We start from the raw sequence: 230686 nt of genomic DNA on the forward strand, positions 1-230686 counted from the left end.
TAATGTCATTTTCGGGCACGACCCGAAAATCCCCCTGCAAGAGATTGCCGCATCAAGTGCGGCAATGACAGGGTGTCGAGCACGGCAATGACGATATTTTTTTGGTCATCCCTCTTTTTTTAGAAGCAGTTCATTATTGCATCGATAATTTCTTCAAAGTACCAGCTCTGTTCTTTTCTGTTGTAAAAGCCGAATTTTTCTTCATAAGTGTTTGCGGCATTCCAGTCTCCGTTATCCCAGAGACAGCAGCACATTCCGTATTTTTTTGATTCACTTATAAAATTTGTAAACCACTTAATCCGTTCCTGAGTGTTGTTTTTATTGGTTGCGCCGTATTCTCCGATTACGACAGGAATTCCATTGGAGATGAATTTTTCATTCAGCTGTTCAAAGGTTGCATTAACTTCTTTTTTGTGACTTTCTGTGAGGACTGTTTCTCCAGGGGTCTGCATTGCAAAAGCGTATGGAGTATACATATGTACTGAAAGAAGAAGTCTTCCAGATTCTGTATCCTGAGGCATCTTGAAAATATTTGAATCGAGAACGCTGTGAGGTGCTGCAGCAAGCCCTGAAACCATTACAAAACGCAGGCTGTTGTTTCCTCCTGATTTTCTGATTGCATCAAGGGCAACCTGATTAAGCCGGTTCAGTGTCTGGGCGCCGTACTTACAGTCATTACAGCTGTCGGACATCCACCACTCATGTTCGTGTTCCCTGAGGCGCGGTTCATTCAGCAGTTCAAAAATAAGATGCTCGTCATATTCGTTGTTAAAGGTTTTGCTTATCTGGGTCCATACATCTTTTATAAACAGCATGCTTTCGTTCCAGCTTACCATATTAGGATAAAAGCCGTCTCCGTAGCCGATTCCTGAGGGACTGGTATAGTTGTCATGGTGAATGTTTATTATAACGTAAAGTTCATCTTCAATAGCCCAGTCTACAATCTGTTTAACACGGTTCATCCAGGCTTTGTCAATTTTATGATTCTTTCCTGTAATATGATTTGACCAGCTTACGGGAATTCGTATTGTTTTAAATCCTGCCTCTGCTATTCCGTCAATCATTTTTTTATCGGTAAGAGGCTGTCCCCAGCTTTCCTGAGAGGCAAGTCCGGTGCATCCGTTTGCATCCAGGGTATTACCCAGATTCCAGCCGGTTTTCATTTCCTTTACAAGCTCTGCTGCCGTAATCTGACTGAACTGTTTGTTTTTACTCTTTGCATTCAGCATTGAAGCTGCGCAGATTAAGATGAATGCTGCTGTTAAAATCTTTTTCACAAATTCCCCCTTAAATAAAAAAAATCTGTCATTTTTTTATTGTATGTAAATAAAGAGTAAGGGCTGTTTTTTCTCTGAAATATAAAAAATTTGCTTTTTATTACATGAATTTTATAAAAAAAACACTTTGGTGATATTTTTATAAAAAATCCATTTTTATCATTTAATCAAAAAAAAGGGAATCTCTAAAAATTGCAATTTTTAGAGATAACTCTGAAAGAGCGATGTTTTAAGTCGTGACATTACAACGACTTAAAACTCGTCGGCATTCTCTAGAAATATACATTACTGGATTTCTAGAGATGCCCAAAATAATAAGGTGGAAGACGTGAATAAGGTAGAAGGAAGTTTTGTAAATCTTGACGGTGAAAAATTTTATAAAATAGAAAACTACGATTTTATGAATGATTTTTTTATGACCCTTACAAGTTCCTCTGATGTATGGAATTTTTTGTGGGCTCAGGGAGGAATTACTGCCGGAAGAAAAAATTCTGACAATGCATTATTTCCCTATGCAACCTGTGATAAATTAAGTGATTCTAAAAATACTACCGGTTCTGTTTCCATCATAAAGATTATGAAAGAAGGCAAGCACGGTAAATTCTGGCAGCCTTTTGAATCCCTGCTTTCTTCTTCGGCAAACAGGTATTTAAAGAACATTCACATTAAAAGAAATATTTATAAAAACCTCAACGGTACGAAAATCTGGTTTGAGGAAGTTAATGCAATGGAAGGTCTTTCTTTCAGATACGGATGGACTTCAAGCAGAAAATTCGGTCTTGTAAAAACTGTACGTATAGAAAATTTTTCAGGAAAGAAAGTAAGGCTTCAGATTCTTGACGGCTGTAAAAATATTTTAAGTTCTTCAATTACGGCTGATATGCAGTCTTCAAAAAGTGTTCTTCTGGATGCCTATAAAAAATGTGAGGTGGATGATGAGGCAAATATGGCTTTGTTTTCCCTCTCTTCAGTTGTAACGGATAAGGCTGAGCCGAGTGAATGCTTAAATACAAATGTCTGCTGGTTTACGACTCATGATAAAATAATTCTTTCAGAGAATGCAGTAAGGGATTTTATTAATGAAGATCCTGTCGTAACAAGACCTGAACTTCTGGGTAAAAGAGGGGAGTGCTATATTCTTCATGAAAGTGAATTGAATCCGGGACAGGCGGAATGCTGGGAGCAGGTACTGGATGTAAATCTTGATGCCTGTAAACTGGCTGAACTTAAAAATACCATAAGTGACAGACGCTATGCATGGAAGCTTCTTGAGGATGATATAAAGGAAACGGATGCAAAGCTTGAATCTTATATAGCCGCTGCTGATGGAATTCAGAATTGCGGAAGCGAAATGACTGCTGCTCATCACAGAACCAATGTAATGTTCAACATTATGCGCGGCGGAATTTTTGCAGACAACGGAAAAATTCATCTGGATGACTTTACGCGCTTTGTAGAAAAACGGAACTGTAAGCTCGCTTTGAAATTAAAGAAAGTTTTAGTTCAGGATTCTGTTTTAACTTATGATGAATTCTATAATGCCGTAAAGGATTTTGAAAATCCACAACTTCTGCGCCTTTCTATGGAATATGTTCCTGTTGCCTTTTCGAGACGTCATGGAGATCCGAGTCGTCCGTGGAATAAATTCAATATAGAGGTAGAAACTTCTGATTCAAAGCCTGTGCTTAATTATGAAGGAAACTGGAGGGATATTTTTCAGAACTGGGAAGCTCTCGTGTGGTCATATCCTCTTTACGTAAGGAATTTTATTTCCATCTTCTTAAATGCAATGACGATTGACGGCTTTAATCCTTACAGAATTTCCAGAGACGGTCCTGACTGGGAAGTTCCGGAAAAAGATAATCCCTGGTCTCAGTACGGTTACTGGACTGATCATCAGGTTATTTATCTTCAGAAGTTCCTTGAGTTTTATTCTGATTTAGACAGGGATGGACTGTGCAGTCTTCTGGGAGAAAAAGTTTTTACTTCTGTGAATGTTCCATACCGTATAAAGTCTTATTCTCAGATTCTTGCAGATCCGCGGCATTCAATTGAATTTGATTATGAGGAAGATAAAAGAATCCGCAAACTTGAAAAAGAAATGGGTGCTGATGCCAGACTTGTACTTGATGAAAATAAGCAGCCGCGGCTTTTTTCATTTACAACAAAAATAATTCAGGTGGTTCTTGGAAAAGTTTTAAATCATGTTCCGGGCTGCGGAATATGGATGAACCTTCAGCGTCCTGAATGGAATGATGCAAACAATGCTCTTGCCGGTTATGGAGCTTCTGTGGTTACCCTTTGTCAGCTTTACAGAATGCTGGAATTCCTTGCAAAGCTTTACAGGGACAATGTTTCTGATGTGGAACTTGATTTCAGGGTTTATGACAGCCTTAAAAAAACAGCAGGGCTTTATGACGGTTATGGAATCCGTGCTGTTTGTGATGCTTTTGAACGAAAGAAGTTTGTTGATGAGGCAGAGAAAATTTTTGAAGCAGAAAGGAATGCCTTTTATAAAAATGAAGGCGGGGAATCAGTAACGGCATCTTCGGAAGAAATTTCCAGCATGCTTGTAAAGATTCTTGCTGTGGTCAAGCAGTCGATACTTATGAATAAAAGAAGTGATTCTCTGTTTCATTCCTATAACATTCTTAGTTTTGAGGAAGATAAAATTGAATGTTCTCATCTTAAGCTTATGCTTGAAGGGCAGGTTGCCGTTCTTTCTGCAGGCGTTCTGGATAAAAAAGAAATAAAAGAACTTTGTGCTGCCTTGCGTTCAAGTGAACTTTATGAAAAGCATCAAAATTCTTATCTCCTGTATCCTGATGTTCATCTTGAGCAGTTTACCCGAAAGAACTGTATTTCTAAAGAGGAAGGAGCTTGTGTTTCTTCATATTTGAAAGAAGACTGTAACGGAGTATATCATTTTGATTCTTCCATCAGGAATGCAGAGTGTCTTGAACAGAAAATTGATTCTCTTCCTGAGTCGGAGAAACCTTCACCGGAAGAAAAGAAGGCTTTGTTTGAACTGTATGAAAAAACTTTTAATCACAGACAGTTTACGGGGCGTTCCGGAAGTTTTTACGGGTATGAAGGACTGGGATGTATTTACTGGCATCAGGTTTCAAAACTTCTTCTTGCCGTTCAGGAAAACTGCAGGCTTTATCCTGAATTACGGGATTTTTATGCAGACGTGAAGTCTGGTTTAAGCAGTGCAAAATCTCCGGAACTTTACGGAGCCTTTCCTTTTGATCCGTATTCTCATACTCCATATATGGAAGGGGCAAGACAGCCTGGTATGACGGGACAGGTTAAGGAAGAAATACTTGCCCGCTGGGGAGAACTTGGGGTTTCTATAAAGGATTCCTGTGCTGTGTTTAATCTTGCTGCAGTTGATAAAAATGAGTTTAATTCGGAAAAAAGTGTGGAATTTTCATGGTGCGGTGCAAAAATTTCGTATTTTAAGGCTGATTTTGACAAAATTTCAGTTTATTTTAATGAGAAATTGTGCGAGAATATAAATGGAAATGCGCTGACGAAAGAATTGAGCCGGAAGCTTTTTTCAAGAAACGGAGAAATTCATCATATAGAAGTTTATTCTGATTCCGTAAAATTATAGCGGAAGTGAATTGTCCTGAACTTTTTTGGAGTAAGCCCTGTTATTTTCTTAAATACGCTGATGAAATGACTTTCCGAACTGAATGACAGATAGTTGGAGATGTCAACCGGTGTATTGTCGGTGTATATCAGCAGGTTTTTCGCTGCTTCAATTTTTTTAGTGGTTATGTACTGTGCGATGGTAATGCCTACTTCACTGTGAAACAGTTTGGACAGGTAGGAGGTGCTCAGGGAAGAGACTTCGGACAGTTCATCAAGAGAGATTTTAGAATGAAGATTGTCGTAAATGTAGTCGATGCAGAGGCTTATCGGTTTGGAGTAAACCTTTCTTGTCTTCTGCTGCTGCATTCGTTTTACGTAAGCCTCGGTCATTTCTTTATGAATCTGGTGGATTCCTTCCTCCGACGAGCAGTGGTCAATCTTCTGAATGTAAATATCGCTGAGGTTGTAGGCAGATTCCATTTCAAGTCCGCCTTCAATGCAGTATCGCGTGATGAATGCAACTGTGATGATAAGATGGTATTTAAGGTTTCTGAGGGGATTGTCACTGAGCTTGCCGAATCCTTCAACGCACAAAGGTTTGAACAGCCGTTTCATTTCTTCCATGTCGCCGTTTCTGATGCTCTGGTAGAAGGCCATTTCCCTGTCGTACGGGATATGGTTAATCATGTATTCCCTGTTTTTAAATTCAATGCGTGTAAGTTCTTCTTTAATACCCATGGAAGACTTCTCCTTCAGGTGAAATGTAAAAAGCTAAAATATCTGATATTTTTCATAAAAATCTGATATTTATCCGCTATATACGGACTTAGACTTTTTCTATGAAGGCGGGTATTTACTGGTGGTTCGGTTGTATCTGCCCCTTCGTGGATAATATTTTAACATAGAAAATAATTTTTTAGGAGGAAAATATGAAAAAAATTATTTTTTCTTGCGTCGCTGCAGCTACTGCACTGACTGCAATGCTGGGAATTGCTTCATGCAGCAAACAGAAAAGGGGTCCTATCGGAGTTTCAAAAGGCGGAAAGGTTCTTAACATTTACGTATGGAACAACGAATTTAAGGAAAGGTTTAATTCTTATGTTGCAGAGAAACTTCCTGCTGATGTAAAGGTTAACTGGGTTGTAAATGCCAGCACGGACAATGTTTATCAGAAAAAGCTTGATGATGCCCTTCTTCGTCAGGCAAAGACAGAAAAGGACAAGAGAGTTGATATTTTCCTTGTAGAAGCTGATTATGCTCTTAAATATGTAAATCAGACAGCTACTGTTGATGTAAAGAAAGAAATCGGTCTTACTGATGAACAGCTTGCTCATCAGTATAAATATACACAGGACGTAATGACTGATTCAAATGGTGTTCTTAAAGGTGTTTCATGGCAGGCAACACCAGCCGGCTTGATTTACAGACGTTCAATTGCAAAGGCTGTTCTTGGTACGGATGATCCTGAAAAAGTAGGTCCTATGCTTGATACCTGGGAAAAGTTTGATTCTGTTGCAGAAAAAGCACACAACCAGGGATACTTCATGCTTTCAGGTTATGATGATGATTTCCGTGCATTTTCTGACAACATGAAGACTGCCTGGGTAACAAAGGATAGAAAGATTAACATTGATCCTCAGATTACGAAGTGGATTGAGCAGACAAAGAAATATACAGATCTTGGATATAACAACCGTGCTAAATTGTGGTCTCCGGAAAGCAACAAGGGTATGACAAAAGACGGTAGAGTATTCTGCTACTTTGGTCCTGCATGGTTCATTGACTTTACAATGGCAGGAAACTCTCTTGAAGACAAGGATGGACCGAAAGTAAAAGGAAATGGTTCATACGGAGACTGGGCATTCTGTAAGGGTCCACAGTCTTTCTCCTGGGGCGGAACATGGATTTGTGCAGCTGACGGAACAGACAATATTGATGAAATTAAAACTGTAATGGAAGTTCTTTGCTGTGATGATGAAACAATGACCGATCTTGCAAAGTCTTATGGTGACTTTACAAATAATGTTCCTGCTATGGAAGCAGTTGCAAATAGCAATTACAAGAATGAATTCCTTGGCGGACAGAATCATATCAAATTCTTTGTTGAAGCTGCAAAAGCAATTGATAGAAGCAATATCTCCATGTACGACCAGACTATGTCAGAAAAAATCCAGACAAGTATGGCTGACTACTACAATGGAAATGTAACTCTTGAAAAAGCATGGGAGAATTTCTACACAGCAGTAACAGAAGTTCATTCAGAATTGAGTAAATAAAAAAAGTCGTGTTGGAGGTCCGTTATGGATGGCGAAAATAAAATGAAAAAGAAGAAAAACATTACCTATGACAGGTGGGGATATTTTTTTATAGCTCCATTCTTCATTGTGTTCATAATTTTTTCTCTTATACCTTTGCTCTCAACATTTGCAAACAGCTTATTTGAGAATTATAGAATTGGACTTGAAGAAGTTGGACCGAATTTTATCGGGCTTGAAAATTACAAGAAGGTTTTTGAGTCAGATATTCTCCGCTATACAAAAAATACTTTTGTCATGTGGATTCTTGGTTTTATTCCGCAGATTTTATTTTCGCTGGTGCTGTCTGTCTGGTTTACTAATTCAGAGTTAAGGCTCAGGTTCAAGCAGTTTTTTAAAACTGTTATTTATATGCCTAACCTTATCATGGCCAGTGCATTTGCAATGCTGTTCTTTACATTGTTTTCACCGGAGGGACCGGTAAACAGCATCCTTATAAAATTCGGACTTATCACGCAGAATATCCGCTATTTTGAATCTACAAACTGGGTTCATGTGCTTGTTGCCGTGATGAACTGTCTTATGTGGTACGGAAATACGACAATTCTGCTTATGGCCGGTATTATGGGTATTGATGAAAGTCTGTTTGAGGCAGCCCGCATTGACGGTGCTTCACCTCTGCAGATTTTCTTCAGAATCACTCTTCCTCTGCTCATGCCGATTTTTGTTTATGTAATCATTACAAGTTTAATCGGTGGTATTCAGATGTTTGATATTCCTCAGATCCTTACAAATGGAGAAGGGGTTCCTGACAGAACAAGCATGACTATCATCATGTATTTGAATAAGCATCTTACAAATAAGAATTACGGTATGGCCGGTGCAGTTTCTGTTCTTACTTTTGCAATTACCGGTATACTCAGCTTCTCTGTTTATTCGATTACGATGAGACAGTTTAAGAATCCTAAGGGAGGAAGAAAATGATTCGTTACGGTACTTTTATGACTCTTAAAATAAGACGGATACTCTGCTATCTTGTTATGATATTTCTTGCAGTACTTTCACTGTTTCCGTTTTATATTCTTATTATAAATTCAACAAGAACTCATTCTCAGATTCAGATGGGATTTTCGTTCTTTCCTGGATTAAATTTTGTAACAAACCTTCGCAATCTTCTTGCTGATGAAAACACACCTATTGTTCAGGCAATGTTTAACAGTGTTTTTGTTTCTCTGATGTCAGCAGTCCTTACTACGTATTTTTCTTCCATGACTGCATATGGAATATATATGTACCACTTTAAGGGTAAGAACTTTGCGTTTAAGTTTATTCTTGCAGTTATGATGATTCCTGCACAGGTTTCTGCATTAGGTTTTATTAAATTGCTTGAAAACATTATGATGCTTGACAGTCTTGCAGCCCTTTATATTCCTGCAATAGCATCGCCGGTTGTATTCTTTTATATGTATCAGGCAATGCAGTCAACGCTTCCTGTTTCAATAGTAGAAGCAGCCCGTGTAGACGGTTGCAATGAATTTCTGACTTTTAACAGAATTGTACTTCCGATGATGAAGCCGGCAATAGCAGTTCAGGCAATTTTCTCTTTTGTAAGTTCATGGAACAATTACTTTACACCTGCACTTGTAATCGACAGTGATAAAAAGAAGACGATTCCTATTCTTATAGCTCAGTTACGTGGAGCAGACTACAAAAGCTTCGACATGGGCCAGGTTTACATGATGATCTGTATGGCCATAATCCCACTGGTAATCATTTACCTGATACTCTCAAAGAGCATAATCAGCGGAGTAACAGTAGGAGGCGTAAAGGAGTAAACGCGACAGCGTTTACGCAGAAAAAAAGGGGCTGTCCAAAAAGTATGAGTCATTGCCGTGCTCGACACCCTGTCATTGCCGCAGTTGACAGCCTGTCATTGCCGCACTTGATGCGGCAATCTCATGCAGGGGGATTTTCGGGTCGCGCCCGAAAATGACACTTATAAAAGTTGTTGACAGCCCGAAAATGACATTTATAAAAAGTTGTTGACAGCCTGAAAATGACACTTTTTGAACTTTTTGGTCATCCCTCGCAGTTGAGTATGAGTCATTGCCGTGCTCGACACGGCAATCTCTTGTATTGAGGGGATAGTACAACCCCTCAAAACGGCGGATTACTTACTAATAGAAATCATTTCATCAATAAGCGGTTCAAACCACCAGCTGCAGTTTTTTCTGTTGAAGTAACCGTGACACTCACCGCTGTTAATATCTCCGTACCCGCCGCTTGCAGTTGAGATATTCATATTATCCCAGAGAATTACAGGAACGGATGACTGCTTTGCTTTTTTATAATAGTATTTGACCCACTTAAGACGCTCTGCCGTATTGTTTTTATCAGAAGCACTTGCTTCACCCATAACGACACCGTAACCTTTTGAAACCCACTGACTTTTTAATAAACTGAATAAATAAGAAATGTCATTTCCTTCATCGTCATCTTCAAAAGTGGAGTCTGCCGTTGTATTCATGCAGAAATCATAAGGACAGTAAGCGTGGACGGCGATTAATAATTTATCAGCCGCACTGTCATTGGGAACAGTCCAGTTTACAGAATCGTAGGGAGAAGCAGCATAGTAAGGAACCATTATGAACCTGTCTGTGTTTTTTGAACCGGAAGCCCTGATTGCATTTAAGGCAGCCTGATTGTAAGAAGAGATAACTTTATTCAGGTCAGAAATATTTTCTGGTGCTGTAAATCCGTCGTTTGCAGAATCTCTGTTCCGGGGTTCATTCAGCAGTTCAAATATAAGGTTCTGGTTGTACTCCTTAAAGTATTCGGCAACCTGTTTCCAGACTGCGGTAATATATTTTCTTGAAGTTTCCTGTTCTGCGGTATTTGTGTTTACTGTATAGCCGTAGGTTGTTGATAGTTTTGCTGATGTGAGATTGTCATGGTGAATGTTTATAATTACATACATTCCTTCGTTTATGGCGTAGTCTGTGACTGTTTTTATCCTGCTAAGCCACTGAGGATCTATTGTAAGGTTTGAGTCTGTAATATGGTTGTGCCAGGATACAGGAATCCTTATTGTCTTAAAACCTTTTGCTGCTACTGCCTTTATCATGGACTGTGTTGTATACGGCATACCCCAGCTTGTTTCTGTGGATACTCCTTTATTTTCTTTGCTGCCTTCTGACTGAGCATCAAAAGTATTTCCCAAGTTCCAGCCAGCCTGCATTTTTTTAGCAAACTGAATGCTTGTAGTTGAAGAAGAAACAGGCGTGTCTTCCGGAAGTTTAGAAGACTCCTGCTGAGGTTCTGCGTTTCCGAGACAGGCTGATAAAACAATTGCAGAAGATACAGTCAGCAGTGTTTTAATAAGTGCGGTTTTCTTTTTCATTTTAATCTCCAGATTCTTCAAGATGACTGTCAATTTGAAATAAATAAACGGGATGATGTTTGAATGTATCATCCCGTTTATTAACAGATTTATATTTTTTCTGCTGAAAAATTACTTTTTCTTTTCCTGAGTTTCAATTTCTTCGACACGGATGTCATCAAAAACAATTGTATGCTTTTTATTTATGATTTTGTCAGAAACTGCACCCATGGAAATCGTAAAGATTACATTCGGATCAGAATCTCCTCCCATTACGAAGGTCCATTCATAATCTTTAAACTCTTTTCCGACTTCAAAGCGAAGTGTGTTTGAATACGGGAACCAGTTGTCATCTTTTGAACCGTCTCTCTGAAGAGCAAGCATGATTGTGCGGTCAAGGTCTGATTTTGCCTTAAGTGAAATCTTGTATTTCTTTCCTTTTTCAAGAAGACAGCCGTTCTGCTTAAGCTGAATCATCCAGTCAAGGTTTCCTGTTTTTTCAATGGTTACGCTTGCCTGTTTTGATTCTCCGCTCTGGATTACCTCGCATGCAGCACTTGAGTTCTGATGGGCATATAATTCCCAGCCGGTAAGTTTGCGTTCAAAACTTCCGTTTGCAATAACTGCATTTTCTTTTACATAAACATTGTCTACGTAAAGCGTCTGGCCGTCACTTCCAAGAAGAAGCTCGAAGTCAATTTCGCAGTCCTTTTCCGGTGCAAGTGTCCACTGATAATGACCTGGTAATGCAGGCTTTCCTTTTTTTGAAGAAGAAGGAAGCGGCATGATGCGTTCAGTTTTTGTGATTCCTGCAAAACGGGCGGTGATGGTTGTTGTTTTAGATGAATAAGCATCAAATTTTACAACATAAGTTTTTCCGCCTTCAAGTTTAAGGCCTGTTTGTTTTATGATGACATCTTCAGGTTTTGCTTTTTTAGGAGAAGTTACGCAAAGCATTCTAGCCCTGTCTTTTGTAACTTTGATTTCTGCATTTACTTTGTTTTCAATTGTCCATTCGCCAAGACGGTTTTTTCCTTCCTGAAACTGTCCGTTATAGATGTAGTTTCCGTCAGGAAGACTTCCTTTTCCAAGAGCAGCATAGTCAATCTCTCCGATTTTTTCGAGGCGAACGTTTGCGATGTGAATTGTTGCCGTTGAATCCTGTGCACCGCAGTTGTATTCAATACGGCAGGCCGGATCAGAATCAGCTTCCATTTCGAATTCCCATGAGAAGTGCTGGGATTTAGTTGTAAGCTTAACTTTTACATCTCCAAAGCGGCGTTCGTAACTATTGTTAGGTGCGCTGATGCCGGTAATCATTGTGCGTGGTGAATCAGCCCATGCATCAAATGAATAGCGGTATTTGAATCCCATGTTAAGAGGTACATTCGGCTGTACATACTGAATTGAATATTCAAGGGAACCTTCTTTTTCTGTTTTGATTGTATGGTTCTTTCCGTCAGTTTCAACAGATCCTACACCGCCTCCGGCTTTTAAGAATTCCCAGGCAGTCTTGTTTGTGGACACCATGTTTCCTGAACTGTCAGTTTTTGCAACAACAGGTGCGTGTTCCGGTTTATCAACATCTTCGTTGTAGGATTTTTTCTGATAAACCTTTACATAGTCAACGTACATTTTTGCATCATCGAGTTTCGGATCAAAGTTTGTCGTTTCATCAGGATATCCTACCCAGCTTCCACCTACTGCAACGTTAAGAATTATGTAGAAAGGCTGATCGAATGGAGCAGGATAAGAAAGTTCTCCGAAACCAGGACGTTTTGTAAACCAGTCATTTACTTTTTTATAGAGCTTGCCGTCGCAGTACCATCGGATTTCCCCCGGTTCCCATTCAACTGCAAAAACATGGAATTCATCTGCAAAATTATGAGCTTCTTCTACTTCATAAGTTCCCTGCTGCATTGCATGTGGTTCTCCAAAGTGAAGTGTTCCGTAGAGTTTGTTTGTTTCGTGTCCCAGAACTTCCATGATGTCTATTTCGCCGCATTTAGGCCACTGTCCGTAATAGGTTTCGTCTCCCGGCATCATCCAGAAGGCAGGAAGAAATCCAGGTCCCTTCGGAACTTTAAGCCGGGCTTCAAATCGTCCGTAAGTGAACTCATGCTTGCCCATTGTATTGATTCTTCCGGAAGTATATTCAACAGTTCCGTTTTTATTTTCTTTTTTCAGAGCCTGAATTACAAGGAAGCCGTCTTTTACGTAAGTATTTTTTGATGAATCATCGTAAGACTGAAGTTCTGCATTTACCCATCCAGGTTCATGGAATTCAAAATTCCAGTCCTTCATGTTCAGTTTTTTTCCGCTGAAGTCTTCCTGCCATACAAGATCTGCGTCCGTGTACATTGACGTCTCCTGTGCGAATGCAAGTGTTCCGCATAAAATCGTACTGCACGCAAGCAAACCGATTTTATTGAATTTCATTGTTCCCCCTTAAAAGCCTTTGTGGTAATCCTGTGACAGAAAGTCTCGGACTTCAGCTGCAGGCTTTAGAAAGCAAGCTGCCGGTGATATCCCGCCACGTTTTTTTGATTTTGTGTTCGGAAATATTTTCCTATGATTAATTTTAAGTCGGATCTGTATGAAAAATATCAGTTTTTTATGAATAATATTAAAATATTACTGGATGATTTGTATAGACAAAAAAAAATCTTGTAAAAAAAAGCCGCCGCAGCTGTTGAAGTTTTGATTCAAGACATTCTGCGGCGGCAAGGGGTTTACTTTTTAGAAAAGAAGCTTACTTTGTTCTTGTGATTGTGAATTCAGTAAGTGTCAGGGTTTTTGCAGTACATTCTGCATCGTTATTTCCGATTACAAACATGAAGTCGTCTGCTGTGTCTGAACCGAATGTGTATTCACCTGTAATTACAAATCCATCTGCTGTAAAATTTGCATTAATGGCTTCACCGAATCCACTCCACTCTGCTGTAAGGAACTGGATGTTTGCTTCAAAAGCTTCATTTGCTGTACCTTTCATTGTGATGGTGTAAGCTTCTCCTGCCTTTGCGCCTTCCGGAAGATATTTGCTTCCTGCCGGTGCAAACTGGATTCCGTGGCTTACTGCCGGGTCACCCCAAATATTCTGAGGAATGCTGATTGTAAGATCATCTCCGGCTGCTGTGTAAACTGTTGTTCCGATTGCCGGACGTTCATCTTCAGCAGGATCAGATGATTCGGCATAGGTAATTCCGGTAAGAATCTGTTTCTGCTGTTCTTCAATACACATTTCTTTCCAGTAGCTTACGGAAGGATCAGTATCAATGAGGTTACCCTGAATGATGTTTACTGCTTTTTCATCGTCTACGTTTGCAGTAATCTTGATGTAAATTGCATCGTTTTTTGTTACTTTGTAATCTGCAAAGAGAGGTACTTTTGCCTGGTAGTCAGTTCCGTAGCTGTTTTTAGGAAGAGTGATGTTTTTTGTATAATGTTTTGCTTCTCCGTCATTAATGATGTATTCAATGTCTACATTAGAAAGTGTAACGCTCTTGTTTAAGGTTGTTTCTTCATAGTTGAGTACCAGCTCTACAGAGCCTTCTGCCGCACCTGAACTCTGTGCCCAGAAAGTAAAGTAACCGTCTTTTGCTTCAGGTTCAGTAAGTTCGATGTCATCATCAGGATCAGCTACAGGATCACCGAGGTTTGTGATGCCAATCTTTTTAAGAATAAAGTTTCCGCGGATTCCAAATCCGTTTTTAAGAATTTTAAGGCTTTCTTCAGTTACTACAAAATAATAAATACCTTTTTCTGCAGCACCGTTTAATGTTTCGTAAACACCTGGATGATCTGCATTTTCTTTAACAGGAAGTTTTGTACCTTTTTGGTTGTAGTATTCTTCTACATTACAGTCAGACCATCCTGAAGCAACCATGAACTTTGCATATTCACCGTTGATGTCGATTTCGAAAATAACTTTTGATCCGACCTGAAGGCGGGAAGCATAATCTTTTGGAATGTTGATTTCTTCACCCCAGCTTGTTTTAACATCTGCCGGTTTTTCCAGTATGGTTGCACCTTCCCAGATTGAATCAACAGGTTCAACATAGTCAGGGTCTTCTCCTCCTCCGCAGGAAACAAATCCGCCAAGTACAGCTGCCATTGAGGCAACAGCCATGATTTTACGTAAAATCTTTTTCATATTAGAATTCCTCCTTATTTATCTATGGGATTTCCCCACTTTTTGCTTTGTTAAAAAAATGTTTGAAACAGTTTTAGAACTCAATGCTTGCGCTGAATGGTACGGACCATGTAACGCGCTCAGATGTATCAGCTTTTGTATGAACATCGATTCTTGCACCGATATCAATATTTGCTTCTCCGATTTTGAATGCGCTTCCACCCTGAACTGTAAGTGCAAGACTGTCGCTTAAATTGTCATCAAGAGTAACTGCAGTACCGTCCATGCTCTTTACAAATACATAAGGTGTAACTTCATCAAGAAGACCGTATGTTCCCAGGTTGTATTCAGCTTTTGCAAGGAACTCAAGATAGCTCGGGTCTGTATCGTTTCCTGTAGTTCTTACGGTTACAGGAAGATGACCTGTAAGCTTGAGGGCATCAAGGGTATATTCAGCATAAAGATCAATAGCTGTACCGTTCATTTCGTACTTATCCTTGCTGGCAATGTAATCGATTCCAAATACAGGCTGAATGAATGCGTAGAGATTGTCAGATTCGTATCCTGCGCCGATGCGTGCTGTTTTCCAACTGTCCTTTCCGTTATCTCTGAAAGAGGCTTCAAAAGTAAAGGCATCTAAATTGTAACGTGCCGTGATTCCCCATGGAGCATATACAGTATCTGCGTCTCCCTGTTTGGAGATTCCGCTGGAACCGATTCCAGGTGCTATTGCGGCAGATACAGTAAGTTCTTCAAAAGGAGTGTATGCAAGACTGAATCCCATTTCATCAACATCAGCATTTGTTATGTAGAAAGGAACTTTGTCTGCTGCACGGTCTGCAAAAGCAAACGGGTTTGCAACTTTTTCTTCATCAACGCGTTCTACAAAGAAGTCATCGATTCCTACATAGCCGAGGCGTACATTAAGTTCATCAACCGGCTTAAACCAGAGATAAGTATTGCGTGCACTTGCATTCCATCCGTCTTCTGCTTTTGAAGTACCTGTAAGTTCAAAGAAAAGCTCAAAGTGTGCGCCTGCAAGTCCTGCATCTACATCAATTTCGATTCCGTTTTTAGAATGGTCTTCAACGGCATCAAGGGCAAATACTTCATAGTTTGCATCAGCATCCTTCTGTTTTGATTCTTTTACGATGCTTCCTTCCATTGTAACTTTTGCTGTTGCTTCATATGCTGCGGCTGTCGACAGTACTGCTGCCGAAACTGCACATGCTGAAAGTAATTTTTTTATTTTCATTTCTAATCCTCCGTGCTGGATATGCTGTTTGTCTTGAATCTAGAATTTTATTTCTGCTGTAAAAGGAACCCGCCATTCAACGTCATTACAGAGATTTACATCTGTATAAAGTTTTGAATGAATGAGGAGTTCGTAACCTACTGAGAATTCACATGAACCGGCTTTAAATTCAATTCCCGGTGTGATGTCAAAGTTCATTGAATCTGACAGTTCATCATTAAGACGGATGAAGGCATATTTGTTGTCACCGTCATGATTCATAGTTCCCACTTTTACAAATGGAGAGAAGTCATCCATGTTTCCGATTTTTCCCAGGTTGTATTTTGCCTGAAGGACATATTCAAGATAGCTCGGGTCATCATCTTTGTCCGTAGTGCGGATTGTTACAGGAACATGAGCGATGAATGTCCAGGCGTCAAATTTGTATTCGCCGTAAAGATCAAGACAGATTCCTGACAGTTCGTATTTGTCCTTTTCTGTTTCGTAGTCAATTCCGAAGCATGGCTGAATGAATGCGTAGATTCCGTTGGACTCATATCCTAAAGCGCAGCGGGCAACTTTCCAGCTTTCTTTTCCGTTGTCGCGGTAAGCTGCCTGAAAGCAGAGGTTTCCTGTGTAGTAGCGGGCTGTAATTCCCCATGCGTCGTAAGTGCTCTCGCTGTCACCGTCTTTACTCCAGAAGGCTTTTCCGAAAGTACCGGGAGTTCCCCAGCGTCTTGCAACTGCTCCCGTAAGAATCAGACCTTCCACAGCGCGGCTTTCAAAGCCGATACCCATCTCGTCTACGTCAGAGTTGTTTACATATCCCGGGTGTTTTGACCAGTCGCGTTCGTTAAGGTTAAAAGGATTTCCTACTTTCCATTCGTCGATGCGTTCTTTGTAAAGCTGGTCGTTTCCTACATAACCTGCAGTGATTTTTAGAGATTCCAGGGGTTTTACCCAGAGGTTTGAGCGCCTGAAAGAAACGTTTGAACCGGAATCGCTTTGAGTAGAAGAGTTGACGGTATACCATAAGGCAAGTCTTCCGCCGAATGAACCTTCGCTGAATTCAAAAACTATGCCGTCATCATCTTTCTGGGCTTTTGAATTCAGTTTGAAGAAATCATATTTTGCATCTTCATCATTTTTTTTAGTTCCCTCTGCAATGTTTCCTGTAAGTACGGTCCTTGCCTGTGTTGTAAGGGCAAAGGCTCCGCTGCATGCAGCTGTTATTGCGAGAGAAATACATAAAGCATTTTTGAATTTCAATTCTTTATGTCCCCCTTTTTTATGTCTGAAAAAAATTATCAGCCCGAACTGTGGGGGAAAATATCATAAAGATGTTAAATATTATAAAATTTTATTATTTTGCAGAAAGTTTTATTTCTGAAGCGTTTTCCGCCTTTATTTTGATTCTGTAGATTGTCTGCGGCCAGGTACGTCTTAAGCGGCTGTCTGCTATTTCTATAGGTTCAACGCTTATGTCAGTTTCTGACGCATCTGTTTTAACCCTTATGGAACCTGCTGTTCCGACGGTAATTGTCATGGAACTGCTGTCTACAAGAGGTTTTTCTTTTACCATAAGGTTCATGACCGTAAGGGCACGGTCTTTATCATTAAAAATAATTGAATCATCAATATCCAGACCTTCTTCAGAAACGGATATCCTGCGGCTGTAGGATTTAACTCCGGCAGAAGAAGGGTAGGCTTTTGCAATGTTCATGCTTATTGAATTTTCTTCAGTCTTAACTTCCTCTGCACGGAATTCTTTTCCGTCCTGCTGCATGATTCCGTTAAGTTCCGGAAGGTTGTGATAAGAACTCTGCATTGTCCAGATTTCATATCTCTGGGGAGAAAAAGTTTTCTGCGTATAGTTTTCTACTCCCACATCAATGATGAAAGGTTCTCCGTTCTTGTAAAGAATGAAACTTCCCGTATCATTGTGGTTGTGGCTGTCTGCGTTATTTCCGGCTTTAGCTGCTGCTGAAAAAATTCCTTTGTGGACGATAAATACGCCTATGCTTTTGTACCAGATGTTTCTGCTTAAAGGTTCAGCTTTTTTCTGAAGTCCCTGAAGTCCCTGAAGTTCCTTAAGAATTTCTCTGTCGGCAAATATGGACTGAAGGGTGTAGTACATATTGCTCTGAGAAAGTTTGTCGGCGGTAAGACTGAAAAGTTTTTCTTCCGTAGATGAAGCTTTCCACTGATCTGCGGCAAAGGAACAGAGGGCGTCAGAATGTACGGCTTTTCCAAACAGGAATTCCCTTGCGCCGGATTTTCCTGCCCGTGGTGAACAGTCTGCAAAATTAAAGAAATATTCTGAATGGGGAATATTCATGTTGAGGATATATTCTGCAATGTTTTTAATTTTCGGAAGGGTGTAAACGCTTTCTGTAAGTTTATCAGTAACTCTGTTTATGATGTCACAGGCATTGTAAAAGGTAAGGCCTGCATGCCGGTAATATTCTGCGCCTTCAGAACAGCAGCCGTCTTCTCCATAGTCTTTTAAGAAACAGTCCAGGCTGTAAAAAGCTTTCTGAAGTATTTTTTTTCTCAGTTCATCTGAATGGGGAAGAATAAATGCCGCAAGAAGTGCATTCTGAGTACACCAGGGAGTCCAGTTGCACATCGGTTCATCATCGTTTCCCATCCACCAGAAATGTTCTGTAAGATAAGGTGTAATAATTCTCCGCTCAAGTTCATACTGAATGCGTTCACATATCATCGGGGAATCGGCATCAAGTTCTTCTTTAAGCAGATACCAGGTTAAAGAAAGAAGGTTTGCTGTTTCTCCTGCAAAAAGTTCAAAAATAGGTCTTGAGGAATCAGGATAAGGAAGCTGGGGAGTATCCCGGGTATAAGAATTATGTGCCGGAAGATGCCAGCCGCTTTCTTCACAGATTAAAAATATTCCGTCTGTAATGTCTTCAAGAAATCTTCCCTTATGTTCAAAACATTCTGCCAGAACAAGGATTATGAGCAGGGTACGGCGGTTAAAGTGATGGTTTTCAAAATTGACACGGTTTCCGTTTTTATAGAAATCATGCCAGAGGGAAATGTTAAGCTGAGGCCAGCCTTTACTTCTTAAAATCTGAAGGGCATTTTCTGCCTGCTCCAGGATGAAGTTTCTGAATTCATCACTGATGGAATTCCAGGTGTTTCTGTCAGAAGCTTTTGCAAAGGGAGTAAAGTCTTTTAAAGAAGCCGGTATTCTGTCAGAAAAAGAAGTAAAGGTTGTTTCGTTCATGATTTCCTCTTTGTGAATGAATTATACGTTAAGCATTGTTCCGATTTCTGTTTCGCCGGCTGCTTTATCAAATACTGTTACGTTTCCAAAACCGATGCATCCGTCAACAAGGTATGTATCTGTCGGTGTGGCGTATTCTTCGTGAGCAACAACTACTACATAATCTTTTGAGCCCTTTGTGATTTTAAGAGCCTGAAGCTGTGAATCCTTAAAGGTCCAGTTCTTGAAATTGGAACGTAATGGAATGAGCTGTACTTTTGTTTCTTCAAAACTGCCTGCCCTGTTAAGGGAGATTACTGTAAACATAAAGGAAGAGCCTTTTGCATTCCACTGAGTTTCCAGAGTTTCGTTATTTTCTACTGCATTGTAATGGCGGGAAAGTCTTGTTGCTGTTTTCTTTGTGCAGGCGTCAGGTGCAAGTAAAAGAATCTGTGCTTCATTTTTGCTGCTGGAGTATTTCCAGTTGCCGGATCCAGTCTCAGAAAGTTTTCCTTTGTTGTTGAAGTGAAGGAAATTCTGATAACTGTGGTTTCCGTTCGTGTAGAATTCGTCTGCAAGAATGAAGATGTCCGGCTTAAGGTAAATGACACGACGGTTTGCAAATACTCCGCCTTTTTCATTTGTCATGTATCCTATGTGTCCACCTTCTGCATAGGCATATTTCTTAAAGTCCTTGCAGGCTCTGTTTACTGCACGGTCAAGATGAGAACATTCCCAGCTGTCGATGTAATTGTAGCAGCTTGCTCCGTCAATTATTGTTGTGTTGTGGGCGGCTGCATCTTTAAATTCAAAACGTTCAGGCTTATTAACGTAAGTGTAGCGTCCTGAATCCATGAGAATGTCTTCTTCATTTGCATACAGGTCAATGTGAAGCTGGTCTGAATGACCGTGACCTGCTCCCAAAGTTCCGCAGTGGAAATGAAGGAAAGTATCTTTTTCTGTCCATCCGCTTCTCATGTAGATGTTTCCTGAATCTGCCAGTGCAAGTGTAAGGGATTGAGGATGTTCAGCCTTCATGTTTTTATATTCTTCGGCAAGTTCAGCTCCTACTTCCCATGCTGAATCAAAGTCTAATTCAGGATAGCCGCTGCCTTTAAGAACAGGATCATGGAAGAAAGCTGCTCCTATGGTTGTAACGTCCCGGACATCAATTTCATCACTGTCGCCGTTGGAAATTTCTTCTCCGTTCGGTTTCTGCCAGTATACGTTTGCAAGGGCCATTTTGTGCACGCGTTCACTGAAACCTTCCGGCAGTTCAATTCCGTTTCTTTCTGCAAGAATTACGACGGTATAGAAAAGCTGGGTTACTTCATTATGGTACATAGGGCTCTGTTCCCACTGTGCACCGTCATCGTATACCTGAAGTCTTATTTCCGTATCAAGCCGTTTGATTGCAGTCTTTACATATTCTTTTGTACGCTCTGTTTCCGGAAGCATTACGCCTGCAACAAAAAGCCCGTGGTTTGCCATTACGCCCCAGTTGCTCATCATGTTGTACCAGTTCCATACGGACATAATGAATTCTGCATGTTCCGTCATGCTGGCAACAAATTTGTCCATTACTTCCCCAGTGATTGCAGGGCTTCCTTTAAAGTACATCATTGCCTTAATCCAGTATTCCATACGGAGTCCTGTTTCAAGAGTACGCCAGGCCTTATCATTTTCTGGAATGTGGGGAACGGTTTCTATCCATCCTGAAAGCTGGTTTACGAAAGTTTCTGCATATTTTTCGTCTTTTGTAACTGCATATGCCTGACCGAGACATATCCAGAATCTCATGCGGTTAAAGGCATAGATAAATTCCGGGTCATCACCAGGCATGTAGAGCCAGTCAATTTTATCTTTAAAGACAACCGGTTCTACAGTCTGCTCCATGTCCCATCTTAAATCGAATTTGAATTCCTGCCGGCAAACTTCATCGGCAACTCTCATTACGTGGGCAAGTTCTTCCTTACAGTTATTTTTTACATATTCTGCGGTAAGTTCCCTGTCATTAAAAAAGAATTTTCTTCCCTGATTAAAGAATTTGTTTACGTCCATTTTACCAATACAACTCCCATGCCGGATTTACAATGCGGGTAAGAGCTTCCATGTAGAAGTAGTCTCCCCATGATGTACATTCATCAACGCCTTCAGGTGTACAGGTATTGTACGGTGATTTTTTACTGTAGGTTCCGTGAAGGAGAAGGCCGTTTGATTTAGAGAAATCTTTTACTGCATATTTATCAACAAGAGCCTTAAGAAGAACTCTTGCTTTTCTTTCAAGTTCTTTGTCTCCTGTCTGAGAAGCCATGTCCAGAAGTCCGCAGGCAACGATACAGTCAGAAGAAGAATCCCTTGGTTCAGTTTCTCCGTCGTGAACAGCATTGTCATCGTTAAAAATCATGTCCCAGTAAGGAACGTTGTCTTCCGGAAGGCGGGAAAGATAAAAGTCTGCAGTGCGGTGGAAAGCTTTAAGGTATTCCTCATTGCGGTCATAGCGGTAGGCAAGGGAGGAACCGTATACGCCCCAGCTCTGTCCTCTGGCCCACACAGAATCATCTGCATATCCCTGACAGGTTCTTCCGTAAAGAGGTGCTCCTGTCTCGCAGTCCATAAAGAAGGTATGGAAGGTAGAGCCGTCTGCCCGGATGGAATTTTTCATACATGTCTGGGTATGAAGGCGTGCGATTTCTGCATACTTTTTATCGCCCGTTTCCCTGCTGGCCCAGTAAAGAAGGGGAGTGTTAAGAAGACAGTCTACTATATACCTGTAGTTGTCTTTTTCTCCAAGAGCGCCCCATGCCTGAATGAAGTTTCCTTTTGTCTGGAATCTGGAAATAAGCTGGTCGGCTGCTTTTATGGCTGCACTTCTTCCCATATCGCTTTTTATAAGTTTCCAGGCTGCAACACAGCTTGGGGAATATAAAAATCCCATATCGTGGTGATCAACAGAAATTTTGTTTTCAATTCTGTAGTTCATGCTTTTTACATGCTCAAGGGCGGCATTTTTAAAAGCCTCGTCTTTTGTGTATTCATAAGCCAGCCAGATTTCTCCAGGCCAGAATCCTGTAGTCCACTGATCATTTTTACACTGAGGATAAAAGTTATTCACGCTGGAATGATTCTGAGAACTTGTGGTGAATTCGCCAAGATTGCGGCGAACCTGTTCAATGCATTTTTCTAAAGCTGCACGGGCTTCTTCATCGGTTAAAACCGGGGAATTGTCTCTAATCATAATGCTTTAACTGTAAACCTAAATCGGTAGTAATGCAAGTGTGATATTAGATTATAAAAAGTGATATCAAATTTTATTTAAGAGGCAGGTTATTTTCCGCTGTTTCTTTCCCAGAAGACCCCATCGCTGTATCCCTGAATGGATTTGTCCCTTTCTGCATCGGCAAGGCGTTTTTCTGCCCAGGTACAGAACTGGGGGCTTTGTTCAACGCCAAGATAGTGACGGTTCAGTTTTTTTGCAGTAACACTGGTTGTGCCGCTTCCTAGAAAAGGGTCAAAAATAAAGTCCCCTTCATTACTTGAGGCAAGAATCATTTTTGCAATGAGTTTTTCCGGTTTTTGAGTAGGGTGGGCTGTATTTTCTGCCATGCTCCAGAAAGGAATTGAAATATCATCCCAGAAGTTTCCGGGGCAGGTATCCCTGAAGTTTCCGTCTTCGTTTTCGTTCCAGTCTTTAGGAATGCCGTTTACTTTATAAGGGGCTATGACTTTCCGTCTTAGTTTTACTCTGTCTATATTGAATGTAAAGCTGTCGCTTACGGTGCAGAACCAGATGTCTTCCATAGAGTTTTTCCAGTTTGCTTTAGCTCCCCGGCCTTTTTCTCTCTGCCAGGTGATCCGGTTCTGTATTATAAGCCGTTTTTCATCCTCAAGGGCACAGAGCACGTCTGCAATAACCATGGAACTTTTCCAGTCGCAGCAAATGTAAAATGAAGCGTCTTTTTTCAGCAGGGGAAGAAGTCTGTTCAGCCAGTTAAGGGTGTACTGATAGTAAGATTTTCTGTCGGTAGCAGAAAACTTTTTTTCTGCATAGGTTTTGTTAAGGTTATAGGGAGGATCAATTATGGCAAGACTGACAAAATTTTCCGGCAGGTTCTCCATTATTTTCAGAGTGTCTGCACAGATTGTCCTGTCAGTTATATTTTTAACTTCTTTTATTGAAGAGAAATCGCTCTGGTCAGAAAAGGTAAGGCATCTGTCGAAGAAGTCTTTTCCTTCTTCAACAGATATATCCAGAGTTTTATTACGCTGGGACTTAGCCATTCTTTTTTGATTCGATTTCGTTGTGCTGCTTTTCAAGAAGTTCCATTACATGATCAATCATCTTCTGTTTAGGATCACTTTCGTCAGCAGGAAGGGATGCCAGATACTGATCTCTGAACGGCTTGCATTCAATTACTTCATGAGCACCAAAGATTGTTACTGCCGGTGCACAGAGGTCATTAAGCATGTTTTCATCCTGAATTTCAAGAATTGAACCGTTGATTGTAACAAGAAGGACTACGTCAAAAAGACGAAGGTAACTGTCAATTTCTTTAAGACCACGTTTTGTTTCCGGATGTCCCGGACGATAACGTGTACCGCTCGGGAATACAAGAATTACTTCTCCACGTTTCTTACACTCAGTCATGGCACGCATTGCAGCCATATTTATTTTGCGGGCTTTCTGTTCTTCTGCCTTAGCTTCTTCTTCTGTTGCAGCATCGGCTTCTTTTTTGTCCAGTGAGCGGGTAGGATAAATAACTACACGGGTAAAACTTTCTGCAAAAGCACGTACAGTAGGATCTGCTTCATTGAGTTTCATGCCGGCAATGGCAACAATTCTTTTTGAAAGGTCTGCCACTTTAGGATTTCCTGATTTTTCAAGCATGTAACAGAATGAAGGAAGGTCTGTATTTGAATAATGTTCCATGAGAATCAGACCACTTTTTCCTGACTGAACAAGATCATAGAATTTTTCAAAGTTTTCTATTCCTTCAAGATGGCTTTCAGGAAGAGTATTGTCTTCTACAAGCATGTCCATGATTTTTCTTGTTTCAGGATTTGCAACCTGATAGACATTTGTTTCGTCTATTTTTGCTGCAGCATGAGAAAGTTTGCTGAGCTTGTCAAAAGAACTTGCATATCGCTTGTATAAAGGAGCTTTTTCCATAAATCCCTCGATTGATTTTATTAAAAGTTAAATTCAATTTTAAAATGATTAAAGCGTTCATGTCAATCAGACAGCGCAATACTTGTGACTGCCTCATTAGAACGCAGGTGTTTACAGCCGGTCATCGATGAATTGAATGAAATCATCATAGGGACGGGGTTTCGAAAAATAATATCCCTGGATTATGTCACAGTGAAGCTTTCTTAAGAAGTCCAGCTGTTCTTCTGTTTCTACACCTTCTGCTACGACGTTCATTTTTTTAAAATGGGCAAGTTCTATAGTATGACGCAGAATTTCATCTCCACCGTCATTTCCTATAAAATCAATAAGGCTTTTATCAAGTTTTATTACGTCAAAGGGCAGAAGATTGAGACAGCTTAAAGATGAAAGGCCTGTTCCAAAATCATCCATGTGAATTTTAAAACCTTCCTGCTTAAGCGTTGCAGTAAGTTCCTTGAGTTTAAGGTTGCTGCTTTCATAGGTTTCTGTAAGTTCAAGAGGAACATAATCAGGCAGAATGCTGTTGCTTTTTATAATTTCCTTGTATTTCTGAATGAGACCGCTGTGATGAAGGCTTGCTCTGGATACGTTAATCGAAATTGGAATGATTTTCTTTCCTTCTTCCTGTCTCCGTCTTATAAGTGAACATACTGCAGTGAATACGTATTCATCAAGCTTTACTATAAGACCGTTTCTTTCAAAAAGAGGTATGAAATCTACAGGAGGAATCACAGTACCGTCTTTCTGGATCCATCGCACAAGTGCTTCAGCCCCTACAAGTTTCTCTTCGTCTGCAGAAAATTTAGGCTGAAACCAAACCTTGAATTCATCTGCGGCCAGTGCATCAGAAAACGAAGATTCAAGAAGCTGCTCTTTCATGTGAATTTTACTTACGGGTCCGTTATAGTTTGCAAAATGCACTTCATAGTTCCGTTTAATGCTTTTTGCTGCAAACAGGACTCTGTCACATATTGTGTTTATTGGAAGAGTGTGATCGATATTGCCGTAGAATCCATAATTGATTTTAAAGTTTTTTATCGGTGCATTACTGATTATATTTTTTGAGTTTTCAAGAAATACATCTTTAGAATTCCGCCTGCTGGTAGGGAACAGAGAAATAAATGAATCACCTCCATACCGGCCTATGATTCCGTAAGGCTCAAGTTTTTTAAATTCAACAGCAAGATATTTCAGTAATTTGTCTGCAACAGCCGTTCCGTAAATACTGTTGAGCATTTTAAAATTATTTATGTCTCCTAAAAGTACGTCGTAACTTTTTTCAGGATTGTTTTTGAGGATTTTTTTTGCTTCTTCAAAGAATCCTTCCCTGTTTAACACTCCAGTCAGTTTGTCGTGTTCAAAGGCGTAAAACTTTTTTGCTGTATCACGCATTCTTATATAGAAGAGAAGTATGACAAGAACTGTCAGCGCCAGAGAAACCAGTGTTTCCGGAATCATGTCTTTCCATGTAATCCAGCCGGATACAGGTTCTACAGAAAGGTACCAGATGTCATTCGGAACAGGTATTTTTATGCTGAGATCTTTTGAAACATCTGCATTGCAGTCTGTAAAGATAAAACCGTATTCATCGGTATAAGTATGTCTGTTGTTCTTTTTCCATACACCGAAGTCGTATTCAGAAGCAGATGTGTCTACTTCTGAAATAATCTGCTGTACAAACTTATTCCAGTCCAGTACGACTACCGAAAAAGCTTCAAATTTACCGTTGGTAAAAATAGGATTTCTTATGATAAAGCCTGTTTTTCCGTTTTTGAGGATATTCGGACCGGCAACAGTAATTTCTCTGGTAGAAATTGCCTGAACGGATTTTTCTCCCAGTTCAGTATCTTTAATCAAGTTAAAGCCGATTGTTGAGTCTTTTATCTCTTCCGGCCATGCATGGGAGATTATTCCGCAGGGAGCAATGAAGAATTCGCTTGCAGAGGGGGTGCTTTTTCCAAGCCCGGTACAGTACATGTCAAATTCATCAAGAAAAGGCTTTCTGTTGTGAAGGTAAAGGTTTTCCATTGACTGGGTAATGTAGAGGCTGGAATTTACTATCAGTTTTATTCCTGAAGCAACACTTTCTCCGTAGATTTTGGCATTGTCGATTTGTTCCTGATGATTGGTTTTATACATCAGGTGCATGGAAAGTGCCTGAAAAATAAAGCTGATCACTGCTATGAATGTCAGGAGTTTTTTCTGAGAGGAAGAAATTGATACTTTAGAACTTAATTTTGTTCTGCGCACATAAACATTATAACCCCAAATATTTAGAAATTCATTTTTTAATTTTTTTTTAATAAAGTATTGACTTTACCTATCGAAAGTTTAGTATGCACGTTTATGAATGAAAATTCAGCAGAAAACAGAGGCTTGTCTGTAGTAAGACTGGCCTGGCCAATGTTTGTACAGCAGCTGCTGTCTATGTTTCTCGGATATGTTGACACCATTATGGTCAGTCATTATTCAGACAATGCAGTAGGTGCTTTGGGAAATGCAAATCAGATAATCGGTTTTTTACTTCTTGCATTTTGTGTAATAAGCAGTGCTTCCGGCGTAATAATTTCTCAGTATCTGGGGGCAGGAAAGTCTTCTTCAGAGATGAATCAGATTTATTCCCTGTCAGTTGCCTTTAATGTTTTTATAAGTCTCTTTATTTCACTTATCCTTACTTTCTTTTCAAGACAGCTGCTGGCAGTTATTAAAGTTCCGGATGTAATGATAGATGATGCCGTTTCTTACATGAAAATCGTCAGTCTTTTCCTTTTTGCAAATGCTGCGGTAGGCATTTGCAGCCAGATTTTTAACTGCAATGGCCGGACGTTCTTTGGGATGATAGTAATGTTCGTTATGAATATCCTTAATATTGCCGGTAACTACATGTTCCTGTATGGTCCGCTTAAACGCCTCAACATGGGAATTGCCGGAGTTGCTGCATCTACGTCGGCAAGTCATATAATCGGACTTATTCTGTGTCTTATTTTTTTCTATAAAATCATAGGCGGAAGATTTTCTTTAAAGCATTTTATTCCTTTTCCAAAGAGTCTGCTTTTTAAGATGATAAAACTGGGAATTCCTGCAGCGGGAGAAAGTTTTTCTTATACAGGTTCTGTAACGGTTATAGCTGTATTTGTAAATATGCTGGGACCGGATTCTGTTACGGCTAAAGCGTATTGTACTATTCTTACAGGTTTTTCTACGGTGTTCTCCAATTCAATTGCAAATGCAGTTTCTATAATTACGGGGCATGCTGTAGGTGCCGGCCGCTATGAATATGCGTATAAAAAAGTAATGAAGTGTCTTCTGTGGGCAATGATAATTACCATTGGGGTTGCCGGTATAAACTGGATTATTTCTCCGTATACTCTTTCTTTGTTTACAGAAAATGCATCAATAATAAAAATAGGAAGCGGCGTTATGCTTGTTGCCCTGTTCCTGGAAATAGGAAGGGTCACAAATTATGTTGTTATAAGAAGCATGAGGGCTGCAGGAGATATTCTGTTCCCTGTAATACTTGGAATTGCTTCCATGTGGGGAATTTCCATAGGAGCTTCCTGGTTCTTTGGAATATTCTGCGGCTTCGGGCTGGCCGGAGTATGGATGGGAATGGCTGCTGATGAAATTTTCAGGGCAGTAGTCGTATTCATACGCTGGCAGAAAGGCAGCTGGAAAAACCGCAGGGTGGTCTGATTGAGGGGGTAGTACAAACCCTCAAAACGGCGAAGTCAAGGCTTTAAGCGTTAGCGTGCCTTGACTCGACGTATTTAGGTTTTAATACAAAACCTAAAAACGGCTGTGTCAAGGCTTTAAGTGAAACGTGCCTTGACCAGACGTATTTTAGTTTTCTATGATCCTGAACATAGGAGTTTCGCCCGGATGAAGTTCCAGAATGTGTTTTTCACATGGGCGTACTTCTGACGGATCATGGGTTACATGAAGCAGGGTAGTAGTTCCTGTTTCTGCAACGGTTTCGATAAGGTCAAGAAGTTTTGTCCTGTAGTCTTCATCAAGGCCGTGGCAGGGTTCATCAAGTATAAGGACTTTTGGATTCTTTACGGCTGCCCTTATTATGAGGATTGCCCTCTGTTCTCCGTAACTTAATGAAGAAAAAGTTTCGTTTTCCCTTCCGGAAAAGCCTGCAAGCTTAAGCCATGCCCTTGCGGTTGCTTTTTCAAAGTCGGTTGGGATTTCATAAAGACCGATGCTGTCTTTGAAACCGGAGATTATTACGTTTTCCAGAGTTGTTCCGCCTACCATTCTGTATTCAACGTGAAGCCTGTAGCTTACAATGCCCAGCCTGCGTTTTATATCCCAGATTGTTTCTCCGGAACCCCGTCTTTTACCGAAGATTTTTATGTTTTCCCGGAATACCTGCATGTTGTCTCCGGTTATAAGCTCAAGAATAGTTGTTTTTCCAGAACCGTTTGGTCCGCGGATAAGCCAGTGTACGCCCTTCTTTATTTCCCAGTTAAGGTTTACCAGAACGTGATGATCTTCCCAGCCTACGTTTACGTTTTCAAAACTGATAAGGCTTTCTTCATCAGAATCTTCTGCCGGAGAAAGGGCATGGCTCTGTTCCCGTATGGTTTTTAATTCATTAAGGAATTCTGTTTTTGTTTTTTCCCGCTCAAGAGCTTTTTTAGCCCTTCTTTCTTTTACAAGGGTTTCGTATTCATCACGGCTGCCGCAGAAAGATATTTTTTTGTCTTTAAACTCCAGTACCCGGTTTATGCTGTCAGGAATTTCATGAAAGCGTTCCATGCACAATATAATTGTAGGAAATCCACCGTTTTCCTGGGCATTTGTCTGTCTGTGAGAAAGGGTATCAAAAAATTCCAGGAGTATGCGCCGGCTTTCTGCATCAAGTCCTGCAAAGGGATCGCTTAAAATGAGCAGCCTGCATCCGGAAAGAAGAGCCCTGCATAAAAGGGTTCGCCTTATTTCTCCTGTGGACATATATCTTAGTCCCCGGTCCAGTATTTTTTCTACGCCACAGAGCTTTATCTGCGGGAAGGTTTCAAGTCTCGAGGCAACAGGGGGCAGGGGAGCACCTTTTTTTGAGGAACCTCCTAATACTTCACAGATGTACTGTCTTCCCGTTCTTCCGATGTCTTCTTTATCCATGTATTCGCTTTCGTCACGCATACGTTCTTCTTCTATTAAAGAAGCTGCTGCTTCAAGGGAAACTACAGCCACGCTGTCTCCGAACTGAGAATTAAAACAGGAATCTTTTGATTCAGTGCAGAATTCTGCCTTGCCGGAAAGAGCGTCTACAAAAGCAGCTTTTCCTCCGCCGTTAGGACCTGTAATGAGCCATGCTTCCGTACCGTGCATTTCAAAATTAAGGTTTTCCAGAATGTGTACAGAGTTTTTTTGAACGGAACAGTTTTTTATCTGAATGAGGTTTTCCATAATACAGCCTTCTTTATTTTTAGATTATATGCGTGTCTTTATAATAAAAAAAAGCCGCCTCTAAGTGAAGCGACTTTTCGTATGAAAATTCTTTGTAAGTAACAGAAGTATTATTTTCTAGCAGATTACAACAGAATTATCTGTATGAGAGAAAGGAGCCGGGATGTACTTATCTGCTGCCCAATCATTTTCCCACTGCTTGCCGTCTAAGAGATAGCGGAACTGATATTCCTTACCAGCCTCAAGCGGTACTTTTACGGAGAATGTTCCGTCTTTTCCTTTTTTGAGAGGTGTTTCAGTGCTGCTCCAACCATTAAAATCACCGGCAACTGTTATAGTTTCTGCACCATGCGCAGCATCCTTAGAAACAGAAAATGTTACGTTGCAGGTAACTTTGTCCTTTGAATAGGATTTCTTTAAAGCCATGCAAAACTCCTTTAAATTTGTAACTTTCTTTAATAATAAAAAATTATAATATCAATAATTTAAATTTGCAATATTTAAAGTAGTCTGTGGTGTTTCTGCAATCCTTTTCATAAGAAAATTTTTCAAAAAAAGTTTTAAAAGAAGTGCTTTACTTGAATTTAACTCTTTCATATTGTATAGTTCTTGAACATTCAAATCAGCCGCCGATTTATCCAAATTGCAGAGCGGTAACTGCTTCGTATGAATGCAGTAAATCTTGCTAAAAGGGAGGCTCTATTATGAGCGCTGTCTTAAACAAAAATCACTATTTATTTACATCAGAATCAGTTGGAGAAGGACATCCTGACAAGCTTTGCGATCAGGTTTCAGATGCAATTCTTGATTATGCACTTTCCCTTGATAAAAATGCCCATGTTGCCTGCGAAACTTTTTCTACGACAAATTTTATTCTCGTAGGCGGAGAAATAGGTTTTCAGGATCCAAAAGTAAATCTTGATGAATTTAATTCAAATGTAGAAAAAATTGCCCGCCAGGTTGCCCTTGATATCGGTTATGATTCAGCAGAAAAGGGTCTGGACGGAAAAAACTGCATTTTTGAAAACCGTCTTCATGCACAGTCCGCAGACATTAATCAGGGAGTTGTAGGAAAAGGTCTTGATGAATATGAAGGAAAGCAGGGTGCCGGTGATCAGGGAATGATGTTTGGTTTTGCATGTAATGAAACTCCTTCACTTATGCCTGCTCCGGTTTATTATTCACATCAGATTCTTCTTAAAGCTCATGAACTTCGTCATTCAGGGGCAATAAAATGGCTTCGTCCTGATGCTAAATCTCAGGTTACCATTGAGTATGACGGTTTTAAGCCGGTAAGAATTGATACAGTCGTTGTTTCTCATCAGCATGAAGATTCAGTTTCTCATGAAGAAATTGAGACTGCTATTATAGAAAGAATTATTAAACCTGTTCTTGAACCAACAGGACTTCTTGATGAAAATACAAAATACTATATAAACCCGACAGGCCGTTTTGTTACAGGTGGTCCGGACGGGGATGCAGGTCTTACAGGACGTAAGATTATCGTTGATACTTATGGCGGAATGGGTCGTCATGGAGGCGGTGCTTTCAGTGGAAAGGATCCTTCTAAAGTAGACCGTTCAGCAGCTTACATGGCCCGCTATATTGCAAAGAATATTGTTGCTGCAGGTCTTTCTGACCGTGCGGAAGTAGAACTTGCCTATGCAATCGGTGTTCCGTTCCCGGTTTCAGTTATGGTAGAAACTTTCGGTACAGAAAAGGTTGCCCGCCAGAAAATTGAGGCTGCTGTAGAAAAAGTTTTTGATTGTACTCCTGCAGGAATTTCTGAAACTCTTAACCTTAAGCAGCCTATTTATCGTAAGACTGCAAGTTACGGTCACTTCGGAAGAGAAGGTTTCCCTTGGGAAAATACTGATAAAGTTCAGGCACTTAAAGAAGCTGTAAAATAAAAGACTGTAAATAAAAATATGAAACTGCTGTCAGAAAGTGAAATTGAAGAAGTTTTCAACCGGTTCATGAAGGTAAATCCAAATCCTCAGTCAGAACTGAAATGGACTTCACCTTTTACTCTTCTGGTGGCAGTTGTTCTTTCCGCTCAGGCTACGGATAAAAGCGTAAATATTGCGACAGAAAAACTTTATGCTGTAGCTGATACTCCTCAGAAAATTCTTGCCCTTGGAGAAGAGGGCCTTATACCTTATATAAAATCCATTGGACTTTATAAATCAAAAGCAAAACATGTTATTGAACTCTGCCGTAAGTTAATAGAAGATTTTAACGGAGAAGTTCCTTCAACAAGAGATGAACTCATGACTTTAAGCGGGGTTGGCCGAAAAACTGCAAATGTAGTTCTGAATGTGGTTTTTCATAAGCCTGTCATGCCGGTGGATACGCATTTAATGAGAATTTGCCCGAAGATTGGTCTTGCTGAAGGTTCTACCCCGGAACAGATAGAAACTTCTCTGGTAGAGCGTATTCCTTCAAAATTCATGGAGCATGCCCATCACTGGCTGATTCTTCATGGCCGCTATGTATGTAAGGCAAGAAATCCCCTGTGCGGGCAGTGTCTTATAAGTGATATCTGCCTTCATAATCAGTAAAAAAAGTAAAAAAACTACCCTTTTGGATAGGACGCAGATTTTTTTTTGTCGTGTATAATATACTTATGAAGGTGTGTTATTTTTACAAAAAGTGGATTTTCTTTATATTTTTAACAGTCGCTTCAATTATATTGTTTTCCTGTGATTTTAATACGCTTTTAGATCCGGATGTTGATAAACCTGTAAACGGTTATTTTGAATACTGGTCGCAGACATGTCAGTTTGCAAAAGTTGAATATGGTTCAGAAAATACTGTCATTAATGGAATTGTAAACCTTGCAGCCAGGGACAGAGTTCAGATAGATGTTGTATGTATAAATCCTAAGGAGCATAAACTTCTCAGCAGGGACGGGAACTGTTTTTGCTTAAAGAAAGATTCTGAAACTGTAACCTGTACGGAGTGGACGGAAGAAAATATTACGCCAGACCTTATAAGAATTACTGCAGAACTTTCGGATGATTATGAAGGAGAAGAAATTTTTCTTGAAGGCTGCCTCTGGCCTGAAAATCGAGTTGAGCTGGGAGAAGAGCAGTTGCGGGAAGCTAATCCGGAACTTTTTGTTTCAGCAAAATTCATTCAGAATACTCCGCCGGATAATGTTTCTAATCTGTATGTACCTTCAGGACTGATTGACGGAAGGCATTATGTGTCTTTTGAACTGACGGACATGACTTTAAAAAGAAATGCCGGTTCTACTTATGAATTGAGTTATTATCTCAGGGAAGAAGACGGAAGTTTAATTTATAAGGGTACAAAAATGCTTGCCCTGGAAGATAATAAAAATTTTCCGGACAGTAAGTTTATTTATTATTTTGATGAGCAGGAAGAAAATCTTCTGTATGAGTATTGTGTTCAGGTATATGGTCCCCGCGGATTAAAAGCTTCTGTAATTTCTACTGCTCCTGGGCTTGGACTGCATACGCTTCTTGAACCGGAAATCGAGTTTAGTAAAGAATATAATCAGAAAAAAGATGACGACGGTTATGAATATATAGAAGTTGCAGAAGAATCTGATGAAGTTACATACTGCATAAGCGCGGAAGAACCTGGGGTAGAGCTTACCGGAACTGTAGACGGAGCAGCTTTCAGCGGAAATTCAGAGGGAAGTCTTGCCTGCGGTGCTCATATTCTTACAGCAACAGTTCATATGGATAGCTGCCGTGATATTACTGTCATTAAGAAGATAATGATTGTAAGGTCGTTAAGAGAAGCGGAATTTGAGTTTGAGCCTGGCTTTAACGGAAATACAGATTCTGAAGGTTATGAATATATAGAAGTTGCAGATGAACAGACGCCGGTAGCCTTTAGCGTTACTTCTCCAGATTCAGGTACTACGGTTACGGGAACTCTTGACGGAGAAGAAATACAGCAGGATATGACCGGTAATCTTTTTGCAGGATATCATACTTTGGTTGTTACGGTTCAAAAAGATTATTATACGGATTCTGTTATTACTAAAAAAATTCGTGTAGTAAAGACAATGTCCGGGGCTCCTATTGAACTTGCTTCTAATGGAAAAGCAAACGGATTAACTGCAGAAAAGTCCGGGGAACAGTATGAAGTATTTGAGTATAATGGCAGTGGCCTTGACGTAATTGTAACAAAACCTGAAGAGGCTTCTTCTGTAAAAGTTGTTGTTAACGGAACGGAAAGTTCTACTGTAAAAACTCTTGCAGACGGATTTAATGAAATTACTGCAACTGTATATAAAGAAAATTATCTTCCGGTTGAAGTTTCCAGAAAAGTATATGTTGTTCCAAAACTTACGGAACCTTCTGTTGAGTACAGTTCTGACGGGGTATTTAACGGACAGACTGCTGTATCCGGTGAGGCAGAATTTGATGTAGTTGAATATACGGATTCCTTTAAGATGGAGATTACAAATACATATTCATCTTCCGGTTCTACTCTTACGGTTTCTGTAAATGGAAATAAAACAACCGGCAGTTCTCAGGAAATAGTACTGGCTTCAGAATACAGCGAGGGATTTAAGACAGTTACGGCAACAGTGACAAAGGATTATTGTCTGCCGGTCAGCGTTACAAAGAGGTTCTATGTTGTTCCAAAACTTACGGAACCTTCTGTTGAATACAGTTCTGACGGAACATTTAATGGACAGACTGCTGTATCCGGTGAGATGGATTTTGATGTAGTTGAATATACGGATTCCTTTAAGACGGAGATTACAAATACATATTCATCTTCCGGTTCTACTCTTACGGTTTCTGTAAATGGAAATAAAACAACCGGCAGTTCTCAGGAAATAGTACTGGCTTCAGAATACAGCGAGGGATTTAAGACAGTTACGGCAACAGTGACAAAGGATTATTGTCTGCCGGTCAGCGTTACAAAGAGACTCTATGTTGTTCCAAAACTTACGGAACCGGAAATTGAATTTACAAACAAGACTTCTGAATCAGGAAGTAAAATATTATTCAGTTATCTTTCTTATGACAATCTTCTGATGAATGTAAATGACACTTACCAGGGTGAAAATTCCACCATGACAATAGTTCTGGACGGTTCAACTTATACAGGTAATATGACAGGTAAGGAACTTGCTGTGGGAGAGCATAGTCTTGAAGTAACTGTTGAAAAATCTTTATGTGAGAGTGTAAGTGTAAGTAAAAACTTTACCGTCGGTATTAAACCTGTAATTCTTTCTGTTGGGACAATCTCTGCATATAATACTGACGGCGGTAATAATGTTGACCTGAAGGGATATTTCTATGCTGCAACAACAGATACTTCTCAAGTAACATTAAAAGCCTATACCGCTTCTAAAGGAACAACTGTTTCTAAAAATCATACGATTTATCCTGATGGCCATACGCTGTATTTAAAATCGCCTGACTCTGTTTTCTATTTTTATTCATCAAAAATAGAAGATTATGATAAGGGGTCAAGTAATGATGACCTTGGAACAGTTAATTACGGACAGTCAGATGCAACAAGAAACTTAAAGGCATTAAAATCGAATAAGTACTTTAGTGTTAATTCAACAAATTCATCCCGCGGCCGTTATTCATTCAATGTCAGTCTTTCTGAAGTACCGTCTGCTACATTTGAATTTACTCCGGCACTTAGTGGACTTTCTGATTCTTATGGGTATGAGTATGTTGAAGTTGAAAATGCTTCTGATAGAGTTTCTTACAGTGTTTTATGTTATGAGGAAAATGTATCTTTGTCAGGCAGTGTAGACGGAACATCTTATTCTGGTGCTGTATCCGCTTCTTTTGGACTTGGGGAACATACGATTACCGCTGTTACTTCACAGTCTGGTTCAGGTTCTTTGTCTATAACAAAGAAGATAAAAGTTGTTCAGACATTGAAAGCACCGGAGCTTGCTTTCTATACAGATTCTGGTTTAACAACAGCTGCTGCCGCTACAAGTGTGGAAGAGTCCGGCTATTCGGATTATACGGCTTATGATATAAATCTTGCTGCTGATGGAAGCGGATGTCTTTATTATTCAGCCGAGACAGATGATACAGATGTTTCAATAACTGTTGTGGATGAACTTACCGGGGAAGAACTGGATGGTTCAATTGCACAGGGACCACATGTTATCGAGGTTACTGTTTCAAAGTCCGGATATTTATCGCGGGAATTTGAACTTGGTAAAATTTATGTTCAGGGAGTCCTTTCTGATCCTGTGATTACTTATACAGGCACTCAGAATGGCAGAGACTCCAGTGGAAATCCGATTTATAAATTCAGTTATAAAACTTACGACAGTATGCCTTTTAATGTAACTGCCGGTAATGAAGGTAATACGGTTGAGGTAAAAATAGGAGATACTGTTACAGCTTCCAGCGGATGGCATCTTGATCCTGATACTGTAAAAACGATTAGTGTTACTCAAACCCGTCAGTATTGCCGTAAGTCTGAGTATTCTGAAACAGTATCTGTAAAAATAAAGCCTATAACTCTTTACATGCAGGCAACTGCAAATGGAGAACTTGCAGCCTGGATAACAGGTTTTGGTACGAGCGGTGGATTTGATGTTCGTGGTGCTATATTAATAAACGGTAATACTGTTTTTAGTTATGAAAGTGGAAAATACGGTATTTCTCAGAGCTGCTGGTGTACGCTGAAAGACACTGATTATTCGTATACAGGAGTGTTTAATTCACCTTCAGATTTGATAACGATAAGTTTTTCCAGCTTCCGTCGAAATATAGGCTCCGGTAGTGACAAACAGTTTGGAAATCAGTCAAGTTCTAATACCTTAAAAAACTGCAAGACTGGTAAAAATAATGGTTCGGAAGGTGATGCCGGTACAGCCTGGACGTTTATTGTTGATACAATAGCGGGAGACTCTAACGGATATGTAAGGCCGAGGGTTAAGTTTACAGCCAGTGAATAAAAAAAAGAATGAAAATTTCTCTAAAGTTATTATAAATTTCTGCCGATATCTGTTAAGATGTAATTGTAGATTTTTTTACGAGGGTATCTATGAAGCAGATTGGAATAAAACTGGCAGACGGAACTTTTTACCCGATTCTTAATGAAGGAACTGCTGAAACAAAAACATTGAATTTAACTACGGTTCAGGATAATCAGACTACTGTTCATGTAGATTTGTATCGTTCTGAATCCGGTTCTATGGATGATGCTGAATATGTTGATACCCTGGAAATTAAGCAGCTTAATCCCCATGAAAACGGGGAGCCTACCCTTAATCTTGAAATTTCCCTTGATGAAAAAAATGAACTCAGTGCAAAAATCAATGACCCTGAGACAGGAAAAAACAGCGAAACTCAGGTAACTCTTGTTTCCAGAACACTTTTAGACAGAAACAGTGAGCCGGTAAATTTTAATCTTGATAATGCAGAACCTTCTTTGCCTGAAGAACCTGTGGAATCTGATACTTCTTCAGACGATGCTTTTGATAATACCATTGCAAACGATCTGCCGGTATTTGAAGAGCCTGTATCTGAAGAAACGGCGGTTTCTGATGAAGATCTTGCAGATTTTAATGAAGAAGAAATCAGCGTTCCGGTAACAGAAGAGGATAAAACTGCTGACTCTGAATCAGATGGCGGACTTTCGGCAGCAGATGCGGCGCTTATTGCCGGTGGAGCTGCCCTTGCCGGAGCCGGTGCTTATGCCCTTGCTTCTGATAAAAAAGATGATGAATCAGAACCTTCCGAGTCTGTTGAAGAACCTTCCGGGTCTGTTGAAGAAGAAATAAATGTTCCTGCAGCAGAAGAAAATAATGATTTTGAAATTCCTGCCGATATTTTAAATGACCTCCCGTCCCAGGATGAAGAAGTTTCTGAGCCTGAAGATGAATCCATTGACGGAGTGAGCCTTTCTATGGATGAACTGGATGTTCTGGGGGTCGGTGATAACGAGAAGGTTGATACAGCCGAAACAGCAGAAGAGGAAAGTGCAGTGATAGGTCCATCTCCGAATGATGAAGATTTTTCTTTTGACGAAGTAAATGAAGAAAGCCAGGTTTCTGTAGATGAAGCAGAACCTGTAAAAGAAGAAACATCTGATGATTTTGATTTTGACTCGATTTCAGAAAGTGATCCTTCACTTGTAGAATCAGAGGTTACTGATACTGTTTCTGATGAAGTAGCGGTAGAAGAGACTCCTGCATATACATCTGCAGATACTTCCGCTGATGATTTCAGTCTTCCTGATTTTGATGCTCCGGAAGAGACATCTGTTTCTGTGGAAGATTCTGTTCCTGAAGAAACTGCCGCTGCTGATGATTCTGTACAGACGGATGATACTTTTGTTGCGGATGAAGCTCCTGCTGCTGAAGATTTTTCTCTCCCGGATTTTGATGCACTTGAAGAAACCGCAGCAGAAAATGTTGCTGAGGAAGAAGTAAGTATAGAAGAAACGCCGGTATCAGAAGAACCGGCTGCAGAGGACAGTACATTTACAGATACTTCCGCTGATGATTTCAGTCTTCCTGATTTTGATTCACCGGAAGAGACGTCTGTTTCTGTAGAAGATTCTGTTCCTGAAGAAACTGCCGCTGCTGATGATACAGTTCAGAGTGATGATACTTTTGTTTCTGATGATGTTCCTGCCGAAGAAGATTTTTCTCTTCCTGATTTTGATGACAGTACGGATGAGCAGGAAGCTGTTGCAGCAGCCAGTGCCAGTGCGGTAGGATTAAGCGGTGTGTTTGATGAAGATTTTGGTGAACCGAATCTCAGCACCGAAGACGAATTTAATACTTCTTCACTAGATGATGATATGTATAAGACAAAAGACCCTACATTCCAGCCGAACAACAATATGTTCAGCGATTTGTATGATAAAGAAACTCTTGAAGGTAAGTCTACTTATAATTCAGATTATGAAGACTCTGATGAAATTAAAAAGAAGACCCGTGTTCCGGTAATAATCTGCATTGTCTGTGCAATTATCTGTATCATTGGTGCTCTTCTTGTGCTCTTTGTAATTCCTTCAAAGATAAATATCTTTAATAAAACAAAGGCTTCTGAAAAAGAAACTGCAGTAGAAACCCCTGCAGAAGTTGAAACGGAAGAAGAACCGGTTGCAGATTTAAGTCAGGATGTTGTTATAGAAGTAGTGCCTCCGGTAGAAAAAACTCCGGAACCGGAAGCTGTTCCTGAGCCTGCAGAACCTGCAAAAGAAAACGAGATTGTTGTTGTAAAAGAACCTGAAGTTGCTGTTCCTGCAGTTCCAAAGGCTGATAAGAAAAAGGAACCTGTTACCTATAAGATTAAGTGGGGTGATACTCTCTGGGATATTGCCAATGCTTACTACAAGAATCCGTGGCGTTATAAGTTCCTTGCACGTTATAATGGAATCAGAAATCCGGATAAGATTATTTCCGGTACTTACATAAAGATTCCGAACGAATGAAACTGAATGTTCCCGTAATATTGTTTTACTCTCTTTTAATGTGTCTGCCTGTGTCCGGATGTAAAGCTTCGGAAGGTGTTCTTCAGCAGAAGTACGGGGCAGACGCTGCTTATTTTGAAGGACTCCGCTGTCTTAAAAACAAAAATTATTCCGATGCCTGCCGTTATTTTACCAGTGCGGCTCAAGAGGGTTCTCCGGTTATTGCCCGCCGTGCTTTAAAAGAAAGGGCAGCTTTGGAAGATGTTTCTGCAAGAATCAAAACCTATGAAGAAATCTACAGAAGATATAAAGATAAGGAATCCCGCCGGGAATTGTGCGAACAGTACCTTAAATACCGGCAGCCTAAAAAGATTCTTGATCTGACTTACGGAATTAAATTTGAACCGGAATTTTCTGATGACTTGTATTACAGGTATGAGGCTCTTTCTCAGTGTCACGAAAAAATAGACGGTCAGAGTTTATACAGGTGGTTTGTTGAATTTCCTTTTACAGAACGGCATAAGACTTTTATTGAAGAACATGAGCTGGAGGATGAGGTTCTTCTTTTCAGAAAGTATGTATACGAAAGAAAATATTCCCGGGCTTTGAATTATGTCGAAAAAGTAATGGAAGGAGGGACAAGTCCTCTTCTTTATTCAGATATAGGAAAAACTCTTCTGTATGCTGCACCGGATTACAGAAGTGCGGTAAAGAAGCTTGAAACTGCCGTGATTCCTCTTTCTGATGTGGACAGTTGTTTTTACGGATGGTTTTATATAGGCCGCCTTAGTTCAAAGACAGGTGATGTTAATTCTGCAATGGCTGCTTTTTTGCAGGCAATGCAGTTTGCACAGGATAAGTCAAAATTTGATAATGCCCTCTGGTATTTGTTAAATGAATCTCTCAAGCTTCCTTATACCGAGACGATAAATCTGATTGCCGTTTATGCTCCTCACTGGCATGATTCTTCATATTACGATGATTTTTTTGAAACTCTGTCAACGAATCTTCTCTCAAAGCAGCTCTGGAAACAGTATCTTGAAGTAACCGGTATTATAGATGGTTTTGCTTCTCAGGAAACCTGCGCAAAATATTTTTACGTAAGCGGAAGACTGATTGAGGAAAGATATATTCCCATGTCTGTAGCTGAGTGTAAACAGCAGAGTGAGGAATACTTTAAAAAAGCAGCCGGATGCAGGACAAATCTTTATTATCTTCTTCTTGCCGGACAGAAAGCCGGTTACAGTCAGAAAGAGATGGAAGAAGCAGTTCTGGATTTTGGCCTTAAGACTTCAGTAAAAGTTAATGCTGATGCAGAGCGGCTTTTAGAAGGTTATGCTGATTATGGATTTCCGGAATATATTTATGATGCATGGAATAAATATTCATCTGAGATTTCCATGGACTGTGCCTGCAAGATTGCCCTCTTCCTTAAACAGTGCGGAGTAAATGAAGAAAGGTATTGCCCCCAGAGTTTAAGAATTGCTTCCCGCAAGATGAATTATCCTGAGAAGAAGTTAACATCGCAGATGCTGGAACTTGCCTTTCCCCGGAATTATTCAGAAGAAGTAACAAAGTGCTGTGAGGATTTTAATCAGAGCGAATATCTTTTATATGCACTTATAAGAAGTGAAAGCTTTTTTGATTCCTCCATACAGAGTCATGCCGGTGCAACAGGACTTACCCAGTTAATGGATTCAACTGCAGGAGATGTAGCAAGAAAACTTAAGGTAAAGGATTATGATCTTACGGACAGTTCTACAAACATCCGCTTCGGTTCCTTTTATCTGGAAGAACTTATTCACCGGATTGATGAAAGTGAACTTCGGGCTTTGTTTTCGTATAATGCCGGAATTACAAACGTGCGCAAATGGATAAAGACGGCATCCATTCTTTTTGGCAGGGAAGATTTCAGTAACGATCTGTTCCTTGAAGCACTGCCTTTTGCAGAAACAAGGGAATACGGACGTAAACTTGTAAGTGCTGCTTCATTATACGGAGAGTTATATTATGGAAAAACTTTTGCTGAGGTGATTCGCCAAATAATGAATTAAGTGTATACTCTTTCATAAATATTTTGTTATCAGGGGTATTTATGAATCCGTTTATGAATGTTCTTCCGAAATTCATGCATTTTTCAAATCTTGGTCCGCGGGTGGCAATAGTTTTAGGTTTAATGCTTTTTTTTGGAACTTGCGGTGGTCATATTTTTCAGAAATTAAAAATTCCTCAGGTTGTAGGATATTTCATAATAGGAATAATACTGGGAGACTCAGGACTGCAGCTTATTCGTCCTGATGTTGTGTCTGCACTGAATCCTATAAGTGTAATTGCCCTTGCCTTCATCGGTTTTCTTGTGGGGGGCGAACTTAAGACTGATGTAATTAAGAAAATGGGAAAGCAGTTTGTAAGCGTGCTTCTCTTTGAATCTCTGGTTCCGGCAGTTGTTGTTGCCATTCTTACAGGTTTTGCAAGTTACTTCTTTACTCATAATGTAGAGCTTTCTTTTTGTTTTGGTATTCTTCTCGGGGCAATCTGTTCTTCAACAGCTCCTGAGGCAACTACAAATGTTCTTCAGGAGTACAGAAGCCGCGGTCCGCTTACGACAATGATTTATGGTCTTGTTGCAATGGATGATGCAGTAGCCCTTATTCTTTTTGCAATTGTTTCTACTGTTGCCGCTCCTATTCTTGGAGGTCATGCAGTTTCTTTCGGAAGGCAGATGCTTAATGTCGTTTACAATGTATTCGGCTCGATAGCCTTCGGTCTTTTACTTGGATGGATACTTTCATTTATATTGAAAAAACTTACCCATCAGGAAGGAAGGGTTCTTTCTTTTACTCTGGGACTTTTACTTTTGTGTACCGGAATTTGTGACAGAATCGGGCTCAGCAATATTCTGGCTGCAATGAGCATTGGTTTTTATATTGCAAACTTTACGGAAAAAAATGTACGCCAGGTATTTGACTTTACGAATAAGTTTACACCGCCTGTCTATGTTCTGTTCTTTGTTGTTGTTGGTGCCAAACTTAATATCTGGGAGATGAAGCCTCTTCTGATTGTCCTTGCTGCACTTTATATAATCGGCCGCACTGGCGGAAAGGCTTTAGGTTCATGGTTTGGTGCTTATATTACAAAGGCACCGGTTACTGTTCAGAAATATATGAAGTACTGTCTTTTAAGTCAGGCCGGGGTTGCCATCGGTCTTTCCCTTACGGCAGGAAATTATTTTAAAGATACAATCGGAGACAGTATTCTCCTTATTGTAACTGCTACGACTTTTGTTGCAGAACTTATAGGACCAGTATTTGTTAAAATAGGAATTACAAAAGCTGAAGAAGCCGGCATGAATGTAACTGAGGATGACATCCTTAAGCGTACCCGTGTAAGTGATGTTACCTGGGGAACTGAAAAGGCCTGCGACTGCAACAGCTGTGCAATCGTTGCAGATAATGCTATAATACGGGATATTCTTACACAGTTTGAACGTCATCATTATCAGTCTTTCGTAGTAAAATCTTCTTCTGACGGAAAACTTGAGGGAATAATAACCCTTGCTCACTTAAAGGAAACTCTTCTTATTGGAGAAATGGCAGAAACACTTCTTGCTGTAGATATCATGGACAGACCAGTGTGTACCTGTCATGCAGATACAAGTCTGCCGGATGTGTATGACATGTTCTCCGAAAATGATACGGAAGCAATTCCTATTGTTGATGCTGACGGCAGGGCTCTGGGCGTGCTTGAAAAATTTGCAGCAGACCATTACATTCATACACGTATTCTTGAAGTAAATCGTAAGCTTGAAAGTTTAGGCTGAAAAATTAAATGGAGGCATGATATGGCAGATGAAGCTTTATTGGCAAAAGTAAAGGAAACTCTTGAAGCATTCCGTCCTCAGTTGCGTGCAGACGGTGGTGATATGGAATTTATCAGTATTGATTCAGATAACAAGGTACATCTTCGTCTTACTGGTGCGTGCGGAGACTGTCCGATGGCAATGATGACTCTTAAAATGGGAGTAGAGCGCTATCTTAAAGAAACCTGTCCTGAAATTACTGAAGTTGTACAGGACGAATAATTCTATCAATTAAATATTAAGGAATAACAATGCAGATAACAAAGAATAAATTTGTACAGATTCATTATACTCTCAAAGATGATGCAGGAGATCTTATTGATTCTTCTGTAGAAAAGGAACCGCTTTCATATATCCATGGCAATAATTATCTTCTTCCAAAACTTGAAAGTGAACTTGAAGGAAAAAATCCCGGAGATAAATTTTCTGCTGTTCTCGAACCTGCTGACGGTTATGGCGAAAGAGACGAAAGAATGGTTGCAAAAGTTCCGAGAGAAAACTTTGATACGTCAATGCCTATTGAAGTAGGAATGCAGTTTCAGGCAGATACTCCGGTTGGACCACAGATTGTAAAAGTTACGGAAGTAAATGATGCGACAGTAACTGTTGATGCAAATCACGAGCTTGCAGGTGTACGCCTTCATTTTGACATAGAAGTAATTGATGTTCGTGATGCAACTGAAGATGAAATTAACGCACTTTCACAGGGCTGCGGATGCGGCGGTTGTGGAGGAGACTGCGGCGGTGACTGTAGTTGTGACGGCGGCTGCGGTGGTGGTTGCGGCGGCTGTGCAGGCTGAAATTAAATGACTGTAATAATCTGGTCGGTGTTTACGTTCTTAGGAGCGTCTTTCATAAGAACTTTTACATCGGCTATTGAGTCATAGAGCTTTACCCGTTCAGTGTAAAAGCTGTGAAATATAATCCTTGCTTCTTCAATGGAGCGGGGATTTTTTTTTGCAATATAAGCCGGCAGATTTACGGGAATTCCGTCCGGTCCGATTTTAGCTTCCCGCATTATTCTGTCTGCAGCGACATTTTCCTGCGTGCAGAGAAAAATAAATTTTCCAAGAGGATGAAGGGCGTTCAGGGCTTTTTCGTTATTACAGATTCCTCCGCCGGTTGCAATAACAGCATCCTTTTGTTTTTCAGAAAGTTCCTGAGCAAGCTGAAGGCAGGCTTTTGTTTCTTCGTCTTTAAATGCCTGTTCACCTTTAGTATTGTAAATCTGCCGGGGAGACATGCCGGTGTTGTCAGTTATGAGGCTGTCTATATCGTAAAATGGCATGTTGAGTTTTTCAGAAAGAAGCTTTCCTTGTGCTGATTTTCCGCAGTGTTTTATTCCCATAAGAATTATTGATTCCATAAGAGTCTCCGTCTTTTTATTTGTAAATTAAGAATATTGCCGGAATTTTATTTATTTCAGGTACTTCTGATTTTTTCCATTCAGCAATTGTTTTAGTATGAATGTACTCGGCTTCAGTAGTAATTCCGCAGGCTATGCAGAGTCTTGTATCCGGTCTGCAGCTCTGGAGTATGGTTTCAAACATTTTTATGTTTCTGTAAGGTGCTTCTATAAAAAGCTGAGTCTGATTTTCTTTGCAGGCTCTCGCTTCCAGCTGACGTATTTTTTGTGCCCGTTCTGCCGGTTTTACAGGAAGGTAGCCGTTAAATGCAAAACTCTGACCGTTAAATCCGCTGGCCATTACCGCCATGATCATTGAAGAAGGACCGACTAAAGGAATTACATCCAGATTTTTTTTCTGGGCCATTTCTACAACTGCTGCACCCGGGTCTGCAACTGCAGGACATCCCGCTTCTGAAATTACCCCCATCGGACGTTTGTGTTTTATAAGGGGATCCAGAAAATGTGATATTGTTTTTAAGTCCGTGTGTTCATTTAATTCTGTAAAGTTAAAGTCTTCTATGGGAAGTGAAGAATCTGTCTGAGCCAGAAACCTTCTTGCGGATTTAGTATTTTCTACAATAAAGTCTTTTATTCCGCGAATAATCGTCGTGTTGTAGGATGGAAGAACTTTGTCTATTGCCGTATCGCCTAAGGTAACAGGAATAAGGTACAGCGCCGGTTTAATTTTTTCGTCTGACATTTAGGAGTAGTGTATCATATAAAAATAATTTTTACAGTCTCTTTTTAACTGTATCCTGTCGCAGTCTTTAAGAAAAAGAATGACCTCGGGGACTTGAATCTGTTATAATTAAAAAAAATATGTTTAATTAGTATTGACAAATAATTGCATACAACCTATTATTTAATTGTACACAATCTTTTAGCAGGAGAAGACAGATGGAAAATATTCAGGATGAAGTTTTTGATGCAGCTGTAATCGGTACGGGCCCTGCAGGAATTTCTGCAGCAATTACTCTTACCGTCAGAAATAAGAAAGTTCTTCTTCTCGGGTCCCGCAGTTTAAGTGATAAAATCAGCAAGGCTCATGCAGTACGTAATTATCCGGGGCTTCCGGAAATTGCCGGAAATGATTTTCAGAAAAAGATGCTTGAACATCTGGATGTTCTGGGGATTCCTGTTACTGAAGATCAGATAACTGCCTGCTATGCTCTTGGAGATACGTTCAGTCTTACAGGCCGTTCTTCCAGGACTTATACTGCAAAAACTGTAATCATTGCCAGCGGAATAAATTTCGGAAAGCCTTTTGAAGGAGAAGAACAGTTCCTTGGCCGCGGGGTAAGTTATTGTGCAACCTGTGATGCTGCTCTTTATAAAAATAAAACAGTTGCAGTTGTTGCTCAGACAGAAAAAGAAGAAAGTGAAGCTGCTTTTCTTGCGGAAAACTGTGCTGAAGTTTATTACATTCCCATGTATAAAAAAGAAGATATTCATTTTGAATCTTCTAAGGTAAAAGTTATACAGGATGCCGTTGTTTCTGTAAGCGGCGGTATGAAAGTACAGAAACTTGTTCTTAAAAATCAGGAACTGGATGTTGACGGAGTATTTATTCTTCGTGACAGCGTAAAGCCTTCCCAGCTTGTTCCCGGAATTGAACTTGACGGAAATCATATTGCAGTTGACCGTCAGTGCAGGACAAACTTAAAAGGCTGCTTTGCCTGTGGTGACATAACCGGTGCTCCATATCAGTATATAAAAGCTGCGGGAGAAGGAAATGTTGCAGCCCTTAGTGCTGTGGAATATCTTAAATAAAAAGTAAAGTCGGGTTGCATTGCAACTGTAAAAAAATATAAAACAGGAGACTATTATGGTAAAACAGATTTCAGAGTCAGAATTTGATGAAGCAGTAAAAAGCGGCGTTAGTGCAGTTGATTTTTCTGCAGTGTGGTGCGGTCCATGCAAAATGCTTGGTCCTGTATTTGAAAAGATTTCTGAAAAGTATGAAGGCAAGATTAATTTCTACAAAGTTGATGTAGATGAAGCTCCAAACCTCTGTCAGAAACTTGGAATCATGAGTGTTCCTGCAGTGTATCTGTTTAAGGATGGGGCACAGGTTGCAACAAACATTGGTTTTGTCCCGGAAGCTCAGCTTGAAGCCTTCATTACACAGTAGTCAGGTTTTATTGAGTTAAAAAAAAAAGCTGTTCCTGTCCGAATCTTAAGTTTGTAAAAAAACTTACTTCATCAGAAACAGCCTTTTTTTATTTTATATTAGTTTTTTTTTATTTTCCGATAATGTCTCTTGCAAGGATCTTTGCAATGTTAGGACGCTTTACCAGATCTCCCTTAAGACCTTCTTCACGTGCTTTGTTTACGTAAGCCGGATCCTGGAAGCTGTACTTGAAGTTTGTATGAACGTCATAAGTTCCCTTCATGAGGGCATAAGCATCTTCTGTCATAACAAGCTCTTCGTCTGTAGGAATAACAAAAATCTTTGTTTTTGAATCATCTGCATGAATGTAAGTTTCTGCATTTCCAGTGAAAGACCATTCATTGCGCTGTGCATCAATCTTGATACCGTAGTTTTCAAGTCCTGAACATGCCTTCATACGTGTGATTGGTCCGCGTTCTCCTACACCGGCTGTCCATACAATTGCATCAACATGACCGAGTTCAGCCATAAATGCACCGATGTACTTCTTGATGCGGAGGGCTTCCATTTCGATAGAAAGCTGGCAGAGTTTGTCTCCTTTTGCAGCGTCAATTTCGATATCGCGGCGGTCAGAATATTTTCCTGTAATACCAAGACATCCGCACTTCTTATTTAAAGCTTTGTCCATTTCGTCAGCAGACATTCCAGTTTTGCGCATGATGTAGAAAGGAAGGGCAGGGTCAAGATCTCCGGAACGGGTTCCCATTACGAGACCTTCGAGAGGTGTAATACCCATTGTTGTATCGTAGCAGACACCGTTTTTAACGGCACACATTGAAGAACCGTTTCCGATGTGGCAGATGATGAGGTTGCAGTCTTTAGGATCTTTTCCAAGAAGTACTGCAGCGCGTTTTGCTGTGTAAAGGAAGGAAGTTCCATGGAAACCGTAGCGGCGTGCTGCATACTTTTCGTACCATTCACGTGGAATTGCATACTGGAAAGTTTCTTCCGGCATTGTCTGGTGCCATGCTGTATCCATGATTGCTGAATGAGGAACATTTGGCATTACTTTCTGTGCTGCTTCAATACCCATGATGTTTGCAGGCATGTGAAGAGGACCAAGATCTACAACTTCACGGAATCCGTCAAGAACTTCCGGTGTAATGAGAACTGATTTTGTGAATTTTTCTCCGCCATGAAGTACACGGTGTCCTACAGCTCCGATTTCGTCCATGGATTTGATTACGCCTACTTCCGGGTCTGTTATTTCTTTGATGATAAGTTCAATTGCTTCTTTGTGGGTAGGGCATGGGCTTGTGATTTCAGTTTTCTTTCCTTTTGCTTTGTGTGTGATGCAGGAACCTTCAATTCCGATGCGTTCAACTACACCGTTTGCCATAACTTCTTTGTTGTCCCAGTCATAAACCTGGTACTTTGCAGAGGATGAACCGCAGTTCAATGTTAAGATTACCATAATTTCTTTCCTGAAAAATAGAATTGATAGAATGTGGGTGGGTGTCTGTCAGGATTAGCGAGGCAGGCAGGGCACTCAGATATTCACATAGTATAAAAAAAAATCCTGCTCTTTTCAACCAAAGAAAGGGGATGACCAATAAGTTCAAAAACTGTCATTTTCGGGCTGTCAACAACTTTTTATAAGTGTCATTTTCGGGGTTGACCCGAAAATCCCCCCTGCGTGAGATTGCCCGGTCAAGCCGGGCAATGACAGGGGAGACAAGTAGGGCAATGACAGGGTGTCGAGCACGGCAATGACTCATACTTATTGGACAGCCCGTGTGTTTACTTTAATCAGCCCCTTCTTAAGAAGCCTGTTTCAAGATCTATTTTTGCACGTTCCTTCATCTGGTAGTGCATTTTTTTGCCTGTAGCCGTGCGGGGAATTTCTTTTATTATTGCGTAATAGCGCGGCCGTTTATACTTTGACAGCATGGGACTGTTTTTGCAGAACTCAGAAATTTCTTCAATAGTAACGGAAGGATCTTCGGCAACTATATATGCAGCGACAGCCTGTCCACGGATTTTGTCAGGAACTGAAGTAACTATGCAGTCCTTTACTTTGGGATGTTCGTTTACAGCTTCTTCAATTTGTGTCGGGTAAATGTTTTCTCCGCTGACAACCATCATGTCGTCTTTTCTTCCCCTGATTGTAACAACCCAGTTTTCATCCCAGGTTCCGGTGTCTCCAGTGTAGTACCAGCCTTTATAGTAACGTTCCTGCGTTATTTTTTCATTCTTGTAATATGAGCAGGAAGATTTTGCCGGACTTTTTATGATTATTTCTCCTTCAGAAATGCGGTCATGTTCTTCCATTTCTTCCGGTTCTGCGCGACGGTCTTCGTATATTTTTACTACGCGGACTTCATCATCAATACAGCTGCTTCCTACTGAACCTGCTCCATCCGGCAGGTCATACGGGCGTAAGAAAGAGTTCCAGAAGGTTTCTGTAGTTCCATAACCGTTGAAAATATTTGGAGTAAGGGCGTTACTGTATCTGATGCAGTCTGATCTGCTTAAGGGTGCTCCCATTGTGATGATACCCTTAAGGGATGAAATGTCTTTTTTATCTCTTTCCTGAATTTTAGAAAGCATTTCAAGATTTGCCGGTGCGCCCATTAAAAAGGTAATCTTGTATTTTGAAGTCCAGTCAAGAACCGTCTGAGGTTTGAAATTCCTCATTACAACAATTGATGCACCTACATAAAAAGCCGGTCCGGGACCTGCACAGTGACATCCTCCTCTGTGAAACCATGGAGTCATGTTAAGTGTTCTGTCCAGCCTGCTGAGTGGATACTGCATTATAACGTCATGAGCAGAAAGAACTTCATTTATGTCATTGATTGGAACTGATTTAGGAAGTGCCGTTGTTCCTGATGTACACAGTCTGAGAACTTCATCATAAATATGAGGCCTGCATTCCATCTGCGGGTCTGTGTCAGGCATGGACTTTATGAAGTCTCCGTATGAAATCTGTCCTTCAGGAACTGAAATTTTTTCTATATTATCTGCCAGTATTACTACTGCCGGTTTATGCTCAGAAAGTTTTACGGCCTGTGTTACAACTTCTGATGCGTTTGCTGAATAAATGATTGCCTTAGGTTTGTTGTGGTCTATGAGAAGTGCCATTTCTCCTGCTGCAAGCTGGGCATTGGCTGCAAGAAGTATTGCACCTATTTTCCTTGGAGCTATATAACTGATTGCAAAGGAAGGACTGTTTCTTAAAGCTGCCATAACGACATCGTTTTTTCCAAGACCTGCATTTTTAAGAGCAGCAGCAAACTTATTTGCTTCACTGTTAAGCTGTTCGTAGGTTAATGTAAGGTTCTGGTCAGGATCGATTAAGGCAGTTGATTTAGAGTAACGCCTTACATTGCGCATGAAGCCGTTGAGCCAGGTGTATTCATGCTCAAAGGTATCACGAAACATACGGTCATCGTAGGTTCTGTTAATCATTTCGTTTGTGTGCATTTCGCCTTTGTTTTTTATAAGTTTTCCGGAATTAATCAGTTCTTTTACGTAATTAGAAACTGTCTGTCTTGTCAGTTTGCAGTGTACGGCAAGTTCCTTGAATGATATTGAAGGTTTAGAACTTATGCTTTGAAGGATTTTTTGAAGGATATCAGATTTTTTTGTTTGTGTCAGTTTCATTCTGAAATAATACTTATTACAACAGGAGAAGTCAACTTTAGAAAATGTAAAGTTTATTTTAACATTTTGTGTTAGTTTAAGCAGACTGAGAGTGTAAAAAAAAGGTGCCGGAAGATAATACTTCAGACACCTTCAGTTTTTGTCGTATTGCCGCTATTTGTGATTAGAATCCGTAATCGTAATCATAGTTATAGTTGTAATCATCATAGTTATAGCTGTAATCATCATAGCCGTAACTGTAATCATCATAGTCGTATGATTTTTTCTTTGAACCGAAAGCTTCGTTTAGTTTATCATTGAGTTCGTATTTGTCAGAAAACTCCATAAGCTGCTGGTACAGTTCATAAGTATTTTTTGCATCTAAGAAGGCATAAGTTTCTTTATTGTCATCATCATAGAATTTAATTGAAAGAGAAATGTTAATGCCGTCAAAGAGTTTTTCAAAGTCTGCTTTTGGAATTTCTTTTCCTTCTTTTAAATCCTCAAGCACAGAAGAATTGTCTGTTATTTTTGAAATAGCATCGTTATTTTCTTTTGCGGAGAAGTTAAATGTGAGAATTGCTTTTCCACCTACACCATTTGGTGCTGCAAATGAAAGGGCTGAAGAAAGGGAAACTTTAACTGCAGCATTGAAGTTTTCCGGAGGCATGCTGGTGCCTTTAAAAGCTCCGTCTGCGCCTGCAGAAGCTTTTATAGAAAAATACTTCAACATTGAATCGTCAATTTCAAATTCTGCCGGGTCCAGAGCAAGGGAAGCAGATATTCCTGCACTGAAGTTTCCGTTAACTTTTTTATCACTTCCAGAAACTGATACGTCAGCAGAAGCGTTGTCTATAGAAAAAGAAAGACCGTCGATTTTAGTACTGATTTGACCATAACCAGAGCCTTTTATTAAGCCTGAGTTGTTCTTTGGATCTTTTTTTACTTTTGCTGCTACTTTTATTCCAGGAATGTTTACCATCATTCCTTCCGGTAAATCTGTTGCTTTTCCAGGTGCAGTTGACCATTCAAAATTCGTATTTCCTTTTCTTTGTAAGTCCATGAATGCCTGCTGTGCATCTTCCTGAAAGTCCTGAACTGACTGAGCAAGTTTATTGAGGTATTCACTTCTTTCAAAAGCTCTTCTGTACTGAGAGGCTGTTCTTGCTTTTGCAAGGTAAATATTTGTATTGCTGTGAACTTCCGAAAGCAGATTGCCAAAGGAGTTTTCAATAAAGTCAATCAGTGGATCAGACTTTGCTGAAGAAATAGATTTTGCAGCAGAGATAATGTATGAATCATCCTTGATGAATTTTTTGGCACCGCTGCCTGGTACTGATTCTGCTGAAATGGCAGAGACTGTTCTTACGGAACCGGCCCCTGAAGATGAAGATTCTTCATTCTCTTTAGAACATGAAGAAAAAATGAATGCTGATAAAAGTGCTGTTGCAAGCAGTATTTTTTTCATTTGACTCTCCTTAATTTACGATGTTAATCATCTGATTTTTAAAATAATACAAGAATAATGTTTTTTTGTGTAGTATTTTAAAATTCAGTTAAATATATATAGTATGAAAAGAAATATTTTTTTTATAAGCCTTGTATTTGTCTTTGTCATGGTTTTTTCTGCCTGCAGTTTTTATGAGAATAAGGAGCAGACGGTACTTTCCCTGAAAGTTCCGGAGGAGTTTTCTGATGAGGAGTACTGGATTGTGGAGTACTTTGACAGGAACCGCAGGTTTTGTACAGTAAAAGTCTGCCGGAATGATTCTTTTTCTGTTGCTGTTGCCAGAAATGCAGCCTGTGCCTTTTCTGCAAGACCGTCAGAAGGTGGAAAGGTAAAAACAGAATGTGTTTTAGGAACGGTGTATCCTTACGGCTCTGTTTTAACCAGGGAGGGCTGTCTTGCTTCCTGTGTTTATAATGCTCTGGTGCGTGCCGGCAAAAATAATACGGAAGAACTTTTTGATTTCTTAGACCGCTTTAACTGGAAAAAATTAATGGAAGAGTGTGCCCGGCATCCTGATACTGTTTATGACCTGGACAGGATAATAAAAGCTGTTGCTGCCGGAACTTTTAAAAAAGGTGATTTAAAACCATTGGAAAAATAGCCGGAAGTCTGTACACTTAGAGTATGAGAAAAAATCTTTCTGGAATGGTAAAGTTTGTATTTTTTGCAGCAGCGACTGCTTTTTGTTTTTCTGCCTGCAGTAAAAAAAATACTCGTACTGTTTCCCGTTCAATGCAGAATATCCGTCAGATTGAAGAACTTCACGTAAGTCATGAGTGGTTTTGTTTTGACGGAAACTCCATAAAAGAAACGGAACTTCCGTCTGTTTCTGCAAGTGCTTCGGAAAAACCATGGACGGAAGCTGTGCGTATCAGTTGTGCAGCCAGTGTTCCGGAATCAGAAAATTCTCTTTATAAAGCCTATGCCCTGGTAAACAGATGCGGACTTATCGGGTTTACGGAAGATGGAGCGGATTTGTTCTGTGACAATTCTCTTTTTCTGGACAGTTCCGTACAGGGACTTGTATTTTCTTCAGGCAGTCCTGTTTTTTATCTTTACCGCAGTACCTTTTTCTTTGATGAAAAAAAAGTTTCAAACGCAGCTTCCGGTGTTCAAACTGTAAGGCCATTCCTTGTAGAATTTGACAGCCGTTCAAAAAATTTTTATCCTCTGGTTTCTTACGAAAACATGAATCTTGAAAAAGAAGATCAGGTAACAGGATGTTTCTGGAACGGAGATGTATGGGTTGTAGGGGTAAAAAACGGTTCTCAGAGTGAGATTCAGTTTAAGTATCTGTGGTGGAAGCCTCCTGTTGCTTTAGGAGATTTAAATCCTGCTTTGGGCGGAGAAAATTTCTTTATAAGAAAATCCAGTGAGCAGGAATATCTTTCTGTATGTCTTCCAAAACTTTTTGAGGAAGCACCTCTTGAGTTAAAGACTTTACTGAAGGCTTTGCCTGAAAGTTTTTCTTTTTACGTTTCGTATCGGGATGACAGTGGAACAACGCCTGTAAGTTATTATCATGAAGGCAAGAGCGAACAGAGTGTAAATGCAGTTGCAATGACTTCTGCCGGAAAATCTTATTCAGCAGTTGTTTTTGCTGATGGAACTGTATTTGTAAAAAAACTGGGATTTGATAAAGTCAGTGCATTCAGGCTGCCAAAACTTCCTGACGGATTTGTTTATGGAGAAGCAGCTGTTGCCGGAGACGTTATGTATGCCGCTTGGGAAGAAGGATCTTCATGGCAGACAAAACGTTCCGGTTTTATAAAAGTTAATCTTGCTGATATTTTATAAAAATCATTCCTTCCGGAAGTTCATTTTTTTCTTCCTTGAAGTAAAGGTATCTTAACGGATGAATGTCCAGGGCATTTGTTGACCATCCGCCAACTCTGTCTGCGTTCAGAATGTGATAGCTGATTGAGTGAGAAACAGGAATTATTTCTCCGTCATCAAGCAGCGTCTGTTCTGCCAGAGCAAGATTCTCGTATCTTTTCTGAATGGTATCAGCAACAGATGCTTCGGAAATACAGGCATCTACTTTTTCGTTTGAGTAACCGGCAACGTTAAAGGAACTTCCTGTTTTAAAAAGCTCAAGGAAGGCAAGAGGATCTGCATAATCTCCAACCCAGGCGTACATGAATAAATCTGCATTCCATGATTTAATTGAATAGTTGTACCTGTAATCCGGTGTTGTCTGGGTAATAAGCTGAACTCCAAGAGGCTCCCAGGCTTCTTTAAGAAGTTCTGCCCATGCTTTGCAGTATTCATTGTCGCTTATGGCAAATACAAGAGGTATTTTTTTATTTTTAGGAATACCGGCATTTTTACGGGCATCTTCCATAAGTTCCTTTGCGTCTTCAGCATCAGTTCCTTCGATTCCGTTCAGTTTAGGATAGTTGGAAAGCGGGTATACAAGAGTGGTGGCTTTAACCGGATATTTTTCCCGCAGCTTGTCATATGGAACAGCTTCAATAAGTGCGTTCCTGAAATCGGCTCTGTTCCAGGGTTCGTTTATCGGTTTAAAAAACAGATAAGTGGTGCCGAATATTGTGTTGGCATGAATTGAATCTTTATTGATTATTTTAGATGCATCTGCTACAGAATCAATCCAGTCTGCTTCTCCATTATTGTAGGCGTGGGCATTTGCAGCAGCGTCTTCACTTTTTAATATTTTAATGGAAGGAAGTGCAACAAGAGATGCTTCCCTGTAATTCATGTTTTTTTTAAGCAGTATTTCTTTGTCGCTGTATTTTTCCAGAACAAAAGGACCTGAATAAACATTATCTTTTTCGCTTACGGCAGACAGAGAAAAGTGGCACAGCAGGGCCGGAAGGTGTGCAGTAGGTTCTTTAAGGGTTATAACCAGTGTTTTTTCATCCCGGGCATTTATTCCCAGTTCTGATTCTTTAATTTTTCCGTTCCTGAAATCTGAAACTCCTTCTATGCAGTCAAGAAATGAAGAAAATGATGCGTCCGGAGTTTTAAGAAGTTTTATCCATGACTGTCTGAAAGTCTCTGCTGTAATTTTACTTCCGTCAGAAAAGGCTGCGTCTTCATGAAGGGTAAAGGTCCATTTTTTTTTGTTTCTGGAAACCCTGTAACTTTCACAGATTGCGGGAAGGGGTGCGGCGGAAACCGGGTTATAAGAAAAAAGTCCTTCGTATAATCCGGTCAGAACCTGTGCCTCAGATACATAGCAGGCCGTGTGAGGATTAAGGTTCAGAGGCTGCTCGGATACAATTATCGTAAGTTCATGCTGATTTTTAAATTCAGGATTTTCTTCGGCAAAAAAAGGAACTAATGCTGCCGAAAAAAAAACTGCGGCTGATAGTAATAATTTTTTCATATTAAGATTCTCCGGTGATACCCAGCTTACGCATCTGTTCCTGTTCTTCTTTATAAGAAACATATTCTGCCCTGTGCTGGTTCACTTTTACTAAAACATTTTTTACGGCTGTAAGTTCCATTGAAATGCCTTTTATTTTTGTACGGTCAACTGCGTTTGCCTTGTTTTTGAAATATTCATCAAGAGCGGCACTTTCATTTAAAATTCTGTTGCAGTCTGCCATCTGTCCTGAAAGAAACTCCAGTGCTTTTGTTTCCGGTACGGAAGCGATTTTAGTATAGCCTGGAGTATGCTTTACAGAAAAGGAGGAGTAATAGCGGGACCGTTTTGAAAGTGAGTCTATGAAGCTTGAGAATTGAATTGACTGTCTTTTTTTAGCTTCTGTTTTTTTATCTACTATTACAACGTCATAAATAATAGGCGGCGGCTGAAGTCCCAGGATGTTTCTGAAGAACCTTGCCAGCTTATCCCTGAAGGAGTTGTGTTCGCTCTGGAGAATTTCGCTGTTGGAAAGAAATTTGCGGCAGATAAGGGCTATGTGTTCATAGGAAGTTCCGAGAGTGCGGATTGCTTCCATTAACAGTTCGTGAGTATCAACTGTTTCTTCTTTTTTTGCAGATTTCTTTTCCTGCTGAAAGGCTGCAAGAAGTTTTGCCTGGCGTTCAGCTCTGTCTGCCCCCAGTTCCTCTGCTATGATTTCCTGAATTAGAGGTTCAGCAAAATGCCGCTTAGGCATTGAGGAAGCAAAGTGCTTTCGTATTTCAGCAAGCATTGCAGCAGGAGATGCCATAGCAGTCTGCATGCTGAATGAAGGATTGCCGAATACATTTTTTCTTACTTCAACTTTATAACTTTCTTTCTGATAGTCAGCAAGGGCTTTAAGTCCGTCGTTTATTTCTTTAATTGCTTCCGCACTTTTATGAGTAGTGTCTTTTATCAGGCTGAGAATAATTGGCGGTGCTCCGTTGCGAAGCATTTTTATACAGGTAGCAAGTCCTCTTGTGTTAGGACGGGCTGCATTTTCCGTAAGATTTGACCAGGTGAAAGTGTTGTTGAGTTCCAGCAGCTTGCGGATTTTTTCCATATCAAGCTGTTTTGTTGAGAACTTCATGTAGTTGCATACAAAGTCAACGATGCTCTCATAGTCACTGAATCTTATCCCAAGAACGGTATTGCGTTCATTTTCTGTAAATTCAAGATTTTCAATCTGAATTACGTCTGAGATTTTCTTGTCTTTTTTATATGGGTCAGGCGTCAGCAGGTTTTTATTGACCATAGCTTCAAAGAGATTGCGCACGCAAGTCAAGTGAAGGCGGTAATCTTCCTGAAGTTTAGGCAGCTCCTGTGTGTCAAACCATACGCCTTTTTCTTCAATAGCGGTTATTATTTTACTGTTAAAATCATCTTCTGCCATAAATCCACCTTTACCCTTTAAACATCGGCATAAATTCCAGATTTCTTTAATGGTTGTAAAATTGAATAAAAAGTATTAACCTAGACGAACATATTTTTATTTCTATATTAGAGAAGGTATTGAAAATGGCAGTTGATGAAAAATTGCAGATGGTAAGGCACAGTTGTGCACATGTAATGGCAGAAGCCGTTCTTAATTTGTATCCGGGTACAAAGATCGCTATCGGTCCGGCTATTGAAAACGGATTTTATTATGACTTTGATTTTTCCACTACCACAACCAATACCAAGCCAACAGAAGCAGATTTTGCAGCAATAGAAAAAGAAATGCGTAAGATTCTTGCAGGAAATCATCAGTTTGTAAGAAAGGAAGTTTCTAAGGAAGAAGCTCTTAAGCTTTTTGCTGATCAGCCTTATAAAATTGAACTTATTAAGGATCTTCCTGATGGAGAAACTATTTCTACCTATGAACAGGACGGTTATCTTGATCTTTGCCGCGGACCTCATGTTGAATCAACAAAAGAGATAAACGGACAGGCATTTAAGCTGACAAAAATGGCCGGAGCATACTGGAGGGGAGACAGCGATAAAGCAATGCTTACCCGTATTTACGCAGTATGTTTTTACAAGCCAAATGATCTTAAAGATTATCTTGCAATGCTTGAGGAAGCAGAAAAACGTGATCACCGCAAGCTTGGCGCACAGATGGATCTCTTCCATATTGATCCTGAAGATCCGGGACAGATTTTCTGGCACCCGAACGGATGGCAGATGTATGTAACCCTTCAGGATTATATGAGGCAGAAGGTTCTTGCAGACGGCTATAAGGAAGTTAATACTCCTGCAGTTATGCCGCGCTCTCTGTGGGAACGCTCCGGTCACTGGGGTCATTATCAGAAAAACATGTTCGTAACAGAATCAGAAAAGAGAATCTTTTCTATTAAACCTATGAACTGTCCTGGTGCCCTTGAAATTTTTAACAGCCGCTCACGTTCATACAAGGATCTTCCTCTCCGTCTTGCAGAGTTTGGTCACTGCGTAAGAAATGAACCTAGCGGAACTCTTCACGGAATTATGCGTGTAAGAGGCTTTGTTCAGGATGATGCACATATCATCTGTACTGATGAACAGGTAGAAAGTGAAGTTGCAAAATTCTGTCGACTCCTTAAGGATGTTTATAAGGACTTTGGTTTTGATAAGAATCTTGTTGTAAAACTTTCTACGATGCCGGAAGACCATGTAGGTGATCTTGAAACCTGGCAGCGTGCAGAAAAATCTCTTGGTGCAGCCTGTAACGCAGCCGGTCTTGAATATGAAATTCAGCCTGGTGAAGGAGCATTCTACGGACCGAAACTTGAGTTTAAGCTTTATGATACTCTTGGTCGTGAGTGGCAGTGTGGTACCATTCAGCTTGACTATCAGCTTCCTAGTGCAGAGCGTCTTAATGCCCAGTATATTGGTGCTGACAATCAGAAACATCATCCGGTTATGCTTCACCGTGCAGTTCTTGGTTCTCTTGAACGTTTTATGGGAATCCTTATTGAAAACTATGCCGGAGCATTCCCTGCATGGCTTCATTTTGAACAGGCTGCAGTTGTTCCTGTTAATCCTGAGTTTGCAGATTATGCACAGAAAGTTGCAGATGAACTTGCTGCTGCAGGAATCCGCGTAAACGCTTATACAGATGATGACAACATGAAGAACAAGATTAAGATGATTTCTACAGAGCACAGGACGCCTTATATTCTTGTTGTCGGTGCAAATGAACAGAATGAAGGAACTGTAACGGTACGCTTCAGGTTCAGTTCAAAACTGCCTCAGAAGACAATGAAAATAGAAGAATTTAAGGAATACGTACTTGAAAAAGTTCGTACTCACTATAACGGAATCTAATTAAAAAAAAATGGAGGACCGACAGAAAGATGCTTTTACATTTTTTTTGCCGGTCTTTTTTTTGTTTAGGGGGAATGAATGAAAAAAACAGTACTATGTATGTTTTTGCTCGCTGCAACAGGTCTGGCTTTTGCTTTAAATGTTTCTAAGTATAACGCAAAGGAGTTAAAGAAGTCCGGGGCAGAAACCTTTATAACGGATGAAGAGTCATTTGAGGAATTTCAGGAAAAATATACAGATAAGATTGCAGCTGATCCCCTGATTGGATTTTTTTTAAATGCCGGCGAAAATGAAGATTTTGTCTCTGCAATTGAAAAATGCGGAGATAACATTTCTGAGGAATTTGAAGAGTTTTATATAAGACTGAGCCGTCAGGCAGAACAGTTTGATGCTGCTTACGAAAATACAGGTTATGGAGAAGTTGATTTTACACTGAAACTTCCAAAAAATGCCTTTAAGCCTCTTCAAAAAACAGGACTCACTATTGATCTTCCTTCAACAAAGGGCGTGTTTGCACTAAGTGCGGATACGGCAGATGAAAATAATGTAAATATTACTCTGGATGTTGATTACGAAGCTTCTGTTGTTTTGGATCCTGCAAAAGCTCTCGGAAAGCAGGCAGCAGAATCGATGTTTAAGGATTTACGCTTTTCTGTTGCAGTATATGGAAAAGTTTATGTAAATGCAGATAATGATATTTTACCAGCTGATTTTGATCTTGACGGTTATTTTGATTACGTTAATTCTGCAACGGCAGATATTTCCATCGCAATATATGGTGCTTCTGCATTTAATTCAGATGGAACGGGCGGAAAGGTCATATCAGACTTTACTTTTGGTTATAAAGGAAATCTGACTGAAGATGTAATCGAAAAGGTTGTAACTGCTTATGGTGAATTAATTAATCTGTTTTCTGATTCAGAGACGGAAGTTGATGAAGAACTCTTTAGAAGTCTTCCGTTTACAGTTCATATCGGACAGGAATACTATAATGATAAAAACCAGTTGACTTATGTTGCTGTTGATGAATCAGATCCGTATGAATGTATGTGTAAATTACAGGAAGTTCTGCAGAATGTAGAAACTTCTTTGAATTATTAAAAAAGTAGGCATGATAAAAAGTATGGGAATCTCTAAAAATTGCAATTTTTAGAGATAACTCTGAAAGAGCGATGTTTTAAGTCGTGACATTACAACGACTTAAAACTCGTCGGCATTCTCTAGAAATACACATTAGTGGATTTCTAGAGATGCCCGTATCTTTGTGTATTTTTTATCAGAGGCAGTTGCATTTTAAAGCCGGCAACTGCTATTCGAGATTTTTAATCACGCGATTTGCCGCCAGGGCTTTAAAGGAGAAAAAAATGAAAAAAATTGCAGTAGCATTAGTTACGCTTGTTGTTTCGGCAATGGCCTGGGGACAGACAAAAATTTCTGAGATTTCGGCAAAGGATTTAAAGAAATCCGGTACAAAACAGTTTATTACTGATGCAGAAAGTTTTAAGGCTTATAAGGAAAGTTGTGCTGGTTTAGCATCGGATCCTTTTATGACTTATTTTATGAATATTAATGCAAATGAAAAATTTCTTTCTGCTGTAGAAGATTGCGGAGATGCACTTTCTGATGAAGTAGATGCATTTGCAATAAGAGTTGAAGAGCAGGGCGGACAGCTGGAAAATTCTTATAAAACAACTGGAAATGGAAAGGTTGATTTTACTATTAACCTTCCAAAAAAAGCTTTTAAGTCTTTTGCAAAGATGGGCCTTAATATTGAAGTTCCTGTAAGTGCCGGACTTTTCAGCATAAAGAATTCTTCTGATGATGAAAGCAGTGCAGAGCTTTTAATAGATGCTGATTATGAAGCAAAACTTGGTATTGATACTAAGAAACTTCTTGGAAAAGATGCTGCTTCATCAGTTATAAAAGATATGCAGATGGCAATGGGGTTTGTTGCAAAGGCTGAATTAAATGTAGATAAAAACTTTATAGATGATTCAGATTCGTTTGACAACTTCCTTAAATATGTAAACTCAAGTAATATTGATGCAAAATTTGTGTTGTATGCAGGTTCTTCTATTGATTCCGGAGAATTTGGTGGAAAGTGTGTTATTGATTTTACAATTGGTTATAAAGGAAAACTTAATGCTGCAGTAATAGAGAAACTTTCTGCTACTTATGCTGAATTTATGAAAATGTGCACAGGAACAGAAGCTGATATGGAAGTATTTAAATCTTCACCATTGTATATGCACATTGGTTATTCTTTCTATGATGACAAAAATAATTTGACTTATGTAGTAGCAGATGAATCCGACCTTTACAAATGTATGGTTAAATTTCAGGATGCTTTAGCAACAGCCGGAGTTATCCGCTAAGTTTTTCTTAGTTCTGAGGGCAGTTGTTTTCCTTAAAACAGGAAGGCAGCTGCTTTTTTTTATGCCCGGAAGAAAAAAAATTTGCCTATTTGTCAGATTTTTAGTATCTTGTGCAGTAACAAATTGTATTTTATTTCATATAAATAGGAGCAGATAAAATGGCTAAACAGTTAGTTTACAGTGAAGAAGCACGCAAAAAGATGCTCAGCGGTGTTGAGCAGATTGCAAAGGCAGTTAAGGTAACACTTGGACCTTGCGGACGTCTTGTTATGCTGGACAAAAAATATGGTTCTCCAACTATTACTAAAGACGGCGTTTCAGTTGCAAAAGAAGTTGAGCTGAAAGATCCTTTTGAAAACATGGGAGCTCAGCTTGTTCGTGAAGTTTCTTCAAAGACAAATGATGTTGCCGGAGACGGAACTACAACAGCTACTGTTCTTGCTTATGCTATTGTTCGTGAAGGTCTTAAAGCAGTTTCTGCCGGAATGACTCCAATTGAAATTAAACGCGGTATTGATAAGGCAACAGCTCTTGCCATTGCAGAAGTTAAAAAGAACAGCCGCGCAGTTAAGGGTAATGATGATATTACTCACGTTGCAACAATTTCTGCTAACAATGACCCTGAAATCGGTAAAATTCTTGCTGAAGCTATCGAAAAGGTTGGTAAAGACGGTGTAATCACTGTTGAAGAATCAAAGAACATGGATACAACTGTTAAAACTGTAGAAGGTATGCAGTTTGACCGCGGTTACATCAATGCTTACTTTGTAAATGACCGTGACAGAATGGAATGCAATTACGAAAATCCATACATTCTTATTCACGACGAAAAAATCAGCACTATGAAGGACCTCCTTCCTTTACTTGAAAAAGTAGCTCAGACAGGAAGACCTCTTGTTATCATTGCAGAAGATGTTGACGGTGAAGCTCTTACAACTCTTGTCGTAAACTCTATCCGTGGAACTCTTAAGTGTGTTGCCGTTAAGGCTCCTGGTTTCGGTGACCGCAGAAAGGAAATGCTTAATGATATTGCAATTCTTACAGGCGGAAAAGTTATTACTAAGGATCTTGGCCTTAAACTTGAAAGTGCAACCCTTGAAGATCTTGGTACAGCTAAGTCTGTTAAGATTGATAAAGACAATACAACTATCGTAGACGGTGCTGGTGATAAGGATACAATTTCTGCCCGCATTGCAGAAATTAAGGCTGCCGTAGAAAAGTCTACTTCTGATTATGACAAGGAAAAGCTTAAGGAACGCCTTGCAAAGCTTTCTGGCGGTGTTGCCGTAATTGAAATCGGTGCCATTACAGAAACAGAAATGAAAGAAAAGAAGTTCCGCGTTGAAGATACGCTTGCTGCAACCCGTGCTGCCCTTGAAGAAGGTATTGTATCTGGTGGTGGACTTGCACTTATCGAAGCAAGCAAAGTTCTTGATGCAGACAAGGCTGATCTTTACGGAGACGAAAAGGTTGGTTTCCAGATTGTTAAGCGTGCTCTTGAAGAACCAATCCGTCAGATTGCAGAAAATGCAGGTGTAGACGGTGCTGTTATTGCAGACAAGGCTAAGAATGAAAAACCTGGTGTCGGATATAACGCTGCAAAGGGTGAATGGGTTAACATGATGGATGCAGGTATTATTGACCCTGCAAAGGTAACCCGCTGTGCATTGCAGAATGCAGCTTCTGTTGCCGGCATGCTTCTTACAACTGAATGTGCCATTACAGATATTCCTGAACCGCCTGCTGCAGCTCCAGCTGCTCCAGATATGGGTGGAATGGGATACTAAGGTAAAATCTAGATAGGGACAGTTAATTTATGCTGTCCTGTCTTTTAACTGAAGGCTCCTGCTTTCTTAATTGAAGGCGGGAGCCTTTTTTTTTATTCAACTCCATTACTATAGCAATGGAGTACTTTAAACATTGACATGTTTAAAGTACATCCCTTCTGAAAAAAAAAGGAGGAGAAAATTTTTATGTCAGATGTAAGTAAGAGTCATTATGACGGTTATGCATTTAAGCTTTGGCTATAGAAGTAAGTGTACCAGAATTGTGATTTGCAGATGCGGTAGATTTTAGAATAAAGGAGAGTGAAAATGGAAAAAAAGAAGATTGGAATTATTGCAGCAATTGCAGGGGCAGTAATTGTTCTTGTCAGTGTTGTAGTTGGTGTTGTTACTTGTGAAAGTGATGATGATTATTATTCAAGTTTATCAAAAGAAGAACGGTATCTGTCTCGCTATGAATCTTATTGTGGCGAACTTGAAGATCTTGTTGTAGATTTTGAAAATCATGAAATTAGTTCTAAAGAAGCTTCTAAAAAGTATGAGCGTATTGTAAAAAAGTATAAAGATTTAGCTGAAGCTGATATGGAAGAATATGATTTCACTAAAAATCAGCAGAAAGCATTAGAAGGATATGTCGAAAGACTGCTTGAAGCTGCAGGCAAGTGTTTTGATTTTTTTATGTAGTTTTAAAAGAAGAACAGGTTCTGTTAAGGAGCCTGTTCTTAAGTTATATCGATTATCCTGATATAATTCCCTTTATAATAGGTTCACATAAAACAAAAATTACACTGAAAAGTACCGCAGGAAGATAATCTGCGGTTTTTATTTTTTTTATTCCCATAAGATTAATTCCTATTAAAATAATCAGGGCGCCGCCACTTCCTGTAAGTTCGGCTATCATTTGTTCTGTCACATACGGAGCGATTAAAACAGAAAGTAAAGTCAGACATCCCTGATATAGAAAAATGGTAATTATCGAAAAAGCTGTTCCAACCCCCATTGCTACAGTGAAACCTATTGCAATGAATCCGTCGAGAATTGATTTTAAAAATATAATTGAATAATCGTGTTCGATTCCTGCTTTAAAACTGCCGACGATTGCCATGGCTCCTACGCAGAAAAGTACGGAAGCATTTAAAAATCCGTAGGCAAAGTTCTTTTTAGGGCGTCCGGTTTCAAAAGATGGAGCAGACTGTTCTTCATGCTGTCCGGCGGTATCTTTAGATATGGAATTCTGTTCTTTTGATTTGTTTTTTATGAAAATTCTCTCCAGCAGTTTTCCGAAGGCAAGTATTTTTCCGTCAATATCAAGCAGAGTTCCTGTAATTCCTCCTAAAATCAGGGCAAGGGCAAGATACACAACATTCTGATATTTAAATGCCATCTGGATTCCCATAATAAAAGAAACAAGTCCGCAGGCTAATTGTATGGCATCCGTAATTTTTTGCGGAATTTTTTTTGCAAATAATAATCCGATGATTGAACCGGCCAGTACCGTAGCGCAGTTAACAAATACAGCAATCATATAGAATCCTCACTTTAATAAATATAAAGTAACTGGATATGGTACTCAAGCCTATATTTCTGTGCGGGAATTATTTCATGATGCTTAAAACTTCCTCAATGAGTCCTTTACATAAACATCCAGCCTGATGCCTCTGGATTCATAATAGTTTTCCAGCGTTTTTTCTGTTTCAATGTAGCAGATTTTTTTTATCTGAATGGCCAGAAGAATTTCCAGCATCCGCTTACAGATTTCATAACTCTTTGTTAAACACGGAAAAATATAGTAAACTGTATTTATGTATTCAGATTTATTGTTTAATTTTACGCAGATGATTGAAGATGAAGGGCAGGATTATGGAGCAGAAGTTTTATCTCAGGTTGCTGCTTCAAAACCTTTGTTTGTAATGGATTCAGGAATAAAAGCCCATGATATCTGGCATCGTGCAGATGTTTTGCGTGAATGTACGGAACTTATGGAAGATGAAATAAAAAAATCTGCTGTCCGTCAGATGCTTTATTTTTCTGCCGGAGTAATGCCGGATTTAGAATCTGTAGAAAACCGTTATGATTATGTAGCTGAACTGGAAGAAAACATTACGTCATTTAAAGATTCAGATGATGAATTTGCCTCCCGTCTGGTAGCTTTAGGTCCCTGCGGAATAGATCATGACTGGGAATCAGTTGAATATGAAGGACGTGACCATGATTACTTTGACAGTCAGACTGTTTCTGATGAAAGGGATCTGTTTGCACTGGAACTTACCCTTGGAAAAAAACTAAACATGCCGGTTATAGTTCATTCCCGCAAAGGATTTAAAGAGACTTCAGATGTATTAAAAGCTGTCAAATGGAATAAAGGAGTTATTCACGGATATTCTTACAGTAAGTCAGAACTTGATTTTTTTCTGGATTTGGGCTGGTACATAAGTTTTAGCGGAGCCGTTACTTATGCCGGAAAACGCGGTGCTGAGGATATGGCAGAAATCGTAACTTATGTTCCAAAGGACCGTATTTTGATTGAATCTGATTCTCCTTATTATGCGCCTGTTCCGTTGAAGAGTTCAAAAAATACTCCGCTGAATATTAATTATATCTATGAATATGTTGCAGCAAAAAGAGGAGTTTCTACTCCAAAGCTTTCTTCTGCAGTAGATGAGAATTTTAAAAAATTATTTTTGAATTAAAAAATAATTCCTGCTGATATGAAAAAGTATAAAAAAAATCCATCCTGGCTGTTACAGTTTTCTGCTGCAGCTGAAGGATGGATTTTTTGTTTAAAAAGAGAGGTTACAGTTCTTTTGTAAATGTTTCGTCCTGGTATGTAAAGCCCATTCTGCTTAAGTAAAGCTTGTGGCTGTCACAGTCTGCTGTTGCCTGAAGGTGCCTGATTCCTTTAGAAGCAAGATATGAATAAAGGAATTTTCCGACAGAGCAGTCACGGTACATTGGAACTGTGTAGTCAAGTTTTACATTAAGGTCTGTTCCTGAAGTTTCAGAACCTGCAATAATTCCTACAGGAGTTGTTCCGCAGCATACCAGGTGTACGCTGTTGCAGCCGGAAAGACTTGTAAAATCAGCAAAGTAATTATTAATGTCTGCTTTGTATTCATCAATGAAGAATTTTACAAAGGCATCATCTTCACTGACCTGTACGACAGAATACTCTTTTTTTGTATGGAGCAGTCTGTAAAGGTTGTATACATTAATTACAACAAGACAGAAGTTCATTATTGCAAGAGGATATGCGTGAACAATTGCAGCATATACGATGGAAATGACACTTCCGATCATGTTGATGAGTCTCAGCTTTACGACAGAAGTCATGAGCATAGAAACGACAACAAGCACTGAACCGATGTAACCTACAATTTCAAGAATAACTTTTGGATCCATAAAAACCTCTTTGAAATTTTTTTTGACGGAAGTATAGTATACACCCAATATATCCAATAAGAAAGGAAAATTTAAAATTTTTTAGGTAAAAACGTTATTGTTTAATTATATCGTCTTAATGTATATTATCAATTGAAACAGAAAGTACACTCGCTGGTGTGTAAGTATCCGGACTATAAGGGAGAACTGTATGAAAAATATAAATTTAATTTTTGGAATCCTTATTTTTGTTGTTGGAATGCTTATGTGCATTAATCCGGTGAGCATGCTTCTTGTTGCAATAGTTCTTCTGGGAGCGGCATCAATTATAAACGGAATCAGTGAACTTATGGGTTTTCGTAAAGTTTCTGATGATCAGGTATTTGTTACGGTTACAATAGTAAAATGTATTCTTACGATTGTCTGCGGACTTCTTGCAGTGATTCTTCCGGTTTATTTTTTGAATGCAGGAATGGCAATACTTAAACTTATAATGATTATAATTGCGATATTCTTTTTCTGCCGTGCAGCTTCTGAGTTTTATCTTATCATAAGGCTTAATGAACTGAATGTTGATGTAAAGCGGATGTTTATCAGGGCTATGGTTTTGATTGCAGCAGGAGTTCTTCTGCTTATAATTCGTGCCCAGACAGTAGGTGTCGTTATCGTGCGGATTCTTGGTGTTGCCGCAATGCTTGGCGGAGCAGCTTTTGCCGTGTACAGCTACAGAAATGCTCCTCAGGAAGCTGAATACGAAGTTGTTGATGAAGAATAAATAATGAATCTGTAAAAAAATGGGGTTGCCCAATAAGTATGAGTCATTGCCGTGTAAGTATGAGTCATTGCCGTGCTCGACACGGCAATCTCTTGTCTTGTAATTAAATAGATTTTCGGGTCGGGCCCGAAAATGACATTTTTTGAACTTATTGGACAGCCCCTTTTTTTCTCTCTATTTTTTTGCTCTGGCTGCCATTGATTTTTTTATGTTTTCGGCAAACAGAGTGTTTTGGTCAGTTCTTACAGGTACGCTGAATTCCGGAGAACCGTCTTTTGCAGAAACCCGGTACTGGTTTTCCGTACTTGTGGTGTATGCAGGACTTGAAGCATTGTTTATCCACCAGTCAAGAACGCTGATCATGCAGAGGGTATATTTTATAAGGTTTGCATTTGTTGCATTAGTAACATCGTCAGGACGTTTTGCTCCAAGAAGAACATCGAGGCGTTTAGAAATTACGTTCGGCAGGTCAAACTGATATCTGTCCCACGGATTCATTATTCCGAGAACAGTTTTTTTGCCTGCTGCATTCTGGTCGATTCTCTGAACAAGGGTAGTAAATACCGTGCGCAGGTAATCGGTTCTTGCATACAGCGGCTTGTACCTGCTGTCATTTGACGGCTTCTGAAGAATAGGTGCATTGAATTTATAGTGCGGCAGGAACCAGTATTTTGCCCTCCACAAAAAGTTATTCAAAGTTTCTTTTCCGTATTGGGTCCGTGCATAATCTTTTTGAGAATAAATGGAGTTTACGTAGTTCTTAAAATAGTCACAGTATTTTTTATCAAACAGATCTTCATGATAAGAAGCCCATTCACTTAAAGTCAGGTTGAAGTCGTCCGGCAGTTCTGAAAGTTTTTCGTCAGCCTTGATGTTAAAGTCAATGTTGCGGCATCCCTGAAGGAACTCTTCGATTATCTTGATAAGCACAACTGTAACTTGCAGAGGGTTTTCCGGATGAAGCATATTGAATCCGTCTTCAAAATCAAACAGCGGCTGAAAATAAGGATACATGTCCGGATGGGCGTCCAGTGCAGAAAAGCCTGCTTTAGGGAAAAGCTGCTCAAGCATCTTAAGTCCTGAAATAACAAGCTCATCTTTTTTACCGGCAACGTGACGGTTCTGTTCAAGCTTTTTCTTTGCTTCTTCCTGAGTTTTCTTTTTATCGTCTTCAGGCTTCTTTTTATTTTTTTCCGGAAGCAGAAGATCAAATTTAGTATGGTTTACAAACTGAAGGATGTTTGCAATCTGAGCCGTAAAGAATCTCGGGAATTCAACATATTCACTGGTACACATCCTCATAAGGAGAGGGTACATTCCTTTTATAACCTGATTGTAGATGTAAATCCATTCAGTAATGCCCTGTTTTGCCAGCATCTGCATCTTTGCCTTATCTGCATCAGGATAAGCTGTAATGTCAGTGTAGATTTCTTTAATGAGTGCTGGAATCTGCTGTTCACCAATGTAGTAAATCGTAATGAGCTCATGGTATACGGCCCTTACAAAAGGAATCAGCATGGATACGGTAAGGTTGTCGGCAGCATTTTCTACGTCCAGTGCCAGAACCTTTATGTCCCTCATTGACCATTTTCCTATGGTGCGGAGGAATTTAAATTTAAGGTCGGTTTCTGTAGCAATCTTGCTTTTGTAATGATCTGGCGAAAGCTGAATGAAGGTCTTTATCGTACTGATGAAAGCCTGCATGTGCTCAATATGTTTTTTTACAGTGTATTCACCGAATTTCTTCGTAACTTTTTCGCGGTTTTTCTGAGAAATCCTGAACAGAAAGTTAAACAGTCCGAGGTTAGGTTTTATGTCGTATTCCGGATCCATCATTACCCGGTCAATAAGTTTAAGATCCCTTGCAGTTAGTGCCGGAAGGTCTTCTTCTGTCTTTTTTCTCTTTACTGTAGATGTTGTTACAATCTGATTTACGCTTGCCATTTGTGTTCTGTTTGTTGTTGATGATAATGCACCGCTGGCGGCAGATATGTCAGAAGCACTTCTGCCGGTTGCCCGGACTACTTCTGTGTGCTGCCTGTGACGGGGCATATTTGACGTATCAGGAGCTGAGGCTCTTTCCCTTAAAACCTCTCCTCCGAGTTTGTTTGCCAGCGACTGAGCTTCAAGCGGGTCAATAGGACCGATGTTCTGTCGGATTTTATCAATAGTTCCTGGTTCCAGTGTTTTTGATGCTTTGAATTCTGAATCGCTGTTTGCCATAAAATACTCCGGTTAAAGCCTGATTTTGTATTTTTGAGCGATGCCGTCAAAACTCTTGAAGTTGATTTTTTCACCTCCGGCTGTAGCCAGAGTACCTTCCAGTTTTCCGAAGATAGTGTTGTATTCGGCTTTCAGAACAAAAATACTGACTTTATTTATATTATCGGAAGATGGTGTAAAACTTAAGTCAATCATGTTTTCTGTATCCTGAATGACCCAGTTTTTCTTAATTCCGAAAGGATGAGTTATGACAACAGGCGGCAAAACTGTTACTTCTCCATTGTAGAAAAGAACATTGCCGTTGTATTTATCAGGATTTACGGCTTCCTGGGAAGTTGATTCAATCCTGAAGAGAACAGGTTTTTCGTCATAACATCCTATTCCCGTTATAAATTCCCCTTCATTGTGAACTTTCATATAGGTTCGGTTTATGTCCAGAAATCCGAAGCCCTGACTGTCTGTCATTGTCTGACCGGGCTGTTTTTTAGGAATTATTGTAATTGAACCGTGAAGGTTAAAGCCTGCATTGTATTTTCCGGTACATCTTCTCATTGTTGGAGACGGAAGAATTGATGTGAGTTCGGAACTCAGGGAATCTGTAAAGGTTCCTGTAAGTGTTGCGTTTACTGAAGGCCTTACGCTGTCTCCTTTCAGATTAAATACTGCAGAGATACGGCCGGCTTTTCTGTCCCAGCTTATGCGGATGTAGCGGTGTTTTCTGTAGCAGCCTGTTGCGGCAGTGTTCATGTCGTGGGGAACAAAACGTTTTCTTGGTCCCATAACTGAATGATAGACGAATTTTTTTAGTGTTTTTGCATTCCAGAATACGACTTCGGCAAAACCGAAAACCTTTGCATCAAGAAAATTAATGTGACCGATAAATTCGCCCAGACTGAAATATAAAGAAAGCCTGCTTTTTATGCGCAGATTGCTCAGGACTTTAGGAAAATGAAATGAATAGGGGTTTTTTACTCCCCTGATGTCCAGCCTGTCCGGGTGTCCCTTAAAAGTTCCGAACTCAGGAATTCCGTTTTTTATGAATTTCCCGGGCTGTTCCAGTATTTCTCGTGTATACAAAATCTACTCCCGTTAGAGATTGTTCTATATGATGATAATTTTTCATTATAGCATATAAGGCCTGTTAATGTCAGTCCTGTAAGGTTTTTACAGTTCGGTAGTGTAGTTCCTGTGATGGTCTGAAATGCAAAATTATTGAATTAATATAAAGATTTTACAGGTTTGTATGGGTATTTTTGTAAACACGTGTTGAATTTTTCGGGGCTTCGGTATATGTTGTAGTGTACGTTTTTTGCGTTATTTTCTATAAAGAGGTGTTTTATGGGAAACATTAAATATGATTTTACAGTTGAATCTTTGGGAGAGTGCAAAGTAAAGTCTCCTATTGAACTTTCACAGAATTACGGTGATTTCCGTGCTAATTATGTGCGTGATACGTCTTTTATTCGTAATAGAGTCAACGTTTTTAATAAAGATGATGAAGAAACAGATCCTAAATCTACATATCTTGAAAAGGCCGGACCTCGTGAATACATTTATTTTAACCCTGCTCATGTAACTGCAGGTATCTGTACCTGTGGCGGTCTTTGCCCTGGTCTTAACGATGTTATGCGTGCCGTTGTACGCTGTCTGTGGAATCGCTATGGAGTACGCCGCATTAAGGGTATTAAATTCGGATATCAGGGTTTCTTTGCAGAAAACGGTTACGATGTAGTAGATCTTGATCCTCGTGTAGTTGATGATATTCATAAAATCGGCGGTACTTATCTTGGTACAAGCCGTGGTGGCGGAGACCGTGTTGTAGATATCGTAGATTCAATCGAGCGTCTCGGCATTAACATGATGTTCATCATCGGCGGAGACGGAACTCAGAGAGGTTCTCTTGATATTGCAAACGAAATTGAACGTCGCGGACTTAAGATTGCAGTTGTAGGAATTCCAAAGACTGTAGATAATGACCTTCAGTTTATTGACCGTTCATTCGGTTTTGAAACAGCAGTACAGAAGGCTACTCAGGCTGTAAACTCAATTCACATGGAAGCTCAGTCTCAGATCGGCGGTATCGGTCTTGTAAAACTTATGGGACGTGAATCAGGCTTTATTGCTACGGCAACAGCCCTTGCTTCTCATGAAACAAACTTCTGTCTTATTCCTGAAGTTCCGTTTGAACTTGACGGACCTAACGGATTCCTTCATCACCTTGAGGAACGTCTTGAAAAACGCGGACATGCAGTTATCGTAGTAGCAGAAGGTGCAGGACAGGAACTTCTTGCAGCAACAAATGCAACAGATGCTTCTGGTAATAAAAAGCTTGCAGATATCGGTGTATATCTCCGTGACAAAATCAATGAATATTTTGCTAAGAAAAACATTCAGATTAACCTTAAGTATATTGATCCTGGTTATGAAGTTCGTGCATCTGTAACAACAGCAAACGATTCAATTTACTGCGAGCGTCTTGGAAATAATGCCGTTCATGCAGCTATGGCAGGAAAAACAAAGATTGTTATCGGTCTTGTTCATGACAAGTATGTTCATATTCCTATCAGTATGGCTACACTTCAGAGAAATGTTGTAGATCCGGAAAGCTCACTGTGGAGAGACTGTCTTGATGCAACTCTTCAGCCGATTTATATGGTAAACAACATCAACACAGTGCTTGAAAAACTTAGAAAAGACCGCAAGGAAGCAGAAGAAAAAGCTCTCAAGCGTCTTGAAAAAGTAAATGCAATGAAAAAATAAGCATTTTTTAAGCATGGCTTTATAATGAATACCTGGACTGTTATGGTTCAGGTATTTTTTTTGATAAAAATTATTTTTGAAAATATACCTGGCAGGTATTACACTGTTATATGATGAAAAAAATTACAACGGCAGTTTTCTGTCTTTTGCTGTGTATGCCTTCTTTTTCTCAGGTCAGGCAGGAAATTTTCTATACTTTTGCGCATTCCGTGGACAGAGGAATGGAAAGCGGAGAAAATTTTCTTTCTCTTTCTTACGGGGCGGAGTTTAATAAAGTCAATTTAACAGCAGGCTTTCAGTCCGGGGCTGAACTTACGGATATTACATTAAAGGGGGAATATTTTCCCTTTGAGTTTGAAAATGCAAAGGGCAGTATAAAACGTCTTGGAACAGATATGATTTATCATGTTCAGTATCATGACTGTTACTGTGAACAGGATTTTTTATGGGGAATTGATTTTGAGTGGAAATCCCTTTACGGCTTTTTCATCAGGACTGCAGCCTGGCTGAAATATAAATACACGGATATTTATTCGGTGATTAAAAGCACTTCTAAAATTGAACCGGATGCCTGCTTTGCATTAGGAAAAGTTTTTAAAACGGGAACGACTGTTTTTGTAAGTCACGGGTTTCATTCAATGTACAGATATAATTCTGCTTCGGAATCTGTGTTTACTTTTTCTGTCAGACAGGATTTTAATGCCGGCATTTCGTTGAAGACTGAGGCTGAAGTATGCTTTACTGATCAGATGGCAGCTGTAAATCATCTTGAGTCATCCCAGTTCAGGGTTGCAATGGGGGTAAGGTTTTGAAAGTTAAGAGTGCTTTTGCTGCAGCCTGTTTTCTTGTTCTTGCCTGCTGTCTGTTTTTATCCTGTAATCTGGGATTTTACTGGTTTGTTTTTGGAGAAGATGTAGAAGACAGGGCAAAAGAAATCATAGTCATTGATTCTCCAGATTCTGTTTCTGAAACTACCGGAGAAAAATACAGCGTACTTGTGGTTACAGACCTTCATTTCGGTTCAGAAAGGACAGACAGGGACGATGAAGCTTTTTATGAATGGTTTAAAAAGCAGCTTGCTTCTGATGACGAAAGCCTGAAACCCCGCTTTATGATTTGTCTTGGGGATATTCTTGACGGCGGACATAAAGAAGAGGCGGAAGAATACAATAATTTTGCGGATAAACTTGCGGACCTTGCAGAAGAGGCCGGAATACACGGTTTTACCTCTTATTCAATAGTAGGAAATCATGATCTTTACAATCACGGGTGGAGCGTGTGGAAAAAGAAGGTTTATCCTGATACTTCTTTTTATGTTTTCAATACAAAATCAGATTCTCAGTCTCAGGGAATGTCCTGGTATTTTCTTGATACCGGAAACGGAACTTTAGGAAAGCCTCAGCTGGATTCTCTTTCAGAGACGATGGAAAATGATACCAGACCTAAAATCGTAAGCATGCATTATCCCCTGTATTGCGGCGGAATAGTTCAATTGTGCATTCAGAATTCCATGGAAAGGAATTTACTTATGTCTCTGTTTGCTAGGAATAATGTAAAACTTGTTCTTGAAGGTCATGCCCACAGGACAAAGCATTATGACTGCGGGAATTTTGAAGAACATCTTATTTCTTCATATTTGTACAGCAGGGCATTTACCCTGCTGACGGTGGATGAAAAATCGGGCAGCGTTGTAAGCCACCCGGATTTAGAGTATTAGTTCTTTTTTAACTGTTTTGCAAAAGTTTTGATTCCTTCTGCAACGAGAATTACTGCAAGGATTGCCATTGCTGCTGCAAAGAACAGCTGGAAGTAGTGACCCCATGCAGGATCAAGGGCTGAGAAAGCACCTTTTTTAATAAGTTCGGTCTGCTTGATGATTGTAAATACAAGCTGTGTGAGGGTTGCTGCAAGCATGAATACCATAGGTATGATGAACATTTTGTTGTTTTTTCCAACCTGACCGAGCCATGCTGCTACTGCAAGGAGGGCAATTCCTGCAAGGAGCTGGTTTGCTGCTCCAAAGAGACCCCAGATTGCAGAAAGTTTAAGACCGCCGAGAATACATCCAATAATAACCATGAATGCTGTTCCTACGAGAGGATTTGCAAGGATTTTGCGTACAGGATTTTTTGCATCTTTCCAGGTTTCTTCATCATCTTTAAGGAAAAGTTCACTGAACATGAAGCGGCTTAAGCGTGTAGCTGAGTCAAGGGATGTAAGGGCAAATACAGAAACTGCAAGAGTAAGAAGAGCCGTGATGGTGTTGTAGATGGTTGTTGTTTCTGCACCGAACATAAGGGCAATACCGTTTCCGAAGGCTGTAGCCGGAGAACCTGCAAAAGCCCACATTCCTGTTTCCGGGTTTTTAATAAGGAATTTTGAAGAAACAATACCGATTGCAATTAAAGATATGATTCCCAGTCCTGATTCAATAAGCATTGAACCGTAACCGATTGCCTTTGCATTTTTTTCTGAATCAAGCTGCTTTGATGTAGTTCCGGAAGCAATAAGGGAATGGAAGCCTGAACATGCACCGCAGGCAACTGTGATGAAGAGGGCAGGGAAAAGGTTTCCGATGCTCTGAGTCCAGCCTGTGTATGCAGGAAGATCGAATTTAACTCCCCTTGCACTTCCTGTAAAGGCTGCAAATACGATTCCGCAGAGGGCTACGGCCATCATTGCATACAGAAGGAAGCTTGAGAGGTAATCTCTAGGCTGAAGCATGATCCATACCGGAATAAGTGAAGCTACGGCTATATAAAGTCCGATAATGACAATCCAGGTATTGCGGGTAAGGACAAGACCGAAATTAAGTCCGAATATGATTATTGCAGCAATTGCGACAATTCCGATGAGGGTAGCCGGAAGAGTTTTAACTCCGCAGCGGTTTGTAAGAATTCCGTAGAGTACGGCAAGAACAATAAACAGGATAGAAATCATTGCTGTTGTCTGATTATTGCCGGTACGGCTTCCGGTAGAAATTAAACTTCCTGTAGAAGCTTCATTTGCTGAAACGTCGGAAGAAATTCCTGCAGCAGAAAGGGTGCTGTTTATTTTTCCGGCAGCAGCTTCTGCATCAGCTTTTGTTTCTCCGGTAACTGTAATTACAAGTTTACCGTCTGATTCACAGGTTCCTGCAAAAGGAGTTTTTGCATTTTTAAGTACGGCTGTTACAGCTTCTGACGTCTGGGCAGAAGTTACTGTGACTGTCTTTTTGAACGGTGTAAAGAAGGTTCCTGCAACTACATTTACAAAGGATGCTATTACAAGAATAAGTACGAGAAGTGCAAAGATTATGAAAAGTTTCTTTGCAAATTTTCCCATTGAATCTTTTATGATTTCTCCAACAGATTTTCCGTCATGCCTTATGGAAGCAAAGAGAGAACCGAAATCCTGAAGGCCGCCAAAGAAGATTCCTCCTAAAACACACCAGAGGAATACTGGTACCCAACCGAAAACTGCAGCCTGAATAGGTCCGTTGATAGGACCTGCACCTGCGATTGAAGAAAAGTGGTGTCCCATAAGAACTGCCGGTTTTGCAGGTACGTAGTCAATACCGTCTGTTTTTTCTTCAGCCGGTGTTTTTTTGAGGGGATCAATGCCCCATTGCTTTGCGAGCCAGCTTCCGTAAAAAATGTAGCCGGCAAGAAGCAGAACGATAGCAGCAATAATGATTAATAATGCTGTCATTTTGTTCCTCCGAGTTGTAAAAATATTTAAGCAGGAAAAAACCTGTTTTTAACATTTCATTTTGGAAAAAGTTTTTTCAGTGATTTTCCAAATTTATTAGAATAAAAAGTATTTGTTTGCGTTAAAAAGAGAGCTGCGCTGAATGTTGACCAGCCCCGGAAAGTAAGCCAGTAGGATTTGTAATGGTGTATTTTCTTCAGCCGGGCAAGAGCGTCTTTGTCAGCGGATTCTGCGATTATTATCAGGGTTATGTCTGAGTTTCTGTGACCGGCTTTTACGGTAAACTTTTTTAATCCTTCATTCCATGCTGTTTCTTCCAGCATGCAAAGGGTTTCTTTTGTAAGATGTTTCTGAATGGAAAAGAATACAAATTCATTGGACTGGCTTTCCGAAACTTTAGCAGCCTTTACAAGAATATACTGTTTGTTTGTGGAATGAAATTCTGCCTGGGCACAGAAAGGCGGTGTGCAGTCAGAGGTGCTTACATCGTAGTAGTTTTTATAAGATTCAAGTAAACGTGAAAGAACTTCTTCGCAATTCATGCCGGTACCTTTGTTTCTATAAATAATATCGACAGCGTACGCATTTATTCAATATTTATAGTAGAAACTTGCACTTACATTTTTTCAATGGAATATTGAATTTAAATCAATAATGAAAAAACTTTGTTGCAGAAAAGGCACCGTTGTTTTATTGTTTCTAGCAGTTAAGGGCGCGCCAGATTTTTCCTTTTGTGAGCATGCAGAAAAGGTCAATAATCCATACAATCCACCAGCCGAAGAAGATACGGAGGATTGCAGCAATTATTTTTCCTTCGCTTGCACGGGTAAGGAAGCCGAAAAGCCATGATGTAAAAGGAATGATTGCGAGAATAAGGCTGAGAAGCCTGCCGAGTCCAAAGTAGTCCTTTGATTTTGCCATAAAATACCTCTTTATTGTTTGGAATGGTTTAAATTATAAGTCTGAATCGAATTTTTTCAAATTAAAAAACCAGATAATTAACACGCCGTAAAACTAAAAAGAGTCTTTCTTGTTAAATAACGTTATTTATGGTATTCTCTCCCCTATGGCATACGAAGTACCTGAGGTCAGAAAATTACCTCCTGTAATTTTCTGACCTGTAGGGGCTGTCCAATAAGTTTATTTTATGTCATTTTCGGGCTCGACCCGAAAATCTATTTATTTATAATATAAGCATTTATAGATTGCCGTATCAAGTACGGCAATGACATTTCAAACTTATTGGTCATCCCCTACGGTATTTTAATTGCAGAAATTTGGACGCGCCGTCCTGGCGCTGATTGTCAGTATAGTCTGGTTGCTGTATTTTTTTTATCTGAAGCAGGCAGATTTTTTATTTACTTTATTATTTTTAGTGTAGTTTATATGGCATACGAAGTAACAGCAACCAGAAGGAGACCGCAGAGGTTTGAGGATCTTGTCGGTCAGGAATTTGTTGCACAGACATTTAAGAATTCCATACAGTCTGGAAAAATAGCTCACGCATATTTGTTTTCTGGTCCCCGTGGCTGCGGAAAAACCTCAACGGCCCGTATTCTTGCAAAGGCTTTGAACTGTGCAAAGGGACCGACCGCTTCTCCCTGCGGAGAGTGTCCTGCATGTAAAGAAATAACTGCAGGTTCTTCTCTTGATGTAATAGAAATAGACGGTGCTTCAAATACCAGCGTAAATGATGTACGCCAGATAAAGGATGAGGTGCTTTTTCCTCCTAACAGCTGCCGCTATAAGATTTATATAATAGATGAAGTTCACATGCTGTCTACTTCGGCATTCAACGCGCTTTTAAAGACAATAGAAGAGCCGCCGCCATATGTAATATTCATTTTTGCTACAACTGAACTTCAGAAAGTGCCGGCAACTATAAAGAGCCGCTGTCAGCAGTTTAACTTCAGGCTTGTTCCTGTAGAAAAAGTAAAGGAACAGCTTGCTGCTGCTGCCGCAGAACTGGGAATGAAAGCTCAGGACGAAGCTTTATACTGGATTGCCCGTGAAGCTGGCGGTTCAATGCGTGACAGTTATACTTTATTTGATCAGGTTGCAGCTTTCAGTGACGGTGAAATTACTTACGAAAAAATCCGCGATAAGCTTGGTCTGGTTGGAGTTGACCGTCTTAACGAGCTTTTTACCCTCTGCATAAACGGAGACAGTCAGACTGCTCTCCTTAAACTTGATGAATATCTTCAGAACGGTGTAAGCATAGAACAGCTTATTTCAAACTGTACGGATTATCTGCGTTCCCTTCTTCTTATAAAGAACGGAGTAAAAAAAGAAGCCCTGCTCGGTCAGAGTGCAGAAAGGTTTTCTAAAGATGTTCTTGAAGCCTGGTCTTCAGTTCAGATAGAAAGGGCTTTGAGTATTTTCCTTAATCTGTACAGGGATATCCGCTATTCCCTTAATTCCCGCTACGAATTTGAGCTGGCGTTAAGCAGGCTCTGCTGGTTAAAGGAATATGTTTCTGCAGCTGAAGTTAAGAAAGCTGTAGACGGAGTAAAACCTCTGCTTGATACTGCTGCATATCCTAGAAAAATACAGACTTATTCAGATGGAACTCCTGCAGAACAGCCGTCTGTTCAGGGAAGACAGCCTTCTGTAAGCCGTCCTGGTGGAATGCCTGTGTTTACGGCTCTTTCCGGAAGTGCACCGGAGTCTGGTCAGGGCAGTCATTCTTTTCCTGAAGGCGGAGCTGAACCGCCGTTAAATAAGTCAGCGGAAGATGAATACGACGGCAGTGAGTGGCAGGCTGCTCCAGAAACAGAACTGGAGCCGGAGTTAAAGCCCGAACCGCAGTTAAAGGCAGAATCTGCTCCGGCAGAAAACAGACCTGCAATTCAGGATGCAACGCCTGAAAAAGTAAGGGATGCAATGGTTGCAGAGTTTTCTGTAAATGATGCCATGCTGGCAAGTGCAATACTTCAGACGGAAAACTGGCAGAAAAATGGAGCCGTGGTTTCCTGCGAAGCAGGCAATGAATATGAGCAGGTTCAGTTGAGGAATGCCTCTTCAAGGATATCTGCCTTTATGTCTCCTGCTTTTGGAGAAACCGTAAAGTTTGAAGTCAGACTTAAAAAGAGGGAAGATGCTGCCGTAAAAAAACAGCTTCCTCCTAAGGTAGAAATGCTCAGAAACATGTTTAAGGGAACTGTTCTGGGATACTAAGGCTTAATTATTTTATTTATACAGGGGAATTTATGAATCCTTTTTCTATGATGAAGAATCTTGCAGGAATGCAGGAACAGTTAAAAAAAGCTCAGGATGAGATTTCTAAAGTTGAAGTTACTGGCAGTGCCGGCGGTAATATGGTTCAGGTTAGGCTTAACGGTAAATTTGAACTTGTTGATATAATTCTTGATCCTATATGCGTAGATAATCGTGATGTTCCCATGCTTCAGGATTTGATTAAGGCTGCCCACCGCAATGCCATGGAAAAAATGCAGGAAACCTTAAAAAGCCAGCTTGGCCCGATGCTTGGCGGCTTAAATATCTGATGGAATTTCTGAAACTATGAATGCCCTTGATGAACTTGCAGAAAGTTTTTCCCGACTTCCTGGAATCGGAAAAAAATCAGCTTTAAGAATTGCCAGTCATGTTTTAAAAGCTGATGATGAGTTTATAAAAAGGTTTGCTTCTCAACTTGTTTCTTTAAAAGAACGGATTCATCCCTGTAATATCTGCGGTGCATGGACAGAAAACCAGCCCTGTCCGATATGCAGCGATCCTACCCGGGATTCTTCTATAATATGTGTAGTTGAGCAGCCTCAGGATGTTACGACAATAAACAACTCTCATGAATATAACGGTCTGTTTCATGTTCTCGGCGGAGTAATTTCTCCTCTGGAAGGAATAGGTCCTGCTCAGCTGAGGCTCGGGGAACTTACTGAAAGGGTAAAGGCAAACGGGGTAAAGGAAGTCATTATTGCCACAAATCCTACTGTTGAAGGAGATACGACGGCCCTTTACATTCAGCGCCTGCTTCAGCCTCTGGAAATTACTGTTACCCGGCTTGCTTCCGGCCTTCCTGTAGGAGGAGACCTTGAATATGCGGACAGGCTTACTCTTGCAAGAAGTTTCAGGGGAAGGTCCGCTTTCTGATATTTTGAGTACTCTTTTGTAAATTCTTTTTTTCAATAATATCCTTTTACAGCTTTTGCAGTTAGAATTCTGCTGATTCTTACATTAGAATATAGTCGCATGAATTTTTTCATAAAAAACTGCAGAAAAACAGGTTTCCTCATACTTACGGCAGCATCTTTTTTTATGCCGGCAGCCGTTCATGCAGAGGGAATTTCCATAGAAAAAGTTCAGAATGACCCTTATTTTACCAATGGTTCGGCTTTTTTACCTGAAGACGAGAACGGTAATCCTTCAAATCAGCAGATGACGGACCCTTCTGACCCGGATACATTTTATAATGCAGAAAACTGGCCTGGAGGACTCAGGGAATTTGATGATGAACCTTCAGAAATCCCTGAAGAGGGAAGCGTGCCTGATGACGGAACCGGTATGGGAAAGGGAGAAACCGTCTTATCTACCGATGAAGAAACCAGGGCAAACGGAACTTTTAATCCTCTTGATGCAAAGTTTAATTTTTCTGCTTCTTACAGGCTTTTTTATTCTCCCACATTTATTGACGGCTGTGTTGCCAGTTATTTTGACGCCTGCTTCGGATTCAATTTTTTTGGAGCAGGTGTAACGGCAGAGTATTTGTTTTTAGGTTCAAAGCAGGTTAAATTCGGAATAGGGGCTTACGGAAACTGGAATTTGCTCAGGCAGAACATGCCGCATTATAAGCTTCACGGACAGCAGTTCAGTGCGGGGGCGCTTTTTGAAGTAAAAGTCATTACATACGAAAAGGATCAGCTTAATTTTCATGCAGGAGCAGGGCTTCTGTATATAAAAGACCTTCAGTTTGATTATGAAAATGATCTTCATTCAGAAAGTACGGAGTGGTATTACCCGGAATTAAGGCTGGGCTTTGATTACGAGTATTTTATTTATGATTATGTAGGGTTCAAGGCAGGAGCAGATGTTGTATGGCCGTTTCTGCTGGAGAAATTTTATCCCATGCTTGACGTTAAACTTGGCATAATTACACGGTTTTAGCTGACAGAGGTTTTTAAGTAAATAAAATGAAAAAAATAAGGCAGTTTTTACAGTTCAGCATTCTCTTTTTACTGTTCGCCGGTAGTTTTTCATGCAGGGTTTTTCATCAGCAGGATAAGATAACGGATTTTCTTGAAGACGGGGCAAACCGCATAAAGATAGTTAAGACTGCATACAATGTTGATGTTCAGATTGATAAGGACGGATACGTGTGCATTCCTTCAAACAGTGACGTGGAAATATATTTTCTGATTCAGAATCCTAAGGGGCTTTCGCTGGACTATAAGCTTGCAAGTCTCCTTGATGATAAGATAATAATCATGCAGAAGGATTACATGAATTATCTTTCTGATGAAGAGAAAGAGATTCTTAATTTTAAAGAAAAAGACTGTTTGTATCCTGATACTAAAGTTGAATACAGTCTGGGACAGCAGCTTCTGTACAGGCTCGAAAAAGGGCTCCGCTATGACGGAACGGTTGTAGATGTTTTAGGACCGGGATGTACCCTGGATCCAAAACTTGGACTTAATGCAGCTTCTTATTCATATAAGCCTGTTGCAGGGGAATTCTTTACGGATGAAGAATATGCTGAATACCGGGCAGCCTGGCTTACTGCAAACGGCTGTACGGAAGCAGACGTTACTTCGGATTCTGACGGGCAGGAAATTGTTGTAGATTCTCAGGGAAATGAATTAAAAGTTCCCCAGACTTTTACAATGAATGTGGAAGCTTATACTTCAAACATTCGCATAAATACTCCGCCTCCTTATGTTCAGGGGGCCTGCATAATGCTTGATGAATCAACAAAAACTGCTTCTTCTACAGGAAATTACGTAATCTGCTTTAACCTTCCTGATACGGTTTTTTATGCAGACGGAATTCACCGGGATGTAAAAAAACTTTACGTTACGGGGCTTAAGGCTTCAAATGCCCGGGAACTGGAAGAGGGAATTGAGCTTAATATTGATTTTGATGCAGGTACCTATACAAATGACGCACTTTCTCTTGAAACAGGAAGTACTGCCAATCTGAAAAAACTGTATGAAAACAATCCTTACTATAATGATGGTATGCCTGCCGTAGAATTTAACCCGGGAGAACATCCGGTTTATATCTGGGATGACGGACACAGTTTTTCTAAGGAGCCGGATTATACGTATACAGTAACCCTTGAAGATGAAGCCGGGCTCCGTTCTACGGTAGTACTTAACAGCCGGTACCTTCAGCTGGATAAACCGACTGCAAGAAACGGGGACAGAACTTATGAGGAAGGAGTGATTTATCTTTCATTCCCGGTAGATGAGGAAGGAAATCCTGCAATTAAGTATTTTGTCCTTAATCTTGTTGCGCCTGATAAAACTGTGGGAACCGCGGTAAAAAACATTACGGACGTTAACGTTCATTATGAAATTTACAGCCTGAATATTCTCCGTGACCAGCACAATACCGGCCTTATTTACACAAACATCGCCAATTATCAGGAAGGAAGTGCCCTGGATGCAAAAGCCCTCCGCCTTACCAACGGTACGCTTTATGACATTCGCGCCTATGCCTACAAAGACGGATATCTTGGCTCAGAACTGGCTCACTGGTACGTAACCAGCGGAAACTACAGGTATGTGGATGTGGAGGTAGAAAGCGGAATCGGCAATTATGGTGTTGAATTCGGCCTTGACCGTTACAACCTTACAAAAGATGCAGATGATAATTATTTGTGGACATCAGAATCCATAGACGAAAACGGTGCTTCAGTTACTGTGCCTGGTGAATATAATTTCATGGTTATGGTAGAAAAGGATGCGGATGGTAAAAAGACTTACCATTGTGACGATTTAACCGCAAATATGACAGTAAAAATCTATAATCTTCCGGAATATCTGGCAACGGGAGAAAAGAATTATTATTCAGATGAAGAAACTGCAGAAATCGTAAAAAGCATGAAGCTGGTGCTTCGGGAAAACTCCGGAATTGAAATGATGTCATACATAGATAATGATGAACTTCTGTCTGCCTGCAGTAAGCTTGTTACTGAAGATTTTTCAGACGATTCTTCTTATCTGGCTGCAAATTCGGAAGCATTGACAGAACGGCAGTGTACTATTCCGATAAAACTGCCTTCTGTTGTTGCTAAAAATGATGAACAGGGAGATATATATTATCGTCTTCAGCTTTATGCAGAAATTGGTACGGAAAAACTGCCGTATAGTGAAGAGTTCCAGGTGCCGATAAGATTTGTATATACTGATGGCAATTAAGGGGGCTGTATATGAAACGATACTTTTTGAGATTCTTTAGTCTGCTCATACTTTTGCTGGTACCTGTATTTGTTTCCTGCAAAGAAGAAGATGACGATGTATCTTATAAAGTAGGAGATATCGTTCTTCTGGATGGAACCTGCATCAGTTATTCTGACAGAAATTCCATTACGGAGGATCAGAAAGCAGCTGCTGTCGGAGTCGTTTATTATGTATATGATTCTGGAAAAAAAGATGATATTACAGCTTATATCAGACAGTCCAAAAATTCAGATGTAAGGAAGATAAAGGCTCTCGCAATTACATTGAAACATCAGCGCCTTACTTCCTGGGCCAGAATGTCTACAACGGGATATAAAACAGATTTTACAGAAATAAAAGCTTCAGAATTAAAAATAGGAACCGAAGCCTGGTCTGTTATTTATAATGCCCTGAATGGAAAGGTTTTGAGTAAAGATGATTATCTGTATGAATTTGACGGAACTCCTGATGCAGAGCCTCTTTATGATGAAGAAGACGGCTGGTATATAACTGAACAGGGAAACGGAATCTTTGAACAGTCTAATTACCCGCTTTTTTATTATGCAAATTCCTATGCTGAAGAAAATTCCCTCTCAGATATAAGTTTTGCAGGCGGTTTTCATATACCTTCTCTTGCTGAATTTGAAAAAATTGCAGATAACATAAAAACTGTTCAGGGCAGTCTTGATGCGGTTGTATCTGACATGTCCCTGGCTTCTTTAGGTCGCTTCTGGACTTCAAATCAGGCTGATGATGCTTCGTCGGCTGATGTATATAATTTTTCTACAGGCTCTTCATCTTCAGCATCTAAATCAACTGAAACACAGGCAGTAACGGTATTTGCCCTGTATTGATCTGTTGTTTTAAGGAAAGTTTATGGTGAGAAGTCTTAGAAATATTGCTTCCGGAGCGTTATTGACAGTTCTCTTTTTTTCCTGTTCAGAGGTTGCCGACCACAAAATTTCTTCAACGGCCGTGGAAGAGGGGGTTGTTTTTGAGAAAGACGGAGAAAAGTGGGTCACCCTGAATGTTAATTCCATCAGTTCCATGCTTCAGGATGCAAGAACTGTCCTGCCGGATTGTCCTGATCTGTATTTTTCTTTAACAGCATCAACAGTTATGAATTCTTCCGGTGATGCGGATGTTTCTTTTTCGGCAGCTGCAGCGTCAGATGAATTTGTACCGGATGTTTATTATGCTTCTCAAAAAAATAAAATGAGCGGGCTGAATGTTACACTAAAAATTGGACGTGCTTATTATTTTACCGTTTATGGAACGGAAGAATCTGCTGCTCAGTTAAGTACTGATTCTACTTTTTTTGGTGCAGATTATACTGGAAAAACCTCTTCTTCTGATTTTGGGGCGCTTTCTAGAGTTCAGAGAGATTTTTTTGATACGCTTCAGAGCGGTATTTATACAAATTCATATACCTATGATTCTGAGCTGGTTTATTACGGAGTTCGTGAAAAACTCGGGGAACTGCTTTTAAATTCTGCTGTAGTAAAGGGAACTTCACAGTTTTACTTTGAAGAAAATGCTGAGGGGGGAATATCTGTTTATGCCGGTTCGGATAATTCTGGAACTTTGTCCCGGGTGGTAAGCGTTGATGTTGATTCTACCGGAACTGAGGGAACAGGTTATGCTTTTATTCCTGTAGATCTGGCTGCAACTTATTCAACTGATTCTTCTGATGTGACGGGAGCTTATTCCGTTACTCAGCTGGGACTGTCCGTTGCTAAAATACGTTTGCAGTGGACCAGCCGTAATAATGCCGAGAATGACGGATACATGGATATTCCGGTTTCATATGCCGGAAATACCTACATTAATTCACGGTATAATACTAAGTTTGCGTTAAAACCGTACATTAATGTCGGAAACTATGACGTAGACCTGATTTTATATTCAAAAGACACCGGCGGTAACTATTCAGATGTTTTTATGATTCATGATACCATGGAAATTCTTAAGAATCAGGAATCTGTACTTCTGGGTTCCGGTTCTCATTATTCTTCCGGAATTGAATTTACCATGACTTATGCAGGGGATCCTTCTTCTACAGGAGAGAATGCTTCTTCAACTTATAACTATACAGGTGAATATGTGTATTCCGGCTATACGGGAAAAGCTGAAAAGGGCTATAAAATTTCAGCTTCAAATATAAAGAATTACTTTAGAACGGTTTTTTATGTAAGCGGAAGCGGCGGAAACCTTATTTCCTGTACAGACGGAAGTGAAACGGGATCCATCCTGTATCCTTTTAAGTCTGTTGCAGATGCAGTTGATGCTATTTTTAACGGAACAAAAGGTGTTGCAAACGGTTACGGGGCTTCTACTACGGAGTGGAACATTATTATTGACGGAATTCCTGAAGTTCAGCAGGATGTCAGCATTGTATATGATTCTTCTGTTGCAGGCGGACGGGATTTTAATGTGGTCATACGCAATTACAACGGAAGCAGTACTGTAAATATTGTTAAGTATTTTACGGTAGAAAATTCAAGTTCAAATGATATGAATTTTACGTTTACTAATATTACCTGGTCAAATCCAGATTTTAAGGTTTTTGAAAATACTGGAACCGGAAATATTAATGTTGTAGTGAATTAAATATCAGGAGGTAAAACGGTTTTCCATAAACACTTATAAATGATTTTTTTTGCACTTCTATATAAAAAAGTTTGTTGAATGTTAAATTTGTTGGAATTCTTTCCTGGAAAATTGAATTCCGGCATTTATGCTTTATAATTTCTCTTGTGTTTTCGACGGGAAGGGAAATTTATGTCCAATTTCTTTTGGAAAGGAGAACGAACTATGAAGAAACGGATTTCTTTATTTACAGGCGTTCTTGCAGTGCTTACGGTGCTCGCATTTAGTGCCTGCTCTTTTGGTGTAAAAGAGTCTAAATCATCTTCAACCGACGGTATTGAAATCGGTGAAATTTTTGAAAAAAATGGTGAGAAGTTTGTAACAATCACTATGAACTCTTCTAACAGCATTATACAGAATGCCCGTACCATTTTACCGGACAGTCCGGAACTTTACTTTTCTGTAACGGCATCTACTGCTGAGTATGCTGCTGCGACAGAAACAACTCTGGCTGGTACACTTTCAAATGCTGTTGCGACGGGCGCTAATTTAAGTACGACAAATGTTCTGATAGAAAATGAGGCTGACTGTTCTTATGCAACAAGTACGGCTGCTTCTACAGGTTATGTTGCAGACCCGTATTATGGAAATACAGTAAATAAAATGGACGGCATTACCCTTACCCTTAAGGTTGGTTATGCTTACAACTTTACGGTATATGCAACTGCTGTTCCTGCAGGTGCCGGTGCAAAGGATGTTAACGGTGCATTGATTACTCCAGAACCGGAAAGTATGTCAAATCTTCTGTTCAGTACTGATGTAACCGGTAATACGACTTACTCTGATTATTCTTCTCCTGCAATTTCTGGTGTAGGTAAGACAAAGGCTGATACGATTAATGGAAGTTCTACAAAAAATGATGAAATTCATTATGCTGTACGCCAGATTCTTGTAGAACATCTTGCAATGAATGCAATCGTAAAGGGTCATGCTTACTATTACATCGGACAGGATGGAAACGGTAACGCAACAATCTATAAAGGAACTGATCTTTCTGTAAATGATACGGATCCTGCAGGTCTTTCTGATACCGTTACTATTGCCGCAAGTTCAGACGGTATTACAGGTACTGGTACTGCATATATCCCTGTTTATCTTGAAGCAACGGATGCTCTGACGGAAGGTCTTGCAGTAAGAAAGATTAAGTTTGCATGGACAAACAGGGGTGGTGATACCAGTAAGGACGGCTTTTGTGAATTTGAAGTAAAAGGCGATACTACTCTTAAAAATAATGTAACCGGCTGGTTTGCCCTGAACCCGACAATTCAGGTTGGTGAATATGATACAGACCTCATTCTCTTTGGTAATCCAAATAGTGACAATACCTTTGAAGATATTTTTACTATTCACGATACATTGATTGTATGGAAAAACCAGGAATCTGTCCTGCTTGGTAAAGGCTCATATTACACAGCTTATGATCATGCTACAAACAAACCGACGGGGCTCAGTTTTAAAGGTACATCATTCGATGCTCCTCCAACTGATACTAAAGCAGCAATCGGATATAAGATTACGGCAGAAAATATTAAGCGTTATTTCCGCACGGTATTCTATGTAACCGGTGGTCAGAAACTTCTTACTGCTGATGCAAATGCTGCTGACCGTACAGGTTCTATTCTTCATCCGTTTGCCAGCGTTCAGGAAGCTCTTGATGCTATTACTGGAACGACAGGTAAGTATGGTCTTAAGAATGGATATGGTTCTTCTACTACAGACTGGAACATTATTGTTGATGAAGTTGAAACAACTCCTACAGCCGTTGCTTATGAATATACAGCTGCTGATGCTGATTCAAGAGACTTTAATCTTACTATCCGTAGGTATAATGGTGCTTCAACAGATGTTTCTACACTTACTAAAGGATTCACTTTAACTAATACTTCAGGTCAGACGGTTAATCTTACGATGACAAACATTTTGTATAACGGCGGCGGTACGGCTGCTGATTATGCAGTTACAAATACGACAGGAAGTGTTGTTGCAGATCTTCATACTGTAGGATGGACAGAAGCTGATTCCAGCAGTGTTACATTCCTTGATGCCAGTGCAGATGCCGGAACTCTTAAGGTTTACGGCGATAAGCTTACCTGGTCTGCAGCTGCTGATACCGGCGTATTTACTCTTTCTGGTGATTTGTACCTTATTGATTCTCATGTAGGTACATCTGCTGCTTCCCGCGGACTTACAACTGATCCTGCTGCATCTGCCGGTAAAGTTGTTCTTTATGCAGAATATACAGGTTATACAGATGGTCTTATTTATGCTGATCCTGATGCGCTTATGGATACAGGTAAGTATGTTATAACAGTTATGAATATTTCTAACTTTAACAATGCAGATCCTGGAGATGGTGACGGTGGAGTATATAATAAGCCTGTTGTAAGCTGGGATTACAAAAATAAAGCAGATGATTATGGAGCAATAACTGCTACATCTTATGTTCCGGTTGACTTTACAAAGTCTTTTGTCCTTTCGGATGCCTTTGTTGACGGTGATAATGCTCAGTATGACTCTGACGGTGATAGTGTTGCTGATGCAAACCTCTGGAAGCGTAAGCTTGTTGCATATCGTGGTGATTCTGACGGTAAGATTTATGTTATGGCAGAAAATCAGAACATAAATATCGGTTTTGAAGAAAATGCGCTTCATGTAGAGCAGGTTCTTCCAAATGCTGATGTTGAACTTAAAGCATCAGAAATCAGTGCTGCTACACCTACGAATAATACATTTACTATAAAGCTTAAGGTAACCAGTACATCTCCTGCACTTTCACCTGCAAATGGTGCTGCTGTTCTTGAAAAACTTAAGTCTTCAGTTCTGTTTGCGGATGATACTACTGCAAATGCCAACGGAACTCTTAAGATTATATTTGGTTCAAATCAGGCATCATCACCAACAGGATCAGTAATTACAGATGGATATGATACGGATACAACACGTTCTCAGTTCAAGACATTTGTAACTGCTGCAGATACAGTTGCTTCTGCTACGGATGAAAATGCAGCTGCCTTTACAAATGATACTTCAACAGCTTATTACGATATTGTAATTACGGTTCAGCCTGTAGTTGGAACTGACCTCGGTGCTAATGATTATCAGACATATTACGTACAGTGGTATGCTTCACTTTCAACTAATGCTAATGCAGTATTTACAAACATAACTGCAATCAACATTGAAAATGATCTTTAACAGTTGATGTGAATAACTTCCCCGGAATTGATATCTGTTATGTCAGTTCCGGGGATTTTTTTTGTATATTATCTGAAGTATAATATTTTATGGAGGATAAATATGTCGGAAATTGAAAGAATTGCAAAATTTCTTGAAGACGCCGGAACTTATTTTCTTGCTACAGTAGAAGGTAATCAGCCCAGGGTAAGACCTTTTGGAACTGTACTGGTAAATGATGGAAAACTGTATATTCAGACAGGAAAGGCAAAGAATGTTGCAAAGCAGATAGCTGAAAATGCAAATGTAGAAATCTGTGCATGTAAGGGAGGGGAGTGGCTGCGTATCTGCGGTGAGCTTTGTGAAGATAACCGTCGTGATATAAAAGTAGCAATGCTTGAAAAAATGCCTGATCTTAAGGCGATGTATAGCCCTGATGATGAAAGTATGCTGATGCTTTACTTTAAAAACGGAAAGGCTACATTCAGCTCCTTTTCAAATGCTCCGGAAACATTAAGCTTTTAAAAAAAAATAAGGGGATGATCAATAAGTATGAGTCATCCCCTTTCGTTTTTATTGAGGGGGTAGTACAAACCCTCAAAACGGCGAAGTCAAGGCTTTAAGCGTTAGCGTGCCTTGACTCGACGTATTATTTAGATTCTGTATAAAGCTCGCGAAGCTTGTCTTTGTAAAGTTCCGCTACACGATAGCGCATCATTTCCTGTTTTGCAGAAAGTTCAACACCTACTTCAAAAGGCTTTGTAATGATTGCAATTTTGTTTATGCGTTCAAAAGCCTTAAAACCGTTTTTACTGTTTATAAGCTCTGCGATTTCATGTTCCAGGAGTTTCTTGACTGCCTCTGTGTTTGCAAGTTCTTCAAAGCTTGAATGTTCAATCTTGTTTTCTGCAGCGTAGTCTTCGATTTCATCTTTATTTGGAAGAATTAGGGCAACAAGATATCTCTGGTCTTCATGTTTTTCATTTGTTCCGAATACGACAGAGGTAGAAATGTAGCGTGAAGTATTGATTTTGCTTTCTATAGGAAGCGGTTCAATGTTTTCTCCGCCCATAAGAACGATTGTGTCCTTTTTACGTCCCCGAAGCTGAATCTCGTTGTTTACTGTAAGAACTGCAAGGTCTCCCGTGTCAAACCAGCCGTCAACAGTCATAACTTTTTCTGTAAGGTCAGGACGTTTGTAGTATCCCTGCATTACGCAGTTTCCTTTAATCTGAAGGGTTCCTTTTTTACACTTTCCGAGAATGATTCCGTCATCGTCAACAACGCGGATCTGAATTCCCCTTAATGGAGAACCTACATTGCGGAGGATCGGGTCTACAATCGGACGTACACAGATGATAGGGGCTGTTTCTGTAAGACCGTAACCTTCTACAATGTTTACGCCTACAGCCCAGAAGAACTTGTCTATTACGTCAGGATATGCACCGCCGCCTGCGATTCCGGCACGGAAGTTTTTGCCAAGCATTACACGGATTTTCTTGAATACAAGAAGGTTTCCCAGCATCTTAAGCGGATAAACTAAAAGCCACGGCCATACAAGAATCGGCCACCAGAATCCGATGAAATCATTGCCGAAGCGGGAGTTCTTTCTTCTGAGCTTGCGGTCGATTGCGCACCATAAAAGTGAAACGTTTACGAAGAAGCGGAACATTCCGAATACAATGCCGCCTGTCTTGCGCATTTTACGCCATATACCGTCATAAACAGCTTCCCATACGCGGGGTACGGCAGGAAGCAGGTACGGGTCAAGTTTCTGTAAATCCTGAAGAAGTACTGAGCCGATAGGTTTTGAGTAACAGAGGGTTGCTCCCTGAGAGATGATTACATATTCAACGGCTCTCTGGAAAGCATGCCATACAGGAAGAACGCAAAGGGCTCTTTCTCCCGGATTAAGGAAAATTCTTTCTACTACTTCATCCAGCTGGCAGGTAATGTTGCTGTGGGTAAGCATAACACCTTTTGGTGTACCTGTAGTTCCTGAAGTAAAGATGATTGTTGCAAGATCACTGGGCTTGCCTTTTTCCAGTTCATTTTCTACATAGTCTGGATTTGCTATTCTCCATTTATGTCCGGATTCTTTTAATGCTTCAAAAGCATGATATTTAACACCTGCTTCTTCACACTGTTTTTTTACGGAGTCGTCAACTTCATCAAAAGAAATAATAGTCTTTACGGTTGGAGTATTGTCATGAATGCGCAGAAGTTTTTTTACCTGAGCTTCATTTTCTGTAATTACAGTCTGAACTTCTGCAAAAGAAAGAATGTAAGAAAGGTCGTTTTCCGTAGCATCACATCCGCGTGGAACGTCAACTGCACCTAAAGACAGAATACCCATGTCTGCCTGTTCCCACTCCTTACGGTTGTCAGCGATAAGACCTATTTTGTCCCCTCTTTTAATTCCCATTTCTGCAAGTGCGCCGCCAAAGTCCAGTGCCATCTGGAAAAAGTCATGATAGTTGCTTTCTGCATAGCCTCCGAATTTATCATGGGAAAGCTGTGCCGAAACTTCAGGCCATTTTTCTGCAGATTTGCGAAGTATTTTTGGTAGGGTTTCTTCCTGTTTCATGTAGTCCTCATTAAAATGACAAAAATGTTATTTTTGTAAAGTGATACCATATTATAGAGGGGGGATTTTTCAAATTCAACGGAAAACATAAAATTTTATCGGCATTTTTATTTAATAGTACGCTATTTTATAATTTTATAACGCTATTTTATAATATAAAAAAAGCCGGAGGAACTTTTTAATCCTTGAAAAAATATTAATCTGTGCTAGAATATTGCTGTCAACTCGTGATGATTATTTTAAAAAACATTGTTGATAAAGGTACGGATATGGCAGGAAGAACTGTAACTCAGGATGATGTGGCTAAAGAAGCTGGCGTAACCAGAAGCATGGTAAGTTATGTAATAAGCGGTAATAAATCCAGAGCTGTTGCACCTGAAACCCGGCGCAGGATTCTTGATGCGATAGAAAAACTTGATTACCGTCCTAATAAAGCAGCACAGGTATTAAAGCAGGGGGACGTAGCATTTGCCTCAAAAAGCATAGGAGTAATTCTCTGTAATGCAGATGTTTTCCGCCGGCCGTATTATGCAGAGATTCTTGCCGGTATTCATGCCCAGGCTCACGAAAATAAATACAGTGTCCGTTTTATACGTTTTTTTGATGAATTAAGGGATCCGGTTTTATTTAACAAACTTATAAGTCAGGAAGAGATAGGTGCGCTGATCTTAGTTGCCGTAGATCAGGCATTGAAGTCGGAAGAAGACCGTCAGATTATAGAAAAAATTCGTGAACGTATAGAAAAGACTGTCTGTGTAGAATGGAAGTATGACGGACTTAGTAGTGTTCTTTTTGACCGGCAGGAGGCTGCAAAAAAAGCTGCTCAGTATCTTTTAAACAAGGGGTATGGTGAATTTGTTTACATCGGCCAGAATGATGAGCGCGTGGAAGGGGTTGCCCAGGTTGTTCATGAGAACGACGGAAAAGATGATTTTTATGCAGGGGAAGCTTTCAATATGGACGGCGGTTATGACTCCATAAAAAAAGTCCATGAAGAAGGAAATCTGCCTCGTGCCGTAGTATGCGGTTCTGATGAAGTTGCAATCGGAGTTTTGTGCTATCTTAATGAACAGAAAATTGCTGTTCCGGAACAGGTAGCCGTAATCAGCATAGATAACATAGAGTTTTCTGAATATACATTCCCGCCCCTTACGACAATGAACGTACAGAAGTATTCAATGGGTGCAAGGGCTGTGGATCTGATTGTAAAGGATAATGCCGGTCAGAACGAAAACGCTTTTGTAATTACTTTACCGGTTAATATAGTAGAAAGAAAATCCTGCTAGCAAAAAAAACGTAAGTTCAAAAAGTGTCATTTTCGGTTAAAAAGTGTCGTTTTCGGTCAAAAAGTGTCGTTTTCAGGCAAAAAGTGTCATTTTCAGGCAAAAAGTGTCATTTTCAGGCTTGACCTGAAAATCCCTCTGCATGAGATTGCCGCATCAAGTGCGGCAATGACAGGGTGTCAGGCACGGCAATGACAGGGTGGCGAGAGTGGCAATGACTCATACTTATTGGTCATCCCCTTAATAATTTTATAAGGAATCTCTAAAAATTGCAATTTTTAGAGATAACTCTGAAAGAGCGATGTTTTAAGTCGTGACATTACAACGACTTAAAACTCGTCGGCATTCTCTAGAAATACACATTAGTGGATTTCTAGAGAATGCCCTATATGCTTTTTACCAGAGATCAGCCGGATTTACTGTACGGTTGTTTTTGTAAACCGTAAAGTGAAGGTGAGGGCCGGTGCTGAGTCCTGTAGAACCGACTTTTCCCAGTACGGTAGAAGTGGTAACGTAGGCCCCTTTCTTTGTAGAAATTGAACTCATGTGTCCGTAAAGGGTTTTATAGCCTGAATGGTGTGATACGATGACATAGTTTCCGAAAACATCGCTCCAGCCTGCAGTCGTAACCTTTCCTTCAAGAGCAGCATAAATCGGGGTACCGGTCCTGCATGCCATGTCTATGCCGGAATGGAAGGACCTTCTGGAAGAATCAAAAGGACTTGTTCTCCAGCCGTAGCGGGAAGAAAAGTAATATCCGCCCCGGAGAGGTTTCTTAAACAGGTCGCCGTTTATCTCAAGCTTTGTAATTCTGTCCATGAGGGCATCGGGAACAAAGATTGTTTTTCCTTCAGTGAGGGCTTCTTCTACAGTAAGGTTGTTTACAAGGGCGCATTTTTCTGCGTCTACTTCATATTTTTTTGCAATGGAAGCAGGGGTTTCGTTGTTTTCTCTTACGGTATAGAGAATTCCTGACATTGTAGGAATTCTCAGGTACTGTCCTATCTGAAGTCTTCTTGCTGCCTTGATGCTGTTTACGCTGGTAATAGTATCTTCTGAAATTCCGAAATTGGAAGCAATCTTGCTTATGACTTCTCCCTGTTTTACTCTGTAAGAAAAGTATGCAAGTCCTGTGTAAACTTCTTCCGGTTCATTAAGTTCTATCTGCTCTGACTGTGCAAGAATTGAATCTATGTGGGTAGGAATGGCAGATTTTTCGTAACCGCCTTCTCCTGTTTCCTGAGGATGGTTTATGCTGACAAAAGCGAAGGTTCCTGCCGCAACTACAGCTGCCGCTGCAATGGTGCAGGCTCCGTATATGACTAAGTTTTTCATATAGAGTCTCATCAGAATCCGTTTACTGTAGCACATGTTCTTGAAAAATTCAATTTTCTTCATACTGCTCACCCTTTTTTATTAAGTCCTATCAGGTATGTCTCAAAAGATTCCGCCCTGCAGGCTTCTGGCTTAAATCCTTTTGCCTGGGTAAAGGTTTCCCTCATCTTCATCAGCAGTTTCTGCTGGTCTCCGTTCTGAAAGATTTTAACGCAGAAGTTTCCTCCCGGTTTCAGCATCTGCTGTGCATACCAGATGGCCATTTCTACAAGGCTCTTGCTCCTCAGAGTATCTATGGTTCTGTTTCCTGTAGTCAGCGGTGCTGCATCACATACCACAAGGTCATAGGGACCTTCCGCAGTTATTTTTTCACGGATTTCTTCGCTCAGAAGGTCTCCCTGAAAAAATACAAGGTTGTCTGCAGTAACTGTTTTTGCAAGGGGGTTAAGATCACAGGAAACTACTTTTCCTGAGGAATCTATGTTGCGTAAAAGCCATGTCGTCCAGCTTCCCGGTGCTGCACCAAGATCAAGAACAGTGCGGCACTTTTTCAGCATTCCGAATTTTTTATCGATTTCTTCGAGTTTATATACGCTTCTTGCCGGATATCCTTCCCTGAAGGCTTTCTGAGACCAGAAGTCCGGCTGACTGTAACTGTTTTTTGCCATACTCAAATTTTCGGCAGAACTAAAGCAAAATTTAGTAACTTTTTAAATACCTTTAACTTTTACGCAAGGGCTGCAAGTTCTTCCCATCTGGCATAGGCTGTTTCAAGTTCGGTCTGTGCTGCTGCATACTTATCACCGGCTGCCTTGCTTTTTTCGTAATCAGTGCTGCTCATGTCTTTTTCGTATTCTTTCAGTGAATCTTCCAGGACTGCAATTCTTTCTTCCAGTTCAGAGAATTCTTTCTGTTCCTTAAAAGACATTTTTCTTTTTGAGGCTGAATTTTGAACTGCCTGTTTTTCCTGAAGTTTTTCAGTTTCTGCTTTTGCGGAAGCTGCTTTTTTCTGTTCAAGCATTTCCTGCCGTTTGCGTTCTTCCCGGAATTCAATGTATTCAGAACATTTTCCTGCAAAACCTGAAATGTTTCCGTCTCCTTCAAGAATGAACATTGTGTCTGCAACTTTATCCATAAAGTAACGGTCGTGGCTTACGATAAGAAGACAGCCTTTAAATCCCATGAGGAACTGTTCCAGAATATTCATTGTAAAAATATCAAAGTCATTGGTCGGTTCATCAAGAATAAGGAAGTTTGGATTGCTGAGCAGAAGCCTTACGAGGAAGAGCCGTTTCCGTTCTCCGCCGCTTAAAGTGCTGAGCATTGAATGCTGGATTTTTCCTTCAAAGCCGAACTGTTCAAGGAAGAGGGCTGCACTTAGTTCCGTTCCGTCATTCATTTTCATTACTTCCGCAGCTTCCTTTACGTAGTCGAGGACTGTAATGGAAAGATCTTTAAAAACAGGGTTCTGCTGGTAATAGGCAATGGCTGTGTTTTCACCTTTTTCTATATAACCTGAATCCGGTGGAAGGGTTCCTGTTATTATGTTGAGCAGGGTTGATTTGCCTGAACCGTTGTCGCCGAAAATTCCTATTTTTTCTCCTTTGCTGAAGGTGTAGTTGAAGTCTCTGATTATTGGACGGCCTGCATTATCAAAGGTTTTGCTGATGTTGTGAAGTTCAAGGATTTTTCCTCCGAGACGGCGGCCTGCAACTTCAAAGGTAAATCCCTTAGGATCATGAAACTTTTCCCTGTTGATGAGGGCTTCATCTCTCTGAATGCGGGCCTTTGCTTTTGTTCCCCTGGCGCACGGTCCCCTCATAAGCCAGTCTCTTTCGAACCTGAGGACGCTTTCGATTCTTCTTTCGGTATTGGCTTCTATTTCTGCTTCAGTCTGTTTCTTTTCAAGATAGGTTGAATAGTTTCCTGTATAAAGTTTTACCCTGTTCCTGTTAAGCTCGTATATATTGTTGCATACGGCATCAAGAAAGTAGCGGTCATGGGTTACCATAAGAACTGAGCGTTTTGTCTGGGCAAGGTATTCCTGAAGCCAGTGAATGGTGGTTATGTCCAGATGGTTTGTCGGTTCGTCTAAAAGCAGCAGTTTTGTATCTTCTACCAGAACCTGTGCAAGGGCTACTTTTTTTATCATGCCCCCGGAAAGTTCTCCCATTTTTTTGTTCAGGTCATTGATTCCCAGTGTCGTAAGGATTGAGCTTACCTGAGCCTCGTAATTCCAGAGATCTTTCTGGTTCATCTGTTCGTTTATTGAATTGAACTGTTTTTGTACAGATTCAGAGTTGTCTTTTTCGAGCCTGCTGCAGATTTCTTCATATTCCCGGATAAGGTTCAGTTTTGGTGAATCTGATTTGAAGATATGTTCCCTGATGGTATCGTCTTTATTGAATATTGGATTCTGCGGTAAGAATGAAACTCCGGCTTCTTTATTCATTACGACGCTTCCTTCATCCGGTACAAGAACGCCTGCTATTGTATTTAAGAGGGTGGATTTTCCTGTTCCGTTGCGTCCGATAAGGGCAGCCTTGTCTCCTTCATTAAGTCCGAATGTAACGTTTTCAAAAAGCGGCTTTTCCCTTCCGATGCGCTTTAAGTTGGATATAGAAAGAATATTCATAAACATTTCCTTTAAAGCCCTTGCAGGCTTCAGATTTCCTGCTCTATTTTATACTGTTTACTTTTACTGTTGTCGAGATTGCCTTTGAAAACTGCGGAATTTTTTTATAAAAAAACACAGGAGTGCTTGACATTATTTTTGTATTTTTATATAGTTACGCTACATTTTACGGAGCGATGGCAGAGTGGTCGAACGCGGCGGTCTTGAAAACCGTTATACTCTTACGGGTATCGGGGGTTCAAATCCCTCTCGCTCCGCTTTTTTATTTATAGAGTCTAACGGAAGAAAGACTTTGGAGGCGTTGTAGAGCGGTTAATACAACGGTTTGCTAAACCGTCGGTTCCGAAAGGGCCGGGCAGGTTCGACTCCTGTCGCCTCCGCTGGAAATTTTGAGACTGTAGCTCAGTTGGATTAGAGCGCTTCCCTGCGGAGGAAGAGGTCGCACGTTCGAATCGTGTCAGTCTCGTTCTTGAAGGTCTGTGTTTTACAGACCATTTTTTTTGTACAGTTAGAATTGAGCAGCATGTCAGAAGGGATTTTGATATGCAGGCTTTTTGAGGTGCAAGTCCTCAGCTTTTCTTTATTGTCCGGGTGCTATGCAAGCAGCTGCCAGAAAACCCCGCCAGAGGAGGAATCCAGCAACGGTATTTGGTCAGATGCTGTGCCGTAGATTACCCGGGCTTTTTTTTTCAGGATAGTTCCTGCTTAAGTTTCATGATTTCTTCTTCTGAAAGTCCTGTTCCCTGTGCTATCTGTTCTAGCGATATATTCATGCTTAAAAAATTCTTTGCCGTTTCAACAGCTTTCTGTCTTGCTCCCTCAGTTCTGCCTTCACTAAGACCTGCTGCATGTCCCCGGCGTTCAGCTTCTTCCGTCTTTACCTGTATGTCCGTTTCGTAGTCATATTCGTTGAATACCATGCTTATTACCTCCGAAGCCTTGCGGCGCAGGTAATCGGGAAGAAGGTTCTGCTTCTGCGCCTTAAGTACTGCCCTTGTCATGAAGTCTGATGCTCCGCTGCTTTTTTCTTCTTCTACAAGGCAATCTCTATTTAACTTTCAAGATCTCTTCTTCCGAAAGCCCCGTACATTCCTCTATAATTTGTACGGAAACATTTTTCTGCATCAGTTTCCTTGCCGTTTCAATCCTGGCATTCCGTGCTCCTTCAGTTCTGCCTTCGCTAAGTCCGGCAGCACGACCTTCGCTAAGTCCGGCAGCACGACCTTCGCTAAGTCCGGCTGCATGTCCCCTGCGTTCGGCTTCTTCCGTCTTTACCTGTATGTCCGTTTCATAGTCATATTCGTTGAATACCATGCTTATTACCTCCGAAGCCTTGCGGCGCAGGTAATCGGGAAGGAGATTCTGCTTCTGCGCCTTAAGTACTGCCCTTGTCATGAAGTCTGATGCTCCGCTGCTTTTTTCTTCTTCTACAAGGCTGATGAATTTTACATAATTATCCAGCGGCTTGCAAGAAGAAAAGTCCAGCGTACATTCCGGATGCTTTATGTTGAACACCTTTACGTTAAGCTCCAGGGGAACTTCACTTTCTCCCTTTTTATCAATGAAGGAATCCGACAGCCTGAGTATTTTCTGCGGAGGATAGTTCCTGCCTCCGTTGTAGATGACGTAGAACTCCGGTGAAGGAATCATCTTTCGCTCCGTTGAAAACTTGAGCCTTGAATCCACAATCCTTTCATAGATGCGGGAACAGTAAATCAGAAATCGCAGGGGCATGTTCTCGTTTACTGAAGACTGGTGCTCCAGCAGGACGACAAGTTTTCCGTTGACGAGCATGGATATGTCGTTGCAGAAAGACTTGTAGATTACCTGCTCAATCTTTACGTCTTCAAGAACCGTATCTTCAGGCGAAAGGGAATTCCCGGAAATGCAGTTGTACAGTTCAATGAAGTTTTTCTTTCCAACAACTGCATCCTTTGAAAAATAGTCTACGAAGAGACTGTCCTTAACCGTTCGGTTTTCATTTTCTTTTTCCATACATATATATTTGCACTGAATTTTCAAAATCTGCACAAATATATAAAAAAATCCCTGAAACAGATTTTTTTTCTGTTTCAGGGATGTCTGTTATCTTAAAAGTTTGTTATAACTTTGTAAAAGAATTAGAACAGATATTTGATTCCAACCTGAGCAAAGCTGTTGTGCTGCCAGCCGTCAAATTCACTGTCTTCATCTTTACACCAGATGTAAAGTCCTGAAAGGTTAAGTGTCATGTCATCCTTTACGTCGAATGCAAGTGAAGGCATGATTACAACATCTCCCCTTTCAATTCCCCATACACCCTTGATATCAAGCTTGATAGTCTCGTTTCTGTAGCTGTCTGTGATGTCAACGATAATCTTGTTGTTTGTATAGCAGTCGTTTGCATCACCGTCAACGTCGAATGCTTTATAGAGGCTGTCGTTGATTTTATCTCCCTTGAGAATGTATTTTCCTACAGTCTGAATGTTGAAGTTGATGTTGCTTATAGGAAGATCCATGTCAAAACCTGCTTCCCAGGCAATGCTGTTGTTGTGAACCCAAGGGTCATCACCTTTTGTATCGTCAGTAAGGTTGTATGCAGCTTCAAAACGGATGTTGAGCGGACCGAACACTGTAGCTCCTTCAAGACCGAATACCTGAAGCTGGTCGTAAGAAAGGAATTTATCAGATTCAGAAATTTCAGCACCTGAAAGAACTTTTTCTACGTATGCGCTGTATTTTGAAAGGTTTGCAGAAGGCTGCTTGTAATGACCGTAGTAGTAGCTGAAACCAAGGTCAAATCCGCCTGCTGTAAAGGTTGTGCGTAAACCTGCCTGTCCGTATTTAAGCTGATATGTATCTGGATAAAGATTATCTGTAAGGGAACCTGTATTGCTGAGAGCTGTAAGATAAGCTTTCTCGGTTGCAGATACGTACTCCTGAATTGCGGCTGATGCTGTGGTAAGGGCGTTTGCCGGGTCAAGGTGGTATGGTACAAGTGTCGCAGCGTTATTGCTGATGAGGGTTGCAAGATTTGCTGTATCGCCTGTTGCCTGAAGAGTAGCAGCTTCTGTAGCAAGCTGATTTGCCTTTACCTTAGCTTCTGTTGCTTTTTTAAGGTAGTCGAGGGCTGCAGACTGAACCTTGTCTGTAAGTTCTTTACTTGCCTTAGGCTGCCAGTTTCCGCTTGAAGCAAGACGGTCAGCTGTCATTACAGGAGTCCAGACTGCTTCGAATTTAACATCGTTGTTTGTTGAATAAACTGCACGGAACATTGGTTCTGCAATACGGCGGTCCAGGTAGTCTGGGAAGATGTAGTCTGTGTAGTCATTTGCATTGAAATTGTCTACAACGTGGTTTTTATCACCTTTTCCCCATACAACACGCATTTTTCCTGCTTCAATCAGGAGATTTCCCAGATATGCACGTGCCGTAAATTCATCAAGAAGATCTTCCGGATGTTCACCGAAAGTATTCTTGTCAAATTTAATTACTGCGTTAAGGTCAGAACTGAGTCCTGAGTAATTAAGATTGAGCTTTCCTGTAGCATTTGCTTCTGTGTGAAGGGTAGAAACGTCATCTGCGCTTTTTATTTCATGATCTGCTTCATCAAGATATGAGCGGGCTGTTGTTTCAAAGTTACCGCCTACAGTAAATGATGTTGTCGGTTCCTCTGAATAGTCAAAGTCATCAAAATCCTGTGCAAATGTAATTCCTGCTGCAGAAAGCATTGCAGTTGCAAATAAAGCTGTTTTTGTAAATTTCATTATTCTGCTCCAGTTAAATAGTTTTATTTACCGGTGTTAAGCCAGTTCTGTGTAAAGTAGCGGTCTGAAATAGGTTTATCAAATGTGTATTTTTCTACTATTACACGTGTCTGTTTACCTGTTTCAAGGTTCTTTACTAACTGAGACTGACGGAGCCAGTATTCTCTGCCGGTGCTTCCCTTTACTTTAGAGAATTTTTCAAGGATAGCTTCCTTAATCTTTTCATCCTTTTTATTGTAGAATTCCATAAGGAGAGGAATATTTGATTCTTTGTCGATGTACTGGATGCGGTAAGCGTATTCAAGGTTTTTGTCCTTTACAGGAACTGACTTGATGATCCATACGGAATAAGCTTTGCCGTTTGTAGTGTAAGAACCGTTTTCGTTAACGAAAGTGTGTTCATCTTTGTCTGCTTCACGAAGAGTCATGTCGTTGTAAGTAAATTCAGAACCTACGAATGACTTTTTCTTTTCTGTATTTGCAATACGTCTTGTTGTTTTAAGTGACGGAAGGTAAATCCATTTGTCGTCAGATTTGTTTGCGTTTTCAGCCTGAAGAATACGTGTGTCCTTAACAGATGCTGGTGAACGGATGTCAAAAACTGTACGTACGAGACCTGATTTTCTGTCTCCATACTGATTAATCTGTCTGTGTTCAGTTACTTTTCCGTTTCTGTCCAAAAGATCCATTGTAAGGATTGTTTCTGAATAGTCAGGAGGTGTGATTGTTACTGACTTGTCTACGATTTCTGCAGGTGTCTGTGCAAATACTGTTCCTGAAATTACAGCTGCCAGAACAAGAGCCATTGTTTTTTTCATTATTTTTCCTCCTAAAGAAAAATTGAATGCTAATATACGACAGATATTATAACACATGACATTGCTAAAACAAAGGATATGTGTTTTTAATGGAGACGAATTTACAAAAAATCACACGAAACAGAAAATTACCTGCATATTGTGAAAACCTCCGCATGGCTTAAGTTTTTCATTTTTTTTATTCTTTTAAGGTTGTTTTTATAGTTTTTTACATTAATGGGTGTTAAAATTAGAGTAGACATTTTTAAATTTTTCACTAGGAGAGCTTTTTATTTATGAAAAATGTGCCGGAAATTAAAAAAGAACGTAAAAAGTCTATTGCAACAAGAATTATAATCGGAATTGTCGTAGAAACAGTTGCACTTCTGCTGGTTTTAGGCTTCAGCATTTATAAAAAAGTAAAGCCGATGAACGAAGCGACATTTACTGATAAGTTTGCAACAACAATTCGTCTTACAGATTCAACCATTGATGCCTACATGCAGGGTATTTACCATTCGACTTATGCAATTGCTCAGATTGCAGCCAATGACATCGAAGATGAAGATGCTATTCAGATGATTGAAGAGTATACCGTAGATTCAAATGAACTGATTATGTCTGCGGCAGTTCTTACTTCAGACGAAAGATGTATCTGTTATCCGGAAGGCAGTATGTCTTATGTTTTTGCCTACCAGAAAGAATGGTATGATACCGTTCTTAACTGCATGGGAGATCCGTATTTTACTCCTGTTTATTTAAATGCAGACGGTCATCTTGTATTTTCCTGCGGAATCATGATTGATGACGGAACGGATGAAAGTCTTGCACTTATAGAAATGAATGCATCTGTATTCCTTGAAATTCTTGGTGATGAAAAGAGTATGGGTGACATAAAACTCATTCTTCTTGATGAAGAAGAAAATGTTGTTCTTGATCCTTTTTCTCAGGAGCTTAAGTTTAAGAAAGCAGTTTCCATGGATCTTAAGAGTCTTCTGGAGTATAAGCCTGGAGCATACGGAATCAGTCGTGAAAAATTCCACGGTGAGGATTCTGAAGTTCGCATTGTTCCTTCCGGCAACAATTATTATTCTCTGGATTACGTAATGACAACGCCTCTTTCTTCCATAGAAGGGCCTACAAATGCAATACTTCAGCTTCTGATAGCAATTATTACTGTCTCTATTATTATTTCTGTTGGTGTTGCCCTTTTACTGGGTATAAGCATTTCAAGACCACTTAACAAACTTATAGGTGTTTTGAAGAATATTTCAGAAGGAGACGGAGATCTTACGGTTTCTCTTCCTGATACTTCTAAAGATGAACTTGGCCGTCTGGGCTTTTACTTTAACCGTACCATTTCAAAGATTGCTGAATCCATGCGCTCGATTATTGATGAATCAAAACGCATGACGAGAGTCGGACAGCAGCTTTCAGAAAGTATGGATGTTTCTGCTACTGAAATCAGTGATATTGATACGACAGTTCAGCATGTAAAGGTTGACGTTAATAATCAGAGTGACAGTGTAGATCAGACAAACGATACTATTAATGAAATCGTAACTTCCATCGGAACCCTTAATCAGAATATTATTTCTCAGTCAGAGAGCGTAACTCAGTCATCTTCTGCCGTTGAGGAAATGGTTGCAAATATTGCTTCTGTTACACAGATTCTTGAAAAGAATCAGGAAAATGTTGCGGAACTTTCTTCTTCTGCTGAATCAGGTAAACAGACTATCGAAAAGACCGTTCAGATGACGAATAAGGTTGTAGATGATTCCGAAGGTCTTATTGAAGCCAGTGCAGTTATTCAGAATATTGCCCGCCAGACAAACCTTCTTGCCATGAATGCCGCTATTGAGGCTGCTCATGCCGGTGAAGCAGGTAAGGGATTTGCCGTAGTTGCTGATGAAATCAGAAAGCTTGCGGAAGATTCCAATGCACAGGGTAAAAAAATCAGTAAGGTTCTTGAAAGTTTCCGTGAAGTAATTCAGGGAATGACAAATGACTCAGCTGAACTTAAAGAGCAGTTTGACGTTATTTTTGAAAATACCCAGAAAGTAAGTACTCAGGAAGCTGTAATCAAGAGTGCCATGGACGAGCAGCAGGCAGGAAGTACACAGATTCTTGATGCAATGCACAATATTAATTCTGTTACAACGGATGTACGTACTGCATCAGAGTCTATTGAACAGGCAAGTAAAGAAATTCTTGTTCAGATGGAAAAACTTTCTTCCGTAACGCTTCAGATTAATGGTTCTATGAGCGGTATTTCGGAAGGTGTTTCTTCCCTTACAAATGCCTTCAAGGAAGTAAACAAGCTTTCTACTGAAAACGCCCTCAGTATTAATCACATGAGTGAGGAAGTAGGAAAGTTTAAGGTAGAAAAAGATGCAGCAGAAGAGACAGCTGTTTCTGAAAAAAAAGACTCAAAGATAGTTGCCCTTCTTAAGAAAATGCATATAATCCGGTCAAGGAATGACTAGGGATGAATTTAAGGTTCTTGTCGAGGTAAGGCGAAGTTTTGATTTTAATCTCCTCGGCAAAACCTGGATGCTGAATGTAGAACGGACATCTGACGGCGGAACGGAAATTCTTTTTGGAGAACAGTATTCCGTTCCGGAACATTATGAGAATTTTACCCATCTCATGGCAGATGCCCGGGTCGGCAACAAATTTTTACGTGAAGCTTTGACAGACATTCAGTAAGTTTGATTAGAGTTAAAAATGAAAGATCTTCTTCTTGTAGTGGACATGCAGAATGTCTATCTGAAAAATCAGAAGTGGGCCTGCCTTGATACTGAAGGCTGTGCAGAAAGAATAGTTTCGCTTATAAAATCAAAAAGATTTGATGATGTAGTTTTTACAAAATTTATTGCAGATCCCCAGGCGTCCGGCGTATGGGCGGATTACAATAAAAAGTATGCGGATGTAAATGCAAGTGATTTTGCCAATGCCATGGTCAGCGGTCTGGATGAGGTTATTTCTGAATATCCGGTTTATCAGAAAAGCGTATATTCATCTCTTGCAGTTCCTGAAGTTCTTGAAAAGTGCAGGAATGCAGACAGAGTTTTTGTTGCCGGTGTGGTTGCAGAGTGCTGTGTTTTAAGTACCGTATTAAATCTTATAGATCTGGGAATCTATACTGTGTATGTAAAGGACTGTATCAGCGGACTGGACAGACCTAAGGAAGAAGCAACGGAACTTATTTTAAGCGGTTTAAGTCCCCTTCATGTGCTTGTGTGTACTTCCGGCAGCCTGCCTGGGGATGTCTGAAAAGTATGAGTCATTGTCGTGCTCGACACCCTGTCATTGCTGTGCCTGACACCCTGTCATTGCCGCACTTGATGCGGCAATCTCATGCAGAGGGATTTTCGGATCAAGCCCGAAAATGACACTTTTTAACCGAAAATGACACTTTTTAAACTTATTGGTCATTCCCTGTTTATTTTTCTGCAACAATAACCATGGTTTTTGCATTGTAGTCATACGGACTCAGGTCAAAACCTCCGTATACCTTTGCAGAAGAAAAACCAAGTTCGAGAAGTTTGTCTCTGAGTTCAGCGGCAGAGTAAAGTCTTTGAATGAAGGTGTGTTCCATTCTGTTTCCGTTTTTATCAATAAGAATCCATCTTGAACTTAAACCTTCCCATGCACCAGTGGGCTTGAATTCCGTCAGTACGGTTTTTCCGGCACGCTCAAACCATTCACCTTCAGTAAACCAGCGTATTGCTGTTTCGCGGCTGATGCATTCAAGAATAAAGGTTCCTCCCTCTTCAAGTGCATCGTAGATTCTTGAGAGTATTCTGTAATCGTCGTCTTTGCTGTCACAATAACCGAAGGAATTGTAAACGTTTATGGCTGCGTTAAACTTTTTTTCTGAAGTAAAGGTCCTCATATCATGGTTTATGAGGGTAAGTTTTACGCCTTCGTCTTCTGCAGTTTCTGCGGCACAGTCAAGAAAAGGCTGGGTTATGTCCACTCCGGTTACATCAAGGTTTAAAAGACCGAGTTCCGTGCTTATCCGTCCCAGGGCACAGCAGGCATCAAGAATCCTTTGGCCGTCTTTAAGCCCTGCAATTTCCTTTATGCGTCCTGCTGTTCCGGCTGCTTCTGCCCAGTGAGCCTCGTCAAACATGATGGGGCCGTAATTAATCCAGAAGTCGTCGTTTTCAAACCATTCTTTCTTCATGAATTGTATCCTCTTCCGGCTGTTCCGAAAATTTTATCTATTGTTTGTGAATCTACGCCTGCGTTTTTTGCACGAACAATAAGTTCTGCTATCAGCAGTTTTTTTTCTTCTTCAATCATTTTATTGAATAAAAGGGAATTTTCAAAAATTACGTTTTCTTTAAAAAGCCGTTTCTTGAAGGTGCTGAATCTGTTCAGTCTTGCTCTTGTGTTTTCAGTCATGGCAGAATCTTACTGAATTTAAGTCTCGACATAAACACTTTCATTTTGTATACTATTTTTTATGGCGAACAGGAAGTTTACGGTTCTTGATTTACTTTCAATGGAACTAAAAGGCTATAATTCTCTTAATCTTAAGTGTATTGCCGGCCGCAGCGGGCTTGCAAATGAGATAAGGGTTCCTGACATAAACCGTCCGGGGCTTGAACTTTCAGGTTTTTTTGATGCTTTTGCAGAAGAGCGCGTTCAGCTTTTTGGAAGGGGTGAGTTTGCCTATCTTCACAAGCTTTATTCAGAAAATCAGACATCTACTATAGATAAACTTCTTGATAGTAAGATTCCATGCGTAATTTTCAGTCACAGCATAACTCCGGATGAGTCTTTTCTTGCAAAGGCAGACCTTGCAGGAACTCCTGTTCTTCAGACAGATCTTGAATCATCAGAATTTTCCCAGCGTGTTTTCCGTGTATTTAATAATGTTTTTGCACCGAGAAAATCAATGCACGGTGTATTTGTTGAAGTATACGGCGTAGGAATTCTTCTTACCGGTGACAGCGGCGTCGGAAAAAGTGAAACTGCTCTTGAACTTATAGAGCGCGGACACCGTCTTGTTGCTGATGATGTTGTAGAAATACGCTGTGTAAACGGAAATACCATTCTTGGACAGGGTGCAAATAAATTCATCAGCCATCATATGGAAATCCGCGGTCTTGGAATCATAAACATTGCCCAGCTTTACGGAATCGGTTCCATTCGTGAGCAGAAGGAAGTTCAGCTGGTAGTAAAACTTGCTGCCTGGGATCAGAATAAAATGTATGACCGTATAGGTACTGATACGGATACTATAGACCTTCTTGGAGTAAAGATTCCTCTGATAGAAATTCCGGTTCGTACGGGACGAAATCTTCCTATTATTATAGAAGCTGCTTCGATGAATGAGCGGCTTAAGTCCATGGGTTATCATTCTGCCCGTGACTTTAATCAGAATGTTCTTAAATGGATAGAAACCAGTGCAGCTGCCAATACTTACAGTAGTGCAGATGACGTATATTGATATATAAAGCCTGAAACTGCTATTGTGGCTTTAAAGGAGGCATGATAAAAAGTACTTCCCTGTACTTTTTATCATGTGCGAATGCATTCTAAAGCCTGCATTCGCTGTTTGCGACATCCGTGTCGCACAACTGCCGTTGTGGCTTTAAAGGAGTTTTTTATGGTAGAAAAATTATTGACGGTTAAAAATCGTGCGGGTATTCATGCCCGTCCTGCAGCACTTATTGCTCAGACTGCAAATCAGTTTTCATCAGAAGTTACTATTGAAAAAGATTCTGCCAGTGTAAATGCAAAGTCAATCATGGGTGTAATTACTATGGCTGCCGGTTATAACACTACACTTACTCTTAAAGTTGAAGGAGTTGACGAAAAAGAAGCAGCAGATGCAATTGTTAATCTTTTTGAATCAAAGTTTGAAGAGGACTGAGCATGAAGGGGCTTACAGAGCGCCAGCGTGCAATTCTTGATTTTATTGCACAGTTTTGTGAGGACAATTCATATTCACCTACAGTAAGGGAAATCGGTCAGAATTTTAAGATTTCAATCAGGGCGGTGCAGGATCATCTCATTGCCCTTCAGAAAAAAGGTTTTATTGTTCAGACACAGCATGTTTCCCGTTCAATCCGTATTATTAAAGATCTTCGTCAGAAGGAACATATTCTTTTTGTAGACAAGGTTCCTCTTCTTGTTTTTAAGGACAGTACAAAAGATATTTTTGCAGAAGAAAATATCGGAAGTTATATAAATATTCCTGAACCTTTCGTCCGTTCCGAAAAAAAATATTTTGCCTTTAGTGTTTCTGATGATTCAATGAAAGGTGCCGGTATTTTAAGCGGTGATATTGCTGTAATTGAACAGTCTGATTCAGTAAAAAACGGTCAGATGGCAGCAGTTGTTTACAATGATGCGGTTTGTCTCAGAAAATATTTTGAGGAAGATTCCAGAATACGCCTTCAAAGTGAAACTCCGGAAGTTCAGAGTGTTTACTGTCAGAATGCAGTAATATGCGGAACTTTGGTCAGTATAATCAGGACTTATGTGACAAATGATTGAAACAGGAATTTATCTTTTTACCGGACCTGAAGCCGGCGAAAAAAATGATGCCATAAATTCAATTCGGGATGAATCAAAAAAAAAGAACGGTTCTCTTGATGAATACCGTTATTTTGCTGCAGACGTGCGGGTAGCAGATGTAATTGCACAACTTCAGAACGAAAGTCTTTTTTCTTCCGCACTTTTTATAGTTCTCCGTAATGCAGAAATAATAAAGACAAAGGCCGAGATTGAATTGATTTCGGGCTGGGCAAAACAGGCCGGCAACAGTTCCAATATACTTATCCTTGTATCTGATGAAATGTCAGTGGATAAAAAACTTGAAAGTGCGGTTCCGGCCGGACATAGAAAGATTTTCTGGGAAATGTTTGAGAATCGTAAGGAACAGTGGCTTGTTTCTTATTTTAAGAAAAACGGTTTCGGAATAAGTGCTGATGCAGTTTCTCAGATTCTTGAGATGGTAGAAAATAATACTGAAAGCCTGAAAAGTGAGTGTTCAAGATTTTTTTACTGTTTTGAACCCGGACATCAGATTACTGCGGCAGATGTAGATAAAATTCTGGCACATAACAGGGAAGAAAGTGCCTTTACTCTGTTTGAATCAATGTGTGACAGGGCAAAAAGAAAGAATGAACGTTTTGAAACTGCAGTTGCAATCCTTAATAAGATTCGTCTTTCCAGGGAATCTAATGCAGTTTCAGTTATAGCAGGACTTACTTACTGTTTCAGACAGCTCCGTAACTGGAACGCGCTTTTTTCAGGAGGAGTTAAACCTACGGATGCTCAGCTTAAAGCAGGTGGTTTTTCCTCTAAGAAAAATCAGGAACTTTACAGACAGGCTTCCGGTGTATGGAGTAACGGATCTGTTGCGTCAATAATATCCTTGCTGGCTGCGACGGATATGAGTATAAGGCAGGAAGGTTCTGCTTTTGAAGATACCCGCCTTGTCATGCTTCTCCATTCAATTATAAACAAGGACGGAATTTACTGTTCCGAGTATTCTTATGACTGAACGGAAGAAAGCGGTTTGAGCTGCTTTTAAAGTTCTATTGAGTTTAAAAGGTTTTTCAGAGAAAGAAGTTCTTCTTTTGTAAGGGTAACGCCTTTGCTCATTTTTTCATGATCCGGTGACCAGGAACGGATGTCGTATTTCGGGTCACGGGCATTCCATGAAACGAGGTTCAGTTCGGTTTTCCATCCGCCTTTTCCCTCAGAAATGGTTCCGAGATTCTGTATAATGTTTTTTTCGATAGTTCCTTCCATAATAATCGCCTCCGCTGGTGTTATTAAAAATATAACCTATGTTTGCCGGTGGTGCAAAGCAAATTTATTGAATATAAAATTATTATGTTGTATTCTGTAAGGTATCTGGACGTATTTTTAATGCCTGTATCCAGATATCTAAAATATGGAGGATTTATGAAAAAAGTCAGAATTTTGGCTTTGACTGCACTTGCAGTTTCTGCACTGTCATTCATTGCGTGCGGATCTACTCCGGAGCCAGAGGCAGCCCCGGTTGAACCTGTTGTAGAGGAGCCTGTAGAAACCCCTGCCGTAGAAGAACCGTCTGAAGATTATTCAGATGCAAATAAAGCACTTCTTGCAAAAGTTGAAGAATCAAGAAAAGCTGCCGTTGCAGCCGGTGTTGAAGATGCTGATCCGAACGGACTTGCAGCTGCAGATGCCATTCTTGAGGCACAGAAAGCTCTTGCTGATTCTGATTCAGGAGATATGTCTGCTGTTCTTAATGACCTTAATGACAGGTATCTTGCACTTGAAGCGTATGCAAAGGCAAAGGCAAAGAAAGATAAGATTGATTCCCTTGATTATTCAGGATACAACAAGTCTTCTTATGATGCAGGTGTAAAGATTCTTGAGGATCTTGCCAGACCTGAGTCTAATCTTGTTCCTGGAGCAGCACGCCTTAAGCAGGCACAGTCTGCAGAAGAATCTTTTGATGCAGTGCTTAATTCAGCATTCAAGGCTCTTGCAAAAGAAGAAAGAACTGCAGCTTATGAAGCAAAAAAACTTGCTGACAGCGTAAAGGCTTCTGTAAGCCGCAAGGCTGATTATGATGCAGCCGTTAAGAATTTTAAGGACGGTGACTCTAATTATGTTACAGGCAATCCGGAAGGTGCCCTTGCAAACTATACAAAGGCAAAGGAAAGCTTTAACGGGCTTTATAATGATATAGCTGACAAGCGTGCAAAGGCTCAGGCTGCAATTGAAGCAGCAAAGGCCAGAGTTCAGGAAAGTGAAAACGTAGCTATTGAGGCTGATGCTCAGGCTCCTCTTGGTGACGGTGAAGTAGAAGGTATTGAAGATGAAAATGCCCGTCTTCTTGAAGAAGATGACTTTACTGCTGCAGAAAATTCAACTGTAGAAGTAAGTTCTGATATTGCAGAACCTGTTGAGGAGGCTAACGAATGAAAAAGTTTGCTATGATTTTATCAGCAGCTTTGATTGCTTCAGCTGCATTTGCTGCAAGTTATAAGAACAATACATATCAGAAACTTGCAAAGGAATATACAGTAAAAGCTCAGAAGGCTCTTGATGCCGGAGAGTATGCCCTTTCTGAAGAATATGCAAAAAAAGCAGAAGAAAATGCTGCTCTTTCTGAAGAATATATCCGCCACATGCTTGCTAAAGATAATGCGGACAGGGATATGAAGGCTGCAAAAGAAAGAATCGCTTACGTTGAATCAATTCATGGTGACGTAAACTTTCCTATTGCCTATGAAGCAGCTGTAAAAGCTTACGGACAGGCAGAAGGTGCATATACTGCAGAAGATTATGAAGGTGCTTCAAGAATTGCAAAGACGGTTCTTGATACCCTTGCAGAAATTTATGAGATTACTCCTCTTCCTAAGTATTATATTGTTCGTCCCTGGGCAACGGATAAGGATTGTTTCTGGAATATTTCAGGACGTCCTTATGTTTATAACAACCCGTTCCTCTGGGAAAATCTTTACGAAGCAAACAAATCTAAGCTTCCAAAGCCTAGTGATCCTAACCTGATTCTTCCTGGCATGAAGATGGAGATTCCTTCAATAACAGGTGAATACCGTGACGGTGTTTACAGTCCTGATGTTGAATACGAACCTTATAAACCGGCTAAATAAGTTTCGGTAAATATTGCTTATAATCCCTGGGGTACGCTGCAGAATGTATCTCAGGGATTTTTTTTAGTCTGCGTTCTGCATTTTATAAGTCAGGTACAGGCCGACTGCACTGCTCATAAGGGCGTGCTGGTAAAGTTCAGATGCCTGGTTTTTAAGGACTTCTTCTACAGGAAGTTCCATGCAGTTTACGAATTCATCAGAATCAAGGTGCTGTTCTGATGTAAATGAAAGTTCCCTGGCCAGATAAATATGTACGTGGTTTGCAAAAAGGGCAGGGTTTGGGTTAAGGCTTCCAAGGTGAATCAGATTTTTTGACTCAGCTCCAGTTTCTTCCTTTAGTTCCCTTGCAGCACCTGTTTCAGGTTTTTCTCCTTTTTCAATTACACCGCCTGGAAATTCAATGCTTAATTTTTTTTCTCCGTGGCGCCACTGTTTAACCATCAGAAATTTTCCATCATGTTCAGGAATAACGATAACCCAGTCATTTGCCTCATTTACAATGTATGTTCCCAGCTGACCGTCAGGACCTGTGCTGTCCCGTTCTGTTACTGTAAATACAGGAGTTTTAAAAACTTCCCGCCTGGCTTTTTCGTTCCATATAAGATTCTCGTTCATTAAGTACGCTCCTGAAATTTTGACAAATTACTTTTACATATTATAATTACAGTATACACAATTAAAAAGGGGGAAAACTATGGCAGTCATTACTATTACACGACAGATTGCGGCACGGGGAGACGAAATAGCTGTCGCCCTTGCAGAACGACTTAATTATAAGTTTATCGACCGCAAAACCATTGAGAAAAAAATAGTTGAACTTGGTTTTTCTGAAAAAAAACTTCCTAAATATGATGAACGCAAGCCGGGTTTTTTTGCAAACCTGACTAAGGACAGGGATGAATATCTTAACTATCTTCAGGTGGCTGTTCTTGATGCGGCTTCTCAGGATAATGTCATTCTCATCGGACGGGGGGCTTTTGTAATTTTACAGAAACTTGTATCTCTTGTTCCTCTGAAGTTTTATGCGGATGATTCAGTCCGTGTGCGGCGTCTTCAGGAAGAATTCAGTATAGACGAAAAACATGCACTTGCAAGAATTGCGGAAAGTGACACCAACAGAAAAGGGTTTCATAGAAGTTTCTTTGATGTGGATAATGATGATCCGCGGAATTTCCTTCTTACCGTGAATACAGGAGTTCTTTCGATTCCTACGGTTACAACGATGGTTGAAGATCTTGTAAAGAATCATGTTACCCCGCGTATGAGTGAAGAAGGCTGTTCTATGTGCAGAAACCTTCTTAAAACACAGCGTCTGGTTAATACGCTTATATTTGATTACAACGTTAACATAAATTATCTCCATGCAGATGTTGATGAAACAGGAAAGATAATTACTCTTCAGGGTGTTGCAGATTCTCATGCGGTGGTGGAGCATGCCGTTACTTTAAGTGCAAAGATTCTTCCTGACTGCGTAATAAAGTCTGCCGTAAGCGTGGTTCAGGATTCCAAGAAGTTTCATATAGGCTTCAACTGAGAATTATAGGATTGTATTGTAATAAAATAGGAAAACTCGTTATAATAGGGCACATGAAGACGTCGAATAAATTTACATTAGCCAGACTTGTACTGGCACCTGTACTGTTTTTTATATATTTTATTCCTGAATGGACTCATTCCTGCAGCGGAAGCGTACTTTCCGTTATCTCAGTATGTCTGATGATACCGCTTCTTGCCTTTGCAGAACTTACGGACTATTACGACGGAAGTTATGCCCGCAGGCATAATGAAGTCAGTGATTTCGGAAAAATGTTTGATCCTTTTGCAGATGTTTTCCTTCATATGTCGATGTTTACCTGTTTTGTATTTTCAGGATACATGCCGGTAATTCTTTATGTTCTTATTTTTTACAGGGAATTCGGCCAGAACTTTTTAAGAATGGTTGCCGCAAAGAGAGGTACAGCCATTGCAGCCCGCAAAGGCGGAAAGCTTAAGACGGTGTTCTATGTAGTAAGCTGCTTTGTTGCACTTGCCCAGGAAGGAATGTACCGTCTGGATTTAGTAAAGTATCTTGGAAAATACGGTGAACCGGTAATGAAGTATGCTTTGTATTCAGGTTATGGATTTTTTGCAGTCTGTGCCCTTCTGGCGTACATAAGTTTTGCTGATTATCTTAAGAACTTTGGTTCTGTATTAAAAGATTCCATCTAAATAGCCCGAAATTCGAGTTTTCTAAATTAACCGCAATCTGAAAAAATTTTGATAAAATTCCAGATTGCGGTTAATCATGTAAGCAACGATGCTTCTGTGCTTGATATGATAGCATTCAAAAAGGCTCATTAGCCTGTTCATGTTCTTTCTTGGAACCGCTTCAAATTTAATTCCTTTTTCTTCCATTCGTTATCCTGACGACCAAACTTAGTGATAAAATTTTGATTTTATCATTGACTAGAGTAGTTTTAGGTGAAAAAGGATATCTCCAGAATCTTCAATTACAAAAAGATTGAAAATTGATTTTTTTGTGATATAATTATAATAAATATGTTGACACAAAAAATGCACGTGGTAAAATTTGCTCGATTGCTCGATTGCTCGATTGCTCGATTGCTCGATTGCTCGATTGCTCGATTGCTCGGGATATTTTAAATAGTTTAACAGAAAATACTCAGTAAATAATAAGGTACAGTTTTTTGCACAAAGAAAATTTGCGTGAAGAACTGTACCTTTTTTTGTTTTAAAAAAATTGGAGGAGAGAATTTAAAACATGAGAAAAACTCTGATAGTTATTATATTAACTTTCGTTTCAGCAGTATGTTTTGCAAAGCCAAAGTCTGTAGAACCAGACTGGTTTAAAAATTATCGTACTGTTTTTCCTAATGCTCAGTATCTGGCACAGCGTGGAAGCGGAATTACTGCAGAAGATGCAAAGACAGATGCAGCTTCTCAGCTAGCCCGATATTTTCAATCTACAGTAAGTGCAAATCTTTCTACAACAATGTCTTCTATTACAACTGGTACGTCCATACAGGAAGAAACTCGTGTAATAGATGAAGTAAATGTTACAAGTGAAGTTGAATTCATTGGGCTTGAATTTACTGAAAGTTATTATTACAAGCCGGAAAAGAAATGGTATGCAGTAGCTTATATGATTCGTGATGATGCCTGGGTTCAGTATAAGCCAAAAATAGAATCGGAGAAAACAAAATTTTACTCTTTTCTAAAAAAGGCGGAATCAGAAGAAGATTCCTTTACGAAAATTTCGTTGTATAAAAGTGCCTGGAAAGTGTCAGGTGATTTAATTGAAAAACTTGAATACGGCAGAATCATAAATCCAAATGAAGAAGAAAAGTATTCTGCAGACAGAACAGAAGTAGCAGAGCTTCCGGCAAAAATAGAAAAAGAACAAAAGAATCTTACTATTTTTGTAAACCTGAAGGGCGATTACGGAAACATAGTGGAGACTTCCATAAAGACTGCACTTGAGAAAGGTGGATTTATAGTTGGTTCAAGTGGAAATTACACAGCAGATGTTATTGTTTCATCAAATCCAAATGGCGAAAATCCTGTAACAATTATGCCTGCTGTTATTGTTTCAATAAAAAGCAGTAAAGGAAAAGCTGTTTTTTCATACGAAGCAAAACTGACGGAAAAAACTGTCGCTTATTCATTGGAAAATGCTCAGAAAAAAGCATTCCTAAAGCTGGCAGAAAAAATAAATGAAGAAATTAAATTTTAAGTTGTGATTAAACGGCGGAAGGAGAAAACAAATGAAAAAGACATTAATTAGAGCGATGGTAGCAGGAACTGTATTTGCATCTTTGCTAAGCTTTGCAGGCTGTGGATCAACTCCAAAAGCAGATCCTACTATTAAGGTAAATGTTGATGATGATGTGGATAAGGTAGTAGTTGTTGATTGGACAGACAGGACTTTAGGAGAAATTGCGGCTCCAACATGGCTTAAGAATATGCGTCGTGGAAACTCTGATACTTTCAAGGAACAGTGGGGATTAAATTCAAACCGCGTTGTAAAAATAAGTATGGCAACAGGAAAAACAGAAGCAACAGCACAGGCTTTAAGTCGTGCAGGATTTGCATATGTTCAGGCAGCAGAATTGAGTCAGAAAGTTATTGGTAGAGTTGGTCAGGGCTTAAATGATGTAGGCCAGCTGGAAGCAGTATATGTTGCCGCAAGTGAAACAAAAGCAGATATGACAGGTCTTCGTGAAGAAACAGGATTCTACCAGAAAGTCCGAACTACAAAAGCCGGAACAAAAGAACAGAGTGAACAGTATATCTATTACACAGTCTATTCTATGGATAAAGCAACATGGGATGCACTCTGCCGTAAATATCTGATGGATGTTATGGGAACAGAAGGTCTTGAAACAGAAACTCAGAAAAAGATTGGTTCTCTCTTTAGCGAAATGAAGGAAGACGCAGATAAAAAAGATGCAGCAAAACAGGCAGAAGAAGAAGCATTGTATAAAGCCCAGTTGGCACGTTTGGAAGCAGAAAAAGCAAAAGCAAATGCCGATGCTGCTGCAAGTAATGCAGAAGTTGCAAAAGCTGCTGTAGAAGCAAAGAAACTTGACGCAAAGGAAGCACAGACAAAGGCTGCTGCACAGGAAGCTATGGATTTGGCAGATTTTTTGATGTAACTGAGGTAAGAGATGGATTTTGAAAAAATAGTAATAGATGTTCTTTTCTAGAATGGGAAGCGGAGAAGGAATCGCTCACAGTGAAGAATTACTTTTTGTAGAAGTTATCAAAAGTATAAAGAATGGTGTTGATTTTCAAAATGAAATTAAATGTGCAATTACATCTTTAGTTTCGAAAGGTGTAATTGTTCATGATTCAAAAATACCTGGATGGATTTATTTGAACAATAAGGATTAATAAATGAAAAAATACATAACATTATTTCTAGCTACACTCTTTTCAATTTCACTTTTTGCTCAGACAAAGGTTGATGCAAAGAAAATAGGTAAGACATTAGAAAAAAACAAAGATGCAACCGCAGTATTTACTTGTGATATGAGTCTTTCTGGAATGAAAGTAGCAAATGACGGAACTGTAATTTTGTCAGCTTTTGCTAAAAACAAGGTAAAGATTGTTAGCGGAATGGATATGACAAACATTGCTGAACGTCTTGATTATGCAAACAAGGTAACATACCTTGTTACATTTGAAACAAATGATTTGTCTTCAAAATCGTACTCAATAACAAAGATTGATGGTATAGAGACACTTGAGCAATACAAGGAACGTCTTGTGCAGGAAGAGAAACGTAAGGCCGAAGAAGCCAAAGCAAAATGGGAACGTGAGCGTCTTGAAAATCTTACCAAACATCCAGTTCAGGTTGTGAACCAGGAAGTAGTAAATATTTCTGGTGCAGAATCTGCATGGCTTCCAGGCCAGATTCAGGACAAGCTTAAGTCAAACCTTCAGGAATATCTTGGAATGAAGACTGTAGTTGATTCAAAGTCAGAAGCTGCACTGAAAAAACTTCAGGCAGAAAGTGAAGACGGTGGAAGAGACGAAAATTCAGCCATTGAACTTGGAAAGATTACAACAGCAAAGTTTGCAGTATTTGTAAAGCTCCGTAAAACAGGAACAGGTTACACTATAAGTGCAGACTTTACAGACCTTACAACCGGTGAACAGATGGCAAGCTGTTCTTCTAAAGAATACTCAAAAGCAGAATATCTTTATGGTTCCACTGGTGCAGTAGATGAACTTACACTTGCATTGGCAAATAAACTTAATGTAAAAATTTCTGATCTTAACAAGAATCTCCTTACATCAGGTTCAGCAAACTTTTCTGTAGATGCACAGCTTGCACTGGCAAAACAGAACGAAGAACAGTATCAGAAAATGATGAAAGACTATGATGCTGAACTTTCTAAGCTCATGACTTCCAACGATATTAATGCAATCCAAAACAAGAACAGAATTGAAGCAGAAAAAGCACTTCTTTTAGAAAAGCAGAATGCAGAAAAGAAACGTCAGGAAGAACTTAAGGCACAGATGGCACGGGCTGCAGAAGATGAAAAACTGGAAGCAGAACGTTCCATTGCATTAAAGACTCAGCGTGACCAGATGGCAAAAGATGCAGCAGCAAAGGCCGCGGAAGTTCGCAAACTAAAAATGGAAAAGCAGGGTGTTCTTGGCCAGATAAATGTTCTTGAAAGCAAAAAGAAAGCACTTGTGGAAATAAGGCAGGGTGTAGAAAGTCGCAGTGTCGAACTGTACGAACAGATGCTTAAGGACAAAGAAAGTGAAGAAGCAAAAATAAGGAACAGACCTTTAGGAACTTCCGAAAAAGACGATAACGGAAAACAGACAGAACGTTCAAAGCAGATTCGCGAAAACCAGGTAATTAAGAGCAATGAAGAATTAACAAACAAATTCTTTGCAGATTGTGAGGCCGTTAAAAAAACAACCGCAAGTCAGGATGCTTCTTTATTAGCAGAAATTCGTAACGACCAGAAAACACTTGCAACAACAAGAACAGTTTCTTCCATGGGTGAAGAATTAAAGGTAAGTTACGGAAAATTTACAGGAGCAAAAGACGGCTGGATTTCTTACATAAGTTTGTATTCAGACGGCATCTTAATTTTTACTGATGAGTTTATTTTAACCTACGAAGGTGTTACAGGAAAAAGAAGACCAACAGACACAGAACTTGAAGACTTTAAGGTAAGTGAAGAATATGACAACAATATTGACATGTACAATTCCCTTCTTACCCGTGGCGATCCGATTGTTTACTTTGAAATTGATTACAACGTAACTGCAGAAGGAGACAGCAAACCAAGCCAGTATAAATTTAATTTTAACAAGATTCGGGTAATCAACACTGTAAGTGGAAAAGTTACACAGACAAGTACCTTGAACAAAGTGCAGCCACGTACAATGAAGCCCGAATGGGATTTGAGGGAAATTGTTGGGATTGTTGCAAAAGAAAAGAATGAGTTTGAGTCCTTGAATAAATATATTTCAAAAGGTCTTACTTTACCAGCAGCAAAAAAATCTGTTGCAAGAGATAATGAAGTTGCAAAGATGTTTGATTCTATGGGAATAAAAATGGTGTCGATTCCTGAGAGAAACTTTAAGATGCTCAATACTGAAGTTACCCAAAAAGTGTATACATCTGTTATGGGTAGCAACCCAAGTTATTATAGAGGAGACAATAACCCTGTAGAAAAAGTAAGCTGGTATGATGCAATTTATTTCTGTAATAAACTTAGTGAAAAATTCGGTTTTACACCTGTATATGCAGTTTACGGTAACACTGATGTTGCAACCTGGAATTATACACCACATAATGGTGATTCAATTCGAGGAGAAGTAACTCAGAATACAAAAGCAAACGGATTCCGTTTACCAACAGTAGAAGAGTGGCAGTATGCAGCAAAAGGCGGACAGAATTATACGTATTTTGGCAGTAATAATCTTGATGAAGTAGGCTGGTATAAAGAAAACAGTGGAGGTAGAACACACCCTGTAGCACAGAAGAAAGCCAACGGATACGGCTTATATGACATGAGCGGCAACGTGTGGGAGTGGTGCTGGGATGTTGTCCCGTACTACAGCGACGACCGCTGTAGCCGTGGTGGCAGCTATGGCAGCAGCGGCAACTACTGCGGGGTGGACAGCAGGGGCAGCGACGACGCTAACTACCGGTACGGCAACCTTGGTTTCCGCATTGTTTGTTCCGCTTCTAACTAGCAGGAACGAGCGTAGCACAGCAGCAGTACGGCACATGCAGGCGGTAAGCCGAAATGGGCAGTACTGCTGTAGGCGGAGGGAGAAAAAAATATTAGGAGAAAAAATTATGAAAAACACGTTATATATTCAATTAAAAATAATTGATTTAAAAAAAGAGGACGAAAAAAATATTGAATATCTTAATGCTTTTACTACTGAAAAAAAGATAAATGATTTTATGTCTTGGAAAGATATAAATGAGATTAAGGAATTTTCAGAAGAAGAAAAAAAAATGTTTCATGATAATACTAATGTAGTGTATAGAGACGGTATTATGGATATTAGTATTCCATTGCTTGAAAATAATTTTATAAAACAAATTGAAGTAATAACAAAATCTATATCATATGTTGTCGCAAAATTAGCTATGCTTGGTTCCTTTATTGAAGGAACAATGGATTTAGATAAAAGGCAGGATGAAAAACTAGAACAGATTGGTATTTGTTTATCGGAAAGTTGTAAAGAAAAAGTAGAAAAAAACAAATTAGAATATTTAAAAAACATGGAAATCGTTTGTGGATAAATTGGTTAAAATATGCTTTAGATGTTAAAAATTCTTCTGTCTTTTTACCCCCAATTAAAGCCAATATCCAAAATAAAATTAATTTCTATACAAGTGATCAAGTATTAAGTGGAAAATATGAACTATTGATGAAAGAACTTGAAGAACAGGAAATAGGTGATAAATAATGGGAAATTATAAATTAATACGGAAATATATTTTTAGTGAAGTATCTTGTGTGCAACATGAAGATTATAAATATATTTACAAGCTTAATGGATATGATCCAAAAAAGAATAAGATTGTTTACAGATATATGCCACTGAAAAGATTTTATGAATATAAGGAAAAGAAAGAAATGGTATTTGTTTCTCCTACTGTTTGGGAAGATCCTTATGAATCAAAGTTTCTTGCTAAAAATCAGGAATATGAAAGATTAAAAGACAAAAAGATATTTTGTCTATGTGTAACTAATAAGAAAATTGAAAATGAAGCAGCCGCATGGAAAATGTATTCACCAAATGATAATGCAAAAAGCATAAAGGTTTATTTTAATCTTGATGAATTTTTAGCAAGATTAAATGAATTTGCAAAAAGAGAAAAAAAGAAAGTTTATATCGGAAATGCTATTTATTCATTTACGAAAAAAGAGATCGATAAACTTGATAAAGAGGGTGAACTAGGAAATGATATTTTTTTTCCTAAAGATTTTTCAATAGAGCATTATCTAAGTCTTATGTGTTTGAAAAGATCTTCTTTTTCTTTCGAGAATGAAATACGAATATTTATAGTTGATAAAAAAAAGAAAGATGATTTTTTAGTTGTAGATAAATTTCCATTTGATGAAAAGATAATTAGTGCCATTACAATTTCTCCAATAATACCATTTTCATATGATGATTCTAGAAAAAGAATATACAATCGTTTATTAAATTTGGAATTCCAAAATATAAAAAAAGATTTAATAGATAGAGGATTAAAATGCAAAATTTATAAGTCTTCTTTATATGTAAAAAAATAATCGAACAAGGTAATAGTTCATGCCTCTACAAACCCAATTCATGACCTTCTTTATTAGTCCTTTCTCAGAACCAAGTGCCAGTGCAGAGCTGAACAATTTCTTAAAGTCTCACAGAATAATTAACGTTGAAAAACGGCTAATAGACGGTGAACGTGGAACTGGCTGGGTTTTTCTTGTGGAATATACGGACATTGAAGGTGGTAAATCGGCATATACAATGAGTTCAAAAGTAGACTGGCGGGATGTACTGAATCCAAGTCAGTTTGCTGTTTATGATTTCTTACGGAAAACAAGAAAGGAAATTGGTGATAAGACTAAAATTCCGCTATATGGAATTTTAAGTAATGAACAGCTGGCTTTGATGGCTCAGAATCCACCAAAAACAAAAGAAGATTTTCTTAAGATAAAAGGTGTTAATGAGCAAAAGTACAAACAATGGGGTGAAATCTTCATAAAAGCAATTGAAAAAGCTTTGGTTTCTACTGCAGAAGCGCCAAAGAATATAACGAATGAAACTGAAAATTCCGCTGATTCTCAGCTGGATATATTTTAAGATACTTTGTATCTTTGGGATAAGCCTTTAGAAGAACTTGTGGTGTTGGGATGTTAACCCGAACAACAGCAACAACCGCTATAACCGTGGTGGCAGCTATAACAACAACGACAACAACTGCAAGGTGGACAACAGGAACAACAACAACGCTAACAACCAGAACAACAACCTTGGTTTCCGCATTGTTTGTTCCGCTTCTTACAGCTCTGTAATAAACGTGATTCGTCAATTTTGCAGAACCGGTTTATTCCTGTAGGTTCTTAGTTAATTAAGGATCTACAAAAAATTACTTAGGCTATGTTGTGCTGGTAACGGTAAAAAATGTACGTGAACGTTCAACATAGTGGGCAATTTATACAAATTGTCAGCGATGCTTAAAAGCTATTATATTTGTAGTTTTTAAGCATTGTTTTTTTATAAAATTTAAATTATTTTCTACAAAAATCATCAAAAAGATGCTATATTGTATTTAGTAATAAAGAGAAGGAGGAATATTATGAGAACACCATCAAAAGAATATTATGAAAATGTTTATAATGGCGACAATCCTCTGTCTTTTATTTTACATTTGCCAAAACCTGATTTTACAGAACTTGATAAAGAAGCAAAAGAATTTGAAAAATGGATTGTTGAAGAACAGAAAAAAGACCGTCAGAAAATATTAGAGGCTGTCCACAGATGATAATAGAGTTTTCTGTTTTAGATACACAAATATTTTCACTAGAACATTTAAATGACTCTCCAGAAAATGAAAAACTGATTTCCGAATTTAAAGTTGGTAATGCTGCTGATGGGCTAGAGAATTACTTGAAGAACACAGCTTTAAAAGATGAGGAAAATAATTTTTGCAGGACGTATCTTGTAAAAGATAAAACAACAGGAGAAGTAGCTTGCTATTTTTCGCTTCGAACAGGTCTAATAACTATGCAGGTTTATAAAGAAGCGTTTGATTCTATACCTGCGATAGAACTTTCAAATTTTGCAGTAAACGAAGCTTATAGAACTAATCATCCAGAAGTAAAGGGAATTGGTGCTTATACATTTAAGTATTTTATACTTCCGATTGCTCGTTGTCTTGCAAAATATATAGGGATAAGTTCTCTTTACATATATGCTCTTCCTGAAGAAAAATTAATAAATCATTATAAAAAATTAGGTTTTGTGAGATTACCTCCTAAGCAAGAAAAATTTATACAACATCATGTAAAACCAAAGTATGATGAAGGTTGTATATTTATGGTTCAGACTCTGTAACTTCTTAATGTTGACTTTTGAAACGAGCAGATAACTTATTCGAACAGATAACAGACTTGGAAAACTTAAAGTCTGCATATCTCAAAGCCTTAAAAGGAAAAAGGTTTACTCCAGCTGCAATTGTTTTTGATGCAAAGGCCGATGAAAATCTGCATACAATAAAATCTGCATTAGAATCAGAAACATACGTAATTGGAAATTACAGACAATTTAAGATTTACGATCCAAAAGAACGACTTATAACAGCAGCCAGTTTTGAAGACAGAATTGTTCATCATGCAATAATGAATATTTTTGAAAATGTCTTTGAAAAGCAATTTGTTTTTCATACTTATGCCTGCAGAAAGGGCAAGGGAACTCATAAGGCAGTTGAATATACATTAAAGCAGGCAAGACAATGTGAATATTTTCTAAAGCTGGATATAAGAAAATATTTTGATAACGTTGATCATGATGTTTTGAAGACAAAACTTAATCGAATCATAAAAGATGAGAAATGTTTAAGACTTTTGTTTTCAATAATTGATTCTTATGGGGAAGGTGATAAACAGCTACCTATTGGAAATCTGACAAGTCAGTTCTTTGCAAACTTTTATTTGTCATCTATGGACCATCTGGTACTAGAAAAGCTAAAACCTCAAGGTTATGTGCGATATATGGATGATGTAATAATTTTTGATAATTCAAAAAGCAAATTACTGGAGACATATAGAACTCTTAATAATTATGTACCAACGGAATTGCAGCTTACATTCAAGCAGCCCGTGATAAATAAGTGTGTAAACGGAATTCCATTTCTAGGATTTTTAATAAGAAGAAATTCAATTTCAATACTATCAAAGAACTGGAAGCGTAAGTTAATAAAAGTCGCACAATTAGACAAGAATTACAGTGAAGAAAATGAGTTTGATACTTATAACAGATACAGTAGTATGTTTGCTTGTTTAGCATTGTGTCAAAAATAAATATAAGAAGTAAACAAAATAGAAACATTGAAACAATTGGCTTCAAGGTATAGAGACGAATAGAATCTGATTAATCTCGTTTATGTACTAGTTTCAAGAAATCCTCAGGAGTAATTGCAGGAACCGCTGAACCTATAAAAGACCCTGTTATAAATTCTGTGTAAATGGCATGGTTTAATTAAAGCCGGGAACACGCCCGTCAAACAATATTGCAAACTGATTAACTGCCAGCCCCCAGTCTTTAATGGACATAGTCCAGCGGGTACTGGCATTTTTAATTGCCAGATACATTACCTTGTATATCGAATCATCATCAGGGAAACTTGATTTGTTTCTAGTAACTTTTCGCAGGGAAAAGTTCAGGGATTCGATTGCGTTGGTTGTGTAAATAGCACGTCTGATATCTTTAGGATAATTAAAGAACTCCATCAAGTCATTCCAGTTTCGTTCCCAGGAAGCCTGAATCATCGGATATTTGTCATTCCACTTTTTGCCGAATTCTTCCAGAGCTTCATGACCGCTTTCAGCATTAATTGCAGAATAGACTTCTTTCAAATCCCGGCAGACAGCCTTAAGGTCTTTGTAAGAAACAAACTTTGTAGAATTACGTATCATGTGAATAATACAGTGCTGGATATGAGTGTCTGAGAAAACTGCTTTTACAGCATCAGGAAATCCAGTAAGTCCGTCCATGCAGGCAATGAGAATATCTTCAACGCCGCGGTTCTTGATGTCTGTAAGCACACTCATCCAGAATTTTGCACCTTCCGTGTCAGCGAGCCAGAGCCCCAAAACTTCTTTTCTGCCTTCCCAGTTGATTGCCAGGGCTACATAAAGAGCTTTGTTGATATTCTTACCGTCCTGCCTTGAATTTACGCGTAAGGCGTCCAGAAAAAGAATCGGATAGGATTTTTCTAGCGGTCTGTTCTGCCATTCACGGACATCGGCCATGACTGATTCAGTGATATTTGAGATTGTTTCTAGAGAAACTTCTACTCCGTAAAACTGCTGCAGATGGCGCTGAATGTCACGGGTACTCATTCCGAAAGAATACATCGAAATAATCTGGTCGTTGAAAAGTGGCGTGCGTTTTTCATGTTTTGGAATTATTACAGGTTCAAAGGTACTGCAGATTGCTGCACCAGTTCGCAATCTGTGTCACAGGGAACCCGTACTTCTATTGTGTCATTATCATCGGTTATGACAGTTTTTGTTGTGTATCCGTTTCGGCTGTTGCCGGAATTGTCACCGGCATTGTCATTTTTCTTATAGCCCAAATGCTCGTCCATTTCGGCATCCAGAGCCTTTGAATAAAAACGGCTTGTCAGTTTCTTGAGCAAACCGTTTTCTCCTGCTAATTCTTCTGCTGTCATCCCATGGAAGTCAATCTGATCCAGCAACTGGTCGATGATATCTTTTTCTTTTGTTTTAGCCAACATTGTACTCCTCCTTAAGAGTATCATATTTGTCAGCCATTTACACAGAAAATTTTACAAGGTCTATTAAACCTAGTCACCATGGGGATTTTTATGTATAATGTCCTTTATGGCTACGACTGCAAATATTCTAACATTATTAAAGTATTATACATCCAAGCAGAAATCTCCTTTTGTTGAATATAACGAGTTTGCGGATTACCTGCATCGTTATGCACAGCATCATATGTCGGAAAATTCTGATTTAGTTGTATATTGCGGTTCGTCCTATCTTGAGACCCTGGATGAAGAACTTCACCAGCTGATAGGTAAAAAACAGATTGTAATTACGTCCGTTCACAATAAGGATCATATTCTTGTTCTCCCGTATCTTGTTGAACATTATGCTGCTATTTATCGTTCCGTAGAATCTACTATAACTGTTCCTTATCCGATTTATTCAGATCTTCCAAAAAACTGTCCTACTTCCATTTTAACTCAGGTAACGGCGCTTGATACCATCTATCAGTTTTTTGAAAAGCAGGAACTGAACGATAAGGTTCTTTATTCCCTTGTGTTTGATAAAGGCGTGCCTTCGATTCTTTTTCCGTCGAACATACCTGTTTCAGTTTTAGTAAGCACTGCTTTAGGCAAGCTTCAGCATCTTCTTGCAAAAGGTGAATCTCACGATTATTTTTTGAAAAAGCTTTCCATTTCTAATCCGGGAAAAGAACTTTCCATAAAGAGTTTCTTTGCTCAGTTTGTTGCAAAACCGGAAGCTGCCCTTGATGTTATAAAAGATACCGGAGAAACTTTTTATTACTGGAGCCAGCTTTTCTTCTTTATTAAGCAGGATTATACAAAACTTAAGGATTTAACTCCCGAAGATACTAACATTCTTCAGGCGGTTGCCATTGCAGAAATAGCTACATCCTATTACAAATCCAAAGCTTCTGAGCGTCAGGTAAAAAATGAGGCTTTTGAAGTTCTGGACAGGCTTCTTAAAAATCCGCCGTATTATCATTCCATGTCGGATATCTTGAAAATGAAGGATCCTTCCGGCGTGCTTCTCCTTGGTCAGTACAAAGAGGATGAACTTAAAGCTCATCTTGATTTTCTTACAACTGAGTCTCAGCCTAATGAACTTCCAGATCTTCTTATCTTCAAGGTTTCAGAAGAAGAGGGATATTTTATCTGCAAGGATAAAGTAATGCCTCTCATCATCAGGCTTACGAATGATGCAAGGGTTCTTATCAGGGAAAGTCTTGTAAAACAGTGGTATAAAGTTCTTCTGGATTTTGAAACTCTTCCTGAAATGAAAGAGTCTGCTGCCTTTGAGCGCTGTCTCGAAAGGGAATTAAGCAGCTGTGAACCGATTCTTTACGGACTTTTAGGTTCTAACTTCCTTTCTGTTATTGCTTTTGATGATCATACGCCAGGCAGGGTAGCTTTGTTCCGTGACGGAATGCTTGTTCCTTACAGCGAGATGCTTATGCTCAGCCGTGCGGAAATTTATTCTGATGCTAAGATAAAGCTTCCTTTCTGGTATGGACTTCCTGTTATTTCATGGCTGATGAGTATTCTTCTTAAGAAACCGAAGGCTAAGAAACCTGTAAAGAAACCGCCTGTAAAAACTGCGACCCGTACGCTTACGGATGAAGAACGTTCAGTAGAACAGGAAAAGGTTCGTAAACTGGATACTGCTGATAGTTTTGATCCAAAGAAATCCCGTAAAAGGGAACTTAGAAAAGCGGCCGGTGAGGTTGAGAAGCTTATAGTTCCGCCGGAGAGTACTCTGGACCGTGAACTTGAAAGCTACATAAGTGAATGGAATGACCGTATAGGTAAGCGTAACCATGATAATCTTACAGAAGACGTAAATAACCTTATCCGTGACTATATGCGTAAGACATTGCGTTCCCTCAGGACGGAGGCGTTTACATACGACAGAATTAAGAGTCTGGCAGATTCTCTTGTGAGTTCGCCAAGCATGATGCAGATAAAAAATCACCCGGCTCTTAAGCATTACATTGAGCTTTATATGGTTAAGCTTATTAAGAATCTTCCGGCATGATATTGAGGGGTGCCTATGATTACATTCTGGCAGCAGGAAAATGGAAAACTCGTTCAGAAAGACGAGGAAGAATTAAATAAAGAAGAAAAAACATGGGTTGATGCACGTTCCGTTACCAGGGACGAAATAAAACTTCTTGAAGAAAAGTTCAATATTGATCCGGAAAACATGCTGGATATTCTTGACCCGGATGAACTTTCCCGTGTAGAGAAAAATGAGGATTATAATTATAACCTTACCATCATCAAGCTTCCTGTTTTTAATCCCAGTGATGATGTAAGTTATTTTACAGCTCCTCTGGGTATTATTACGACAGGTCAGTTTTTTATAACTATATGCTGGACTAACTGTGAAGTTCTTAAGGATTTTGCTGCAAACCGAATAAAGGATCTTTCGTTAAATGACTTCCCGGCTTTTACAATCAGGTTTATGGCCCGGGCAGACTTGATGTTCCTCCGTTACCTTAAGGAATTGAACCGCAGGGCTACAACCATTCAGCAGGAAATGCTCCGCTCTGTACAGAACAGGGAACTGATTCAGCTTCTTAACATTCAGAAGTCACTGGTTTATTTTACAACTTCACTTAAGACAAATCAGATGCTTCTTGAAAAAATGCGTAAGACAAAGATTCTTAAACTTGACGAAGAAGACCAGGACTGGCTTGATGACGTTGAAATTGATAACCGTCAGGCTATGGAAATGGCTGACACCTATACGAACATTATGTCTACGATGAATGATTCTTTTGCTACGGTTTTAAGCAATAACCTTAATATTGTCATGAAGACTATGACGGCATGGAATCTTGTTTTGATGCTTCCGACTCTTGTTACAAGCTTTTTCGGTTCAAACGTTCCTCTGCCATGGGGAGACGGTACCGGCTTTAAGTGGACGGGAGCCATTGCAGTATTTGGAATTTCTGTTCTTACATCTATCTGGGGCTGGTTCTTCTTTATGAAGCGGCGTATAAATTCTTTTGAAGAAAAAGCCCGAAAGGTTTCCATGAAGCAGCGGCGTGCAAACAGAAAGCAGCGCCGTATTATAAAAAAGCAGGACAGGCTTGCGGAGAAAAATAGATGAAAAAGTGCATTTTTGTTTTACTTGCCTTAAGCTGTTTTTCTGTTTTTGCAGAAACCGGCTTTCAGGACGGACAGTTTGTTTCTTTGAGCGGCGGAGATTACATAATCGGTGAAGGCAGTCAGACTTATACGGCAAAGCGTCATGTTGAGCCCTTCATGATAAGTAAAACTGAGATTACTTATAAATTCTGGTATGAAGTCCGTATTTGGGCTGAACATCACGGATATTTTTTTCAGAATCCGGGACAGGCAGGTTCTGAAGGTTTAAGGGGCAAAATCCCGGGACAGTCAAATATGTATCAGCCGGTAACCATGATAAACTGGTATGATGCCGTTGTATGGTGCAATGCGCTGTCAGAAAAAGAAGGTCTGGTACCCTGCTATGTTTTTTCTGCATCAGATGATGAAGAGATTGTTTTAAGGGATTCCGGTGATACTGCAAGCATAGATTTGTGCTCCTGCAGATGGAATGCTGACGGGTACAGGCTTCCTTCAGAAAGCGAGTGGGAATATGCTGCCAGACGTACAAAAGACGGTTTTGCAGACGGAAGTCTTGTAAGCGGCGGAGATGAAGATGCAGTATGGTCATACCTTAATGCTGCTGAAAGTCATATTGTAGGAACAGGTGGAACTCCTTTTGCAAAAGACGCTCCTCCAATGCCTGGAAGCGGTATTGCAAATGACGCCGGTATTTTTGACATGAGCGGAAATATGATTGAATTCTGCTGGGACTGGTTTGAAGATTATCCTGAATCAAAAGAATATTCTGAATATTATGGTCCGGAACTGGGTTCTGAACGGGTTATGCGGGGCGGCAGCTGGAATGAATACACAATGTTCCTTGGAGCCGGAGACCGCTATTCCTTTGATCCTAACGAAGCATATAATTATTTTGGCCTGAGGGTTGCAAGAAGCCGTCAGCTTTCTTTTTAATGAATACGTCGAGTCAAGGCACGCTAACGCTTAAAGCCTTGACTTCGCCGTTTTGAGGGTTTGTACTACCCCCTCAATAAAAAAAGGAACCGGACTGCATTTACGGGTGTTCTGTGCAGCCGGTTCCTTATTTAAGGGGATGACTAATAAGTTTAAAAAGTGTCATTTTCGGTCAAAAAGTGTCATTTTCGGGCTTGATCCGAAAATCCCCCTGCATGAGATTGCCGCATCAAGTGCGGCAATGACAGGGTGTCGAGTGCGGCAATGACAGGGTGTCGAGTGCGGCAATGACAGGGTGTCGAGCACGACAATGACTCATACTTTTTGGACATTCCCTTTGGAGGAGCTTTTATACTATTATAAACTCATCAGCTGGCAGTTGGTTACAGACCATCTGCCTTCTTTTTTTTCTACTTCAAGAACTGCATATTTTCCGTCGGTAAGGGCGCCAGGGTTTACTATGGTTGTGCTCTCTGTTTTTGTAATGCCGGCACTTTCGTGAATATGACCTGTAATGACGGCAAGAGGTTTGTAATCATCGATAAATTTTCTGAGTAACGGAGAGCCGACGTGAACCTCCGGTGCAACTTTATCGCATTCAGTATCTTTTGGAGGATTGTGCATTATTGCAATAAGGTTGTTCCATTCAGCCTGGCCCTGCTCAATGATAATGTTAAAATCTGAAAGCAGTTCTTCGTCAGTACGTTCGTTTGCCGTTTCTCCCGTGAACTTACTTCCGCCTCCGCTTCCTGCAAAGCACAGCCCTTCATGGTTTACGAGAGTTTTCTGTACGCTGATGTCAGCAGCTTCTATGTCTCCGATAAACTCAGGATCATCACAGTTTCCGATTACGCTGAAAATTACGTCATGTTTTTTACAGAGTTTTTCAAGAGCCGGTTTTCCTGTTTCAGGGGCGCCGAATTTTGTAAAGTCTCCGGCAAAAAGAACAGCGTCTGCATTTTTGAACTGTTCATCCATTTTATCAAGAACATCAAGATTTCCGTGAAGGTCACTGATTACTAAAAATTTCATTTGTCTTATACCTCTGTCTGTTTGGATTTGTTGTCTATAAGTCTTTCATTGCTTCTTTCAATGCATCCATCTGCTCTTTTGTACCGATTGAAATGCGTACGAACTGCTCGATTCCGGGAGTAGAAAAGTGCCTGATGAGGATGCCTGCTTTTTTTACGGTCTGGTAAACTTTTTCTCCTTCAAGTCCGTCTTTTTTTGCAAATATGAAGTTTGTTGAAGAGTCGATTACAAACCAGCCTCTTTCTCTGAGGAATGCTGTCATTGATTCCCGCTCGGCCTTTACTTTTCTTGCATTTTCTCCATAGTATGCCCAGTCTTTGCAGGAAGCGATTCCGGCAGTCTGTGTTAAAAAATCCACCGGAAAGTGATTGAATGAATTCTTTACAGTAAATACAGCTTTTATGAGTTCAGGATTTGCAATTATAAATCCGAGTCTTTGTCCTGCAAAACTTAAGGATTTTGAGAACGTTCTGACTATAACCAGGTTCTTGAATTCAGCAAGAAGGGGAATGCAGCTTTCTTCTGCAAAGTCACAGTAGGCTTCATCAACGATAAAGGCCTTGTCTTTTGGAGCCCTGCGTATCATCTGTGCAACTTCATCCCGGCTGAGGGCTATTCCAGTAGGTGCGTTCGGGTTTGCAAATATTGTACAGCTGTCATTTGCATTTGCATCGGCAAGCATTTTTTCTGTATCAAGATGCCAGTCAGATTTTAAAGGCACTCTGTCCATGGGAATGTCATAGTAACCGCAGTATACCGGATAGAAACTGTAAGTGTGTTCCGGAAGAACTATCGGTCTGTCAGAATCAAAGAAAGTGTAAAAGACAAAACTTAAAACTTCATCGCTTCCGTTTCCGCAGAAAATCATGTCAGGAGTTACTTTAAAAGGAATTGAGGCACTGCTGTTAGAAAGAACTCCGCCGGATTCATTAAGCATCTGTGCAATTGCAGAACGAAGTTCATTTGCATCCGGATCAGGGTAGAGTCCTATTTTTTCAGGATGAGATGCAACAGCTTCTGTTACAGCTTCAGTTACTTTTCTGCTCGGTGGATATGGATTTTCATTGGCATTAAGCTTTATATAAACCCTGTCTTTTGGCTGTTCACCTGGAACATATGGATGTAAATTTTCTAGTCTTTTTGCAAGCATTTTTCTCTCCGCTGATTTATTTTATTGTGTTCACGGAATTGTGTAAATGAGGTTAATTGTAAATAAAATTGCATTTCATTAAAATGTATGACATGAAAACTTCACAGATTCCTTTTAGAACCCTGCGGGAAGCTCCTGCAGAAGCTATTATTGCAAGCCATCAGCTTATGATGAGAGCTGATTTGATTCGTAAACTTGGTAACGGACTTTATACTTATATGCCTCTTGGACTTAAAGCCTATCGTAAAGTAGAAGGTATTATAAAGGATGAACTTAATAAAAGCGGTGCCCTTGAATTTAAGCCGACCGTAATTGTTCCTGGAGAAATCTGGAAAGAAAGCGGCCGCTGGGAAACAATGGGTCCTCAGATGCTTAAGGCAAAGAACCGCGGTGATCAGGATATGGTTGTTTCTCCTACAGCAGAAGAAGCTTATACAGCAATCTGCCGTGCAGGTCTTACTTCTTACAAGCAGCTTCCGATCAACATGTATCAGATTAACACAAAGTACCGTGATGAAATCCGCCCTCGCTATGGTGTAATGCGCGGCCGCGAGTTTAACATGATGGACGGTTATACTCTCAATGCAAATGATGAATCTCTGGATGAAAGCTATCAGGGATATGCAAAAGCCTATCACAGAATCTTTAAGCGTCTTGGTCTTAAGGTAATTCCCGTAAAGGCTGATACGGGAGCAATGGGTGGAAGCGGCTCTGAAGAATTTATGGTAGAAAGTCCTGTCGGTGACGATACACTTATTCTCTGTCCTAAGTGCGGTTATGCTGCAAATGTAGAAAAGGCATCCTGCAGACCTGATCCTGCTCTTGATGACAGCGGAAAGCCACAGGCAAAAACAGACCTTCCTTTTGAAGAAGTTGCTACTCCGAATGTATTCAGCATTGAAGATATGGAAAAATTCTTCGGAACTACTTCAAAGCGTTTTGTTAAGGCTCTCATTTACCGCGTAATAAATTCTTCTCTTGATCTTACCGGAACTGCAGGTGCAGATAAGCTTAAGCGCGTAAAGGAAGGTGATTTTGAATTCTATCCTGTAAGTTATGTATGCGTACTTATCCGCGGAGACCTTGATGTAAATGAAGCAAAACTTGCAGGGCTTCTTAAAGCAAGTGAAGTATGTCTTGCTGATGATGAAGAAGTTGTTGCAATGAGCGGTGCACCTCATGGTTTTGTTGGTCCTGTAAAGCTTAACTGTCCGATTGTTCAGGATTTAAGCGTAAACGACATGCACGATGCTTTTGCCGGAGCCGGAAAAGAAGGCTTCCATATTAAGCATGTTGAACCTGGCCGTGATTTTACTGCATGGAAAAACGCAGACGTACGTACTGTAAAATCAGGTGATAAATGCTGCTGCGAAGGCTGTGACGGTGAATATTATACAACAAAAGGAAATGAACTTGGTCACATCTTCAAGCTTGGTAAAAAATATACTCAGAGCATGGGCGTTACTTATCTTGATGAAAATGGAAAAGCTGCCGTTCCTACAATGGGCTGCTATGGAATCGGTGTAGACCGCGTTCTTGCTTCCATTATCGAAAGCTTCCATGATGATAAGGGAATTCAGTGGCCGATGAGTGTTGCTCCGTTCCAGGTTGCCATCGTTCCTATTAAGTATAAGGATGCAATGAAAGATGCGGCAGATAAGCTTTATGATGAACTTACTGCTGCCGGAATTGAAGTTCTTCTTGATGATCGTGACGAACGTCCTGGCGTAAAGTTTAATGACATGGATCTTTTGGGATTCCCGGTACGTATTACTGTAGGAGATAAGAATCTTCCTAATGTAGAAGTAAAAATCCGTAACCAGGCAGAAGCTTCTCTTGTTCCTCTTACAGAAGCAGGAGCAAAAGTTGCAGATATTGTCCGCAGTGCTCTTGCGGAACTTAATGCTGTCTGATAAATAAAACCTGAAGCCGGATGGTATTGTAAAACTGTCCGGCTGTTTTTTTAGGAGCTGTGATTGTGATGAATGTAAAAAAGTGCCTGACTGCAGCAGTTATGATTGCTGCCGGAACTCTTGGTTTTTCACTGCCGGGGGTTGTTTCTCCCATACCTGATACCAGCGGTGAATATGTTTTTTATGAAGATAAAACTTTTAACAGGGAAAGCATTGTAGGTTTTTTGTATTACAGTGAAGCTTCCTATGCAATAAGGTATTATGCCCCTGCAACTGAATCAGAAAAAGAAAAGGATATTACTCTTTACATAAGTGTAAATCCTGATAATCCTGTCCTTGAACTTACAGGAGAAACTTTCCGTGGTGCAGATGCTGGTGATGCTGATCTGGTAAATTATCTGAGGGATCTTTTTTATGATTTTACCGCTCAGAGAAAGCGTGTAATTATAGAAGATTTTTCAGATGTAAAAAATTCTGCTGAAGCTCCTCAGTTTGGCGGCGATGTAGTTTTTAATTTCAGTGCCTATGTCCCGGTTTTTAATATTGAATCAGTGAATTCCGTTAACGGAAAATATGTTTTCAGGCTTCAGACTGCGGGGCTGCTGACATCTTCTGATGATCAGAGCTTTGCTTTTTATAAAGGGGCAGCCGGTCTTCCTGAAGATTCTGTCCGTGATGCAGATATTCCTAAAGCAAAGAAAACTGTAGTTGAATTTGATTCCCATGAAATTACAATCGACGAAGGCTGGACAAAGACAATGGAAAATCTGTGGACGTTGAAGGAATCCAGTCTTCTGATAATATCAAAGGGTGAAGTTCCTGAAGGTACTGTACCTGAAGATTACATTCATTTTTTACGCCGCAGGCTTCTTGAAGGTACTTCCATGAGTTATTCTTTATGGCAGCATAAAAAAGTTGAAGAAAAGGGTAACAGTCTTTATATCACCTGTGTGTATTATCAGCCTTCCGTTCAGAACCGCCTGAGGACAATGGAAATAGTAACCCTTAACAGTGATAACACGATTCATTTTGTAAATCTGACGGTGTACGATTATGTTTATCAGAAAAACCGGAAATATTTTGATAAGATAATTAAGTCCTATAAGGAAAACTGAAAATCTGGTCTTTTATAATAGTATTGTCATGCTGAACTTGATTCAGCATCTACAATAAATATAGTGCATAGATTCCGAAGCGAGTTCGGAATGACGCTGCGCAACGAACTTTTTGGACAGCCCCTTTTATGGGCTTTACTTTGAATCAGAAAGAGTTTCTGTTCAGCGGGCTTCCGATATAGCAGGAACTTTCGCTGCTGACGAACTGGCGTTTTTCTCCTTCAATAAGGAACTGCACGCTTTTTACTGTAGGAAAGGCTGTTGCCGTGTAGACAATCTGCTGAATCTGACAGCGGATACCTTCAATTCCGATCTGGTTAAATTCGAATTCTTCGCTGAAGTTAAGGATTGCAACTCCGTTTGAAATGCTTATGCCTTTAAGTTTTGTTCCGGAAGAAATAAAACTCTGACAGCCTTCTGCTGCTTCCGAAGCGGTAGGTCCTGCAAGAAGAGCGTTTATTGCATCCCTTAAAGGACTGTCCTTGCTTACCTGCCGGGAAACCTGCTTGCGGAGAATTTTTCCGTTGCTGGATACTGTCATGAAGCATAACTGCGTCTTAATGGTTGAAGCAGCTTTTGCTGTGGATTTATTTTCAGATACATTTTTTGCGGATTCTGTTTTTTTCTGCTCAGTTTTAGTTTCTGATGTTTTCTGTTCAGTTTTTGCTGAATCAGTTTTTACCGTATTCTTTTCTGGTTCCGGTTTATTTTCTGAAACAGCAGCTGTGTTTTCTGTCTGTTCTTTAGTTTCAGGGCGAGTGTCGTCTTCTTTTTTTGAGTCTGCTTCTCTGGCGTGCAGGTCTATTTTTACGCTTTGAGGTTCCGGGTCTGTTTCAAGAACTTCCGGGGGAAGAATTAAGTCTGTTTCTGCCGTTTCGAGACTCTCTTTTGCATCTTTAATGTTGTTTTTAATTTTTGGAGCGTAAACAATAAAAACTATAAGAAGGAACAGGGAAATTATAATCCAAACAGCAAGAGAGGCACCGGTGTTCTTTTTTTTGCGCTTATCATCGTTCTTCATAACAGCATCCGGATAAAGAAGTATTCTTCCGTCAGGATTCGAACCCGAACTAAAAGCACCAAAAGCTCGTGTGCTACCATTACACTACGGAAGAATGCCTGCCCCTACTATATATGAAATGGGAAAATTCATCAATATTTGATGTATTTTTGTTTTATTTCGGTTGCATTTCGGTAAGGGTTTTAGTTATTTTTTATAATGAGGTTATTTTAATAAAAAGATTGGGAGATTTACATGACGGATTATGAAATGTACCTGAGGAATCTCAGCCGGAGATTTCAGCAGAAGATAAAGACTCCAAAGTTTATCTTTATTATTGCTGCAGTTGTGTTTTTGATTGCTCTTGCTGCGTCAACTTTTTTTATGGTTGATCAGACGGAGCAGGCCGTAATTACCAGGTTTGGAAGTTATCGTACCACTCTTGGACCGGGCCTTCATTATAAACTTCCTTTCGGAATAGAAAAAAAATACATAGTTCCGGGGGCAAAAGTTGTTCAGACTGAACAGTTTGGTTTTAAGACGACAAAAAGCGGAGTCGTAAACACTTATCAGAATAACATAAGTTCTGAATCCACTATGCTTACGGGAGACCTGAATATTGTAGATGTGGAATGGATCATTCAGTACAGGATTGTGGATCCGGTAGCCTGGCTTTTTACAGTTGAAGAAAAGGAACAGACAATCCGTGACATCAGCCGCAGTGCCATAAATACCCTTGTGGGAGACCGGGCTATTTTCAGCGTTATGGGAAGCGAGCGTTCCAATATAGAAAGTCTTGCAATGACCATGATGAATGAACAGTTCCATCAGCTTGGAATGGGAATCAATGTAATTGCAGTAAAGCTTCAGAATATTGTTCCACCTTCAGGAGTTCAGTCTGCATTTGAAGACGTAAACAAAGCAATTCAGGATATGAACCGTTTTATTAACGAAGGTAAGGAAAAATATAATGCGGAAATTCCTAAGGCAAAGGGAGAGGCAGACCGTCAGGTTCAGGTTGCGGACGGTTATGCGGCAGAACGTGTAAACCGTGCAAAGGGTGACGTTGCAAGATTCAATGCCGTTTATGAAGAATATAAAAAAGCCCCTTCCGTTACACGGGAGCGTCTGTACCTGGAAGCTATGGAAGAAATCTTTAATGCGTCAAAGGATCCTGTTCTTGTAGACAAGAATCTTGATAATGTGCTGCCTTTTAAGAATTTAGGAGAGTAACAGATGAAAAAAGAGAATAAAATATATGCTGTTCTTGCAGGAATTGCTGCCCTTATAATTCTTCTTGCCGTTGCAGAACCTTTTTATGTTGTGGAAGAAGGAACTCAGGCTGTAGTTACCCGTTTTGGAGAAGTTGTAGGTTCAAGAACAAAAGCCGGTCTTTACGTAAAGGCTCCGTTTATTGATTCAGTTACTGAATATCCGAGAAGAATACTTTCTCTTGACGGAGACAGTGCCCGCATTCCTACAAAAGAGAATCAGTTTATTGTTGTTGATACGACAAGCCGCTGGAGAATTGAAGATCCTGAACTTTTTTATGCTGCATTTAAAACTCTTGATGCAGCATATGCAAAACTCAGTGACGTAATTGATTCTTCCACAAGGACGATTATTACCCGTAACCGCCTCAGCGAAATTGTAAGGTCCAGCAATATCATAAATGAATCTTCTGATCAGCAGGCAGAGATTGCAGTTGTTGAGGGAGAAGACTCCGCAGAAATTGAATCCCTTGTGAATGTTGATTATGAAAATGAAAATGTTGTAAAGGGAAGAAAAGCCCTCTGTGAAGAAATGGCTGAAGAAGCACGTAAGATGGTTGGTGAATATGGTATTGAACTTATAGATATCGTTCCCCGCCAGATTAAGTATTCTGATGAACTTACAAACAGCGTTTATAACAGAATGATTAAAGAGCGTAATCAGGCTGCTCAGGCTTACCGTTCAATAGGAGAGTCCCGTAAAACAAGACTTCTTGGTAAACTTGAGAATGAAAAGCGCACCATTGAGTCTGAGGCATACCGCATAAGTGAAGAAACTAAAGGTAAGGCAGACGCTGAGGCTGCTGCAATTTACACGGAAGCCTATTCAAAGGACCAGCGTTTCTATGAGTTCTGGAAGAGCCTTGAATCTTATAAAAAGACTATGGGAAAATTTGATTCGGCTTATTCAACTGATATGGATTACTTTAAGTATCTTTATAATTCAGAAGGAAGATAAAAATGAATGCCCTTGTTTTTTTTAGAAATGATAAGTTTTATTTTAATACCTGCCTGAACTCAAAGGCTTTTGCCCGTGCCAGATTTGCAGAACGGCTGGAAGAAAAAGGTTATCTTTGTTCTAAAGAAAACGGGGTCTGGAAATTTTCTTCGTTTTCTTTTTCTGAAACTGAAGAAGAAAATGATTTTATATATCTGACTGCCCCCGGATTTGACGGACAGACACTTGCTTCTATAATTGAAAAATCTGATGAAGCAGAGAAAACTTTTGCACTGGCACTTACTGTAAAATTATACGAGCAGAGTTTGATTCAGAATGTAAAGCTTGATGCTGTGGGAGCCGGCGGAATATTTTTCAGCAGTGATTTTAACAGAGCCCTGTTTGTGCCGTCGCTTTTTTTTAAAACTGCTCTGAATGTACTGGGCAGTGGTGAATATACGTTGAATCAGGGACTGTATATTAATCCTAATCTTAAAGGAGAAAATGCAGTCCGTTATACTCAGTGTGCATTGAGCTATAGAATTCTTACGGGGCGTTTTCCTTATGAAGAAAATACTTATGAAAAACAGGATGAAGATTTCAGGGACAGGAATTTCATTCATATAAAAAATCAGGTGTACGGATTAAAGACGACTCTTGCAGATTTTATAGATGACGGTCTTCTGCAGAATCCTCTTTCTAAAGAAGCCTTAAAATCTTTTGCCGTTAAACAGTTCCCCCTTGAAACTCTTTATATGGAAGCAGGTCTTGAAAATGACGGTTCAATTCCTGAGTCAGGAAAACTTAACTCTGTTGAACGGAAGGCTTCTGTTTCTGTAGAAGAATTTGAGCGTCAGCGTCAGCGGGCAATTGAAAAGAAGAACAGTCTTGTAAATAAAAAGCGCTGGATAAGAAAACACCGTACGCCTGTAACTGCAGCAGCAGCTGTTTTTGCAGTTCTTGCCGTAGTCTGCATTTCTTATTATTCAAGCTGGATAAGAAAACCAAGTACAGCCGGTCTTACTTCCCTGGAAGTTGTGCGGGCTTATTATACAGGTATAAATGTTCTTGATTCTGACATTACTAAGCATTGTTCAGATGGTAAATCTATGAAGGAACGGGATAAGGTAATAAGCAATATCTATGCTTCCATAAAGCAGATGATAGGAATGGATGTTAACCGGGAATCCCAGTCTCCTGCAAAGTGGCTTAATTACAATCAGATGAGTTTCAGAATTTTCGGACTTTCAAATTTCAATGTTAACGGAAATCCGGAAAAACTGTATTTTTATGCTCCTTCAAGAAAAGAAAAAAAATCACCTCTTCTTGAAGAAAACGGACAGAAGCTTCATGACTCAGATACTGCGGTTTATTCAGTTAAGTACTATCTTGTAAATAACGCCCTGTCACCGGAAATAAAAGTAGAAGATTATACGGATACGGTTACCCTTACTTATAAAAAAGACAGGTGGCTTATAACTTCCATAGAAAGTAAGTTTACAGAAAGTTCGTATGATACGGAAGAATTCTGCAGGGATTATAAAAAGGCCTTGGCTGATTCTTCTGATGACTTGAAAAGTGCAGCAATGGTTCTTCGGGAAAAATATGATTTTATTCCTGCTGATGAAGAACTTGAGCAGGCTGCAGTTTTAATTACTCGGTAATTTTTGGTTTTGTTACTTCGTAGAATTGGGGAGCCTTTGCGCTGATGTGCCAGCCTCCGTTGTAGAATCCGTTTCTGTTTGCAGTGGGACTGACAAAGATTACTTTCAGCGGGTTTTCCGTGTCGTAATAAAATTCATTTGAAGTCCATTCCCCTTTGTTTGAGGTTTTGAAAAATCCGTGACTGTCTTTAGGGGTGGTTACGGTAATTTTGTATTTTCCTTTTTTCAGGTGAAGGCGGGCTGCCATTCCTCCGCTCAAGTAGTAGTTTTTTTCATAATCGTATAAAACGGAAACTGTTCCCGGAACAAACAGGCTTTCAAAATCCGTGCGCTTTCTTTTTCCTGTGTTTACGACTGTCATGGAAACCCATTCATATTTTGCAGATACTTTTGTGTGGGTAACATCTTCTCCAGTTTCTGCGTCTTCTATTTTTATAAAGCATCTTACGTCATTCAGTCCTTCGGTGTTGTCCGGTCTGTAGATTATTAGTTCCCAGGGATTATGCTGAACTTTCCGGTCGTCTTCAAAGGGAGAAGGTATTGTCTGAGAAAAAACTGCTGCGAATGTAAAAAAATAAAATGCTTTCAGAAGAAAAAGTTTCATCATTTAATATTTTCGGAATCTGATAAAAATTTCTCAATAGGAATATTATAATCGCTCTCAGCATAAATAAAAAAATGTTTTGTGCTAATATGAGCGGCATGACTGGAGAAGAAAAAATCCTTAAGAAACGTATCCGTGAGCAGCAGGTAGTTCATCTTATGATAAGCCTGTACTGCCGGAAAAAACACGGAAGCAGTAAAAATATGCTGTGCAGTTTTTGTCTGGAGCTGGATGAATATGCTGCCGGAAGAAGTGAAAACTGTCCTTTTATAAAGACAAAGACATTTTGTTCCAGCTGTACCGTCCACTGTTACAGGCATGACATGAGGAACAGAATCAGGGAAGTAATGAAGTTTTCCGGTCCCAGGATGCTTTTTTATCACCCTGTGCTTGCTGTCCGCCATTTGTTTTCTACAGTATGTTCCCGTATGAAAAATAAAAAAACAGTGTAAAAATATGATGAAATGGTATAGGATAGGAGAATAAATATCAGGAGTCCATTGTCCGCAGTATCCTGCTGCAGGAGGTCTTCCGGGTACTCTCAAGGAGAAAAATATGGCTTGTTTTACAGTTCCACTGGCAGAAGCTCTTGCCGTTACTGCCGTTAAGCATTTTACGTGCAGAAAAACATTGAAGGATGCTGCTGCATTTAAAGAAAAAGTTTCAGTTCTTCAGAAAATGCTTTTTGGCGGAAGTTTCCTGCTTGCTGCAGAACATGTTTATCATGGTGAAGTTGTTTTTTATCCGCCTTTTCTTACTGCAATGGAAAATTCTGAGGCAACTGCAGAAATGCTTCATGAAATGGCCACGGTGGGAGCAGGAATGGCTGTGCTTACAACTGCAGTATGGGCTCTCGGTCTTGGAATTTCTGCACTCGTAAAAAGAATTGGCTTAAGAAAACAGACAGGAGCAGTCTGATGTGCCTTATAATTACAGTTGTAATGGCTGCCGCTTTCTCCGTACTGTATGCCGCCTTTAAGAAAACAGGACGTTTTGTAAAGAGTTTTTCTCTTGCTGCCCTGATGTTCTGGTCTGCTGCCCTGATGTGGTCTGTAGACGGAATTAATGCAGTGCTTCATGGGGAAGCCTTTTTTGATTTGTCCCGGGAAGATTTAGTTCTTGGTGGAATTATTGCGCTTCTGGGTACCTGTGTATTCTTGATTTCAATGTTGATTGAAGTCCGCCGCCTAAATCAGTATAATTCTCAGCATGAGTGAAAATAATCTTTGTCCATGTGGTTCAGGCAAAACTTATGCTGAATGCTGTGAACCGATAATTAAGGGAACCGTAAAGGCTCCTACTGCAGAAGCTTTGATGCGTGCTCGCTACACATCTTATGTTGTTCATGAAATTGATTTCATTATCAATACCTGTGAAACCGGTGAAAAAATTGCAGAAATTGACCGTAAGGCAACAGAAGACTGGAGTAACAAGAGTACATGGCACGGTCTTAAAATCCTCAGTACACAGAAAGGTCTTGAAGGAGATGATGAAGGTATCGTTGAATTTGAGGCAACTTATACTCAGAAAGGAATTCGTGACGTTCATCATGAAATTGCAGGATTCAAGAAAGTAAACGGTGAGTGGCTGTACAGTGAAGGTATGCTTCGTCCGACAACAGTTGTGCGTGAAGGAAGAAAAGTCGGCAGAAACGAACCTTGTCCATGCGGCAGCGGTAAAAAGTATAAGAACTGCTGCGGTAAAAACTAATCAGTGCTTTGGTTGTATGTCTAAGAATATTTATACAGGATTTCATGCAGTAGAAGAAAGGGTCAGGCGTTATGCCTCAGAAAAAACTCATTCTTCCGTACTGCAGGTTTTCTATTCAAAGCCGGGACCCCGGGTAAAAAAGATTCTCTCTCTTGCTAAGGAAGCAGGTATTCAGGTTGAAGAGTCAGACCAGAAAGTTCTGGATGCAATGGTTGCAGGACTTCCTGAGCGTGAAAAAGATCATCGCGGTATCGTTCTGACGGCTGAGGGAGAAAAAGAGAGGGCCAGCAATTCCGTAAGGCTTGATCAGTGGATTTCGGAGTGTCCTGAAAAAGCTACTGTTATAGTTCTGGACAGTGTAACTGATCCTCATAACATCGGAGCAATCCTCCGTTCCTGTGATCAGTTCGGAGCAGATCTTCTGGTGACAGGAGAGCGTAACAGTACTTCAAATATTCAGGAAAATGATATTATTGCCAGAACCAGTGCAGGAGCTTCTGCCTGGGTTCCTCTTGCAGTAGAGACAAACCTTAACCGGGCTGTAGAACTTCTTAAGGAACATGGCTTCTGGGTTTACGGGGCTGATGCAGGCGGTACTTCGTTACAGTCTATAGAATTTGCTCCTAAGACATGTATCGTAATGGGCAGTGAGGGAACAGGAATTTCCCGTCTGCTTACGGAAAATTGTGATTCCATTGTTTCGATACCTACCTGCGGAAAAATTGACAGCCTTAACGTGTCAGTTGCGGCTGGAGTTCTTCTTTACGAACGGCACAGGCAGAGTCTCTGATGCTGGAAAAGACGGGGCTGTCCAATAAGTTCAAAAAATGTCATTTTCGGGCTGTCAACAACTTTTTATGAGTGTCATTTTCGGTCAAAAAGTGTCATTTTCGGGCTTGAACCGAAAATCCCCCTGCATGAGATTGCCGCATCAAGTGCGGCAATGACAGGGTGTCGAGCACGGCAATGACATGGTGGCGAGTGCGGCAATGACTCATACTTATTGGTCATCCCCTTATTTTTAATTAATCTTGAATTCTTTTTAGAAAAATCCCTGTTTAAATGTTATACTTTTTACATAAATTTAACATTTATACAGGGATTTTTTTATGAAACAAACATTAAAAAAACTTTCACTGCGTAAACGTTTTGTCGGAGTTTTTGCCGGGCTTATTATTGTTGCAACTACACTTCTTTCGGTAATAGCGGTTCGTATTATTAAAGTTACAGTTCATTCACAGGCTTCAGCCCAGAGTTCTGCCATTGCAGAAAATGCTGTGCGTAAGATTGACGGAGATGCCTTTGAACGTTTTTCAAAGAGTATTGATGAACAGGATCCTTATTTTGAATCAACACGCCAGGAGCTTCTGCGTATAAAAGAAGCTGTCGATTGTGAATATCTTTACACGATGTATAGAAGGGGCAGTACCTGGTATTATGTAATAGACGGAAGCTGTGATCCTTCTGATTATGAAAACTATTCTGTTCCTGGTTCTGAAGAAGATGTAAGTTCCTGGGGAAAGGCTCCTTTTAAGGCTTATGATGAAGGAGTACCTGCTGTATCTGATTTTGAAAATCAGGATGGCTGGGGCTGGACGATAAGTTCGTATTATCCTATAAAAAATTCCATGGGTTCTGTCGTAGGAATCGTTGGCTGTGATATCGGTGTTGATACCATTGTGGAAGATATGAACAGACATATAATGCAGCTTGCCGTTATAGATATTTTTATTGTCCTTCTTGGCGGCATACTGATATATGTGTTCTCCCGTGCAATGTTCAAACCGATGAAGGATATTTCTGATTCGATGGAAAATATTGCTTCCGGAAAAGCTGACTTGACGGAAAGACTTCCTGAAAAAGGCGGAAAGGAACTTGTAGTTCTGGCTCATAACTGTAACAGCGTGATTTCCAGCCTTGCAAGCCTTGTATCAAATCTTCAGGAGCACAGTTCAGTACTTTCTTCTACAGGAAGCGAAATGTCAGACCGCACGAATCTTAATATAGAAAGTATAAATGCTTCTTTTGACAGTGTAAGTAATATAGATCAGAAGATTAAAGTCCAGAGTGAAAAAGTTCAGCTGATTGCAGACAGTATCATTGCTGTAGAAAATGAAATCAACGGACTGAAAGAAAAACTTAATTATCAGGCTGATGCAATTAATGAATCTACTTCTGCTGCAGATGAGATTTCAAAGAACATTAAGTCTGTAAATGAAATCGTAGACAACATAACTTCTGATTATGAGCGTCTTGAAACGGAAGCCGAAGACGGTAAGAAAAATCAGCTTACAGTAACTGAAAATGTTGCACAGATTGCACAGCAGTCAAAAAACCTTAATGAAGCTAATGCTGCCATTGCCCGTATTGCAAGTCAGACGAACCTTCTTGCCATGAATGCTGCAATTGAGGCCGCTCATGCGGGAGAAGCCGGAAAAGGGTTTGGTGTTGTAGCTGATGAAATCCGTTCACTGGCAGAAACCTCTTCACGTCAGTCAAAGCAGATAAAGAGTCTTCTTGATGATGTAACTAAATCTATTGAACAGATAGTTGCATCTTCTGATATTTCAGCTTCTTCTTTTGAAAATGTTACTGACCGCATAGTTAAGATGTCCGTACTTATGAAGCAGGTTCAGTCGGCAATGACTGAAGAAAATGAATCAGTAAAAAATATTCTTACTACAGTGGATACTCTTAACAGTACTACAGAATCAATTGCTGAAGCTTCTGAACAGATGCAGTCAGAAAGCGGAAAACTCTTTAAGGAGATTGAGGAACTTAAGGATATTGCAGAACAGACTCATGCAGAATCTGCTGTTGTTTCTGAAAATATGAATGAAATGAGGGCATCTGCAGAATCAGTTTCTGAATCTGCTCAGAAAAATCAGAAAGCTACAGGTGCCGTTATTGATATGATTACGGGATTTAAGGTCTGATATTGGACTCAGCAGCAATTTTAGAAATGCTTTTTTAATCCTATGCTTGCGGCACTGCACTGAATCTGGGTAAATCCGTTCTGCTGAACTTTCCATCCCAGAAACAGTTCTATGCCGTCAGCCAGCATTATACCTGCTTCAAGATTATTTTCTATGATTGAATCCGGATCGTATTCCAAACCTTTTTTATCTTCGTCAGAAGAAAAATCACTGGCATAAAATCTGTATTCCAGAAGAAGTTTTCGGGCGATGAAGGATTTTAGGATAAAGCCAAATCCGATACCGTCGTTTTTAATTTTTCCATACACATGAGCCCATTGAACGAAAAAGCTTACGCTCAGAGGATTTGTCTGAAACAGGTAGTACTGTCCTCCCAGATTAAAATATCCGTAAAAGAAGTCTTCATCTGTTTTTTTGAACACCTGATTATCAAAAACTGGACCAAAGAAATGCCAGGTGGTTCCTTCAAGTCTGGTACAGTTTCCGATTGTTTTTGTGCGGGGATAATAGAAAGCTCCGGTTTCTATTGTGTAGCGCCATGGTTTCCCATAGGTTTCATCTGGACCGGCTGCATAGGTTATGTAATTATTTCCGTCTGCAAAAGGATATTCGTCGTAGTAAACGCTGAGATTCTGAATAAGCAGAAGCTCAAAAATAACCCGGAATAGTGCGGTTCCAAGACTGTCAGATTCATCATATTCTGAAGAAGCTGACAGCCTGTTAATGCAGACTGAATCCTGCTGAGAGAAAACAGTCTGCGGAAACTTTATATCCTGTGAAGTATCTTTTGTATTTGAAAAACAGACTGTCGGAGCAGTAAGTAAAACTAAAAATACAAAAAATCTTTTCATTTTATAAAGATTCTCCTTCGTCTATACCCATGCGGATATTAAGGCACTGAACTGCAGCACCGGAAGCTCCCTTGCCCAGATTATCGAATCTTGAGGTAAGCATGATGCGGTCGTCATTGCCGTAAACAAAGATTTCCATGTTGTTGGTGCCGGCCAGAGTGTTTGCAGGAATAAACTGTTCAGTTAAAGTTCCTTCTCCCATAAAGCCTGCAACTTTTACAAAGCGGCTGCCTGCGTAATGCTCAGACATCATTTCCCATACGTCACGGGCAGTTACTTTTTTTGCCAGAAGCCTTGCATGCAGACCTACGGTTACAGTCATTCCCTGGAAGTAATCACAGACATAAGGATTGAAAATTGGTTCGTATTCAAGTCCTGTGATTTTTTTCATTTCAGGAAGATGCTTGTGTGCCTGAGTAAGGGCATATAAACGCGGTGAATCAAGTTCAGGGTTGCGGTCTTCTGCTTCATAAAGGGCAATAGCCTTTTTTCCTGCTCCTGAATAACCTGAAACAGCATGTATTACTACAGGATAATCTTTTGGAAGAATGCCGGATTTAACGAGAGGATAACCTAAAGAAATGAAGCCGGAAGCATAGCATCCTGGAACTGCAATTCTGTTTGAAGCAGAGATTTTTTCTCTGAAGGATTTATCAAGTTCCGGAAAACCGTATGCCCAGTCAGGATTGGTTCTGTGTGCCGTAGATGCGTCGATGATTACAGTTTTAGGATTTGTACAGAGTTCTGCGCTTTCTATTGCTGCTGCATCAGGAAGACAGAGAAACGTATAATCCGAAGCATTTATCATCTTTGCTTTTTCTACAGGATCCTTGCGCTTTTCTTCATCAATCTGAAGAATTTCGATGTCATTTCTTTTTGCAAACCGCTCAAATATTTTGAGTCCTGTTGTTCCTTCTTTTCCGTCAATAAAAACTTTTACTGCCATTTTTTATTCCTTGCGGGGTAAACCTCAGTCAACAAACTGTGTCATTTCCTTGTTGCCTTTGAATTCACCCTTTATAACTTTGTCGGTGTGGCTGACATATCCGATTTCATAAGCCTTCATGTCAGGAATACCTTTTTTTGAATATTTTTTTGCATTTGTATTGAAGGCTTTAAGTATTTTTTCTGCATCCTTTTTGCTTACTGCAAGTACGAATCCGATTCCCATGTTGAAGGTTGAGAATACGTTTTTAGGATCAGCACCTCTCTTGATAAGTTCGTCAAAAATTGCAGGAACTTCCCAGCTGTTCTTTTTGATTACAGAGCAGAGCTGCTTTTTGCCTTCCGGAGCTTTCTGGTACATGCGCGGTACGTTTTCGTAGAATCCGCCTCCAGTAACGTGAACCATTCCGTGTACTGAACCAGGAAATTTTTTAAGGATTTCCATTACCGGTTTTACATAAATGCGTGTAGGAGTAAGGAGTGCATCTCCGATTCTTGTTTTTTTACCGTTGAGGGTAATTTCTTCTTCAAAGTTCTTTACAAGCTTGCGGATAAGGGAATATCCGTTTGAATGAGGACCAGTAGAAGAAAGCCCGATAAGGATGTCTCCTTCTTTTATTTTTTTACCGTCAATGATATCTGACTTGTCTGCAACACCAACGCCGAATCCTGCAAGGTCGTATTTTCCTTCATCATAGAAGTCAGGCATTTCTGCTGTTTCTCCACCGAGAAGTGCACAGCCTGCATCAAGACAGCCGTCGGTAACACCTTTTACAAGTTCACCGGCAATTTTTGAATCAAGTTTTCCGCATGCAATGTAATCAAGGAAGAAGCTGGTTTTTACTCCTGAGCAGAGAATATCGTTTACGCTCATCGCAACACAATCGATTCCAACTGTGTCATATTTTTTAAGCTTGAATGCAATGTCAAGTTTTGTACCTACACCGTCAGTTCCGCTTACCATTACAGGGTTTTTCATTCCTTTTGGAACTGCGAACATTCCGTTGAATGCACCTAAGTCTGTAAGCTGTCCCGGAATGCGGGCACGTTCTGCCTGTTTGCGATACTTGTCAACAGCTTTGTAGCCTTCGTTAACATCAACACCTGCTTTTTTGTAGTCGATTGTCTGAGCCATAAAATTTCCTCTCATATATTTGGATTTATGAATTATAGTAGGATTAAGTAAAGTCGGCAATCGGTCTGTGTTGTCTGTTGAAAGAAGATTTTTGAGGCGCTTAAGTATCGGCTGTGAATAATATTTGACAATCATAAATTTGTTGGTTAGGATTTTTTTAAGGGAAGATTTATGGTTAAAAAATGTTTGTTGATATTTGTTTTTTCTATTTTATTTGTTTCATGTGATGATTTTAAATCTGGAGTTTATTTTCATGACTATGAAGAATTCGAATATAATAAAAATGCATGGGTTGAACCAGCTTCCAGTATGATTGAGTATAATTTTTCGTCAGGTAACGTGGGAGTATTTCAGGGGTTTAAAACAATACGGAGTGGAATAGTTTCTGAATTTACAGTTCCGGATGAACTGAAGGAAGAGTATTCGAAAGAAGATTTTCTGGATTTTTGTAGTTATGGAAATATTGTTTTTTATTCTGTAACTGATTTGTACAGCTATATAGAAAATCGGTATGAATATATCAAAGAATACTGTGACAGTGATGAGCGTTATGATATATATGTTGAATATGGTACTGTACGCGGAATAAAATATATAAAGGAATTTACTATAGAATATGAAATAAAAGAAAATTTAGTGGGAGACGGAACTTATGGTGTAGAAGTGGTTTCTTATTCGGAATCAGAGTAATCCTGAAGATTCATTCCGTTGTTTTTTTACCCGCAGGCTGATATACTTTTTTTTATGACTGAATCTGAAGAATTCCTGACACAGCAGCTTATTACATATATAGGCAATAAACGTTCGCTGCTTGATTTTATTGATTGTGGAATTCAGATTGTCCGTAAGGAACTTGGTAAAGATAAACTTTCAGTGCTGGATATGTTTTCAGGAAGCGGAATAGTTTCCAGATTCATGAAAAGCCGTGCTTCAGTTCAGTATGTTAATGATTTAGAAAATTATGCTGCCTGCATAAGCCGCTGCTATCTTTCAAATGCTGCTGATCTGGATATGGAGCTGCTGAAAAAACTTCATTCAGATTTAATTGCTTCCTGTCATAGAAAAATAAAGAACTTCCTTTCTGAAGATGAAAATTCTTTTTTGAAGGTTCCGGGTTTTATAAGTGAATACTATGCTCCTAAAAATATAGAAGACATTCACTCTGGAGAAAGATGTTTTTATACTCCCTATAATGCCTGTTATCTTGACGTGATGCGTCAGCTGATAGAAAAAAAAGTTCCTGAAGAACTGAAAGATTATTTTATTGCACCCCTTCTTTCTGAAGCTTCAATTCATGCAAATACCGGCGGAGTGTTCAAAGGTTTTTATAAAAATTCTGCAACAGGTATCGGAAAATTCGGGGGAACAAAAGCAGATGCACTTTCACGCATTAAGGGAAAAATCCAGCTGCCTTTTCCTGTATTTAGTAAATATAAAAGCCGGGTAAAAGTCATTCAGAATGATGCAAACCTTGCGGCGGATATTATTCCCCAGACTGTCGATCTTGCTTATATTGATCCGCCTTACAACCAGCATCCTTACGGCTCCAATTATTTTATGCTGAATCTTCTTGCTGATTATAAGCGTCCTGAAGAAAACATAATGAGCCGGGTTTCCGGTATTCCTAAAGACTGGAACCGTTCTGCCTATAATAAAAAAATGAAGGCTTCTGAAACTTTTCTGGATCTTGTTAGCCGTATAAAAGCCAGGTATCTTCTTGTGTCTTTTAATAATGAAGGATTTATTCCCGAAGAAGAAATGGTTGCGCTTTTAAATAAAGTGGGAACTGTTACTGTGCTGGAAGAAAAATACAATGCGTTCAGGGCGTCCCGTAATTTGAAAAAAAGAGCCGTGCATACAAAAGAATTTTTATATGTGGTCAGAAAAAATCAGGAGTGTGAGAAATGAATTCAGAAAACGAAAAATTTCTTCCTGTATCTCCGGAAGATCTGGCTGAACGGAATATTAAAGAAGTAGATTTTGTTTTTGTCAGCGGGGATGCTTATGTTGACCATGCAAGTTTTGCCGCTGCAATTTTAGGACGGCTGCTTGAACATAACGGATATACGGTAGCAATACTGCCTCAGCCGGACTGGCATTCTACAGAGGATTTTAAAAAGTTTGGAAGACCGAAGCTTGGTTTTCTGGTAAGTGCCGGAGCCATGGATTCGATGGTCAGCAATTATACTGCAAACAACAAGCCCCGCTCTGAAGATGATTATTCTCATGGGGGAGAAAAGGGTCATCGTCCTGACAGGGCTCTTGTAACTTACGTTCAGAAAATCAGGGAAAGCTTTAAAGGCGTAAACGTAATTATCGGCGGTATTGAAGCAAGCCTTCGGAGAACTTCTCACTATGATTACTGGTCCAATACTGTAAAAAAATCAGTTCTGCTGGATTCTAAGGCAGATCTTCTTATCTATGGAATGGGAGAGCATGCAATACTGGAAATTGCTTCTCAGTTAAAGTCCGGTAAGACGGCAAGAGAAATTCGTGATGTCCGTGGAACCTGCTGGTATACAGGAAAAGAAAGCGAACTGCCTGAAAAAGATTTTATCATGCTTCCTTCTTATGAAGAGGTAAGTAAAAATACTATAGAAAGTAAAGAAACTTTTGCAAAAAGCTTTCTTATTCAGGAACAGAATACGGATGCACTTAACGGAAAAACTCTTGTAGAAAAAGCTGATTCCCGGTTTGTTGTTCAGAATCCGGCTTCTTTGCCTTTGTCTCAGGAAGAAATGGACGGGCTGTATAAACTTCCGTTTACGAGAAAGTGGCATCCCATGTATGACAGAAAAAATTCCCAGGGAAAATCTGGAGTTCCTGCATTAAGTGAAGTTAAGTTCAGCCTTACAAGCTGCCGCGGATGTTACGGGGCCTGTTCATTCTGCGCAATTACTTTTCATCAGGGGCGTCGCATTCAGTCCAGAAGTCATGAAAGCCTGATTGAAGAAGCAAAGGTTATGACTGAAGATGCAGACTTTAAAGGGTATATTCATGATGTGGGCGGACCGACTGCCAACTTCAGAAAGGATGCCTGCAAATTTCAGAAAGAAAGGGGTGCCTGTCAGAATAAAGACTGTCTTGGAGTTAATCCCTGTAAGAATGTTGAGGTAAGTCATAAAGACTATGTAGAACTTTTACAGAAACTCAGGGCGCTTCCAAAAGTAAAAAAAGTTTTTATTCGTTCAGGAATAAGGTTTGATTATCTTATGATGGATAAGGACAGAACCTTTTTCTATGAATTGTGTAAGCATCATATTTCCGGTCAGCTTAAGGTTGCTCCGGAACACGTCAGTGATTCAGTTTTGAAACTAATGCGCAAAAGCACTCATAAAGTTTATGAAGAGTTTTCTGCCGAATATGCAAGAATAAATAAGGAACTTGGATTAAAGCAGTATCTTGTTCCATATTATATTGCAGGTCATCCGGGAGCCGGTCTTAAAGAAGCTCTGGAAACAGCCCTGTATTTAAAAAAGACGGGCTTTGTTCCTGATCAGGTTCAGGATTTTTATCCTACTCCGGGAAGTCTTGCAACCTGCATGTATTATACAGGCTTTAATCCTCATGAAAAAAAAGCTGACGGGCATCTTGCGGAAGTTTATGTAGCACGGGGCGGAAGGGAACGAAGGCTTCAGCGGGCACTTCTTCAGTTTAATAGAAAAGAAAACAAACCTCTTGTAATAGAAGCGTTGAAATCTATTGGAAGAATGGATGCCCTTAAAATTCTGTACTGAAACTTAAGCCTGAATCAGACATAAAGTTTAAGTAGAAGCAAAGTTGAATTTGTGAGATAATCATTTCATATAGACATTAAAAAAAATCGGAGGCATTTTATGGCTGACATTTCAAGAAGAATTACAAGAAAGTCTCTTAAGGCTAAAAAGAAGGCCGCAATTCAGACAATAAAAAAACAGGCAAAAGAAAAGATTCAGGAAGTAAAGCAGCAGTATGCACAGAATCCTGAACGCCGCAGACTTAGAGAAGAAGAAGCTGCCCTTAAAAAGGAACGCCGCTTGCAGAAGGCAAATGCACAGCTTGCATATAATGAACGTAAGTCCAGAACTTATACTCTCGGTGAGGAAATTTTCAGTTCCATTACTCACGGAATCGGTGCCGGGCTCAGCGCTGCAGCAATCGTTCTTCTTGCAATAAAGGCATATTTCTATCATCCGGCAGGAATTCCTGTATCTACGTTTATGGCAAGCGTACTTGTTTTCGGTGCGTCACTTTTCATAATGTATCTTATGTCAACTTTGTATCATGCCCTGAGGCCTGTAGTTGCAAAGAAAGTTTTTTCTATTTTTAATCATGATGCAATTTACATCCTTATTGCAGGAACCTATACACCGTTTATTTTTGCACTTTTCCCTCTTAAGGCTGCCTTTTCTCTTGCATCAATTGTATGGGCAATCTGCGGACTGCTTATAGTTTTGTATTCTGTATTCGGTTCAAGATTGAGGGCATTCTCTGTATTTACTTATATTGTTTTCGGCTGGCTTATTTTAAGTGTATTTGTATATGCACCTATAACTTTGAATGCTGTCAGCAGATATCTCCTTCTTGCCGGCGGTCTTTCTTACAGTGTCTGCGGAATCTGTTACATTTTCAGAAGAAGAAAGTGGAGCCTCAGTTTCTTCCATCTTTTTGCACTGTTTGGAAGCATACTTCATTTCTTCAGTGTTTATTTTATGATCGGCTGATGTTTTTGGTGCAGGGGAATTTATAATGGAAAAATCAGATTTGCTTAAACTTCAGAACGGAAGTGATATCCGCGGTATAGCACTGGAAGGAATTGCTGATGAGCATGTAAACATTACGGAAGAAGCATGCAGGAAAATCGGCGGTGCATTTGCTCTCTGGCTGGCAAAAAAAACAAAGAAAAATGTAAGTGAACTGAAGGTTGGAGTCGGACGTGACTCAAGAATATCAGGTCCTTCCCTTGAAGCTGCAATTGCACAGGGACTTCTCTGTCAGGGAGTAAAGGTTGTACGCTGTTCAATGGCGACAACTCCTGCAATGTTTATGAGCATTGTTTTTGATCAGACAAAATTCGACGGTTCTGTAATGATTACTGCAAGCCACCTTCCTTTTAACAGAAATGGCGTTAAGTTTTTTGATGCTGACGGTGGACTTGAGCATGAAGACATTACTGCAATTCTTGAAGCTGCTGCCGGTATTGATGCAGAAAAAGCTTCCGGTGCAGATCTTTCAAAGTGCGAAAGCTTTGACCTTATTGAAGTTTATGCCGCTCATCTGAGAAATGCCATCTGTAAGGGACTTTCTTCTTCCGAACAGGAGAAGCCTCTGTCCGGATTAAAAATCGTTGTTGATGCCGGAAACGGTGCAGGCGGTTTTTTTGCAGAAAAAATACTTGCTCCTCTTGGCTGCTGTATTGACGGAAGTCAGTTCCTTGAGCCGGACGGAAGTTTTCCTAACCATATTCCTAATCCGGAAAATAAAGCTGCAATGGAATCAATTCAGAAAGCTACTGTAGATTCAAAAGCAGATCTTGGTCTTATTTTTGATACTGACGTTGACCGTATGAGTGCCGTTTTAAGTGACGGAAGTGAAGTAAACCGGGATGCAATCATTGCTCTTGTTGCAGCCATACTTGCTCCTGATTATCCTGACAGCACTATAATTACGGACAGCGTTACTTCAGACCGCCTTACTTATTTTCTTGAAGAAGTGCTTCATCTTCATCATCTGTGCTACATGCGCGGTTATAAGAATGTAATCAACAAGCAGAAGGAACTTAATGCAGCAGGAAAAGTCTGTCCTCTTGCAATGGAAACTTCCGGTCATGGTGCCCTTCTTGAAAATTATTTCCTTGATGACGGAGCATATCTTGCCGTAAAAATGGTTGTTGCTCTTGCTAAGGCAAAGAAAAACGGCGGTTCTTTGAAAAGCCTTATTGAAAAGCTGCCTCCTCTTGTAGAAGAAGGTGAATACCGTTTTAAGATAAAGGCAGAGGATTTTAAATCATACGGAAAATCCGTTCTGTCTGAGTTTAAAAAGCGTGCAGAAGAAAAAGGCTATGTCGTTCCTGAAAACTTTGAAGGGGTTCGCCTTCTGTTTAAGGGTGAAGACGTTAAGGGCTGGATTCTTCTCCGCATGAGTCTTCATGATCCGGTAATGCCGCTGAATATTGAAGGTTCAAGAAAAGGAGATCTTGCAAAACTTGTAAAAATTGCAGGAGAACTTCTTGAAGGATTTACTGAACTGGATGTTTCGGTTTTAAAATAAAATAACAGCTTTTAGTGTAAAAAAAAGGGCCTGCCGGGAAACGTTTGACAAGCGTAACACCGGCAGGCATTTTTTTTGGTCAATTATTTATATGGTTTTATAATCTGCTTTTTTATGTTCTTATGCATAAATTGGACGTACGTTGATTACGTCTGGAATTGCAGAAAGTGCGTTAACTGCAGCTTCATCAATCTTTCCGTCAACGTCGATAAGTGCATATGCGATGTCGTTGCGGTTCTGATCAATCATTCCTGAAATGTTGTATTTAGCATTACCAAGAACAGATGTAAACTGTGCAATCATGTTAGGAACATTTTTATGTGCGATGCACAGACGTGTTCCGCCTGCAGGGATTTCTGAATCCATCTTGCATTTAGGATAGTTAACGCTGTTTTTGATAGCTCCTGTTTCCAAAAAGTCACGGAGTTCTTTAACAGCCATTACGGCACAGTTGTCTTCTGCTTCCGGAGTAGATGCTCCAAGGTGAGGCATACAGATAACCTTGTCGTTGTTAAGAAGTTCTTCTGCGGCAAAGTCTGTTACCATGCAGCTTACTTTTCCTGAGTTGAGGGCAGCAAGAACGTCTTCGTTGTTTACAAGACCACCGCGGGCGATGTTGATGATGCGTACGCCGTCTTTCATGTTCTTGATTGTAGAAGCGTTGATGAGGCCTTTTGTATCTGGAGTTTCAGGAACGTGAACTGTAAGATAGTCAGCCTTTGCAAAGAGTGTATCAAGAGTTTCTGCATGTTTTACTTCTGATTTGAGGGACCATGCTGCATCAACAGAAAGGAAAGGATCGTATCCGATTACATTCATTCCCAGTTCGATTGCAGTATTTGCAACCATAGCACCGATTGCACCAAGACCGATTACACCGAGAGTTTTTCCTTTTACTTCCTGACCGATAAAGTTCTTTTTTCCTTTTTCTGCAAGAGAAGCGATTTCTGCACCTTTTCCTTTGAGTTCTGAATTAACCCAGCGGTTTGCAGCAATTACAGGACGGCTGGCAAGAAGAAGGCTCATGATTACAAGTTCTTTTACGGCATTTGCGTTTGCACCCGGTGTGTTGAAAACAACAACGCCTTTCTGTGCAAGTTCTTTAAATGGAATGTTGTTTACACCTGCACCTGCACGGGCAATTGCCTTTACAGTAGGATTAAGTTCCATGCTGAGCATGTCATGTGAGCGGACAAGAATTGCGTCCGGGTTCATAATCTCACTGGCAATTTCATAGTCATCCCGTGGAAATTTATCAAGTCCGATGGCGCTGATACGGTCTAAAGTCTGAATCTTGTACATTATTAATTCTCCTGGTTTATTTGTTTTCTGCTGCAAATTTTTTCATGAATTCAACAAGAGCTTTTACTCCGTCAAGAGTCATGGCATTGTAGATTGAAGCACGCATTCCGCCTACGAGACGGTGTCCCTTAAGATTTACAAGTCCTGCTGCTGTTGCTTCCTTTACAAACTTGTCGTTGATTTCTTTTTCTTTTGCTGCAGCTGCTTCATCATCAGCGGCATGATCTGAGTATTTAGTAAGGAATGGAACGTTCATAAGTGAGCGGCTTCCTTTTTCTGCAGTAGCATGATAGAAATCAGAATTATCAAGGAAGTTGTAGAGGTAATCTGCCTTTTCTACGTTAAGTTTGTTGATTCCTGCAGCACCGCCGTTCTTTTCAATCCAGTGAAGAACTTTGTCCAGAACGTAGATTGTGTAGCATGGCGGTGTATTGTACATGCTTCCGTTATCTGCGTGAGTTTTGTATGTAAGCATAGTAGGTGTTCCGGCTCTTGGTGTTTCTGTAATAAGGTCTTCGCGGATGATTACAAGGGTAACTCCTGCCGGTGCAAGGTTTTTCTGTGCTCCTGCAAAAAGAAGTCCGAATTTAGAAACGTCAAGTTCTTCAGAAAGAACGCAGGAAGAAATATCTGCAACAAGAGGAATGTTTCCTGTTTCAGGGATGTATTCGTAATGGGTTCCCATGATTGTGTTGTTGAAACAGATATAGGCATAATCATAGTCACCTTCGATTTTTTCTACCTTAGGAATGTATGAATAATTCTTGTCTTTTGAAGAAGCGATTGTAGTAACTTCGATACCGAGTTTTGCAGCTTCCTGAGCAGCTTTTTTTGCCCATACACCTGTTTCGATGTAAGCAGCTTTTCCTGTGTGGATACCGAGGTTTTCTGCAACCATTGCAAACTGAGTAGATCCTCCGCCCTGTACAAAAAGAATCTTATAGTTTTCAGGAACCTTCATGAGTTTGCGGACCATTGCTTCTGCGTCCTGAATGATTGGTTCGTAAGCCTTTGAGCGGTGGCTCATTTCCATTACAGACTGACCTGTTCCGTTGTAGTCAAGCATTTCTGCTGCACATTCTTTTAAAACTTCTTCCGGCAGGCAAGATGGACCTGCACTGAAATTGTAAACTCTGCTCATAATTTTCTCCTTAGCTGTTCTGTTCAGCTGTTGTTTCCTGCACTGAGGTTTTCAAGTGCTGTAAGAAGACATACGTTTTCTACTGACACTGATTTTGGAAGGGTAAGCACACAGGAAGTGTAGTTTACGATTCCTTTGATTCCGCACTGGGCAAGCCTTGCTGCAAGAGATTGTGCTTCTTCTCCGTCTGCTGTAAGTATTGCATACTGAATGCCTTCCGACTTTATTATGCTTTCAAGAAGCGTTGTCGGGTGAAGGGGAAAGGAAGACTGTAAGACTTCGGTTCTGTTCACGTTGGAATCAAATCCTGCCACGATTTTAAAAGGCGAGTCGTAAAGCTCATTGTTATCAAGAAGTACCTGTCCCATTCTGTTGAGGCCGATGATGCAGCATTTCTGCTTATCGCTTACGGTACAGACAAGAGCCTGCAGTGCTTCTTTTAATTCCGGAACTTTATAACCGTTGCTTGCTCCGCAGTGCAGGTCAAGCATTGCAATGTCACGCCTGATTGCAGCGGCAGTCCATCCGGTAAGCTCCTGAATTTTCTGCGAAGTGATTGTTTTTTCCTTATAGGTTGAGAGAAGTCTTCCTAAAAGTACCAGTCTTCTTTTTGAAGGTTCCGGCATAACAGTCGTTTTCATCGCAAATCCCTTTTAATATCTGTTATTGTGAAAAAAATCACGATATGTAACAGGATATTCTCATATTTTATTTACCTTGTTTTTATTTGTCTATCGTTGATAGAAACATTAAATCGTGTATTTTTCGGGTTTACTATATATTTGTATTGTTAAATAGTGAATTTTTATATTTATTGTGAAGTTTATCACAGTGTTTTTATGTGGATGGGGTGGGGTGTTGTGATAATTTTCACACTACTGTAAATTCCTTAAGACTGCAGGAATATTGAAATTTTTAAGAATAACAAAAAATTCTGCCTGAACTTTCATTTAAATTGAAAATTTTTAATTTGCTTTACGAAACAGGGAACTATATTGAAAAACACAACGCAAAAAAAGGAAATTTATTTGATACTGCATAGGAGTTCTTTATGAAAGAAAAAATTATTGTGAAGAAAATCATTCACATGGCGCTGGCGGGTGCGTTGGTATTAATGTTTGCCTGTTCAGCAGGTTATGATGACGGAAACAGCAATTCAGTTAATTACGGTTCAACAGGTTCAGGTTCAAGTGGAAGCAGCAGTTCAGGATTGTCTGCAGGTACTTCTACTTCCTATAATTCAACTGTAACGGTAGATACTGAGGCATATTCAAATGTAATTTATTTAAATATTACTGACGGTAAGGTTTCTTCTGACGGATCGGAATGGACGGAAATCCTAAAATCCAAGCAGTATTTTTTTGGCGAAAGTACGGATTCATCTTATGTTGCCGTTGACTATAAATATGACAGCGGCTCTTCAACAGGACTTATCCGCGTAAATGCAACTTCTTTTTCCGGTGAACTTGCAGTTTATATAAGCGGAACCATGACTACCGGCGGTGTTAAGATTCAGTCAAACGGTACGGACAAGGTTGCCGTATATCTTAATGATGCAACAATTACTTCATCAAACTATCCCTGCGTAGATATTACAAAAGGCTCTCCTGCCGTTGTTGATGTAAGCGGAACAAATACTTTTGCCGACGGACGTTCTTACGGTACAGGCTATGGAGAAGAATATTCTACTTCCAGTGGTTCAACCTATACAGATGATGACGGAGCTACTGTCAGCTGTACTGTTGTTAAGACCGCTGTTTCTGAAGGAAGTGATTCAAAGGGAACGCTGTATTGTAAGGGTGATATGACTGTTTCAGGAAGCGGTTCTCTTTCTGTTACTCAGGCTTATAAAAACTGTATTGCTTCAAAATCTGTCTTAACGATTGACGGCGGAACCTTCACTCTTACTTCAACAGGTAAAAACGGTCTTATGGGGGATACCGGTGTTGTTGTAAATGACGGCACGATTACCTTTAAGGGAACCGGAGCAATATCTTCATCTGATTACCGTAAAGCCTGCGGAATAAAAACTGATACTGACGATAGTACAAGTTATGTCTATATAAACGGCGGAACCTTAAATGTTACTACATATAATGGAAAGGGCATCGGTTCTTCAAAGGTTTATATTGCCGGCGGAACAAATACTTTTAATGTGACTGGTGTTACAGGTTATACGAATGACTCCAATAAGACTGCAAGCTATTATGATGCAGATGGAGTTAAATATTCCAATACAAGTATAACTTTTGCGGCAGAAGGAATTGAGGGGGCAAGCCTCATTGAGATTAACGGTGGAAAAACAAGTGTTACTGCAACTGATGACGGAATAAACGTCAGTGATTCCAGTGCAAGTTTTTACATGAATGATGGATTTCTTTATGTAAAATCAACAGGCGGTGACGGTATTGACTGTAACGGTAATCTTTATATAAAAGGCGGCTATGTAGTTTCTTATGCACCTACCGGTTCTGAAGATTCCTTTGATTCCGGAAATAAGATTTATGTTACCGGTGGAACATTTGCCGGTACCAGCGGTTCTTCAATGGCTATAAGTGAATATAATACTAGCGGTCAGAAAGTTTTATATTTTTCCGGCAGTTCTTTTTCTAACAGGCAGCCTGGCTCGAGCAGCAGTTCATCTTCTTCTTTCAGTAAAGTTGCCGTACAGGTTTCAGGTTCTACTGTTTATGCGTATTCGCTGCCTTCCTCAAGCTTCGGGCTTTTTGTAATGTCATGCCCGTCGTTTACAAGTTCTTCTACCTCAAGTTATTCTGTGTATACAGCTCCGACAATTTCTTCAAATGATTTTAACGGACTGTGCTATGAGTCTTCTACTCTCAGTGCGGTTTCGACAGGAAGTTCAACTTCAACTCCAAGTATAAAATAAAGGGCATCTCTAGAAATCCACTAATGTGTATTTCTAGAGAATGCCGACGAGTTTCAGGCAGGTTTATATGATGGTTGCTTCATATGAACCTGCCTTATTTTTTTTCTGAAGATAATGTGATAGAATGAAACAAAGCGCGTGTATAAACAGGAGAAGCGATGAGTGCAGAATTTGATGCAGTAATTCTTGATATTGACGGAACAATCTGGAATACCACAGGTATAGTTGCCGTTGCATGGAATAAGGCTGTAGAAAAAACAGGTTACGGGGTCCGCAAGGTAAATGCACAGATTCTCCAGAAAGAATTTGGAAAAACCATGGATGTTATTGCGGCAGATTTATGGCCGGAGCTTGAAAAAGAAAAAAGGGATATCCTGCTTGCTGAATGCTGTACTGAAGAACAGATTGCAATCCGTAACAACGATGTGGACATTACTTATCCTGGAGTCGTAGATACGATTATTGAATTAAGTTCTCAGGAAAACTTTTATATAGTAAGTAACTGTCAGAACGGCTATATTGAACTCATGCTGGAAAAAACAGGGCTTGCTCCATACATTAAAGACTTTGAATGTTTTGGAAGGACAGGAAAAGGAAAGGCAGAGAATCTTATTATCTTAAAAGACAGAAATCAGTTAAGCTTTCCTCTGTATGTGGGAGATACTCAGGGAGACTGTAATGAGTGCATAAAGGCCGGAATCAGTTTTGCCTGGGCTTCATATGGTTTTGGTACGGCAAGTTCTTACTATAAAGAGATAAAGAAATTTAGTGACCTGAAGAATATTTTATAATAGTTTTGGGGAGTTTTGAATGCTTTTTATTTTTGATATGGGCGGTGTTGTAACTACAACTGCAAAAATTGAATCAAGAATCGAATCAATTCTTAAAATATCACATCAGCAGTTTCTTGAGTATTGCGGCTGCTTGACGGATGCAGATGCTTCAGATCCTTCAAAAACAAATCTGTTTACTTTATGTTCCGACGGAATAATTGACTGCCGGGAATTCTGGAGGATATTTTCAGAACGCAGCGGAATTAAAGTTACCACTGACTGGTGGCACTGGCTTTTTCATCCTGTTTTAAATGAAAAAACCGTGGAACTGATAAAGGAATTAAAAGCTTCAGGTCATCGGGTAATCTGCGGAACAAATACGATTTCCAGTCATTATGCAAATCATATCGAAAGGGGAGACTATGCCTTTTTTGATCAGACATATTCTTCCTGTTTTATGGGAGTTTCCAAACCGGATGTAAATTTCTGGAAGCTTATTCTTACAGCAGAAAATGCGGAACCTGAAAACTGTGTTTTTATTGATGACCGTAAAGATAATGCAGATGCGGCTGCTTCCCTTGGTATAAAGTCCTATGTGTTTACCGGCGCTGATGAGTTGAAGGAACAGCTGAAAAAAGACGGTATTATTTAAGCTTAGATTTTAATGGATTTATTATTTTGTTTATTTATGTAAAAAAGATATTGCATAACATATAAATATATGCTTATATGTTTATATAAATATATAAGCAGGAGGTTATGCGTAATGAAAAAAGAATCTAAAGCAGCAGAAGTTGATGAATCTATGCTTTTTAATCTTGCTGAACTTTTTAAGATTTTTGGTGATTCGACCAGAATAAAGATACTTCATTCACTTTTAAATGCTGAACTCAGCGTTACAGAAATTTCTCAGAAGCTGGAAATGACTCAGCCTGCCATAAGTCAGCAGCTCAGGGTTTTAAAATCCAGCGGTCTTGTTAAATTCCGCCGTGACGGAAAACTTGTAATATATTCACTTGCTGATGAGCATGTAAGCCTCATACTTAACGTGGGTATAGAACATCTTTCGGAATAGTTTGGAGGTTATTTATGAAGAAAATAGAATGCTGTAAGATAGACGAGATTGAGCGTGAACATTCCGGTCATGAGCATCATCATGAACATAATCATGAGCATCATCACTGCTGCTGTCATGACGACTGCTGTGCGGATGATGAAGGAGCAGAAGAGGATGAGGAAGAAGAAGGATCATTAAAAAAAATAATTATTGCTGCTGTATTTTTTCTTGCTGCCGTACTTCTTGAAAAACTTCCTTTCTTTTCTGGTCAGGGCATGTATGTACGCGGTGCGTTTCTTGCATGTTATTTTGCAGCCTATATGCTGACAGGATTTTCTGTATTGAAGGAAGCTGTCTTAAGTATTATTCACGGTGAATGGTTTGGAGAAGAATTCCTTATGTCTGTTGCAGCAATCGGTGCTGTATTCATGGGGGAATATTCAGAAGGTGTTGCCGTAATGATTCTGTTTCAGTTCGGCGAATATCTTGAGGATAAGGCGGTTGATCATTCAAAGCATTCTATTTCTGAACTTGTAAAGATAAGGTCTGACAGTGCAAACATAAAAAAAGATGGGCAGATTGTTAATGTCCCTGCAGAGGAAGTTGCAGCCGGTGACATTATTGTAGTTAAGCCTGGAGAAAGAATTCCTCTTGACGGAAAAGTTGTTTCAGGAAAAACAATGGTTGATACTTCAGCCCTTACTGGAGAAAGCGTTCCCCGTGAAGTTATGGAAGGCGAAACTGTACTTGCAGGTTTTATGAATGTAAACGGAGTTATTGAAGTTTCTGTAGAAAAAGAGTTTTCTGAAAGTTCTGTCAGCAGAATCTTAAAGATGGTCAGAAATGCTCAGTCAAAGAAAGCCCGTACTGAAAAATTTATCCGCAAGTTTGCAAAGATTTATACTCCCCTGGTATGTATTACGGCAGTTGCAATTGCAGTAATACCGCCGCTTGTTTCAGGTGGAAGCACGCTTGTATGGCATACCTGGATTTATCGTGCACTGGAACTTCTTGTAGTTTCTTGTCCGTGTGCCCTTGTGATTTCAATTCCTTTAAGTTTCTTCAGCGGAATTGGTCTTGCTTCCAGAAACGGTATTCTTATCAAGGGTTCAAATTATATAGAAATGCTCAGCCGTGCCGGTACTGTAGTATTTGATAAAACCGGAACCCTTACCAAAGGTGTTTTTGAAGTAACTAAAATTAATGTAGCTTCCGGAGCAGATATTACGGAAGAGGAGCTTGTAAAAATTGCGGCTCATGCAGAGTATTATTCAGAACATCCGATTTCCCGTTCATTAAAAAAAATACACAGCTGTCCTGACTGTCTTAAACTGAATGTGAAGGATGCGGAAGAAATCAGCGGTCACGGAATAAAATGTAAGCTTGACGGAAAGCAGATTCTTGCAGGCAACAGGCGCCTTATGGAAATTGAAGGCGTTCAGGGAATTGAAAATGCAGCTTCTGATGGAGGAACTGTAATTTATGTTGCACAAGATAAAAAATTTCTTGGCAGTATAATCATCAGTGATGTGTTAAAGGAAGATGCGGCTTCTGCCATAGCAGAACTTTATGGAAATAAAGTTTCTAAGACGGTTATGCTTACGGGAGATACAAAAGAAGCTGCGGAACTGTGTGCGGAAAAGACAGGGATCACTCAGGTGTTCAGCCAGCTCTTGCCGGACGGAAAACTTGAAGTAATGGAGAAACTTATTTCTGAAAAGAAAAAGAATGAAAGCGTAATTTTTGTTGGAGACGGAATAAATGATGCACCTGTTTTAAGCCGCAGTGACGCGGGTATTGCAATGGGTGCAATGGGAAGTGATTCTGCAATAGAAGCTGCAGATGTAGTTATAATGAATGACAGTGTTTCTGCCGTAAGTAAGGCCATAAAAATTTCACGCGTTACGATGAAGAATGTGCGGCAGAATACTTTCTTTTCTTTAGCTGCAAAAACTGCTATTATTGTTCTGTGTGCAGTCGGATTGGGAAACATGTGGCTGGCAGTTTTTGGTGATGTCGGTGTTACCATGCTGGCAGTTCTTAATTCAATCCGCGTGCTTAGAAAATCTGTTTAATTCTCAGAAGGTATATTATGATTCAGCTGGTTGCATTTTTAGGAAATTATGGAAAGGAATATGAAAACACCCGTCACAATACGGCATGGCTGTTTGAAAAATCACTTCCCTTTTCTTCTTCCTTAAGTTATCAGAATAAATTTAAGGCAGAATTTGCAGCGGCTGATTATGAAGATATCGTCAGAAAACTGAACGGGGGAGAGTTAAAGGCTCTTCCTGAAAATGCCCCTAAAAAAATTTATTTCATGAAGCCTCTTACTTACATGAATCTCAGCGGAGATGCAGTGGGAGAGGCTGCACGTTTTTATAAAATACCGGCATCTGACATTCTTGTCGTACATGATGAAATTGAACTTCCTCCGGGAACTTTGAGCCTTAAATGGAGCGGCGGTCTGGGAGGACACAACGGTTTAAGGTCGATAAAATCCGTGTTTGGAACTCCAGATTTCTGGAGACTCCGCCTTGGTGTAGGAAAGCCTTCTGACGGTAATGTTGCGGAATATGTTCTTGGAAATTTTTCTCAGGATGAACAGATAACACTTTCTCAGGTTTTTGTAAAATGTACGGAACTGTTTAATAAAATTCTTACAGCAAAAGACATGGAGAACCTTCTTAAAAGCTGGTCAAAGGTAAAAATAGGCTGAATTTTCTCTAAATTTCACTGCGGTTTATATTTTTTTCTCTTTTATTGTTATTAAATGGATTTTAAACGTATCTGTGTTAAAATTATAATGAGAAATAAGAGAGGTATAAATGAAGAATATTCTTACAAAATCTATAAGCCGCCAGCTGGCACTTTCTATCGGAACTGTACTTTTTGTTTTACTTGTTTTATGTGCTGTGCTGATTTCTACCACTGTAAATAAAGCTTTTGACAAAGTTTCAGAAAATTATCTTAATACAACGGCAGAGCGTTACGGTGAAAGTACAGAAAAAATCCTTACCATGGAATTTAATGTTGCAAGAACCCTTCAGGCAGCCCTGGAAAAATTTGAAGACATTCCGGAAAGACAACGCCGTGATTATATTAACAGTCTTTTAAAGCATACTCTTGAACTTCATCCTTCTCTCGTTGATGCATACTGTGCATGGCTTCCTGGAAAACTGGACAGCCTTGATGCAGAATATGCAAATTATGATGATACTTATGATGAAACAGGCCGCCTTCTTCCTTACTGGACTAATGACGGTTCAAAAATAGATTGCTGTGTTCTTACTGAATATGAAGGAAGCTTCTGGTATGAAGAACCGATGAAAGCTAATCGCGGTATTTTGATTCAGCCGAATCCTTATGAAGTTGGAGGAAAGCTTATCTGGGTATGCGGTGTTGCATTCCCGATACATGATTCCAGGGGTTCAGTTGTAGGTATGCTGGGGGTAGATATGTCTCTTGATGCCCTCTCTGCAATTCTTAAAGAAGCAAGTATTTATGATTCAGGATATCTTTCTCTGATTGCACATACAGGTCTTATTGCCGTTACAAAAGATAAGGCTCAGGAAGGTCAGCTCAGTACTGATTTTTCTTCAGGAAAAACTGCTTCAATGTTTAAGAATTCAATAAACACAAAAAAGAATTTTTCATTCGTTCAGAACATTGGAGGTGAAGAGTATATTACATACTATAATCCCCTTTCTGTTGAAGGCGCCGAAGAAACCTGGTTCCTTGGTGTAAATGTTCCTTCTGATGAAGTTTATGCTGACGGAAGGCGTATTCTTAATACACTTATCCTTATTTTTATCTTTACACTTGTGGTTGTAATTGGATTAAGTTACTTCATAATCCGTAGAGTTGTTAAGGAAATGAATAAGGGTGTTGCTGCAATGAAGAATATTGCCCAGGGAGACGGTGACCTTACTGTCCGCATGGAAGTTAAGAATGAAAATGAACTCGGGCAGATGTATACGTATTTTAATCAGACTATGGAAAAACTTCAGGATTCAATCAGTCAGGTTAAAGACGTCAATCAGACTATGCAGGAGCACGGTCTTTCTCTTGCAGACAATATGAATGATACTGCAGCATCTGCAAACCAGATTACTGCAAACATAGAAAGCGTTAACCGTCAGGTGCAGCAGCAGGGTAAGAATGTCCGCGAAGCTACTGAATCAATGGCCAGTGTAAACAAGGCAGTTCAGTCACTTGTAGAAGATATTCAGAGCCAGAGTTCCTGTGTCGTTGAATCTTCTTCTGCTATCGAAGAAATGGTTGCCAACATTAAGTCTGTTACCGGCATCCTTCAGAAAAACGGTGATACCATTAAGCTTCTGGAATCATCTTCTGAAAACGGAAGACAGAGTATTGACGGAACGGTTCTTGTTACTCAGAAAATCAAGCAGCAGTCTGAAACCCTTCTTGAAGCAAGTACGGTTATTCAGAATATTGCGGAACAGACAAACCTTCTTGCCATGAATGCAGCAATTGAAGCAGCTCATGCCGGTGAGTCAGGAAAGGGCTTCTCTGTAGTTGCAGATGAAATCAGAAAACTTGCAGAAGATTCAAATCAGCAGGGTAAGGCTATCACCACAAACCTTACTGAAGTTCTTTCAAGCATTAATGAAGTTGCAGATTCAACAGGAGCTTTGCAGGAAATATTCTCTAGGATTTACAGTCTTACTCAGCAGGTTGCCCAGCAGGAACTTACGATTATGAATGCAATGCAGGAACAGTCTGAAGGCGGAACCCAGGTTCTTTCTGCAATCAAGCAGATTAATGATGTTACCGTTAATGTTCGTGCCGGAAGTGATTCCATGCAGAGGGAAAATTCTGCCATTAATGAAAAGATGGAGCATTTGTCCCGTCTTACCGATGAGATTACTTCAAGCATGGAAGAAATGTCCCTTGGAATAGAAACTATTAATAAGTCTATCAACAGTGTAAATGACCTTACCAGAAAGAATACGGAAAATATTGAAACTTTAGGTAAGGCGGTTGATAAGTTTAAGGTCTGACAGTCCGAAAGAAAGTGCAGCCCTTGCTTGACCTTTGGAATTGAATAAGATAGAGTAGGGGCATCATCAAAGGCGATGTACAAATTCTTTTTTCTTCATACGGAGAAGGAGTCTGTACATCGCTTTTTTATTTTTGGAGGAAATAAATGGTAAACGTACCTGAGCTTTTCGGAAGCATGGTTTTTAATCAGAGTGTCATGAAACAGCGTCTGCCTAAAGAAACTTTTAAGCTTCTGAAGAAGACACTTGATGACGGAGCACCCCTTGAACTTGATGTAGCAAATGTTGTTGCTCATGCAATGAAGGAATGGGCTATTGAAAACGGCGCTACTCACTATGCTCACTGGTTTCAGCCTCTCACAGGAATTACTGCAGAGAAACATGATTCGTTTATCAATCCTCAGGATGACGGTACTGTAATAATGTCTTTCAGCGGAAAGGAACTTGTAAAAGGTGAACCTGATGCTTCTTCTTTTCCTTCCGGCGGACACCGTGCTACTTTTGAAGCCCGCGGTTATACAGTATGGGATCCTACTTCCTATCCTTTCATTAAGGAACACACACTCTGTATTCCTACAGCTTTCTGTTCCTATACGGGTGAAGCCCTTGATAAGAAAACTCCTCTTCTCCGTTCCATGGAAGCACTGGATACTCAGGCAAAAAGAATCCTTAAACTGTTCGGAAAAAATGTAAGCCATGTTGCAACAACAGTTGGTGCAGAACAGGAATACTTTATTGTTGACCATGAATTATGGACACAGAGAAAAGATCTCCGCATGACCGGCCGTACTCTTTTTGGTGCAAAGCCTTCAAAAGGTCAGGAAATGGATGACCAGTATTTTGCTGCCCTTAATCCGCGCATTGTTAAATATATGGAAGACCTTAACGAAACTTTGTGGAAGTACGGTATTCTTTCTAAGACGGAGCATAATGAAGCTGCTCCTGCCCAGCATGAAATGGCTCCTATTTTCAATACGACGAATCTTGCCGTTGACCAGAATCAGCTTACTATGGAAGTAATGAAAAAGGTTGCAAAGCGTCACGGACTTGAGTGTCTTCTTCATGAAAAACCGTTTGCCGGCGTTAACGGAAGCGGAAAGCATAACAACTGGTCCATGTCTACAAATGAAGGAGAGAATCTTCTTGAACCTGGAAAAACTCCGGAAAGTAATGCACAGTTCCTTCTGTTCCTTACGGCAATACTTAAGTCTGTAGACGAAAACCAGGATCTTCTGCGTATTTCTGTTGCCAGTGCCGGAAATGATCATCGTCTTGGTGCTAATGAGGCTCCTCCTGCAATTATTTCTGTTTATCTTGGTGATGAACTTTATAAAGTACTGTCTTCTATTGTGGAAGGAAAAACTTACGCAAATGATAAAAGTTCAAAAATGACTATCGGTGTAGATGTTCTTCCTCCTATTCCAAGGGATTCAACTGACAGAAACAGAACTTCACCGTTTGCATTTACCGGTAACAAATTTGAATTCCGTTCCTGCGGTTCGGCTCTTTCTATAGCCGGTCCGAATACAGCCTTGAATTCAATTGTTGCTGATGCGTTAAAAACATTTGCAGATGAACTTGAAAAGGCTTCTGATTTTGAAGCTGCCCTTAATGCCCTTATTGAAAGGGAAGTTAAAGCTCACTGGAGAATTGTATTTAACGGCAACGGTTATGATGAGTCATGGAAGGCAGAAGCTGCAAAACGCGGTCTTATGGAACTGAAAACTCTTCCGGATGCAATGGCACATTATCTTGATCCTAAAAACATCAGGCTTTATACAGAAATGGAAGTCTATACAAAAGAAGAAATGGAAAGCCATTACGAGATTAAGCTTGAAAAATATGCACAGGTTCTCAATATAGAAGTAAATACGATGCTTGAGATGATTTCTAAGGATATTCTTCCGGCTGCATATAAATATATCGATGCAGTTTCAAAAACAGTAATTGATCTTAAGGCTGTCGTTCCCGGAGCAAGGGCAGGAGCTCAGGTTGCGCTTCTGACAAAGCTTGACGGACTTACTACTGAACTTGCTGCAAAGGCTGATGATCTTTCAAAGAGACATCTTTCTGCAAAATCTGCAGGCGATGCAATGAGTATTGCAAGGGCTTATGTTGATTCTGTAATTCCTGCAATGACTGAAGCTCGTGCTGTGGCTGATGAGATAGAACCTCTTATTGGAGAAGAGTATAAGCCTTTCCCTTGTTATGAGGACCTTCTGTTCAGAATATAATTGTGGAAGTGATTTATGGCAAAAGATATTATTGAAGCAATGGAAAAATTCACTAAAAAGATGGATTCCTTTAAGCATGCAGAAAATAAATCTTTTGCCGTGAATGAATCTTCTGAAAAAAAACTTCAGGAGAAAATCAATCTCTCTGAACAGGAACGTGTCAGTGCTATAAAAAAGGAATATGAAAATTTTAAGAATCCTTTAAGCCGTGAAATTGAAACTGATGAAAATGCACTGCTGAAAGCTTTTGAAATTTTTATGTCTCTGACTGAACTTAAAAAGAATTCTGACGGAGAAGGTGCTTCTTTAAGAAGTTTTGAAATTGACTGCAGTATCTGCCGAAAATCTGAATACACAAGACCAGCCTGTTCTAAATTTATTTTTTTACAGAGCTGGTTTTATTTTGAAAAGAAAGTAACGGAATATATACCTGTAATCTGCCGAAGCGATAAAGGCCATTATTTTATAGATTTTCTGTCTGCGGATGAAAACAGGTTTTATTCAAGAGAAAAAGAAATCTGGCAGACTGTAGCTTCTTTATATTAAAAGCGTTTTCCTAAAATAGTAAAACTATTGTAATCAAAGTTTTCTACTGAGCCGATAAAAACAGCTCCCTTGCTTTTTATTCCGAGGATCTCTCCTTTTTTTACATAAATGACAAAGTTGTGGAATGTAGAGTTTTTTACAGGAACGGCAATTACAAGTTTGAATAAAGTTTCGTTTACAGGTGTGATTTCAAGAATTGCGGCTTCCTCAGAATCTGCAGGAATTGAAAAATAAGTTTTTGATGAGGAATTCATCAGGGACATTGTCTGGGTTGTAGAAAAAGTAAAGTTCTGCTGGTCGTCTTCCGGAGTTTCTGTTTTTTTTGAACTGCGGTTTTGAACTGGAGAAGCAGGAACTGTAACAGTAACAGAAGGCTGCTGTCCGTTTTCTTTTTGAACTGCAGTATCGGCTGCGGTTTGAGAAAAGAGCAAGCCTGTTATGGAAAATAAAATTACCGTTAGAATCAGTTTTTTCATGTAAAACTCCTTGTTTATCGTTATAATAAAGGGAACCTGAAAAAATTGCAATTTTTAACATGGGAGATTAAAATGAAAAAAATATTTGCTGCATTAGTGTATGCTGTGTTTGCATTCAGTGCCCTGTCTGCACAGAATTCAAATGCAGTTTCAGATTCTGCTCCTTCAATGGCTGTGCCGGAAGCTGAAACTGCCGTAAAAAAAGAAAGCCTTATTTCTCTTATGAACTGTACTCATGGAGAAGTTTTAAAAAAGTTTGGAGCACCGGATTACATCAAAAAAACAAGCGGGCAGACCCTTTCATTCATTCAGGGAACGACAGTTTATTCTGATGATTATGTAAAGGACTGTGTTGAGTTTGTTTATGATGACAAAAAAATAAACATACTTTTTGATGACCAGGGAAGGTTTTTAAGGCTTTTCAACAAGTATTACTATAACAGGGAAGGAAGTATAATCGGTACGGAAGGAGTACTTCGCGTAACAGGAATTACATTTTATTCAGGATGCTCTGAAGATTATGAACTTCCTTACGGTCTTGAGTTTACTGATAAACTTGCAGATGTTTTTGAGAAACTCGGTAATCCCCTTAAGTACACGCCTCAGCTTGTAACTTATGAATTTTCAGTTGATGATATAAAGTCAAGCCAGCGCTCTCAGGATATAAAAATTGCTACAGAAAATTATCCGTATTTTACTGTAAACAAAATTTATGATTCAGTAGAAATTGGCTTTGAGGAAAATAAAATTGTATCTGTAAAAGTTACCCGCTATCGCACTTATAACATGCACTCGGAGAATTAAATGTACCTTCTTGTAATCAGACAGCTTGCCATAATGCTTGCTATTGCAGTCTGCGGCTATGGTGTTACTAAGGCTTTTAAATTTGGAAAAACGGAACAGCAGTATGTGAGCAAAACTCTGCTTTATTTTATAAATCCCTGCCTTATTCTTGGAAATTTCAACCGGGATTTTAATGCAGGAGAACTTAAAGGTTTTGCAACTGTTCTTGTATATGCATTTATCATACATATCCTCATGATTGCAGTTGCCCTTATTTTTGCCAGAAGCAGAACGGAAGAAGGAAAGGAACTGGACTGCATAGACAGAATAGCAGTTGTCTTTACAAACTGCGGCTTTATTGGAATTCCTCTCATTCAGGGAGTTTTTCCCGGTAAACCTATGGCTGTGTTTTATTTAATTGCCTTTCTTACAGTTTTTAATATCTGCCTCTGGACGTTCGGGTATTTTATTGTCTGCGGAAAGATTAATCTGAAAAAAATTATTACTAATCCAAATATAATAGCGATTGCTGCGGGATTTCTTATTTTTATTGCTCCCTTTAAGCTGCCTTCTGTTCTTGCAAACGGTAAGAGCGGAGTCATTGATTTTATTGCTTCGATGAATACAGCTACTTCCATGATTCTGCTTGGAATGCTTTTTGCAAATTATACAAAGCCGGCTGCTCAGAAAATATTCGGTCGTGTCGTAAAACTGTGCATTCTCCGTTATGTCGTTACCGGCGTCATAATGTTTGCCCTTACCCTTGCAGTGCTTAAGTTTGCTTCCGGTGTCCATGATGTTCACATGATGTGTTACGTCGCTTATATTGCAGCTTTGTGTCCTGTAGGTATGAGCGTTTCAAGTTTTGCAGTTGTGTTTAACAAAGATGAATCTTATTCGGCACTGCTTGTTCTTACGACAAGTGCTTTGTGCGTGCTGACGCTGCCGGCATCGGTTTTTTTACTGGAACGGTTTGTTTAAAATAGCTGCCGGTACGTAAATGGATACCGGCAGTTGTTTTATTGAGGGGGTAGTACAAATCCTCAAAACGTCGACGTATATATATCAGCTTTTAAAAATAGAATTCACATTCAAAAGAAGATACCGGTTTTTCTCCGTTATTCAGAAATCCTGCTACAGTAAGTTTTTCTGAATCAGAAAGGTCGGCCTTGATTTCCAGATTCTGATCGTAAAGTGCTTCCTGGGAATAATTTATTCTCAGAGCCTTTAATTTTTTTTCTTTGAATTCATCAGGAATTGCATCAAAGGCAAAAGCTCCGTAGCGGGCATTGTTTGTGTGTCCGTTTGCATCAAGATCACTGTAACGGATTTTTCTGTCTTCCAGATGAGTCATGTTTTCCGGAAGAGAGATTTTTTCAGGCTTAAGGCAGTCATGTTCCGTAACGGTATCCAGAGGTTCCCGCATTGTAAATTTTTTTATCGGAAGGAGCCGCCGGTTGTTCAGATCAACCAGAAGCCAGGTGCTTAATCCTGTTACAAGTTTTTCGTTTGATTTTGAGTCTTTTATTTCGTAAGCACGGATGAACTGGAAAGGTTCGCTTTTTTCTTCCCATGTGCTTACAGTAATGAATTCATTTTCAACCGGAATACGGTGAATATTGAAACTGTTGCGTGAAACAAGAATTGCATAGCCTGCGGCTGTAAGTGTGTCCCGGCTCATATTGCGCTGGTTAAAATCTTCTACTGCAATATCGGAAGTCAGTTTGAGAAGTTCGTGAACGCTTAAGTTTTTGTTCCTGTCACACTGGCTGAATGATACCATGGTTTCAACATTGAACTTAAAGGTTCCTTCTTCGTGCCATTGTCTGTAAGTAATAGTTTCCATTTTTTTTTATTCCCCTTTATTAGTTTTCTGTTAAATGATAATACAATCCTTTCTTTTTCATAAGTTCTTCATGATTTCCTTCTTCTGCAATTGTCTTGTTTGCAATGTAAAGAATTCTGTCAGAATTTTTAATTGTAGAAAGTCTGTGTGCTACAATAAAGGCGGTTTTGTCTTTTAAGATAACATCCAGTGCCTTTTGAATGAGAAGTTCTGTTTCTGTATCAATGGAACTTGTTGCTTCATCCAGAATTATTACAGAAGGATTTTTCAGAATTATGCGGGTAAAGCTGAGCAGCTGTTTTTCTCCGGCAGAAAGTCCTGAGCCTCTTTCTTCAAGAGGGTGGTTGTATCCGTCAGAAAATCTTTTTATAAACGTATCAGCATGAATTTTTTCTGCAGCTTCAATGCATTCTTTATCTGAAGCATCAGGTTTTCCGTAACGTATGTTTTCGAGAATGGTTCCCTTAAAAATAAAAGGATCCTGCATGAGTACACCGATTTCATGTCTTAGGGAATTCAGTTTGACGTCTTTTATATCATATCCGTCTATGGTCAGACTGCCTTTTTCAATGTCGTAAAACCGTGTAAGCATGTTAATGACGGTTGTTTTGCCTGCTCCTGTCGGTCCTACAAGGGCAATGGTTTCTCCCGGATTTACGTGCAGGTTAAAGTGTTCAAGAACAGGAACGCCTTCTTCGTATGAAAAGGTAACGTCATTGAAATCAACTTTTCCTTTGATGTTTTTAAGGGTTACTGCATCTTCCTTATCTTTTATTGATACAGGAAAATCGATGGTATCAAATACCTGTTCAAGATTGCTTGTTACCTGCGCAAGATTCTGAATTACCATGGCAATCTGAGTAAGTGGAGTTGAGAACAGTCCCATGTAACCTGTAAAAGCAATTACAGTTCCTGCATCGATGGAGCCGTTACCGAAAAGCATAGATGCAAGGCTTGCTGCAAAAAGCGAAAGGGTTCCTAGGTTCCAGAAAATTTCTGTGACCGGAGTATTAAGTTCTGCAACGGCAACAATGTGTTCCCACTGAACATAACATTTTGTATGAATGTCCTTTAATGTATTCAGGCTTGCTTCGTCCTGATTGCAGTTTTTGATTATTTTCTCTCCCATCAGGGATTCAACAAGAAAGGCACTTCTGTTTGAGTTCTTGAACCGGAGTTTTGTAAACATAGGTTTTAGTGCTTTTCGTAAAAAAAGTACGCCGGCCATCATTGGAATAGCCGATGCAAGTACAATGAGTGCCAGTTGCCAGCTGATGCTGAACATGAATACAAGAGAAACTATGATCATTGCAAAATAAATTAAGAACTGAAGGACAAAATTAGAAAAGAAGTTTGCCAGTTCATTGATATAATCCGTTACCCTTACAACAATTTTTCCGTCCGGCCGTGAATCAAAATACTCAAAGGAAAGATGCTGCAGGTGTGTAAAAATATCCCGGCGTATGTTTGCGATGACTGAATGTCCCATGCGTCCCATGAGTATCTGCTGAAAATAATTAAAGACAATGGTTATGCCGGCCAGAAGTGTCATGGACGAAAGAAGCAGTATAAGTTCCCGTATGTTTTTTGAAGCCACCGTATGGTTTACAATCTGTTTCAGGATAATCGGTGGAATCATAAAAAATATTGAGCCTGCCGTCATAAGTATACATACTGTTATGAAAATTTTTTTGAAGGGAAGTATGTAGCTTAGGGTTCTTGCAAACTGCTTTAAATCAATTTTAGTTTTTAGTTCTTCATCCTGAAAGTATGTGTTTTTCTTTGCCATTTTTATTTTTCTCCTTCAGGCTGTGAGCGCTCTGCCAGTGAGTCAAAATCTACGAATGAACTGTGCTGCATTTCCTGTATCTTCCATACTCCTGCGAAGTGTCCGTTGAGTTTTATAAGTTCATCAAAGGTGCCCCGTTCTGCAATGTTTCCGTCTTTCATGTAAATAATTTCATCGCAGTCTTTTATTGAAGAAAGTCTGTGGGCAGAAATAAGAATTGTCTTTTCCGGATAGAATTTCTTAACGTCGGCAAGAAGTTTTTTTTCTGTTTCAACATCCAGTGCACTTGTAGAGTCATCAAAAATAAGAACCGGTGAATTTTTCATGAGGGCGCGGGCAATGGAAAGCCGCTGTTTCTGTCCGCCGGAAAGTCCTATTCCTCTTTCTCCTACAATGGTTTCGTAACCTTCAGGGAGCCTGCTTATAAAATCATGAGCCTGTGCATGACGGGAAGCAGTTATTATCTGTTCGTCAGTTCCGTGCTCGGCATAGGCAATGTTTGACTTTATTGTGTTGCTGAACAGGAAAGCTTCCTGAAAAACATAGGAGAACATTGAGCGTAATTCTTTAAGGGAATATTCACGGGAGTCTTTTTCGTTAATGAATATTTTACCCCCTGAAAGTTCATAGTTTCTTACAAGAACTTCCAGCATCATGCTTTTTCCTGAACCGGTTGCACCTGTAATTCCGATTTTCTTTCCGTATGGAATCTGAAGGTTCAGTTTATCAAGAACTTTTTTGCCGGAAAGAGTCAGGCTTGCATTTTCATATCTTATGGAAGGCATTTTGTTTTTTTCATCAGTAATGCCTGCGTCTGTATCCTGAACTTTGGACTGAGTATTCATGAAGTTGAGCATTTTAAGTCCGCTTACAACCTGCTGCTGCATCTGGAAAAAGTTGTTGTTTATCTGGGTTACATAGTTCATTATTTTCATTACATACTGTGAGCAGGCAACAAGAAAACCTATTTTAAAGTGTCCTGTAAGAACAAGAACGGAACTTACGGCAATGGTACCGATGTAGGCTGCCTGTTTTATGGAACTGAATACTGCTTCAAATTTTGCACTGAGGGCAATCTGATCAAGATGGGCTTTTTTTAATTTTTCATTTGCATCAGAAAATTTTTCTTCCTCAAGATTTTCATTTGTAAAGGCACGGACAAGACGGACTGCTTCAATGTTTTCCTGAACGGTAAGGGTCATGTTTGAGTTGCAGTTACGTATTTCCTTATATCTTTCCCTGGACAGTTTTTTAAAGCGCCTCAGTTCAATCATAAAGACAGGAGTAAGAAGCAGTGGAACCAGCAGGAGCCATGGACTCATTCCTGCAAGAATTACGATACTTAAAATCATTGCAAAGGAACTGTCGATGATCGTCGGTATCATTTTGCAGAAAAGATCTTTGTACATTATTGTATCTGAGTTTATGGTCTGCAGAAGTTCACCAGAATTGAAGTTGCTTAAGGTAAGGGAATCGAGAGTCATTAATTTTGCGTAAGTTTTATAGCGCAGGGTCGTCTCAAGTTTAAGTCCGATTACCTGATTAATCAGTTTTTTTAAGTATACGAGAATTATCCTTATAAGAAGAAGTCCGATGTAAAAAAATGCAAGGTGCCAGAAAAGCCTGAAACTGTGAACAGGATATTTTTCTGTCTGAAGGAGGAATGAAAATATGCTCGTATTTCCATCTGTGTTTGAGCAGATTACATAATCAATGAACATTTCAAAAAGCAGAGGTAAGAATAAATCTGCGACTGTTGCAGCAAATCCCATAAGCTGGGTCAGGATTGCAGCCGGAATGCATTTTTTATAGTAATGCAGACCGAATCTAAAAGTTGAGTTTTTTGCGTTGCTCATAAGTTTTGATTTTAGTGAGTTATGAAATAAAAAAAAAGTTGACAAGTGTAAAATTCGGTTTTATTCTGAATATAATCAACTCGTGTTGATATCACGTATTGATTTTTCTTACTGAAAAGGGGGCTGTTATGAAAAAAAAGTTCAGCAGATTTTTTTATAAGTTTGTCTGCTGTGTGCTGTTGTCTGCTGCAGGGGGAATGGTTTTTGCAAGACCTAATTCTGCAGCCGAAGCTGTAAGGCAGAACATTATCGTTGAGCCGGTAAAGGGATTAAGCGATGATTTTATGAATGGCGTTGATATCAGTATGATTGACCAGATTGAAAAATCCGGTGGAAAATTTTACAACGCTGCCGGTGAACAGCAGGATATTTTTGAAATATTAAAAGATAACGGAGTAAACTGGATAAGAATCCGCCTGTGGAATAAACCGGTTTACGAAAATGACGTTTATGATAAAAACGGAAAGCGTATTGCAAAAAAAGGTTCACCGATGGGCGGCGGAAACAATGATCTCGAAACTGACCTTCGCATTGCAAAAAGAATAAAGGCTGCCGGACTTAAGTTTATGCTGGATTTCCATTATTCAGATTTCTGGGCAGATCCGGGCAAGCAGTATATGCCTCAGGAATGGAAGAATCTTTCTCCGAAAGAACTTGAAGTTGAAGTTGAAAAATTTACCAGAGAAACTATCAACGCTTTTACAGAAGCCGGCGGTGCTCCTGATGCAGTTCAGATTGGAAATGAATTGAACTCAGGATTCATGTGGCCTGTAGGACAGCTGTGGAGTGATGATCCGAATGTAAAGATAGGAGGAATGAAACAGTTTATTTCTCTCCTTCAGAAAGCATCTGACGGTGTGCGTAATGCAGAAAACGGAAAGAACATTCAGATTGTAATTCATCTTGCAGACGGGGGAAAGCAGGATCTGTACAAATGGATTTTTGATGAAGTAAAGAAAGCAAAGATAGATTATGACATAATCGGACTTTCTTTCTATACATACTGGCATGGTTCAATGGATGATCTTAAGGCAAACCTTGAGATGATTTCAAAACGTTACGGTAAGAAAATGGCTGTAGTAGAAACGGCTTATGCTTTTACTGAAGACGGAGGTGACAGCCAGGGCGATGTATTCATGACTTACTCTGATGATAAATACGGATATGTACCTTCCGTTCAGGGACAGGCAACTGCAATCCGTGATGTAATTGAAACTGTTGCATCTGTAAAAGGCGGCTGCGGAGTTTTCTACTGGGAAGCAGATTCAATTATCTGTAAAGGTTCAGAACTTTCTGCAACAGAAGGCAATACCTGGGAAAATCAGGCGATGTTTGACTTTACAGGAAAAGCCCTTCCTTCTCTTGCCGTATGGAATCTTGTACATGGAAGGGGTGAAGTAAAGAATGTCTGGGGTGGAAGTGCTTCCCTTGCAAAAACAGAAAGCGTTCCTTACGGGATGTCAGATAAAGTTGAATTAACGATACGTCCCGGAGAAGTTCCTCAGCTTCCTTCTGCTGTAAAACTTGTTTTCTCTGATGACAGTGAAAAACTTGTAAATGTAAAATGGGATTCCTATAACTGGAAAGCTCAGACTAAGGCTGGAAAAATAATCCTTAAGGGAACAGCTTCCGGTTATGATTTTAAGCCTGAACTTGCAGTGGAATTCTCAGATAAAGTAAATCTTGTTGAAGACGGTTCCTTTGAAAGCGGAAAACTTGGGGCATGGAAACTTAACGGTTCTTCAACCGCCTGCTTCCTTGAAAATAACAAAGGAAATGCCCGCAGCGGAAAATGGACTTACAAATACTGGCTGGCTTCAGGATTCAAATCCATTCTCAGCCGTGAGTTCAAGGATATTCCTAATGGTACTTACCGCCTCAGTGTATGGGCAATGGGAGGCGGAGGAGAAAATAACATTCGTCTTTTTGCTGCCCGCTATGACGGAACTGAAAAACAGATTACATCAAAAATTGTAAATACCGGATGGCAGGACTGGCATCAGTATACAATTGAAGTTCCTGTAACAAATGGAAAAGCAACAATCGGTATTTATCTTGATACAGCCCCTGACTGCTGGGGAAATTTTGACGACATAGAATTTGTAAAGGTTGATTGATTACTAATATAGGAGAGTATATGAAAAGAAAAATATTAAAGGCAGCCGGACTTGCCCTTATGGCAGGGGGAATATTTGCCCAGGCTGCAAATGACGGATTTGTCGTTCCTCTTGATGAAGATTTGACAAAAGCTGTAACTGCTTCTCCTGCTGCAGCTGCTCCGGCTGCCGGCTCAAGTTCTGTTGCTCAGGGTATATGGATTGAAATTACCAGTGACAGCAAGGCTTTGATTCGTGATATTGCCACCGGAAAAAAGAAAGGATACGAATTTGATAATTCTCATTTTTTAAGCAATGCCAACTGGTGGTTCTGGGGAGACATAAATAAAAGTTTCCATCTTGATGCAGAAATTTCTGTATGGGATTTTGATAAAACTTTATATCAGGCAAATACTTTCGGGGCAAATGTTCCTGACGTAAGCTGGGGTGACGGACTTCAGAGTGTTGCAGGTATGTTCTTTTCACCGATAAAAGAAGCAAATGATGATGGTGCAGGTTCCTTTAATAAACTTGCACTCAATCTTGCCACTCCTTATGTAAACGTAAAGGCTGGTTACGGAAACTTGAAGGAAGGCGGAATGAGTAAGTTTACCGGTATCTTTACGACTGTTGACAGATGGAATGATGTAGGAGACGGATTTTTTGAAATAAGCAACGGAAGCAACCTTAAAGAATTCGGTGACTTTAAAATCAATGCAGTTGCAGCATTCAGTGAGATGCTTGACGTACGCAGCCAGCCTTACGGAATGTATGACATTATTGATGTGAAGTACGGAGATAAAGCAGAACTTGCATTTACATTCGGAAGTTCAACTACAAAAGAAAAACTTTTTTATTACAACGAAGCAAATACAAATGCCGTTTCTGTTTACGGAATGTTTAATGTTACGGACAGCGTAAAACTTGAAGCCCATGCTTTAGGAACTTTCGGAACTGACATAGACTTGAATTCAGATTCTGTTGCATATGCCGGCCGTGTTTCTTATTCAGGAGAAAAAGTATCGGCATCCCTTGCAGGAACTTATGCAGCTGTGAATGTAAACTCAGTATGGGGAAGTGACGGACAGAGTTATGACGACATTAATGCCGGTTCAATTACTTCTCAGCTTGATGTTTCATGGCAGGTTCTTAACTGTCTTAATGTAAGTCTTGATGAAGGATTTACTGCAGAAGATTCAGATGCACCGGGAGAAGGTCTTGTAAATATCCGTACCCAGCCGCAGTTTGATCTTGATTTGAATTCAATAGCTGGTGTTGATGTTCTTGTAAGTGGCTACGGAGTTATAAATGCTGACCGTCTTGCAAAAGAAACAAATGCAGACCAGCCTTTCATTCCTTATTTCAGTGAAGCAGGAATTGAAGTTACGGCTTCAGAGATTCCTTTTGCAAAAAAACTTGTGTTTGATTATGGCGTAAGCAGGACTGTTGTTTTGAATGCAGCTTCTGACGGTTATGAGGGGGAGTATTTTTATAATTCCCTTATGATAAGCGCAGATCTTAATGATAAGGTAAATGTTCATGTGGGAGGACTGTTCAATTCATTAAAAGATTCTGATGATTCATTTATTCCTGCAGGTCTTTCCTGTGGTGTAAAAGTAAATGCAGTTCCTCTTCCGGGTAATCCAATGTTCTGGGCTCACTTTACTTATGCAATGAATCCTTATGAAGATAACAATTATACTTTGTTCCGTGCTGATGACCCTCTTAACAATGCTTCTCACCGCACATATCTTCTTAATACTCTTGATACGGAAAATGCCAGCCGTATTGCGCTCGGCCTGATCTGGAATTTGTAATGGGATTATGGAGGAATAAAAATGAAATTAAAGTTTATGAAAAATAAAGCAGCTGCTGTTCTTTCCATGATTTTACTTTGTGCTTCGGTATCTGTTCTCAGTTCATGTGCTGATGCGGAAGGACTTCATAATCAGCAGGCTCTTATGGTTACATTCAGATTTGAAAACTTCGGTGATTCAATTAACGGAAACTATGCAATTCCAGGAAACTTTGACGGAAGTGATTCCTGGGATAATACAAATGCAGACGTTACTTTAAAAAATGGAAGCGGAACCTCTGTGCAGAAAGCCGTAACAATTTCTAACATTCAGTTTTCCCTTGTTCCTGTAGGAGCATGGAACCGTCCGTGGTATATAAAGGGACAGGTTGAAGGTAACGGAGCTGATCCGACGGCAGGCAGTGCCCTTCAGAATTTTTATATTGACGGTCTTGACCTGAGTGCCGGAGAAGTAACTCTTGTCATAGATGCATCATCCGGTTCTGCTGTTCCGGTAGTGGAGTAATACGGAGGAATTATGATTAAAAGAATATTTGCATTTGCAGCGGCTGTATCCGTGTTTTTTACAGGATGTGATTCCCTTCAGAGTTCATTAAGTGAAGAAATGCAGGCAAAACTGGATGAAGAAACAGGTGTTCCTTCTTATTCAGAAAAAGCCTGGTACTATAACGGTGTTGCCGGAGAAGATGTTTCTGACATAGACGGTCAGACCCTTCTTGTAACTTTCGGCAAAAAAACTGCAGCAAATTCAGTTACTGGAAAAATAGTGCTTACTTATTCTGATGAAACCGGAACAGAAGTTACAAAAACTTTCTCTTCTGTTTCAGGATATTTTACTTCTGATTTTACAGGTTACAGGCTGAATATGTCTCCTGTAACGGCACTTCTTGATGGAGAAGAAATTCCTTCCGGTACTGCAAAGGTCAGCGTGAGTCTGGGAGGCTTTGTCTGTGCTGAAGGAAAGCAGAACGGAAGGGCCCTTTCTGCTTTTGAGGCAAAGAATATAAACGTTAAACCTTTATTCAGTAAAGAGTCCTTTTCTTACTCAACCGCAGGCTTTTCTACTTCATCTAAATTTGCCGTGACCTGTAATGCTCCTGTTTCTGTTGCAGAGGGTGTAACCGCAGTTGGAGTTGATTCTTCTTCAAATACTTACAGGTTCAATGTAACGGCAGATGAAAACACGGTTTATCTTTCTCCTGATTTTGCTTCGGCTCCTGCTGACGGAACGGAAATGACAATTACTTTATCAGGAATTCTTGCAGACGGATGCGGAGATACTTATTCAAAAAAGATATCTGCTTCATTCTCTGAGAACCTGATTGCCGTTGACGGTATCAAAGATGATAACTGGCTGTCAGAAAACGCAGTGTATGTTTCTGATGCATCTTCTGACGGAAGTGCCTTTACCTGGGATGCAAACAGCGGGGACTTTACCGGCCTTTATGTTTTGAATGATGACAATTATCTGTATGTTGCCCTTGAAGGAAGTTTTGCTACTACCTGGAGTGACGGGCTTGCAGTAATGATTTCTTATGATCACAGTTCCGATGCCGCCTATAGTTCCGGTTCTTCTGTTTTTGCTCTTGCAGATACAGTTGCTTATGGAAGGGAAACCCTCATGCACGGAAAACCGGATATTTATCTTTATCATAAACCTCAGTCAGATGAATTCGGGGCCTGGGTAGAAAATGCATCTTCTGCTGATGAAATTTCTTCTGCAGTAAAATATTCTCCGGATGGAGATACAGCAAGTGCAGAATTTATTGAATATGCAATTCCTTTAAGTTCTATAGCTTCTGCAGGAATTGAAAAAGGAAAGACTGTACATATCATCGCTGCGTCTTCACTTCACTGGTCTGCTGGTGTTGCAGCTGGAGATGTGGTTCCTGACGCCTGTGCAGGTTTTAATGATAAGCATAATTCTGTAACGATTAATTTCCAGAATGCACTTGAGTATACTCTTAACTGATGGAGAGGAGGAATAAAATGAAAGTAATTAAATTTTTAACCGGAAGTATTATTATGGCAGCTTTTTTTGCTTCCTGTTCAGAAACTCCTTCCTATCCTTCTGGAAGTGAAGTAACTGCGGGAGAAATTTCCTGTACGATAGACGGTACGACTGTAACTCTTGAACCTGTTGATGCGGACCTTCCTTCTTCTTTTATGAGGGGATTTGATGCCAGTGCAGAAAGTGATGTAAGTTCCGGTTCGTATTATGATGCCAGCGGAAATGAAAAAGATATTTTTCAGATTCTTCCGTCTTATGGCGTAAACTGGGTTCGCCTTCGTATCTGGAATAATCCTGAATCTTCAAAAAATCCAAGTGAACCGGGAGCATCTGATCTTGAAACCGTAATTGCTCAGGCTGTCCGCGTAAAAAAAGCGGGGCTGCGTCTGCTTCTTGATTTTCATTACAGCGATTACTGGGCTGATCCTGGAAAACAGCTTATTCCGGAAGAATGGCTTGAGTGCACGACCAGTGATGAACTTGCTGCAAAAGTTTCTGAGTATACAACGGAAGTTCTTGAGGCTTTAAAAAATGTGAATGCTGCTCCTGACATGATTCAGATTGGAAATGAAATCAGTTCGGGAATGCTTAAGCACAAGGCAATTGATTCATCAGAAACTGTTACAAATGCAGATGAGGCCGTAAGGGGAGATTTTTGCAGTGCAAATTATTTTAAGTATCTTTCCGCAGGACTGGCAGCTGCAAGAAGTGAATGTCCGAATGCGAAACTCATGCTGCACTTCACTGATATTAACAGAAGTAATCCTGTAAACTACCTCAGTTCATTTTCTTCCCTTGATTATGATGTAGTGGGACTTTCTTATTATCCTAAGTGGGCAAGTCACGGTACCATTGAATCTCTTGGAGAAAAAATAGCTGCAATAAAATCAACTTACGCAAAGGAAGTTGTTGTTGTAGAAACAAATATTCCTAATAAAGTTTCTGATACTGCTTCTCAGAATTACTATGAGAATATGTCTGATTCTTCTGTTAAAGTTAATCTTACTTGCTCTGACGGAAATCTTTATTCCGGTGTATATGCTGATTCTGACGGAAAGCTTCCTGCCACTGCACAGAATCAGGCAAATATAATCCGTGCTGTAATTGAAGTAGCTGCAAAGAACGGAGCTTCAGGAGTATTTACCTGGGGTGGTGAATATAAAGGCAGCTGGGAATACGGCCTGTTCGGTTCCAGCGGAAAACCAAGTGCTGCCCTTATAGTAATGAGTGTTCAGTAAATCTTTTACTGCCGGCTGTCCGGAAAAGTACTGCGTTATATGTCAGTCTTACCGGACAGCTTTTTTTTGAAAAAAATAAAAATAAAATTTGACACGTGATGATAACGGACTTATACTTAATTCAGTTAATCAACACGTGTAAATTACTTGTGTTGATTAGATATAAAAACTGTATGGCGTTTTTTCACTAAGGAGACATGATAAAAAGTACTTCCCTGTACTTTTTATCATGTGCGAATGCATTCTAAAGCCTGCATTCGCTGTCTGCGACATCCATGTCGCACAACTGCCGTTGTGGCTTTATAAGGAGGAAATAATGAAAAACGTTAAAAAGATTTTCGGGCTTTTTGCTTCTTTTATGCTTCTTGCCGGAGTGTTTACTGCATGTTCTGATTCTGATGGCGGAAACGGAGATGATTCTGTAAGTGTAGAATACCTTACTGAAGGAGCTGAAGTAACTGTAAATTCTGGAGAAAGCGTAACTGTTCACGTACAGGGTAAGACAAATGTAGATGACTTTGATGTAGAAGGAGTTACTGTTGAATATATAGGCGATGATGCTTTTGAAATTACGGCGGAAGATTCTTCAGAGGACGCTAAAATAATTCTTAATTTTTATGACGGAACTGATGATGATGATGACGGAATTAACATAACACTTTATGTTTATAATCCGTATGTATATGTAAATCTTAATATTGATGAATCTCTTGAGTCTGCAAGTATAACTTCCATTAAGGTTACCTATGGAAATGATACTTCTAAAGACTATACTAAAGAAGCTGTTGTTGATTATACGGCTGGTAATACAACTGCTGTTGTTAGATTTGCTAAGGCAGAGGCTGATGCTTGGGGATTCTTTAGTGGTATAAAAGTTGTTGTAGAAGGAATTGAGGATTCTATTGCTCAGTCAACTACATACTTCTGCTATTATTCAGAAAATGTTAATTACATAACAGAATTTACAATTTCAAAAAAAGTAGAGACTTCCATAACTCTTTCATTGGTTTTTGATGGATTTGAGGTTGAAGAATCTGGTTCTGTAGTTATTAAATATGGTGCAAGTTCAGCGACTGAAACTGCAATTGTTACAAGAGTTTCTTCTACTGAATATAGTGCAGAGATTTCAAATGCCAATATAAATGCTAGTGGCTGGTTTGTTATTGATGCAGTGATTAATAATGGTGATGTATCTGGATTTGCATATTATAGTGTTGCACAGGAAAAGAATAATACATGGCTTGATTATTCTCAGGGAAATCAGTCTGTGAAGCTTGTTATTTCTAATGATGTGTGGGTTACATTTAAGGATGGTGTTGAGTATACTGCAGGCTCAACTTTGACTAAAGTTCTTGAACCTTCTGCCTTTACAGATCTTTCTGTTTTAAAACTTAAAGTAGCAACAAGCGGTGCATCAGATACAACAGGATGGAATCCTAATCTTTGTTATGAAACATATGAAGATGGTGCAGAGTGGACTAACGCAAAAAAACTTGATTGGGACGAAACTTATGAAAACGGATATTCACTTGTAATTGATGATTCAGAATATATAAATAAAATTATTTCTAATGGTTTATATTTATCAGCTGGAGCTAAATTTTATGTTTATTATGTAGCTGCAAACTAATCTACCCCCTTTTTTATAAAACCTTTTTATCCTTTTGGGACATCGTCTTAACGGGCGGTGTCCCTTTTTTTATGCAAGGCAATCTCTATTTAATTTTCAAGATTTCTTCTTCCGAAAGTCCTGTGCTTTTCATAATTGTCTGCACAGATACACCTTCTTTAAGAAGTATTTCAGCCGTTTCAACCCTGGCATTACGTGTTCCTTCTTCCAGTCCGGCTGCATGTCCCCGGCGTTCAGCTTCTTCCGTCTTTACCTGTATGTCCGTTTCGTAGTCATATTCGTTGAATACCATGCTTATTACCTCCGAAGCCTTGCGACGCAGGTAATCGGGAAGAAGGTTCTGCTTCTGCGCCTTAAGTACTGCCCTTGTCATGAAGTCTGATGCTCCGCTGCTTTTTTCCTCTTCTACAAGGCTGATAAATTTTACATAATTATCCAGCGGCTGGCAAGAAGAAAAGTCCAGCGTACATTCCGGATGTTTTATGTTGAACACCTTTACGTTAAGCTCCAGGGGAACTTCACTTCCTCCCTTTTTATCAATGTGGCCATTGCTGTTTCAAATATTGAAAAAATTTATGTATTCGTCTTTTTATGTAAATTTTCGCAAAAATTATTTTGAATATTGATTTTTTTTAAAACACAAATTTGTAAGCGCTCATACACTTACTTTTTGAAAAGGTTTTCATAACTTCCGGAAATTTGAAGCATTTTCATCCGGAATGTAATCTGCTGACGGAATTGTGCTAATGAATGATTTTTTATTTATGGTTCGTATAAAAATTCACTCTTAACATTTTTCTACAGAAAAAAAGTAAAAAGGGGGAAACAATGGTTGCAAAGTTAAGACACGGTTTTGCTGTTCTTTGTGGGGCAGCAATAATTTTTGCATCATGTTCATCGGGAGGCGGCTCTTCAGGAGGCGGCTCATCAACAAATGCATCTCTCGCTTTCAGTGAGGATGTTACAGTTACAGATTCTGCAAATACTCTGACTGTTTCTGATGTAGTTCCATATTCAGAAAAAAGTTTTGGAGTTTATGTTAAGGACGGAGTGCCTTCAGATATTACTGTTGTTTCAGATTCAGCAGAAATTTCTGTAAGTGCAACGGAATTTTCAGAAGCAGCAGACAGTACTTCTGGAGAGTATCTTTCAACAGTAACTTACGCACTCAACGGCTTTGAAGATGCTTCTGCTGTTATTACTGTTACAGTTGGAATTGACGGGGCTGATACTCTTGTAGGAAAAATTAATCTTTCTGCTACTGTTGCAGATGCTGTAGATTCTTATAAGGTCAGCAATCTTGTTCAGACTCTTGATGAAGATTCTAATCCAACTTCAGATCATAATGTTTCTTTATCATGGACTTTGCCGGAAGATGTTTCTGTTTCGAGACTTTTCTATCGTGTAGTTCAGACTTCTGAAGGAGGAGAAGATGTTTCAGAAGACGATGCTTATGATTCTGGAATCGTAGAAATTTCTGCTGATGCAGACAGTCTTACTACATCAGGTATAATTCCATCAAGTTCAGAATTTATGGTTTATATTTATACTCTTACTGCAGACGGCTGGTCTGTAACTTCAGTTGAAGGGGTAAAGACAGCAGCTGATTGTACTCCACCGGAAACACCTTCTGTTACGGCAACTGAAACTTCCGACCATTCTCTTACATTCTCATGGACTGATCCTTCAGATACAGACTTTGATTATCTGACTGTTACTACAGACGGAAAGCAGATTGATGGAACAACTGCTGTAACAGTTCCGGAAAAAATTTCCGCTGGTGTTCAGACTGTAACCTTCTCAAAACTTGCTGCAGGAACTGAATATTCATTTACCTTTACTTTTTTTGATTTATCCGGAAATTCAACTACAGTAAATGTTTCCGAAAGTACTGCTGCTGATGAAACAGTGCCTTCAGCTGTAACTGCTCTTTCTGCAGTAGCAGGCCGTTCCAGTGTAACTCTCAGCTGGACAGCATCTGCAAGTGACGACGTAAAGGAATACAGTGTTTACGTTGATGATGCAGCTGAAGCTTCCGTAACGGTAACTGGAACTACGGCAACTTTTTCTGATTTAACTGCAGGAATTGAGTATTCATTTGCCGTAAAGGCATTTGATTATGACGGTAATGAAAGTGAATCAGTTTCTGTAAGTGCAACTCCTGTAATTCCGGCAGCAACGGAGGTAAGTGCAGCCGTTCAGTATACCGGTTCAGTTCTTGTAACCTGGACAGATACAACTGTTCAGGAAGATGGAATTACTTACAGTTATAAGGTAACATGCAGTGACGATGCTGTAGAGGCAGTTACTGTTGAAAGCGGTGTCCAGCAGGCACATTTTACAGGTCTTACTGTTGGAAATAATTACTCATTTACTGTAACAGTTGTTGATTCAAACAGCGTTGAGTGTAGTTCTCTTGATACTGAAAGCGTAACAGCTAAGACAGTAATCTGGCAGATTTTAAGTGGATACAGTTCAGACAGATATCTTGCGTGGGCATCAAGTTCTTCAAGTACAGTTTGTTATAACACTGCTGCAGTAGCAACTTCTGCAAATCCTACAGCATATTTCTGGATTGTTCGTCCGTCATTAAGCGGAACAGACGGCTACTTCTCTCTTGAAGCTGCAACAGATGAATCAGGTGTCGGTACAGGTTACTTCCTGTATTATGATACAAACAGCCGTTCTTATGTTGCATATAATGGAACATGGGGAAGTGGAAATGGTGCTCCTTATGCAATGGTTGCAACATTGACTGGTATAGAAAATGGTGGTTCATCTTATATTACTGATAATGTACAGGCTTCATTTAAATTGGATTCTTCAAGTTACGGTAGTGCCTGGAGTAAGATTGTATGTGAAAAAGATTCTTATTACATTCAGCATGCAAGCCTTACTTACAGCATGATACCTTCATCAACTTCAGAAGACAGTGCTGGTTGCGGTGCATTCCAGGTTTCTTCAATTTCCTATGCTGACGCAGACTATTACACTGACGGAGCACCTGATGCAGTTACAGATCTTGCTTCTGCTGATGTATCAACAACATCAGTTACTCTTACCTATACAGAACCAGGTAATGCAGATTTAAGTTTTGTACGCATCAGTTATACACCTGAAAGCGGAACTGCAAGCACTGTAGATATTGCAGCCGGTTCAAACGGAACAACTCTTACAGGTCTTACAAAGGGAGTTACATATACAATTACAGCAACTGCCTATGACGTTTACGGAAATGCATCCAGTGCAACAGATGAACTTACAGTTTCTACATTAAACCTCACAAATATTCCGACAAATGTAGCTGCAACAGCCCGCTTTACAGGAGAAATCCTTGTAACTTGGGATAGAGCAGAAGATGATACTTCTTCATCCTGGCAGTACAAAGTTGTTTGTTCAGATGACGGCGTAGATGAGCAAAGCTTTACAAGCCTTACATCTTATGCAGGAACTTATGCAAATGAAGCTGCCGGTGTAGCACAATTTACAGGACTTACAAGTGGTACTTCTTACACATTCACTGTTTACGCAAGTGAGGACGGAGAAAACTGGAATAATGATGGAACTGTAAGTGCTACGGCTGCCACAGTAACAAAGCAGATAATTTCAAGAAATGCTGAGGTCAAGCTCTCTGACCAGAATAATAAGCAGCTGAATACTTCAGGTGCTGCAAACTTGCTTATGTGTCAGTGGTCTACCGGGGGCGGAACTGGTGTATGGAATATTTATCCTGCAATGGATGGAAGCATTACATCAGCACATACAGTTACATTGAGTGATGAAAGTGTAAAAGAAGGTGTTTATGATACTTTCTCTGTTTATCATACAAATAAAGGTTATCTTACAATTAATGCAGAAAATCTGACTGAGACTGCATCAACTACTTTAGGTGCAAATATTTCATTCAGCACGTCTGCTTCAACAGATTCAACTGGTGAATCTACATTCTTCATGGGATATAGCTCTGTTGGTGATACTTATTATACTTTGAGACTGAATGTAAGTTCAGCAAATTTTGCTTTAGGCTGTACAGACGCAAATGATAATAATACTGAAATTCTTTATTATAATGATGCAACGTCTGCAACCTGTGAAAACCAGCAGTTTGCCTGGTACTTTGAAGACAACTGATGTTTTGAGTTTTAATTCAAATTAACAGACTGATTTTCTCCCCGCATTCTATCCCCGGAGTGCGGGGATTTTTTTTTCTGTATTTGTGCAGATTTTTAAAATTCAGTGCAAATATATATGTATGGAAAAAGAAAATGAAAACCGAACGGTTAAGGACAGTCTCTTCGTAGACTATTTTTCAAAGGATGCAGTTGTTGGAAAGAAAAACTTCATTGAACTGTACAACTGCATTTCCGGAAATTCCCTTTCGCCTGAAGGTACGGTTCTTGAAGACGTAAAGATTGAGCAGGTAATCTACAAGTCTTTCTGCAACGACATATCCATGCTCGTCAACGGAAAACTTGTAGTCCTTCTGGAGCACCAGTCTTCAGTAAACGAGAACATGCCCCTGCGCTTTCTGATTGAGGGGGTAGTACAAACCCTCAAAACGGCGAAGTCAAGGCTTTAAGCGTTAGCGTGCCTTGACTCGACGTATTTACTGTTCCCGCATCTATGAAAGGATCGTGGATTCAAGGCTCAAGTTTTCAACGGAGCGAAAGATGATTCCTTCCCCGGAGTTCTACGTCATCTACAACGGAAGCAGGAACTATCCTCCGCAGAAAATACTCAGGCTGTCGGATTCCTTCATTGATAAAAAGGCAGGAAGTGAAGTTCCCCTGGAGCTTAACGTAAAGGTGTTCAACATAAAGCATCCGGAATGTACGCTGGACTTTTCTTCTTGCCAGCCGCTGGATAATTATGTAAAATTTATCAGCCTTGTAGAAGAAGAAAAAAGCAGCGGAGCATCCGACTTCATGACAAGGGCAGTACTTAAGGCGCAGAAGCAGAACCTTCTTCCCGATTACCTGCGCCGCAAGACTTCGGAGGTAATAAGCATGGTATTCAACGAATATGACTACGAAACGGACATACAGGTAAAGACGGAAGAAGCTGAACGCCGGGGACATGCAGCCGGGCTTAAAGAAGGAACACGGAATGCCAGAATTGAAACGGCTGAAATACTTCTTAAAGAAGGTGTATCTGTGCAGACGATTATGAAAAGCACAGGACTTTCGGAAGAAGAGATCTTGAAAATTAAATAGAGACTGTTTTATCAGGCTTGCCTTGATTGCCGGTATTCTGTAAATTGAAGGCATGGAAAAACTTTCACCTAAACTCATAGCGCTTGATCTTGATGATACGCTTCTTAACAAAGAAACTCAGATTCCGGAAGAAAATGTTAAAGCCCTTCAGAAATGTGCAGAAAAGGGAATATATGTGGTTTTATGTTCCGGAAGGGCAGAAGAAGGAATACTTCCTTTTGTACGTAAGCTTGATATAGCCGGAAAACAGGCTGGAAGATTTCTTATTGCAATTAACGGCTGTTCTGTTTTTGATCTTCATTTGAGGCAGCAGATTTTTAAGCGTACGGTGGATGCTGATGTTCTTCTCAGGGCTGATGAGCTTGCCGGTGAAGACGGGCTTGATACTGAAGTATATTCTCCAGATACGATTTTTTACGGAAAAGAAACAAAGTGGACCCGCCTTGATGTAGATTTGTGTCACGTGAAGGGGAAAGTTGTTGAAGATTACAGAAATTTCCTGACTAAGGGATTTCCTAAAATGCTGATTCCAGGTGAGCCGGAGAAAGTTGCAGTTCTTCAGGAAAAACTGAAAAAGGAATTCGGAAGCAGGGCTGTAGTATTTACAAGTAAGCCGTTCTTCCTTGAACTTTTACCTCCTGACTGCGGAAAGGGTGAAGCCATAGAATTCTTATGCAGCCATCTTGGTTTTTCTATAGAAGAAACCATGTGTTTTGGTGACAGTATGAACGATGAAAGCATGATAAGAAAATGCGGAATGGGTGTTGCCATGTGTAACGGCCTTGATTATATAAAGCAGATTGCTGATTATGTGACTGAATTTGACAACAATTCAGGCGGTGTAGGTAAATTTCTTGAAAAATATGTTCTGTAGAAAAATAATCCTATTACTCCTATTGAAAAACTAGGTAATTATTTGTATTATATCTTCAGCATTTCATTGTGAGGTTTATAATATGAAAATTTCTACTCGCGGTAAGTACGCCCTCCGCTTTATGTTTTACATGGCTGAACATGGCAAAGACGGATTCATTGCCTTGAAGGATGTATCTGACTATGAAAACATTTCTCTTAAATATCTTGAACAGATTGCGGCTCTTTTAAGCAAAGCCGGACTTTTGGTAAGTGTTCGCGGCCCTCAGGGAGGCTATAAACTTGCAAAGTCTCCTGACCGTTATACGGCACTGGACATTATTCGTGTTACGGAAGGTGACCTTTCTCCTGTGGCAGAAACAGCCGGAGACGGAGAAAAGGAAAGTGACCGAATTATAAATGAAGTTCTGTGGAAAGGACTTAAAACTGCCGTAGATGATTTTCTCGGCAGCGTTACACTGGAAGATCTTGTAAACAAAAGCAAGACAATGGAAGACTTTGTTTACATGATTTAATGTATTGTTAAAACCGTACTATTGACTTGTCATTCAGTACGGTTTCATTTTTGCTGAAAAAAACATAATGCTGGTGTTTCTTTAACAGCAGTTCCATAAAATCAGAAGCATTACATTCATCTGGAATTGAAAACCCGATGACGCTTGTACAGTCCTTTATTCTGCGGGCACAGTGATTCATACTGTCAGCAAAAGCCTGCTTTTTAATTTCGTCGGTGCAGTCAGAATCTGCAGCCGGAACAATGAATGCGAACTTTGAAGTTTCTTCCAGTTCCTTGAGTCTGTCCCTGAAAAGGGCAAGAAATTCTTCGTTATAGCTTTCTTCGTCAAAACCTGAATAGGACCATTTTACTGTAATTGCAGTTACTTTATCTTCTCCGGATTTTTTTTCGCAGAAATCCTTTGCATCTATTACAGGGCAGTTTGAAAGATTAATTTCAGTGCCGTTAAGGTCAAAAAGAGTGTTGTCTCTGGAATCAAAAAGTTTTTCTAATTTCATGGGGATATTATAGACTTCCGTGGTTAATTGAACAAGGTGCCGGGATTTTATACAATATGAAAATGTTCTCAATGCAAAAAAAAGGAAATGACTATGGAAATTACAAAGACAGAACTTACGGAATGTTCCGAATATATCAGCCGCTGCAGGACTGAACTTGCAAAACGGGTTGTCGGACAGAAAGAAGTTGTTGACGGAATTATTACCGGACTCATTGCAGGCGGACACGTACTTCTTGAAGGTGTTCCGGGACTTGCAAAGACACTTGCCGTTAAAACTTTTGCAGAAATTTCAGGCCTTGATTTTAAGCGCATTCAGTTTACGCCGGATCTTCTTCCTGCTGATGTTACCGGTACTATGATATATGAGCAGGCAACAGGAAATTTTTCAATTCATAAGGGACCTGTGTTCTCAAATCTTATTCTCGCAGATGAAATAAACCGTGCACCTGCCAAAGTTCAGTCGGCTCTTCTTGAAGCTATGGCTGAACACCAGGTTACTATCGGAGAATCAACCTATCATCTTCCGGAACCGTTTTTTGTTCTTGCTACACAGAATCCTATTGAACAGGATGGAACATACAGTCTTCCTGAAGCAGAGCTTGACCGTTTTCTTTTAAAAGTTCATGCAACTTATCCTACATCGGAAGAGGAAATTGCCGTGCTTAAAATGAACGGTAATGCGGAAGCTGTTCCTGTGGTAAGGGTATTCTCTGCGGAAGCTCTTGAAAAATGCCGTCACTGTGTTGAAGCAATTACTGCAGACGATAAAATACTTGCCTATATAATTTCAATTGTTAATGCAACCAGAGTTAATTCAAAGAATCATGGAAAGCCTCAGAATGACTTCCAGCATTATATAAGTTTCGGTGCATCTCCACGTGCAGGAATTGCAATGCTTAAATGTGCAAAGGTAATGGCCTTGTTTGCAGGAAGAAGTTTTGTTCTTCCGGAAGATGTTCAGACAGTTGCAAGACAGGTTCTCCGTCATCGTATTGTACTTAATTATGAAGCCTCAGCAGATGGAATTACGGCAGACGAACTTATTGGTAAGATTATTTCGTTCATGCCTCTTCCGTAAGGAAAAAAATGAACAGGCAAAAGTTATCTAAAAAGGCATACTTATTACATCTCAGCAGTACTTCCCTGGCAGATGGAATCCGTCAGGGAAAATTCCGTTCTCTTTTTCATGGGCAGGGAATTGAGTTCAGGGGGGTAAGGGATTATCTGCCTGGTGATGATATCAGAACTATTGACTGGAACGTTACTGCAAGAATGGCAAAGCCTTATGTAAAGGTTTTCGAAGAGGAACGGGATCTGGATGTCTTTATTATAGTAGATAAATCTCTTTCTATGGAAACCGGTTCCCGGGCCCGCTCCAGACTGGAAATTGCTTCTGAGTGTGCATCTTTAATAGCCCTTGCTTCCTTTCAGAACTCCAGCCCGGTGGGTGCCGTAACCTTTGATGGAAAAATAGAGTTTTCCTGTGCTCCGAAGTCTGGAAAGGATCATCTCATGCTATTGCTTTCTGAGTTTGAAAAAACAATTTCAAAAAAGCAGCCGGGATCATCTCTTGAAACCGCTTTGTCCGGTGCAATTAAACTTTTAAGAAAAAGAACTCTTGTTGTTGTTGTTTCTGATTTCAGGGCTTCAGGATGGACAGATGCATTTGCCAGATTGTGTACGAAAAACGACGTGGTAGCCATAAGAATTACAGATCCTACTGATGAAGAACTGCCTTCCGTAGGTTCCATTCTTTTTACTGATCCGGAAACGGATTATTCCGAGGTACTGCCTTCGTCTTCCAGAGAGTTTGCCAAAGCCTGGAAGTCAGATAACATACGTCGCATGGATGCTTGGAAGAAGGATTGTATCCGTCATGGCGGTTATCCTTTATGTATAAGTACGGCTGATGATCCTGCCAGATCTCTGGTGCGGTTTTTTACGGCAAGAGAAAAACGTTAGGTGCAGGAGATGATATGTTAAAAAAAATATCTGCGTTTTTAACCCTTGTCTTATTCTGTTTTATTGCAGCTTCTGCTCAGACCCAGGTGCTCACGCCTAAGAATATTTATGTAGGCGATGAAACACAGCTTCAGCTTTCTTTTGATTCTCCGGTAGATCTGTTTGCACTTCCCGGTGTACATGTTGAAACTTCCGGATACGTAATGCTTGATACTGATATGGAAGAATTTGATTCCGTTAAAAAGGACTGTACTATTTTAAATGCAGTGCTGTCCAGAAACGGAATTACATATACTGTATTGATTCAGTTTATTCCCTGGAAAACCGGCCGCATAAGATTTCCGAAAATTGATCTTGTGGATTTATGTCGCGGACGTGAATACCTTGCGCTGCATCCGGAAGTAAAAAGTTTTGATGATTTTATATTGAACTTTGACTCTATAAAAGTTAATTCCCTTGCTTCAGAGATGAATGCCACTTCACTCAGGGAACCTTTTGCTCCTATGTCACTTCCAGGAACTAATTATGTAGTCTGGGCTATTGTCATCGGAATACTGCTTGTGATGGCTCTTACAGCCCTGCTTCTTGTAAAGCTTCCTAAAATACTCAGGCGCATGCATCTTATTCATAAGAACCTGAGTTTTGCAAAAAATACTTTTCTTACGAGAATACGCTTTCTCATCCTGCTTCACAAAAAACTTTCTGACGCTGAGTTTGCAGCTTTGTGGCAGAAAATAATGAGGCATTATTTTACAAAAAGATTCAGAATAAGTTTTGTGTCTGTTACATCAAGTAATATTGCTCAGACGGTTCTCGGATGTGTTTCATCTGCTGAAGAAAAAAAAGTAAGGGCATCGTCTCAGGTTGCAAAGATTTTTTTACGCACGGATTACATAAGGTTTGCTTCCGGTTCTATTGATTCAAGACTGTTTCCTGCAGAAGAACATGAAGCCTGCTTTCTTCCGGGAGAGACAAAGCAGATTGTAAAGGAGTCTGTAAAACTTATGAAGATTTTTGAAGAAAGGAGTGATTACGGAAATGATACAGTTTGAAAATCCATTTGCTTTCCTTCTTCTTTTTTTAATTCCTGTACTCTATTTTTTAAGGTACATAAAATTTCTTTCCCGCATTTCTTTTTCTCTTGTCCTCAGTGACTGGGAAGGAGAAAGTTTTAAATGGAAGAAAAAATCAAGAATTGTAATTTCCATTATTGTCAAGTTATGTTTGCTTGCAACCTATGTTTGTGTAATCATTGCACTGGCAAGTCCTGTAATAAGGCATCATAAAAAAATCTTTTCTTCCCGCGGTGCAGACATTCTGTTTGTTCTTGATGTAAGTCCTTCCATGGCTTCCATAGATATTGCCGGAATGAACCGTCTGGAAGCAGCAAAAACTGCAATTAAGAAAATAGCAGCCTCGGATGAAGGAGACTGTTTTGGTCTTGTGGAAGTTGCAAAAGAAGCTGCTATGGTTGTTCCACTTACTATGGACAGGGATGTTTTTTTTAATAAGCTTTCTACGGTTGCCGTTGGAGAACTTGGTGACGGTACTGCTTTAGGACTTGGACTTTCTGCGGCAATATATCATCTTGAACATTCTTCTTCAAAAAGCAAATGTATTGTTCTTATAACGGACGGAGAAAATAACGCAGGTTCAGTTCATCCTAATACTGCAGCGCGTCTTGCAATGCAGAAAGATATCGCACTGTTTGTTTTGGGAGTAGGAACAAAAGGAACTGTTCCCCTTGAGTATACTGATCCTCAGACAGGTAAATTTTATTCAGGTTTCTTTGAGTCCAATTATGACAGTTCTTCCCTCATGAATATTGCGCAGGAATCTGACGGCAAGTTTTATGAGGTAGAAACCATTCAGGCTCTGATTCAGGCATTTTCTTCCATCAGTAAAAGGGAGAATGTTGCCCAGACATATAATATAAAAAATGAAGATAAAACTGTTTATTATTATTTCATAATGCTTGCCTTCATTCTTGTCAGTATTGCATGGTTCCTGAAAAGACTCGTGCTTCAGGAGGTTTTATGAATTTTGATATTGAACGTCCATATGCTTTTTATGGAATAATTGTTCTCATTCCGGCTGCTCTGTATACGATTTTACGATATAAAAAAATCCTCAGGTCTTTTATAACTAATCCTGAAGTTTTTTCTGCTTCTGCTTCAGTTACCCGTTTAAGGCGCTGCTTTTTCTTAAGGACCTTTTTCAGATGCATGGCATGGATGATGCTTGTTCTTGCTTATGCCGGAATTTCCTGGGGAATAAAAACCGTTCCTGTTCAGAAAAGCGGTAGTACGGTTTCTTTTGTTTTTGATATTTCTTACAGCATGACTGCAAAGGACGGACCTTCCGGAATTTCAAGGCTGGAGGCTGAATGTAATTATGCCCGGGGACTTCTTAAACATCTTGAGGGAACAAGCGTAAGCGTCGTTCTTGCAAAAGGTTCCGGGGTAACGGCAATTCCTCTTACGGAAGATTTTAATTCAATTGAGAATATGCTTAGTCAGCTTCATCCTAATCTTATCAGTTCTGAAGGTACTGATCTTGGAAGCGGAGTTCGTGCTGCAATAACATCATTCCCTTCTCAGAGTGCAAAAGCCGGCTGCATCTGGCTTTTTACAGACGGAGAAGAAACACAGGATTCTCTTCTGGATGCTCTTAATGAATCAGTCCGTTATGGAATTCCTGTTGCCATTGTCGGTTTTGGTTCTGAACGGGAATCTGAGCTTTTGCTTGCAGACGGTAAAACCAGGGTAAAGACTGCCCTCAGGAGTTCTGCTGTTGAGGAAACAGTTTCTAAAGTTAAGAGAATCAGGGCCGGCGGAAGAACAGACTCTGATCTTACGCCTGTTATTTATGTTGATGCTTCAGAGTACGGTTCTGCAGGTAAACTTCTGAAAATGCTTTCACCTCAGGACGGAAGCGGAAGCGTTAGTTATGAAGTTCATCTTATTTCCAGAAAAAATATTTTCATAAATCTTGCAATTATATTCTTTTTATTCTCGATTATTGCAGGTGAAATTGATTTCAGGCGGGCAATAAAGAATTTTACAAGGGGAACGGCAGCTGTTCTTGTTTTCTGTACTTTTACTTCGTGTTCAAAAAAGTTTGACGAAGGCAGGCTTCTTTTTGAAGGAAAGCTTGAGTGGAACCGTAAGAATTATAATCAGGCAACAGCCTGTTTTCTTGAAGTGTCAGAGATGGCATTGAAAAACGGTGATGCAAGGGCTTCGGAGTATGCAAGGTTCAATCTTGCCGTTACATATCTCATGCAGGATGAAAACGAAAGTGCAGCGTCTTACTTCAAGCAGATTCTTGACGAGGCAACAGAAAGTACTGATCTTCAGGTAAAATTTGCTGCCCTCTATAATTCTGGAATCATCTCTCACCGGCAGGGCAAGTTTGATGAAGCTGCGGAGTTTTTTAAGGAAGCTCTTCTTGTAGACAGCAGCAGTACGGATGCAAAAATAAATCTTGAACTTTCAATTCAGGAAAAGTCACTTCAGGTAAAGCCTGATGAAAAAGAAATTGTTCCTGTAGAAAAATCTGGCGGTGATGCCGCATTGGAAAATGCAGTATATTCAATTATCAGGGAGAATGAAGAAAAACGATGGAAAAATCAGCAGCAAAAAACAAAAAATTCATCTTTGGATTATTAGTTTCATTTATTCTCCTTGGAATCTGTGCAGAACCTGCTTTTGCAAAAAAATATCCGACGTATGAATATGTCAGGTCTCTGAGTTTTAAGAAAGTTGATGACTATTTTTTTACAGCGGAAGACTGTTCCTACATTCTTGATATTGCAAATGTAACTCCTGAAAATGTTACTGTTTATGTAAACACTCTTCCTGCTCACGTAAGTTTCATTTCATCAAAAAAAGAAATACTTGTGCCTGAGCCGGGTTCTGATGATGAGAACGGAACCCGTATTATAATGAAACTCAGTTTTTCTCAGCCGGGCAGTTATAAGGTAAATGCAATTGATGTTATTGTGAACGGAATATATTACAGGATTCCTTTTGAGCGTGTTGAGGTTTTAAATAATCCCCGCCAGCTTGTGCCTGAACTTTCCGTTAAGTTTGAGGACGGACATGTTCTCAGTAATAAAGGGGTTATTACTGCACGTTCCGGAGACCACATAAGGTTTACCCTTTATTCAAAATATGCAGTATCAATAGAAAATATTTCATGGAAAGTTCCGGAGAATTCACTTTTTCAGGAAGTAAAAAGCTTTGAGTTTATTACGGAAGCAGTTGATAAAAAAACTTTTACACCAAATGAAGTTCCGCTTATTACTTATGACTGGCAGCCGTTAAAAAGCGCAACCTATTCTTTTCCGGAAATTAGTATTGTTGCTCTTTCTTATAACGGTTCCCGCTCAGAACTTGTCCTCCCGAATATTACCTTCAAGATTCTTGATGCCAGAACTGAAGCTAAGGTTGCTGAAGATTCTTATAGTTCAGTATATGCCTACGCATTTGATGAACCTGCAGAAGAAGAAAATCATGTGTTCATCTGTGATGACGCTGCTTTAAGAAAAATCCGTGCTTTAAGGGAAAAGGAACGCCGTTCCGTGCCGTATTTTACAGAGGCAAAAAAAGAGCGGACTGCTTATGAAGAATATTGCGGACTTGATAATGTAGATGATGAGGCAAGCATTCCTCTGGGAATTGTATCCTGGGTAATATTTGTTCTTCTGATGGTAAGTTCGGTTGTCGTATTTTTGCTGAAGCGTAAGATTGAAGGTGTTGTTGTCAGTGTTGCGGCCCTTTTCTTTTTAATACATTCTGTTTTTTATACTGTCAGCATTTCTGAACGCCATGGAGTTTTTAAGGGCGGGCTGCTCAGTCCTATTCCAGAAGAAAATATTTCTACTGCGGTGGAACTTTCTGCAGGCTGTGTTGTTTCTATAAAAGAAAGAGCAGGAAACTGGCTGTATGTCCGTCACAATGAAAGTTACGGCTGGATTCCAAAAGACAGTGTGTATATAATCAGGTAGTTTTCAGGTGGTAAAATGAATTTTGGTGATATATTGAATCAGTGGGATGATGTTCAGCGTAATTCCCGTAAACCTTCAAAGCAGAGTCAGGTTTCTCATAAAAAGGCAAATGCTCCAACAAAGGAAGAGAAGCTTGCCATGGCTCAGGGATACAGTTATGAGCAGCAGATGCGTGCAGATAACAGCCGTCGTGCCAATCCTATGGAAGTCTGGCTTAACCGTTACGGAACGGTTGATAAAGATAAGCTTAATGAAGAAGTTCAGGAAAATGCCCGGCTTCACGATATAAATTATTTGAAATCCCTCAGGGCCGAAGCTGTGATTGATCTGCATCAGCTGACAAGAGATGAAGCCTGGGAGAGAATGACTGCTTTTGTAAACGAAAGCGTCAGAAGGGGATTAAAAAAGATTATGTTCATTCATGGCAAGGGCAATCATTCAAACGGCAGTGATCCTGTACTTGGTCCGGCCGTAAAGCTTTTTATTGAACAGGATAAGAGACTTGGTCTTTCAGGACATCCGGACCGCAATAACGGCGGTAATGGTGCAACCTGGGTTATTATAAAACAGTGATTCTTCTTATGAGGTGTTAATGGAAAATTTTTACTCAGTACTGGGTGTAGCGGAAAATGCTTCTGCTGATGAAATAAAAAAAGCATACAGAACTCTTGCCTTTAAGTATCATCCGGACAGAAATGCCGGAAATGTTCAGGCAGAGGAAATGTTTAAAAAAGTTAATGAGGCTTACTCTGTACTCAGTGATGAGGAAAAGCGCAGAAGCTATGATTACAGCCGGTCAAATCCTCAGTGGAATGTTTATGGAAGCAGTCAGGGATTTTATAACGGTCAGGCTTCCGGAAGCAGGAACGGTACGGATAATCAGTATACGGATCCCTTTGAAGCATTCTTTAATTTTGGAAATCAGTCAGGCTATCAGAGACGCAGTTATTATTATGAAGAGCCGCCCCGCAGAAAGACTCGTCCGAACCGCAGGATGATAAAAAAACTTCTTGCCAACAGTCTTCTGCAGATGTTTGGTTCTGCTGCCGTAATGATGCTTGTAGGGCGTTATATTTTCTTTGTATCCCTTATATGTTCAGTAACGTTTATAAAGTCACTTATGGATTCTGTTACCTGTATAGGATATCTTCTGAAAGAAAAGAAGTGATGTTAAGCGGGTCTGACGATTAAGTAAAAAATTCAGGGACAGCCTTTCTTATGAATTACGGGCTGTCCCTTTTTTTTGAGTTTAGCTGGCAGGATTATCTTTCGCGGAATATTATTCTGCCGCGGTTCAAATCATAAGGTGAAAGTTCAATCTTTACGCTGTCACCAGGAACGATTCTGATGTAATGCTTACGCATTTTTCCGCTTAAATGTGCAAGAATAATGTGCTTGTTCTGAAGTTCAACACGGAACATTGTGTTTGGAAGTGCCTCTTTTACGATTCCTTCGACTTCAATAGCTTCGTCTTTGTTTGCCACGATTCCTCCAAAAATTTGTTTGCCTTTTTGATAAAAAGCACGTACAATATGTGGCATATTATCTATAAAACATAGAAAAAGGTCAACAAGAGGATTTTATGAAAAAAGAATTTATTGAAAAACAGAAGAAAAAGCTCATTGCACAGCGCAATGAAATTCTTGAGTCACAGGCCGGACGTAATGAACAGCTTTATAAGTTGAACGGTTCCGGAGAATCTGGTGATGATGTTGATATTGCATCTGATACTATTGACCGTACTTTGCTTAACTCTCTTGGAGAAGCAGATCAGCGCCGTCTTCAGATGATTGAACGTGCCCTTGAACGTATTGCAAAAGGTACATACGGACTTTGTCTTCTCTGCAATAAACCGATTCCAGAGGGACGTCTTGAAACTCTTCCTTATGCTGCTCTCTGTGTTGACTGTCAGACAAAAGAAGAGCGTCGTAACCGGTAGTTCTATGAGTGCATATTAACCGGTCATGTCAGGCTGTCTGTAAGATTTTGCTTCAGGTGACCGGTTATATCTTCTGAAATGACAGGCAGCCTTCTTTTATGAAGGCAAGCTCGCTGTAGCCGGCATCCAGTGCGTAACGGCGGGCGCTGTCGTACCAGAAAGTAATGTGTTCCGTCCTGTGTGCGTCGGTATTAATCATGACCGGAATGTTTTCTCTGCATAGAAGTTCAAGAAAATATGGAGAAGGGTACGGCTGGTTAAGATAGCCTCGTGCAATTCCGCCGGTATTGATTTCTACGCATACTCCGGCTTTTTTTATTGCCTTTACAGTGGCTTTTACCTCACTTTTATACCATGATGCATTTTCGTCGAAGCGCTGTTCTTTTGAGTTCTGTTTTCTGATGAGGTCAGGATGAGCAAGAATCGTAAAAGTGCATTTACTGAGCATTTCCCGTTCTGTTTCAAAATATGCGGCTACTGCTTCTTTAATGTTTTTACAGCCGGCTTTTAATGTTTCTGCAGGAAAGTCCTTTACGCTTGCATCAGCTTCAAAACAGCCTTTTTCGCCGGGAACAAAATGCACGGCACCTATAAGGTAATCCGGATTCCATTTAGAAAAATTTGATATGTCCGGAAGGGCATAGCCTTTTATGTAGTCAGCTTCAAATCCCAGGAATATATCCATCTTTCCGCTGTAGTCTTTTTTTAATGAGGCAACGGCGGCTGCATATTCATCATAGCGTTCAGGCCTCAGATGCCATTCGCTTGAAAACTGCTGGAGGGCGTGGGAAGAAAAGCCTAAAGACCTTACGTCTCTGCTTAAGGCTGCTTCTGCCATTTCTGCAAGGCTGTTGTGTCCGTCGCAGAAGTCAGAATGCACGTGGTAGTTTGAGTATATAAAGTTTTCGTTCATAATGTTGATTTCCATGTTTTTATAGTCTGTTTCAGTTCAAGGAAGTCCAGACAGAATTCCGTCCTCAAGGCTTCAAGTTCTACGAGGTTTTTCTGCTTTGCGTTTATGTTCATGCGTTTTGCAGTTTCTGTAAGTTTACGGGCGCTTATTGCGGAACTGCTGCCTTTGAGGGTATGAGTGTAAAGTTCAAGTTTTGCAAAGTCGCTGCCTCTTTCAATTTCTGTTTTAAGGGCTGCAAGAATTGCTTCCGTCTGTTCAACGTAATCTTCTATGAGGGATACGGCAAGTTCAGGATCATTGTTTGTAGTATCCGTAAAATCCTTGATGTCCCAGAGGTCTGCAGTCTTAATGTTGATGTCTGCAAGGGAAATAACTTCTTTAGCCTCAGGGAAGGAAAGTACTGTGTTCCATTTTTCAAGAACCTGCCTGATTCCGTCTCTTTTAAAAGGCTTAAGAAGAATGTCATTTATTCCCAGAGTCTGGTAGGTTTTAAAGTCTTCCGGGTCGTTGTTTGCGGTACAGGCGACTATGATTCCCTTGAAGTTCATCTGGCGTATTTCTATTGTTGCATCGATACCGCTTTTAACCGGCATGAGGATATCCATGAAGATAAGGTCAATTTCCGGATGTTTTTTAATCTGCTGAACGGCTTCTTCTCCGTTATCTGCGCTGTAAACCTGTGCCCCGAATTTTTCAAGGAAGGTAATGATGATTTTTCTGTTGACCGGATGGTCTTCTGCAACAAGGATTTTTTTACCTGAGGCAACAAGAGTTTCTTCTTCTGCAAGCTTTTTCTTTTTTTCTTCTGCAGTATTCTGTTCTGTACCGGCAGCAGATTTCTGAGAGAATGCGTCTTTTAACAGGGTAATAAGGCTGTCTCTTTTTATAGGTTTATAGATGTAGCCGTTATACCAGTTAAGCATTTTCATTTTTGCATCTTTACCCATCTGTCCTTCAGGAACCATGAGGTAAAGCTTTATGTTTTTAAGTTCAGGATTGTGGTTTATTTCTGCTGCAATGTGCCATCCGCTTAAAGCCGGCATTTTCAGGGTAATGAAGGCAATCGTAAAAGGACGCTTTTCCTTAATGGCAGTACTCATTTTTGAAAGCGCGTCGTGTCCGCTGGAACTTGTAACGACATCTTTTATCCCCATTGCAGTAAGTTTTGATTTGAGGGATTTTAAAGAAAGCTGGCTGTTATCTACGATAAGTATTCGTGTTTTTGCCGGTATTTCAATAAGCGGTTCTTCGGATTCAAAGACGGATTTTTCCATGGGAATGGTGAACCAGAAATTTGAACCCATCTGTCCGTCGGAGTAGATTCCGATTTTTCCTTTCATGACCTCTACAAGATTTTTTGAAATGGCAAGACCAAGTCCGGAACCTCCGAATTTTCTTGTAGTACTGGCATCTACCTGATAAAAGTCGTTGAATACAAGTTTCTGCTTCTGAATGTCAACGCCGATGCCTGTATCAATTATTTCAAAAAGCAGGTGACGTTTTTCCATTCTGAGCCTTACCATTATAAAACCCTTTGCCGTAAACTTTACCGCATTTTTTATAAGGTTGAGGATTATCTGTTGAAGCCTGGTAGGGTCTCCCATTATCTGTCGGGGAATGTTGTAGTCTATGTCTGTAATGACTTCCAGTTTTTTGTTGAAAGCTTCAATGGCAATAAGATCAACTACCCGTTCAGTAAGTTCAACTACGTCAAAAGGAATGTTTTCAAGTTTGAAATTTTCTGAGCGGATTTTCGTAAAGTCCAGGACATCGTTTGCCAGCTGAAGGAGGGCGTTTGCACTGAATTCAATCTGGTGAACATATTCAGTCTGTTCGTTGTCCAGCGTCGTATCCTGCAGGAGTTCCGTTGTACTTATTATTGTCTGAATAGGTGTCCTTACTTCGTGCAGGGTACTGGCAAGAAAACGGCTTCCCTTATCAATTGTGAAATTGTCCATTTACAACCTCAAGTGCTTTTTTGATTATAACGTTAGGCTTCTGAGGCTTTACAAGATAGCTTTTTGCTCCCAGAGAAAGTGCCTGTATAACTGCTTCTTTTTGGGTTGCCTGTGAATAAACAAGAATCGGGGTTTCAAAATTCTGACGCTGAAGCCCCTGAAGAATACTGAATCCGTCTATGTCAGGGATGAATATATCCAGGATTACAAGGTCAAACTGCTGTTTAGAATTAACCGCCTGTAGGAATTCTGCACCGGTAGGGAAAAGGAAAGTTTCTGCGCTGATGGTGTTAAGTGTACTCTGAAGGATTTTTCTGATTACAACATCGTCATCAACGACTGCAACCTTCATTACAGTGCCTTCTTCTTCCATTTCTGCAGGAGTTTCTTCCACATTGCGCATTTCGATTGAGCCGGTAGAGGCATCGTCTGTTGTTTCGAGAATGCGGTTGTTTATTACTTCGTTAATATTGCGGGAAGAACTTCTGCTTTCTATAAGGCTTCCCATGATGGAACCAAGATTATCCGTTACTTCGTAGCCGTAGTATTCCGGATGACCGTCGATGATATCCTTTACGAATTCGCTTAAAGAAAGAATCTTTATGTTGTTTTTGCTGATCTGTCCGTCTGCCGTAAGGTTTGTAAACAGCAGTTCAAGATTTGTAATATCCATGAAGGTAAGGGACAGGTTTGTAAGCATCAGGACAAGCTTTGGCGTGTTTAACTGATTCTTTTCTATTATGTCCATAAGCCTGTATTTCAGCAGGATGATTTTTTCTCTGTTAAGTCCCCGGGCAAGTTCTACGAAGATAATGTTCTGGTTAAGGTGAACGTCCAGTACGCAGGGAGTTGTATCCATGGAAAAGGATGCCCCGAGAATGTGACTTACTGACTGAAAGAAAACGTCAAATTTTATAGGTTTTGTAAAATACTTTACGACACCGAACTGTACAAGATTTGCTACCGATGAGCGTTCAATTACAGGACCGGTTATGATTATCGGAATTTTGCGGGCATTGGGATCAGAGGATTTTTTTTCAAGAAGTTCCTGAATTTCCGTATCAATAATATCCGTTGTTTCAATAATAATCAGATCCGGAATAATTGTAATGAGTTTAGTGTATGCGTCTCTTTTGCTTTCCGCAGATTCAAGGGCAACCTGCTCTGACTTGAATTTATCAGTGAGAAACTGTGTAAAGAGTGGAGATCCGTCGATTAATAATACTTTTCGCATACTTGTACTAATTTTACTTTTTTGAAGGGGAACTTTCAATAATAATTTTAAAGCTTGTGGCAAATTTTATTAAGTATATCCGTTCAGGTAGCGGATAATTTGTTTTTGCGCTAAAGTTTAACTGAGGAATTATATTTTTATTTTGGAGTTGAAAATGAATGCAGTTGTATTTCTTGCAGACGGATTTGAAGAAATAGAGGCCCTTACTCCGGTAGACTATCTGAGGCGTGCCGGGGTAAACGTAACAGTTTGTGCCACTGGTACTTCTTCAAGGACTGTTAACGGTGCTCACGGAATCCAGGTTTTGGCGGATATGACTCTTGATGCCTGGATTGACAGTTGTGAAGAGCTTCCAGATGCAGTTGTGGTTCCAGGAGGAATGCCGGGTGCAAAAAATATTTCTGAGTGTGCAGCAGCTCTTGCTCTTATAGAAAAGACAGCAGAAGCAGGAAAACTTGTCTGTGCAATTTGTGCTTCTCCTGCAGTTGTTCTTTCAAAGACTTCTGTACTTGAAGGAAAAAAATGGACCTGCTATCCGGATATGGAATCAATAGCAGGAGAAAAAGCCTGTGCCCTTCATGAATGCAAAGCTTTTGTTCATGATGCAAACCTTATTACAGGACGTGGCCCTGGTGCTGCAGAAGAGTTTGCCATGGAAATTGTAAAGACACTTTGCGGTGCGGAAGTTTATGGAAAAATAAAAGCCGGTTCCGTACAGCGTTAGTTTTTTCAGCGTGTTTATAGAAGAATTACCGCTTTCATTTTGACTGAGGGCGGTTTTTTATTGTGAATCTTATGCAATATACCGCATATGTTAATGAGAAAAAATCTAAACAACGCAGCATCAGGCAGGTACGCTGACAAAAATTGAATGAATCTGTAAAATCTTTCTTATGAAGGTATATAAAAAAGTAATTTCATTTATGACAGTACTGGTCTTGCTGAGCTGGAATCTGCATTCTCAGTCCGGTAATGGTTCCGCTTCTAAAAAAAGACCAAAGGTTGCTCTTGTACTTAGTGGCGGCGGTGCGAAAGGGCTTGCAGAAATTCCTTTGCTTGAGGCTCTTGAAGAAGAAGGCATTCCTGTAGATATGGTATTGGGAACAAGCATGGGTTCTCTGCTGGGATCTCTGTACTGTGCAGGTTATTCTCCTAAAGAAATCCGTTCATTCATGACGGAGCTGGATCTTGTTTCGATTATCAGTGAATGGCCTCAGCCCAGTCTCAGGGTTCCTGCTTATGCTCTGACTACAAAAAACGATAATTATTTTTCTCTTCCGTTTTCTCTCTCTCAGACAAAAGTTGGTGCAGCTCCAGGATTTTTAGGGGATCAGAAAATACTTAACATGCTTTCTACTTACTTGAGTAAAGTTGGAGATATTGACGATTTTGATAAACTTGCAGTTCCTTTCAGGGCAGTTGCAGTTGATGTTAGTACCGGAAAGGAAGTTGTATATAAAAGCGGCTCACTTGTAAGGGCTGTCAGGGGAAGCATGTCTCTGCCAGGTGTATGGGTTCCTGCGTTGATGAGTGACGGAACTTATGTAATGGACGGAGGTCTTCAGAATAATCTTCCGGTCCGTCTTGCCATTGAAAGCGGTGCAGATATTGTAATTGCAATGGATGTTGCCAGTTCTGTATATAAAAATCCTGAAGAAATTGATGATTTTCTTTCTGTGGGAATTCAGATTTTCAACATGATTATTTCGACAAATGCAGTTGCTCAGCATAAGCTTGCAGATCTTCTTTTGATTCCTGATTTAAGGGAATTTTCTACTATGGATTTTTCTCGTCCGCAGCAGATTATTGAAGCCGGAGAACTCTGCGTAAAAAACAACAGGGATGCGATTCATCAGATTGCACTTCAGCTGGAAAAGCAGGGGGTTGTCCTTGAAAAGAAAAACTATGACAGAGTCAGTATTTATGATTCCCTTAAAGTAAAAACTATAGAAAAGTTTGTAATAAAGGACATAAGTTTTAAAGAAAAGGTTCCCCTTCCTTCTGAGGACAGGTTCAAAAGGTTTGTCGGAAAAAAACTTGATCTGGCAACAACAGAAAAACTTGTAAGGCTTCTGGATGATTTAAGGATGAGCTACCATCTTGCATCTTTTTCTTTTGAAGCAAAGGCTGGTTCTGATGATGAGCATTGTACCGTTGAAATTCTTGCAAATCATTACGGCTATCAGCTGAGTAAATTATTTTTTGGCGGTAATCCTTCTGCAGGAATTACAAATGTCCATACAGATTCAGGGGTAAGGTTTTTTGTTGTTCCTGATTTTACTGCCGGTGCTTATTTGCTTGGAAATGTTGAGCTTCTTGCTCATCTTTCTTTTGGTAATACCAACGGCTTTGATTTTTCTATTCTTCCTTATTTTGCAAAATGGAAAGATTTCAGCGTCAGATTTGATGCAGGAGCAGGAGTTTACTTTGGTAGTCTTGAACCGGCAACAAACATTATTGACGAAGACAGATATACAGATGATGATAAAGGTTTTTTACTCCACGGTGGACTTCAGTTCCGTTTTATAGACAGAATTACAGCATCAGCAGGAATCAGATATGATTACAGTTACATCAACTCAACTGAAGAAAGTATAAGTTTTCCATATCTGTATTTTGACAGCGTATTTAATACTTTTAATGATGACCTTACGGATTTTAAAGGCGTTAAAATCGAATTTTTAGGCAGGGGAGGCGGTTACGGCGACGGAGTTCCATATTACTCCTTTGAAATAATGTACAGGCACCGGTTTGAGCTTTTGCGTAACAGAACTTCCTTAGGTATTGAGCTTAGGGGTGCTAACGTTCATTTTCCTTATGAACTTAATTCCGGTTATGGTGATTACGGCGGTTTTTATGGAATGTGCGGCTATCCGCAGTTTACTTATAAAAGGGATTTTGCCATAGCGGGGCTTACTTTTAATCAGAAGCTTTTTTCTATAATGGGGATTCCGGTACATATGATTGTTCAGGCCAAGGCAGGCATTAAGGATAATTATGACCCGTATGAGTGCAGTAACGAACCTTCAGATTCCTGGTTTGCAGGATTCAACAGCCTGGAGCAGATTACTGGAGGCGGTGCGCTTTATTTTGTTTTGAAGACTCCTCCCGGAAACATTTATTTTGGAGGCTCTTTTAATTCAAACGGTCAGTATACTCTCAGCGTTGGCCTTATGTAAAAAACTCGTATTGCATTTTTATTCTTAGGGTTGTTGACAATTAACTTTAGTTAACATAAACTAATATCAGTTAGTTATTAACAACTATGTTTTCTTTCATGGCTGTCAGGAAAGGGGTTGAATAAAAATGAGCGATAAACTTGAGCAGATAGTGAGTGCTTTCAAGAAGAAAGGTTGTCGTGTTACCAGACAGAGAGTGAATTTAGTAAGCACGATTTTAAAAAATCCCGGATGTTCGTGTAAAGAGATTTTTTATCTTGCTAAGAAACAGGATGATTCCATAGGTCGTGCTACAGTTTACAGAACTGTCCGCTCTCTTGAAGAACTGGGCTTTATAAAACCTCAGAGTATCAACATAATCTAAAAAAAATGCTGCACTGTAAGTGAAGTGCACTTCAGAGTCGGGTTTCTTAAGCGCAGCGTATTCTTTTTAATCTGACATATTTTATTTTCTTTGCTCTTCCATTACTTTTATTATTTCACCGATGTACATTGTGTGAAAATCATCCTTGCGGTAATTCTGCTTGCATATAAGTTCATCTGCAAAAGAGTAAGGATCAAATTCCTGCGCATAGAGTTTTCTGCAGAAAATTACAAGCCTTGCCTGTTTTATCCACGGAGTTCCGTTCATGTATTCTACATCAAGTTTAGCAGGTCGGAATTTATCTCCGTCTCTTCCTGAGTGGCTTCCGCAGTATTCAAGGGCACTCTTGTATTTTTCACTTAAGATACTGAGCGAGAATGTATCGGTCTGATCAATGATTTCTTTTGTATAGCGCTGTGGACGAAGATATATTGTTGCAACCGGCTTGTTCCATAAGACTCCGCATCCTCCCCAGCTTGCAGTCATGGTGTTCGGGCGTCCTGTTATAAGCTTTCCTTCTTCATCCTGTTTTGTCGTGCACGCACTTACAAGCATGTAGTCTTTTCCGATCATTTTGAACGGATTGTCTGTAATTGCTTCTGGTCTGATAACTTTAAACATTTTCTTTTCCTTTAATTAGTTTTGTTTTGCTGATTATTTTAAAAGTTCGGCAAACTTTTCAATGTAGGCATTTATTTTTTCTATTGCGGCATCATCACTTTTTGCATTTGCCATTTTATCTGCATTTTTTTCCGGGAATGGCAGCATGTCCTTTTTGCGTTCAAGAAGATAATTGCTGAGCATGTCGTTTATTGCGGAACAGAACCACATGGCAGTGGAATGAACATCGTTTGAATCAAGATTTATTTTTTCATTCTGAATCAAAGAAAGCAGGACTTTTTCTGTCTGAGAGATGAGGGCTGTCTTCTGCGCCTGAATTATATCCATAACTTCCGGAGTAAAATATTTCTGACTCTGAATAAAAGTATAAATCTGAATCAGCGGCTGTTTTTCATGCATCTTGAAGTAGCGGTCTACTATTCCCTTGAGAACGGTTTCTGCCGGGTATTTTTTTGAAACGGAATCAATGTCTGAAGGAATGAAACTTATCTGTTCAATGTATTCCTTGCAGGAACGGCAGGTTTCTTCAATAAGGTGTTCCCTGCTGTTGAAGTGATTGTAGATGGAAGCTTTTTTTATGTTAACGCCTTCTGCTATGTTTGCAAGGCTTGTTTCTCCTGCTGATTTGTAGAAGGCTGTATTCAGCATGCTTTTTATAATCTGATCCTTTGTATTTGAATCCGGCATATAATCCTCCTGACTAACGATAGTTAGCATCAGTATATATCACCCGTATTAATTTGTAAAGAAAATGGAACTTTTTGCGTACTTTAGTTTTTTATTGAGGGGGTAGTACAAACCCTCAAAACGGGACGTATTATCAGGGAAATCCGTTTTATAATCAGATAAAGTGCCGGATTCTAAAGACGGTTTTCAAGACTTTCTTAACATTAGTTTGTTTGTTATAATTGAATCAGATATTCAGGAGATGCTATGCGTTTTGTCAGTACAAGAAATGCAGATAATATAGTTGGTTTCAAGGAAGCCGTTACCAAACCTGTTACTGCTGACGGTGGTCTTTACGTACCTTATGCAGCAGATGATTTGAGGCGGTGGATTCTTTATGCTGATGAAAATACTTCTTTCTCAAGTCTTGCGGGGGCTCTTACTTCAGCTCTCGTTAATGAAGAATTCAGCCCGATTATTTGTGAAACCATTGCGACAAGAGCATTCCGGACAGATCCTGTTTTAAGAAAACTGGACGATAATCTTTTTATATTTGAGCTTTATCATGGTGATACCGGTACTTTTAAGGACTATGGGGTTGCTTACCTTACATCTGCGCTGGAAACCATACTTCAGCTTCACGGAGAAAAATCCATTCTTCTGGATGTAACTACAGGTGAACTGGGAGCGTGTATGTCCAGAGCCCTTAAGGATAAAAAGCTTTTAAAGTCTGTTCTTGTTGCCCCAAAGGGAAAATTCCGTGGTTTGAGCGAAGAGGATTTTGCCTGGAACGGCGGAAATATTTTTCCTGTAGAAGTGGACGGCACGGAGGAAGACTGTCATAATCTGGTCCGCAGTATTTTTTCTGACAGGGAACTAATTGAAAAATATAATCTTACCGTTGCAAATACTGCCAACATCGGACGGCTTCTGCCTCAGGCTTTCTTTTATACCTACGCTTTTTCAAGACTTAAGAAGCAGGTAAGCGGCGACATTTATTATGCCCTTTCTGCCGGTAATTACGGAAATCTTGTATCCGGTCTGTACGGATGGCAGCTTTCTCTTCCGGTAAACGGTTTTATTGTTCCTGCATCAAAGGAGATTCAGTGTGATCCTGTCGGACGCTGTGTCGTAATGGATGGAATGATACCGGTTGAACAGCGTAAGCCGATAGATCCTTCTGACCCGTCAAATGTGGAGCGCCTGGAAAATGTGTTTAAGGCAAATTCCCTCATGCTTCACAGTTTTGTTTTTCCGGCAGAAGTTTCTCAGGAAGATAAGAATTCTGCCTGCAGGGAACTGTTTAAGAAGTATCATGTTTATGCAGACAGTGATACTTCCGCAGCTTATGCAGCTGCATTAAAACGCAGTGAGATTTGTGAGGACGACGGCTGTGTAGTAATCGTTGCCAGAGACGATCCGTTTATGGATAAGGATTTCCTCAGACATAATCTTGGGGAAATTCCTGAGGCACCTGCAAATGTTAAGGCTGCATTTTCTCCTGCGGACTGTCCTCGTCCTGCAATTAAGCCTGGTGACAGGGAAGCCCTCATATCAGTACTTAATTCCCTGAATCTTCTTCGTATTTTTTAATTCAGGTCTTTATAAAAAAAAGAGCCGTCATTACCGGAATCAGTTTTCCGATAGTGACGGCTCTAATGTTTTAAGCCGGATTATTTCTTCTTTTTATCCGATGTCTTTTTAACAACTGGAGCTTTCTTAACAGAAGCTGTCTTTTTTGTAGCCGCAGTTGTTTTCTTCGTTGCCGGAGCCTTCTTTGCTGTGGCAGTTGTTTTCTTTACGGCTGCCGTTGTCTTCTTAGCCGTAGCTTTCTTAACAGAAGCTGTCTTTTTTCCGCTGAGAGCTTTAATAAGAAGCCCGCACTGATATTCTGCTTTTGCATAAGCCTTCTCAAGGTCAGTCCGGATTTTTTCTCTGCCGGCATTTCCGCTTACCGTCAGTGCAATATAAATGTACCAGAGGGAAGCTTCAAACATTTCTTTGTTGAACCATCTTATTCCGTTAAATTCATTTGCACCGCAGAGAAGCCTTCCGTGTTTTTCAGAAACAAGAAGTTCTGCCGCTTCAGAAGCCTTCTTTGATTTTGCAAGAGAAGAAAGAATGAAGAATTTTGTAAACTCATTTTTGAGGGATTCATCCCTGACTGCTGCTTTTACAGTAAGTTCTCCCAGCTTTCTGTCCAGACCGAAGGCAATGCAGTTTTCACTTCCGCAGGAAATTACGGCTGCAGCTGTTCCTGCAATAAGGGCTGTATCAGGGTACTCCCTGAATCCGGAAGAAAGGGTTTTAGTTTTTGAAGAAACTGCTGCATAAAGTGAATCCATTGCTTTTGTAAATGCAGTCCATCTCTGGGCAGCGGAAGCAGTTTTTGTTTTTGCAGCAGATGTTTTTTTAGCTGTCTTAGTTTTTGAAGTAACAGTTTCTGCTTTAAGTTTTTCTTCCGTAAATTTTATTTCTTCGGCATAGTATGCAAGGCCTGCTTCTTTAAGGGCTTTTACAGCCTTTGTGAATTCTGCCTTCTTTATTTCTTTAAGAGAATCCAGCATTTTAAGGAAGTCTGCGTTTACAAAGTTTTCCAGAGCTTCGTAAAGTTCCCTGTACTTGTATTCCTGCCATGCAACTTCAAGATCTGTTACGCCTTTTCCGTTAAGTAGGGTACAGAGGGTTTCGTATTTTTTATCAGCTCCGTCTGCAACCTGCTGAATGTCGATGTAAACCTGATATTCAAATCCGTTGAGGGAAACGAACATTCCGTTATCCAGAATGTCGCTGGAACGTCTTACATACCAGAGACCGCTTCTGTGTTCTTTAAAGATTACAAAATGATTGTCTCCGCGGGTAAGGTTAAGTCCTTCTCCTATGGATTTTGTATACATGGTCTTGTCATTTTCTCCGCTGCCGGTTTTAACTGCATATTCACAGCTCTGTTTAATCCAGCCGCAGGCCTGTTCATATTTATTGTTGTAGAATACGACAGTACGTTCTGTTTCCGTTCCGTTGGAATAGGCAAAAATATTTTCGTTTACGCTGCCGTTGTTCCATACATCATAGAAGAGAAAGTTTTCTACCCCTGCAAAAAGGTAGCGCCTGTGCATGAGAGGGAAGATGTCATGGCGGTGACGGTTCATAAGTCCTTCATCAACACGTTCGTCTTTATATGCACGGGTATATTCCATTCCGTATTTTTCTTCAAAGCCTTCAAGCTGTCCGTGTCCGAACATTGGAAGGCCAGGCATTGTAATCATAAGGGTACATACACCAAAGTACTTGTCGCCTTTTCCAAATTGAGCAACAGCAGTTTCTTCATCAGGATTATTCATGAAGTTTACGAATCTTTTCAGAACCTGAGGATCAAATTTGATGGTGTTTTTTACAGTGTCGCGGTATTTCTGGTTTTCTTCTTTTTTAAGCATGTTCATGAAGGCAGAGTTGTATACGCGGTGCATGCCTAAAGTTCTGGTGAAGTAACCTTCCATCATCCAGAAAGCTTCTGCAAGTAAAAGTGTATCCGGCATTTCCTTTGCACATCTGTCTACAACTTCCCGCCAGAATTCGTTTGGAATTGCATCCTCAAACTGCTGTGTCGTCATGGAATAGCGGCTGCGGGTTGCAATGTCTCCTCCATGTCCCGGTTCAGGATACCAGAGCCTGCGGATATGTTTTTTTGCAAGAACCATGGCAGCGTCAAACCTGATGATAGGGAAGTTTCTTGCAACTTTAAGAATCTGCTGCATGACGGCTTCCCTTGCTTCCGGATTAAGGAAGTCAATCTGAGCTGTGTCATTCCATGGCATTCCGGTTCCGTCATTACCGTGATATATGTAAGTAACGTCTCCGGTATAATTATCAACGCGCTTGAAGCATACGGCGCAGTCGGTTTTTGAATAGTAATGGTTTTCAAGATAAACGCTGACCCTTCCGTCCTGACAGAGATCTTCTCCGTCATAGTTATACTGAGGGAAAGGATTGTCTTTTGAAGTGATGAAGTAGTTCGGGTGTTCGATTACCCATTTTCCGTCCATACCTGTGTGGTTAGGAACCATGTCACTGGCAAGGCGTATTCCTCTTGCCCAGCATCGTGCCCGTAAATTTTCAAGTGCGCTCCATCCTCCCAGGTTTCCTGCAATTTCATAATCCAGAAGGGAATATGCACTTGCAGCTGCTTCAGGGTTTCCGTTTATCTGCTTGATACGCTTTGAGGCGTAGCTTCGTTCCCACAGACCGATAAGCCAGAGTCCTGTAAAGCCTTCGTCTCTGAGTGCATCAAGTTCTTCATCTGGAATCTGATCCAGTCTGTTTATTTCACGATTGTATTTTTTTGAAAGCTGGTAGAGCCATACAAGGACTGTCTTTGCCATGAGTACGACTTTAGGCATCCATTCCCGGTCCGGAGAAAACCTTTCGTATTCCCTCATGAGGTTTTCATAAGAGTAGGCATCCATGGAAACTTCACCGCCGTTTGTCGGGTGCCATGCAGCTTTTTCTTCTTCGCTTAAAGTATCCATGCCTTCAAGAAGACGGCGGATCCAGTCTGCAAGAAGATCTTTCCAGTAAGTGCGGATGTAGTCCAGCTGACCCTTCAGGGAAGTAGGACTTGCAATTACCGGCTCTTTAAGCATGGAAATAAGGTCATTGTTTTTTGGACCGAATACCGGCTGTGTCTTAAAGAATGCTTTTATCTGATTCCAGGTTTTTATGTAAAGAGGGTTTGTTTTTAATTTTTCATCATCAAACAGGATTGCAAAAGGATGAAATGCAGGATTTTCATTTGCAAGGTGAAGGAGAATCATCTCTTCAAGAACCTGTTCCCGGTTTGTCCTTATTTTTTCTGTTCCCGGATCAATGCAGGTTTGAGCAAGATATTCTTCGGCAGTAAGTTCATTGTTGTAAACTGCAACCGGAGGAAACTCTTCCATGAATTCAAGAAGGAGTGAATCAATGTTTTCTTTTTTGAAATATGCGTCCAGATCAGAAAGAAGATTTGTAAAGCTCAGGGGAGCCTTGTTTCTTCTGAAAAGCATGCAGATTAAGTGAAATACTTCATCAATAAGTCCCATGGCATTGAGGGAGCCTGCACTTACTTTTTTTTCATTCTGACCGCGGCTTTCAAAAAGCTGATTCAGCAGAATCTGAAAGTCCTGCACTGCCTTGAAGTTTGCAAGAATTACGTTTCCGCTGGATGCGAACATCGATTTACTGAAATTGCATAAGTCCCTTACTTTCCGGCTTATGTGGAATTCATTGTAAGAAAGATTCATGTTTCCTCCGTTTTTTACCTGCTGTGAATTTCACAAAGTTTTTTTATTTTTTCAACGAGTTCCTTATTCTCGCTTAATTGTTCAACAGAAACCGGAATGCGGTATGTCCAGTTGAAACTGTTTACTGAACCCGGTACGTTTATCCGTTCAGCATTTTCATCTTCAAGATAAAGAGAATCATCCATAAAAAGATAATCCTGCAGCGGATTGATGAACCACGCGCTTGAGCATCCTGCACATTTTTCCAGTACGTAAGCTGCTTCTTTTGAAGTGAATTTATTCTGAACTGAAATTTTTTCTTCCTCAGAAGTTTCTGATTTTGCCTCAGAATCCGGTCCGCACATTTTCATAAAGGCTTCTACGGAAGCTTTTTCTTCATTCCACCACTGCCTTAATGTAGATGAATCATGAACGCTCGTAGTTGCAACGCTGAGTTCAGGATAGTCCTTAAAAGGAATGTAAGGCTGTCCGTCTTTCTGCCACTCTCTGTTCCAGCGGATTACTTTTAAAGAAAGAATGTTCAGCTGTTTTAAAACTTCTCCCATGCACTCCAGGTTGACGCCCAGATCTTCTGCGCACGGAATCATTTCCGTCTCTTCCGTTATTGGCGTAAGGACAGAAAGTGCCTGTTCCTTCCAGAGTTTGTTTTCTTCTTCATGCAGGGCCTTGAATATTTTTTCAAGTTTTTCTTTTTCTTCACCGTTCAGGGTCTGCCATGCAGTTGAACTGCCGTAGGAATAAACCGGAATATAAAAACTTTCCGTTTCGCTGGCAGCCGGTTCTTCTATAAGGCATCTGTTTCTCCAGTATTCAGCAAGTTTCTGCTTGCAGTACCAGTCTTTGTCGTTATCTTCAAAGAATCTGCATTCAAAAATAAAGTTGTCTCCTGTAACTTCCTTTTTGAAATTCCACAGTTCTTCTGTTTTTACCCGGTCACAGAGTTTTTCAAGAACGGCAACTGCCTCATCGTGATTCCAGGTAATGTCTTCAATTGCCTTTGTCGGAATGTGAGGCTGGCTTAACCATTTAAGGCGGTCTTCGTCAAAACCTGCTTTTTCAAGTTCTGTTTTTGAAATGTGCGCATATGGAACTGTATGTCCCAGGAAAGCTGTGCTTTCTTTTTGTGAAACTGCCCAGATTCTGAAAAATCCGAGGATGTGATCAATTCTGAAGGCGCTGTAATACTGTGATGCCAGCTTGACCCTCTGCTTCCACCAGGAGAAATCATCTTCCGCAATTTTATCCCAGCTGTAAGTTGGAAAGCCCCAGTTCTGTCCAGTCGGGTTTTCTCCGTCCGGAGGTGAACCGGCCCTGAGTTCCTGATTGAAATATTCCGGGTGAGCCCAGCAGTCTGCAGAATCTTCATTCATCAGAATCGGGATGTCGCCTTTAAGAAGAATGTCTTTTGACTTTACGTAGTCTGCGGCTTCCTTAAACTGTTCGTGAGCTCTCAGCTGACACCATACAAAAAAGTTGTGGCTTATTTTAAGGGCTTTGTTATTCCACCTGAGCTTGATGTGCTTTTCATCCATATGCGCAAGTTCTTCCGGCCAGCTTTTCCAGGAAGACTGCATTGCGTCATCTTTAAGGTTTTTGAATACGGCATAAGCCTGAAGCCACTTGTTTTTGCGGGCAAAACGTTCTGTAAGGAGGAAAAACTGTTCTCCGTAAGAAGAGCCGCCTTTTACGCCTTTAACCTTTCCCTGTATTTTTTTATCAATGTAGTTATATAGAAGATGAAGGAGAGTCGTCTTGCTTTCCAGCAGTTTATCGTAGTCAAATCTTGGGGAATATTTAAACTCCTTCTGAAATCTTTTATATGCTGCGGCAAAAGTTTTGTCGTGTTCAAAAGCTTCCTGAAATTCCGGAAGGGCATTTATTCTTATGTATATAGGGTGAAGGGCATAGGCTGACAGTCCTGAATAAGGAGAGGAATGAGTTCCGGTATCATTTACGGGAAGAAGCTGAATCAGCTTAAGTCCTGCTTTTTCACAGAAGTCTGCAAAGTCCTTGAGGGCAAGAAAATCTCCTGCACCAGGACAGTCTTTTGTATAAAGGGATGCAAGAGTAACGGTTACGCCAGTAATTTTTTTCATAATGTTACAATTATAACATGTTTATACTGAATTGTATATTTTAACTTGAGCAAAAGCTAAACAGGGCAGTTGTATTGACTTTTTTATTTGCCTTGTTAATACTCAAAAATATGAAAACTTATGACATGACTGAAGGTAATCCGTTCAGGCTGATTATTTTTTATTCTCTTCCGATGCTTATCGGACAGGTGTTTCAGCAGCTTTACAGCATGTGTGATACCGTTATTGTCGGCCGTCTTTTAGGGTCCAGTGCCCTGGGTGCTGTCGGTAATACCGGCCCTATGAACTTTCTTGTCCTGGGGTTTCTCTTCGGAATGACCAGCGGTTTTGCCGTAATTACAGCCCAGCGTTTTGGTGCCAAGGATGAAGCCGGATTAAAGAAGTCTGTAGCTCAGAACATTCTCCTTAATGCTGCCAGTGCTGTTGTCATAACGATTCTTGCCTGTGCCTTTACAAAACCTATATTGAGGGCAATTCATACTCCGGAAGGAAGTTTTTTTAACGATTCCTTCAATTATATCTTTATAATTTATGCGGGAATTCCGGCACTTGTTCTGTATAACGGCTGTGCCTGTGTTCTTCGTGCCGTCGGGGATTCAAAAACTCCGCTGTATTTTCTTATTGTTTCTTCTTTCCTGAATATCGTTCTTGACATTGTATTCATCAAGTACTGCGGAATGGGAGTAGGAGGAGCAGCTTTTGCTACTGTAATCTCCCAGGGAATATCAGGAGTTTTAAGCCTTCTGTGGATAATCATAAAGTTTCCGTCTCTTCACGTAAAACTCTCAGACTTTAACGGCGGAAGACAGTTCATGATGCGCCATCTTACCATCGGTTTGAGCATGGGCTTTCAGTTTTCCATAACCGCCATTGGTGTTGTGGTTCTTCAGGGTGCATTGAACCTTTTTGGTGAAGTAAAGATTTCTGCTTATACTGCAGCCCAGAAGGTTGAGCAGCTGGTAACGGTTGCAGCCGGAGTTATAGGTACTACAATGACGACTTATGCCGGTCAGAATCTTGGTGCCGGACGTATAGACAGAATCAGGGAAGGTGTTACAAAATCAACCATAATCAGTGTTAGTTTTGCTGTACTGGCTGCAGTGCTTGCCCTCCTTCTCAGTGACCAGATGACGGCAATATTTATAGACAGGAATGAAGCCGGAATGACTGCAGAAAAATGGGCAGAGATACTTAAGTCTTCTGCTACCTATCTTAAAATCTGCGGTCTGAATTTTCCGGTGTTGTTTGTACTGTTCATTTACAGGAATACCCTTCAGGGGGTAAACAGGGGTTTCTGGCCTCTTATGGGCGGTGTTTTTGAACTTGTGGCAAGAACTGTTGCAGCTTACACCCTTCCGTCCGTACTGGGGTATGCAGGAATCTGTGCAGCAGGACCAATAGCCTGGGCTGCCGCAGCCATACCGCTGGCATTTGCCTGCTACATCCAGCTGTATTCAAAAAAGCATCCGCTGGTGTAAAAAAAAGCTGTCCGTGGGTTAATATTCAGGTATTAACCCGTTGTATAGTCTGAATACATAATATGGAATATTAATTATGAATATAGAAAGTGAAGCAGTTTTAAGGATTCTTTTTTTCAAGATTATACCCAAAAAGAAAGAAACTGTTGCGATGCACATTGGCAGTGCCATTGCATTGAAGTAAAAATACTGTTTTAAATTACCCTGCAGAAGGCTGAGCATAGCATGAGTTACTCCGCAGGTAGGACAGGGAAAATTCAGTATGAATCTGTTCAGACATGTCATAAATAGTACTGTAAAAATGCAGACGGATAGTTTTTGATTTTGAAATGCACCTTGAAAGTTGAATGAATGAAGTTCAATTTCAGGGTGCATTTTACATTCTGACTTAGAGTACCTTCATCAGTTCATTGAAGTTTACTTCTCTTGTTTTCTTTCCAATGAGGAACCAGTCAATGATTGTCATGACTCCACAGAGTCCCATGGTAAGGAGTTTTAAGATTCCTAAGCCGATGTTTCCAATCATAAAACGGTCGATACCAAGACTTCCTAAAAGAACACTGATAATTGTTATCGTTGTTGGGTCTTTCAGTTCTACTGAAGAAATAACCATGAAACGGGAATCGTCTACACTTGCAAGTTTATCTTTGATTAAATAAATCTTGTCGGCAGGCAGTTTTTTTGAGTTTTGAGCAAGGAACATATCAACTTTTGTTGATTCCATAATTCTCTCCTTTTTGTAGATGTAATTTTGAGAAATTAATTTTCTCTTATAGAGAATTATATTTTCACTTATAGAATATGTCAAGTTTCTCTTTTAGAGAATAATATTTATCAATGACTTCAGAAGAATTCAGGTTGATGGTTGCAGGCAACATAAGAAGAATTAGAAAGATAAATAACCTAACTCAAATGGCGTTAGCTGAAAAAGCAGATATATCAGTGGGGTATCTGTGTGATTTGGAGTCAGGGAATAAATGGGGAACTCCAGAAACAATTGTAAAACTTGCTTCTTCGTTAAATGTAGAGCCTGGTCAGTTTTTTGAACGTGATAACCAAAAAACAGATAATGCAAATGATTTACTTATGCTGGGAAATATATTGAAAAAAGGTATTGATGAAACAATAGAAAATTTTGTGGAAAATTACAAAAATATTAATTAGTGTAATCTTTAATATCTGTAAAAAAAAGCTGTCCTGTAGAGGAGTGTATTTAACACTTTTATACGGACAGCATTTTTTTTATCTCATTGCAAGTTTCTTTAATCCGCCGTCTTCAAAGAAGGAAATTACTTCTGATTCAAAGTTTTCTTCAAGGGCTGCCTTGTAATGTTCAATCTGTGAAATATAGTTCAGGGTTATCTGTGGTGTACCATTGCGGCGAACTTTTACAGTTCCGGCATTGTACATTGCAAGACCGGCAATTTCGTTTCCGGCTGTCGTAATGCAGAACTTAAGGTGTGCAAGTCCGTATTTTGCTGATACGGCAGGATCGTAGAATTCTGTTTCCGTAAGTTTCGGAAAACTTGTATTGTTCAGCTGAAAAAGTCCCCTGTCGATAGTTCCGTTGGTGTTTTTGTGATATGCGTTTACATTGTAGGAACTTTCCGTGTGTGCGAGGGCAAAGGCAAGTGAAAGGGGAATGTCATTTGCGTCTGCTTCCTTAAGAACGGCTGATGCAATTTCTGTGCTTCCTGTAATGCGGGCATAGAACCATTCAACGGCTGCCTTGCTTTCTGCCTGACGATAATATTTGAGTCCCTGGTCTTCTTTTTTTGAAGTATCAAGTACTAATTCAGAAATATCGTCCTGATTAAAATCAAAGAAAAAATCTTCCTCGTTTTCTTCTTCTAAAGACAGCTGTAATTCTGTGCTGTTGAGGGATGAGTTGTCCGGAATAAAAATAACGATGGCTGCGCAAAGTACTGTAAAAAAAATGCTAAATGCAGCAGCTCCCCGGATCTTTTCTGATAGAATTTTGTTGTTCGTAAACATAGCGGTGGAAATTTTACATAAATAAGTCATTTAAGCAAGTGAATTTGATTGAAAATATTTTAATTATCCGCAAATATTGCTAATTTTTACAGTTTTGTGCGGGAATTTTCATAAATTTTATTGAAGAATTTAAATAAAGTTTGTAATATTTCTTCTCCATGGCAGGGGTCATATGTTAAAAAAAGTTTGTTTTTTTTCTTTTTTAATTTTAATTTCTTCTATAAATAACAGTTTTTATAATGCCTATGCGGCCGGCGGACTTATGGCTGATACGGATCAGATAAGGACTGTCAGCACAAAATGGTTTGATATAATTTATGCAGAGGAATGTACCAGGTCTGCCCTTGAACTTTCTGAAAAATGTGACTCAATTTATGAAGAACTTTGCCGTGATTATAACGTTCCTGCAAATAAGGGCGGAAAGGAAGGAGAACCTCAGTTCAGGATTCCTGTTGTGGTAACTAACGGCACTGATATTTTTAATGCATATTTTACTACTAATAATTTCAATCACATAGTCCTGTATGATACTGGCAGTGATGATGACATGGCAGTTTTTTCCAATCAGTTTATCGGAACCTTTACCCACGAACTGACCCATGCAGTTTCAATCAACATGCGTTCTTCAGGAGCCAGAAAACTGGCTGATATATTTTCCGACAACATAAACCTGGGTTCTATTTTTGTAATGCCTTCCCTCATTAAAGAAGGGGCTGCCGTTGAATATGAAAGCCGTAACGGAGAAGGAAGGCTTAATGACGGTTTCTATCTTCATACCGTAAGGCAGGCAAAACTCAGCGGAAAGTTTCCTGGATACGGGGATGTAACCGGTGCAAGGTCGAAGTATCCTGCAGGTTCCAGTGCCTATAGTTTCGGAGGTCCTTTTGTAAAATTTCTTAGAGAAAAGTACGGTCCTGAACTTTATAATAAATTCTGGTACAACGCTGTAAATGGCGGCGGCTTTACCTTCAAGTGGTCATTCGGCAAGACTTATCCGGTTTCCCTTAATCAGGCATGGGAAGAATTTAAGGCTTCAGTTTCTGTTCCTGAAATTAAGCAGAATCCTCTTGAGGAAGAAAATATTACGGACTTCTTTTCTCATACGGTAAAGCCTTCTGTAAAAAACAGGCGGGGTTCCCGTTATTCAAATCTCACGGCCTTTAATGACGGATTCATTTATTCAGACGACTCAGGAACAGGAGTTTATCTGTGCAGAAAAACAGAAGCCGGATATTTCCGTCCGAAAAAGCTTTTTGAACATTCAGATTTTAATTCCTTAAAGGTAAGTCTGGACGGACGCTATCTTTCTGTTGCATACACTGCATTAAATCATGTGAATCCCAAGAGCCGCGTCAGTGTTTATGACATTAAGAAAGACCGGTGGATTGACGTAAAGGAGCAGGGTCTCAGGGAAGCCTGTGTTATAAATTCTGAGGGAACTTATTATCTTGCAGCTGTTAAAATTACGGGGCAGACTTCATCTCTGTGCGTGTTCCGGCTTAATGAAAAAAAATCTTCATTTGAAAAGGTAAGTGAAACTGCATTTTCCAGGGGGGACCAGCTGTTTTCTCCTGTACAGGCAGGTGAAGCTTCCGCTGCATTTATTTATAAAAACGGACTTTCGTGGAGCGTACTTTTTGCAGACAGCCTGAACTCTGATACTCCGGATTTTTCTTTTGTACGGATGCCTGAGGATGTAAGAATCAGAACCCTTAACCCGGATCCTTTTTCAGATACCCTTTCTTTTTCTTTTGTCAGAAAAGACAGTTTTCCGCGGGCAGGATTCATTTCTTTTGCAGACAGAAAAAATGCTTCAAAAAAATCCTGCGAACTGTATTTTGAGGATGCAGATGTTTCCGGTGGTGTCTATCAGCCTGTAGTGCAGAGATTCAACGGAAATGCTTCAGAAATAGTTTATGCAGCATTCTTTTATGACAACGGTTCCCTTCTTGTAAAGAAAGGACTTTCCCTTGAAAAGAGCAGTGCGCCGGTACTTTCTTATTCCTCATCAGAGGCTGCTGACTCAGAGGAAGAAATTTCTGATTCCCTTCCATATAAAAAGCTTTACTGGTCGAGGGGAAGTTTTCTTATCCTTTCAAAGCTGAGCATGATGAATTTTACTGACGCCGGTAAAAAGATGAATGACGATGGTGTAGAAGAATCTTCTGTTCCGCTGGGTGTTGTTTTTGAACGTAATAATCCCTGGGATTCTGATTCAGTAACATTTGGTGTCGGCTTTGATGTATTTGATCTTTATGGTGGAATTACTCTCGGTTTTTCAGGTCAGGGAACTACTTCTCTGTATGAATATTCAGATACTGTAAATCTTCTTTTTGATGCAAAGGGATTTACTCAGGTTTCAAATAAATTTTATTTCAGCAGCGGTCTCAGGCTCTGGAATAACAGTTCCATTGTGCTTACTGAATCCAACATGACATTTGTGGGAAGGGGAGAAATTTATTCCCTTCTTGAGGATGCCGGAAATGAAGATTATTCTGTTGATCTTAATAACTATGCATATACAGTAAACGATGCAGGACTTGCCTTTTCTACAATTCACAAAACTGGAAGCGGAATCTATGAATCTTCAGGTTTTGCAATAGGAGCCGGAATAAAAAATGTCGGCATAACAAGAATAGACGGAGAAGATCCTGACTGGATCAGCGGAATGCGCTACAACTCTGTTTATCCATATGCAGAAATTGCTCTTCCGTTTCTTATTCCTGTTTCCTGCGTGAATAATTTTACTTATAATCTCCCTGTCAGGATTTACGGGGCGCTGTTGTCTGCAAGAAAAACTTTTGCCTACATAAATGCAGAAAGTGTTCTTTTTGGATATGAAATACAGCGGGGTTACGGAATGATTCCTGTTTACTTTAACCGCATCCTTCTTACAGGCGGTTATCACGGCCAGTTAAAGAATGAAAACCGGGACTATGAAATCCGTTACTTAAAAGATGATCTGGATCTTGTTGATGACATGGAATACGAGGATGGAGTTTACGCTTCCCTGTTCATTCAGCCGGGTCTTAACACCGGTGCTTTTGCAAACAGTGCTGCTGTTCTTAAACTTGGACTTCAGGGGGAATATCATCTTCATGGAGAAGATAAAGGTAAAGTCAGCCTGTCATTTACCATGAGTACCCTTTTTTAAGTTGCTGTTTTTAATTACAATAGCTGCATCTTATGAAAAAACTTTTATTCAGTATATATTTGTCTTTTTTTGTTTTTACCGGGCTTTCTCATGCTCAGACTTCCCTTCCTCAGGATGTGGATTTCTGGAGCAATTATCCTGATGATGTTCTGGCAGAAACCCTTGTAAGCCGCATGAGTGATGAAGAGCTTCTTGCTCAGATACTTATGTTCGGCTGGGCAGGAGCAGAACCAAGTGATCTTCTTAATTCCTGGGTCATACAGAGAGGTCTCGGCAGCGTTAAAGTTTTTGGATGGAACACTGAAGATATAAGGAAAGTTGCAAAGTCAGTGCGTATTTTGCAGACGGAAGCAGCAGGCAGAAGGTTTAAGATTCCGCTTTTTGTTGCAACAGACCAGGAAGGCGGGTGGATACGTCATGTAAAGGGAGAAACTTCTGACACTCCCGGCAATATGGCAATCGGTGCTTCCGGATATCCGATCGATGCATATTATTCAGGGTATTACATTAATAAAGAAATCAAGGCGCTGGGAATCAACATGAATTTTGCGCCTACCGTAGATATTTATACGGATTTAGGTTCAACAGTAATCGGTCCACGTTCTTTCGGTTCTGATCCTGTGAATGTAGGAATTTTAGGAGAAGCCTTTGCAGCTGGTTCTATAGCAGCCGGCGTAATTCCTACGGCAAAACATTTTCCGGGACACGGAGATACTTCTCAGGACAGTCACGGTAAGCTTCCTCAGATTAATATTGATGAAGAGGTTTTTGAATCCAGGGAACTTGTTCCTTTTAAATACCTTATCAGGGCAGGCATTCCTGCAATCATGAGCGCACATCTTTCTTTTCCGAATATAGAACCGGACGGTACTCCTGCCAGCCTTTCTAAAAAAATGCTTACGGAACTTCTCCGCAATAAGCTGGGCTACAAGGGACTTATCATTACCGACGACATGCAGATGAACGGAGCGACTCTTTTTGCCGGTTCCGCTCACAAGGCCTTTACAATGGCAATAGAGGCCGGTAACGACATTATTATTTCTTCAGAAACTGCAACTTTAGGTTCTCAGATATGGACAAAAAACCTTGCCCTGATGCAGAGCAGCACGGAATTTAAAAACCGTGTCCGGGAAGCAGCCCGTCATGTAATTCTTGCAAAACTTAAGTATTTTAAGAGTCCTGATGCAGCACCCCTTTATCCTGACGAAAAAACCATCTATGAATATATTCCTGATAAGGAAGGGCAGAAGTTTTTCCTTGAGCAGGCCTGCCGTTCAATCAGTGTTTACAGAAAGGGAGAGTTTCCCTACAGGGATAATGGTGAGAGCATTCTGATTGCAGGACCCTTTAATTCTCTTTTTGACGAGGGAAGAAAGCGTTATCCTTCGGCTGATACTTTTCATTTCAGTTATTCCCTGAAGGAAGACGAAAGCAATTATTCCAGCTGGAATGCAGACGGTCTTTACTATACTGCCAGACGCTATGACACGATTATAATTACGGTATATGACAGGCATACGGCAAATATTGCAAAGCGGCTGAGGGATATGGGAAAGCGGGTAATAATCCTCAGCATAATGTCTCCTGTTCATGTGCTGGAAGATTTTGACTGGGCTGATACGATTTTATGCGGGTACAGCTACTCAAACTACTCTTATGCGGCTTTGTTCGGTGCCCTTGCCGGTGAATTTGAACCTCAGGGAAAGATTCCTCTGGACGGGGATTTTTAAGCGGACTGTTTTTAAATCATCACCAGTATTCTTTTTTTTGATAAATCACTATACTCAGAAACATGTCGTTTTATGATTCATTTGATGTAATTGTTGCCGGCGGAGGTCATGCCGGAATAGAAGCCTGTCTTGCAAATGCACGCATGGGGCTTAAGACTCTTCTCATAACACAGACAATTGATTCGATAGGAAGAATGAGCTGCAATCCTTCAATCGGAGGTATTGCCAAAGGAAATATTGTCCGGGAAATCGATGCACTGGGCGGAGAAATGGGAAAACTTATTGACCGTTCAATGATTCAGTTCCGTCTTTTAAATAGAAGCCGCGGTCCTGCAGTTCAGGCTCCAAGAAGTCAGGCAGATAAACTTCTTTATTCACAGATTGCCAGAAAAACCCTGGAGACTACTCCAAACTTAAGTACCCTTATGGATACGGTTGTAGATATTCTTACAGTTGCTTCTGACGAACCTCTTCCGAAACAGAGTGACAGTGCTGCTGAGTATGGAACTATTCCCGGAGAAAAGCGCGGTGGTGCAGGCTATGAGTATGCCACTGAAGCTGCAAAAAGCGGAATGAGGCAGAAGGTCATAGGCGTTGTTACGGAACGCGGCCGTGTAATTCCATGCAGAAGTGTTGTACTTACTACAGGAACTTTTTTAGGCGGAAGAATTTTTATCGGAGAATACGATGCTCCCTGCGGAAGAATCGGTGAGGGCGGTGCCTTCGGTCTTACGGAAAGCCTTAACCGGCTTGGATTTACGACAGGAAGGCTTAAGACTGGAACTCCTCCCCGTATTCTCAGGCATACCGTTGATTTTTCAAAACTGGAACTTCAGGATGGTGATGCAGATGTCATTCCTTTCAGCTTTGATGACGAAAGCGTTGACCGTCCTATGGTTCCATGTCATCTGGTTTATACAAATGAAAAGACTCATGAAATAATAAGGAACAACATAGGAAGATCTCCTTTGTTTTCCGGAAAAATTCACGGGGTAGGTCCCCGTTACTGTCCGAGTATTGAAGACAAGGTAATGCGCTTTACTGAGCGGGAGAGACATCAGCTTTTTGTTGAGCCTGAAGGACTTGAAACTGATGAAATCTATCTTAACGGCTTAAGTTCTTCCCTCCCGGAAGAAGTTCAGGATGCTTTTTTAAGGACGCTTCCCGGATTTGAAAACTGTACGGTAGCCCGTCCTGGATATGCAGTTGAATATGATTATGTTGAACCGACTCAGCTTTTCCCAAGCCTTGAGACAAAAAGAGTTGCAGGGCTTTTTAATGCCGGTCAGATAAACGGAACTTCAGGTTATGAAGAAGCGGCAGGTCAGGGACTTGTTGCAGGAATTAATGCAGGTCTTTATGCCAGGGTTCACATTAAGGAGTGCGGTCCCCTTTGTGCTTCTGATTCTGCAAACGGATCAAGTCCTTCAAGCATGGAAGCAGGAAGGTTCATGCCTAAGCCTGTGTTTAATTCTGAGGAACTGAAAAACTTTGCTGAAATTTCTGCAAAAGAAACTGCACTGCTTTCTAAAAAACTCTGTGACTTCCAGAAAGAAGCCGGATTTGATTCCTTTAAGAAAATTCCGTCCTATGAGCCTCTGGTTTTGGGAAGGGATGAAGCTTATATCGGAGTACTGATTGATGATCTGGTTACTCTGGGAACGAAAGAACCTTACAGAATGTTTACAGCCCGTGCGGAATACCGCCTTAAGTTAAGGCACGATACTGCTGACCGGAGACTGCGCCGGAAGGGATTTGAAGCAGGCCTTATCTCTCAGGCTCAGATGGATCTTCTGGATAAAAAATATTCTAAGGTTGATGAAGCTGTTGCCATTCTGGAAAAGAAACCTTCTGCAGTAAAACCGGAAGAATTTACTGATGTGGAATGGATGCTTGCTCAGGAAGATTATAAATATAAGTATTATATAGAAAAGCAGGATGCCCGGGTTGCAAAAATGCACCGTATGGAAAATGCCCGCATTCCGGCTAACTTTGACTACTCAAAAGTAACGGCCCTGTCTGCCGAAAGCCGGGGAAAGCTTGAAAAAATCCGTCCCCTTACTCTCGGTCAGGCTTCACGCATAAGCGGCATACGCAACAGTGACATAATGCTGCTTATGGTTTATTTGAAGTAGTACCTATTTAAGCAGTTTGTTGAGTACAAAGTCTTTCTGCCGCCAGTTTTTGTCTACTTTTACCTGAAGGTCAAGGTCAACCCTGTAGTCAAAAATCTTGCGGCAGGCTTTTATTGATTCAACCCTGATTTCTTTTATCTTTGAAGCTCCCTTTCCGATAACGATTCCTTTCTGACTTTCTCTTTCAACACAGATGGAAGCCCTTACACTCAGCAGATTTGCTTTTTTCATTTCTATGTGGTCGATGTTTACGTAAATGCAGTGGGGAAGTTCCTGCTCAAGACGGTTCATTGCCTGTTCACGGATAATTTCCGCAATCCTGAAGTCTACTTCCTGGTCAGTATAGTATTCTTCCGGGTAGAGTTTAGGAGCCTCTGGAGAGAGGGCATAAAGGGCACGGAGTACGTCGTTTACGTTTTTATCTTCCTTTGCGCTCATTTCTATGATGCGGTCTTCCGGAAAGTCTGCAAAGATTCTTTTTACAAAGTCTCTTGCGTCTTTAACGTCTGCAGCCGGATCTTCAATTTTGTTTATTGCAATGACAAGTTTCTTTACAAAAGGTTTAGCCATGTTTGCTATGATGCATTCTTCTTCTTCGTGAGTGCGGGTGGAATCAATTATGTAAAGAATGACATCGCTGTCGGCAATCTGATCCTGGGCAATTTTAGTAAGCTTCAGGTTCAGTTTTTTATCGCTCTGGTGAAGTCCCGGAGTATCGACAAAGACAAGCTGTCCTAAAGAGGTGTTTACGATTCCTTTTATGGCATTGCGGGTAGTCTGTGGTACTGAAGAAACGATGCTTATTTTTTCTCCGCTGGCTGTATTGAGGAATGTTGATTTACCGGCAGAAGGACGTCCTATTATAGAAACAAGAGCCGTTTTTGGACCTACCGGAGGCAAATCATCTTCTGTTCCGTAGTTTACTTTTAATTCATTTTCGCTCATAAACAGAATTATAACCGAATTTATGCAACCTTGATAATAGTGTAAATTAATTGGTATAAAATCAAAATTGTGTTATAATTTTAGAGATTATGGATTTTTTGCAAGCATTGCCCGGAAAGCCATTTCCTTTTGGTGCAGAAATTGATTCTGGCGGAGTAAATTTTTCACTCTTTTCAAGGAACGGAACCAGGGTTGTTTTAAATTTATTTAAAAACGAAAACGATCGCAGGCCGTATGCCCGGGTGAAATTTGACCCGAAGGTTAACAGAACCGGAGATATATGGCATGCTTATATTCCCGGAATAGGAGCCGGTACTTTATATCTGTATCAGGTAGACGGTCCTTTTGAGCCTCATGCAGGCCACCGCTTTAATTTTAAGCAGTATCTGCTGGATCCATATGCAAAAGCCCTGACTGCAACTCCCGTATTTTCAAATCTCCCTTCAGGATATAAGCCTCCTTTTGATAAAGAGGATATTGAGGATTATGAATTTGATTCTGACCATGATTTTCCAAAATGTGTCGTAACGGACAGTTCATCTTTTGACTGGGAAGGGGACAGACCTATAAACCGTCCCATGAGTGAGACTGTCATTTATGAAACTCATGTAAAGGGGTTTACGGCACAGCCTGGATGCGGTGTTGCTCATCCTGGAACTTATGCAGGGTTTGCGGAAAAAATATCCTATCTTAAGTATCTGAATGTAAATGCAGTAGAGCTTCTTCCTGTCTTTGAATTTGATGAGACTGAGAATTCTAATATAAACATGAGGACAGGAGAACGGTTAAAGAACTACTGGGGTTATTCAACGATAAACTTTTTTTCTCCGAAAGCGGGCTATGCTGCGGATAAGACCCCGGGGGGCTGTGTAAACGAGTTTAAGAATCTTGTAAAGCAGCTTCATAAAAACGGAATAGAAATAATTCTGGATGTAGTTTTCAATCATACGGCTGAAGGAAACGAACACGGGGTAGCCCTTAGTTTCAGGGGGCTGGATAATTCGATTTACTATAATCTGGTAGGCAATCATAAAGAGTATTACATGAATTTTTCAGGCTGCGGTAATACGTTTAACTGCAATCAGCCTGTGGTACGTCAGTTTATAATTGACTGTCTTCGTTACTGGGTTACGGAATATCATATAGACGGATTCAGGTTTGATCTTGCATCGATTCTATGCAGGGCAGAAGACGGAAGAATTTTAAGTGATTCGCCACTTACGGTTGCAATAAGTGAAGACCCTCTTTTACGCAATACAAAGATTATTGCAGAACCCTGGGATGCCGGCGGAGCATATCAGCTGGGAAACTTTCCGGGGTCAAGATGGGCTGAATGGAACGACCGCTACAGGGATGACATACGCAAATTCTGGCGTGGAGACGACAATGTTTCTACCGGTGCTGCAACCAGAATAGCCGGTTCCAGTGATATTTTTGCCCACGAAGGAAAAGGTCCTTTAGCTTCCATCAATTATGTTACCTGTCATGACGGTTTTACGATGAATGACCTTGTAAGCTATAACGGCAAGCATAATGAAGAAAACGGAGAAGGAAACCGTGACGGCAGTGATTCTAATTTGAGTTATAACTACGGTTTTGAAGGAGCTACGGCAAATCCTCAGGTAGAACGCCTCCGCAATAAGCAGATACGCAATTTCATTCTTACACTGCTTATTTCTCAGGGAACTCCGATGCTTTTAGGTGGTGATGAATTCCGCAGGGGACAGCAGGGAAACAACAATGCCTACTGCCAGGATAATGCCATAAGCTGGTATGACTGGAATAACTGCAGCATGAATTCAAGCATGATAGAGTTTACAAGACGTGCAGTTGAGTTCAGGCTTACCCATCAGATTTTCAGACGGAGCAGTTTTTTCCGGGGCGGTTCTAATACAAGCCTTCCGGACATTCAGTGGTATGCACCGGACGGAAAAGCACCTGACTGGAATAAAATATCAAGGTTCGTTTCGTTTAAGCTTAACGGTAACGACTGTAAAAAAGATGACGGCAGTGCTGACAATGATTTTTACATTGCAATGAATGCTGACCGGCAGGATATTCTGGTAACCCTTCCATGTACCGAAGACGGAAAGAAATGGCACAGGGTTGCGGATACTTCAGATGAGAAACTTCCTTTTGTAAAAAAAGGAGAAGCTGAATTGCTGCGTTCCCAGGGACGTTATGTGGTCCCAAGCGGATCGCTTATAATATTGATAGCTAAGTAATGTAATTGAACGGAGGATTTTATGAAGTTTGATGCAGAAGAGTTTAAGGCAAACCTTACGGCTCGTTTAAGAAGACAGTATGGAAAAGATTTTTCTCAGGCTACAAAACATGATTTGTTTGATGCAGTAAGTGCCAGTGCTCTTGAAATTATCATGCCTAACTGGATGGAAACTCGCCGTGAGTATGAAGCAAAAGAAACAAGACAGCTTTACTATCTCAGTGCAGAATTTCTTATGGGCCGTGCCCTTTCAAATAACCTTATCAATTCAGGAATCATGGAAGGGGTAAAAGGAGTCCTTAAGGAACTTAACGTTAATATTGACATGATAGAAGATGAAGAGCCTGATGCCGGTCTCGGAAACGGAGGTCTCGGACGTCTTGCTGCATGTTTCCTTGATTCCCTTGCTACACTGGAATATCCGGGACACGGATACGGCATCCGTTATGAATACGGTATGTTTGAACAGCACATCATTGACGGACAGCAGGTTGAATTCCCTGATAACTGGCTTAAGCACCGTGATCCATGGGAAGTAAAGCGTTCTGACCTTTCTGTTACAGTCAGGTTTGGCGGTGACATTAAATACGGAAAGACACCTGACGGACAGGACCGTTTCTATATTGAAAATGCGGAAGAAATAATTGCTACTCCGTATGACATGCCTGTTGTTGGTTTCGGATGTAATACTGTAAATACACTCCGCCTGTGGCAGGCTTCTTCTCCAAACGGTTTTGACCTCCAGCTTTTCAATGATTCTCAGTATCAGCGTGCAGTTGAACGTCAGAACAATGCAGAAAATATCAGCCGCGTACTTTATCCAAATGACAACGGACCTATGGGAAAGGAACTTCGCCTCCGCCAGCAGTACTTCTTTACTTCTGCATCCCTTCAGGATTTAATCCGCCAGTTTGTGATTCAGCATGGAACGGATTTTTCTCAGTTCCCTAAGTATCATGTAATTCAGCTTAATGATACACACCCTGTTGTTGCTATTCCTGAACTTATGCGTATTCTTATTGATGAATACAATGTGGGCTGGGATAATGCCTGGTCTGTCGTTCAGAAGACGTTTGCATATACCAATCATACTATTCTTGCTGAAGCTCTTGAGAAGTGGCCTATCGAAATTTTCCAGAGGCTCCTTCCTAGAGTTTACCAGATTGTTGAAGAAATCAACCGCCGCTTTGTAATTGAACTCCGCCAGAAATTCCCTGAGGATTATTACAATCAGAACCACATGGCAATCATTCATGACGGAAAGGTTTACATGGCATGGCTTGCAATCCACAGCTGTTTCAGCGTAAACGGTGTTGCTGAGCTTCATACAAAAATCCTTAAGGAACAGGAACTTAAGAACTGGGCTGTAATCTATCCTGAAAAATTCAATAACAAGACAAACGGTGTTACTCAGAGGCGCTGGCTTTTGTGTTCTAATCCGGAACTTGCTGAATTCATTACAAAAAGAATCGGACACGGATGGGAAAAGGATCTTTCTCTTCTTAAGGGACTTGAAAAGTTCGCTGATGATGATGCGACCCTGGAAGAACTTATTTCTATTAAGCATCATAATAAGGAACGTCTTGCAGAATACCTTAAGCATGCACAGAATGAATTC

Annotated in this window: 190 protein-coding genes, 4 tRNA genes, 1 other RNA gene and 3 pseudogenes (1 of these 198 only partly in view); 126 read left to right on the forward strand and 72 right to left on the reverse strand. The window is 40.0% G+C overall.

What is annotated here, in order from left to right; all coding sequences use genetic code 11:
* Nucleotides 1-119: 119 nt before the first annotated feature.
* On the reverse strand, nt 120-1277 hold the full coding sequence (locus HNP77_RS07520) for a glycoside hydrolase family 5 protein (protein ID WP_184652559.1): 1158 nt from the start codon (nt 1275-1277) through the stop codon (nt 120-122).
* A 328-nt stretch (nt 1278-1605) separates the two neighbouring features.
* Between HNP77_RS07520 and HNP77_RS07525 the strand changes: the two genes are divergently transcribed.
* Nucleotides 1606-4896 (forward strand): hypothetical protein, encoded by a 3291-nt coding sequence (locus HNP77_RS07525; RefSeq protein WP_184652560.1) that lies wholly within the window; start codon nt 1606-1608, stop codon nt 4894-4896.
* On the opposite strand, the gene HNP77_RS07530 is transcribed toward HNP77_RS07525, so the two are convergent.
* Complete coding sequence (locus tag HNP77_RS07530) at nt 4872-5615, reverse strand: helix-turn-helix domain-containing protein (protein WP_184652561.1); 744 nt, start codon at nt 5613-5615, stop codon at nt 4872-4874. The two genes, HNP77_RS07525 and HNP77_RS07530, sit on opposite strands and share 25 nt — an antisense overlap.
* 191 nt (nt 5616-5806) lie before the next feature.
* Here HNP77_RS07530 and HNP77_RS07535 point away from each other — a divergent pair, with 191 nt between their 5' ends.
* Genes HNP77_RS07535 through HNP77_RS07545 form a run of 3 tightly spaced genes read left to right on the forward strand, consistent with a single transcriptional unit; the run spans nt 5807 to nt 8967 of the window.
* Nucleotides 5807-7153: a type 2 periplasmic-binding domain-containing protein gene (locus HNP77_RS07535; RefSeq protein ID WP_184652562.1), complete on the forward strand. Its 1347-nt coding sequence runs from the start codon at nt 5807-5809 to the stop codon at nt 7151-7153.
* Nucleotides 7154-7177: 24 nt separating this feature from the next.
* Nucleotides 7178-8116 carry a carbohydrate ABC transporter permease gene (locus tag HNP77_RS07540; protein WP_221266549.1) on the forward strand — a complete coding sequence of 313 codons (939 nt, stop codon included), beginning with the start codon at nt 7178-7180 and terminating at the stop codon, nt 8114-8116.
* Complete coding sequence (locus HNP77_RS07545) at nt 8113-8967, forward strand: carbohydrate ABC transporter permease (protein WP_184652563.1); 855 nt, start codon at nt 8113-8115, stop codon at nt 8965-8967. Before HNP77_RS07540 ends, HNP77_RS07545 begins: the two co-directional genes overlap by 4 nt.
* A 335-nt stretch (nt 8968-9302) precedes the next feature.
* Here HNP77_RS07545 and HNP77_RS07550 read toward each other — a convergent pair whose 3' ends face one another.
* From HNP77_RS07550 to HNP77_RS07600, 11 genes are all read right to left on the reverse strand, one after another.
* Nucleotides 9303-10532 carry a glycoside hydrolase family 5 protein gene (locus HNP77_RS07550; RefSeq protein ID WP_184652564.1) on the reverse strand — a complete coding sequence of 410 codons (1230 nt, stop codon included), beginning with the start codon at nt 10530-10532 and terminating at the stop codon, nt 9303-9305.
* A gap of 111 nt (nt 10533-10643) precedes the next feature.
* The gene (locus HNP77_RS07555) at nt 10644-12950 is read right to left on the reverse strand and encodes a carbohydrate binding domain-containing protein (protein ID WP_184652565.1); all 2307 of its coding nucleotides are present in this window, start codon (nt 12948-12950) and stop codon (nt 10644-10646) included.
* Between the two features lie 313 nt (nt 12951-13263).
* A complete protein-coding gene (locus HNP77_RS07560; protein WP_184652566.1) occupies nt 13264-14664 on the reverse strand; it encodes a hypothetical protein in 1401 nt (466 codons plus the stop codon).
* Between the two features lie 73 nt (nt 14665-14737).
* Complete coding sequence (locus HNP77_RS07565; protein ID WP_184652567.1) at nt 14738-15898, reverse strand: porin; 1161 nt, start codon at nt 15896-15898, stop codon at nt 14738-14740.
* 39 nt (nt 15899-15937) lie between these two features.
* A complete protein-coding gene (locus HNP77_RS07570; protein ID WP_184652568.1) occupies nt 15938-17146 on the reverse strand; it encodes a hypothetical protein in 1209 nt (402 codons plus the stop codon).
* A 94-nt stretch (nt 17147-17240) separates the two neighbouring features.
* Nucleotides 17241-19124: a heparinase II/III domain-containing protein gene (locus HNP77_RS07575; protein WP_184652569.1), complete on the reverse strand. Its 1884-nt coding sequence runs from the start codon at nt 19122-19124 to the stop codon at nt 17241-17243.
* Nucleotides 19125-19145: 21 nt separating this feature from the next.
* Nucleotides 19146-21164 (reverse strand): heparinase II/III family protein, encoded by a 2019-nt coding sequence (locus HNP77_RS07580; protein ID WP_184652570.1) that lies wholly within the window; start codon nt 21162-21164, stop codon nt 19146-19148.
* Between the two features lies 1 nt (nt 21165).
* Nucleotides 21166-22341 carry a glycoside hydrolase family 88 protein gene (locus tag HNP77_RS07585; protein WP_184652571.1) on the reverse strand — a complete coding sequence of 392 codons (1176 nt, stop codon included), beginning with the start codon at nt 22339-22341 and terminating at the stop codon, nt 21166-21168.
* An 89-nt stretch (nt 22342-22430) separates the two neighbouring features.
* Entirely contained in the window at nt 22431-23384 is a 954-nt protein-coding gene (locus tag HNP77_RS07590) for a DNA-methyltransferase (protein ID WP_184652572.1), read from the reverse strand.
* Entirely contained in the window at nt 23377-24273 is an 897-nt protein-coding gene (locus HNP77_RS07595; protein ID WP_184652573.1) for a 1-acyl-sn-glycerol-3-phosphate acyltransferase, read from the reverse strand. Before HNP77_RS07595 ends, HNP77_RS07590 begins: the two co-directional genes overlap by 8 nt.
* 111 nt (nt 24274-24384) lie before the next feature.
* Nucleotides 24385-26523 (reverse strand): EAL domain-containing protein, encoded by a 2139-nt coding sequence (locus HNP77_RS07600; protein WP_184652574.1) that lies wholly within the window; start codon nt 26521-26523, stop codon nt 24385-24387.
* A 96-nt stretch (nt 26524-26619) separates the two neighbouring features.
* Here HNP77_RS07600 and HNP77_RS07605 point away from each other — a divergent pair, with 96 nt between their 5' ends.
* Nucleotides 26620-27966, forward strand: a complete 1347-nt coding sequence (locus HNP77_RS07605) for an MATE family efflux transporter (protein WP_184652575.1) — start codon at nt 26620-26622, stop codon at nt 27964-27966.
* A gap of 147 nt (nt 27967-28113) precedes the next feature.
* On the opposite strand, the gene HNP77_RS07610 is transcribed toward HNP77_RS07605, so the two are convergent.
* Both HNP77_RS07610 and HNP77_RS07615 read right to left on the reverse strand, forming a co-directional pair.
* The gene (locus HNP77_RS07610; RefSeq protein WP_221266550.1) at nt 28114-29688 is read right to left on the reverse strand and encodes an ATP-binding cassette domain-containing protein; all 1575 of its coding nucleotides are present in this window, start codon (nt 29686-29688) and stop codon (nt 28114-28116) included.
* Nucleotides 29689-29805: 117 nt separating this feature from the next.
* Entirely contained in the window at nt 29806-30114 is a 309-nt protein-coding gene (locus HNP77_RS07615) for an isoamylase early set domain-containing protein (protein ID WP_184652576.1), read from the reverse strand.
* Nucleotides 30115-30392: 278 nt separating this feature from the next.
* Between HNP77_RS07615 and metK the strand changes: the two genes are divergently transcribed.
* From metK to HNP77_RS07655, 8 genes are all read left to right on the forward strand, one after another.
* Nucleotides 30393-31598, forward strand: coding sequence for a methionine adenosyltransferase (metK, locus tag HNP77_RS07620; protein ID WP_184652577.1), 1206 nt, complete (start codon nt 30393-30395; stop codon nt 31596-31598).
* An 18-nt stretch (nt 31599-31616) separates the two neighbouring features.
* Nucleotides 31617-32249 (forward strand): endonuclease III, encoded by a 633-nt coding sequence (gene nth / locus HNP77_RS07625; RefSeq protein WP_184652578.1) that lies wholly within the window; start codon nt 31617-31619, stop codon nt 32247-32249.
* Nucleotides 32250-32314: 65 nt separating this feature from the next.
* Entirely contained in the window at nt 32315-36619 is a 4305-nt protein-coding gene (locus HNP77_RS07630; protein WP_184652579.1) for a hypothetical protein, read from the forward strand.
* 89 nt (nt 36620-36708) lie between these two features.
* Entirely contained in the window at nt 36709-39108 is a 2400-nt protein-coding gene (locus tag HNP77_RS07635) for a LysM peptidoglycan-binding domain-containing protein (RefSeq protein WP_184652580.1), read from the forward strand.
* Between the two features lie 50 nt (nt 39109-39158).
* A complete protein-coding gene (locus tag HNP77_RS12505) occupies nt 39159-41141 on the forward strand; it encodes a flagellar assembly lytic transglycosylase (protein ID WP_184652581.1) in 1983 nt (660 codons plus the stop codon).
* A 41-nt stretch (nt 41142-41182) separates the two neighbouring features.
* A complete protein-coding gene (locus HNP77_RS07645; protein WP_246428880.1) occupies nt 41183-42907 on the forward strand; it encodes a cation:proton antiporter domain-containing protein in 1725 nt (574 codons plus the stop codon).
* A gap of 21 nt (nt 42908-42928) precedes the next feature.
* Nucleotides 42929-43168 (forward strand): NifU family protein, encoded by a 240-nt coding sequence (locus HNP77_RS07650; RefSeq protein WP_184652582.1) that lies wholly within the window; start codon nt 42929-42931, stop codon nt 43166-43168.
* A 29-nt stretch (nt 43169-43197) separates the two neighbouring features.
* Nucleotides 43198-43746: an FKBP-type peptidyl-prolyl cis-trans isomerase gene (locus tag HNP77_RS07655; protein WP_184652583.1), complete on the forward strand. Its 549-nt coding sequence runs from the start codon at nt 43198-43200 to the stop codon at nt 43744-43746.
* A gap of 2 nt (nt 43747-43748) precedes the next feature.
* Here HNP77_RS07655 and HNP77_RS07660 read toward each other — a convergent pair whose 3' ends face one another.
* Together HNP77_RS07660 and HNP77_RS07665 are read right to left on the reverse strand one after the other, a co-directional pair.
* On the reverse strand, nt 43749-44312 hold the full coding sequence (locus HNP77_RS07660; protein ID WP_184652584.1) for a shikimate kinase: 564 nt from the start codon (nt 44310-44312) through the stop codon (nt 43749-43751).
* Nucleotides 44313-44328: 16 nt separating this feature from the next.
* Nucleotides 44329-45054, reverse strand: coding sequence for an SAM-dependent methyltransferase (locus HNP77_RS07665; protein WP_221266551.1), 726 nt, complete (start codon nt 45052-45054; stop codon nt 44329-44331).
* 197 nt (nt 45055-45251) lie between these two features.
* Here HNP77_RS07665 and HNP77_RS07670 point away from each other — a divergent pair, with 197 nt between their 5' ends.
* On the forward strand, nt 45252-46124 hold the full coding sequence (locus HNP77_RS07670) for an NAD(P)/FAD-dependent oxidoreductase (RefSeq protein ID WP_184652585.1): 873 nt from the start codon (nt 45252-45254) through the stop codon (nt 46122-46124).
* A gap of 55 nt (nt 46125-46179) precedes the next feature.
* Entirely contained in the window at nt 46180-46485 is a 306-nt protein-coding gene (gene trxA, locus HNP77_RS07675) for a thioredoxin (protein ID WP_184652586.1), read from the forward strand.
* A 109-nt stretch (nt 46486-46594) separates the two neighbouring features.
* Here the strand turns inward: trxA and HNP77_RS07680 are convergent, their stop codons facing one another.
* The 3 genes from HNP77_RS07680 to HNP77_RS07690 all read right to left on the reverse strand — a co-directional run bounded on the left by HNP77_RS07680 (nt 46595) and on the right by HNP77_RS07690 (nt 51577).
* Nucleotides 46595-47938 carry an acetate kinase gene (locus tag HNP77_RS07680; RefSeq protein ID WP_184652587.1) on the reverse strand — a complete coding sequence of 448 codons (1344 nt, stop codon included), beginning with the start codon at nt 47936-47938 and terminating at the stop codon, nt 46595-46597.
* A gap of 335 nt (nt 47939-48273) precedes the next feature.
* On the reverse strand, nt 48274-50130 hold the full coding sequence (locus HNP77_RS07685; RefSeq protein WP_184652588.1) for an AMP-binding protein: 1857 nt from the start codon (nt 50128-50130) through the stop codon (nt 48274-48276).
* 163 nt (nt 50131-50293) lie between these two features.
* Complete coding sequence (locus tag HNP77_RS07690) at nt 50294-51577, reverse strand: hypothetical protein (protein WP_184652589.1); 1284 nt, start codon at nt 51575-51577, stop codon at nt 50294-50296.
* A gap of 103 nt (nt 51578-51680) precedes the next feature.
* On the opposite strand from HNP77_RS07690, the gene HNP77_RS07695 reads away from it, so the two are divergent.
* A complete protein-coding gene (locus HNP77_RS07695) occupies nt 51681-52220 on the forward strand; it encodes a hypothetical protein (protein WP_184652590.1) in 540 nt (179 codons plus the stop codon).
* Between the two features lie 23 nt (nt 52221-52243).
* The gene (locus HNP77_RS07700) at nt 52244-53416 is read left to right on the forward strand and encodes a DUF8086 family protein (RefSeq protein WP_184652591.1); all 1173 of its coding nucleotides are present in this window, start codon (nt 52244-52246) and stop codon (nt 53414-53416) included.
* Here HNP77_RS07700 and HNP77_RS07705 read toward each other — a convergent pair.
* Both HNP77_RS07705 and HNP77_RS07710 read right to left on the reverse strand, forming a co-directional pair.
* The gene (locus HNP77_RS07705; protein WP_184652592.1) at nt 53394-54968 is read right to left on the reverse strand and encodes a peptide ABC transporter substrate-binding protein; all 1575 of its coding nucleotides are present in this window, start codon (nt 54966-54968) and stop codon (nt 53394-53396) included. The two genes, HNP77_RS07700 and HNP77_RS07705, sit on opposite strands and share 23 nt — an antisense overlap.
* Nucleotide 54969: 1 nt before the next feature.
* Nucleotides 54970-56382 carry a TP0584 family protein gene (locus HNP77_RS07710; protein WP_184652593.1) on the reverse strand — a complete coding sequence of 471 codons (1413 nt, stop codon included), beginning with the start codon at nt 56380-56382 and terminating at the stop codon, nt 54970-54972.
* 125 nt (nt 56383-56507) lie between these two features.
* On the opposite strand from HNP77_RS07710, the gene thrS reads away from it, so the two are divergent.
* From thrS to HNP77_RS07735, 5 genes are all read left to right on the forward strand, one after another.
* A complete protein-coding gene (gene thrS, locus HNP77_RS07715) occupies nt 56508-58274 on the forward strand; it encodes a threonine--tRNA ligase (protein WP_184652594.1) in 1767 nt (588 codons plus the stop codon).
* A gap of 78 nt (nt 58275-58352) precedes the next feature.
* Entirely contained in the window at nt 58353-59375 is a 1023-nt protein-coding gene (locus tag HNP77_RS07720; protein WP_184652595.1) for a hypothetical protein, read from the forward strand.
* Nucleotides 59376-59638: 263 nt separating this feature from the next.
* A complete protein-coding gene (locus tag HNP77_RS07725; protein WP_184652596.1) occupies nt 59639-60649 on the forward strand; it encodes a hypothetical protein in 1011 nt (336 codons plus the stop codon).
* Between the two features lie 158 nt (nt 60650-60807).
* On the forward strand, nt 60808-62436 hold the full coding sequence (gene groL / locus HNP77_RS07730) for a chaperonin GroEL (RefSeq protein WP_184652597.1): 1629 nt from the start codon (nt 60808-60810) through the stop codon (nt 62434-62436).
* Nucleotides 62437-62742: 306 nt separating this feature from the next.
* Entirely contained in the window at nt 62743-63117 is a 375-nt protein-coding gene (locus HNP77_RS07735; RefSeq protein ID WP_184652598.1) for a hypothetical protein, read from the forward strand.
* Between the two features lie 52 nt (nt 63118-63169).
* On the opposite strand, the gene HNP77_RS07740 is transcribed toward HNP77_RS07735, so the two are convergent.
* Nucleotides 63170-63958 carry a DUF554 domain-containing protein gene (locus tag HNP77_RS07740; RefSeq protein WP_184652599.1) on the reverse strand — a complete coding sequence of 263 codons (789 nt, stop codon included), beginning with the start codon at nt 63956-63958 and terminating at the stop codon, nt 63170-63172.
* A gap of 84 nt (nt 63959-64042) precedes the next feature.
* Nucleotides 64043-64177 carry a hypothetical protein gene (locus tag HNP77_RS12440; protein ID WP_281393463.1) on the reverse strand — a complete coding sequence of 45 codons (135 nt, stop codon included), beginning with the start codon at nt 64175-64177 and terminating at the stop codon, nt 64043-64045.
* Between the two features lie 58 nt (nt 64178-64235).
* Here HNP77_RS12440 and HNP77_RS07745 point away from each other — a divergent pair, with 58 nt between their 5' ends.
* Entirely contained in the window at nt 64236-65123 is an 888-nt protein-coding gene (locus HNP77_RS07745; protein WP_184652600.1) for a TatD family hydrolase, read from the forward strand.
* A gap of 103 nt (nt 65124-65226) precedes the next feature.
* Here the strand turns inward: HNP77_RS07745 and HNP77_RS07750 are convergent, their stop codons facing one another.
* Nucleotides 65227-65832, reverse strand: coding sequence for a YgjV family protein (locus HNP77_RS07750; RefSeq protein WP_184652601.1), 606 nt, complete (start codon nt 65830-65832; stop codon nt 65227-65229).
* A 190-nt stretch (nt 65833-66022) separates the two neighbouring features.
* Between HNP77_RS07750 and HNP77_RS07755 the strand changes: the two genes are divergently transcribed.
* Complete coding sequence (locus HNP77_RS07755; protein WP_184652602.1) at nt 66023-66586, forward strand: DUF308 domain-containing protein; 564 nt, start codon at nt 66023-66025, stop codon at nt 66584-66586.
* Nucleotides 66587-66760: 174 nt separating this feature from the next.
* On the opposite strand, the gene HNP77_RS07760 is transcribed toward HNP77_RS07755, so the two are convergent.
* Both HNP77_RS07760 and HNP77_RS07765 read right to left on the reverse strand, forming a co-directional pair.
* Nucleotides 66761-68809: a hypothetical protein gene (locus tag HNP77_RS07760; protein ID WP_184652603.1), complete on the reverse strand. Its 2049-nt coding sequence runs from the start codon at nt 68807-68809 to the stop codon at nt 66761-66763.
* 12 nt (nt 68810-68821) lie between these two features.
* Entirely contained in the window at nt 68822-69886 is a 1065-nt protein-coding gene (locus HNP77_RS07765; protein WP_184652604.1) for a DUF2804 family protein, read from the reverse strand.
* Between the two features lie 261 nt (nt 69887-70147).
* On the opposite strand from HNP77_RS07765, the gene HNP77_RS07770 reads away from it, so the two are divergent.
* From HNP77_RS07770 to HNP77_RS07780, 3 genes are all read left to right on the forward strand, one after another.
* The gene (locus HNP77_RS07770; RefSeq protein WP_184652605.1) at nt 70148-71569 is read left to right on the forward strand and encodes an ATP-dependent 6-phosphofructokinase; all 1422 of its coding nucleotides are present in this window, start codon (nt 70148-70150) and stop codon (nt 71567-71569) included.
* A 113-nt stretch (nt 71570-71682) separates the two neighbouring features.
* Nucleotides 71683-72381 carry a hypothetical protein gene (locus HNP77_RS07775; RefSeq protein WP_184652606.1) on the forward strand — a complete coding sequence of 233 codons (699 nt, stop codon included), beginning with the start codon at nt 71683-71685 and terminating at the stop codon, nt 72379-72381.
* Nucleotides 72378-73286: a metallophosphoesterase family protein gene (locus HNP77_RS07780; protein WP_184652607.1), complete on the forward strand. Its 909-nt coding sequence runs from the start codon at nt 72378-72380 to the stop codon at nt 73284-73286. Before HNP77_RS07775 ends, HNP77_RS07780 begins: the two co-directional genes overlap by 4 nt.
* On the opposite strand, the gene HNP77_RS07785 is transcribed toward HNP77_RS07780, so the two are convergent.
* The 3 genes from HNP77_RS07785 to HNP77_RS07795 all read right to left on the reverse strand — a co-directional run bounded on the left by HNP77_RS07785 (nt 73283) and on the right by HNP77_RS07795 (nt 76180).
* Entirely contained in the window at nt 73283-75259 is a 1977-nt protein-coding gene (locus tag HNP77_RS07785; protein WP_184652608.1) for a carbon starvation CstA family protein, read from the reverse strand. The two genes, HNP77_RS07780 and HNP77_RS07785, sit on opposite strands and share 4 nt — an antisense overlap.
* Before the next feature lie 56 nt (nt 75260-75315).
* On the reverse strand, nt 75316-75801 hold the full coding sequence (locus tag HNP77_RS07790) for a DUF8052 family protein (RefSeq protein ID WP_184652609.1): 486 nt from the start codon (nt 75799-75801) through the stop codon (nt 75316-75318).
* A gap of 157 nt (nt 75802-75958) precedes the next feature.
* Entirely contained in the window at nt 75959-76180 is a 222-nt protein-coding gene (locus HNP77_RS07795; protein WP_184652610.1) for a hypothetical protein, read from the reverse strand.
* A gap of 465 nt (nt 76181-76645) precedes the next feature.
* On the opposite strand from HNP77_RS07795, the gene dnaX reads away from it, so the two are divergent.
* The 9 genes from dnaX (at nt 76646) to HNP77_RS07840 (ending at nt 89004) form a co-directional block, all read left to right on the forward strand.
* Nucleotides 76646-78436, forward strand: coding sequence for a DNA polymerase III subunit gamma/tau (gene dnaX / locus HNP77_RS07800; protein WP_184652611.1), 1791 nt, complete (start codon nt 76646-76648; stop codon nt 78434-78436).
* A gap of 32 nt (nt 78437-78468) precedes the next feature.
* Nucleotides 78469-78765 (forward strand): YbaB/EbfC family nucleoid-associated protein, encoded by a 297-nt coding sequence (locus tag HNP77_RS07805; RefSeq protein WP_184652612.1) that lies wholly within the window; start codon nt 78469-78471, stop codon nt 78763-78765.
* A gap of 16 nt (nt 78766-78781) precedes the next feature.
* Entirely contained in the window at nt 78782-79369 is a 588-nt protein-coding gene (gene recR, locus HNP77_RS07810) for a recombination mediator RecR (RefSeq protein ID WP_184652613.1), read from the forward strand.
* Nucleotides 79370-79468: 99 nt separating this feature from the next.
* The gene (locus tag HNP77_RS07815) at nt 79469-80380 is read left to right on the forward strand and encodes a hypothetical protein (protein ID WP_184652614.1); all 912 of its coding nucleotides are present in this window, start codon (nt 79469-79471) and stop codon (nt 80378-80380) included.
* Nucleotides 80381-80406: 26 nt separating this feature from the next.
* Entirely contained in the window at nt 80407-82635 is a 2229-nt protein-coding gene (locus tag HNP77_RS07820) for a hypothetical protein (RefSeq protein ID WP_184652615.1), read from the forward strand.
* An 11-nt stretch (nt 82636-82646) separates the two neighbouring features.
* The gene (locus HNP77_RS07825) at nt 82647-83510 is read left to right on the forward strand and encodes a hypothetical protein (RefSeq protein ID WP_184652616.1); all 864 of its coding nucleotides are present in this window, start codon (nt 82647-82649) and stop codon (nt 83508-83510) included.
* Between the two features lie 22 nt (nt 83511-83532).
* Nucleotides 83533-85266, forward strand: a complete 1734-nt coding sequence (locus HNP77_RS07830; RefSeq protein ID WP_184652617.1) for a hypothetical protein — start codon at nt 83533-83535, stop codon at nt 85264-85266.
* 204 nt (nt 85267-85470) lie between these two features.
* Nucleotides 85471-88500, forward strand: a complete 3030-nt coding sequence (locus HNP77_RS07835) for a hypothetical protein (protein WP_184652618.1) — start codon at nt 85471-85473, stop codon at nt 88498-88500.
* A gap of 102 nt (nt 88501-88602) precedes the next feature.
* The gene (locus tag HNP77_RS07840) at nt 88603-89004 is read left to right on the forward strand and encodes a pyridoxamine 5'-phosphate oxidase family protein (RefSeq protein ID WP_221266552.1); all 402 of its coding nucleotides are present in this window, start codon (nt 88603-88605) and stop codon (nt 89002-89004) included.
* A 124-nt stretch (nt 89005-89128) separates the two neighbouring features.
* Here the strand turns inward: HNP77_RS07840 and HNP77_RS07845 are convergent, their stop codons facing one another.
* A complete protein-coding gene (locus tag HNP77_RS07845; protein ID WP_184652619.1) occupies nt 89129-91066 on the reverse strand; it encodes an AMP-dependent synthetase/ligase in 1938 nt (645 codons plus the stop codon).
* A gap of 230 nt (nt 91067-91296) precedes the next feature.
* Here HNP77_RS07845 and HNP77_RS07850 point away from each other — a divergent pair, with 230 nt between their 5' ends.
* Entirely contained in the window at nt 91297-92352 is a 1056-nt protein-coding gene (locus HNP77_RS07850; RefSeq protein ID WP_246428902.1) for a LacI family DNA-binding transcriptional regulator, read from the forward strand.
* Nucleotides 92353-92745: 393 nt separating this feature from the next.
* Here the strand turns inward: HNP77_RS07850 and HNP77_RS07855 are convergent, their stop codons facing one another.
* From HNP77_RS07855 to HNP77_RS07865, 3 genes are all read right to left on the reverse strand, one after another.
* Nucleotides 92746-93684: a LysM peptidoglycan-binding domain-containing M23 family metallopeptidase gene (locus HNP77_RS07855; protein ID WP_246428881.1), complete on the reverse strand. Its 939-nt coding sequence runs from the start codon at nt 93682-93684 to the stop codon at nt 92746-92748.
* Nucleotides 93685-93752: 68 nt separating this feature from the next.
* Nucleotides 93753-94352 (reverse strand): SAM-dependent methyltransferase, encoded by a 600-nt coding sequence (locus HNP77_RS07860; protein ID WP_184652620.1) that lies wholly within the window; start codon nt 94350-94352, stop codon nt 93753-93755.
* Nucleotides 94353-94411: 59 nt separating this feature from the next.
* A complete protein-coding gene (locus HNP77_RS07865) occupies nt 94412-96319 on the reverse strand; it encodes an ABC-F family ATP-binding cassette domain-containing protein (RefSeq protein ID WP_184652621.1) in 1908 nt (635 codons plus the stop codon).
* 170 nt (nt 96320-96489) lie between these two features.
* Here HNP77_RS07865 and HNP77_RS07870 point away from each other — a divergent pair.
* The 4 genes from HNP77_RS07870 (at nt 96490) to ffs (ending at nt 97003) form a co-directional block, all read left to right on the forward strand.
* Nucleotides 96490-96576 (forward strand) — tRNA-Ser (locus tag HNP77_RS07870).
* Nucleotides 96577-96613: 37 nt separating this feature from the next.
* Nucleotides 96614-96699 (forward strand) — tRNA-Ser (locus HNP77_RS07875).
* 11 nt (nt 96700-96710) lie between these two features.
* Nucleotides 96711-96785, forward strand: a tRNA-Arg gene (locus HNP77_RS07880).
* Between the two features lie 119 nt (nt 96786-96904).
* Nucleotides 96905-97003, forward strand: an RNA gene (gene ffs / locus HNP77_RS07885) — signal recognition particle sRNA small type.
* Nucleotides 97004-97008: 5 nt separating this feature from the next.
* On the opposite strand, the gene HNP77_RS07890 is transcribed toward ffs, so the two are convergent.
* The 4 genes from HNP77_RS07890 to HNP77_RS07905 all read right to left on the reverse strand — a co-directional run bounded on the left by HNP77_RS07890 (nt 97009) and on the right by HNP77_RS07905 (nt 100883).
* On the reverse strand, nt 97009-97320 hold the full coding sequence (locus tag HNP77_RS07890; RefSeq protein WP_184652622.1) for an RpnC/YadD family protein: 312 nt from the start codon (nt 97318-97320) through the stop codon (nt 97009-97011).
* Nucleotides 97321-97366: 46 nt separating this feature from the next.
* Nucleotides 97367-98314 carry an Rpn family recombination-promoting nuclease/putative transposase gene (locus tag HNP77_RS07895; RefSeq protein ID WP_184652623.1) on the reverse strand — a complete coding sequence of 316 codons (948 nt, stop codon included), beginning with the start codon at nt 98312-98314 and terminating at the stop codon, nt 97367-97369.
* Nucleotides 98315-98439: 125 nt separating this feature from the next.
* Nucleotides 98440-100065, reverse strand: coding sequence for a hypothetical protein (locus HNP77_RS07900; RefSeq protein ID WP_184652624.1), 1626 nt, complete (start codon nt 100063-100065; stop codon nt 98440-98442).
* Between the two features lie 23 nt (nt 100066-100088).
* Nucleotides 100089-100883, reverse strand: coding sequence for an outer membrane lipoprotein-sorting protein (locus HNP77_RS07905; protein ID WP_184652625.1), 795 nt, complete (start codon nt 100881-100883; stop codon nt 100089-100091).
* A gap of 275 nt (nt 100884-101158) precedes the next feature.
* Here HNP77_RS07905 and HNP77_RS07910 point away from each other — a divergent pair, with 275 nt between their 5' ends.
* The 3 genes from HNP77_RS07910 to HNP77_RS07920 are packed head-to-tail and all read left to right on the forward strand — an operon-like array spanning nt 101159 to nt 104138.
* Nucleotides 101159-103348, forward strand: a complete 2190-nt coding sequence (locus HNP77_RS07910) for a methyl-accepting chemotaxis protein (protein ID WP_184652626.1) — start codon at nt 101159-101161, stop codon at nt 103346-103348.
* On the forward strand, nt 103341-103571 hold the full coding sequence (locus HNP77_RS07915; RefSeq protein ID WP_184652627.1) for a hypothetical protein: 231 nt from the start codon (nt 103341-103343) through the stop codon (nt 103569-103571). The genes HNP77_RS07910 and HNP77_RS07915 overlap by 8 nt, the downstream gene beginning before the upstream one ends.
* A gap of 18 nt (nt 103572-103589) precedes the next feature.
* Nucleotides 103590-104138: a cysteine hydrolase family protein gene (locus HNP77_RS07920; RefSeq protein ID WP_184652628.1), complete on the forward strand. Its 549-nt coding sequence runs from the start codon at nt 103590-103592 to the stop codon at nt 104136-104138.
* Nucleotides 104139-104307: 169 nt separating this feature from the next.
* Here the strand turns inward: HNP77_RS07920 and HNP77_RS07925 are convergent, their stop codons facing one another.
* Together HNP77_RS07925 and HNP77_RS07930 are read right to left on the reverse strand one after the other, a co-directional pair.
* Nucleotides 104308-105054 carry a class I SAM-dependent methyltransferase gene (locus HNP77_RS07925; RefSeq protein ID WP_184652629.1) on the reverse strand — a complete coding sequence of 249 codons (747 nt, stop codon included), beginning with the start codon at nt 105052-105054 and terminating at the stop codon, nt 104308-104310.
* Nucleotides 105051-105275 (reverse strand): hypothetical protein, encoded by a 225-nt coding sequence (locus HNP77_RS07930; RefSeq protein WP_184652630.1) that lies wholly within the window; start codon nt 105273-105275, stop codon nt 105051-105053. Before HNP77_RS07930 ends, HNP77_RS07925 begins: the two co-directional genes overlap by 4 nt.
* A gap of 61 nt (nt 105276-105336) precedes the next feature.
* Here HNP77_RS07930 and hprK point away from each other — a divergent pair, with 61 nt between their 5' ends.
* The 4 genes from hprK (at nt 105337) to holA (ending at nt 108390) form a co-directional block, all read left to right on the forward strand.
* Nucleotides 105337-106326 carry an HPr(Ser) kinase/phosphatase gene (gene hprK / locus HNP77_RS07935; RefSeq protein WP_184652631.1) on the forward strand — a complete coding sequence of 330 codons (990 nt, stop codon included), beginning with the start codon at nt 105337-105339 and terminating at the stop codon, nt 106324-106326.
* Nucleotides 106327-106485: 159 nt separating this feature from the next.
* Nucleotides 106486-106752, forward strand: coding sequence for an HPr family phosphocarrier protein (locus tag HNP77_RS07940; protein WP_184652632.1), 267 nt, complete (start codon nt 106486-106488; stop codon nt 106750-106752).
* Between the two features lie 2 nt (nt 106753-106754).
* The gene (gene lexA / locus HNP77_RS07945) at nt 106755-107378 is read left to right on the forward strand and encodes a transcriptional repressor LexA (RefSeq protein WP_184652633.1); all 624 of its coding nucleotides are present in this window, start codon (nt 106755-106757) and stop codon (nt 107376-107378) included.
* The gene (holA, locus tag HNP77_RS07950; RefSeq protein WP_184652634.1) at nt 107371-108390 is read left to right on the forward strand and encodes a DNA polymerase III subunit delta; all 1020 of its coding nucleotides are present in this window, start codon (nt 107371-107373) and stop codon (nt 108388-108390) included. The genes lexA and holA overlap by 8 nt, the downstream gene beginning before the upstream one ends.
* A 26-nt stretch (nt 108391-108416) precedes the next feature.
* On the opposite strand, the gene HNP77_RS07955 is transcribed toward holA, so the two are convergent.
* A complete protein-coding gene (locus HNP77_RS07955) occupies nt 108417-108641 on the reverse strand; it encodes a YdbC family protein (RefSeq protein WP_184652635.1) in 225 nt (74 codons plus the stop codon).
* A gap of 156 nt (nt 108642-108797) precedes the next feature.
* Here HNP77_RS07955 and HNP77_RS07960 point away from each other — a divergent pair, with 156 nt between their 5' ends.
* Both HNP77_RS07960 and HNP77_RS07965 read left to right on the forward strand, forming a co-directional pair.
* Complete coding sequence (locus HNP77_RS07960; protein WP_184652636.1) at nt 108798-109808, forward strand: hypothetical protein; 1011 nt, start codon at nt 108798-108800, stop codon at nt 109806-109808.
* Complete coding sequence (locus HNP77_RS07965) at nt 109805-110500, forward strand: LysM peptidoglycan-binding domain-containing protein (RefSeq protein ID WP_184652637.1); 696 nt, start codon at nt 109805-109807, stop codon at nt 110498-110500. The genes HNP77_RS07960 and HNP77_RS07965 overlap by 4 nt, the downstream gene beginning before the upstream one ends.
* A 63-nt stretch (nt 110501-110563) precedes the next feature.
* Here the strand turns inward: HNP77_RS07965 and HNP77_RS07970 are convergent, their stop codons facing one another.
* On the reverse strand, nt 110564-111115 hold the full coding sequence (locus HNP77_RS07970; RefSeq protein WP_184652638.1) for an NUDIX hydrolase: 552 nt from the start codon (nt 111113-111115) through the stop codon (nt 110564-110566).
* Nucleotides 111116-111194: 79 nt separating this feature from the next.
* On the opposite strand from HNP77_RS07970, the gene HNP77_RS07975 reads away from it, so the two are divergent.
* The 14 genes from HNP77_RS07975 (at nt 111195) to HNP77_RS08035 (ending at nt 122562) form a co-directional block, all read left to right on the forward strand.
* Nucleotides 111195-112034: a cytidylate kinase-like family protein gene (locus tag HNP77_RS07975; RefSeq protein WP_184652639.1), complete on the forward strand. Its 840-nt coding sequence runs from the start codon at nt 111195-111197 to the stop codon at nt 112032-112034.
* Between the two features lie 53 nt (nt 112035-112087).
* Nucleotides 112088-112708, forward strand: coding sequence for a CDP-diacylglycerol--glycerol-3-phosphate 3-phosphatidyltransferase (gene pgsA, locus HNP77_RS07980; protein ID WP_184652640.1), 621 nt, complete (start codon nt 112088-112090; stop codon nt 112706-112708).
* A gap of 553 nt (nt 112709-113261) precedes the next feature.
* Nucleotides 113262-114233 (forward strand): LPP20 family lipoprotein, encoded by a 972-nt coding sequence (locus tag HNP77_RS07985; protein ID WP_184652641.1) that lies wholly within the window; start codon nt 113262-113264, stop codon nt 114231-114233.
* A gap of 31 nt (nt 114234-114264) precedes the next feature.
* The gene (locus tag HNP77_RS07990; protein WP_184652642.1) at nt 114265-115155 is read left to right on the forward strand and encodes a hypothetical protein; all 891 of its coding nucleotides are present in this window, start codon (nt 114265-114267) and stop codon (nt 115153-115155) included.
* Between the two features lie 37 nt (nt 115156-115192).
* Nucleotides 115193-115393, forward strand: a complete 201-nt coding sequence (locus HNP77_RS07995) for a hypothetical protein (RefSeq protein ID WP_184652643.1) — start codon at nt 115193-115195, stop codon at nt 115391-115393.
* Nucleotides 115394-115396: 3 nt separating this feature from the next.
* Nucleotides 115397-118228, forward strand: coding sequence for a formylglycine-generating enzyme family protein (locus tag HNP77_RS12375; RefSeq protein ID WP_246428882.1), 2832 nt, complete (start codon nt 115397-115399; stop codon nt 118226-118228).
* Entirely contained in the window at nt 118122-118790 is a 669-nt protein-coding gene (locus HNP77_RS08005) for a hypothetical protein (protein WP_184652644.1), read from the forward strand. The genes HNP77_RS12375 and HNP77_RS08005 overlap by 107 nt, the downstream gene beginning before the upstream one ends.
* The gene (locus HNP77_RS08010; protein WP_184652645.1) at nt 118781-118957 is read left to right on the forward strand and encodes a hypothetical protein; all 177 of its coding nucleotides are present in this window, start codon (nt 118781-118783) and stop codon (nt 118955-118957) included. The genes HNP77_RS08005 and HNP77_RS08010 overlap by 10 nt, the downstream gene beginning before the upstream one ends.
* Nucleotides 118957-119790, forward strand: coding sequence for a hypothetical protein (locus tag HNP77_RS08015; RefSeq protein WP_184652646.1), 834 nt, complete (start codon nt 118957-118959; stop codon nt 119788-119790). The genes HNP77_RS08010 and HNP77_RS08015 overlap by 1 nt, the downstream gene beginning before the upstream one ends.
* A gap of 40 nt (nt 119791-119830) precedes the next feature.
* The gene (locus tag HNP77_RS08020; RefSeq protein ID WP_184652647.1) at nt 119831-120343 is read left to right on the forward strand and encodes an HRDC domain-containing protein; all 513 of its coding nucleotides are present in this window, start codon (nt 119831-119833) and stop codon (nt 120341-120343) included.
* A gap of 89 nt (nt 120344-120432) precedes the next feature.
* Nucleotides 120433-120555 carry a hypothetical protein gene (locus HNP77_RS12445; RefSeq protein ID WP_281393464.1) on the forward strand — a complete coding sequence of 41 codons (123 nt, stop codon included), beginning with the start codon at nt 120433-120435 and terminating at the stop codon, nt 120553-120555.
* Between the two features lie 284 nt (nt 120556-120839).
* On the forward strand, nt 120840-121025 hold the full coding sequence (locus HNP77_RS08025) for a hypothetical protein (RefSeq protein ID WP_184652648.1): 186 nt from the start codon (nt 120840-120842) through the stop codon (nt 121023-121025).
* Complete coding sequence (locus HNP77_RS08030; RefSeq protein ID WP_184652649.1) at nt 121022-121597, forward strand: hypothetical protein; 576 nt, start codon at nt 121022-121024, stop codon at nt 121595-121597. The genes HNP77_RS08025 and HNP77_RS08030 overlap by 4 nt, the downstream gene beginning before the upstream one ends.
* A 17-nt stretch (nt 121598-121614) precedes the next feature.
* Nucleotides 121615-122562 carry a reverse transcriptase/maturase family protein gene (locus HNP77_RS08035; protein ID WP_184652650.1) on the forward strand — a complete coding sequence of 316 codons (948 nt, stop codon included), beginning with the start codon at nt 121615-121617 and terminating at the stop codon, nt 122560-122562.
* 174 nt (nt 122563-122736) lie between these two features.
* On the opposite strand, the pseudogene HNP77_RS08040 reads toward HNP77_RS08035, so the two are convergent.
* A pseudogene (locus tag HNP77_RS08040) lies at nt 122737-124001 on the reverse strand (IS256 family transposase).
* A 106-nt stretch (nt 124002-124107) separates the two neighbouring features.
* On the opposite strand from HNP77_RS08040, the gene HNP77_RS08045 reads away from it, so the two are divergent.
* Genes HNP77_RS08045 through HNP77_RS08055 form a run of 3 tightly spaced genes read left to right on the forward strand, consistent with a single transcriptional unit; the run spans nt 124108 to nt 128063 of the window.
* On the forward strand, nt 124108-126051 hold the full coding sequence (locus tag HNP77_RS08045) for a hypothetical protein (protein WP_184652651.1): 1944 nt from the start codon (nt 124108-124110) through the stop codon (nt 126049-126051).
* A 15-nt stretch (nt 126052-126066) separates the two neighbouring features.
* Complete coding sequence (locus HNP77_RS08050) at nt 126067-127131, forward strand: magnesium transporter CorA family protein (RefSeq protein ID WP_184652652.1); 1065 nt, start codon at nt 126067-126069, stop codon at nt 127129-127131.
* Entirely contained in the window at nt 127128-128063 is a 936-nt protein-coding gene (locus tag HNP77_RS08055; protein WP_184652653.1) for a formylglycine-generating enzyme family protein, read from the forward strand. Before HNP77_RS08050 ends, HNP77_RS08055 begins: the two co-directional genes overlap by 4 nt.
* Before the next feature lie 357 nt (nt 128064-128420).
* On the opposite strand, the gene HNP77_RS08060 is transcribed toward HNP77_RS08055, so the two are convergent.
* Together HNP77_RS08060 and hisC are read right to left on the reverse strand one after the other, a co-directional pair.
* Nucleotides 128421-129095, reverse strand: a complete 675-nt coding sequence (locus HNP77_RS08060) for a metallophosphoesterase family protein (protein WP_184652654.1) — start codon at nt 129093-129095, stop codon at nt 128421-128423.
* A 34-nt stretch (nt 129096-129129) separates the two neighbouring features.
* Nucleotides 129130-130245, reverse strand: coding sequence for a histidinol-phosphate transaminase (hisC, locus tag HNP77_RS08065; protein ID WP_184652655.1), 1116 nt, complete (start codon nt 130243-130245; stop codon nt 129130-129132).
* Nucleotides 130246-130337: 92 nt separating this feature from the next.
* Between hisC and HNP77_RS08070 the strand changes: the two genes are divergently transcribed.
* Both HNP77_RS08070 and HNP77_RS08075 read left to right on the forward strand, forming a co-directional pair.
* Nucleotides 130338-132158: a proline--tRNA ligase gene (locus tag HNP77_RS08070; protein ID WP_184652656.1), complete on the forward strand. Its 1821-nt coding sequence runs from the start codon at nt 130338-130340 to the stop codon at nt 132156-132158.
* A gap of 68 nt (nt 132159-132226) precedes the next feature.
* Nucleotides 132227-133273: a DUF7954 domain-containing protein gene (locus tag HNP77_RS08075; RefSeq protein ID WP_184652657.1), complete on the forward strand. Its 1047-nt coding sequence runs from the start codon at nt 132227-132229 to the stop codon at nt 133271-133273.
* A gap of 145 nt (nt 133274-133418) precedes the next feature.
* Here HNP77_RS08075 and HNP77_RS08080 read toward each other — a convergent pair whose 3' ends face one another.
* Complete coding sequence (locus HNP77_RS08080) at nt 133419-134294, reverse strand: GerMN domain-containing protein (protein WP_184652658.1); 876 nt, start codon at nt 134292-134294, stop codon at nt 133419-133421.
* Between the two features lie 23 nt (nt 134295-134317).
* Nucleotides 134318-134388: transfer RNA gene (locus HNP77_RS08085), tRNA-Gln, on the reverse strand.
* 140 nt (nt 134389-134528) lie between these two features.
* Between HNP77_RS08085 and hflK the strand changes: the two genes are divergently transcribed.
* Genes hflK through HNP77_RS08100 form a run of 3 tightly spaced genes read left to right on the forward strand, consistent with a single transcriptional unit; the run spans nt 134529 to nt 138145 of the window.
* Nucleotides 134529-135506 carry an FtsH protease activity modulator HflK gene (gene hflK / locus HNP77_RS08090; protein WP_184652659.1) on the forward strand — a complete coding sequence of 326 codons (978 nt, stop codon included), beginning with the start codon at nt 134529-134531 and terminating at the stop codon, nt 135504-135506.
* A 3-nt stretch (nt 135507-135509) separates the two neighbouring features.
* On the forward strand, nt 135510-136502 hold the full coding sequence (gene hflC, locus HNP77_RS08095; protein ID WP_184652660.1) for a protease modulator HflC: 993 nt from the start codon (nt 135510-135512) through the stop codon (nt 136500-136502).
* A gap of 2 nt (nt 136503-136504) precedes the next feature.
* Complete coding sequence (locus tag HNP77_RS08100) at nt 136505-138145, forward strand: hypothetical protein (protein ID WP_184652661.1); 1641 nt, start codon at nt 136505-136507, stop codon at nt 138143-138145.
* Here HNP77_RS08100 and HNP77_RS08105 read toward each other — a convergent pair.
* The gene (locus HNP77_RS08105) at nt 138135-138749 is read right to left on the reverse strand and encodes a hypothetical protein (RefSeq protein ID WP_184652662.1); all 615 of its coding nucleotides are present in this window, start codon (nt 138747-138749) and stop codon (nt 138135-138137) included. The genes HNP77_RS08100 and HNP77_RS08105 overlap by 11 nt on opposite strands.
* 98 nt (nt 138750-138847) lie before the next feature.
* Here HNP77_RS08105 and HNP77_RS08110 point away from each other — a divergent pair, with 98 nt between their 5' ends.
* From HNP77_RS08110 to HNP77_RS08135, 6 genes are all read left to right on the forward strand, one after another.
* Nucleotides 138848-139201 (forward strand): nitrous oxide-stimulated promoter family protein, encoded by a 354-nt coding sequence (locus tag HNP77_RS08110; RefSeq protein ID WP_184652663.1) that lies wholly within the window; start codon nt 138848-138850, stop codon nt 139199-139201.
* 103 nt (nt 139202-139304) lie between these two features.
* Nucleotides 139305-139667: a hypothetical protein gene (locus tag HNP77_RS08115; RefSeq protein ID WP_184652664.1), complete on the forward strand. Its 363-nt coding sequence runs from the start codon at nt 139305-139307 to the stop codon at nt 139665-139667.
* Nucleotides 139667-139966, forward strand: a complete 300-nt coding sequence (locus HNP77_RS08120; protein WP_184652665.1) for a hypothetical protein — start codon at nt 139667-139669, stop codon at nt 139964-139966. Before HNP77_RS08115 ends, HNP77_RS08120 begins: the two co-directional genes overlap by 1 nt.
* On the forward strand, nt 139959-140459 hold the full coding sequence (locus tag HNP77_RS08125; RefSeq protein WP_184652666.1) for a YchJ family protein: 501 nt from the start codon (nt 139959-139961) through the stop codon (nt 140457-140459). The genes HNP77_RS08120 and HNP77_RS08125 overlap by 8 nt, the downstream gene beginning before the upstream one ends.
* Nucleotides 140460-140475: 16 nt before the next feature.
* Nucleotides 140476-141249: a 23S rRNA (guanosine(2251)-2'-O)-methyltransferase RlmB gene (gene rlmB, locus HNP77_RS08130; RefSeq protein ID WP_184652667.1), complete on the forward strand. Its 774-nt coding sequence runs from the start codon at nt 140476-140478 to the stop codon at nt 141247-141249.
* A gap of 319 nt (nt 141250-141568) precedes the next feature.
* On the forward strand, nt 141569-143395 hold the full coding sequence (locus tag HNP77_RS08135; protein ID WP_184652668.1) for a methyl-accepting chemotaxis protein: 1827 nt from the start codon (nt 141569-141571) through the stop codon (nt 143393-143395).
* A 20-nt stretch (nt 143396-143415) separates the two neighbouring features.
* Here the strand turns inward: HNP77_RS08135 and HNP77_RS08140 are convergent, their stop codons facing one another.
* From HNP77_RS08140 to purM, 3 genes are read right to left on the reverse strand one after another with little or no spacing between them, the layout of a single operon-like run.
* Complete coding sequence (locus tag HNP77_RS08140) at nt 143416-144246, reverse strand: hypothetical protein (RefSeq protein ID WP_184652669.1); 831 nt, start codon at nt 144244-144246, stop codon at nt 143416-143418.
* A gap of 1 nt (nt 144247) precedes the next feature.
* Nucleotides 144248-145192, reverse strand: a complete 945-nt coding sequence (gene argC, locus HNP77_RS08145; protein WP_184652670.1) for an N-acetyl-gamma-glutamyl-phosphate reductase — start codon at nt 145190-145192, stop codon at nt 144248-144250.
* A 24-nt stretch (nt 145193-145216) separates the two neighbouring features.
* Nucleotides 145217-146326 carry a phosphoribosylformylglycinamidine cyclo-ligase gene (purM, locus tag HNP77_RS08150; RefSeq protein WP_184652671.1) on the reverse strand — a complete coding sequence of 370 codons (1110 nt, stop codon included), beginning with the start codon at nt 146324-146326 and terminating at the stop codon, nt 145217-145219.
* A gap of 171 nt (nt 146327-146497) precedes the next feature.
* Here purM and HNP77_RS08155 point away from each other — a divergent pair, with 171 nt between their 5' ends.
* From HNP77_RS08155 to HNP77_RS08175, 5 genes are all read left to right on the forward strand, one after another.
* Entirely contained in the window at nt 146498-147016 is a 519-nt protein-coding gene (locus tag HNP77_RS08155; RefSeq protein ID WP_184652672.1) for a hypothetical protein, read from the forward strand.
* A 54-nt stretch (nt 147017-147070) separates the two neighbouring features.
* Nucleotides 147071-148234, forward strand: coding sequence for a DNA adenine methylase (locus HNP77_RS08160; RefSeq protein WP_184652673.1), 1164 nt, complete (start codon nt 147071-147073; stop codon nt 148232-148234).
* A complete protein-coding gene (locus HNP77_RS08165; RefSeq protein ID WP_184652674.1) occupies nt 148231-150063 on the forward strand; it encodes a YgiQ family radical SAM protein in 1833 nt (610 codons plus the stop codon). The genes HNP77_RS08160 and HNP77_RS08165 overlap by 4 nt, the downstream gene beginning before the upstream one ends.
* A gap of 99 nt (nt 150064-150162) precedes the next feature.
* Nucleotides 150163-151029 carry a PAQR family membrane homeostasis protein TrhA gene (gene trhA, locus HNP77_RS08170; protein WP_184652675.1) on the forward strand — a complete coding sequence of 289 codons (867 nt, stop codon included), beginning with the start codon at nt 150163-150165 and terminating at the stop codon, nt 151027-151029.
* 25 nt (nt 151030-151054) lie between these two features.
* On the forward strand, nt 151055-152575 hold the full coding sequence (locus HNP77_RS08175; RefSeq protein WP_184652676.1) for a phosphohexomutase domain-containing protein: 1521 nt from the start codon (nt 151055-151057) through the stop codon (nt 152573-152575).
* Between the two features lie 120 nt (nt 152576-152695).
* Here HNP77_RS08175 and HNP77_RS08180 read toward each other — a convergent pair whose 3' ends face one another.
* From HNP77_RS08180 to HNP77_RS08190, 3 genes are read right to left on the reverse strand one after another with little or no spacing between them, the layout of a single operon-like run.
* Nucleotides 152696-153877, reverse strand: coding sequence for a phosphoglycerate dehydrogenase (locus HNP77_RS08180; RefSeq protein ID WP_184652677.1), 1182 nt, complete (start codon nt 153875-153877; stop codon nt 152696-152698).
* Nucleotides 153878-153893: 16 nt separating this feature from the next.
* A complete protein-coding gene (gene serC / locus HNP77_RS08185) occupies nt 153894-155018 on the reverse strand; it encodes a 3-phosphoserine/phosphohydroxythreonine transaminase (protein WP_184652678.1) in 1125 nt (374 codons plus the stop codon).
* Nucleotides 155019-155041: 23 nt separating this feature from the next.
* Nucleotides 155042-155659, reverse strand: a complete 618-nt coding sequence (locus HNP77_RS08190) for a winged-helix domain-containing protein (protein WP_184652679.1) — start codon at nt 155657-155659, stop codon at nt 155042-155044.
* Nucleotides 155660-156069: 410 nt separating this feature from the next.
* Here HNP77_RS08190 and HNP77_RS08195 point away from each other — a divergent pair, with 410 nt between their 5' ends.
* The 9 genes from HNP77_RS08195 (at nt 156070) to HNP77_RS08235 (ending at nt 167542) form a co-directional block, all read left to right on the forward strand.
* A complete protein-coding gene (locus HNP77_RS08195) occupies nt 156070-157908 on the forward strand; it encodes a carbohydrate-binding domain-containing protein (RefSeq protein WP_184652680.1) in 1839 nt (612 codons plus the stop codon).
* A 158-nt stretch (nt 157909-158066) separates the two neighbouring features.
* Complete coding sequence (locus HNP77_RS08200; RefSeq protein WP_184652681.1) at nt 158067-158699, forward strand: HAD family hydrolase; 633 nt, start codon at nt 158067-158069, stop codon at nt 158697-158699.
* A 19-nt stretch (nt 158700-158718) separates the two neighbouring features.
* On the forward strand, nt 158719-159333 hold the full coding sequence (locus HNP77_RS08205) for an HAD-IA family hydrolase (RefSeq protein ID WP_184652682.1): 615 nt from the start codon (nt 158719-158721) through the stop codon (nt 159331-159333).
* A gap of 114 nt (nt 159334-159447) precedes the next feature.
* On the forward strand, nt 159448-159756 hold the full coding sequence (locus HNP77_RS08210; RefSeq protein ID WP_246428883.1) for an ArsR/SmtB family transcription factor: 309 nt from the start codon (nt 159448-159450) through the stop codon (nt 159754-159756).
* A gap of 14 nt (nt 159757-159770) precedes the next feature.
* Nucleotides 159771-161813, forward strand: coding sequence for a heavy metal translocating P-type ATPase (locus tag HNP77_RS08215; RefSeq protein ID WP_184652684.1), 2043 nt, complete (start codon nt 159771-159773; stop codon nt 161811-161813).
* Between the two features lie 17 nt (nt 161814-161830).
* Complete coding sequence (pth, locus tag HNP77_RS08220; RefSeq protein ID WP_184652685.1) at nt 161831-162457, forward strand: aminoacyl-tRNA hydrolase; 627 nt, start codon at nt 161831-161833, stop codon at nt 162455-162457.
* Nucleotides 162458-162566: 109 nt separating this feature from the next.
* A complete protein-coding gene (locus tag HNP77_RS08225; RefSeq protein WP_184652686.1) occupies nt 162567-164762 on the forward strand; it encodes a methyl-accepting chemotaxis protein in 2196 nt (731 codons plus the stop codon).
* Between the two features lie 146 nt (nt 164763-164908).
* A complete protein-coding gene (locus HNP77_RS08230; RefSeq protein WP_184652687.1) occupies nt 164909-166996 on the forward strand; it encodes a glutamine synthetase III family protein in 2088 nt (695 codons plus the stop codon).
* Nucleotides 166997-167011: 15 nt separating this feature from the next.
* Nucleotides 167012-167542, forward strand: a complete 531-nt coding sequence (locus HNP77_RS08235; RefSeq protein ID WP_184652688.1) for a hypothetical protein — start codon at nt 167012-167014, stop codon at nt 167540-167542.
* Here the strand turns inward: HNP77_RS08235 and HNP77_RS08240 are convergent.
* Complete coding sequence (locus HNP77_RS08240; protein WP_184652689.1) at nt 167539-168018, reverse strand: hypothetical protein; 480 nt, start codon at nt 168016-168018, stop codon at nt 167539-167541. The two genes, HNP77_RS08235 and HNP77_RS08240, sit on opposite strands and share 4 nt — an antisense overlap.
* A gap of 72 nt (nt 168019-168090) precedes the next feature.
* On the opposite strand from HNP77_RS08240, the gene HNP77_RS08245 reads away from it, so the two are divergent.
* Nucleotides 168091-168822 carry a hypothetical protein gene (locus tag HNP77_RS08245; protein ID WP_184652690.1) on the forward strand — a complete coding sequence of 244 codons (732 nt, stop codon included), beginning with the start codon at nt 168091-168093 and terminating at the stop codon, nt 168820-168822.
* Nucleotides 168823-169782, forward strand: a complete 960-nt coding sequence (locus HNP77_RS08250; RefSeq protein WP_184652691.1) for an AEC family transporter — start codon at nt 168823-168825, stop codon at nt 169780-169782.
* 91 nt (nt 169783-169873) lie between these two features.
* Here the strand turns inward: HNP77_RS08250 and HNP77_RS08255 are convergent, their stop codons facing one another.
* From HNP77_RS08255 to HNP77_RS08265, 3 genes are read right to left on the reverse strand one after another with little or no spacing between them, the layout of a single operon-like run.
* Complete coding sequence (locus HNP77_RS08255) at nt 169874-170647, reverse strand: acyl-[acyl-carrier-protein] thioesterase (RefSeq protein ID WP_184652692.1); 774 nt, start codon at nt 170645-170647, stop codon at nt 169874-169876.
* A 19-nt stretch (nt 170648-170666) separates the two neighbouring features.
* On the reverse strand, nt 170667-172436 hold the full coding sequence (locus tag HNP77_RS08260; protein ID WP_184652693.1) for an ABC transporter ATP-binding protein: 1770 nt from the start codon (nt 172434-172436) through the stop codon (nt 170667-170669).
* Between the two features lie 2 nt (nt 172437-172438).
* On the reverse strand, nt 172439-174292 hold the full coding sequence (locus HNP77_RS08265) for an ABC transporter ATP-binding protein (RefSeq protein WP_184652694.1): 1854 nt from the start codon (nt 174290-174292) through the stop codon (nt 172439-172441).
* A gap of 128 nt (nt 174293-174420) precedes the next feature.
* Here HNP77_RS08265 and HNP77_RS08270 point away from each other — a divergent pair, with 128 nt between their 5' ends.
* The 6 genes from HNP77_RS08270 to HNP77_RS08295 all read left to right on the forward strand — a co-directional run bounded on the left by HNP77_RS08270 (nt 174421) and on the right by HNP77_RS08295 (nt 183083).
* Nucleotides 174421-176409 carry a glycosyl hydrolase 53 family protein gene (locus HNP77_RS08270; RefSeq protein WP_184652695.1) on the forward strand — a complete coding sequence of 663 codons (1989 nt, stop codon included), beginning with the start codon at nt 174421-174423 and terminating at the stop codon, nt 176407-176409.
* A gap of 20 nt (nt 176410-176429) precedes the next feature.
* Nucleotides 176430-178205 (forward strand): hypothetical protein, encoded by a 1776-nt coding sequence (locus HNP77_RS08275; RefSeq protein ID WP_184652696.1) that lies wholly within the window; start codon nt 176430-176432, stop codon nt 178203-178205.
* 21 nt (nt 178206-178226) lie between these two features.
* The gene (locus HNP77_RS08280) at nt 178227-178709 is read left to right on the forward strand and encodes a hypothetical protein (protein WP_184652697.1); all 483 of its coding nucleotides are present in this window, start codon (nt 178227-178229) and stop codon (nt 178707-178709) included.
* 12 nt (nt 178710-178721) lie between these two features.
* Nucleotides 178722-180176 carry a hypothetical protein gene (locus HNP77_RS08285; protein WP_184652698.1) on the forward strand — a complete coding sequence of 485 codons (1455 nt, stop codon included), beginning with the start codon at nt 178722-178724 and terminating at the stop codon, nt 180174-180176.
* Between the two features lie 17 nt (nt 180177-180193).
* Nucleotides 180194-181453, forward strand: a complete 1260-nt coding sequence (locus HNP77_RS08290) for a glycosyl hydrolase 53 family protein (RefSeq protein ID WP_184652699.1) — start codon at nt 180194-180196, stop codon at nt 181451-181453.
* A 316-nt stretch (nt 181454-181769) separates the two neighbouring features.
* Complete coding sequence (locus HNP77_RS08295) at nt 181770-183083, forward strand: hypothetical protein (protein WP_184652700.1); 1314 nt, start codon at nt 181770-181772, stop codon at nt 183081-183083.
* Nucleotides 183084-183168: 85 nt separating this feature from the next.
* Here HNP77_RS08295 and HNP77_RS08300 read toward each other — a convergent pair whose 3' ends face one another.
* Entirely contained in the window at nt 183169-183576 is a 408-nt protein-coding gene (locus HNP77_RS08300) for a hypothetical protein (RefSeq protein WP_184652701.1), read from the reverse strand.
* A 335-nt stretch (nt 183577-183911) separates the two neighbouring features.
* On the opposite strand from HNP77_RS08300, the gene HNP77_RS08305 reads away from it, so the two are divergent.
* From HNP77_RS08305 to HNP77_RS08325, 5 genes are all read left to right on the forward strand, one after another.
* Nucleotides 183912-187214 carry a fibronectin type III domain-containing protein gene (locus HNP77_RS08305; RefSeq protein WP_184652702.1) on the forward strand — a complete coding sequence of 1101 codons (3303 nt, stop codon included), beginning with the start codon at nt 183912-183914 and terminating at the stop codon, nt 187212-187214.
* A 121-nt stretch (nt 187215-187335) separates the two neighbouring features.
* On the forward strand, nt 187336-187662 hold the full coding sequence (locus tag HNP77_RS08310; protein WP_184652703.1) for an RpnC/YadD family protein: 327 nt from the start codon (nt 187336-187338) through the stop codon (nt 187660-187662).
* A 91-nt stretch (nt 187663-187753) separates the two neighbouring features.
* On the forward strand, nt 187754-188296 hold the full coding sequence (locus tag HNP77_RS08315; protein ID WP_184652704.1) for a hypothetical protein: 543 nt from the start codon (nt 187754-187756) through the stop codon (nt 188294-188296).
* 52 nt (nt 188297-188348) lie between these two features.
* On the forward strand, nt 188349-189170 hold the full coding sequence (locus HNP77_RS08320) for a Cof-type HAD-IIB family hydrolase (RefSeq protein WP_184652705.1): 822 nt from the start codon (nt 188349-188351) through the stop codon (nt 189168-189170).
* Between the two features lie 82 nt (nt 189171-189252).
* Nucleotides 189253-189684 carry an RrF2 family transcriptional regulator gene (locus HNP77_RS08325; protein WP_184652706.1) on the forward strand — a complete coding sequence of 144 codons (432 nt, stop codon included), beginning with the start codon at nt 189253-189255 and terminating at the stop codon, nt 189682-189684.
* Between the two features lie 7 nt (nt 189685-189691).
* Here HNP77_RS08325 and HNP77_RS08330 read toward each other — a convergent pair whose 3' ends face one another.
* Nucleotides 189692-190183, reverse strand: coding sequence for a hypothetical protein (locus tag HNP77_RS08330; protein WP_184652707.1), 492 nt, complete (start codon nt 190181-190183; stop codon nt 189692-189694).
* A 93-nt stretch (nt 190184-190276) separates the two neighbouring features.
* On the opposite strand from HNP77_RS08330, the gene HNP77_RS08335 reads away from it, so the two are divergent.
* Genes HNP77_RS08335 through HNP77_RS08370 form a run of 8 tightly spaced genes read left to right on the forward strand, consistent with a single transcriptional unit; the run spans nt 190277 to nt 198326 of the window.
* The gene (locus HNP77_RS08335) at nt 190277-191263 is read left to right on the forward strand and encodes an AAA family ATPase (protein ID WP_184652708.1); all 987 of its coding nucleotides are present in this window, start codon (nt 190277-190279) and stop codon (nt 191261-191263) included.
* Nucleotides 191264-191271: 8 nt separating this feature from the next.
* Nucleotides 191272-192147 carry a DUF58 domain-containing protein gene (locus tag HNP77_RS08340; protein ID WP_184652709.1) on the forward strand — a complete coding sequence of 292 codons (876 nt, stop codon included), beginning with the start codon at nt 191272-191274 and terminating at the stop codon, nt 192145-192147.
* 14 nt (nt 192148-192161) lie between these two features.
* The gene (locus HNP77_RS08345; RefSeq protein ID WP_184652710.1) at nt 192162-193199 is read left to right on the forward strand and encodes a hypothetical protein; all 1038 of its coding nucleotides are present in this window, start codon (nt 192162-192164) and stop codon (nt 193197-193199) included.
* Nucleotides 193186-194187 (forward strand): VWA domain-containing protein, encoded by a 1002-nt coding sequence (locus tag HNP77_RS08350; protein ID WP_184652711.1) that lies wholly within the window; start codon nt 193186-193188, stop codon nt 194185-194187. The genes HNP77_RS08345 and HNP77_RS08350 overlap by 14 nt, the downstream gene beginning before the upstream one ends.
* Entirely contained in the window at nt 194184-195818 is a 1635-nt protein-coding gene (locus tag HNP77_RS08355) for a VWA domain-containing protein (RefSeq protein ID WP_184652712.1), read from the forward strand. The genes HNP77_RS08350 and HNP77_RS08355 overlap by 4 nt, the downstream gene beginning before the upstream one ends.
* Entirely contained in the window at nt 195770-197158 is a 1389-nt protein-coding gene (locus HNP77_RS08360) for a hypothetical protein (RefSeq protein WP_184652713.1), read from the forward strand. The genes HNP77_RS08355 and HNP77_RS08360 overlap by 49 nt, the downstream gene beginning before the upstream one ends.
* 15 nt (nt 197159-197173) lie before the next feature.
* Complete coding sequence (locus HNP77_RS08365) at nt 197174-197731, forward strand: Smr/MutS family protein (protein ID WP_184652714.1); 558 nt, start codon at nt 197174-197176, stop codon at nt 197729-197731.
* Between the two features lie 19 nt (nt 197732-197750).
* Complete coding sequence (locus tag HNP77_RS08370; RefSeq protein ID WP_184652715.1) at nt 197751-198326, forward strand: DnaJ domain-containing protein; 576 nt, start codon at nt 197751-197753, stop codon at nt 198324-198326.
* 94 nt (nt 198327-198420) lie between these two features.
* Here the strand turns inward: HNP77_RS08370 and infA are convergent, their stop codons facing one another.
* Nucleotides 198421-198642: a translation initiation factor IF-1 gene (gene infA, locus HNP77_RS08375; protein WP_184652716.1), complete on the reverse strand. Its 222-nt coding sequence runs from the start codon at nt 198640-198642 to the stop codon at nt 198421-198423.
* 98 nt (nt 198643-198740) lie between these two features.
* Here infA and HNP77_RS08380 point away from each other — a divergent pair, with 98 nt between their 5' ends.
* Complete coding sequence (locus tag HNP77_RS08380) at nt 198741-199097, forward strand: TraR/DksA family transcriptional regulator (RefSeq protein ID WP_184652717.1); 357 nt, start codon at nt 198741-198743, stop codon at nt 199095-199097.
* 64 nt (nt 199098-199161) lie between these two features.
* Here the strand turns inward: HNP77_RS08380 and HNP77_RS08385 are convergent, their stop codons facing one another.
* The 3 genes from HNP77_RS08385 to HNP77_RS08395 are packed head-to-tail and all read right to left on the reverse strand — an operon-like array spanning nt 199162 to nt 203202.
* On the reverse strand, nt 199162-200025 hold the full coding sequence (locus HNP77_RS08385; protein WP_184652718.1) for a histidinol-phosphatase: 864 nt from the start codon (nt 200023-200025) through the stop codon (nt 199162-199164).
* Nucleotides 200007-201968, reverse strand: coding sequence for a response regulator (locus HNP77_RS08390; protein ID WP_184652719.1), 1962 nt, complete (start codon nt 201966-201968; stop codon nt 200007-200009). Before HNP77_RS08390 ends, HNP77_RS08385 begins: the two co-directional genes overlap by 19 nt.
* Entirely contained in the window at nt 201949-203202 is a 1254-nt protein-coding gene (locus HNP77_RS08395) for a response regulator (protein ID WP_184652720.1), read from the reverse strand. The genes HNP77_RS08390 and HNP77_RS08395 overlap by 20 nt, the downstream gene beginning before the upstream one ends.
* A 154-nt stretch (nt 203203-203356) precedes the next feature.
* On the opposite strand from HNP77_RS08395, the gene HNP77_RS08400 reads away from it, so the two are divergent.
* From HNP77_RS08400 to HNP77_RS08410, 3 genes are all read left to right on the forward strand, one after another.
* Nucleotides 203357-203926: a DJ-1 family glyoxalase III gene (locus HNP77_RS08400; protein WP_184652721.1), complete on the forward strand. Its 570-nt coding sequence runs from the start codon at nt 203357-203359 to the stop codon at nt 203924-203926.
* Between the two features lie 169 nt (nt 203927-204095).
* Nucleotides 204096-206381, forward strand: a complete 2286-nt coding sequence (locus tag HNP77_RS08405) for a patatin-like phospholipase family protein (protein WP_184652722.1) — start codon at nt 204096-204098, stop codon at nt 206379-206381.
* A 127-nt stretch (nt 206382-206508) separates the two neighbouring features.
* Nucleotides 206509-206745 carry a transcriptional repressor gene (locus HNP77_RS08410; RefSeq protein WP_184652723.1) on the forward strand — a complete coding sequence of 79 codons (237 nt, stop codon included), beginning with the start codon at nt 206509-206511 and terminating at the stop codon, nt 206743-206745.
* A gap of 81 nt (nt 206746-206826) precedes the next feature.
* On the opposite strand, the gene HNP77_RS08415 is transcribed toward HNP77_RS08410, so the two are convergent.
* Together HNP77_RS08415 and HNP77_RS08420 are read right to left on the reverse strand one after the other, a co-directional pair.
* Nucleotides 206827-207366 (reverse strand): flavin reductase family protein, encoded by a 540-nt coding sequence (locus HNP77_RS08415; RefSeq protein WP_184652724.1) that lies wholly within the window; start codon nt 207364-207366, stop codon nt 206827-206829.
* A 33-nt stretch (nt 207367-207399) separates the two neighbouring features.
* Nucleotides 207400-208053: a TetR/AcrR family transcriptional regulator gene (locus HNP77_RS08420; RefSeq protein WP_184652725.1), complete on the reverse strand. Its 654-nt coding sequence runs from the start codon at nt 208051-208053 to the stop codon at nt 207400-207402.
* Nucleotides 208054-208299: 246 nt separating this feature from the next.
* On the opposite strand from HNP77_RS08420, the gene HNP77_RS08425 reads away from it, so the two are divergent.
* Entirely contained in the window at nt 208300-209625 is a 1326-nt protein-coding gene (locus HNP77_RS08425; RefSeq protein ID WP_184652726.1) for a pyridoxal-phosphate dependent enzyme, read from the forward strand.
* 80 nt (nt 209626-209705) lie between these two features.
* Here HNP77_RS08425 and HNP77_RS08430 read toward each other — a convergent pair whose 3' ends face one another.
* Both HNP77_RS08430 and HNP77_RS08435 read right to left on the reverse strand, forming a co-directional pair.
* Nucleotides 209706-213311, reverse strand: coding sequence for an alpha-amylase family glycosyl hydrolase (locus HNP77_RS08430; RefSeq protein WP_184652727.1), 3606 nt, complete (start codon nt 213309-213311; stop codon nt 209706-209708).
* Nucleotides 213312-213325: 14 nt separating this feature from the next.
* Nucleotides 213326-215407, reverse strand: coding sequence for a 4-alpha-glucanotransferase (locus tag HNP77_RS08435; RefSeq protein ID WP_184652728.1), 2082 nt, complete (start codon nt 215405-215407; stop codon nt 213326-213328).
* Nucleotides 215408-215517: 110 nt separating this feature from the next.
* Here HNP77_RS08435 and HNP77_RS08440 point away from each other — a divergent pair, with 110 nt between their 5' ends.
* Complete coding sequence (locus HNP77_RS08440) at nt 215518-216885, forward strand: MATE family efflux transporter (protein WP_184652729.1); 1368 nt, start codon at nt 215518-215520, stop codon at nt 216883-216885.
* Between the two features lie 207 nt (nt 216886-217092).
* On the opposite strand, the pseudogene HNP77_RS12510 reads toward HNP77_RS08440, so the two are convergent.
* Both HNP77_RS12510 and HNP77_RS08450 read right to left on the reverse strand, forming a co-directional pair.
* Nucleotides 217093-217260 (reverse strand): annotated as a pseudogene (locus HNP77_RS12510) (hypothetical protein); the annotation flags it as partial.
* Between the two features lie 13 nt (nt 217261-217273).
* Nucleotides 217274-217609, reverse strand: coding sequence for a TM2 domain-containing protein (locus tag HNP77_RS08450; protein WP_184652731.1), 336 nt, complete (start codon nt 217607-217609; stop codon nt 217274-217276).
* Nucleotides 217610-217722: 113 nt separating this feature from the next.
* On the opposite strand from HNP77_RS08450, the gene HNP77_RS08455 reads away from it, so the two are divergent.
* On the forward strand, nt 217723-218049 hold the full coding sequence (locus tag HNP77_RS08455) for a helix-turn-helix domain-containing protein (RefSeq protein WP_184652732.1): 327 nt from the start codon (nt 217723-217725) through the stop codon (nt 218047-218049).
* A 78-nt stretch (nt 218050-218127) separates the two neighbouring features.
* Here the strand turns inward: HNP77_RS08455 and HNP77_RS08460 are convergent, their stop codons facing one another.
* A complete protein-coding gene (locus tag HNP77_RS08460) occupies nt 218128-218880 on the reverse strand; it encodes a transglycosylase SLT domain-containing protein (RefSeq protein WP_184652733.1) in 753 nt (250 codons plus the stop codon).
* Nucleotides 218881-219142: 262 nt separating this feature from the next.
* Between HNP77_RS08460 and HNP77_RS08465 the strand changes: the two genes are divergently transcribed.
* The 4 genes and pseudogenes from HNP77_RS08465 (at nt 219143) to HNP77_RS12550 (ending at nt 225899) form a co-directional block, all read left to right on the forward strand.
* Entirely contained in the window at nt 219143-222034 is a 2892-nt protein-coding gene (locus HNP77_RS08465) for a hypothetical protein (RefSeq protein WP_184652734.1), read from the forward strand.
* A gap of 32 nt (nt 222035-222066) precedes the next feature.
* Nucleotides 222067-223764: a glycoside hydrolase family 3 protein gene (locus HNP77_RS08470; protein ID WP_184652735.1), complete on the forward strand. Its 1698-nt coding sequence runs from the start codon at nt 222067-222069 to the stop codon at nt 223762-223764.
* Nucleotides 223765-223826: 62 nt separating this feature from the next.
* Nucleotides 223827-225413, forward strand: a pseudogene (locus HNP77_RS08475) (tRNA uridine-5-carboxymethylaminomethyl modification enzyme MnmG/GidA); the annotation flags it as partial.
* 306 nt (nt 225414-225719) lie between these two features.
* Nucleotides 225720-225899: a hypothetical protein gene (locus HNP77_RS12550; protein ID WP_484600381.1), complete on the forward strand. Its 180-nt coding sequence runs from the start codon at nt 225720-225722 to the stop codon at nt 225897-225899.
* A gap of 3 nt (nt 225900-225902) precedes the next feature.
* On the opposite strand, the gene era is transcribed toward HNP77_RS12550, so the two are convergent.
* A complete protein-coding gene (era, locus tag HNP77_RS08480; RefSeq protein ID WP_184652737.1) occupies nt 225903-226844 on the reverse strand; it encodes a GTPase Era in 942 nt (313 codons plus the stop codon).
* An 89-nt stretch (nt 226845-226933) separates the two neighbouring features.
* Between era and glgX the strand changes: the two genes are divergently transcribed.
* Both glgX and HNP77_RS08490 read left to right on the forward strand, forming a co-directional pair.
* On the forward strand, nt 226934-229069 hold the full coding sequence (gene glgX / locus HNP77_RS08485) for a glycogen debranching protein GlgX (RefSeq protein WP_184652738.1): 2136 nt from the start codon (nt 226934-226936) through the stop codon (nt 229067-229069).
* Nucleotides 229070-229090: 21 nt separating this feature from the next.
* Nucleotides 229091-230686, forward strand: the 5' portion of a protein-coding gene (locus HNP77_RS08490; protein ID WP_184652739.1) for a glycogen/starch/alpha-glucan phosphorylase. Its footprint extends 852 nt past the window's final position; the window shows 1596 of its 2448 coding nt (coding positions 1-1596); it begins with the start codon at nt 229091-229093; its stop codon lies beyond the right edge, outside the window.

Origin of the sequence: Treponema rectale, assembly GCF_014202035.1 — a bacterium.
Lineage (GTDB): Bacteria > Spirochaetota > Spirochaetia > Treponematales > Treponemataceae > Treponema_D > Treponema_D rectale.

Excerpts from the sequence above, each read along its gene's own strand:
- HNP77_RS08120 (WP_184652665.1), top strand. The coding sequence starts at position 139,667 with ATGTGCCTTATAATTACAGTTGTAATGGCTGCCGCTTTCTCCGTACTG.
- HNP77_RS07550 (WP_184652564.1), bottom strand. The coding sequence starts at position 10,532 with ATGAAAAAGAAAACCGCACTTATTAAAACACTGCTGACTGTATCTTCT.
- HNP77_RS08420 (WP_184652725.1), bottom strand. The coding sequence starts at position 208,053 with ATGCCGGATTCAAATACAAAGGATCAGATTATAAAAAGCATGCTGAAT.
- HNP77_RS07565 (WP_184652567.1), bottom strand. The coding sequence starts at position 15,898 with ATGAAAATAAAAAAATTACTTTCAGCATGTGCAGTTTCGGCAGCAGTA.
- HNP77_RS08180 (WP_184652677.1), bottom strand. The coding sequence starts at position 153,877 with ATGTACAAGATTCAGACTTTAGACCGTATCAGCGCCATCGGACTTGAT.
- HNP77_RS07820 (WP_184652615.1), top strand. The coding sequence starts at position 80,407 with ATGAAAAAAATAAGGCAGTTTTTACAGTTCAGCATTCTCTTTTTACTG.
- HNP77_RS07975 (WP_184652639.1), top strand. The coding sequence starts at position 111,195 with ATGGCAGTCATTACTATTACACGACAGATTGCGGCACGGGGAGACGAA.
- HNP77_RS08110 (WP_184652663.1), top strand. The coding sequence starts at position 138,848 with ATGACTGGAGAAGAAAAAATCCTTAAGAAACGTATCCGTGAGCAGCAG.
- HNP77_RS08125 (WP_184652666.1), top strand. The coding sequence starts at position 139,959 with ATGAGTGAAAATAATCTTTGTCCATGTGGTTCAGGCAAAACTTATGCT.
- HNP77_RS07940 (WP_184652632.1), top strand. The coding sequence starts at position 106,486 with ATGGTAGAAAAATTATTGACGGTTAAAAATCGTGCGGGTATTCATGCC.
- HNP77_RS07710 (WP_184652593.1), bottom strand. The coding sequence starts at position 56,382 with ATGGCAGAAGATGATTTTAACAGTAAAATAATAACCGCTATTGAAGAA.
- hflC (WP_184652660.1), top strand. The coding sequence starts at position 135,510 with ATGAAAAAAGAGAATAAAATATATGCTGTTCTTGCAGGAATTGCTGCC.
- HNP77_RS07560 (WP_184652566.1), bottom strand. The coding sequence starts at position 14,664 with ATGAAAAAGATTTTACGTAAAATCATGGCTGTTGCCTCAATGGCAGCT.
- HNP77_RS07970 (WP_184652638.1), bottom strand. The coding sequence starts at position 111,115 with ATGAACGAGAATCTTATATGGAACGAAAAAGCCAGGCGGGAAGTTTTT.
- HNP77_RS08160 (WP_184652673.1), top strand. The coding sequence starts at position 147,071 with ATGACTGAATCTGAAGAATTCCTGACACAGCAGCTTATTACATATATA.
- HNP77_RS07825 (WP_184652616.1), top strand. The coding sequence starts at position 82,647 with ATGAAACGATACTTTTTGAGATTCTTTAGTCTGCTCATACTTTTGCTG.
- HNP77_RS07700 (WP_184652591.1), top strand. The coding sequence starts at position 52,244 with ATGAGAAAAAATCTTTCTGGAATGGTAAAGTTTGTATTTTTTGCAGCA.
- HNP77_RS08465 (WP_184652734.1), top strand. The coding sequence starts at position 219,143 with ATGGCTGATACGGATCAGATAAGGACTGTCAGCACAAAATGGTTTGAT.
- HNP77_RS08370 (WP_184652715.1), top strand. The coding sequence starts at position 197,751 with ATGGAAAATTTTTACTCAGTACTGGGTGTAGCGGAAAATGCTTCTGCT.
- HNP77_RS07535 (WP_184652562.1), top strand. The coding sequence starts at position 5,807 with ATGAAAAAAATTATTTTTTCTTGCGTCGCTGCAGCTACTGCACTGACT.
- HNP77_RS08205 (WP_184652682.1), top strand. The coding sequence starts at position 158,719 with ATGCTTTTTATTTTTGATATGGGCGGTGTTGTAACTACAACTGCAAAA.
- HNP77_RS07655 (WP_184652583.1), top strand. The coding sequence starts at position 43,198 with ATGCAGATAACAAAGAATAAATTTGTACAGATTCATTATACTCTCAAA.
- trhA (WP_184652675.1), top strand. The coding sequence starts at position 150,163 with ATGGCTGACATTTCAAGAAGAATTACAAGAAAGTCTCTTAAGGCTAAA.
- HNP77_RS08155 (WP_184652672.1), top strand. The coding sequence starts at position 146,498 with ATGGTTAAAAAATGTTTGTTGATATTTGTTTTTTCTATTTTATTTGTT.
- HNP77_RS07705 (WP_184652592.1), bottom strand. The coding sequence starts at position 54,968 with ATGAAAAAATTATTACTATCAGCCGCAGTTTTTTTTTCGGCAGCATTA.
- pgsA (WP_184652640.1), top strand. The coding sequence starts at position 112,088 with ATGAAGACGTCGAATAAATTTACATTAGCCAGACTTGTACTGGCACCT.
- HNP77_RS07925 (WP_184652629.1), bottom strand. The coding sequence starts at position 105,054 with ATGAAGAAAGAATGGTTTGAAAACGACGACTTCTGGATTAATTACGGC.
- HNP77_RS07985 (WP_184652641.1), top strand. The coding sequence starts at position 113,262 with ATGAGAAAAACTCTGATAGTTATTATATTAACTTTCGTTTCAGCAGTA.
- glgX (WP_184652738.1), top strand. The coding sequence starts at position 226,934 with ATGGATTTTTTGCAAGCATTGCCCGGAAAGCCATTTCCTTTTGGTGCA.
- HNP77_RS07895 (WP_184652623.1), bottom strand. The coding sequence starts at position 98,314 with ATGGAAAAAGAAAATGAAAACCGAACGGTTAAGGACAGTCTCTTCGTA.
- HNP77_RS07690 (WP_184652589.1), bottom strand. The coding sequence starts at position 51,577 with ATGAAAAAAATACTGCTTGCAACAGCACTTTTATCAGCATTCATTTTT.
- HNP77_RS08415 (WP_184652724.1), bottom strand. The coding sequence starts at position 207,366 with ATGTTTAAAGTTATCAGACCAGAAGCAATTACAGACAATCCGTTCAAA.
- HNP77_RS08400 (WP_184652721.1), top strand. The coding sequence starts at position 203,357 with ATGAATGCAGTTGTATTTCTTGCAGACGGATTTGAAGAAATAGAGGCC.
- HNP77_RS07530 (WP_184652561.1), bottom strand. The coding sequence starts at position 5,615 with ATGGGTATTAAAGAAGAACTTACACGCATTGAATTTAAAAACAGGGAA.
- rlmB (WP_184652667.1), top strand. The coding sequence starts at position 140,476 with ATGTCTAAGAATATTTATACAGGATTTCATGCAGTAGAAGAAAGGGTC.
- hisC (WP_184652655.1), bottom strand. The coding sequence starts at position 130,245 with ATGCTTGCAAAAAGACTAGAAAATTTACATCCATATGTTCCAGGTGAA.
- hflK (WP_184652659.1), top strand. The coding sequence starts at position 134,529 with ATGACGGATTATGAAATGTACCTGAGGAATCTCAGCCGGAGATTTCAG.
- HNP77_RS08365 (WP_184652714.1), top strand. The coding sequence starts at position 197,174 with ATGAATTTTGGTGATATATTGAATCAGTGGGATGATGTTCAGCGTAAT.
- HNP77_RS08245 (WP_184652690.1), top strand. The coding sequence starts at position 168,091 with ATGAAAAAAATATTTGCTGCATTAGTGTATGCTGTGTTTGCATTCAGT.
- HNP77_RS07905 (WP_184652625.1), bottom strand. The coding sequence starts at position 100,883 with ATGAAAAAAACAATGGCTCTTGTTCTGGCAGCTGTAATTTCAGGAACA.
- HNP77_RS08345 (WP_184652710.1), top strand. The coding sequence starts at position 192,162 with ATGTTAAAAAAAATATCTGCGTTTTTAACCCTTGTCTTATTCTGTTTT.
- HNP77_RS08405 (WP_184652722.1), top strand. The coding sequence starts at position 204,096 with ATGAAGGTATATAAAAAAGTAATTTCATTTATGACAGTACTGGTCTTG.
- HNP77_RS07660 (WP_184652584.1), bottom strand. The coding sequence starts at position 44,312 with ATGGAATCAATAATTCTTATGGGAATAAAACACTGCGGAAAATCAGCA.
- HNP77_RS08135 (WP_184652668.1), top strand. The coding sequence starts at position 141,569 with ATGAAACAAACATTAAAAAAACTTTCACTGCGTAAACGTTTTGTCGGA.
- HNP77_RS07990 (WP_184652642.1), top strand. The coding sequence starts at position 114,265 with ATGAAAAAGACATTAATTAGAGCGATGGTAGCAGGAACTGTATTTGCA.
- lexA (WP_184652633.1), top strand. The coding sequence starts at position 106,755 with ATGAAGGGGCTTACAGAGCGCCAGCGTGCAATTCTTGATTTTATTGCA.
- HNP77_RS07650 (WP_184652582.1), top strand. The coding sequence starts at position 42,929 with ATGGCAGATGAAGCTTTATTGGCAAAAGTAAAGGAAACTCTTGAAGCA.
- HNP77_RS08260 (WP_184652693.1), bottom strand. The coding sequence starts at position 172,436 with ATGGCAAAGAAAAACACATACTTTCAGGATGAAGAACTAAAAACTAAA.
- HNP77_RS08050 (WP_184652652.1), top strand. The coding sequence starts at position 126,067 with ATGATTACATTCTGGCAGCAGGAAAATGGAAAACTCGTTCAGAAAGAC.
- HNP77_RS07605 (WP_184652575.1), top strand. The coding sequence starts at position 26,620 with ATGAATGAAAATTCAGCAGAAAACAGAGGCTTGTCTGTAGTAAGACTG.
- HNP77_RS08025 (WP_184652648.1), top strand. The coding sequence starts at position 120,840 with ATGAGAACACCATCAAAAGAATATTATGAAAATGTTTATAATGGCGAC.
- dnaX (WP_184652611.1), top strand. The coding sequence starts at position 76,646 with ATGGCATACGAAGTAACAGCAACCAGAAGGAGACCGCAGAGGTTTGAG.
- HNP77_RS07850 (WP_246428902.1), top strand. The coding sequence starts at position 91,297 with ATGATTATTTTAAAAAACATTGTTGATAAAGGTACGGATATGGCAGGA.
- HNP77_RS08190 (WP_184652679.1), bottom strand. The coding sequence starts at position 155,659 with ATGAAAACGACTGTTATGCCGGAACCTTCAAAAAGAAGACTGGTACTT.
- HNP77_RS08350 (WP_184652711.1), top strand. The coding sequence starts at position 193,186 with ATGATACAGTTTGAAAATCCATTTGCTTTCCTTCTTCTTTTTTTAATT.
- HNP77_RS08175 (WP_184652676.1), top strand. The coding sequence starts at position 151,055 with ATGGAAAAATCAGATTTGCTTAAACTTCAGAACGGAAGTGATATCCGC.
- HNP77_RS07815 (WP_184652614.1), top strand. The coding sequence starts at position 79,469 with ATGAATTTTTTCATAAAAAACTGCAGAAAAACAGGTTTCCTCATACTT.
- HNP77_RS08255 (WP_184652692.1), bottom strand. The coding sequence starts at position 170,647 with ATGGAAACTATTACTTACAGACAATGGCACGAAGAAGGAACCTTTAAG.
- HNP77_RS07845 (WP_184652619.1), bottom strand. The coding sequence starts at position 91,066 with ATGAAACAGGAAGAAACCCTACCAAAAATACTTCGCAAATCTGCAGAA.
- HNP77_RS08005 (WP_184652644.1), top strand. The coding sequence starts at position 118,122 with ATGGCAGCAGCGGCAACTACTGCGGGGTGGACAGCAGGGGCAGCGACG.
- HNP77_RS07770 (WP_184652605.1), top strand. The coding sequence starts at position 70,148 with ATGGGAAACATTAAATATGATTTTACAGTTGAATCTTTGGGAGAGTGC.
- nth (WP_184652578.1), top strand. The coding sequence starts at position 31,617 with ATGAAACTGCTGTCAGAAAGTGAAATTGAAGAAGTTTTCAACCGGTTC.
- HNP77_RS07805 (WP_184652612.1), top strand. The coding sequence starts at position 78,469 with ATGAATCCTTTTTCTATGATGAAGAATCTTGCAGGAATGCAGGAACAG.
- HNP77_RS08290 (WP_184652699.1), top strand. The coding sequence starts at position 180,194 with ATGAAAGTAATTAAATTTTTAACCGGAAGTATTATTATGGCAGCTTTT.
- HNP77_RS07645 (WP_246428880.1), top strand. The coding sequence starts at position 41,183 with ATGAATCCGTTTATGAATGTTCTTCCGAAATTCATGCATTTTTCAAAT.
- HNP77_RS08310 (WP_184652703.1), top strand. The coding sequence starts at position 187,336 with ATGGAAAAAGAAAATGAAAACCGAACGGTTAAGGACAGTCTCTTCGTA.
- HNP77_RS08335 (WP_184652708.1), top strand. The coding sequence starts at position 190,277 with ATGGAAATTACAAAGACAGAACTTACGGAATGTTCCGAATATATCAGC.
- HNP77_RS08230 (WP_184652687.1), top strand. The coding sequence starts at position 164,909 with ATGGTAAACGTACCTGAGCTTTTCGGAAGCATGGTTTTTAATCAGAGT.
- HNP77_RS07890 (WP_184652622.1), bottom strand. The coding sequence starts at position 97,320 with ATGACAAGGGCAGTACTTAAGGCGCAGAAGCAGAACCTTCTTCCCGAT.
- HNP77_RS07790 (WP_184652609.1), bottom strand. The coding sequence starts at position 75,801 with ATGAATTGCGAAGAAGTTCTTTCACGTTTACTTGAATCTTATAAAAAC.
- trxA (WP_184652586.1), top strand. The coding sequence starts at position 46,180 with ATGGTAAAACAGATTTCAGAGTCAGAATTTGATGAAGCAGTAAAAAGC.
- HNP77_RS08100 (WP_184652661.1), top strand. The coding sequence starts at position 136,505 with ATGAATGCCCTTGTTTTTTTTAGAAATGATAAGTTTTATTTTAATACC.
- HNP77_RS08020 (WP_184652647.1), top strand. The coding sequence starts at position 119,831 with ATGACCTTCTTTATTAGTCCTTTCTCAGAACCAAGTGCCAGTGCAGAG.
- hprK (WP_184652631.1), top strand. The coding sequence starts at position 105,337 with ATGGCGAACAGGAAGTTTACGGTTCTTGATTTACTTTCAATGGAACTA.
- HNP77_RS08435 (WP_184652728.1), bottom strand. The coding sequence starts at position 215,407 with ATGAAAAAAATTACTGGCGTAACCGTTACTCTTGCATCCCTTTATACA.
- HNP77_RS07735 (WP_184652598.1), top strand. The coding sequence starts at position 62,743 with ATGGAAAAAAAGAAGATTGGAATTATTGCAGCAATTGCAGGGGCAGTA.
- HNP77_RS08340 (WP_184652709.1), top strand. The coding sequence starts at position 191,272 with ATGAACAGGCAAAAGTTATCTAAAAAGGCATACTTATTACATCTCAGC.
- HNP77_RS07540 (WP_221266549.1), top strand. The coding sequence starts at position 7,178 with ATGGATGGCGAAAATAAAATGAAAAAGAAGAAAAACATTACCTATGAC.
- HNP77_RS08305 (WP_184652702.1), top strand. The coding sequence starts at position 183,912 with ATGGTTGCAAAGTTAAGACACGGTTTTGCTGTTCTTTGTGGGGCAGCA.
- HNP77_RS08450 (WP_184652731.1), bottom strand. The coding sequence starts at position 217,609 with ATGGAATCAACAAAAGTTGATATGTTCCTTGCTCAAAACTCAAAAAAA.
- argC (WP_184652670.1), bottom strand. The coding sequence starts at position 145,192 with ATGGCAGTAAAAGTTTTTATTGACGGAAAAGAAGGAACAACAGGACTC.
- HNP77_RS08470 (WP_184652735.1), top strand. The coding sequence starts at position 222,067 with ATGAAAAAACTTTTATTCAGTATATATTTGTCTTTTTTTGTTTTTACC.
- HNP77_RS07750 (WP_184652601.1), bottom strand. The coding sequence starts at position 65,832 with ATGGATCCAAAAGTTATTCTTGAAATTGTAGGTTACATCGGTTCAGTG.
- HNP77_RS08275 (WP_184652696.1), top strand. The coding sequence starts at position 176,430 with ATGAAAAGAAAAATATTAAAGGCAGCCGGACTTGCCCTTATGGCAGGG.
- HNP77_RS08320 (WP_184652705.1), top strand. The coding sequence starts at position 188,349 with ATGGAAAAACTTTCACCTAAACTCATAGCGCTTGATCTTGATGATACG.
- HNP77_RS07635 (WP_184652580.1), top strand. The coding sequence starts at position 36,709 with ATGAAGCAGATTGGAATAAAACTGGCAGACGGAACTTTTTACCCGATT.
- HNP77_RS08295 (WP_184652700.1), top strand. The coding sequence starts at position 181,770 with ATGAAAAACGTTAAAAAGATTTTCGGGCTTTTTGCTTCTTTTATGCTT.
- HNP77_RS07545 (WP_184652563.1), top strand. The coding sequence starts at position 8,113 with ATGATTCGTTACGGTACTTTTATGACTCTTAAAATAAGACGGATACTC.
- HNP77_RS08440 (WP_184652729.1), top strand. The coding sequence starts at position 215,518 with ATGAAAACTTATGACATGACTGAAGGTAATCCGTTCAGGCTGATTATT.
- HNP77_RS07865 (WP_184652621.1), bottom strand. The coding sequence starts at position 96,319 with ATGAATATTCTTTCTATATCCAACTTAAAGCGCATCGGAAGGGAAAAG.
- HNP77_RS07615 (WP_184652576.1), bottom strand. The coding sequence starts at position 30,114 with ATGGCTTTAAAGAAATCCTATTCAAAGGACAAAGTTACCTGCAACGTA.
- HNP77_RS08270 (WP_184652695.1), top strand. The coding sequence starts at position 174,421 with ATGAAAAAAAAGTTCAGCAGATTTTTTTATAAGTTTGTCTGCTGTGTG.
- HNP77_RS12550 (WP_484600381.1), top strand. The coding sequence starts at position 225,720 with ATGCACCGTATGGAAAATGCCCGCATTCCGGCTAACTTTGACTACTCA.
- HNP77_RS12440 (WP_281393463.1), bottom strand. The coding sequence starts at position 64,177 with ATGCTGGAAATTCTTCTGGCCATTCAGATAAAAAAAATCTGCTACATT.
- HNP77_RS08385 (WP_184652718.1), bottom strand. The coding sequence starts at position 200,025 with ATGGAAATCAACATTATGAACGAAAACTTTATATACTCAAACTACCAC.
- HNP77_RS08265 (WP_184652694.1), bottom strand. The coding sequence starts at position 174,292 with ATGAGCAACGCAAAAAACTCAACTTTTAGATTCGGTCTGCATTACTAT.
- HNP77_RS08195 (WP_184652680.1), top strand. The coding sequence starts at position 156,070 with ATGAAAGAAAAAATTATTGTGAAGAAAATCATTCACATGGCGCTGGCG.
- HNP77_RS07910 (WP_184652626.1), top strand. The coding sequence starts at position 101,159 with ATGAAAAATGTGCCGGAAATTAAAAAAGAACGTAAAAAGTCTATTGCA.
- HNP77_RS08330 (WP_184652707.1), bottom strand. The coding sequence starts at position 190,183 with ATGAAATTAGAAAAACTTTTTGATTCCAGAGACAACACTCTTTTTGAC.
- HNP77_RS07595 (WP_184652573.1), bottom strand. The coding sequence starts at position 24,273 with ATGGAAAAAGCTCCTTTATACAAGCGATATGCAAGTTCTTTTGACAAG.
- HNP77_RS07610 (WP_221266550.1), bottom strand. The coding sequence starts at position 29,688 with ATGGAAAACCTCATTCAGATAAAAAACTGTTCCGTTCAAAAAAACTCT.
- HNP77_RS07720 (WP_184652595.1), top strand. The coding sequence starts at position 58,353 with ATGAAAAAAACAGTACTATGTATGTTTTTGCTCGCTGCAACAGGTCTG.
- HNP77_RS08055 (WP_184652653.1), top strand. The coding sequence starts at position 127,128 with ATGAAAAAGTGCATTTTTGTTTTACTTGCCTTAAGCTGTTTTTCTGTT.
- metK (WP_184652577.1), top strand. The coding sequence starts at position 30,393 with ATGAGCGCTGTCTTAAACAAAAATCACTATTTATTTACATCAGAATCA.
- HNP77_RS08355 (WP_184652712.1), top strand. The coding sequence starts at position 194,184 with ATGAATTTTGATATTGAACGTCCATATGCTTTTTATGGAATAATTGTT.
- HNP77_RS07580 (WP_184652570.1), bottom strand. The coding sequence starts at position 21,164 with ATGGACGTAAACAAATTCTTTAATCAGGGAAGAAAATTCTTTTTTAAT.
- HNP77_RS07670 (WP_184652585.1), top strand. The coding sequence starts at position 45,252 with ATGGAAAATATTCAGGATGAAGTTTTTGATGCAGCTGTAATCGGTACG.
- HNP77_RS07695 (WP_184652590.1), top strand. The coding sequence starts at position 51,681 with ATGAAAAGAAATATTTTTTTTATAAGCCTTGTATTTGTCTTTGTCATG.
- HNP77_RS07930 (WP_184652630.1), bottom strand. The coding sequence starts at position 105,275 with ATGACTGAAAACACAAGAGCAAGACTGAACAGATTCAGCACCTTCAAG.
- HNP77_RS08325 (WP_184652706.1), top strand. The coding sequence starts at position 189,253 with ATGAAAATTTCTACTCGCGGTAAGTACGCCCTCCGCTTTATGTTTTAC.
- holA (WP_184652634.1), top strand. The coding sequence starts at position 107,371 with ATGATTGAAACAGGAATTTATCTTTTTACCGGACCTGAAGCCGGCGAA.
- HNP77_RS07590 (WP_184652572.1), bottom strand. The coding sequence starts at position 23,384 with ATGGCTAAGTCCCAGCGTAATAAAACTCTGGATATATCTGTTGAAGAA.
- HNP77_RS07915 (WP_184652627.1), top strand. The coding sequence starts at position 103,341 with ATGACTAGGGATGAATTTAAGGTTCTTGTCGAGGTAAGGCGAAGTTTT.
- HNP77_RS07965 (WP_184652637.1), top strand. The coding sequence starts at position 109,805 with ATGAAAAAGTTTGCTATGATTTTATCAGCAGCTTTGATTGCTTCAGCT.
- HNP77_RS08015 (WP_184652646.1), top strand. The coding sequence starts at position 118,957 with ATGGGAAATTATAAATTAATACGGAAATATATTTTTAGTGAAGTATCT.
- HNP77_RS08395 (WP_184652720.1), bottom strand. The coding sequence starts at position 203,202 with ATGCGAAAAGTATTATTAATCGACGGATCTCCACTCTTTACACAGTTT.
- serC (WP_184652678.1), bottom strand. The coding sequence starts at position 155,018 with ATGAGCAGAGTTTACAATTTCAGTGCAGGTCCATCTTGCCTGCCGGAA.
- era (WP_184652737.1), bottom strand. The coding sequence starts at position 226,844 with ATGAGCGAAAATGAATTAAAAGTAAACTACGGAACAGAAGATGATTTG.
- HNP77_RS07760 (WP_184652603.1), bottom strand. The coding sequence starts at position 68,809 with ATGGCAAACAGCGATTCAGAATTCAAAGCATCAAAAACACTGGAACCA.
- HNP77_RS07665 (WP_221266551.1), bottom strand. The coding sequence starts at position 45,054 with ATGTCAGACGAAAAAATTAAACCGGCGCTGTACCTTATTCCTGTTACC.
- HNP77_RS08410 (WP_184652723.1), top strand. The coding sequence starts at position 206,509 with ATGAGCGATAAACTTGAGCAGATAGTGAGTGCTTTCAAGAAGAAAGGT.
- HNP77_RS08360 (WP_184652713.1), top strand. The coding sequence starts at position 195,770 with ATGGAAAAATCAGCAGCAAAAAACAAAAAATTCATCTTTGGATTATTA.
- HNP77_RS12375 (WP_246428882.1), top strand. The coding sequence starts at position 115,397 with ATGAAAAAATACATAACATTATTTCTAGCTACACTCTTTTCAATTTCA.
- HNP77_RS08455 (WP_184652732.1), top strand. The coding sequence starts at position 217,723 with ATGACTTCAGAAGAATTCAGGTTGATGGTTGCAGGCAACATAAGAAGA.
- HNP77_RS07685 (WP_184652588.1), bottom strand. The coding sequence starts at position 50,130 with ATGAAACTGACACAAACAAAAAAATCTGATATCCTTCAAAAAATCCTT.
- HNP77_RS08380 (WP_184652717.1), top strand. The coding sequence starts at position 198,741 with ATGAAAAAAGAATTTATTGAAAAACAGAAGAAAAAGCTCATTGCACAG.
- HNP77_RS08390 (WP_184652719.1), bottom strand. The coding sequence starts at position 201,968 with ATGGACAATTTCACAATTGATAAGGGAAGCCGTTTTCTTGCCAGTACC.
- HNP77_RS08210 (WP_246428883.1), top strand. The coding sequence starts at position 159,448 with ATGAAAAAAGAATCTAAAGCAGCAGAAGTTGATGAATCTATGCTTTTT.
- HNP77_RS08240 (WP_184652689.1), bottom strand. The coding sequence starts at position 168,018 with ATGAAAAAACTGATTCTAACGGTAATTTTATTTTCCATAACAGGCTTG.
- HNP77_RS07955 (WP_184652635.1), bottom strand. The coding sequence starts at position 108,641 with ATGGAAGGAACTATCGAAAAAAACATTATACAGAATCTCGGAACCATT.
- HNP77_RS07855 (WP_246428881.1), bottom strand. The coding sequence starts at position 93,684 with ATGAAAAACTTAGTCATATACGGAGCCTGCACCATTGCAGCGGCAGCT.
- HNP77_RS07585 (WP_184652571.1), bottom strand. The coding sequence starts at position 22,341 with ATGATTAGAGACAATTCCCCGGTTTTAACCGATGAAGAAGCCCGTGCA.
- HNP77_RS07680 (WP_184652587.1), bottom strand. The coding sequence starts at position 47,938 with ATGGTAATCTTAACATTGAACTGCGGTTCATCCTCTGCAAAGTACCAG.
- HNP77_RS08285 (WP_184652698.1), top strand. The coding sequence starts at position 178,722 with ATGATTAAAAGAATATTTGCATTTGCAGCGGCTGTATCCGTGTTTTTT.
- HNP77_RS08250 (WP_184652691.1), top strand. The coding sequence starts at position 168,823 with ATGTACCTTCTTGTAATCAGACAGCTTGCCATAATGCTTGCTATTGCA.
- HNP77_RS07785 (WP_184652608.1), bottom strand. The coding sequence starts at position 75,259 with ATGACAGCATTATTAATCATTATTGCTGCTATCGTTCTGCTTCTTGCC.
- pth (WP_184652685.1), top strand. The coding sequence starts at position 161,831 with ATGATTCAGCTGGTTGCATTTTTAGGAAATTATGGAAAGGAATATGAA.
- HNP77_RS08075 (WP_184652657.1), top strand. The coding sequence starts at position 132,227 with ATGAATGTAAAAAAGTGCCTGACTGCAGCAGTTATGATTGCTGCCGGA.
- HNP77_RS07740 (WP_184652599.1), bottom strand. The coding sequence starts at position 63,958 with ATGATTGCTGTATTTGTTAACTGCGCTACGGTACTGGCCGGTTCAATC.
- HNP77_RS08070 (WP_184652656.1), top strand. The coding sequence starts at position 130,338 with ATGAAAACTTCACAGATTCCTTTTAGAACCCTGCGGGAAGCTCCTGCA.
- HNP77_RS08060 (WP_184652654.1), bottom strand. The coding sequence starts at position 129,095 with ATGAAATTTTTAGTAATCAGTGACCTTCACGGAAATCTTGATGTTCTT.
- HNP77_RS07795 (WP_184652610.1), bottom strand. The coding sequence starts at position 76,180 with ATGGCAAAATCAAAGGACTACTTTGGACTCGGCAGGCTTCTCAGCCTT.
- HNP77_RS07920 (WP_184652628.1), top strand. The coding sequence starts at position 103,590 with ATGAAAGATCTTCTTCTTGTAGTGGACATGCAGAATGTCTATCTGAAA.
- HNP77_RS08165 (WP_184652674.1), top strand. The coding sequence starts at position 148,231 with ATGAATTCAGAAAACGAAAAATTTCTTCCTGTATCTCCGGAAGATCTG.
- HNP77_RS08315 (WP_184652704.1), top strand. The coding sequence starts at position 187,754 with ATGATTCCTTCCCCGGAGTTCTACGTCATCTACAACGGAAGCAGGAAC.
- HNP77_RS08115 (WP_184652664.1), top strand. The coding sequence starts at position 139,305 with ATGGCTTGTTTTACAGTTCCACTGGCAGAAGCTCTTGCCGTTACTGCC.
- HNP77_RS07860 (WP_184652620.1), bottom strand. The coding sequence starts at position 94,352 with ATGGCAAAAAACAGTTACAGTCAGCCGGACTTCTGGTCTCAGAAAGCC.
- HNP77_RS07830 (WP_184652617.1), top strand. The coding sequence starts at position 83,533 with ATGGTGAGAAGTCTTAGAAATATTGCTTCCGGAGCGTTATTGACAGTT.
- HNP77_RS07755 (WP_184652602.1), top strand. The coding sequence starts at position 66,023 with ATGAAAAATATAAATTTAATTTTTGGAATCCTTATTTTTGTTGTTGGA.
- HNP77_RS08215 (WP_184652684.1), top strand. The coding sequence starts at position 159,771 with ATGAAGAAAATAGAATGCTGTAAGATAGACGAGATTGAGCGTGAACAT.
- HNP77_RS07995 (WP_184652643.1), top strand. The coding sequence starts at position 115,193 with ATGTTCTTTTCTAGAATGGGAAGCGGAGAAGGAATCGCTCACAGTGAA.
- HNP77_RS08280 (WP_184652697.1), top strand. The coding sequence starts at position 178,227 with ATGAAATTAAAGTTTATGAAAAATAAAGCAGCTGCTGTTCTTTCCATG.
- HNP77_RS07840 (WP_221266552.1), top strand. The coding sequence starts at position 88,603 with ATGTCGGAAATTGAAAGAATTGCAAAATTTCTTGAAGACGCCGGAACT.
- HNP77_RS08200 (WP_184652681.1), top strand. The coding sequence starts at position 158,067 with ATGAGTGCAGAATTTGATGCAGTAATTCTTGATATTGACGGAACAATC.
- HNP77_RS07775 (WP_184652606.1), top strand. The coding sequence starts at position 71,683 with ATGAAAAAAATTACAACGGCAGTTTTCTGTCTTTTGCTGTGTATGCCT.
- thrS (WP_184652594.1), top strand. The coding sequence starts at position 56,508 with ATGGCAGTTGATGAAAAATTGCAGATGGTAAGGCACAGTTGTGCACAT.
- HNP77_RS08140 (WP_184652669.1), bottom strand. The coding sequence starts at position 144,246 with ATGAAAAGATTTTTTGTATTTTTAGTTTTACTTACTGCTCCGACAGTC.
- recR (WP_184652613.1), top strand. The coding sequence starts at position 78,782 with ATGAATGCCCTTGATGAACTTGCAGAAAGTTTTTCCCGACTTCCTGGA.
- HNP77_RS08425 (WP_184652726.1), top strand. The coding sequence starts at position 208,300 with ATGCGTTTTGTCAGTACAAGAAATGCAGATAATATAGTTGGTTTCAAG.
- groL (WP_184652597.1), top strand. The coding sequence starts at position 60,808 with ATGGCTAAACAGTTAGTTTACAGTGAAGAAGCACGCAAAAAGATGCTC.
- HNP77_RS07555 (WP_184652565.1), bottom strand. The coding sequence starts at position 12,950 with ATGAAATTCAATAAAATCGGTTTGCTTGCGTGCAGTACGATTTTATGC.
- HNP77_RS07630 (WP_184652579.1), top strand. The coding sequence starts at position 32,315 with ATGAAGGTGTGTTATTTTTACAAAAAGTGGATTTTCTTTATATTTTTA.
- HNP77_RS07960 (WP_184652636.1), top strand. The coding sequence starts at position 108,798 with ATGAAAAAAGTCAGAATTTTGGCTTTGACTGCACTTGCAGTTTCTGCA.
- purM (WP_184652671.1), bottom strand. The coding sequence starts at position 146,326 with ATGGCTCAGACAATCGACTACAAAAAAGCAGGTGTTGATGTTAACGAA.
- HNP77_RS07575 (WP_184652569.1), bottom strand. The coding sequence starts at position 19,124 with ATGAACGAAACAACCTTTACTTCTTTTTCTGACAGAATACCGGCTTCT.
- HNP77_RS08430 (WP_184652727.1), bottom strand. The coding sequence starts at position 213,311 with ATGAATCTTTCTTACAATGAATTCCACATAAGCCGGAAAGTAAGGGAC.
- HNP77_RS08080 (WP_184652658.1), bottom strand. The coding sequence starts at position 134,294 with ATGAAGAACGATGATAAGCGCAAAAAAAAGAACACCGGTGCCTCTCTT.
- HNP77_RS07900 (WP_184652624.1), bottom strand. The coding sequence starts at position 100,065 with ATGAAATTTACAAAAACAGCTTTATTTGCAACTGCAATGCTTTCTGCA.
- HNP77_RS08105 (WP_184652662.1), bottom strand. The coding sequence starts at position 138,749 with ATGAAACTTTTTCTTCTGAAAGCATTTTATTTTTTTACATTCGCAGCA.
- HNP77_RS08235 (WP_184652688.1), top strand. The coding sequence starts at position 167,012 with ATGGCAAAAGATATTATTGAAGCAATGGAAAAATTCACTAAAAAGATG.
- HNP77_RS07745 (WP_184652600.1), top strand. The coding sequence starts at position 64,236 with ATGTATTCAGATTTATTGTTTAATTTTACGCAGATGATTGAAGATGAA.
- HNP77_RS07725 (WP_184652596.1), top strand. The coding sequence starts at position 59,639 with ATGAAAAAAATTGCAGTAGCATTAGTTACGCTTGTTGTTTCGGCAATG.
- HNP77_RS07835 (WP_184652618.1), top strand. The coding sequence starts at position 85,471 with ATGAAGAAACGGATTTCTTTATTTACAGGCGTTCTTGCAGTGCTTACG.
- HNP77_RS08225 (WP_184652686.1), top strand. The coding sequence starts at position 162,567 with ATGAAGAATATTCTTACAAAATCTATAAGCCGCCAGCTGGCACTTTCT.
- HNP77_RS08045 (WP_184652651.1), top strand. The coding sequence starts at position 124,108 with ATGGCTACGACTGCAAATATTCTAACATTATTAAAGTATTATACATCC.
- HNP77_RS08460 (WP_184652733.1), bottom strand. The coding sequence starts at position 218,880 with ATGTTTACGAACAACAAAATTCTATCAGAAAAGATCCGGGGAGCTGCT.
- HNP77_RS08030 (WP_184652649.1), top strand. The coding sequence starts at position 121,022 with ATGATAATAGAGTTTTCTGTTTTAGATACACAAATATTTTCACTAGAA.